This is a genomic window from Streptomyces sp. NPDC002125, from assembly GCF_053593715.1.
Genome location: NZ_JBSFDD010000006.1, coordinates 56229 through 279228, shown reverse-complemented (window position 1 = coordinate 279228; position 223000 = coordinate 56229). Strand labels below are relative to the sequence as shown.

The window sequence follows — 223000 nt, the reverse complement described above, 5'->3', positions numbered from 1 at the left end:
CATCGGAGGAAGGACGGCATGGCGAGACCAGCTCGAACGACTTCTACAAGTCGGACAGTTGCGCAATGTCTCACTTCAGGTCATGCCCTTGCACTGTGAGACGCATCCCGGCATCGGCAGCGACATCGAGATCCTGAAGTTCGGTGACGGCTCCGCTGTCGGTCGCTCCGGTGGCGCGTTCAACGGCCGCCCGGTGTCCGACCCCAAGCAGCTCAGGATCCTTGAGCTGCGCTATGGGATGATCCGAGCTCAGGCGCTCACGCCACGGGAGTCGCTCGCCTTCATCGAGCACGTGTTGGGAGAGACATGACCGACAAGCCCTCCGTCGAGGACACCCGCGAACCGGTCTGGTTCAAGAGCAGCTACAGCGACAGCAGCAGCGGCAACGACTGCGTCGAGGTCGCAACTGCTCCCGGCGCCGTCCACGTCCGCGACTCCAAGAACACCCCCGGCCCTCACCTCGGCTTCGCCCCCGCCACCTGGACGGCCTTCCTGGCGTACGCCTCCCAACGCTGACCTCTCCATGGCTGTTCGCGGGGGCTACTTCCAGACGATGGCCACGACTGCTGCGGCGGCCGTGGACGATGCCACGGCGAAGAAGGCCCACGGCCGCTCGTTGCGCATGCCGACCAGCGCGGTGACCGCCACCAGGACGTCCAGGGCCAGTTTCACCCCCATCTTCGCGTTGTCCACCGGCAGGTCCTGGGATATCCGGGTCCAGATGAGCCCCGCACCGGTGACCAGTTGGACGACCGCGCTGCTCACCATGTAGCCGCCGGTCACCGGGTCCTTCCCTCTCAGCTGGTGGAAGACGCCGCCCAGGAGTGCGGCGAACCCGAAGAGGTGGAAGACGAGGAACACATAGCGAAGGATCTCCATGCCAAGGATCTCTCTCTGGAGTCGGACGAGTTGATGTTGCTCCGGGCCGGCACGAGGTCCACTGCCGCGCCCCATTCCCACGCCGCAGATCGACTACGGGTGATTCACCGCAGGGTGAGCGGTGTCTCGGACGCGATGCGGGACAGCTTCTGGGGGTTACGGACGACGTAGAGACCGGCGATGCGGCCGTCTTCCACGTGGACCGCGAGGATGCTGTCCAGCTCACCGTCCAGGTGGAGCGCGAGCGCCGGGCTGCCGTTGACCATGGTGGGGCGGAAGGTGATCGGGATCGTGTTCTTGTTGAGGCCGCCGGACAGGAGGCGGGCCACCTTGTCGGCGCCGACGATCGGCCGTAGCGCGGCGTGCTTCACGCCGCCGCCGTCGCCCATGTAGACGACGTCCGGCGCGAGGACGTCGAGCAGTTCCTGAAGGCCCCCGCCCTCCAGTGCCCGTACGAACGACTCCACGGCCGCCCGTGTCTGGCGCTGGGACACCACTGTGCGTGGGCGCCGGGCGTCCACGTGCCGGCGGGCACGGTGCGCGATCTGGCGGACAGCTGCCGGGGTCTTGTCGACCGCCGCCGCGATCTCGTCGTAGCCGACGTCGAAGACCTCGCGCAGCACGAAGACGGCCCGCTCGGTCGGTGACAGCGTCTCCAGGACCAGCATCACCGCCATCGACACGCTTTCGGCGAGTTCGACGTCCTGGGCCACGTCCGGGGTGGTCAGCAGCGGCTCAGGCAGCCAGGGGCCCACGTACGACTCCTTGCGCCGGGACATCGTGCGCAGCCGGTTGAGCGCCTGCCGGGTCGTGATCCGGACCAGGTACGCGCGCTGGTCGCGCACCTGGTCGAGGTCGACCTCGACCCACCGCAGCCAGGTCTCCTGGAGGACGTCCTCGGCGTCGACCGCCGAGCCGAGCATCTCGTAGGCGACGGTGAAGAGCAGATTGCGCTGGGCGACGAAGACCTCCGTCGCACGGTCGACGGCATGATCAGCACTCACGTTTCGATCATCTCCCCCTCGGTCGGCCCGTACCTAGGAAATCCGTTCGATGGCCGGTGCCTCGGCGCGTACGGCCTCCAGCGCCTCGCGGCGTCCGGCGCCCCCCTTCATGCGGTGCAGGCTGTACCTTCCGGGCTTGTGCGCCTCGTCGGCCAAGTGCTTCACGATGCCCTTGCACACGGTCTCCTTCATCTTCGCGCCGAGGCGACCGTCGATGTGGAACCACACCGCGACGTCGGACCTGTTGCCGAACTGGAAGATGCCGGTGCCCCGGCCCAGGCTGATGCACTGGGCTCCGAACGACTGGTTGAGGGTCTCGGGCTGTTCGCCCGCCAGCCGGCTGAGGACCGTGTCCGCGGCCCGTGCGCCCAGCGGCATCGCCGTCTGGCAGCTCATCCGCAGCGGCAGGCCCGACGGCGCCGCCGAGTCCCCGGCCGCGACGATGCGGTCGTCGTCCACGCTCGTCAGCGTCTCGTCCGTGAGCAGGCGGCCCAGGGCATCGGTGCTCAGCGCACTGCGGACGGCCAGGTCCGGCACGCCGAAGCCCACGGTCCAGATGGTCACCGCGCTGGGCAGCTCCCGGCCGTCGGCGAGCCGCACCGCGTCAGGCGTCACCGCCGTCACTTCCGTGTCTGCACCCTCCACGACCGTCACCCCGAGCGCCGCCAGCCGCCCGGCCACCGACCGCCGCCCCCGCCGGTGCAGGTACGGGCCGAGCACCCCACCGCAGACCAGGGTCACGACACGGCCCTGTTCCGCCAGTTCGGCGGCGGTCTCGATGCCAGTCGGACCGGCTCCGACGACCGTCACCGGGACCGGTGCGGGCGCGGCATCGAGGACCGGCAGCAGCCGCTGCGCCTCCTCCAGGCCGGCGATCGGGTAGGCGAACTCGGCCGCACCGGGCACCTGCGGGTCGGCGCTGCCGCTGCCCACCGCGTAGACCAGGTAGTCGTAGCCGACCGCACCACCGCTCGCCAGTTCCACTGCGCGCCCGGCCGCGTCGATCCGCGTCACGCCGTCGACCACCAGCCGCACCCCCTGCGCCAGCACGTCCTGGTAGTCGACGACAGCGGTGTCGGTCCCGCCCACCATCTGGTGCAGGCGGACCCGGTGGACGAAGACGGGGCGCGGGTTGACCAGCGTCACGGTGACGTCGTCGCGCTGCGTCAGGCGATTGGCCGCCATGACGCCGGCGTACCCGCCGCCCACCACGACCACGTCGGTGTTCTTCACCATGAAGATGTCTCCCTCGTTGCGAGCTGTTCGAGCTGTTCAAGCTCAAGACACCACCTGCACCGACCCTGTGACAGCCTGTGACCCAGTTCACTCGGACCGTCTCCCCCGCACCTCCGGAAGGAACGCGGGTACGCGAAAGGCCGGGTCCCCCCTCCGGACCCGGCCTCACCCGTTCATGCGCACCCTCAGGCGGCGCGTACCGCAGCGGTCGAGCCCCGTACCACCAGCTCCGGCTGGAACACGTACTCCGTGCGCTGCACGGGGCTGCCCCCTATCTCCTCCAGCAGGGCGCCCACCGCCGCTGCGGCCATCGCCTGCACCGGCTGGCGCACGGTGGTCAGCGGCGGGTCGGTGAAGGCGATCAGCTGCGAGTCGTCGAAGCCGACGACGGAGACGTCGCGCGGGACGTCGTACCCTCTGCCCCGTGCCGCCCTGACGACGCCGAGCGCCATCAGGTCGCTGCCGCAGACGATGCCGGTGCAGCCCGCGTCGAGCAGTGCGCCCGCCGCGACCTGGCCGCCCTCGACGCTGAACAGCGTGGAGCAGACGAGCAGTTCGGCCTCATCCCGGTCCATGTCCAGCAGCGAGACCGCCGCGTCGACGAAGCCGTCGCGCTTCCGCCGGGAGGGCACATAGCGCTGCGGCCCGATCGCCAGACCGATCCGCCGGTGGCCGAGCTCCGCGAGGTGGCTGACGGCCATGCGTACGGCGGCCTGGTCGTCGGGCGAGACGAACGGGGCGCTGATGCGCTCGTTGTAGCCGTTGATCAGGACGAACGGCACGCCGCGCTCGGTGAGCGCGGCGTAGCGCGCCGGGTCCGCCGAGGTGTCGGCGTGCAGCCCGGACAGGAAGACGATCCCGCCGACGCCACGCTCGACGAGCTGTTCGACCAGCTCGTCCTCGGTGGCGCCGCCGGGCAGTTGGGTGCAGAGCACGGGCGTGTAGCCGTGCCCCGCGAGCACCTGCTCCACGGACTGCGCGAACGCCGGGAAGATCGGGTTGGTGAGTTCGGGCGTCACCAGTCCGATCAGTCCGGCGCTGCGCTGCCGCAGCCGTACGGGGCGTTCGTAGCCGAGGATGTCGAGCGCCGCGAGCACCCGCTGACGCGTGGTGTCCGCGACGCCCGGCTTGCCGTTGAGCACCCGGCTGACGGTGGCCTCGCTGACCGCGGCCTGACCGGCGATGTCGGAGAGCCGCAGCGCCGGTCCGGTCCTGGGTGCGGGGACGGTCACACCGTCCACCACACCGTGGTGTCGGCGGGCAGCTCGACGGTGTCGCCGTCGACGGTCACCGGGGCGCTGGCGAGCAGCAGGGTGCCCGGAACGTCGACGCGTACCGGTGCGCCCGTCGTGTTGACGGTGCAGACGAAGCCGTCGCGGCCCAGGGCGAGCACGCCCTCGGGGGCGTCCAGCCACCGCACGTCCGTGCCGGCGCCGAGCCCCGGGTGTGCGCGCCGGGCCGCGATCGCGGCGCGGTACAGCTCCAGCGTGGAGCCCTCCACGCCGGCCTGCGCCTCGACGGAGAGTGCGCCCCAGCTGTCGGGCTGCGGCAGCCAGCTGCCGCCGTCGCCGAAGCCGTACGAGCTGCCCTCGCGGGTCCACGGGATCGGCACCCGGCAGCCGTCGCGGAAGCCGTCCTGGCCCTCGGCGCGGAAGTACGACGGGTCCTGGCGGGCCTCGTCGGGCAGGTCGGTGACGTCCGGGAGGCCGAGCTCCTCGCCCTGGTAGACGTAGGCGGAGCCGGGCAGCGCCAGCATCAGCAGGGTCGCCGCGCGTGCCCGCCGCAGACCCAGCTCGGGGTCGCCGGGGGTACGGATCTGGGTGCCCAGGCCCGGCGGGTTGGCGAAGCGGGTGGTGTGGCGGGTGACGTCGTGGTTGGAGAGCACCCAGGTGGTGGGGGCGCCCACCGGACGCATCGCGTCGAGCGAGGTGTCGATGACGGTGCGCAGCGCGGCGGCGTCCCAGGCGGTCGACAGGTACTGGAAGTTGAAGGCCTGGTGCATCTCGTCGGGGCGCACGTAGTTGGCGGTGCGCTCGACGGTGGGGGTCCACGCCTCGGCGACGAGAATCCGCCCGCCCGTCGCCCACCGCCGCCCTTCTGACGAAGGCCCTTCGGGCCCCTTGTTCTCGGGGTACTCGTCGAGGATGGTGCGCCAGCTGCGGTAGATCTCGTGCACGCCGTCCTGGTCGAAGAACGGCATGACATCGTTGCCCAGGAGCTTGAGCTGTTCGTGCGAGCCGAGGTCGGGCAGACCCTCCGCCTTGACGAGGCCGTGGGCCACGTCGACGCGGAAGCCGTCGACGCCCATGTCGAGCCAGAAGCGCAGGATCGAGCGGAACTCGTCGGCGACGGCCGGGTGCTCCCAGTTGAAGTCGGGCTGCTCGGGCGCGAAGAGGTGCAGGTACCACTCGCCGGGGGTGCCGTCCGGGTCGGTGCTGCGGGTCCAGGCGGGCCCGCCGAAGATGGACTCCCAGTCGTTGGGCGGGAGTTCGCCGTCGGTGCCCTTGCCGGGGCGGAAGTGGTAGCGCTCGCGCAGGGCGGAGCCGGGGCCCTCGGCGAGGGCGCGCTTGAACCACTCGTGCTGGTCGGACGAGTGGTTGGGCACCAGGTCGACGATGATGCGCAGACCCAGCCCGTGGGCCTCACGGATCAGCCCGTCGGCGTCGAGGAGCGTGCCGAACATCGGGTCGATGGCCCGGTAGTCGGCGACGTCGTACCCCGCGTCGGCCTGCGGCGAGGCGTAGAAGGGGCTGAGCCAGACGGCGTCGACACCGAGGTCCCGGAGATAGGGGAGCCGCGCGGTGACGCCCGCGAGGTCGCCCATGCCGTCGCCGTTGCCGTCGGCGAAGCTCCGTGGATAGACCTGGTAGATCACCGCGTCCTGCCACCAGCCGGTGCGGTGGCCCGGGGCGTCGTCGGACGTGCCGGTGGAGGGGGCAGCGAGGTGCTGGGTCATGTCGTCCCTGGGGTGTCTGGGTGGGGAGCGGCGCCGGGACCTGGTCGGGGATCCGGCGCCGCCGTGACGTTTGCGTACGGTCGTGCGGGACTGGTGCGTCAGCCCTTGACGGCTCCGGCGGACATGCCGGTGACCAGGTGCTTCTGCGCGAAGAGGAAGACCAGTGCGGCCGGGATGGCGATGAGCACGGACGCCGCGGTCATCGGGCCCCACTGGGCCCCGTACTGGTTGACGAACTTCTGCAGTCCGCCGGCGAGGGTGAGGTTCTCGTCGCCGACCATGAAGGCGGAGGCGTACGCCACTTCGCCCCAGGCGGTGATGAAGGAGTAGAAGGCGGTGACGGCGAGGCCGGGCTTGGCGAGCGGCAGGATGAGCCGCCAGAAGGTGCCGAACGGGGTGAGTCCGTCGACCTGTCCCGACTCGTCGATCTCCTGCGGGATCGTGTCGAAGAAGCCCTTCATCATCCAGGCGCAGAACGGCACCGAGATGGTGAGGTAGGTGATGACGAGGCCGGCCGGCTGGTTGAGCAGGCCGATGCTCGACATGATGTTGTAGATCGGCACGATGAGGACGGCGACCGGGAACATCTGGGTGATCAGCAGCGTCCACATCAGTCCGCGCTTGCCGGGGAAGCGGAAGCGGCTGACGGCGTAGCCGGTGGTCGCGGAGACGAAGACACCGATAACGGTGGAGAGCCCCGCGATGACCACGGAGTTGCCGAACCAGGTCAGGAACTCGGTGTCCTTGATCAGGTTCGTGTAGTTCTCGAACGTCGTCTCTTTGAAGAAGTCCGTCGTCGTCGCGAACTTGGCGGGCTTCAGCGAGGTCAGCAGGACCCAGAGCACCGGGAAGACCGCGATCACCGAGGCGACGATCAGGGTGAGGTGCAGGGCCACGGACGCGGCCGGCGAGCGGTCGCCGCGGAGCCGGGGCTTGGGGGCGCCGTGCCGGGCGGTGGTTGCGGTGGTCACCAGTTGTCTCCCTGCGTGCGGAGCACTCGCCGGTAGACCACGGCGAAGAGCATCAGGAGTACGAGGATCAGCACGCCCCACGTGGAGGACTGCGCGAAGTCGCGCGGGCTGATCTCGAAGGAGAATTTGTACGCCTGGGTGACCAGGATCTGGGTGGCCTCACCGGGTCCGCCGCGGGTCAGCAGGAAGATCACCGGGAACATGTTGAAGGTCCAGATGGTGGAGAGCAGGATCACCGTGGTGGACACCGGGCGCAGTCCGGGGAGCGTGATGTGGCGGAAGCGCTGCCAGGCGGTGGCGCCGTCCATCTCCGCGGCCTCGTACTGCTCCGAGGGGATCGACTGGAGTCCGCCGAGCAGGGCGACCATCATGAACGGGATGCCGAGCCAGACGTTGACGGCGATGACGGAGAACTTGGCCCAGGTGGGGTCGTTGAGCCAGGGTATGCCGTCGATTCCGGCGCCGCCGAGGATCTTGTTGAGCAGCCCGCGGTCCTCGTTGTAGAGGAAGCGCCAGGCGAAGACCGAGACGAAGCCGGGGATGGCCCAGGGAAGGATGAGGGCCATGCGGTAGATGGAGCGTCCGGCGATGCGCCGGTTGAGGATGTTGGCGAGAGCCATGCCCAGGCAGAACGTGATGCCCACGCAGGCGACCGTCCACACCAGTGTCCAGCCGAGCGTGCCGAGGAACTGACTGCCGGTCAGCGCGTCGACGTAGTTGTCCACGCCCACGAACTCGTAGGTGGCGGGGAGTTCGTTGACGCCGATGGACCGTGCGACGTTGCGCTCGTTGGCGTCGGTCATCGACAGCCAGATACCGCGGACCAGCGGGTAGCCGATGATCACGCCGATCACGATCACGACCGGGGCGACCATGGTCCAGGCGTACCAGTGGACCGAGAGGGCGCGCCGGAGCTTGCTCGGTGGTGGGGGGTTACCAGTACCGCGGCTCCGGCCGCGGGCGACGTCGTCGCCCGCGGCCTTCGCCACCGACTGGCTGGTGTGGACAGCCATCAGCCGGCCTGCCTTCCTGAGTTACTTCCAGCCCTTGAGGAGCTTGCGGTAGGAGTCGCCGGTCGCCTTGGCGGCCTTCTCCGGAGTGGTCTGGCCGGTGAGGACCTTGGTGTACTCGATGTTCAGCGGGGCGAAGAGGCTGCCGGTCTCGGGAATCCAGGGACGCTCGACGGCGGTCTCGACGACCGGCTTGAAGAACTGGACGATCTCGCTGTCCACGGCCTGGGCCTTGGAGTAGGCCGAGGTGCGGGTCGGCAGCAGGTTCAGGTCACCGGCGGTCTGGGCCTGGGCCTCGACCGAGGTCATGTACTCGACGAACGCGTAGGAGGCGTCGAGGTTCTTGGAGCCCGCGTAGACACCGAGGTTGTGGCCGCCCTGCGGGGCGCCCTGCGCGGCGGAGCCGGCCGGCACCGTGGAGATGCCGAGGTTCGCCTTGTCGGTGAACTCCTTGCCGGTGAGGGTGTCGGCCACGGCCCAGGGACCGTTGATCATCATGGCGACGTCGCCGTTCTTGAACGACTGCATCATGTTCTCCCAGCCGTCCGTGGCGTCGGTCTTCGCCGTACCGGAGTCGACGAGGTCCTTCACGACGTTGAACGCCTTGACGCCCTCGGCGCCGTCCACGGTGACGGTCTTGGACTCCGCGTCGACCAGGTCACCGCCCTCGCCGTAGAGGAAGGAGAGGAAGTAGTACGAGTCGTCGCCGCGCAGGTAGAGACCGGTCTTGCCGGTCTTGTCCTTGATCTTCTTGGCGACGGTCTTCAGGTCGGCGATCGTCGCGGGCGGCTCGACGCCGGCGTCGGCGAACATCTTCTTGTTGTAGAAGATGCCCATGGAGTCGATCACCTGCGGGACGGCGTACGTCTTGCCCTTGTACTTGGTCGACGCGGCGGCCTGGTCCAGGAAGTCGTCCTGGTCCTTGAGGGCCGCGGTGCCGTCCAGCGGGGCGAGGTAGCCGAGGTCCGCGAACTCGGGGGTCCAGGCCACCTCGGAGCGGATGACGTCGGGGGCTCCCGCACCGGCCTGCGCCGCGTTCTTGAACTTGTTCTGCGCCTCACCGAAGGGCACGTTGACGTACTTGACGTCGACCTTCGGGTGCTCCTTCTCGAAGCCCTCGGCAAGCTTCTTGAAGACCTTGTCCTCGGTGCCGACGCTGGAGGTGTCCCACCAGGTCACCGTGCCGGAGAGCTCGCCCGAGCTCTTGCTGCCGCCGGTCTCGTCATCGCTGCCGCAGGCGGTCGCCGCGAGCGCCAGGGCCGCGACCAGGGCGGTGGCCGTTATGCCACGTCGCATCTGAACTCCTTCAACTGCCGTACCGCTCCGTCGCGGCGCCGGGTCGACGTGAACGTAACAAGGATGAAAGACGACCGAAAGACTTTGCGGAAGATTTCTGCAAGCACCGCCGATCGTTACATTGGCGTGTCCTCAAGGTTGCCGTCAAGACTCTTGACGGAACCCTCTTCTCCCTGCCAATGCCAGGCCAGGACCCTTTCCGGGCCGGTCGGGCGCCCTGCCGGGCCCCTGCGAACGGCACCCGCAAGGGCTTGCAAGATGTTGCCGCGTACGAGGTGAGGGGCGGCCTCGGCGGGAGCGGGGTGCCCGGATTTCGCGCATGGTGGGCAATCCGACACGCGCCCGGTACAGTCCATTGCCATGACCGCACGGCTTGCCGATATCGCAACTCAGGCGGGGGTCAGCGAAGCTACGGTCAGCCGCGTACTGAACGGCAAGCCCGGTGTCGCTGCGGCCACCCGTGAATCCGTCCTCGCGGCGCTCGACGTCCTCGGCTACGAGCGTCCCGTGCGGCTGCGCAGGCGCAGCGCCGGCCTCGTCGGCCTGATCACGCCCGAGCTGGAGAACCCGATCTTCCCGGCGCTGGCCCAGGTCATCGGCCAGGCGCTGACCAGGCAGGGCTACACACCGGTGCTGGCGACGCAGACGCCGGGCGGCTCCACCGAGGACGAGCTCACGGAGATGCTCGTCGACCGGGGGGTCTCGGGCATCATCTTCGTCTCGGGCCTGCACGCCGACACCTCCGCCGACATGCAGCGCTACGAGCAACTGAGGGCCCAGGGCGTTCCCTTCGTCCTGGTCAACGGCTTCTCCCCCAAGGTGCAGGCGCCGTTCATCTCCCCCGACGACCGGGCGGCGATGCGGCTCGCGGTGACGCACCTGGTGGCGCTGGGGCACCAGCGCATCGGGCTGGCGGTCGGCCCCAAGCGCTTCGTGCCGGTGCTCCGCAAGATCGAGGGCTTCCACGCCACGATGCAGGAGCAGCTCGGTCTCACCGCGGACGCCGTGGAGGAACTGATCCAGCACTCCCTGTACACACTGGAGGGCGGCCAGGCGGCTGCCTCGGCGCTGATGGAGCGCGGCTGTACGGCGGTGGTGTGCGCGAGCGACATGATGGCGCTCGGCGCGATCAGGGCGGCCCGGCGGCTGTCGATGGAGGTGCCGAGGGACCTCTCGGTGGTGGGGTACGACGACTCGCCCCTCATAGCCTTCACCGATCCGCCGCTGACCACAATCAGGCAGCCGGTGACGGCGATGGGCCAGGCCGCCGTGCGCACGCTGCTGGAGGAGATCGGAGGCACGCCCGCTCCGCACAGCGAGTTCGTGTTCATGCCCGAACTGGTCGTACGTGGTTCAACCGCATCGGGTCCTGGCCCCTCCTCCGGAACAAGGACGCCTCGGTAACGTGCCCGATGTGCGACCGGAACCCGACCGGAGGATCATCGGGCGGAGGGGGACGTATCTGGCAGACTCTGCGCCTATGGGTGAATCGCACGTGACCACAGAGGAAGACCGCACGGCGGCCATCCCGTCACCCGTCGCGGATACGGCGACGGTGTCCGGTTCCACCCGGGTCGTCCCCCCGAAGCGGAGCCCCCTGCGAGGACTGCGCGCGCTGCGCGTCCCCCGCCGGCCGCGCCTCTGGTTCGAAATCCTGCTCATCGCGGTCAGTTACTGGCTCTACTCGCTGGTGCGCAACGCGGTTCCCGAGCAGAAGGCCGCGGCACTGCGCAACGCCGACTGGATCTGGTCCCTCGAACACACGCTGGGGCTGGCCTTCGAGGAGGCGGTCAACCATGCGGTCAATTCGGTGACATGGCTGATCGTGTCGATGAACTACTACTACGCGACGCTGCACTTCGTCGTCACCATCGCCGTGCTCGTCTGGCTGTTCCGCCGCCATCCCGGCCGTTACGCCGCCACCCGTCTGATCCTCTTCGCCACCACGGCGGTGGCGCTGCTCGGTTACTACCTCTTCCCGCTGGCCCCGCCCCGGCTGATGAACGGCGGCGCCTTCATCGACACGGTGATGGTGCACCAGACGTGGGGTTCGATGGCCTCGGGCAACTTCAAGCACATGTCCAACCAGTACGCGGCGATGCCGTCCATGCACATCGGCTGGTCCCTGTGGTGCGGTCTGACCGTGTGCGCCCTGGCCAGTGCCCCTTGGGCGCGCATCCTGGGCCTGCTCTACCCCGTGGCGACGCTGGTCGTGATCGTCGCGACGGCGAACCACTTCTGGCTTGACGCGGTGGGCGGCATGGTGTGCCTGTCCTTCGGCATCGCGCTCTCGTACGCCTGGTACGGGTCGCTGCCGCACCGCCTGCCCAAGCGGGTGCCGTCCCTGGACGGGGCCCGCGCCCGGCTGCGCCTGCGCCGGCCGCGTAAGGGGGCACCCGCGCCCGCGGGGGCTTCCGCGCGGGTGTCCGAGCCCAGGGCCCAGACCCCGCAGGCCCGGGCGGCGGCCGAGGAGTCCTGAGGCACGGCGCCCCGGACCGCGTCCCTCAGCCGGCCGCCCCGTAGAACCGCTCCTCCACCACCGCGCGGGCCCGCCGGGTGATCCGCCGGTAGTCGTCCAGCATGTCCCCCACGTGCCCGGGCTCGTAGCCGAGGTAGCGCCCCACGGCCGCCTGCTCGCGCGGGTTCGAGGGGAACGTGTCGCCGGGCCGCCCCCGCACCAGCATCACCGCGTTGCGCACCCGCGAGGCCAGCACCCACGCCTCGTCCAGCGTCTGGGCCTCCTCGGCGGGTATCAGCCCCGCCGCGCAGGCCGCCGCCAGCGCCTCACGCGTGCGCGGGGTCCGCAGCCCGGGTTCGGACCAGCCGTGCTGCATCTGCATCAGCTGGACCGTCCACTCGACGTCGCTCAGCCCGCCGCGTCCCAGCTTGGTGTGGAGCGTCGGATCGGCGCCGCGCGGCATGCGTTCCGACTCCATCCGCGCCTTGAGTCGCCGGATCTCCCGCACCGCGTCGTCCCCCAGCCCCTCCACGGGGTACCGCAGCGGGTCGATCAGCTCGGTGAAGGCGCGTCCGAGCTCCTCGTCCCCGGCCATCGGATCGGCGCGCAGCAGGGCCTGGCTCTCCCAGACCAGCGACCAGCGCCGGTAGTAGGCCGCGTACGACTTCAGGGTCCTGACCAGCGGCCCGGTCTTGCCCTCGGGCCGCAGGTCGACGTCGATGAGCAGCGGCGGGTCCGCGGTCGGCAGCTCCAGCAGCCTGCGCATCTCCGTGACGACGGTGTTGGCGGCCCGGGCCGCCTCCTCGTCGCTGACCCCCTCGCGGGGCTCGTGCACGAACAGGACGTCCGCGTCGGAACCGTATCCCAGCTCGTGCCCGCCGAAGCGGCCCATGCCGATGACGGCGAACCTCGTCGGCAGGGTGTCGCCCCACCTCTCGCGTACGGCGGCGCGCAGGGCGCCGGAGAGCGTGGCGGCGTTCAGATCGGTGACGGCGGAGCCTACCCGGTCGACGAGCGCGCCGGGGTCCGTCTCCGCCGGGCTGTCCTCGGTGCCGTACGAGCCGATGATGTCGGCCGCGGTCGTACGGAACAGCTCCCGGCGCCGCACCCCGCGCGCCACCGCGACGGCGGTCTCGGCGCCCGGGGCCCGGCCGACCGCCGCCAGCACCTCCTGCTCCAGGTGCTCCCGGCCGCGCGGCTTCAGCCCTTCGGGGTCGCCGAGGATGGCGACGGCCTCGGGGGCGCGCATCAGCAGGTCGGGGGCGAGCCGCCCGGCGGACAGGACCCGGGCGAGGTTCTCGGCCGCGGCCCCCTCGTCGCGCAGGAGCCGCAGATACCACGGGGTTTTGCCGAGGGCGTCCGAGACCTGCCGGAAGCCGAGGAGCCCCGCGTCGGGGTCGGCGGAGTCCGCGAACCAGCCGAGCAGCACCGGCAGCAGGGTGCGCTGGATGGCGGCCTTGCGGGAGACGCCCGAGGACAGTGCCTCCAGGTGCCGCAGCGCGGCGGCGGGGTCGGCGTAGCCGAGGGCCTCCAGCCGGACGCCCGCGGCCTTGGCGCTGAGCCTGCTCTCGCCGGGCGCGAGCTGGGCGACGGCGTCCAGGAGCGGCCGGTAGAACAGCTTCTCGTGCAGCCGCCGCACCACGGAGGCGTGCCGCCGCCAGGCCCGGTTGAGCTCGGCGACCGGGTCCGTACGCATCCCGAGGGAGCGCCCGAGCCTCCTGAGGTCGGCCTCGTCCTCGGGGACCAGATGGGTGCGGCGCAGGCGGTAGAGCTGGATGCGGTGCTCCATGGACCGCAGGAAGCGGTAGGCCTCGTCCAGCTGCGCGGCGTCCGCCCTCCCGACGTAACCGCCGTCGGCGAGCGCCCGCAGGGCCTCCAGCGTGGAGCCGGAGTGCAGGCTGCTGTCGCTGCGGCCGTGGACGAGCTGGAGCAGCTGTACGGCGAACTCGACGTCCCGGAGCCCGCCGGGGCCGAGCTTGAGCTCCCGGTCGACGCGGTCGACGGGGATGTTGTCGACGACGCGGCGGCGCATCTTCTGCACGTCGCCGACGAAGTTCTCCCGCTCGGCGGCCTGCCACACCAGGGGCGACACGGCGTCGACGTACTCCGCGCCGAGCTCGGGGTCGCCCGCGACCGGTGTGGCTTTGAGCAGCGCCTGGAACTCCCAGGTCTTCGCCCAGCGCTGGTAGTAGGCGAGGTGCGAGGACAGGGTCCGCACCAGGGGGCCGTTGCGGCCCTCGGGGCGGAGGTTGGCGTCCACGGGCCAGATGGTGCCCTCGACGGTGGTGTCGGAGCAGATCCGCATCAGATGGGCGGCGAGCCGGGTCGCGGCCTGGAGGGCGCCGCTCTCCTCCGCGCCGTCGAGGGGCTCGCCCACGAAGATCACGTCCACGTCGGACACGTAGTTCAGCTCGTGTCCGCCGCACTTGCCCATGGCGATGACAGCGAGCCGGCACTGCGCGGCGTCGGAGGGGGCCGCGGCGCGGGCGATGGCGAGCGCGGCCCGCAGGGTGGCCGTGGCGAGGTCGGCGAGCTCCGCGGCGACCTGGGCGACATCGGTCGTCCCGCACACGTCGCGGGCCGCTATGGACAGCAGGGACCTGCGGTAGGCGACCCGCAGCGAGTCCGGGTCGACGGCGTCGCTGAGCATGTGCTCGAACTCGGGCACCCCGGGGTGCAGATCGGTGGCCTCGTAGGTGACCAGCACGTGCCAGTCGCGCGGGTGCCTGGCCAGATGGTCCCCGAGCGCCTCGGACGCGCCGAGCGCCCCCAGGAGCCGGTCCCGGAGCGGCTTGGCCGTGACGAGGGTGTCCAGCAGGACACGCCGCTCCTCCGGCTCCTCGGCCTCGACGAGCCGTACGAGGCTGTGCAGGGCCAGATCCGGGTCGGCTGTGGCCCCGAGGGCGTCGAACAGCACGGGATCGGCCCGTACGGAGGAGAGCTCGGGCAGGTCCAGCAGCCGTTCGGCGGCAGAGGGATCGGTGAAACCGTGCCGCAGCAGTCGGGTGAACGTACTGCTCCTGCGTCCCGGCACCGTTTTCATCCCGTGTCTCCTGCCCGCCGATCACACATATCCGCCCTTCGAGCCTAGCCCGCGCCGATGAATTCGGAGCGGGCGCGGAGTCCCCACCTTGCAGGCACGATCGTCGAAAAGGCCACGCACACCGCTATTCCGCCCCTGGAGGCCCGTCATGCCGGAGAAGAACACCGCCGCTCCCGAGACCGCGCTGGACCCGCACTACAGCGGGGAGGACGCCGCCGCCCGCCCCTGGGCGGAGGCGGTCGCGCTGCTGGAGGCCGCGGAGGTGTACTGGCTCTCCACGGTCCGCCCCGACGGCCGCCCGCACGTGACCCCGCTGATCGCCCTCTGGTCGGACGGCGCGCTGCACTTCTGCACGGGGCCCTCGGAGCGCAAGGCGCGCAATCTGGAGGAGAACCCGGAGGTCGTCCTGACCACCGGCGCCAACACGCTGAACGAGGGCCTGGACGTGGTGGTCGAGGGCCCGGCGGCCCGGGTGACGGACGAGAAACGGCTGATCGGGCTGGCCGAGGCCTGGGAGGCGAAGTACGGCGCGGACTGGCACTTCGGCGTCACGGACGGCATGTTCTCCAACGGCGCCGGCGGCCGTGCGCTGGTCTTCTCGGTGACCCCTCGCACGGCCTTCGGCTTCGCGAAGGGCGAGCCCTACGGCCAGACCCGCTGGCGCTTCGCCTGAGGTTCCGGGGGGGCGCCGGCACCGGGGCTGGCGCGAGTCGCCGGGCCCGGGTTGCGGCCAGGGGCCCGGCGTAGGTCGACGGCCCGGGTTGCGGCCACGACCGGGGGGTCCTCGGGCCCGGGTTGCGGCCAGAGCCCCGGCGTGCGTCGGCCAGGGCGCGGCCACGACCCCGGCGTGAGTCACCGTCCCAGATCGCGGCCACGACCCCGGCGTGGTTTCTCAGGCCCGGGTGCCGATCACGACGGTGGCGTACAGCTCCTCGGAGACGACGACGCGGGGGGTCAGTCCGCTGCCGCCCACCGTCTCCTCGGCGCGCGCCGCCTGCCGTTCGCTCGTCTCGACCAGCAGGCTGCCGCCCGGGGCCAGCCAGTCGGTCGCCTCCGCGACCACGCGGCGCATGACGTCGAGCCCGTCGCCCCCTCCGTCGAGCGCCACGCGCGGCTCGTGGACGCGCGCCTCGGCGGGCAGCAGCTCGACGTCATCGGTCGGTACGTACGGCACGTTGGCGAGCAGGATGTCCACGCGTCCGCGCAGCGAGCCGGGCAGCGGTGCGAAGAGATCGCCCTCGTAGACGGTTCCGAGGCCGCCCACATTGCGCCGGGCGCAGCGCACGGCGGCGGGTTCGACGTCCGCAGCGTGCAGTTCGACGTCCGCGAGCGACGAGGCCAGTGCCGTGCCCAGCGCCCCGGAGCCGCAGCAGAGGTCGACCACGACCGGCGCGCCCGGGGCGAGGGCCGCTGCCTGGCGTACGAGGAACTCCGTACGCCGCCGTGGCACGAAGACGCCCGGGTCCACCGCGATGCGCAGCCCGCAGAACTCGGCCCAGCCGAGCACGTGTTCAAGCGGCAGCCCGGCGGCGCGGCGCTCGGCCATGACGGCGAGTTCGGCGGGGTCGGCCGCCGCGGAGAGGAGGAGCTCCGCCTCGTCCTCGGCGAAGACACAGCCGGCGGCACGGAGCACGCTGACGAGGGAGGAGAAGGTGAGCGGTGGGGCGAATTCCTGCATGGTGCGGAGCCTTTCGGGATGAACCGATGGGCGCTCCGCGATCGCTCAGGCCTGGTCGGCCGTACGACGGCGAGGGGTGAGCGCCCAGCCTGCTGAAGCGGTAATGGGTCTCACCTCCTGGGTCGGTCCCGGTCTCGGGACGCGTCACACTACCGGACTCGGGCCGTGCGGACACGACTCCGCCCCCGCCACGTCCGTGGCGGGGGCGGAGTCGTGTTCCCGGCGCTCAGCCGGACCTGTGGCTCACAGGTCCACGCTGTCGCGCAGCTTCGTCGGCGTCAGGAAGAGCGACGCGACGACACCGATCACCGCGATCCCGGCGGAGATCAGGAAGATGTGTCCGGTCGCGTCGCCGTAGGCCGCGCGCACCACTTCCTGGATCTGCGGCGGCATGGCGGCCACGTTGAGCGTGGAGCCGCCCGATGCGGAGGCGGCGGGGTCGATGCCCAGCTTCGCCAGCCCTTCGGCGATCTTCACGGCGACCTGGTTGGCGAGCACGGCGCCCAGCACGGAGACACCGATGGTGCCGCCGAGCGACCGGAAGAAGGTGATCGCCCCGCTGGCCGCGCCGAGTTCGGAGAGCGGCACGGTGTTCTGGAGGACGAGCACGAGGTTCTGCATCGACATGCCGACGCCGATGCCGACCGCGAGCATCCCCAGCGACACGATGACCAGCGAGGTCTCGTGGTCGATGGTGGACAGTCCGAGGAAGCCGAGGGCCAGCACGACGACGCCGGTGACGATGTACGGCTTGACCTTGCCCGTCCTGGAGACGAGCCGTCCCGCGACGGTGGACGAGACGAGCACGCCGAGCATCAGCGGGATGGTGAGCAGCCCGGCCTCGGTGGGCGAGTTGCCCCGGCCGATCTGGAAGTACTGACCGAGGAAGACCGCGCCGCCGAACATCGCCATGCCCACGGCGAGGCTCGCGATGATGGCGAGGGCGGGGTCCCGACGGCGTACGACGTGGAGCGGTACGACGGGCTCCTTGACCCGCGCCTCCACCATGACCGCCGCGCCCAGGATCACGACGCTGCCGCCGACCATGGCGAGCGTCTGCCAGGAGACCCAGGCGAAGTTGTTGTCGACGAAGGTGACCCAGAGCAGCAGCAGGCTGACGCCCGCGGCGATGAGGGTGGCGCCGAGGTAGTCCACCTTCGTCTCCCCGCGGCGGACCTCGGGGAGGTGCAGGGTGCGGGTCAGGAGCACGAAGGCGACGAGGGTGATCGGTACGGCGATGAAGAAGCACCAGCGCCAGCCGAGCCAGGAGGTGTCGGTGATGAACCCGCCGAGCAGCGGCCCTCCGACGGTGGCGACGGCCATGACCCCGCCGAGGTAACCGTTGTACCGGCCGCGCTCCTTGGGGCTGATCATCGCGGCGATGATCACCTGGACGAGCACCTGGAGCGCGCCCATGCCCAGGCCCTGGATGACGCGGAAGCCGATCAGCTGTCCGGTGGACTGGGCGAATCCGCAGGCGATCGACGAGATGACGAAGAGGCCGATGGCTATCTGGAGCAGCAGCTTCTTGCTGAACAGGTCGGCGAGCTTGCCCCAGATGGGCGTCGAGGCCGTGGAGGCCAGCAGCGTCGCGGTGACCACCCAGGTGTACTGCGACTGCGTGCCGTTGAGCGAGCCGATGATCTGCGGGAGGGCGACCGAGACGACCGTACTGCTGATCATCGCCACGAACAGCACGATGAGCAGTCCGCTCAGCGCCCGCAGTACATGACGGTGATCCATCGGCGCGACGCCGGTCGGCGCTGCCGTAACTGCGCTCACGCGCAACCTCCGGAATTTTTCGAGAGCCAGGGAGAGCCTTCATCATACATGCACATTGAGCAATTTTGCTCAATGTGCAAGTTTGCCTCGGCCGTAGATAATGGCCCCATGGAGAGCCCTGTGGGACTGCGGGAACGCAAGAAGGCCGCCACCAGGCAGGCCGTGCACGAAGCGACGATGCGACTGACGGTCGAGCACGGCTTCGATCATGTGACGGTCGAGGCGGTCGCCGACGCGGCCGGGATCTCCCGCAGAACGTTCTCCAACTACTTCACGAACAAGGAGGACGCCCTCCTCTACGGCGAGGAGCAGATGATCGGCTCGCTCGTCCGGAACGTACGGAACCGCCCGGCGGAGGAACCGGCCTGGACGGCACTCAGGGCCGCGGTGGCCGAGTTCTCGGCGGACGCCGCACCGCCCGAGCGGGAGTGGGCGGTCCGCACGAGGCTGGCCCTGCGCCACCCCTCGCTCCTGGCCCGCCAGCTCGCCAACCACGCGGCCCTGGAACGGGATCTGGCCGACGCCGTGGCGCTGCGCGAGGCCCCAGCGAGCGGCCCGGTGCGCCCGGTGGTCCTGGCCGCCGCGTTCCTCTCCTCGGTGCGGACCGCGATGCGCACCTGGATCGAGGAGGACCTGACGCGAGGGCCGGGCGAGGTCATCGACGAGATCCTCGACGAGATGGAGCGGGCCTTCGGCTGAGGGCCTGCCCCCGGCGCGGTGACGGACGGCGGATACGCCCCGCACGGAAGCCGTTCCGCTCCCCCACCCAGGAGTGTACGTTCGTACATACACACCCGGGGCGAGCTCCGCCCTCCCGCGTACTCGTGAAAGACACGTGCCTGATGGACCTGGCCACCCGCCGCCGCAGAACGGCGTTGTTCCTCTTCTTCCTCGTGCCCGGCTTGTCGATATCCTCCTGGGTCACGCGGACGCCGGACATCAGGGACCAACTGGGCGCCTCCACCGCACAGATGGGCTTGGTCCTGTTCGGCCTGTCCGTCGGCTCCATGCTCGGCATCCTCACCTCCGGGGCGCTGGTGGCACGGTTCGGGACCAGGCCGGTCATGGGCGCGGGCACGGTGACCGTCATCCTCGGCCTGGCGGTCATCGGCACCGGAGCCATGCTCTCCTCCGCCCCGGCCGTCACGGCCGGGCTGTTCCTCTTCGGAGCCGGCATGGGAGGCTCGGAGGTCGCGGTCAACATCGACGGCGCCGAGGTCGAGCAGCTCACCGGCCGGACGGTGCTGCCCACCCTGCACGGCTTCTTCAGCCTCGGCACCGTCGTGGGAGCCGGCCTCGGCATCCTGTGCACCGCCGTCGAGTTCCCCGTGCAGTGGCACCTGGGCGCCATGGCCGTCGTCACCGCCGGCATGTTCCTGTACGCCTTCCGCGCCATCCCCTCCGGGGTCGGCAGGACCAGGGGCGCCCGGCCGGCCGACGGCGGCGCGGCGCCGGCGCGGGCGGCGGTCTGGAAGGACCGGCGTCTGCTGCTGATCGGCGGCATCATCCTCGCCATGGCACTGGCCGAGGGCGCCGCCAACGACTGGCTGCCCCTGCTCATGGTCGACGGCCACGGCGTGGACCCGGCCCTGGGGTCGGCGGTCTACGCGGGCTTCGCCGCCGCCATGACCATCGGCCGCTTCGGCGGCGGCTTCTTCATCGACCGCTTCGGCCGCGCCCCCGTCGTCCGGGCCAGCGCGCTGTCCGCGGCCCTCGGGCTCGCGCTCGTCATCTTCGCCGACTCCCCCGTACTCGCCGGTGCCGCCGTGCTCTTCTGGGGCCTGGGGGCCTCGCTCGGCTTCCCCGTCGCCCTCTCCGCGGCCGGCGACTCAGGCCCCGACTCGGCGGCCCGCGTCAGCCTGGTGGCGATGATCGGCTACATCGCCTTCCTCGTCGGGCCCCCCGGCCTCGGCTTCCTGGGCGACCACTACGGCCTGCGCTCCGCCATGATCGTCGTGCTGGCCTTCGTGGCCGTCGCGGTCTTCCTCGCCCCGGCGATCGGCGGCTCCCGCACCACGCGCCCCGAGGTCCACCCCACGCGGGCATCCGAGCCCGACGCGGCACCGGACGTCCCGCAGACCGCCAAGGGCGAGTGAGCACGCCCGTTCGTGTGCCCGGGCGGTGTGGCACCGTCGCCGTTCCCGCTTCGTGACGTGGCATGGGGAAGGTGACGGAGAAGCTTGGCATCGGACGGCTGCGCCGGATCGCGCGCCGGCGTTCCGGGGAGGAGCCTCGCCGGCCCCGGAACGAGCGCCGGCCCCGGTCGGACGGGACCGGGCCCGGGAAGTCCCGCAGCCGGGCGGAATGGCTGGGACTGGTGGCGGTCAGCCTGCCGGGACTGGCGGCGCTGGCCGCACTGCTGTTCACCTGGATGCAGGTGGGACAGGCGAACAAGGAACTGCGGATCAGCGAGCAGGGGCAGATCACCAACCGGTTCAACGCGGCCATCACCAATCTGGGATCGGACTCCCTGGACGTGCGCCTCGGGGGGATCTACGCCCTGGAGCGCATCATGCAGGACTCCCCCCGCGACCGCGCCACGATCATCTCCGTCCTGACCGCCTATGTGCGCCGGCACGCGCCGCTTCCGGAGGAGGGCTCCGAGAAGCAGCGGTCCGCTACTCCCGATGCCACGCCCGCGACGGACATCGAAGCGGTGATGCACGTCCTCGCCGAACGGCCGCCGGCCGGCGACGACGTGCTCGTACTCGATCTGAGCCGCACGGATCTGCGCGGGCTGACGCCGGGTACGGGCAGAAGCGAGTTCGCGGACGCCGATTTCCGGGAATCGGACCTGAGCCGCGCCGATCTGAGCCACGCGAACCTGGCCGGCGCGGATCTGGACGGCGCGGCCCTGCGTGGCACGGACCTGTCCGACGCGTCCCTGCTCGCGGCGGGCCTGGCGAAGGCGGTCCTGTCCGACGCCCTTCTGACCGCCGCGAACCTGACCTCGGCGGACCTCGAATCCGCGCGTCTGGACGGTGCGGACCTGAGCGGCACCTACCTGAACAGCACGGTCCTGGAGAAGGCGGTCCTCCAGGACGCGAATCTGACCGGCGCCTACCTGAAGAGCGCGGACCTGGAGGACGCGGACCTGTCCGGTGCCCGCCTGAACTCCGCGGAGCTGACCTTGGCGGATCTGACGGGCGCCGATCTGACCGGGGCGGACCTGACCGGAGCGGATCTCACGGGTGCGATCCTGACCGACGCCCGTCTCGATGGCGCGAAGCTGAAAGGGGTCCGCGGGCTGCCGCCGTCGCAGCGCTGAGTGGGCCGCTGAGGACGTTCAGTCCTCGGGCACGTAACGCGCGCAGGTCGTGAACGGGTCCCGGAGCACGCATTCCATGAGCTCGTGCCACTCCGAGTTCTCCTGGCGGGCACCCGCGGCGACGGGCGCGGCGCAGGAGCGGTCGGAAAGACCCCAGAGAGAACCGTCCGCCCAGCCGACCTGTCGGGTCCGGTCCTCTATCGCGTCGGAGCAGCTCGCCGACGGCTTGTAGCGCTTGATCTCCTTCACCAGCTCCAGATAGAGGGCGTTCCTGAGCGCTTCGGTCCGCTCCTCCAGCTTCTTCTTCGCCTCTTCCCGCTCCTCCGGCGACGCCTCGGGGTCCTCGTACACCTTCAGCGCGTCGCAGGTCTCCTCCACGATCTGCTGGATCCGCTTCCTGTCCTTCGGATCCGTCGGTGTCGTACGCGGATCGGCGAGCCCTGACGTCGCCTGAGAGACGTCTGCGAGAGGCTCCGACGGCACCAGGGTCTGTGGCGCGCTCGACGACCGGGAGACCGACAACGACGAGGCAGAGGTGGAGATCTTCCCCGCGATCCTCGTGTTCGTGGCCCGGTCATCGGGCGTCGCGCGGGGATCCTCGACCATCTTCAGCGCCGCGGTGATCCCCGCCACGATGCTCACGTACGCGGCCCGGTCCTCGGGCGTCGTACGCGGGTCGTCGATGAGGGACAGCATCTTCGTCACCGCCTTCTCGACGTCCTCCTTGACCTCCTCCGGCGCCTTCGCCACCCGGGCCTGGGCCTCCTGCTTCAGCTCCTCGGGCTTCTGCGACTCCGCCGTGTCGGGCGCGTCCGACGACGGCGGGGTGTCCGGGGGCTGCGACGTGTCCTCGGGCGGCGGTGTGTCCTCAGGCGGGGGCGTGTTTTCGGGCGGCGGTGTGTCCTGAGGTGGGGGCGTGTCCTCGGGCTCCGGGGTCGGCGGTGGCGGCGGCGACGTGCCGTGCGGTGCGGTCACGGGCTGAGCGGGGGCAGGGGCCGCCGTCGCGGTGCCGAGGACCGGCACCGCGATCACCACGGCCAGGCACGATGCGCAGGCCGTGCGGGAGAAGTGACGTCGGGACGTTCCGGCCATGTCAGCTCCAGGTGCACTCGCGACGTGCAGCTCTGCCCTTGTGGGCCCGCCCGGCCCTTGCGACGCCCCACGGTGACCGGAGATCCATAGCTCAACGGCGCACAGGCGTTACCACCCACTCTGACCCCGTCGCCGCGTCCCGCAACTCGGGTCCGCGCCCCCTTCGCGGCGCGCGGGCACCACCGTTCGCACGGTGCCCGGAGAACGGCCCCGGGCCGGCGGTACGGACACCACCGGCCCGGGGCCGTCTGCGTACGGAGGGCGCGGCTACAGCACCGGCAGCAGGTTCTTCAGCTCGAAGGCCGTGACCTCGCTGCGGTACTCCTCCCACTCCTGCTTCTTGTTGCGCAGGAAGAAGTCGAAGACGTGCTCGCCCAGGGTCTCGGCGACCAGTTCGCTCTTCTCCATCAGCGAGATCGCCTCGCCCAGGTTCTGCGGGAGCGGCTCGATGCCCATCGCACGGCGCTCCGAGTCGGAGAGCGCCCAGACGTCGTCGTCGGCGCCGGCCGGGAGTTCGTAGCCCTCCTCGATGCCCTTGAGGCCCGCGGCGAGCAGGACCGCGTACGTCAGGTACGGGTTGGCGCCGGAGTCGATGGAGCGGACCTCGACGCGCGCCGAGCCCGTCTTGCCGGGCTTGTACATCGGGACGCGGATCAGCGCGGAGCGGTTGTTGTGGCCCCAGCAGATGTACGAGGGGGCCTCGCCGCCGGCGCCCGCGGAGCGGCTGGAGCCGCCCCAGATGCGCTTGTACGAGTTGACCCACTGGTTCGTCACGGCGGAGATCTCCGCGGCGTGCTTCAGCAGGCCCGCGATGAAGGACCGGCCGACCTTCGACAGCTGGTACTCGGCGCCCGACTCGTAGAAGGCGTTGCGGTCGCCCTCGAAGAGGGAGAGGTGGGTGTGCATGCCCGAGCCCGGGTACTCCGAGAACGGCTTCGGCATGAAGGTGGCCTGCACGCCCTGCTCCAGCGCGACCTGCTTCATGACCAGGCGGAAGGTCATGATGTTGTCGGCGGTGGAGAGCGCGTCCGCGTAACGGAGGTCGATCTCCTGCTGGCCGGGTGCGCCCTCGTGGTGGCTGAACTCGACCGAGATGCCCATCGATTCGAGCATGGTGATCGCCTGGCGGCGGAAGTCCATGCCGACGTTCTGCGGGGTGTGGTCGAAGTAGCCGGAGCTGTCGGCCGGGGTGGGGCGGGAGCCGTCGACCGGCTTGTTCTTCAGCAGGAAGAACTCGATCTCCGGGTGGGTGTAGAAGGTGAAGCCCAGGTCCGAGGTCTTCGCCAGGATGCGCTTGAGGACGAAGCGGGGGTCCGCGAAGGAGGGCGAACCGTCCGGCATCAGGATGTCGCAGAACATCCGCGCCGTTCCGGGGGCCTCCGCGCGCCAGGGGAGGATCTGGAACGTGCCGGGGTCCGGCTTGGCGATCATGTCCGATTCGTATACACGGGCGAAGCCCTCGATCGCGGAGCCATCGAAGCCGATGCCCTCGTCAAAGGCCTGTTCGAGCTCGGCCGGGGCCACGGCGACGGACTTGAGGTAACCGAGAACATCGGTGAACCACAGCCGTACGAAGCGGATGTCGCGCTCCTCAAGGGTCCTGAGGACGAATTCCTGCTGCTTGTCCATAGCCACATCCTTGCAGTTCAGACGGTCCGTGCACCACCGCCCGGGGTAGGGGAGACACCTCAGTATCACGACCCGGGATTTCACCCAGATTACGCACACGGTGTGAGAGAGAGCACGCGGCCACCCACTACGATCGGCGCCCATGGTGTGCAAGGGCTACGAGGGCTCCTCCGCGGCCCCGCGCGCCCAGGCTTTTCCCGCTCCGCTCCCGTCTCTCCCGACCCCTTGGCAGAAGGACCCGACGACATGAGCTTCGACCGCAGGACCCGGATAGAGCAGATGCGCAACGCCGACCGCGCGCGGGACCGCCGCAACCGGGTCGTCACCATAGGCGTGAGTGCCGTCGTGGTCGCCGGGCTGCTGGGATTCGGCTCGTACATGCTCCTGGAGAAGTCCGAGGCCAAGGAGCAGAAGGAGGAGAGGCAGGCCCAGGACGCCAAGCAGACGGAGGAGGAGAAGAAGGGCCTCGCGGCCGAGCCGATCGCGGACGAGAAGTCCTGGGACGCGAAGAAGCTGACCCGCAACCACGTCACCACCGACGTGAAGTACCCCATGGAGCCGCCGGTCGGCGGTGACCACGCCCCGGCCTGGCTGAACTGCGACGGCGTCGTATACGAAAAGGCCGTTCCGAACGTCAACGCGGTGCACGCCCTGGAGCACGGCGCGGTCTGGGTGACCCACAACGCGAAGGCCTCGGGGGACGACGTCTCCAAGCTCGCGTCCCGCGTCGAGAGCACGCCCTTCTCGCTGATGTCCCCGTACGAGGGGCAGGCCGGGGCGATCATGCTCAGCGCCTGGGGCAAGCAGGTCACGGTGGACAGCGCGGACGACCCCCGGGTGGCGCGGTTCTTCGCGAAGTACGTCCAGGGCGCGCAGACGCCCGAGCCGGGCGCGCCCTGCACCGGCGGGGTCGACGGGTGAGCCCGGCGAGCACCCGGCGTACGCGGTGGGTGGCGGGCTCCGCCGTGGCCCTCGCCCTCCTGTTCGCCGGCGCGGCGACCGTCGCGTCCGCGCGGGGCGACGGGCCCGCGCCCGCCCCGCGTACGCCCTCCGCCGCATCCGCCGACGCGGGCTTCGCTCGCGACATGGCCGTCCACCACCAGCAGGCCGTGGAGATGTCCTTCCTCGTCCGTGACGTGACCGAGGACGAGGACGTACGGCGGCTCGCCTACGACATCGCCAACACCCAGGCCAATCAGCGGGGGATGCTGCTCGGCTGGCTGGACCTGTGGGAGCTGCCGAAGACGGCGCCCGACGGGCAGGGGCCGATGTCCTGGATGCCGGACGAACACGGCGGCCACAACACGCACGACATGCACGGCATGGAGGGCACGGGGGAGGACGGGGCGCTGATGCCGGGTATGGCGACCAGGGCCGAGCTCGCCCGGCTCCGCGAGGCGCGGGGCGAGAAGGCCGAGGTCCTCTACCTCCAGCTGATGACCGACCACCACAAGGGCGGCGTCACCATGGCCCGCGCCTGCGCCTCCCGGTGCACCGTGCCCGTGGAGAAGCGGCTCGCTCAGGGCATGGTCGAGGCCCAGCAGTCCGAGCTGGACCTGATGGCGGACATGCTCGCGGCGCGCGGTGCCGCACCCCGCTCCTGAGCGGCCCACCCGCCCGGCGTACACCCGGATGGGTGACAGCGTTCGCGTGCGCCGGGCGGGCCGGGGACCATGGGAGTTCTCGGGGCCGTCGAGCAGTGCCCGCAGGCACTCAGGAGGCAACCTCATGACCACGGCCAAGGACATCATGCATCCCGGGGCCCAGTGGATCCCCGCCCACGAGACCCTCGACCGCGCCGCGCAGATGATGCGGAACCACAAGGTAGGGGCACTGCCCGTCTCGGCCAACGGCGAGCAGGACCGGATGGTCGGGATCATCACCGACCGCGACATCGTGATCAAGTGCGTGGCGGCGGGGCACGATCCGTCGAAGGTCACGGCGGGCGAGCTCTGCGACGGCACACCGCGCTGGATCGAGTCGACGGCGGATGTGAACGCCGTGCTGGACGAGATGCAGACCCACCGCATCCGCCGGCTTCCCGTCGTCGAGAAGAAGAAGCTGATCGGCATGATCAGCGAGGCGGACCTGGCGATGCACCTCTCGGACGAGCAGGTCGCGGGCTGGGCGGAGAAGGTCTACTCCCGCGCCTGACCGCTCACGCCCCTCCCCTCGCCCGTACGACGCGCCACGACGGCCTGGTGCCCCGCACACGGGAAGCCGGGCCGTCGCGGGCGAGGAACGCCGGGCCGTCGCGGGCGAGGGGCTGTTGGGCTCGACGGGGAACGCCGCGTGCGTGAGGCCGTCGGGGACACCGCGCGCCTGGGGCCCATCGGGTACGGGGGCTTTCGCGGGTCGGGACGAGCCTCCGCCCAGCCCCGTCCGGGGGCGGTCCGCCGCCTCCGGACGGGGATACGCCAGGACATCGCGTCAGTAAGACGATTACACTGGTCCCGTGCCTCAACTACGTCTCGCACTCAATCAGATCGACGCGACCGTCGGAGACCTCGCCGGCAACTCCGAGTCGATCGTCCACTGGACCCGGCACGCCGCCGAGCAGGGCGCCCACCTGGTGGCGTTCCCCGAGATGGTGCTGACCGGATACCCCGTCGAGGACCTGGCCCTGCGCTCGTCGTTCGTCGAGGCCTCACGCCAGGCGCTGCGGGCACTCGCCGTCCGCCTCGCCGACGAGGGCTTCGGGGAACTCCCCGTCGTCGTCGGCTACCTCGACCGCTCCGAGCACGCCGCCGCGCGCTACGGACAGCCGGCGGGCTCTCCGCGCAACGCCGCCGCGGTGCTGCACCGCGGGGCGGTCGCGCTGAACTTCGCCAAGCACCACCTGCCCAACTACGGCGTCTTCGACGAGTTCCGGTACTTCGTGCCCGGCGACTCGATGCCCGTCGTGCGGGTCCACGGCATCGACGTGGCGCTGGCGATCTGCGAGGACCTCTGGCAGGACGGCGGCCGCGTCCCGGCCGCGCGTGCGGCGGGGGCGGGGCTGCTGCTGTCCATCAACGCGTCCCCGTACGAGCGGGACAAGGACGACACCCGGCTGGAGCTGGTCCGCAAGCGCGCCCAGGAGGCCGGGTGCACGACGGCGTACCTGGCCATGATCGGCGGCCAGGACGAGCTGGTCTTCGACGGGGACTCGATCGTCGTCGACAAGGACGGCGAAGTCGTCGCCCGCGCACCCCAGTTCTCCGAGGGCAGCGTGATCCTCGACCTGGACCTCCCGGCCGCCGCGGCCGAGGCGCCGTCGGGCGTCGTCAACGACGGGCTGCGGATCGACCACGTGGTCCTGAGCGAGGAGCCGCTCCCGGCCTACGAGCCCGAGCTGACCGGCGGTTACGCCGAGCGGCTCGACGACGACGAGGAACTGTACTCGGCGCTGGTCGTGGGGCTGCGCGCGTACGCCGCGAAGAACGGTTTCAGCAGCGTCCTGGTCGGGCTCTCCGGCGGTATCGACTCGGCGCTCGTCGCGGCCATCGCCTGTGACGCGCTGGGCGCTCAGCACGTGTACGGCGTCTCGATGCCGTCGAAGTACTCGTCGGACCACTCCAAGGGCGACGCGGCGGAACTCGCCCGGCGCACGGGGCTGAACTTCCGCACCGTACCGATCGAGCCGATGTTCGACGCGTACATGGGGTCGCTGGGGCTCACCGGGCTGGCCGAGGAGAACCTCCAGTCGCGGCTGCGCGGCACGATGCTGATGGCGCTCTCCAACCAGGAGGGCCAGATCGTGCTCGCGCCGGGCAACAAGTCCGAGCTGGCGGTGGGCTATTCGACGCTCTACGGGGACTCCGTCGGCGCGTACGGGCCGATCAAGGACGTGTACAAGACGTCGGTCTTCCGCCTCGCGAAGTGGCGCAACCGTGCCGCCGAGGAGCGGGGCCAGACCCCGCCCATCCCGGAGGCGTCCATCACCAAGCCGCCGAGCGCCGAGCTGCGCCCCGGCCAGGTGGACACGGACTCGCTGCCGGACTACGACGTGCTGGACCGCATCCTGGAGATGTACGTCGACCGGGACCAGGGCCGCGACGCGATCGTGGCGGCGGGCTTCGACGACGCCCTGGTGACGAAGACGCTGCGGATGGTGGACACGGCGGAGTACAAGCGCCGGCAGTACCCGCCGGGCACGAAGATCTCCCCGAAGGGCTTCGGCAAGGACCGCCGGCTGCCGATCACCAACCAGTGGCGCGAGTCGAGCTGACGCGCGGGACCGGCCTCCGCGCGGGGCCCGGATAGGGCATCTGCCCGATGCCGCCGCCCCGCCTCAGTCGTCAGCATGGCCGACGGAGCGCCCGGCCGGGGCGCGGGCGGTGGACGGCGGGGGCACGGGATGGCGTTGCGTGCGGTGGTACGGGACCGGACGGCTCTGCTGTGCCTCACCGGGCTGCTCGTGTCCGGCTTCGGCACGTCCGCGATGTGGCTGACCGCCGGGATCTGGGTCAAGTCGGCCACCGGATCGGACAGTCTGGCCGCCCTGACGGTGTTCGCGATGTGGGCGCCGGTCCTCGCGGGCCCCGCCATCGGAGCGGTCGCCGACCGGGTGCCGCGCAGGCTCCTGCTGGTCGTGGTGAACGTGGTGATGGCGGGCCTGGTGGGCTCGCTGCTCCTCGTCGGCCCCGGCCACCGGATCGGCGCGCTCTTCGCCGTCCTCGTCGTGTACGGCGCGAGCGGTGTCCTCCTGGACGCGGCGGAGGCGGCCCTGGTCGCGCAGGCGGTGGACGCGCGGCTGCTGGGGGACTTCAACGGGTTGCGTACGACGGCGAACGAGGGCATGAAGCTGCTCGCGCCCCTCGCGGGTGCCGGCCTGTTCACCCGGTACGGCGCGGGCCCGGTGGTGGCGCTGGACGCGGCCACGTTCGCCCTGGCCGCCCTGCTCTTCGCCCGTCTGCGGGTACGGGAGCCGGCCCGGGACAGGAAGGCGGCCCGGCTGGGCGGCACGGCTGCGGGGATACGCCTGCTGCGCGGCTCGCCGGTTCTGCGGCCGCTGGTGTACGCCGGGGCGCTGACCATGCTGCTCGCGGGGGTCAACGGGGCTGCCGTGTACGCCGTCGTGGACGACACCCTGGGCCGCCCACCGGCGTACGCCGGGGTGTTGTACGCCTTCCAGGGCGCCGGCTCCGTGGCGGTCGGGCTGCTGGCGGGCCCGCTGCTACGGCGGATGCCGGAACGCGCGTTCGCGGCGGCGGGGACCGCGGTGTTCGCCGTGGCGGTGGGGGCACGGGCGCTGGGCGGAGACCTGGTGGCGCCGGCGGCGAGCGCGGCCATCGGAGCGGGTCTGCCGTGCGTGCTGATCGCCGCGATGACCGCGGTGCAGCGGGAGACCCCGGACGCGGTGCTCGGCCGCACCGCGGCGGCGGCCAACTCGCTGATGACGGCGCCCAACGCGATGGCGCTGGCGGGCGGCGCGGGACTGGTCGCCGTGGTGGACGTCCGGCTGCTGCTGCCCGCGGCGGCGCTGGTGGGCCTGGTCACGGCGGCCTGGCTGCGCCCGTACCGGCGGGAACTGCGCGAGCCGGGACCTGCGGGGACATGACAGCCTCCACGGAACCGGCGGGAGCAACGCGAAGCCGGACCGGCCGGAGCGGAGGCGCACCCGCCGGAACAGCGCGAAGCCGGACCGGCAGGGGCAACGCGAAGCCGGACCGGCAGGAGCGTGCGTGCTCTCCGCCGGCCCGGCCTCGTGGCGCTTCAGGCCTCGTGGCGCTTCAGGCCTCGTGGCGCTTCAGGCCTCGTGGCGCTTCAGGCCTCGTGGCGCTTCAGGCCTCGTGGCGCGTCAGCCCTCGTACGAGCGGGCCGCGACCGGCTCGCGCCGCTCGGCCCCGGCGCCGGACGCCACGACGCGCGAGGCGCTGGGGGTCCGGTCCAGGAAGCCCGCCGTGACCGCCACGGCGAGACCGGCGACGGCCAGGACCGCGCCGACCAGGGCCGGTGAGGTCCAGCCCCAGCCCGCCGAGATGGCGACCCCGCCGAGCCAGGCCCCGCCCGCGTTGGCGAGGTTGAATGCGGAGTGGTTGGAGGCGGAGGCGAGCGTCGGGGCGTCCTTCGCCTTGTTCATCACGAGCATCTGGAGCGGGGTGGTGGTCATGAAGCCGATGCCGCCGAGCAGCACCACCATGACCAGCGCCGCCCACTGCACATGCGCGGCGAAGGGGAAGACGACCAGGACGACGGCCAAGGCCCCCAGCGAACCGTAGAGCGTGGGCCGCAGCGCGCGGTCGGTCAGCGGTCCCGCCGCCAGGGCGCCGAGCGTCATCCCGATGCCGAAGAGCGCGAGGACGAGCGTCACGGAGGACTCTCCGAAGCCCATCGCCTCGGTCGTCATGGACGAGAGGTAGGAGTAGACGGCGAAGACACCCGCGAAGCCGAGGACGGCGGTGAGCAGGCCGAGCACGACCTGCCGGTTGCCGAGCGCGCTCAGCTCGCGGCGTACGTTCTGGTGGGCCTCGACGGGGATCTGCGGCACCAGGCGGGCGAGCGCGGCCATCGCGCCCAGTCCGATCACCGCGACCACCATGAAGGTGGCGCGCCAGCCGAGGTGCTGTCCAAGCAGGGTGGCCGCCGGTACGCCGACGATGTTGGCCACGGTCAGGCCGAGGAACATCGTGGCGACGGCACGGGCCTGGCGGCCGTCCGGCACGAGGCGGGCGGCGACGACCGCGCCGACGCCGAAGAAGGCGCCGTGCGGGAGCCCGGCCAGGACGCGGCCGACGAGCAGCCAGCCGAAGTCGGGGGCGAAGGCGGAGGCGAGGTTGCCGACGGTGAAGACGGCCATCAGCAGCAGGAGCATCCGCTTGCGCGGAATCCTGGAGCCGAGACCGGTGAGCAGCGGGGCACCGAGGACGACGCCGATCGCATACGCCGAGACGAGATAACCGGCGGTGGGTACGGACGTTCCCAGATCGTCCGCGACATTGGGCAGCAGGCCCATCATCACGAACTCGGTGGTGCCGATGCCGAAGGCGCTCACAGCGAGGGCGAGCAGGGCCAGGGGCATGGAAGTGACCTTTCGGGCAGGGGGCCGCCCGGGCCGTGGAGGCCGGGTGGCAGCGGTGTGTGTGCGGGAGCGTCGGCTTCTTTGCCGGGACGGGTTATGTATCCCGTCGGAACAAAGTCTCTCAGACGTTTTATGCCCGGACGTGAACAAGCCGTTGCGGCGGGGTGTGATGTGGGCATCACTCGGTCGTTCCGGCGCCTCCCGGGGCCTCTTCGCCCTCACCGCTCCGGCACCGGAACCCGGGGGGTCCCCGCCGTGGCGGGCACCGCCGCGAGCACCCCCGCACCCGCGAGGGCCAGGCACATCAGCAGAGCGCTCACCCAGACCGGTGCGCGGAAGCCGAACCCTTCACCGAGGGCCAGGCCGCCCAGCCAAGGGCCCGCCGCCGCACCCACGTTGAAGGCGGCCGTCGCGAAGGAACCGGCCATCGTGGGCGCGTCGGGGGCCAGTTGGAAGACCCGGGTGATCAACACCGTTCCCGTACCGAAGGCGAGTGCCCCCTGGAGCAGTACGAGGACGAGGGTGGCCACCGGGTGGGCCGCGGTCAGCGCGAGCGCCGCCCAGCCCGCCGTCAGTGCCGCCATCCCGCATCCCACGACCGCGCCCGGCCGGGTGTCGGCAAGGCGTCCCGCCAGCGTGACACCCGCGAACGAGCCGACGCCGAACAGCGCGAGGACCACCGGCACCCAGCCCGCGCCCAAGCCGGTGACCCGGGTGACCAGAGGTTCCAGATAGGAGAAGGCGCAGAAGGTCGCCCCCTGCACGAGCGCCATCACCAGCAGGGTCAGCAGCAGCCGCGGCCGGGCCAGGGCGGCCAGTTCGCTGCGCGCGCTCACCCGCCGCGCGTCGTCCGGGCGGCCTCCCGGGACGGCGACGAGCAGGGCGACGGCGGCCGGTACGGAGACGAGGGCCACGGCCCAGAACGCCGAGCGCCAGCCCCAGAGTTCGCCGAGCACCGCCCCGGCCGGAACGCCCACCACGCAGGCGACGGTGACCCCGCCGACGACCACGGCGGTGGCCCGGGCCCGTCGCTCGGGGCCCGCCAGGGCCAGTGCGGTGACCAGCGCCACCGCCCAGAAGCCCGCGTTGGCCAGCGCCCCGGCGACCCGGGTGGCGAGCAGCACGGCATAGCTGGAGGTCAACGCGCCCACGACATGGACGGCGACGAAGACGCCGAGGAAGAACAGCAGCGCCCGGCGCCGGGGCCAGGTGCGGCCCGCCAGGGCGGTGAGCGGCGCGCCGACGGCCATCCCGACCGCGAAGGCCGAGGTCAGCAGCCCAGCGGCGCCCAGCGAGACGTCCAGGTCACCGGCGATGCCGGAGAGCAGGCCGGACAGCATGAATTCCGATGTGCCCTGGGCGAAGACGGCCAGCCCGAGCACGTATACAGCGAATGGCATGAGAGGAGGACCCCTTGTACGGAACCGTCGGAGGAACGAGCGGTGTACGGGGATGCGGGCCGCGCCCGTCGTCACGCGCCGGGGCGCGGGGACGGCAACGCGGTGGAATGTCCGGTGCCCCCACGGGACACGGGAGTCGGCCCACACCGCCGGCAACGGTCCTGCGGTGACGGACGGCGCGACGGGGGAAGCCCGGTGACCGCGGGGGGTCAGAGGCTTGCGGCGTCGGTGACCGGCCACCGGCGAACCGGCGGCCTGAGTCTGTCGGACTCGGGGCTGGACATGGGAAGGAGCGTACCCCCTCGCTCAGAGCTCCACGCGGGCGGCGATCGGGAGATGGTCGCTGTCGGTGGCGGGGAGGGTCCAGGAGGCGAGGGGTTCGACGCCGCGCACCATGATCTGGTCGATCCGGGCCATGGGGAAGGACGCGGGCCAGCTGAAGCCGAAGCCGTCGCCCGCCGCGCCCTGGGTGGAGCGCATCTGGGCGGTGACGGCGTTCAGCGAGCGGTCGTTCATCGTGCCGTTCAGATCGCCGAGCAGGACCACCCGCTCCAGCGGTTCGTCGGCGATCGCCTCGCCGAGCGCGTCCGCGCTGTCGTCGCGCTGGTTGGCCGTGAAGCCCGCGTTCAGCTTGACCCGCACGGAGGGGAGGTGCGCGACGTACACCTTGACCGGGCCCTCGGGGGTGGTGACCGTGGCGCGCATGGCCCGGGTCCAGCCCAGCTTGATGTCGACGGGCTTGGAGTCGGTCACCGGGTACTTGCTCCAGAGACCGACGGTGCCTTGGACGGAGTGGTACGGATAGCGGTCGGCGAGCGCGTCCTCGTACGCCGCGACCTTGCCGCCGGGCAGCTCCTGGAGGGCCACGACGTCCGCGCCGGAACCGGCCACCTGCTGGGCGGTGCCCGCCGGGTCGGGGTTGCCCGCGTTGACATTGTGCGTGGCGACGGTGAGGTCGCCCCCGCTGCCGGACTTGTCGGCGAAGAGGAGGCTGCCGAAGAGGTTGAGCCAGACCGCGACCGGCAGAATCAGGGCGATCAAGGCGGTGGCGGAGCGCCGGAGCAGGCCGAGGACCAGCAGCACGGGCACGAGCAGACCGAACCACGGCAGGAAGGTCTCGATGAGGCTGCCCAGGTTGCCGATGGTGTTCGGGATGTCCGCGTGGAGGACCAGCACGAGCGTCAGCAGGACGGAGCAGAGCGCCAGGATGATGCCCCGCCGCCAGATGCCCCGGTCGGAGGCCAGTCTGCGGCGCAGGGCCTGGAGGCGTGAGTCCGGCTGCGGACCCGCGCCGGCGTTCTCGGTGTCCGCCCTGTACGCCTGCACCATCGCGCTCGTCCTCACTGCCTTGCCGTACACATCACCGCGCCCCACGACCCTAGGCGATGGGTGACGCCATTCCCGCCGTCGACGACGGCCGTACTGCCATCAGGACGAGCAAGGCACCGCGCCGGGTTCCGGCGGGGCGGGTGGTTGTGAGGCTTGTGACAGAACGATCACACAGGGGCGGTCGTCGGTTCCCCGGCTGTGACCTGCGGTTTCGCCGGCCGGGGCGCGAGACCCTGGAGAAGGGTGGCGATGATGCGGTCGGCGAGGTCCTCCGGGAGCGCGGCATCGGGGCGGTGGACGGTGCGTACGAGCATGGGTCCCAGGAAGAGGTCGTTCACGAGCTCCACGTCGAGGTCGTCGCGGAGTTCCCCCGCTTCCACGGCCCGCTGCACGGCGGCCAGCATGGCGGCCCTGCGCGGGCCGAGGACGGTGCTCTGGTACTCGGTCCAGAGCTTCGGGTGCTTCTTCATCTGCACGAACACGTTGTGCAGGAGGGCGGAGGAACGCTGGGCGACGCTGCGCGTACGCATGGACTCCAGCATGATGCGCAGATCGTCCAGGCCGGCGGTGCCGGAGACGACGGGGTCGGCGGGCTCGATGTCGCGCAGGACGTCGACGAAAAGCTCCTCCTTGCCGCTCCAGCGGCGGTAGATCGTGGCCTTGCCGACCCCGGCGGTGCGGGCGATGCGTTCGATGGAGAGGCCGTCCAGGGTCTCCCCCGTCTCCAGCAGCTCGACGACGGCGTCCAGGATCGCCCGCTCCACGGCCGCGCTGCGGGGGCGGCCCCTGCGGGGCTCCGGCTCCCGACAGGGCGGCTCCGCGCCCTCGCCGGGGTCCTCAGCCTGGACCCCGGCCGGGTCCCGCGCCGGGTTCTGTGCCGCCTGCCGCACCTGGGCCGCCTCTCGCTGCCGCGTTCACTGCTCGCCGTCCCCACCGATTCTCGCCGACCGGCGGGGGCCGGGGCGAACGGCGGGCCGGTTCAGGACCGGTGCGCGGGCTCCCCCGCCGCCGGGACCTGCTCGGGCGTGCGGGTCCCGCCCGGAGTCTCCGCCGGGGCGGGCTGCCTGCCCGGCAGGAAAGCGGCGACCACCGCCGCGCCGATCAGGGCGACCGCGGCCGAGCCGAGCGCGGTGACGTGCATCGCGCCGATGAAGGCGTCGTTCGCCGCCGCGACCAGCGGCCTGCCCGCCGCGCCCAGCTTCTCCGCGACGCCGAGGGTCGCCTCGATGGACTCCCCCGCGACGTCCCGTGCGCCGGGAGGCACGTCGCCGAGGTGGCCCTCGATGTCACCCCGGTAGACCGTGGAGAGCACCGAGCCCAGTACGGCGATGCCGAGCGCCCCGCCGACCTGGCGGAAGGTGTTGTTGATCGCGGAGCCCGAACCGGCCCGCTCGCGGGGCAGGGCCTGCATGACGGCGACGGTGACCGGCGGCATGATGTGCGCCATTCCGGTGCCCTGGACGAAGAAGACCAGGCAGAGCACCCAGAGGGGCGTGTCCGCGTCGAACAGCGCGAAGGCCGCGAGGCCTCCCGCGACGAGCAGCATGCCCACCGTGCAGACCACGCGGGCGCCGAAGCGGTCCACGACCAGCCGGGCGCGCGGAGAGAAGACCATCTGGGCGACGGCGAGCGGCAGGATCAGCAGCCCGGACTCCAGTGCGGTGTAGCCGCGCACGCTCTGGAGGTAGAAGGCGGAGAAGAAGGTGACCCCCATCAGCGCGAAGAAGACCAGCGCGATGGCGGCGACGGCGGCGGAGAAGGCCGGCTTCCTGAAGTACGAGATGTCGATGGACGGGTGGCTGCTGCGCTTCTCGTGCCACACGAAGCCCGCCAGCACCAGCAGCCCGCCGATCACCGGCGCGAGGACGGTGATGTCGGTGAAGGAGGCCAGCTCGCCGCCGCGGATGATGCCGTAGACCAGCAGGACCAGGCCGACGATGGACAGGACGACGCCGAGCGGGTCGACGCGGCCCGGGTCGGGGTCCCGGGAGTCGGGGACGAGGACGGCCATGGCGATGAGCGCGATGACCACCACGGGCACGTTGACCAGGAAGATCGAGCCCCACCAGAAGTGCTCCAGGAGCGCCCCTCCGGTGATCGGGCCGATCGCGATGCCGAGGCCGACGCTGCCTGCCCAGATGCCGATGGCCTTGGGCTGCTCGTCGCGCTCGAAGACGTTCATCAGGACGGCGAGGGTGGCGGGCATCACGAACGCCGCGCCGAGGCCCATCAGCGCGCGCCAGGTGATGAGTTCACCGGGCGAGGTGGAGAGGGCGGCCAGCGCCGAGCCGATGCCGAAGACGAGGATGCCCGCGAGCAGGACCTTCTTGCGGCCGATGCGGTCGCCCAGCAGTCCGGCGGTGAAGAGCAGCCCGGCGAAGACGAGCGTGTAGGAGTTGATCGCCCACTCCAGCTCGCTCTGGGTGGCGCCGATACCGGTCGGCGCGGGGCTGGCGATCGTCTTGACCGCGACGTTCAGGATCGAGTTGTCCAGAACGACGATGAGCAGGCTGAACATGAGGACGCCGAGGATGACCCAGCGGCGGCGGTGGACCGCCTCCGGGACACGGGGCGCGGCGGCGGGGACGCCGGACGGTATGGACATGGCGACGACTCTACTGGCTTTCCAATACGGAACCGTCTCGTATTGGAAAGTCTTTACCCGGGCGCCGCGCACCGTTCACCGGACACCGCGTTCACCCCCGCGCGGTGGGCCCACTTCACGGGAACCGCCGGGAGATGCCACCATGGAAGGGATCCGGGGACGCCGTCAGGGCGCCTCGAGATGACGAAGGAGCCGTTGGCCATGTCGCTTCAGGCTGCGCAGAATCAGTCCACACCCCCCGCGGGCCCCACTCCCGGTGCCGGCAAGGCCCTGTACGGGGGCAAGAGCACCCGCCGTATCAGCGTCCACGACATCGCCGCCGCCACCGAGCGCGGCGAGAAGTGGCCCATGCTCACCGCCTACGACGCGATGACCGCGTCCGTCTTCGACGAGGCCGGCATCCCGGTCATGCTCGTCGGCGACTCCATGGGCAACTGCCACCTCGGCTACGAGACCACCGTCCCCGTCACCATGGACGAGATGGCCATCCTCTCGGCCGCCGTCGTGCGGGGCACCAAGCGCGCCCTCATCGTGGCCGACCTGCCCTTCGGCGCGTACCAGGAGGGCCCGGTCCAGGCGCTGCGCAACGCCACCCGGCTGATCAAGGAGGCCGGCGTCGGCGCGGTCAAGCTGGAGGGCGGCGAGCGCTCGCACGAGCAGATCAGGCTGCTGGTCGAGGCCGGTATCCCGGTCATGGGCCACATCGGCCTGACCCCGCAGTCGGTCAACGCGATGGGTTACCGGGTCCAGGGCCGGGGCGAGGAGGCCGCCCAGCAGCTGCTGCGCGACGCGAAGGCGGTGCAGGACGCGGGCGCGTTCGCCGTCGTCCTGGAGCTCGTGCCGTCCGAGCTGGCCGCCGAGGTGACCCGCACGCTGCACATCCCGACCGTCGGCATCGGCGCCGGGCCCGAGACGGACGCCCAGGTGCTGGTCTGGACCGACATGGCCGGACTGACCGGCGGCAAGGTGCCGCGCTTCACCAAGCAGTACGCCAACCTGCGTCAGGTGATGACCGACGCCGCGAGGGAGTACGCCGAAGAGGTCGTCGGCGGCACGTTCCCCGCGGCGGAGCACACCTTCCACTGACGCCCAGCCGACCACTGCCGCACCACCGACAGCCCGCCGACTTCCCCCATCGGCGGGCTGTCGCCCGTCGTGGGCCGGCTGTCACCGACATGTCGGTGACTTGTCGGTGGCGGCTGGTCTGATGGTGTCCATGACGCGAAACGACAAGAACCTCAGGGGCGGGACGAACGCCGTCGAGGTACGGGGGCTGGTCAAGCACTACGGCGAGACCAAGGCGCTGGACGGTGTGGACCTCGATGTGCGCGAGGGCACCGTCCTCGGTGTGCTCGGACCCAACGGCGCCGGCAAGACCACCCTCGTACGCTGCCTCTCCACCCTGATCCAGCCCGACGCCGGGCACGCGGTCGTGGCCGGCTACGACGTGGTGAAGCAGCCCCGGCAGCTGCGCCGCACCATCGGCCTGACCGGGCAGTACGCCTCGGTCGACGAGAAGCTCTCCGGCTGGGAGAACCTCTACATGATCGGGCGGCTGCTCGACCTGCCGCGCAAGAAGGCCAGGTCCCGCGCCGACGAACTGCTGGAGCGCTTCTCGCTCACCGAGGCGGCGAAGAAGGCCGCCATGGACTACTCCGGCGGCATGCGGCGGCGGCTCGACCTGGCCGCCTCCATGATCGGCAGCCCCGCCGTCCTCTATCTGGACGAGCCGACGACGGGCCTCGACCCCCGTACCCGCAACGAGGTCTGGGACGAGGTGCAGCGGATGGTCGCGGAGGGGGCGACCGTGCTGCTCACCACCCAGTACATGGAAGAGGCCGAACAGCTCGCCAGCGAGCTCACCGTCATCGACCACGGCAAGATCATCGCCCGGGGCGGCGTCGACGAGCTCAAGGCCAAGGTCGGCGGCCGGACCCTGCAGATCCGGCCCTCCGACCCGGCCGAACTGGCCGCCATGGCGCAGGCGCTGCGGGAGACCGGTCTCGACGGTGTCGCGGGCGCCCAGGCGGTCCCGGACGAGGGCCTGCTGTACGTACCGATCCTCAGCGACCAGCAGCTGACCGCCGTCATCGGCCTCCTCGGCACCCGGGGATTCTCCCTGGCCCATGTGTCCACCGCGCTGCCCAGCCTGGACGAGGTGTTCCTCGCCATCACGGGCGACAAGGCCACCGTCACCGACACGACTCCCCAGGAGGTCGCGGCATGAGCACGACGACTCTGACGCCCACGCCCACCGACGCGACCGCGTCCGCCCCGGCCAGGAAGCTCCACGACGAGGGCCGGATCGGACTCCGGAACAACATGCGCCACATCGGGGCGCTGGTGCGGCGCAATCTGCTCCAGATCAAGAAGGATCCGGAGTCGATGTTCGACGCGCTCCTGATGCCGGTCATCTTCACGCTGCTGTTCGTGTACGTCTTCGGCGGCTCGGTCGGCGGCAGCATGGGCGGCGGCCGGCAGGAGTACCTCAACTACCTGATCCCCGGCCTGATGGCGATGATGGGCATGAACATCGCCATGGCGGTCGGTTCCGGTGTCAACGACGACTTCCGCAAGGGGGTCATGGACCGGTTCCGTACGATGCCGATCGCCCGCTCCTCGGTACTCATCGCCAAGATCGTGGTCGAGCTCGGCCGGATGATGGTCGCCACACTGATCCTGCTGGCCATGGGCTTCGCGCTCGGCATGGAGCTCCAGGAGTCCGTGCTCGGGCTGATCGGGGCGATCGCCCTGTCGGCCGCGTTCGGTGCCGCCATCATGTGGATCTTCATCCTGCTCGGACTGACCATGAAGACGGCACAGGCCGTCCAGGGAATGGGGATGCTCGTGCTGATGCCGCTCCAGTTCGGTTCGTCCATCTTCGCGCCGACCCAGACCATGCCGGGCTGGCTCCAGACGTTCACCGACTACAACCCGCTGTCCAACCTGGCCGACGCCGCCCGCGCCCTGATGATGGGCGGCCCGCTCGCCCACTCGGTCTGGGTGACGCTGGGCTGGACCGTCGTCATCACCGCGGTGATGGCCCCCCTCGCGGTGGCCAAGTTCCGCAAGAAGTCCTGACGGGGCGGTAGTTCATTTCCCGTACGCCGCGCCGAGGGCGGTGGCCTCGTCCAGGGAGAGGCCACCGCCCTCGGCGTACGCGGCCTCGTACGCCGAGGTGTCCGCCAGGGCCGTGCGCGCCGCGTGCTCGGCCCCGGCCAGGATCTGGCGCTCCACCGCGGTCCGCACATGGTCCTTGGGCAACCGCTCCTCCTGGAGACCGAGCAGCATCGCCGCGTCCCACCCGCTCCGCTCACCGCCCATCCCGGCCACGGCCCGGGCGAGGGTGACCAGATGAGCGGAGGTCATCTGCGGGGCCACCATCTGCGACATCGGGCTGCGGGACTTCTCCAGCGCGTGCAGCGCCCCCGTCAGAGCCTCGGCGTGACAGCCCTCCTCGTTGTCGAGCCAGGCCAGCATGCCCACGACGAACCCGTCGAAGATCGCCACCGTCTCGGACGCGAAGTCGGTTCGCAGCAGGACGAGCTGCTCCCGCGCCTCGCCGGTGCGGCCGGTCCGTCCCAGCCACTGGGCGAGGAAGAGCCGCGCGGCGGGGCGCGCCTCGTTCCCCGAGGTGCGGCTCTCCAGGAGCACCTCGCGCAGGATCCGCTCCCCCTCCTCTCCCCGGCCCGTCTCGCAGAGCGCGGCGGCGTACCTGGCCCGCAGCACGGCGACCTGGGACTGCGCCCCGAGCCGCTCCGCGTAACCGACGGCGGCACGGAAGTCCTCGGCCGCCTCGGCGTTCCGGCCGGCCCGTTCGTTGGCCTCACCGCGGGAGGCATAGGCCTCCGCGACGCCCCACACGTCCCCGATCCGGAGGAAGATCTCCAGACTCTCGTCCGCGTCCTGACCGGCCTCGCCCACCCATTCGGCGCGGTTGGCCAGCACGTTGGCCCGCAGCTGGAGGCCGGCGGCGAGCTCCCATTCGTAGCCGAGCTCCCGGCAGGTGCGCACCGTCTCGTCGGTGATCTCGCGCAGCGCGCCGGGCTCACCGGTGAAGATGACGGCGAACAGCCAGAGGGAACCCGGCATCCGGCAGGTCTGCGGCTGGCCCGCCCGGTAGGTACGGGCGATCACCTTCAGCCGCGCGCGGCCGTCCTCGCTCGTCCAGTTGTCCGCGGAGTGGTCCATGCTGGCCATCTCGACCAGCCGCACCCCCCGCCGGGCCTCCTGGAGCTGTTCGGCGTCCATCGGCGGCGGCCGGTCGGTGCAGCGCTCCAGCAGCGAGGGGGCCGGCTCGACAGGCTCGGCGAACGGGTCGGGGCCGAGAGAGGCGGCCACCCCGGCCCAGTGCCGGGCGTCGGCCCGCAGATCGCGCATCTGCCAGTACCAGGCGAGGCACAGCACGAGGCAGAGCGCCTCGTGCTCGTCGCGGGCCGCCGTCGCGCGGCGCAGGGCGGTGCGCAGGTTCTCGTACTCGCGCTCGAACCGCCGGATGGCGTCCAGCTGCCCGGGGCCCCGGAGTACGGGATCGGTGGTACGGGCGAACTCCCTGTAGTGGACGAGGTGCCGGCGTTCGACGGCGGTCCTCTCCCCCGCCTCGTCGAGGCGCTCGCCGGCGTACTCGGCGACGGTCTCCAGGAGCCGGTAGCGCATGTCACCGTCATCGCCCGGTGCAGCGACCACGAGGGACTTGTCGACCAGGGAGCCGAGGAGCAACGCCACGTCACGGACGTCGGCCAGGACAGCCCCGGGCAGGGAACAGACCTCCTCGGCCGCGGCGAGGTCGCAGCCGCCGGCGAACACGGACAGCCTGCGCAGCACGGCGCGTTCGTCCTCGTCGAGGAGGCCCCACGACCAGTCGACGACCGCGCGCAGGGTCTGCTGGCGCGGCAGCACCGTGCGGCTCCCGGTGGTCAGCAGCCGGAAACGGTCGTCGAGACGCTCCGCGATCTGGCGCGGGCCGAGCATCCGCAGCCGGGCCGCGGCCAGCTCGATGGCGAGGGGCAGACCGTCGAGACGCCGGCAGATCTCGGCACAGGCCGCCGCGGTCTCCTCGTCGGCGTCGGCCCGGAAGCCGGGCCTGGCCGCGGCCCCTCGGTCGGCGAACAGCCGCAGGGCCATGGGGTCGGGCAGCGGGTCGACGGGGCGCAGCAGCTCGCCGGGGACGCCGAGGGGCTCACGGCTCGTCGCGAGGACGGTGAGCCCGGGGCAGCGGGCGAGCAGATGGTCGGCCAGCCGGGCCGCCGCGGCGATCACATGCTCGCAGTTGTCGAGCAGCAGGAGCATGCGGCGGCCCGAACAGTGCTCCGCCAGGCGGGCGAAGGCGTCCCCCGAGCCGCCCTCCGTTCCTCGCTCCACGGCGCGGAGCCCTTCGGCGCCCGCGCCCCGCAGGACGGTCTCGCGGGCGCCGAGTGCGCTGAGCACGGCCTCGGGGACGGCGTCCGGGTCGTCGACCGGGGCGAGTTCCGCCAGCCAGACCCCGTCGGGCCAGTTCGCCGCGACCGTCTCGGCGGTCTCCTGGGACAGCCGGGTCTTGCCGGCGCCGCCGGGGCCGAGGAGGGTGATCATCCGGGAGCGTGCCAGATCGCCGCGCAGCGCGGCGATGTCGGCCTCGCGCCCGACGAAGCTGGTGAGCCGGGCCCGGAGGTTCCCCTGCCGCGCGGGCGGGGCGGCGGGGGCGGGGGCCGGTGCGAGGGCGGGCCCGTCCTGGCGCAGCAGCTCCTCGTGCAGCGCGCGCAGCGCGGGGCCGGGGTCCGCGCCGAGCCGCTCGGCGAGCAGGGTGCGCACCTCGTCGTACGCCGCGAGCGCCTGCGCGGTGCGCCCGGCGTCCCGCAACGCCCTGATCCGCAGGGCCTGAAGGGGTTCGTCGAGCGGGTGGTCGGCGCAGAGCCCCGCGAGCTCGGGCAGGGCGTCGTCGGCGCGCCCCTGCGCGAGCTGGGCCTCGATCCTTGTCCTGCGGGCGTCCAGGCGCAGGGCCTCCCATCGTGCCGCCGCCACGGCTCGGTCCGGCAGATCGGCGAGGGCGGGGCCGTGCCACAGGGCGAGCGCGTCGTCGAGTACGGTGACGGCCTTCACCGCGTCGCCCTCGGCCAGCGCCCGGGCGCCCTCCCCCGCGAGCCGCTCGAAGCGGTACAGGTCCACACCGTCCGGGCCGGCGGTGAGGCGGTAGCCGTTCTCGTCGGACGCGACGGCGTCCCGGCCCAGGGCGCGCCTGAGCCGGCCCACGAGTGCCTGGAGTGCTCCCGGGGCGTCGGCGGGCGGGTCGCCGTCCCACACCTCGTCGACGAGCATCCCGACCGGGACCGTGCGGCCGGCGCGCAGGGCGAGCACGGTGAGCAGGGCGCGCAGCCGCGCCCCGCCGAGGGCGACGGCCGAGCCGTCGGCGCGGAGGGCGCGGGTGGTCCCGAGGATGCTGTAGTGCACGGGCCCATTGTCCGCGACGGCCCCGGGCCGTGTGGAACTACCACCCGGTTGTGAGACGTTCCCGCCGTGTCACCCGTACTGTCGGGGGCTCGTCGTATGCCGCAAGCCCGCCGTCCAGCCCCAGGAGTGCCGCCGATGACCACCGCGTTCCGCCGCCGCAGCGACCGGCGGATCAGTCCGATCTTCCTCGGGATCGTCGCCGTCATGGCCGTGTCCGGATGGGCGGTGTGGACGGACTTCGCCGAGCAGACCGGCTTCGCGGTCTTCCTCTTCGTCACGGCCGCCTGGATCGTCTCGCTCTGCCTCCACGAGTACGCGCACGCGCGCACCGCGCTGCACAGCGGCGACATCTCGATCGGGGCGAAGGGCTATCTGACCCTCAATCCGCTCAAGTACACCCATGCGCTGCTGAGCATCGTGCTGCCCGTGCTCTTCGTGATCATGGGCGGCATCGGCCTGCCGGGCGGCGCGGTCTACATCGAGCGGGGCCGGATCAGCGGGCGCTGGAAGCACAGCCTGATCTCGGCGGCGGGCCCTCTGACGAACGTGCTGTTCGCTCTCGTCTGCACGGCGCCGTTCTGGCTGGACGCGCTGGACGGCGTGCCCCTGTCCTTCCGGCTCGCGCTGGCGTTCCTGGCGCTGCTCCAGGTGACGGCGGCGATCCTGAACTTCCTGCCGGTCCCGGGGCTCGACGGCTACGGGGTGATCGAGCCGTGGCTCTCGTACAGGGTCCGGCGCCAGGTGGAGCCGTTCGCGCCCTTCGGGCTGATCGCGGTCTTCGCGCTCCTGTGGGTCCCGGAGGTCAACGGCTTCTTCTTCGACGCGGTGGACGCGCTGCTGCGCGGCCTGGGCGTCAGCGAGGTCGAGACCTACTGCGGGCTCGACACCTACCGCTTCTGGCAGGAGTGGTTCGGCGACCAGGACCCGGGGTGCGCGCTGATCCGCTGACGGCCTTCAGGACCGGTGTCAGGCCGCTTCGGCGCGGGACTCGGCCTTGTGCTTGCGCACGTAGAACCACGCCATGTTCGAGGAGAGGCCGACCAGCAGCACCCAGACGACGCCGAGCACGATGCTGCCCTGGACGAAGGAGACCACGGCCGCGGCGACGGCGAGGACGCAGACGAGGATGGCGTAGAGAGCGAGGCGGGGCATGAGGGCTGGTGCTCCTGTCCGGGGATGGTGCGCGGTCCCGTCCAGTGTCCCTCATGCCCGATTCGGCTCCGGGCACGGGCTCACACGTCGGTGGTGCGCAGCCCCGCGTGTGCCTTGTAGCGGCGGTTGACGGAGATCAGGTTCGCCACCAGGGACTCGACCTGGTGCGCGTTGCGCAGCCGGCCGGCGAAGATGCCGCGCATGCCGGGGATACGGCCGGCGAGCGCCTGCACGGTGTCGGTGTCGGCGCGGGCCTCGCCCAGCACCAGCACGTCGGTGTCGATCTCCTCGATCGCCTCGTCCTGGAGCAGCACGGCCGAGAGGTGGTGGAAGGCGGCGGTCACCCGGGAGTCGGGGAGCAGGGCGGCTGCCTGCTCGGCGGCGCTGCCCTCCTCGGGCTTCAGCGCGTAGGCGCCCTTCTTGTCGAAGCCGAGCGGGTTGACGCAGTCGATGACGAGCTTGCCCGCGAGCTCCTCGCGCAGCGACTCCAGCGTCTTGGCGTGGCCGTCCCACGGCACGGCCACGATCACGACGTCGCTGCGGCGGGCGCACTCCGCGTTGTCCGCGCCCTCGACACCGTGGCCCAGCTCGGCCGCGGCGGCCTCGGCGCGGTCGGCGGCGCGGGAGCCGATGACGACCTTCTGCCCGGCGCGGGCGAAGCGGTAGGCGAGACCTCGGCCCTGGGGGCCGGTTCCGCCGAGCACGCCGACGGTGAGGCCGGACACGTCGGGGAGGTCCCAGGGGTCCTTGGCGGGGGGCTTGGGGGCGCTGCCACTGTCATTCGTAGTCATGGCGCCGACCCTACTGCCAGGTAAAGAGAGGGACTCGAATCGTGGTCGCGCTGCGACGAGCGTCACGGCCCAGGCACCGTCGCACGCCCTCCCGTTCGGGTGGAATACGGCCATAGGGCAGTCACGGGCGCGCCGCCGGGGGCATGATGCCGGGCCATGGATGCCGTACGTGTCGCCCTGCTGCGTGAGGTCCTCTCGGGGACGGAGTGGCCCGCCGCGGCCCGCGGGTTCGCCCGGACCCTGCGGTCCTCGGTCGTGCCGCGGGGCGGCGGGCTGCTGCTGGTGGGGACCGAGGTCTACGAGCCGTGGCACATGGCGGCGCATCTGGTGGACGAGTCCACCTGGTCGGGGCTGCCGCAGCTGCGCCCCACGCTCGTACGCCACCGGGTGGAGCCGGACGATCCGGTGCACCTGGCGGTCGGCCTGGGCCGGATCGAGGCGGCCGGGCGCGGTGAGACCCTGCTGGTGGTGGCGCCCGGCCGGGCGGACGGCGGGCTGCTGGAGCGCGTGCACGACGCGCGGCGCGCGGGGGCGACGGTGCTCTCGCTGGACGGCGGCGACCCCGAGGTGCGGGGGCTGGCCCATGAGGCGCTGACCGTGACCGGCGACGACGAGGTGGACCTGGACACGGTGCAGCACCTGGTCAGCGCGGCGGCCGGGGAGAACGGCACCCCGTCCCCCCGTGGCCGGCGCACGTTCCGCGACCGCCTCTCGCGGCTGGCCGACCAGCTGACGGCCCCGCCGCCGGCCCGCTGGTGACGGCGGGGCCGAACGGGGCGCCGGGCACGTAGGGCCTCCCGTCCGGACCGCGCCGGCTCGCGGGGCCCGGAACGGCTCCCCCGGCCGATCCGGTCCGGACGCGGGACAGCCGTCAGTCGGGCGTCTCGTCCGTCGGCCGGTCCGCGCGGTCGTGCCACTTGGGGTCGTTCTCCCACTCCAGGTTCCGCTCACGCGCCGTGTCCATCGCGCGCTGCGCCTCCCCCGGGGTGGCGTACGGACCGAAGCGGTCCTTCCCGGGGCACTCGGGGCCCTCCTCCACCTTCTTGTGCTCCAGGCAGTAGTACCATTCGCCCGGTTTGCCCACCGTGCGCTTCTTGAACAGAGCCATTGCGGGATCCTTTCCTCTTCGCCATGGTGCCCCGGGCACGCTGGTTAGACTCGCTGACATGTCTGGCCAGTCGCTGCTCGTACCAGGGGAGATCACTCCCGTCCGTTCCGTTCCGGGAAACATCCGGCGCCCCGAGTACGTGGGGAAGCCCGCCCCCACTCCGTACACCGGGCCGGAGATCCAGGACTCCGACACCGTGGAGCGCATGCGGATCGCGGGCCGCATCGCGGCGCAGGCGATGGAGGAGGCCGCCAAGCACATCGCACCCGGCGTCACCACCGATGAACTCGACCGGGTCGCCCACGACTTCATGGTGGACCACGGGGCGTATCCCTCGACCCTCGGCTACCGCGGTTTCCCCAAGTCGCTCTGCACCTCGCTCAACGAGGTCATCTGCCACGGTATCCCCGACTCCACGGTGCTGCGGGACGGCGACATCGTGAACCTCGACGTCACGGCGTACATCAACGGTGTGCACGGCGACAACAACGCCACCTACTTCTGCGGCGACGTCGACGAGGAGTCGCGGCTCCTGGTGGAGCGCACCCGGGAATCGCTGAACCGCGCGATCAAGGCGGTGCGGCCCGGACGGCAGATCAATGTGATCGGGCGCGTCATCGAGTCGTACGCCAAGCGCTTCGGCTACGGGGTGGTGCGGGACTTCACCGGACACGGGATCAACTCCTCGTTCCACTCCGGCCTGATCATCCCGCACTACGACAGCCCGCACGCGACGACCGTGATGCAGCCCGGGATGACGTTCACCATCGAGCCGATGCTGACGCTCGGGAGCCACGACTACGACATGTGGGACGACGGCTGGACCGTGGTGACGAAGGACCGGAAGCGGACCGCGCAGTTCGAGCACACACTGGTGGTGACGGAGACGGGGGCGGACATCCTGACCCTTCCGTAGCACGTGTTCCGCTGCGGCGGTTTTGCCGACAGGCAGTCGGGAAGCTGTTGACTTAGGTAAACCTAAGTAGGAGGATCGGCACATCGGTGCGCGGCAGCGCGTACGCCTGACACCGGTATGTACGTTTCTGTCCGGACTTCCCCGTCCCCCTGGTCCCCGGAGGCCCGCCTTGAACGCAACAGCCACCACCACGCCGTTCTCCACGCTGATCCGCACCGCGTCGCACGAGCAGCACACGGAGGCCGAGTCCTCGACCTTCATGAGCGACATGCTCGGCGGGCGGCTCGGTGTGGACGCGTACACGCGGTACACCGAGCAGCTGTGGTTCGTCTACCGCGCGCTGGAGGACGGCGCACAGGCCCTGCGCGAGGACCCGGTCGCCGGACCCTTCATCCAGCCGGAGCTGATGCGCCGCGCCGAGCTGGAGCGCGATCTCGCGCATCTGCGGGGCGAGGGGTGGCGCGACGGGCTGGAGCCGCTGCCCGCGACCGCCGCGTACGCCGAGCGGGTCGCCGAGTGCGCCCGTGAGTGGCCGGCCGGCTACATAGCGCACCACTACACCCGCTACCTCGGGGACCTCTCGGGCGGCCAGATCATCCGTGGCACCGCGGAGAAGACCTGGGGCTTCGAGCGCAAGGGCGATGGGGTGCGCTTCTACGTCTTCGAGCAGATCTCCAACCCGGCCGCCTTCAAGCGCGAGTACCGGGAGCTGCTGGACGCGGTGGACGCGGACGACCTGGAGAAGCAGCGCATCATCGACGAGTGCAAGCGCGCCTTCGCGCTGAACACCGCCGTCTTCCGCGAGCTCGGCGAGGTCTTCCCGCTCAGCGCCTGATCACGACGTCACACACTCAGGACGCGACCACCAGGAGGACGCGGCCCCCGACCTCGATCGTGCCGTCCGGAGCGGGCGCGGTGAGGAGCTGGGAGCCGCGTCCTTGTGTGATGTTCAGGGCGCGGCCGAGCTCGGCGCTCAGCAGGACGGCCGCCGCGCCCGTCGCCTCGTCCTCGTCGATGCCGTCCCCGCGGCGCGGGAAGGCCCGCGCCCGTACGCGCCCCGCGGCCTCGTCCTCCCAGGCCCAGACGTAGACCCAGCCCTCGCCGGGCGGCGGCCCCGTCAGCGCCTCGACCTCCGCGACGGAGCCGTAGCGCTCCAGCGTCCTCGGCGGCGCCCACTCGGGGCGTGCGGTGATCCAGGTGAACTCGCCGTCCTGGCGTGCCGTCACGTCGCCGACGGGCAGCTCCAGGAGGTCCAGGTCGAGCAGCCAGGCCGTGCCGACCAGCGGATGCCCGGCGAAGGGCAGCCGCAGCCCCGGCGTGCGGATGTCGACGGTCCCGCGCTCCGGGTCGTCCACGAACACCGTCTCGCTGAAGCCGAGCTTGCGGGCGAGCGCCTGCCGGGAGTCGTCGTCGGGGTAGGCGGTCCCGTCGCGTACGACGCCGAGAGCGTTGCCGTGGCGGCCGTCCGGGCCGCAGAACACGCGCAGTACGTCGATGCCGTCGGGTACGTCGAAGTCGTTCACGCCCGCATTCAAGCATCGCGCGGGGCCCCATGACGCCACCGGGCCGCACCGGAGTCGAATCTGCCGGTGCGGCCCGGGGACGGGGCGGAGGGAGCGGAGGGATCAGGCGGTACGACGGCGGCGCGCCGCGATCACCGCGCCGGCGCCGGCGGCGACCACTACGCCGGAGGCCGCGATCAGCGCTCCTGCCGGGAGGCCGGCACCCGTGGAGGCCAGGGAGGCCGAGCCGCCCACGGTCCCGCCGACGGTGGCGCCGGTGGAGCCGCTGCCGCCGGTCGTGGAGCCCGTGGAGCCGCTGCCGCCGGTGCCGCCCGTGGCGCCCGGGAGTTCGGCGTCCTCGTCGAGGGCGACGGAGACGGTCAGCGCGTCGAGCGCGGTGCCCTTGGTGTACATGCCGCCGAACGCCTTCGTGCCCTCGGCGGTCAGCGTGGCCGGGACGGCGGAGAGGGTCACCACACCGTCCTTCGCGGCGAGTTCACCGCTGGGGAGCTTGAGGTCGGCGAGGGCGAGGTCGGTGTACTCGGTGACCTTCTTGGTCTCGCGGTCCTTGCTGGAGACGTCGGCGACCAGGGTGCCCGCGCCGTTCTCCACCCGGACCTCCAGCCCGGTCAGGGAGAGGTCGAGCGTGTAGGCGTCGCCCTCCTTGTGGCCCAGGAAGCGGACCGTGCCCTCGAACTCGGCGTCCAGCGTCTGCTCGTCGGCGTCGAAGCCGCCGGTCGCGTCGGGGAAGTGGTAGCCCGCAGCCGACGCGGTGGCACCGCCCGTCGTCTCGACCTTGCCGTTCGCGATCGGGCCGGTGACGTACGTACGGAAGGACTCCTTGACGCCCCAGTCCAGAGTGCCGTCGACGAGCTCGCCCTGCTCGGCGGCCGGGGTGGTGGCCGAGGCGGAGGGGCTCGGGGAGGCCGGCGTGGTGGGCTTCTCCGTCGGCGTGGCCGTCGGCTCCTCGGTGGGCTCCTTGGTCGGCTCCTTCGTGGGCTCCTCGGTGGGCTCCTTGGTCGGCTCCTTCGTGGGCTCCTCGGTCGGGGGCGTCGTGACCGCCTTGACCGACAGGGTGGCCGGGTCGAGCGCCTCGCCCTCCGCGTACATCCCGTTGAAGGCCGCCGATCCGGCCTTCGTCAGCTTCGAGGGAATGTCCTTGAAGACCATGGCGCCGCCGTCGCCCTGGCCGGGCCTGACGCCCGACAGGTCGAGCTCGGCGAACGCTACGTCGTCCTCGGTCCCCTGCGGGGTCTTCAGGTCGACGGTGATGGCACCGGTGGTGCCGCTCGTGGAGACCTTGACGTCGGAGAGGGTGATGTCGAGGACACCGCCGTGGGCGTTGAAGTTGACGCTGCCGTCGAAGGCGGTGTCGGTGCCGTGCGTGGTGGTGTCGTAGGTGCCCTCGCCGTTACCGAAGGTGAAGACGCCGTTGCCGGCCGCCTGGGTGGCACCGTCCTTGACGGTGATCGTCCCCGCACCGCCGATGTATCTGCGGAAGGACTCCTTGAAGCCCCAGTCGAGCGTGCCGTCCGTCAGCTCCATGGTGGCGGCCGGGGCCGCGGCAGTCGTGCCGTCGGCCGCGAACGCGGGAAGGGCGAGGGTCGCGCCGAGAGCGGCCGCGGTGGCGACGGCTGCGGCGAGGGCTATGGGGCGGCGGGTGGCTGCCATGGCAATGACTCCTGGTGCGCGTAAGTGATGGGAGGGAAGAGGGGGGGTTGGTCAGGCGTTCCGTGCCCCGCGGCGCCTGCGGGCGGCGTGGAGCACGGCGGCGCAGGCCGCGATCAGCGCGGCCCCGCCCCCGACGGCGTACGGGGTGAGGGAGCCGGACTCCGCCGCCGGCTGGGCGGCCGGGGTCCCGGCGGCCGTGGTCGCGGGCGCGGCGGACGGCTCGGCCTCGCTGCCCAGGTCGGGCAGCGCGGGGAGTTCCGCCCTCGCGTCGACGGCGACGGCGAGGGAGACGGGGTCCATCGCGGTCCCCGCCTTGTAGAGGGAGCCGAAGGCCTTGGCGCCGTCGGCGGTCAGGGTCGCGGGGGCCTCGGTGAGGACGGCGAGGCCGTCCTCGAGGGTGAAGTCCTTCGCGGCGAAGGTGACGAGCGGGACGCCCTTGTCGATGGTGCCGCCACTGGTGACGTCCGCCAAAAGCGTGCCCTTGCCGGAGGCCACCCGCGCGGCGAACCCCGCGAGTTCCAGGTCGAGACCGTCGGCCCCGGTGAAGCGCACGCTGCCCGCGAAGGTGGCGTCCAGCTTCCTCTTCGCGGCGTCGTACGTGCCCTTGCCCTGCGGGAAGCGGAAGAGGGCTCCGCCGTCCTGGGCACCGCCGGACAGGGTCCACTTCCCCCGGCCGATGGAGCCGGTGACGTACTCCCGGAAGGTGCGGCGCACCCCCCAGTCGACGGCGGCGTCCTCGAAGCGTCCCGCGCTCTCCTTCTTCTTCGTGGCGGAGGGCGAGGGCTCGGCGGACCTGGACGGCTGCTTCGCGGCGGCGGGGGCCTCGGTGTCCACGGAGAGGCTGACCGGGTCCAGGGGCGTCCCGGCCGCGTAGTAACCGGCGAAGGCGCTCGCGCCCTGCGACGTCAGCGTCGCCGGGATGTTGGTGAGGGCGACGGGCGTGGAGCCGCCCCTCATGTCGATCCCGGAGAGACCGAGGGTGGCCAGGGGCACCTGGGACGACCTGGTGACCCGGCCGCTGCCCCGCTCCTTGCTGACCATGTCGGCGTAGAGGGTCCCCGCGCCGCCGGATATCCGGACGGTGGGGCGGCTGATGGTCAGGTCGAGCTGGTTGGTCCCGTCGTCCTGCCGGTGGCCGACGAAGTGGACCCCGCCCGAGAACCCGGCCGTGAAGGCGCCGTTCGCCGGGTCGTAGGAGCCGGTGGCGGAGTGGAAGCGGAACTGGCTTCCGCCGACCGTCGCGGCTCCTCCGTTGAGGCTCCAACTCCCGTGCGCGATGGACCCGGTGACATAGCTCTGGAAGGAGGACTTGATGCCCCAGTCCAGCCTGCCGCCCTGCACCGTGCGGCCCGCCGCCTGCGCGGCGGTGGCCGGGAGCAGCGCTCCGAGCAGCACCGCGAACAGCGCGACACAGAGCGCGCGGGCGGATGGGGACGACTGCATGGGGGCCCTCCAGGGCTAGAAAGTGAGGTAAGGCTAACCTAATATCACTCCAGCGTCTGCCGGAACCCCTCCGTCACTCCGCCCCCCCGTAACACCTCAGGACGGTGCACCCGTGCGTTTGCCCAAGTACTCCGCCGCGGCGGGCCGAAGAGCCGCCCGACGGCGCGCCGGCCGGTTCGGCGCCCTGACCGCGGTGGTGGTGCTGGCCGCGGCCCTCACCGGTTGCGGCGGTACGGGAACCTCCGGCGCGGGCAGGCCCGTTGCGGCCGGTTCCGCCTCTCCCGCGGCCGACGCCGTCGAGCCCCTGGCCACCGTGCCCACACCGGAGCTGCCCGTCACCGTGGACTCGGCCGACGGCACGGAGGTCACCGTCACCTCTGCGGACCGGATCGTTCCGCTCACCGGATCGCTCAGCGAGATCGTGTTCACGCTCGGGCTCGGCGAGCAGGTGGTGGCCCGCGACATCACGGCCACCTTCGAACAGGCCGAGAAGCTTCCCGTGGTGACCCGTGCTCATGACGTCTCGGCCGAGGGCGTACTCTCGCTGCGGCCGACGGTCGTCCTCGCGGACACCACGACGGGGCCCGCCGAGGCCATCGGCCAGATCCGTGACGCGGGCATCCCGCTCGTCGTCGTCGAACCGGCCAAGGAGCTCGCCGACGTGGGCCGCAGGATCGCCACCGTGGCGACGGCACTCGGCGTGGAGCCGGCGGGCGACGAGCTCGTGGCGCGTACGGACGATCGGATCGCCGCCGTACGGAAGACGATTCCCGCGCGCAGCGAGGACGGCGGACCCCGTGTCGCGTTCCTCTATCTACGCGGCACGGCCTCCGTCTATCTGCTGGGCGGCCGGGAGTCCGGGGCGAGTTCCCTGCTCGAAGCGGCGGGCGCCGTCGACGCGGGCAAGGCATCCGGGCTGACGAAGGACTTCACCGCCATCACCAGCGAGGCGCTCGCCGAGGCGGCACCCGACGCGATCCTCGTGATGACGAAGGGCCTCGCATCGGTGGGCGGCGTCGACGGCCTGGTGAAGATTCCCGGTGTCGCCGAGACGCCCGCCGGGATGGACCGCCGGGTCGTCTCCATCGACGACGGGGTGCTCCTGAACTACGGGCCCCGCACCGACCGGGTGCTGGCCGAACTGGTGGAACAGCTCTACCCGGAAGGCGAGGACGGCAAGTGACGACCGCCTCGTACGAGGACTCCGCCGCGAAGAAGGCGGAGACCGGGAAGAGGACGGAGACGGCGAACCCCTCGGCCCGGCGCGGCAGGCCGTTCGTCCTCGCCCTCGCCCTGTCCGCCGCGCTGCTCGTCGGCTGTCTGCTCTCAGCGGGGCTCGGCGCGTACAGCATCCCGCTCGGCGACGTCCTCTCCTCCGTCCAGCACCGCGTCGGCCTCGGCGGGCAGTCGCTGGACCGGGTCGCCGAGAGCGTCCTGTGGAACGTCCGGCTGCCGAGGGTCGTCCTCGCACTGCTCGTCGGGGCCTCCCTCGGCTGCGCGGGGGCCCTGATGCAGGGCGTGTTCGGCAATCCGCTGGCCGAGCCCGGGGTCATCGGGATCTCCTCGGGCGCGGCGGTCGGCGCGGTCGCCTCGATCGCGCTCGGGCTGAACTTCTTCGGCAACTGGACGATCACCGTCTGTGCGTTCGTCTCCGGGCTCTTCACGGTCCTGCTGGTGTACGTGCTCTCACGTTCGGGCGGGCGGACCGAGGTGGTGACGCTGATCCTCACCGGTATCGCCGTCAACGCCTTCGCGGGCGCCCTGATCGGCCTGTTCATCTTCTTCGCCGACAACGCGCAGATCACCCAGATCACCTTCTGGCAGCTGGGTTCGCTCTCCCAGGCGACCTGGCCGAAGGTCCTCGCCGTGCTGCCGTGCGCGGTGCTCGGACTGCTCGTCGCCCCCTTCTACGCCAAGAAGCTGGACCTGCTCGCGCTCGGCGAGCGGCCCGCCCGGCATCTGGGCGTCGACGTCGAGCGGCTGCGGATCGTGCTCGTCCTCGTCGTGGCGCTGCTGACCGCAGCGGCGGTGGCCGTCGCGGGGATCATCTCCTTCGTGGGACTGCTCGTCCCGCATCTGCTGCGGATGGCGAACGGCCCGGGGCACCGCTTCCTCGTCCCGGGCAGCGCGCTCGGCGGTGCGCTGGTGCTGGTGGCGGGCGACCTGGCCGCCCGCACCGTCGCCGTTCCCGCCGAGCTCCCGCTCGGGGTGCTGACCGCCCTGTTCGGCAGTCCCTTCTTCTTCTGGCTGCTGCGCAGGACCCGTCGTAGGCAAGGTGGTTGGGCATGAACCCGTTCAAGGCACTGCTCGCGTCGCGCGGCCGGGAGCTGCCCTCTCCCGTGGCCGTCGGCTCCCCGGCGGCGGAGGCGGCCGGGCTCGGCGTCCGGCTGGGCGGGCGGCCGGTGCTGGACTCCGTCGAGCTGTCCGTCCGGGCGGGCGAGGTGCTGGCCCTCGTCGGGCCGAACGGTGCCGGGAAGTCGACCCTGCTGGCGGCGCTGGCCGCGGACCAGCCCGCCGACAGCGGTGAGGTGCGCATCGACGGCCGGCCGGCCACCGGCTGGTCCGCCGCCGAACTGGCCCTGCGCCGGGCGGTGCTGCCGCAGTCCGCCGCGCTCGCCTTCCCCTTTCCCGTCGAGGAGGTCGTACGGATGGGACGCGCGCCCTGGGCGGGGACGGTCCGGCAGGACGAGGACGACGACGCGGTCGCGGCGGCGATGGCGGCGACGGAGGTCACCGGGTTCGCCGCCCGTCCGTTCTCCGCACTGTCCGGCGGCGAACGCGCCAGGGTCGCCCTCGCCCGGGTGCTGGCGCAGCGCGCCCCCCTGCTGCTGCTCGACGAGCCGACGGCCGCGCTGGACCTGCGCCATCAGGAACTGGTCCTGCGGATCTGCCGCGAACGGGCCGCGGCCGGGGACGCGGTGGTCGTGGTGCTGCACGACCTGGGGCTGGCGGCGGCTTACGCGGACCGGGCCGTCGTGCTGCACGGGGGCAGGGTCGCGGTCGCCGGGCCGCCCGCCGAGGTGTTCACGGACGCGCTGCTCGGCGAGGTGTACAGGCAGCCCGTCGAGGTGTTCCCGCATCCCCGGACCGGGGTGCCGCTGGTCGTGCCGCGCCGCGCCTCCTGAGCCGGCACCGGCGCCGGACTGCCGTTGCCCGCGTCACGGTTGGGGCCTGTATCCCGGCCCCGCGCTCACGGTCGGCCCCGCCCCGGTAGGGTTCAGGCGGTCAGTGCGGATGACGGATCTACGGGCGCAGAAGGCAACGGATGAGAAGGCTGGGTCGACTGGCGGCGGGGCTCGCGACGGCGACGGTACTGAGCGTGACGGCGAGCGGCTGCGTGACGGTGCACGGCGAACTGGAGGTCGTGCCGGGAGCGACGAAGTCCGAGGCCGCGCAGGCCCTGGCGGACTTCACCGCCGCGTACAACAAGGCGGACAAGGCGTACGATCCGGCGCTGGACGCGGACCGGGTGACCGGTGCGCTCGGCGCGATCAACCAGGCCGGTCTCGCCGCCCGGCAGAAGACGAGTCCGGAGGGCAACGCGGCGCACAAGCCGCTGGAGCTGACCGACGCCTCGTACACCATTCCCCGGAAGGCGGGCTGGCCCCGCTGGTTCCTGGCGGACACCGACTCCAACCGCGACCAGGACGGCGGGAAGCAGGACACCCGATGGCTGCTGGCGTTCGTGCGCACCGGGCCGGACGCGCCGTGGAAGGCCGCCTATCTGGCGGTCGTGGCCCCGTCCGACGTACCGAAGTTCCGCAAGGACACGGACGGTTCGGCGCAGCCCGTGCCGTCGGCGGACACGGACGCCGCGCTGGCCACCCCTCCGGCGGATCTGAGCGCGACGTACACCGCCTATCTGAAGGAGGGCACGCCGGACGTCTTCGCCCCGGGGGCGACGACGTCGGGCTGGCGGGACGCGCGGAAGAACACCCGCAGGGCCGGCTTCTCCTACCAGTTCGACGACCAGCCGCTGAACTCCGGGACGTTCGCGCCGCTGGGCCTGACGACGGAGGACGGCGGGGCGCTGGTCTTCTTCAGCAGCAGGCACTTCGAGCGGCAGACGGCGGCGCAGGGGCTGCGGCCCACGGTCACGGCGGACGTGCGGGCGCTGCTCACCGGCGAGGTGAAGAACACCCTCACCAAGGAGCGGGTCTCCAGCCAGTTGGTCTACGTGCCGAAGAAGGGCGCGGGGGACGCGGACGGCAAGGCACGCGTCCTGAACCGGCTGCCCGGCCTGGTGGCGGCGCAGGGCTCCTGAGCAGGCGCAGCGCTCCTGAGCAGGCGCAGGGCTCCTGAGCAGGCTGCCCGGCCGGGTGGGCGCGGGGCTCCTGACCCGGCGGACCGCCTCAGCGGCTGAGCGGCCAGGCCACCGAATCGTGGCGGAGGTCGCTCTCGTCGGCCGTGTCGGCGTACTGCGCGCAGGCGTCGGTGAGCGTCTCCAGCAGGGTCAGCGGGTCGGGCAGCGGGTGCTCGGGGCCGCGGATCCAGCGGACGTCCAGCTCACCGGGGAGCCGCGAGGGCGGCAGGAGGACGTAGCTGCCCCGGCAGTGCCAGCGCATTCCGGGATGCTCGTCCATGGTCTCGGGGTGGCAGTCCAGCTCGCACGGCCACCACTCGTCCTCGTCGTCGGGGGTGCCGCGGGTGGCGGTGAAGAAGAGCATCCGGTCGCTGCCGGACTGCGCGACGGGGCCCACGTCGATACCGGCGGCGGTGAGCCGCTCCAGGGCTGCCTGCCCGGCGGCGAGGGGGACGTCGAGGACGTCGTGGACCATGCCCGTGGCGGTGATGAAGTTGGCCAGCGGCTGGCCGGCCGCCCAGCGCTCGATCTGGGCGCGGTCCGTCGTGGACTGCGTCTGCCAGGCGAAGGAGACGGGGTGCCGCGCGGGGGTGGGGCATCCGATGCGTTCGCACGAACATCGGTATCCGGAGGGGTGCGCGGCCGGTGAGATCGGCATTCCTGCCTCGGCGACGGCCAGGAGCAGCCCCAGCCGGGCCGCTTCGTCGGCCTCCGGCTGCGGTTTGGGCCGCCTGCGCAGCCACTGGGAAATCCTGCCCTCTGTGCCGCGATAGCGGCCGGAATCGGCGCCCATCTATCCCCTCACCTCAGCGGTTTCCTCTCCATGGTCCCACCATCCTGCTCCTCGGGTGGCCAGAGTTCCCAAGCGGGGTGCCCGGGCGGTTGCGCAGAGGTCGTCACGGACGTACGGAATGTCATGAAATCGGCTTTCGCCCTCAGGGCCGGGGCAGCAGTCCGCGCAGGGCGTGATCGACGACGGAGTCCGCGTATGCGTGGGTCAGCGGAAGCGTTCTCAGCAGCCAGCGGTGGGTGAGCGGGGCGATCAGGAGCTCCAGCGCGACGCGCGGATCGATGTCCTCACGGACCTCTCCGGCCTCCTGCGCGGCACGCAGCCGTGTGACATACAACTGAAGCTGCGGTTCGAGCAGGTTCTCCACGAATTGCGCCCCGAGTGGCGGATCGATGATGCCTTCGGCGGTCAGCGCCCGGGTGGGCGCCTCCATCGCGGGGTCGTTCAGCTCGTCGACCGTGGCGCGCAGGACCAGCTTGAGGTCGGCGGCCAGATCGCCGGTGTCGGGAATCGCGTACGCCGCCTCTCCCCCGCCCCCGGCGGCCTCCGCCGCCTCCGCCGACCGCCGGGCGCTCATGTCGAGGAACGCCTCCATGAGCACGGCCGCCTTCGATGGCCACCAGCGGTAGATCGTCTGCTTCCCGACCCCCGCCCGGGCGGCGATACCCTCGATCGTCGTCCTCGTGTAGCCCACCTCGCCGACGAGTGCGAGCGCGGCGTCGTGGATCGCGCGGCGGGACCTGTCGCTGCGGCGGCTGGAGTCGGGAGCCTTGTGAGGTGACATCCGGCCAGCCTAGAGGCTCACGGTCCGATACGTATCGTCTTGTCGGCGTCCTCCGGGGCCGCCGGGAACCACCCGAACGGATCACAGCGCAACCGCCCGGCGCGGCGCACCATGAACACACGCACACACCCCGTGCGCATCCCACCGTGCCGCGGCCCGGGCCGCCGTTCGTGAGGAGCCTGCATTGACCCGTGACGCCACCCCTCGTCGCTACCTGATGTGCGCCCCGGCCCACTTCCAGGTCACGTACTCCATCAACCCGTGGATGGACCCGTCCAAGCCCGTGGACCTGCCGCTCGCCACCACCCAGTGGGAGGACCTGCGCGACCGCTACCGTTCGCTCGGCCACACCGTGGAGCTCCTCACCCCCCGCCCCGACCTGCCCGACATGGTGTTCGCCGCCAACGGGGCCACCGTGATCGACGGCCGGGTGCTCGGCGCGCTCTTCGCCTACCGCGAGAGGTACGCGGAGGCCGAGGCGCACCGGGAGTGGTTCCGGGACCACGGCTACACCGAGATCCACGAGCCGGCCCATGTCAACGAGGGCGAGGGTGACTTCGCCGTGACCGCCTCGTACCTCCTGGCCGGGCGCGGCTTCCGCTCCAGCCCGCTCTCCCACGACGAGGCGCAGGAGTTCTTCGGGCGCCCGGTGATCGGCCTCGACCTGGTGGACCCGCGCTACTACCACCTGGACACGGCGCTGTGCGTGCTCGACGACGCGGCCGACGAGATCATGTACTACCCCGGGGCCTTCTCCCCCGGCAGCCGCTCCGTGCTGGCCCGGCTCTTCCCCGACGCACTGCTGGCCGAGGAGGCGGACGCCGCCCGGCTCGGTCTCAACGCGGTCAGCGACGGGCGCCATGTGCTGCTCCCGCAGGCCGCCACGGGGCTCTTCGATCCGCTGCGGGACCGGGGCTTCGAGCCGGTCCCGATGGATCTGGGCGAGCTGCTCAAGGGCGGCGGCAGCGTGAAGTGCTGCACCCAGGAGCTGCGGGCCTGATCAGGCCTTCCCGGGCCGGACCGGGCCCCGATCAGTCGCGCCCGGGCCGGACCGGGCCTGATCAGTCGCGGCCTGGCCAGACCGGGCCCTGGTCGGTCCAGACGACTCCCTTGTTGCGGCACAGGCAGAAGGGGTGGCCGACCGGGTCCGTGTAGACCCGCCAGCCGTAGCCGTTGGGACCGATGAAGTCCTTCCGCAGCGTCGCGCCGAGGCCGAGGACGCGGCGCTGCTCGGGCTCGATCTCGTCCACCTCGAAGTCGAGGTGGAACTGCTTGGGGTGCTCGGTGTCGGGCCACTGCGGGGCGCGGTAGTCGTCCACCCGGATGAAGGCCAGCTCGATCTCGCCGAACCGGATGCCGGCCCAGTCCTCGGAGCTGCCGTCCTTGACCGGACGGCCCGTCACCTCGGAGTAGAAGGCGGCGAGTTTCATCGTGTCCGGGCAGTCGATGATGAAATCGGTGAGTCGCAGCATCCCGCGATCCTGCCACAAGCCCGCACCGGGCCCCCGGGCGCTGCGCGGGACGCCTCAGCTCTCCTGGGGCGGCCAGGCGTCGCCCCACGCGGTGTCCCGGGCGGCGCGGTACAGCTCGCCGTGCCGCTTGGTGACCGTGGCGCGCTCCAGGCCGTCGTCGCGGGTGCAGAGCTCCAGCAGCACCTGGCCCTTGCGGATCTGGGGCCTGCGGACGACCCTGGCGGCGGCGGGAGCGGTGGCGAAGCGGGTCGCCACGACGTAGCTGAACTTCTCGTCCTCGTGGCTGAGCGAGCCGCCCTTGACCTGGCGGTGCAGGGACGAGCGGCTGACCCGGGCCGAGAAGTGGCACCAGTCCTTGCCCCGTTCGATGGGGCAGGCGCCGTCGTGCGGGCAGGGTGCCGCGACGCTCATCCCGGCGGCGATCAACCGGTCACGGGCCTCGATGACGCGCTCGTAGCCGTCGGGGGTGCCCGGTTCCACGATCACCACGGCCTGCGCGGCGTCCGCTGCGGCGTCCACCAGCGCGCCCCGGTCCTCGGGCCTGAGCTCCTTGAGGACGTACGACACGGTCACCAGGTCCGTGGGCGCGAGCTCCAGCTCCCCGCCGATCCGCGCCCGTTCCCAGGCGGCGGCCCGCAGCCCGGGGAGGCCGGAGGCCTCGGCCAGTTCACGGCCGAGCGCGAGGGCGGGTTCGGCCCAGTCCAGGACAGTGGTGCGCGGCCCCTCCCAGGCCCCGGCGACCGCCCAGCTCGCCGCGCCGGTGCCGCCCCCGATGTCGGTGTGCGTGGCGGGCGTCCAGTCCGGCGCGGCCTCGCGGAGTGCGGCGAGGCAGGAGCGTACGGCCTCGAACGTGGCGGGCATCCGGTACGCGGCGTACGCGGCGACGTCCGAGCGGTCCCGCAGGACCGGGGCGTCGGTGGGAGTGGTCCCGCGGTAGCTGGCGATCAGCCGCTCGACGGCCTGCGCGGCCTGCTTCGGGGGCAGCCCGTCGAGCAGGCCGGCCAGCGCCGCGCGCAGGGCTTCCGCGGTGGGGAGGGTGGCGTTCACCGCCGAATTGTAGGCGCAGCGCGACCCCGCTCCGCAGTCCGGTGGTCCGGCACACCATCGGGACGGAACGGGTACGGAACCGAACTGCTCTTCGCCCCGGGCCCGTTGCTACGCTGATCGCCGCCGCGTCGGGGGACGGCCCGGGGACCGGTTCATCGGGGGGACCATGAGACAGAGGATCGTGCGCCTGACCCTGGTGGGCGGAGTGCTCGTCCTGGCCCTGCTCCTGCTGCTGGCCACCTGCGGGGGCGGTGGCGGCGGCTCCGAGGACGACGAGCCGGAGAAGAAGCCCGCGAGGAAGAGCACCGGTCCCGCGACACAGCTGACGGTCCCGCCCGCCTACACGACGAAGCGCGGCTGGGAGATCGTCGGCGCCGGTCCCGACTACGCCCTCTCGAACACGACGGGCCGGCTGGCCTATCTGGTGCGCGCGTCCGACGACCGGTACCGGCTGCGGACCCTCGACACGGAGACGGGCCGGGCCGACTGGAGCGGTGACGCCTGGCGGCCGGCGGACCCGGGGCACTTCCCGAAGCTGCTCACGGTCGCCAAGGACGGCCAGGAGTTCTTCGTGACCTGGTCCCACGGGAAGGCGGGCGACGGGCTCGACCCCGCCAGGACCTCCGTCTCGCTCGACGTGTACGACGCGGTGGACGGCGAGCGGCGGCGCGTCGAGGTGCCGTGGACCGGCGCGCCGGCCGTCACGGCGACCGGGCCGGGCATCCTGATCAGCGGCGGCCGGGCGGACAGCGCGGTCGTGGACCCGGTCAGCGGCGAGGTCTCGGAGATCGCCGCGTCCTCGGTCGCGTACCCGAAGGGCTGCACCGCCTGCAAGCAGCTCACCGAGGTGCGCGGCCAGACGGCGAAGGGGCTGCTGCTGAGCGGGGTACGCGAATTCTGGGTGCGGGGCGGCTGGTTCAGCAGACAGAACGCCCCGAAGGGCGCCGATCCCCTCTCGGGGGTGCCGACGTCCGTGGCACCGGGGCTGGTCCTGGCGAAGTGGCAGCCGGCCAAGGGCGCGAAGCGGGCCGCCACCCACCAGCTGTGGACGGTGCACGACTCGGCGAGCGGAAAGCCGGTCGTCTCGGTGGAGTGCCACACCCCGGCCATAGAGCCCGGGCGCTATCCGCAGGCCGTCGTCTCCCCGTCGGGCGGATATCTGGTGGCGGGGAACCTGGCGTTCGACCTGGAGGCGAAGAAGGGGTTCTGCTTCGAGGACGAGGGCGGCACGGCGCTGCTGACGCTCGCCTCGGTGACCGACGGGGGCACGGCGTACGGCGCGACGACCGCGCGGGACGCGGCGGAGGCGCTGGACGGCGGGGTCGGCCCCGTCTCGATGAGCTTCACGACCTGGAGCGTCGACGCGCTGCCGCCGAACACCCGGCTGCCGGAGGCGGAGACGTCCGGCATCGGTGTCTTCCGCTGGACGGACCGCAAGGACCGGCTGCACCTGCTGGGCTATCCGCGCGTGGGCTGATCCCGCCGGGGCCGCGGGACTCCGGCCGCCCGTCGGCTTCCGGCGGGCCTGGTGCCCGCTCAGCCGTCGAGCAGGGCCCAGAGCCAGCTGTCCTCGCGCTGCTCGACGTACTCGGCGTCGCTCCGCCACGCGTCCCCGTGGCCCTCAGCCCAGTGCCTCGCCCAGGGCTCGTTGCCCTCGGCGGCCTGGTCGCGGAGGAAGTCGTGCATGGCGCGCGTACGGCGGCCGAGCAGGGGCACCAGAGCGCGCCGCCCGGTCTCGTCGAGGCCGTACGCGTCGACGAAGAGGCGCAGCCGTTCCGGGGCGTCGGTGCGCTGCCAGTGGGGGTGCCCGGACAGGGGCACGAAGCCCCGTGCGGCGTAGGCCAGGTCCCAGAGGCGTGTGCCGGGGGCCGCGTTGTCCCAGTCGATGAAGGCCCATCCCTGGTCGCCGTCGGCGACGAGGTTCCACGGGGCCAGGTCGTGGTGGGCGATGATGTCGGCTCCGTCCGCCGGCACGAGCGCGTTCCACCGGGCGTCCGGCGGAGGCGTGAATCCGGCCACGGCGTCGTGGAAGTCCCGGATCGTACGCGCGACACGTGCCAGCCCGGACGACGGGTCCACCAGGGCGAACCGGTCCGGCCAGATCACCTCGCCCGGCACGAAGGTCAGGACCTCCCGGCCCCGGTCGTCGATGCCGAGGGGGCGGGGAGCGGCCCGGAAGCCTGCCTCGTGGAGATGGGTGAGCAGCGCGTGCACCGCCGGTGTCCACGGCCCGGCGGGGCGGCGGACGGTGTCACCGGCCCGGACGATGCCTTCGCTGACGTTCCCTCCGGTCAACGGCAGTTCCTCTTCGGCGCTCATCGCCGCAGTCTGGCCGGTGGAACACACCGGGCGCAACGGAGCGGGCCGGGCCGTGAGGCCACGGCCCGGCCCGGCCCGCCGGTACGCCGCTCAGCCCTCGGCCGGCTTCCGCGTCCCGGCCGTACTCCGCCACGGCCTGCACAGCAGCAGGAAGCACGCCATCGACGCGAGGGCGCAGACGACCTGCACCACGGCCATCGGGACGGCGGTCTTCTCACCGGCGATCCCGACCAGGGGCGAGGCGATGGCGCCGATCAGGAACTGGGACGTGCCGAGCAGCGCGGAGGCGGAGCCCGCCGCGTGCCTGGTGCGCATCAGGGCCTGGGTGTTGGTGTTGGGCATCGCCAGGCCCATGGCGGACATGAGCACGAACAGACCGGCGGCGACCGGCAGCAGGCCGACCTCGCCGAAGACCCCGGAGGTCATCAGCAGCAGGGCCACCGCGGCGACGGAGATGACGGCCAGTCCGAAGCCGAGCGCCTTGTCCAGGCTGACCCGGCCGACGAGCAGCTTGCCGTTGATCTGGCCGACGGCGATCAGCCCGACGGAGTTGATCCCGAAGAGCAGGCTGAAGGTCTGCGGCGAGGCCCCGTAGATCTCCTGGACGACGAACGGGGACGCGCTCACATAGGCGAAGAGCGCGGCGAAGGCGAGGCTGCCCGCGATCATGTATCCGGTGAACACCCGGTCGGCCAGCAGCCCGCGCATGGTGCGCAGCGCGTCGCCGATGCCGCCGGTGTGCCGCTGGGACACGGGCAGCGTCTCGTGGAGCCACTTCCAGACGACGAGCGTCAGCAGCACCCCGATCACGGTCAGGACGACGAAGATGCCCCGCCAGTCGGTGAACTGGAGCACCTGACCGCCGATCACGGGCGCGATGACGGGGGCGACCCCCGAGATCAGCATCAGGGTGGAGAAGAAGCGCGCCATCTCGTCGCCGTCGTAGAGATCGCGTACGACGGCCCGGGAGATCACGATGCCGGCCGCACCGGCCAGGCCCTGGAGGAGGCGGAAGCCGATGAGGAGTTCCGCGGTCGGGGCGACGGCGCAGATCGCGGTGGCGATCACGTAGACGATCATGCCGAGGAGCAGCGGCGTGCGCCGGCCCCATCGGTCGCTCATGGGTCCGACGACGAGCTGGCCGAGCGCCATGCCGGTGAGGCAGGCGGTCAGCGTGAGCTGGACGGTGGACGCCGGTGCGTGCAGGGAGTCGGTGACCTCCGGAAGCGCCGGGAGGTACATGTCCATCGAAAGGGGCGGCAGTGCGGTGAGCCCGCCCAGCACCAGGGTGACGAGAATTCCGGCCCGCCGTGCGGTGGCGGTGGCCGGGAGGCCCGGTGCGGTGTTCATGGAGGCGGCCTGCGCACCCGCGGTGGTGGGGGTGGCGCCTGGCGCGGTGGTCATGGAGGCGGCCGGGGCACCCACTGCGGTGGGGGTGGCGGTGGCCGGGGCGCCGGATGCGGCGCTCCTGCTGCTCGTCGGTATGTGCTCGTGCTCTTGCTGGGCCCGGCTCGCGCCGTTGTCCGGCATCCTCTTCTCCGCTTCGTTGAATCCGCATCTATGCTCTCAGGTCAGTCGTAGTGGTCGATACCTTTTTCTGTGAGAGCGGGCGGGCATGAGCGGGACTGTGCGTTGGGGTGTACTGGCGACGGGCGGCATAGCCGCGACGTTCACGGCGGATCTGCTGGCGATGAAGGACTCCGGCGCCGAGGTCGTGGCGGTCGCCTCCCGCACCGAGGCGTCGGCCAAGGCGTTCGCCGAGCGGTTCGGGATCGAGCGGGCGTACGGCAGCTGGGCGGAGCTCGTCGCCGACGACACCGTCGACGTCGTGTACATCGCCACCCCGCACTCCGCTCACCGCGAGGCGGCCGGGCTCGCGCTGGAGGCCGGCAAGCACGTGCTGTGCGAGAAGGCGTTCACCATCAACGCGCGTGAGGCGCGGGAGCTGGTGGACCTCGCCCGCGAGCGCGGACTGTTCCTGATGGAAGCCATGTGGACGTACTGCAATCCGCTCATCCGCCGGATGACGGAGATGGTGCGGGACGGCGTGATCGGCGAGATCCGCACGGTCCAGGCCGACTTCGGCTTCGCGGGCACCTTCGGGGCCGACCACCGGCTGCGTGATCCCGCGCTGGGCGGCGGCGCGCTGCTGGACCTCGGGGTCTACCCGGTGTCGTTCGCTCAGCTGCTGCTGGGCGAGCCGGACCGGGTGCAGGCCGACGCGCTGCTCTCCCCCGAGGGCGCCGACCTGAACACCGGCATCCTGCTGGGCTGGGAGTCCGGTGCCACCGCCCTGCTGGCCTGCTCCATCGTCGGGGACATGCAGACCACCGCCTCGGTCACCGGCACGAAGGGGCGGATCGACTTCCCGCAGGGCTTCTTCTTCCCGGAGCACTTCATCCTGCACCGGCCGGGTCACGAGCCCGAGACGATCACCTCGGGGCCGGGCCCGCAGGGCCTCTCGGGCATGCAGTACGAGGCCGCCGAGGTGAACCGCGCGCTCCTGGCGGGCGACAAGGAGTCCCCGCTGGTGCCGCTGGAGGGCTCCCTCGCCGTGATGCGGACGCTCGACGCGGTACGGGACCGGATCGGCGTCCGCTATCCGGCGGACGAGCGGGCCTGACTCCGGGCGGGGCCGGGTTACGCGGGGGTCAGCCCCGGGTTCCCGGCCTCGGTCACGAAGGAGCCGGCCGTGGAGACGGGGGCACCGGGCGTGGTGACCGCGGGGACCGTGCGGAAGTCGGCGCGCGCCTGCTCGGTGCCGAGCGTGACGAGGGCGTAGCCGCGGCGTCCGTTGTAGAACTTCATGTGCGGGTTGGCCTGCATCTGGTTGTTCCAGCTGGCCGGCTTGTCGGAGCCGTCCTTGCCGCTGGCGATCGAGGTGGCCACGATCTCGGTGCCGACGGTCCGTGAGGCCGGGTCGTCGAAGTCCTTCTTCAGGTCGAAGCCGTAGCCGACGTGCACGTCCCCGGTGAGGACCATCAGGTTCTCGATCCCGGCGGCCTCCGCGCCGTCCATGATCCGCTGCCGGGAGGCGGGGTAGCCGTCCCACGAGTCCATGGACAGCTTGTAGGCGTCGGTCGGTACGTCGCGCCGCTGGGCGAAGGTGACCTGCTGCGGCACGACGTTCCAGCGGGCGGACGAGGTCTTCCAGCCGTCGAGCAGCCAGCGCTCCTGGGCGGCGCCCGTCATGGTGCGCGCCGGGTCCTCGGACTCCGGTCCGGGGACCTTCCAGCCGTCGCCGTAGGCCTGGTTGCTGCGGTACTGGCGGGTGTCGAGGATGTCGAACTGCGCGAGCCGGCCGAACCGCAGCCGCCGGTAGAGGCGCATGTCGGGGCCGGTGGGGCGCTGCGGGGTGCGGAGCGGCTGGTTCTCCCAGTACGCCCGGTAGGCGGCGGCCCTGCGGAGCAGGAACTCCTCCGGCGGGACGCTGTTCTCCGGGGTGTCGCCCGCGTAGTTGTTCTCCGTCTCGTGGTCGTCCCAGGTGACGACGAAGGGGTGCGCGGCGTGGGCGGCGCGCAGGTCGGGGTCGGACTTGTAGAGGCCGTACCGCATGCGGTAGTCCTCCAGCGTGAGCGTCTCCCGGTTGAAGTGGTCCGGCAGGACGCGGTCGGTGTAGGCGCGGGCGCCGCCGACGGCGGTGACCGCGTACTCGTAGAGGTAGTCGCCGAGGTGGAAGACCACGTCGACGTCCTCGGCCGCGAGGTGCTGGTAGGCGGTGAAGTACCCGTCGTGGTACGCCTGGCAGGAGACGGCCGCCAGGGTCAGGGAGCTGTTGCGCGCGCCGGGGGAGGGCGCCGTGCGGGTGCGGCCGGCGGGGCTGATCCAGCTGCCCGCGCGGAAGCGGTAGTAGAAGTTCCGGTCGGGGTCGAGGCCGTCCACGTCCACGTGGACGCTGTGGCCGAACTCCGGGTGCGCGGTCGCGGAACCGCGCCGGACGATCCGCCGGAAGCGTTCGTCGCGGGCGATCTCCCAGCGGACCTGGACCCGCTCGGCGGGCAGCCCGCCGTCGGCCTCGTACGGGCGGGGCGCGAGTCTCGTCCAGAGCAGCACCGAGAACGGCAGGGGGTCGCCGGAGGCCACCCCGAGGGTGAAGGGGTCCTCGGTGATCTTCCGCGCGTCGAGCTCGGCGGCGGCCGCCGTGCCCGCGCCGGGCAGGTTGACGGCGAAGGCCAGGGCCGCGGCGGCACCGGTGACGGTGAGGAAGCGGCGGCGCCCGACCCCGGAGCCGAGCTGCCGGGCCGCGCTGCGCAGCTCCGGTGAATGGCCGCTCTGTCCGGGCGTGCCGATCTGTGCGGGTGTCATATGCCCCTCCCCTGCCGGATGTTGTCAGAGGCATTGGAGTGCCGGTCGACGACCTACCGTTGGCGGGTACACAACATCCTTATGGCGGTGCGATGAGCACCGGGTGCCGGCCGCCGCGAAACCTCCCGTTACGCTGCCGGGCCATGAACGCTGAGCAGAGAATCGCCGTCGTCACGGGTGCCGGATCGGGCATCGGCCGGGCCGTCGCACTCACCCTTTCGAGTGCGGGCTGGACGGTGGCCCTGGCGGGGCGGCGCGCCGACGCGCTGGAGGAGACGGCCGCGGGGGCCGGGCCGGGCGCGATGGTGTGCCTGCCCACCGATGTGGGCGACCCGGACGGAGTGGCCGCGCTCTTCGGGGCCGTACGGGACCGGTTCGGCAGGCTCGACCTGCTGTTCAACAACGCGGGGACGTTCGGCCCCCGTTCGGTGCCGGTCGAGGATCTCGCGTACGAGGACTGGCGGACGGTCGTGGACGTCAATCTGACGGGCACGTTCCTGTGCGCGCAGGCGGCGTACCGCCTGATGAAGGAGCAGGACCCGCAGGGCGGCCGGATCATCAACAACGGCTCGGTCTCCGCGCACGCGCCGCGCCCGCACTCGATCGCCTACACGGCGACGAAGCACGCGGTGACGGGCCTGACGAAGTCGCTGTCGCTGGACGGACGGCCCTACCGGATCGCCTGCGGGCAGATCGACATCGGCAACGCCGCGACGGACATGACCGAGCGGATGAGCGCGGGAATTCTCCAGGCGAACGGTGAGGTGGCCGCGGAGCCGGTGATGGCGGCGGCGGACGTGGCCCGGACGGTGCTGCACATGGCGGGGCTGCCGCTGGAGGCCAATGTGCAGTTCGCGACGGTGATGGCGACGAACATGCCGTACGTGGGCCGAGGCTGATCCCTTTCTATTTTTGCTTGCCCGGAACTGGCCCTGGAATGACAGATTTTGTCGATTTCCAGGGCTGGGCCCGGGCAAGCGCATGCTGCCCGTATGCTGCTGACCTTCACCAGATGCACACAGAAGGACCACAAAGCATGCGCATACGCACCGCCGCGCCCCTCGCCCTGGCCGCCGCCACCGCCCTGGCCGGCTCGCTCCTCGCCACGGCTCCGGCCTCGGCGGCCTCCCATCAGGGCGGGCTGCACCTCGGCAAGATCCAGTACGACAGCCCCGGCAAGGACACGCGGACGAACACGTCCCTGGTCGCCGAGTACGTGGACATCCACAACAACGGGAAGTCCAAGCTGCAGCTCAAGGGCTACAAGCTGAAGGACAACACCGGCTACACGTACACCTTCCCGAGCTTCACCGTCGCGGCGGGCAAGACGGTCCGCGTCCACACCGGCAAGGGCACGAACTCCGCTGCGCACGTGTACTGGAACCGCGGCTCGTACGTCTGGAACAACACCGGGGACAAGGCCCGGCTGATCAAGCCGAGCGGCTCGCTCCTGGACTCCTGCTCGTGGGGCAAGGGCACCGGCGTCAAGGTCTGCCACTGACCGCGAGGTCTTCGACCTGACCACGGGGCCGTCCACCGGCCGCGAGGTCTTCCACCGACCGCGAGGTCTTTCACCGACCGCGAGGTCTTCCACCGACCGCGAGGTCTTTCACCGACCGCGAGGTCTTTCACCGACCGCGAGGTCTTTCACCGACCGCAGTGAACGGGCCGCCGCGGCCAGGGGGGTACGCGGGCGGGCCCAGGGTGCTCCGTCCGGATCAGGCCGGCATTGATCCGAGCGGAGAGGCCCGAGGGCGTGGTCCGGGGAGTCAGGACCCCGGACCGCGCCTGCGGACGCCGTCGGGAATGCGATCGCCCGTCTCCCGGTTGACCTGCGACATGAGTCCACTCCCCAGCGCCGAGGTCCTGCGCTACACCGCGTTCTCCGCCGATCCGGCCGGCGGCAACCCCGCAGGCGTCGTCCTGGACGCCTCCGAGTTCGACGACGCGGAGATGCTCGCCGTCGCCGCCGAGCTCGGGTACAGCGAGTCGGCCTTCCTCACCGCGCCGGACGGCCGGGGCGGATACACCGTCCGCTACTTCAGCCCGAAGGCCGAAGTGCCCTTCTGCGGCCACGCCACCATCGCCACCGCCGTCGCGCTGGCCGAGCGCGACGGCCCGGGCGACCTGCTGTTCACCACCGCCGCCGGGCCGGTCCCCGTCACGGTGACCCTGGAGGGCGGCGAGCTCCGCGCCACCCTCACCAGCGTCGAGCCGCACTCCGAGGACATCTCCGCCGGTGACCTGGCGGAGGCCCTGGCGGCCCTGGACTGGCCGGCCGGCGACCTGGACCCGGCCGTGCCACCCCGGATCGCCTACGCGGGCGCCCGCCATCTGGTGCTGGCCGCCGCGAGCCGGGAACGCCTCGCGGATCTCTCGTACGACTTCGCCCGCCTGGAAGCGCTCATGCACCGGCTGGAGCTGACGACCGTTCAGCTGGTATGGCGGGAGTCCCCGGCCGTCTTCCACGTCCGTGACCCGTTCCCGGTCGGCGGGGTGGTCGAGGACCCGGCGACGGGCGCCGCGGCAGCCGCCTTCGGTGCGTACGCCCGTGAGCTCGGGCTCGTGCCGGACGACGCCGTCCTCACCCTGCACCAGGGTGAGGACATGGGCCGCCCCGGCACCCTCACCGTCACGCTCCACCCGGGTGACGCGCGGATCAGGGTGAGCGGGACGGGCACCCGCATCGGCTGACCCACCGAGCCCCGGGCCGCCCTCGCTCCGGGCCGCCCTCGCTCCCGGCGGCCCGCGCTCCGGCGCGTTGTGCCGGGGCGCTCCCGCCTACGCGAGGAGGTCCGCGATCTCCTTCAGCAGAGCGGGGCTCAGCGGCCCGTGGGCGAGGGCGCCCGCGTTCTCCTCGACCTGGGCGACCGTCCGGAAGCCGGGGATCGGCACCGTCCTGCCGCTGCGGGCCCAGAGCCAGCCGATGGCTCCCTGGGCGAGCGTCCGGCCGTCCGACGTCAGCACCTCGCGGATCGCCTCGACCCGTGCCGCCCACTGCGCCGAGGGCACTCCGCCCGCCTCGAACCAGTGCAGCCACGCGGGCGGGGCGGACCGGATGTCCCCGGCCCGTGCCCGCCTGTCCGCACCGCGCGGGCCCGCGAGGAGGCCCATCGCCAGAGGGCTCCGGATGATGCCGAGCAGGCCCCGCTCCTCGCCCAGGCTGAGCATCCCGGGGGCGTCCTCCAGCACGTTGCAGGCGTGCTGGACGGCCGCGCAGTGCTCACCCTCGGCGAACAGCGCCGCGCGCTCCGGGTCGTCGGTGCTCCACCCGTAGGCGCGGATCAGCCCTTCGGCCACGAACCCTTCGCACGCCCCGCGCAGTTCGGCCGCCTCGTCGAGCGGGGTATCGCCCAGATGCAGCTGGAAGAGGTCGATCCGGTCGGTCCCCAGCCTGCGCAGGGAGGCGATGAGCGCCTCGCGGGCATAGCCCGGCGAGCGGTCGGCCCCGTCCATCGTCCGGGTCCGCTCGTCGAAGAGGTTGCCCCACTTGGTGGCGATGAGGACCTCGTCCCGTCTGCCCGCGAGCGCCTTGCCCAGCACGCGTTCGCTGTGCCCGGCCCCGTACACGTCCGCCGTGTCGAAGAAGCGCACGCCCAGTTCGAGCGCCCGGCGGATCGCGGCCACCGACTCCTCGTCGTCGACCCTGCCCCAGCCGAGCGGGCTGCCGTCGGGCGTCGACCACTCCCCGCCGATCGCCCAGCACCCGAGGCCGAGCGCCCCGGTCCCGATCCCGCTGCGGCCCAATGGCCTCGTCTGCCAGTCCATGTCTGTCCGCGTGTCTGTCCGCATGGGCGCAGAAGCTACGAGTTGGAGTGCACAAGAGGTCAAGCGCCCCTGTCCGGCGGCCTCATCGGACCACGTACGCACCCGCCCTCGCCGCCACCGCCGCCGCCTCGGCCGCACGGTCCGCGACCGCCTCGTCCAAGGGGTCGCCGCTGGCCAGCAGCCGGTAGTAGAGAGGGGCCGACACCGCCCTGATCACCTCCCGGGCGTCGGTGCCCGGCGGCAGCTCGCCCCGCTCGGCGGCGGCGGTGACACAGCCGGCCCACTCCTCGACGCGTACCGCGTAGAAGCGGTGCAGGGCCTCGGCCGTGCGGGCGTCGCAGGTGGCCGCCGCGATCACGGCGGCGAAGAGGGGGCCCTGCCGCGGGTCGGTCAGCGTGCGCAGGACCAGCCGCGCGTTGGCCCTGAGGTCCTCGTCCAGCGAGCCCGTGTCCGTACGCGGCACGGACTGCTCCGCCATGTCGTGAAGCAGATCGGCGACCAGCCCCGCCGTGGTGGACCAGCGCCGGTAGACCGTCGTCTTGCCGACCTCGGCCCGGCGCGCGACATCGGCCAGGTCGAGCCCGTCGAAGCCCTGCTCGACCAGTGCGTCACCGGCGGCGCGCAGCACGGCCTCACGTACCCGGGCGGTGCGCCCGCCGGGCCGGACGGTGCCCGGCTCCGCTTCCTCAGCAGCCATAACGGGTCTCCAGTTCCATTAGTTGGCCATTTCCTGCTACGGTGACGCACATATTAACGGAACCGCAGATCCATTAAGCCTCGTGGGACTCCAGGAAGGGCACCTCATGTCCACATCCAGCAGCACGGCACCCGTCGCCGCGCCCCCTCGGGCGCCCGTCGTCCGCATGACCGGCCGTCAGAAGCTCGTCCTCGTCCTCCTCCTCGGCGCACAGTTCATGATCGCCGTGGACTTCTCCATCCTGAACGTCGCACTGCCCGCCGTCGGCGAGGGCCTCGGGTTCACCCTGGCCCACCTCCAGTGGATCGCCACGTCCTTCGCCCTCGCGGCGGCCGGGTTCACGCTGCTGTTCGGGCGCGTGGCCGATCTTGTCGGCCGTAAGCGCCTGTTCATGGGCGGAATGGCCGTCCTGGGCCTCTCCTCCGTGCTCGGCGGGCTCGCCACCTCGCCCGAGGTCCTGCTCACCGCGCGGGTGCTCCAGGGCCTGGCGACCGCGGCCGTCACCCCGGCCGGACTGGCCCTGCTGACCACGGCGTTCAAGGAGGGCCCGCTGCGCGAGCGCGCACTCGGCCTCAACGGCGCCCTGATGTCCGCCGGTTTCACCGCGGGCGCGATCCTCGGCGGACTGCTGACCGATCTGCTCTCCTGGCGCTGGGCCTTCTTCGTCAACGTCCCCGTCGCCGCGCTCGTCGTCGCCCTCGCACCGTCCGTGATCAGCGACTCCCGGCCCGCCGAGCGCCCGAAGCTCGATCTGCCCGGCGCCGCGACCGTCACCGGCGGCCTGCTCCTGCTGGTCTACGGGCTGACGCAGGCGGGCGAGTCCGGCTGGACCACGCCCACCACACTGACCGCGCTCCTGGCCGGCGCGGCACTGCTGGTGGGCTTCTGGTTCGTCGAGAAGCGGGCGGCCGCGCCGCTGGTCCCCGTACACATCCTCAGGCGCCGCAGCGTCATCTGGGGCAACGCCACCGGGCTGATCGCCTTCGTCACCGAGACCTCCCTGGTCTTCCTGCTGACGCTCTACCTCCAGGAGGTACTGGGCTACTCGCCCCTCGCGACCGGTCTCGCCTTCGGCGTCCTCGGGATCGGCACCGTGGCGGGCGGCATGCTCGGCGGCCGGGCGGTCGGCCGGTTCGGCAACCGGCGCACCATCGTCATCGGCGGCATCATCCAGGCCGCCGCCACCCTCTCCCTGGTGGCGCTCGGCACCTCGGGCGGCTGGATCGCGCTGCTGCTGGCCGCGACGTTCGTCGGCGGCGTCGGCAACATGCTGATGATCGTGGGCTTCATGGTCACCGCCACCTCGGGCCTTCCCGACGAGGAGCAAGGGCTCGCGACCGGCCTGGCCACGATGACCCAGCAGGTCGGCATCACGATGGGCATCCCGGTCATGAGCGCGATCGTCACCGCGCGGATGGGCACGGCGACCGGGCCCGGCGCGGTGCTGTCGGGGGTGTCGGCGGCGGTCCTCGTCAACTCGGCGCTGGTGCTGGCGGGCGCCCTGCTGGCCGGGGCGTTCCTCGGCAGGCCGGGCAAGCGGGCGTCCGCCGGGTGAGTCGGGCGCGGGTGCGGGAGGGGACGGGCGGCAGGATGACGCCCATGGCACAACCGCTGACCGTCCCCAGCATGACCGCCGGACCCGATTTCGTCCTGCGCCCCTGGGAGATGAGCGACCTGCCGCTCCTGCGCGAGGCGGCGAAGGACGACTACATCCCTCTGATCACCCCCGTCCCCTCGCCGTACTCCGACGAGGGGGCGCAGGCCTACGTACGGCGTCAGTGGGACCGGGCCGCGACCGGCGCCGGATACCCGTTCGCCATCGCCCGCACCCGCGACCGGCGCCCGGTCGGCTCCATCGGCCTCTGGCTCAGGGACGCGGCCGAGGGCCGGGCCTCGCTCGCCTACTGGATGACCGGAACCGCCCGCCGCCAGGGAGTCGCGGGAGCGGCCCTGCGCACGGTCACCACCTGGGCCCTGCACGATCTGCGCATCCCCAGGGTCCAGCTCCTCGTCGAACCGTGGAACACGGCCTCGCTCCGGACCGCCGAGAGCGCCGGCTACGAGCGCGAGGGCCTGCTGCGCGGCTGGCAGGAGATCGGGGGCCGCCGCCGGGACATGCTGATGTACGCCCGCCTGGACGACGCCGGGTTCCCGGATGGCCGGACGCCCCCGAGCGGCTGAACACCAGGCGTCTCCACCTGCCGGCCCGGCGCCGGGAACAGGCGGACCCGGCGGGCGTGTGACTCCACCGCCTATCCGGGGCAAGCGTTGCATAATGCGCCTTCGAGGCATCGTCCCCCGATCATCCGAGGAGCCCGCCATGGCCTTGACCCGCACCGAGCGTGAACTGTTCCTGGCCGAACCGCACATCGGCGCCCTGGCCGTGGACGCGCCCGAGGAGGACCGGGCGCCGCTCACCGTGCCCATCTGGTACCAGTACGCACCCGGCGGCGACCTGTGGATCATGACGGGGCGCGACTCCCGCAAGGGGCGGGCCATCGCCGCCGCGGGCCGCTTCAGCCTCATGGCGGAACGCCTCACGCCGACCATCCGCTACGTCTCCGTCGAGGGCCCGGTCATCGCCACCCTGCCCGCCACCCGTGAGCAGCTGGTGGAGATGTCCTCCCGCTACCTCCCCGCCGAGAAGGTCGAGGGCTACGTCGACTTCGCGTGGAAGGAGCACGGTGAGCAGGTGGTCATCCACATGCGTCCGCAGCGCTGGCTCAGCTCCGATCTGGGCTCACTCTGAGCCGTGCCCCCTCCAGGGGCGGCCCTGCTCGCCGTGTTCGCCCACCCCGACGACGAGGCACTGGTCGCGGGCGGGGTCCTCGCCCGGCACGCCGGGTCGGGCGCGCGTACGCGTGTCGTCACGGCGACCTGGGTGCCGGACGGCGACAGGGCCGCCGAACTGGCCGACGCCTTACGCGTGCTCGGCGCGGGCGCGCCGCGCATGCTCGGTTACGCCGACCATCGCGTCCCGGACTCCGCGCCGAGGCGGCCCCGCTGGACCGATGTGCCGCTGGACGAGGCAATCACGCGACTGGTCGCCGAGATCAGGGAGTTCCGGCCGGAAGTGGTCGTCACCCATGACGCGTACGGCGGGCTGACCGGCCACCCCGACCACCGGCACACCCACCGGGTGACCGCCCTCGCCGTGCGGGCCGCAGGCCTCCCGCACCTCTGCCCGGAGGCCGGAGCGCCCTGGCTGCCCGACGCCCTCTGGCTGGCCACCCACCCGCACTCGGGCGTCGGGGAGCTCGGCGCCCTGCTGGCCCGTGCGGGCAAGACCGCGCTCAGCGTGCCGGACGACATGGTCACCGCGACGGTGGACGTACGCCCGTGGCTCGACCTGAAGTGGCGGGCGATCCTCGCGCACCGCAGCCAGGTGGACCGCGAGCGCCCCCTTCCCGGCATCCTGTCCCGGCTCCCGGAGAAGGCCCGTCACCGGATCATCTCGACCGAGTACTTCACCCACGTGGAGCTGAGGCCCGCGGCGCGCGGCACGGGACCACTGCCCGGCTGACCTCCCGCCCCGTCCTCCCGGGCACCCGGAATTCTTCGAACGGATCTTGTCGCATAGATCGTTTAGGGTCTGGGCAGCATCAGATCGCACATGATGGATCATCAGTTCTGATCTCGAAACGTGCACTTCGAGTCAATGGGCGTCAATTCCGATCGCCCTGTCGCAGGGGCGGGGGCCTGTGAATCGTCTCCAGAGAGGACGCCAATGCCGCAGGACGTCACATTCGACCTCCCCTTCAAAGCCCCGGTGAGCGAGCACCTCGCGTACGCACGCGAGCACCACCTCCGCTGGGTCTGGCAGATGGGCCTGGTGCGCAGCCAGGCGGGGTTCGAGGAGTACCAGTCCTGGGACCTGCCCCAGGCGGCGGCGCGGACGTACCCGTACGCCTCGGCCGATGACATGGTCGTCCTGATGAACTGGTTCTCCCTGGCCTTCCTGTTCGACGACCAGTTCGACTCCGGGAGCCCCGACCGCGCGGACCGCATAGCCGAGGTCGCGCGGGAGCTGATAGCCACCCCGCTGCGCCCCGCCGGGACGCCGCCTCGCGTGGTCTGCCCCATCACCACCGCCTGGGCCGAGGTGTGGGCCCAGCTCTCGGATGGCATGTCCCTGACTTGGCGCACGCGGTTCGCCGCGTCCTGGGGGCGCTTCCTCGTGGCGCACACCGAGGAGGTCGACCTCGCGGCCAAGGGCAGGGCGGGAACGCTGGGCATCGAGGAGTACGCGGAGTTCCGCCGCCGCACGGTCGGCATCCACCACAGCATCGACGCGGGTGAGCGCAGCCGCGGCTTCGAGGTGCCGGCTCAGGTGCAGGCGCACGGGCTGATGGTCAGGATGCGCGATCTGGCCGCCGACACGATCGGGTTCATGAACGACATCCACTCCTTCGAGCGCGAGAAGCGCCGGGGAGACGGCCACAACCTCATCGCCGTGCTGCACCGGGAGCGCGGGTGCAGCTGGGAGGAGGCCGCCGACGAGGCGTACCGGATGACCACCGAGTGCCTCGACGAGTACCTCGAACTGGAGGCGCTCGTCCCGGGGATGTGCGAGGAGCTCGGTCTCGGCACGGAGCAGCGGAACCAGGTCCGGATGGGTGTGGAAGCCATCCAGCACTGGATCAGCGGCAACTACGAGTGGGCGCTGACCTCGGGCCGCTACTCCGCCGCGAAGGAGGGCCCGGCGGCCACCGCCGAGCTGGCCGGCCGGGGATCGCTGGACGATCTGCTCGCCGTCTGAGGGACCGGAAGCCCGGCCCGCCGGAGCGGGCCGGGCGGGTCGGGCGAGCAGCCGACTCGAGGCGCGCTCAGGCGCCCTGCGCTGCGAACTCGACCGGCAGGCTGTCCAGCCGCGCCTCCCAGGTGGAGGCGGTCGAGGTGAGGTCGTCCGCGGGGACGGCCAGGCGGAGTCCGGGCAGCCGGTGCAGCAGGACGTCGACCGCCGTCTCGATGATGGCCTGGCCGATGCCCTGGCCCGGACACTCGTGAGGACCGCCGCTGAACGCCAGGTGCGACTGGTTGCCGTGCACGGAGACCCCCGAGTCCGGCTGGATGTCCGGGTCGAGGTTGCCCGCGGCGAGCCCGAGCACCAGCAGGTCGCCCTCCTTGATCTGCGTACCGCCGAGTTCGAGGTCGGCGGTCGCGAAACGCCCCGGGAGGACCGCCAGCGGCGGGGTGTTCCAGAGCGCCTCCTCGACGACCTCGGAGACGGCCCGCTGGCCGCTGACGAGTCCCGCGAGGCGGGAGGAGTCGGTGAAGACCAGCTCCAGCACCCGGGCCAGCAGGTTGCTGGTCGTGGTGTGCGCGGTGATCAGCACCAGACGCAGATGGCTGAGGATCTCCCCCTCGTCGAGGCCCGCGGTGTGCGCGAGCAGCCCGGTGGTGAAGTCGGGGCCCGGCTCCTGGCGCTTGCGCTCGGCGAGTTCCCCGAGGATCTCCATGATGCGGTCGTTGTGGGCCATGGCGTCCGGCCCGCCCTTGATGACCTGGGCGCAGGAGACCGCGAGGCTGCGGCCTTCGGCGGCCGGGAGTCCGAACAGCCTGGTCAGCACGAGCATCGGCAGGTACTCGGCGTAGTCGCCCACCAGGTCGGCCCTGCCCTCGCCGGCGAACGCGTCGATCTGCTTGTTCGCGAAGTGCGTGACATGGCGCCGGATGCCGCGCCCCGCCAGGGTGTCCAGGTTGTCGGTGACCGCCCTGCGCAGCCTGCGGTGCGGCTCGCCGTCCTGGGACACGCAGTCGGGACGCCAGCCGAGCATCTGGATCAGCGGCGAGTCCTCCTCGACTCCTCCCTCGTTCCAGTCCCGCCAGATGCGCGAGTCCCGGCTGAACTGGAGGGGGTTGTCGAGCACGCGCCGGCTCTCGCGGTAGCCGAGAACCAGCCAGGCGCGGACGTCGCCCTCCAGGAGGACCGGCGCGACCGCGCCGTACTCCTTGCGCAGCCGTCCGTAGATGCCCTGCGGGTCGAGCGCCGCGTCCGGCCCGTACAGCCGGGTGAGCGCGTCCCCGCCGCCGTGCGCGACGGGGCAGCCGCGGGGAGCACCCGCGTCGTTCTCCTGACGGTCGGTCATCGGGGCTCCAGAGCGACGGCGGAACGCGCCTTGAGATGGCGGATCAGCGCGATCAGCACATCGCGGCTCGATGTCCGGTCACGGGCGTCGCAGGTCACGACGGGGGTGTGCTCGGGTATGTCCAGGGCGTCGCGGATCTCTTCGATCGGGTGGTCCTTGGAGTCGGGGAAGACGTTGAGGGCGATGACGAAGGGCACGTCCTGCCGCTCCATCTCCTCGATCGCCCGGAAGCTGGACGCCAGCCGCCGGGTGTCCACCAGGACCACGGCCCCGAGGGCGCCCTTGAACAGGCCGTTCCACAGGAACCAGAAGCGCTCCTGGCCCGGTGTCCCGAACAGGTACAGCACCAGCTCCTCGTTGATGCCGATCTTCCCGAAGTCCAGGCTGACGGTGGTCTCCTGCTTGTCCGCCACCCCGATCAGGTCGTCGACGTCCACGCTGGCCTGGGTCAGCGTCTCCTCGGTGGTGAGCGGCTTGATGTCGCTCACCGAGCGCACCAGGGTGGTTTTCCCGGTGCCGAAGCCGCCGGCGATCATCACCTTCACCGAGCGGGTGCCGCCTCCGGCCGCCTGGTCGGGGCGGTCAAAGCCTTTGAAGTCCACTGAGTACCTCCTCAAGGAGCGCGAGGTCGGGCCCGCGGCCGGCTCCTGACGCCGGGATGGGATCGCGGGCCTCGACGCGTCCTGCGTCCAGCAGATCGGCCAGGAGCACCGCGAGAATGTTGAAGGGCAATCCGAGATGGGCGCCGAGTTCGGCCACCGACAGCGGATCGCGGCAGCGCCGGAGTATCTCCTCGTGCTCGTGCTGCAGGCCGGGCACGGCTGCGGCACGGGAGATGATGAGGGTCGCCACGTCCAGGGTCGACGCCGAACCACCCGGTCCGCTGCGCCCTCCGGTGAGGACGTAGTAGCGCTCGAGACCGGGCGGGTCCGTGGGCCGGCGGGGACCACTCATCCAGAGTGCTCCTCCAGGCGCGGGCTGGTGCCGAGAAGCTCACCCATCCTTCGCGCCAGGTCCCTCATCTGGTGGCCGAGCAGGCCCTGGTCGAGCCCCTCCCTCGCGAGGACTCCGAGGTACGTCTCCACGCCGGCCCGTACGACGAAGAGGTGACCGCCGTCGACCTCGATCATCGCGAGGCGGAGCTGCCCGGCGTACTTGGGGAATTGCTCGGCGACGGGCTGCGCGAGCGCCTGGAGTCCGGCGACCACGGCGGCGAAGCGGTCCACGTCGTCGGGGTCGTCCGCCCCGTAGGAGGTGATGGCCTTGCCGTCGCTGGAGGCCACGAGGGCGAAGCGGATCTCCCGGATGCTCTCCGTCAGATCGCGGAGCGCCCAGCTCACGTCGGTTCCCTGTTGCGTCATGTGGACTAGTCGCTCTCTTCCGTGCGGTTGGACTCGCGTCCGGCAGTCGTCTCGCGAACGCCCGGGCCGGCGTCCTCGGTCGTCACCCGGGGCGGGGCGGTCTCACGTCCGGCCGTGGCGAAGGCGGCGAGGCCGGCGAACGACGCGTCCGGCGGCACTGCGGTCACGGACTCCACGGTCCGGTCGGCGGCGGCGCCCTGCCTGGCCGTCGGTGTGTCGCTCCGCCTGCTCCTGCGCCGCGGCAGGCCGCCGGGCGTGGTGTCCGTGATCTCGGTGGTCCCTGCGCTCGGGGCACCGTTGGCCGGCAGGCCGGTCGCGAGGGCCTCCCGGACGGGCTCGGCCTGTTCCGCGACGGGCCGGACCGGCTCGACGACGGGGGCGGAGAGGTGGCTGAAGTACTTGTGCGGAACCACCACGACCACCGAGGTGCCGAGCCACGGGGAGTCCGCGAAGGTGACCCGGATGCCGTAACGGCGTGCCAGGGCGCCCACGACGCGCAGACCCAGGTTGGCGTCCTCCGAGATACCGCCGAGACCGGGGCCCTTCGCGGTGCCCGCGATGGACTGCTCCGCCTCGCGCTTGCGCTCCTCGCTCAGGCCCTTGCCGGCGTCCTGGATCTCGATGCCGACCCCGTTGGGGACCTCCTTGCCGGAGACGACCACGGGCTCGCTGGGCGGCGAGTAGCGCGCGGCGTTGTCCAGGAGGTGGGCGAAGATCAGCGTGAGGTGGTCCACCAGACCGCCGTCGACGCCGAGTTCGGGGAGGTGGCGGACCTGGATGCGGTTGAAGTCCTTGATGCGGCCGATGCCGCCCCGGACCACGCTGAGCAGCCGCTGCGGTTCCTGCCACTGGCGTCCGGGCCGGTCGGAACCGCCCAGTACGCCGATGCTGGCGGCCAGGCAGTCGGCGGGACCGATCTCCTGGTCCAGCTCCATGAGTCCCTGGGCCACGGCGGGCAGCCGCCCGTGTTCGCCCTGCATCTCGTGGAGCCGGCCGCGCAGCCGCCCCGTCAGCACGTGGATGCGGCTGCCGATACCGACCACGGCCTGTTCGGCCGAGGTGGAACGGTTCAGTTCCTCCTCCACGCCGAGCAGCGCGGTCCGCATGACCTTGCGCAGCGCGGCGCGCGTCTCCGGGCTCGCGTCGGCCTCCTGGCCGACCTCCGCCAGGATGTCGTCGATGGCCTCACCCTCGCGCAGGCGCTTGATCGCCTCGGGGAGATGGCTGTCGCCGAGCCTGACGACGACGTCCCGCTGGAGTGCGATCCGCTCCTCCGTCGTGCGGGTCCATTCGGCGATCCCGGCCTCGTAGGCCTGGGTGTGCTCGGCCAGCCTGGCGTCGAAGGCCTTGGCCTGCTCGCCCAGCTGGGCTTCCAGCGCGGATCTCTCGGCCTCGAAGCGCTGCTCCCGGGACCGCACATCGGCGTATCTCTGCTGGGAGTGCTCGGTCTGGGCGGCGCGGAAGGCTTCGTCGGCGCGGCGCAGCTGGGTTCTGGTACGTACGAGGAGCCGCACGCAGACCGCGCCCGCAGCCGTGACAGCGGCACCGGCGAACGTCGCGGGTATCTGGACCTGGTCGGGCCCCGCCACCGCTGTGACGAGGGTTCCGGCTCCTAAGGCCAGCGGCATCAGCCACCAGCCGTACCAGGCGACCGGTGCTCGTGCCGCCGGGGGTGGAGTGGCAAGTTCCATCTACATCCTTCGAGAGCAACACTTTCGAACTGGGGGCGGCGCAGACGTCGCCCGGGGGGAGCGCGCAGCACCGCAGCGGCCGAGTGACATCGCGTCAACTCGCCGCGCCGCAGAGGAGCCTATCGGGTTCCAGATCGAATTGATCAACCCTCCTCCGCATACCGGGAGGTATTCGATCAAGCTCTGGCCGGAACCTTCCGGCGCCTCCGGAGCACGGCCCCGGCGGGGCAGGGGCGGCCGGGGATTCCGGCCCTCGCGGGCTGGGTGGCCGCTGGCCGGATAGTGCGGACGAGGGACTTCCGCGCGCCTCCGCTCCCACGGACTCCCCTCGGGCGCCCGTTCCCGTGACTCCCCTCCCCGTCAGCTGCCGTCCGGCCCGGGGACGAGGCCGTCGGCGACCAGGCCCGCGAGCACCGCCTCGCCCAGGGCGTGCACCGCGGACTGCGGGCGGACCATGACGGTGAACTCCTTGATGCGGCCCGCATCGTCGAAGTGGAGCAGGTCGATGCCGTGGATCTGCTTGCCGCCCACGGTCGCGCGGAAGACGAGGACCGCCGACGGCGCCTCGTCGCCCTCGGCGCCCGCCTCGGCCACGCCTTCGAGGTGGCCGACGTAACGGAAGTCCTCGAAGGTGCGCAGCAGGACCCCGAAGAGCCCCGACACCATGGGCCGGCCCTCGAAGGGGGTGAACTTCACCGGGCTGTTGAGGCGGATGTCCTCGGTGAACAGGTCGTTCAGCGCGGAGAGATCGCGCTTCTCCACGGCGGTGCGAAAGAGATCGGTGGTGTCCATGCCCGCTCCTCGTACTCAACAATGTGACTAGTCAGTTTCTTGAGTATGATGAGGTGGCGGACGAGAAAAGGGAAGGGGCCTCTGCGATGGCCTTGCGGCATGCCGTTCTGGCGGCGCTGCTCGACGGCGAGTACAGCGGATACCAGCTGGCCAAGGCGTTCGACATCGGTGTCGCGAACTTCTGGCACGCCCTGCCCCAGCAGCTCTACGCCGAGCTGGCCAAGCTGGAGAAGGACGGACTGGTCGCGGGCCGGCAGGTGGTCCAGGAGACCCGGCCCAACAAGCGGCTGTTCCGGGTCACCGGCGAGGGCCTCGCCGAGCTGGAGAGGTTCGCCTCCGCCGCGTCGAAGCCCTCCTTCATCCGTGACGACCTGCTCGTCAAGGTGCAGGCCGCCGACCACATAGACAGCGCGCCGGTGATCGGACAGCTGGAGGAGCGGGCGTCCGCCTCCGAGGCGAGGATCGAGCTCTTCGGCAAGCTGCTGCGGCACATGCGCGGCGACCTGGACGAGGAGGAGTTCCTCCTCCGGGGCGAGCGGATCGGGCCGTATCTGACCTGTATGCGCGGCCTGGCGTTCGAGCGGGACACCCGCGACTGGTGCCTGCGGATCTCAGCGGTTCTCCGGAAGAGGCGGAACGTCCATGCACAGCGGTGAGTACCTGCGTTACGTCGCGCTCGGCGACAGCCAGACCGAGGGCGTCGGCGACGGTGACGACACCACGGGCCTGCGGGGCTGGGCCGACCGGTTCGCCGAGCACGTCGCGGCCGTCAGCCCGTCCCTGGAGTACGCCAATCTGGCGGTACGAGGACGTGTCGCCCACCAGGTCCGCGCGGAGCAGCTGGGTCCCGCCCTGGCCATGCGCCCCGATCTGGCGACGGTCGTCGCCGGGGTCAACGACCTGCTGCGGCCCCGGTTCGACGCGGCGGAGGTGGCCGGTCACCTGGAGGAGATGTTCATCGCCCTCACGGCCGCCGGGGCCCATGTGGTGACGCTGACCTTCCCCGACATCGGGAAGATCGCGCCGATCGCCCGGCCCGTCAGGTCCCGCGTGTTCGAGATGAACACCCGCATCCGCGTTGCCGCCGCCCGGCACGGGGTCACGGTGGCCGAGACCGCGGAGCACGCCGTCGCCACCGACCCGCGGATGTGGAGCACGGACCGGCTCCACGCGAGCCCGCTGGGCCACGAGCGGATCGCGGCGGCCGTCGCCCATGCCGTCCGGCTGCCCGGGAGCGACGACACCTGGACGCTTCCGCTGCCGCCGCGGCCGGTTTCCACCGCCTGGCAGGCGGCGGTGGCCGAACTCCGCTGGGCGGCAGGGTTCCTGGGCCCCTGGCTCGGCCGCCGGCTGCGCGGCCGTTCCTCCGGCGACGGCCGCACCGCGAAGCGCCCGCTGCTGCTGCCGCTGGGCGCCGTACCCCCTTCTCCGGCGGACACGGGCGCACCGGAACCGGCGTAGGGACGCCGGAACCGGCTCAGCAGGGATGCCTGTTCCGGTGCGGTCCGCCTCTGTTCGCCTGTTCGCCGTGCGTCAGGAACCACGCCCCGACCGCACACCGGCCGCGCGGCCTCCCGACTCCGGGACCGCGCCGCCTCCCGTCCCCGGAACGGCGGCGAGGACCAGTGCCGCGAGGGCGACGAGGGCGGTGCCCTGCCAGCCGAGGGTGTGGAGCAGGGGTGCGGCGAGCGCGGTGCCGACGGCGCCGACCGTGAAGTACAGCACGAGGTAGACGCTGCTGAGGCTGCCGGAGCGTTCGGGGTCGAGGGCGATGACACGGCTCTGGTTGGCGGCCTGGGCGGCGAAGCACCCGGCGTCGAAGAGGGCCAGCCCGAGCGCGGTGACCGGCGGGGAGCCGAGGCCGGTGGCCAGCAGGGCCACCCCCGCGACGGCCGCCAGCAGACCGGCGGCGATCAGGGTGCGCGGGGTGTACCGGTCGGCGATCCGGCCGGTGAGCGGGAGCACGGCGAAGCCGAGGAGCCCGGCCAGGCTGTACAGGCCGATGGCGGCCGGTCCGAGCGAGTGGGGCGGCTGGGCGAGGGCGAGCGCGAGCGCGACCCAGACGAGGTTGAAGGCGAAGTACCAGAGCCCGCCCGCGGCCACCGCGCGGCGCAGCTGCGGCTGAGTGCGCAGGAGCGGGGGCAGCGAGGCGAGGGTGGCGAGGTAACCGCGCGAGGAGTGCGGCCGGTGCCGGGGCAGGAGTGTGGCCGAGGCGAGCGCGCCGAGCAGGGCGAGGACGGCGAAGACGAGCAGCATCCGACGCCACCCGATGGCGTCGGTGAGCGCCCCTCCGACCATGCGGCTGAGCAGGATGCCCGCCGACATCCCGGCGGCCACGGTGGCGACGCCCCTCCCCCGGCGCCCGGGCGGGGCGTGGCGCCCAGCGATGTTCCCGGCCTGGGCCGCGACACCGGCCGCCGCGCCGATGAGCAGATAGGCGGCCAGGAGCACGGCCGCCCCGGTCGCGGAGGCCGCGAGGGTGAGGGCGGCGGCCAGGGCTGTGAGCTGCGTGGCGACCAGACGGTGCGGGGCGACGTGGTCGGTGAGGGGAAGCAGAAGGGCGAAACCGGCCATGCAGCCGGCGAGCGCGGTGGTCGGGACGAGGCCGATCACGGACAGGGGGACATCGAGGTCGGCGGCGACGGCGGTGAGCGCGGGCTGGATCGCGTAGTTGTTCGCGATCGCCGTCCCCGCGACACAGGCGAGGAGGAAGGTTCCGCCGCGGGGAAGCGGACGGGTCACGGCTGGGCGCCGCGGGTGAGGACGACGGCGTAACGGCACTCGGTGCCGGTGGTGTTGGCGAAGACGCGCGGGGTGGGCTCGCCCAGCTCGATGGTGTCCCCCGCGTCCAGCTCATGGACCGTGTCGCCGTCGTGGAAGGTCAGCCGGCCGTCGAGGACCCAGACGACCTGGCGTACGAAGGCGAAGGCGGCGGCCGGATAGGGCACACGGGCACCGGCGGGCAGCCGGATCTCGGCGATCTCCGCGGGAAAGCGGGAGCCGGTGATCTGGCGGCGCCGGTAGCCGGTCTCCGGGTCGCGCCACTCCGCCGCGTCGGCTCGTCGGCGTACCCCCTCGGCTCCCGTGGCGCCGTCCTCCCGCGCCCCGTCGGGGGTGAGCAGCGAGGCGAGACTGAGCCGGAAGGCGGCGGACAGCTTTCCGAGGACGACGGCGGTGGGACTGCTCTCCCCGCGCTCGATCCGGCTGATCATCGCCTGGGAGACGCCGGACTCCTCCGCGAGCTGAGCCAGGGTCCACCGCCGGCGCTCCCGCTCGTCCCGGACGCGGGCAGCGATCTGCTCCACCAGAGGATTTACTATATGAGACATGAATCCAATATACGAGACACGGCAGGCCGTCACCGTGCGCCCGGCGCACTCCGGCGACGGAGAGGCCATCCGCGCGATCCGCAACCACGCGATCGAGCACTCCACTGCCCTGTGGACACAGTCCCAGCAGTCCCCCGCCGAGGCGGCCGACTGGCTCGCCGCCCACCTGGAGCGGGGCTCGGCCCTCGTGGCCGAGGTGGACGGCGAGACGGCAGGCTTCGCGGTCTACGGCCAGTGGCGCGCGCTGGAGGGCTTCCGTCACACGGTGGAGAACTCCGTCTACGTCCGCGAGGGCCGGCACGGGCTCGGCATCGGCTCCGCGCTGCTGGCGGCCCTCATCGCCTCAGCGCGCGAGGCGGGCCACCATGTGATGATCGCCGGGATCGAGGCCGAGAACACCGCGTCGGTCCGGCTCCACGAACGGTTCGGCTTCGAGCACGCCGGCACGGTACGGGAGGTCGGCACCAAGTTCGGCCGGTGGCTCGACCTGACCCTTATGCGGCTGCCCCTGAACTGATCCGGGCAGCCCGGCACCCCTGGTGTCCGGGGAGAGCGGCCGAGCGCCCCCCGCTGCCCGGGAGAGCGGCCGAGCACCCCCTGAGGACCGGCTCCTAGTGGCGCGCGAGGAGGCCGGAGGCGGTCACCGCCGTCGCACGGCGGACCGCGTCGGCGAAGTCCAGACGCATCGCGGCGAGCTCCGGATCGGAGGCGTAGGCGGCCAGCATGGCCGGAGAGGGGCGACTGCACTGCCACGCCGCCATGGCCGTCAGCAGGGTGGCCTCGGTCAGCGAGGCGGCGTCGTCGGCGGTCAGCTCGGGAAGATGCCGCCGCGTCAGCTCGGTCAGGGCGCCCAGGGACTCCCGGGCCCTGTACTTGTGCTGGATGCCGGCTTCGGTGGAGATGTTCTGCTCCAGCACCGCGCCCTGCGCGGCGAACAGGTCGCAGAGCACGGGGCGGCGCGCCATCGAGGAGGCCAGGAGGTCGGCCAGCAGGTCCCCGCGCTCCCGCGGCGAACCCGGGCCGGGGAGCGGCGCCCGCTCCAGTTCCGCGAGCCAGTCGGCGATCTCCGCGTCCAGCAGGTCGAGCAGGACCGCCTCGCGCGACTCGAAGTACCGCAGGACGTTCGCCTTGGCCAGGCCGACGCGGCGGCTCAGCTCGTTCAGACTCAGCCTGGCGACCGGCATCTCGGTGAGCATCGCCGCCGCGGTGTCCAGGATCTGCCGCCGCCGCTGGGTGCGCTGCTCATCGGTCCGGGCCCGCTGGAAAGTCATCCCGACATATTACAGACCGGCAGTACGTTGATAAGTGACCGTCGGTACCTTACGCTGGCCCGGAGACAAGATACCGGCGGTACGTAAAGAGGTCTGCGATGTATCAGGTTCCCGACCAGCGAGGAAAGCTCGCCGTGGTGACCGGCGCCAACAGCGGTACGGGCAAGGAGGCGGCCAAGCGTCTCGCGGGCGCCGGAGCCGACGTCGTCCTCGCCGTACGCACCCCCGCCAAGGGCGAGCAGGCGAGGGCCGAGATCCTCGCCACGCACCCCGGCGCCCGTACGGAGGTCCGCCGCCTCGACCTCGCCGACCTCTCCTCGGTGCGGGAGTTCGCGGACGGCCTCATCGCCGACGGCCGGCCCCTGGATCTGCTGCTGAACAACGCCGGGGTGATGAACGTGCCCGGGCGCACGGAGACCGCCGACGGCTTCGAACTCCAGCTGGGCAGCAACTTCCTCGGCCCGTTCGCCCTCACCAACCTGCTCCTGCCCGCGCTGCTGTCGGCCCCCGCCCCACGGGTGGCCACGATGAGCAGCGGCACCGCCCACCGGGCACGCATCGCCTTCGACGACCTGAACTCCACCCGCGCATACAGCCCGACCAGGGCCTACGCCCAGTCCAAGCTGGCCGACATGCTGATGGCGGTGCATCTGGCCGAGCTCGCGGACCGGCGCGGCTGGCCCCTGCTGTCGGCCGTCGCACACCCCGGCTACACCCGCACGAACCTGATGACCTCCGGCCCGACCCTGAACGGCGGCCGACCCGGCCTGCTGGAGTCGCTGGCGTACAGGATCTTCCCCTCGCAGGGACCCGAGCAGGGCACGGAACCGCTGCTGTACGCGGCGACGAGTCCCGACGCCGTCCCGGGCGGGTACTACGGGCCCCGATGGGCGCTGGTCGGCCCGACGAAGCCTGTCGGACTGCCCCGGCCGGGCCGGGACAGGGACACCGCGGCACGCCTGTGGTCCGAGGCCGAACGCCTCACCGGCGTCTCCGCCCCGGCCCACTGACCGGCCGGGGCCCTAGGCGGAGTCGAGCGCGGCCAGATGCAGCCGGACCGCGGCGGCCGCCCGGGGCCCGATCCCGGCCGCTCGCGTCGCCACGGTCAGGGCACGTCCTCCCACAGACGCAGCAGCCCGCGGTGCCCCGGCGCGGCAAGCTGCTGCGTACCCGACCCGCCGCAGGGCCGAGCCCCTCGGGGCGATCGGCCCTGCGGAGGCTGCCCCGTTCTCCGGATTCAGACGTTCTGCTCGATGCGCTCGAAGATGTCCGCGTCCGTCTCCCGCTGCCAGGTCGGCAGGTCCGCCCAGTCGGCGACGTATCCGGGCTTCGGGTCCTCGAAGTGCTTGAACATCTGGGCGGTCCAGCAGATCGCGACGAACCGGCCCTTCTGCTCGCGGGTGAGCCGGCCCGCATTCCCGCCGCTGATCTCGATGAAGTCGCGTACCTGCCCGTACACGGCGGCCGCGGCCTCGCGCTCCCATTCGGGCGTCTCGTCCCACGGAGTGACGTAGCCGGGCTTCGGATCGCCGGGATAGTGCTTGTTCACTCCGTCGATCCACGCCTCGCGGAAGATCCGGCCGTCATTCATGCGCGTGCCCCTCTCATCATGCGGTGCGCGTAAGCGCCGCGATTCGGTGATCAAGAGTCGAGACTCGGTCATCGGACATGAGCGGGGCAAGACGCCCCCGAAGCCCGTCCAGCTTCCTTCCGACGAATCCCGAATTCGACCGGTCGGCCAGCCCGAGTGCTTGCTCCGCGTAGTGCACGACCTGGTCGATGTCCCGTCTGTGCGCCCCCGCTGAGGACTTCGAGGAGCGTGCCGCCGAACGCCGCCTCCGATCCTCGCAGCGCGTCGACCGCGGCGCCGGTCCCGAACGCGTCGAAGGACCCTTCGTAGCGCAGCCAGTAGCCCGCTTCGCCCGCGCGCAGCCGGATGGTGTCCGGCTCGACCGCCACCTGGGTCCGGGCGGGGGCACGCCCGGTGCCCAGCCTGACGCCCAGCAGTACGTCCCTGGCCTCCTCCGGCAGGTCCTCGGCCAGCACCCAGTCACTCGAACCGACGGCCCTGCCGCCGGGGAAGTCGAGCCGGCCCGAGGACGTCCGCACGGTATCGCCCGACGCCGAGGTGAAGGTGAGGGTCTGGGTGAAGCTCGCCGTACGCGCGGCCTGAGTCGTCAGCAACGCCTGGCGGGGCTGCTGTTCGACCGGCGCGTCGAAGACCGGGTGGGCGGGCTTGTCGTCGGCCGCGTCACCGCTGCAGGCGGGTCAGCAGCAGGGCCGCCGAGGCGGTGACGGCACAGAGGGGAAGGAAGTGGCTTCTGGTCACGTCGGTTCGACCTTGGAACCGGGCGATCAGTTGCCCTCGCCCGGGTAACGGAACGATTCCCGACGCGGCGGGCGGCCGAGGAGACGGCCTGCACCGCAGACCGAAGTCCGCTCCCGAAGGGAGAGGCGGCAGACGAGTCGGGCTGTACGCCGGGTTCTGTCGCCCGGTCGCCTCGCGGCGGCCGGGGAGACGGCCATCCATCTAGGACCGGCATTGCTGCCGGTCTCGTGCGGTCTACCCGCGAACTCGGGCGGGCAGCCCTCAAACGTTCGCGCAGGAGCACCGGGGTGCTCCCTCTTGACCTTGCTCCGGGTGGGGTTTACCTAGCCGCCTGAGTCGCCTCAGACGCTGGTGGTCTCTTACACCACCGTTTCACCCTTACCGGGGACCGGAGTCCCAGGCGGTCTGTTTTCTGTGGCACTGTCCCGCGGGTCACCCCGGGTGGCCGTTAGCCATCACCCTGCCCTGTGGAGCCCGGACGTTCCTCGTGAGGATCCGGAGATCCTCACGCGGCCGTCCGCCCGGCTCGTCTGCCGTGGTGGCCATGCTACCCGGCGGGCCGGACGGTGAAGGCCGCGATCCCCGCCTCCCAGGCCGCCGAGAGGTCGGCGCCCGGAGGGAAGCGGCCGTTCAGCTCCAGGACCACCATGCCGTGGGCGAAGGCCCAGGCCGCCCGCGCGCGGTCGATGTCGCCGCCCGACGCGCGCAGCAGCGGGGCCGCCGCCGCGTCCGCCGCGCCGGTCGCGGAGAGGGCGCGGCCCATGGTGAGGAGGTAGAGGTGCGGGTGGGCCAGGGCGTAGGCGCGGTAGGCGGTGGCGAGTGCGGAGAAGGAGCCCGGGGCGGCGGCCTCGGCGGCCGCCAGCACACCGGCGGTCTCCCGGAGCGTCTCCGTGGCCAGGGCGGTCACCACGGACGACTTGTCGGGGAAGTGCTTGTAGAGGGACGACGCCTTGACGCCCACCCGGTCGGCCAGCCTGCGCATGGTGAGCGCCTCCGGGCCCTCCGACTCCAGGAGGACGCGTGCGGCGGCAATGATCTGGCGGGGCCTGCCGGCCACGGGGACGGCTGCGAGGTCAGTCACGCAGGAGACCTTCCCTGGTACGGAGTCGGTACGCGGTCCGTAGCCGAGGACGTGATCGTACGAGACGGGGACAAGCCGGTCGCCGGGGGACCTTCCCCCGGCCTCACGCGGGGGCGAACAGCAGTTTCTGTGCGCCGGGGGCGGCCCGGTCGAGGCGGACCCGCAGCCGTTCGCCCAGCGGGAGGGGGGTGCCCGACTCGATACGGGCGACGATCGCCGGGTCCTGGATGTGGACGGTGCCGACGGCCGGATCGTTGTCCTTGACGTCGATCACGAAGCCGTCGAAGACCTCGCCGACCCGGTCCGCGACCAGTGCCGCCTCGACCAGGTCGACGCACTGGCGCTCCACGGTGTTGGCGCGGCGGGTGCCCCCGGCCATCTCCTCGGGCAGGGCGGGCAGCGCCTGGAGCACCCATTCCGGCGGTTCGCGCCCTGCCGTCGCCGCGAGGCACAGCTCGGCGGCGTAACGGTCGACGAGGCGGCGCAGCGGAGCGGTGCAGTGCGTGTAGAGCTCGGCGACGGCGGCGTGCACGGCGGGGGTGGGGAGATCGCCGTGCTCGAAGACGCTGTAGCCCGCACCGCGCAGGAGCGTCGTGCACTCCTGGAGGAACGCGGCGTGGTCGCCCCGGGCCGGGTCGAGGGAGCGGACCACCTCGGCGTACGGGACGTGGTGCGGCCAGTCGATGCGCAGGGCCTCGGCGCAGAGCCTGAGCCGGGCGACGGCGCCGTCGGGGGCCACCGGCAGCGTACGGAGGATGCCGGTGCCCGAGTCCCGCATGATCCGGGCGGCGGACATGCCGGTGAGCAGGGAGAGCTGGGCGTTCCAGCCGTCGGCGGGCAGGGGCACGCGGTAGTCGAGTCCGTAGGTGCCGCCGTGGTCGACGATCTCCTGCTCGGGGACGTTGAGCGAGATGCCGCCCCGGGCGATCTCCTGCTGTTCGCGCAGCGTGCCGATGACCTTCAGCAGGGCGAGCGGCTCCTCCGCCGTGCCGGCGTCGATCTGCCGCTGGACGCCCGCGTAGTCGAGCTTCGCGCGGCTGCGTACGAGGGCCCGGCGCACCTCGGCGGCGACGGTGCGGCCCTCCGTGTCGAGGTCGATCCGCCAGAGCGCGGCGGGACGGGTCACGCCGGGGAGGAGGCTCGCGGCGCCTTCGGAGAGCACCGCGGGGTGCAGGGGAATCCTGCCGTCGGGGAAGTACAGGGTCGTCACCCGGCGGTGGGCCTCGGCGTCCAGCGCGCTGCCCGGCCGGACGAAGGCCGCGACGTCGGCGATGGCGTAGTTCACCCGGAAGCCGTGCGGGCGCCGCTCCAGATGCAGGGCCTGGTCGAGGTCCGTGGACGCGGGCGGGTCGATGGTGAGGAACGGCAGATCCGTGGCGTCCTCGTGGGCGGAGAGGTCCGGGGACTTCGCGGCCTCCTCGGCCTCGGCCAGGACGGCGGGCGGAAACCCGGCGGGCAGTTCGAGCCGGGTACGCAGGGCACGCAGGGCCGCCCGCAGCGGGGTGCCGTCCGCACCGGTCACATGAAGCTGGCGACGGGGCATGCACCGAGCGTAGGCCGGGGCGGGGGCGTCGGCATCCCGGTCCCGGGACCGCTCCGGGGGCGTCGGCATCCCGGTCCCGGGACCGCTCCGGGGCCGCATGGCGTCAGCTCCCGGCCGGGCCGCCGCGCACCGGACCGTACCCTTGCCGGAGGGCTTTCGCGCGTGCGGGGCCCGTGCCGCGTATGAAGGAGAACGCCCGTGCTCGTGCTGTTGCCGCCCTCCGAAGGTAAGGCCGCATCGGGGCGCGGGGCACCGCTGAAGCCGGAGTCCCTCTCGCTGCCGGGGCTCGCTGACGCACGGGCCGCGATCCTCGACGAGCTGGTCGAGCTGTGTCTGGCGGACGAGGAGAAGGCCCGCGAGGTCCTCGGCCTGAGCGAGGGGCTGCGCGGTGAGATCGCCAAGAACACGGAGCTGCGCACGGCCGGGACCCGGCCCGCCGGGGAGATCTACACCGGGGTGCTCTACGACGCCCTCGGCCTGGCCACCCTGGACGCCGCGGCCAAGCGCCGGGCCGGGAAGTCGCTGCTGGTCTTCTCCGGGCTGTGGGGCGCGGTGCGGGTGGGCGACCGGATTCCGTCCTACCGCTGTTCGATGGGGGTCAAGCTGCCGGGCCTGGGGGCGCTGAACGCGTACTGGCGCGCCCCCATGGCGTCGGTCATGCCGGAGGCGGCCGGGGACGGGCTGGTCCTGGACCTGCGCTCATCGGCGTACGCCGGTGCGTGGAAGCCGGCCGGCGAGGTCGCCGAGCGCACGGCGAGCGTGCGGGTGCTCCAGTCGCAGCTGGTGAACGGCGTGGAGAAGCGCTCCGTGGTCAGCCACTTCAACAAGGCGACCAAGGGCCGGATGGTCCGCGATCTGCTGCTCGCGGGGGCCAGGCCCAAGGGCCCGGCGGAACTGGTCGAGGTGCTGCGCGATCTGGGTTACGTCGTGGAGGCGCAGGCCCCGGCACGGGCGGGCCGGCCCTGGGCCCTCGATGTGGTGGTCACCGAGATCCACTGACCCACCCCGCACGGCGTTGCAGCATGCGCAACGCTCGTTGCGTACTGTGCGGTTCTCGCGGCAGGATGAGCCCATGACCTCCTCCGCGCCCGCCGCCGTGTCCGCTTCCGTACTGGACCTCGCCCCCGTCGTCCCCGTCGTCGTCCTGGAGGACGCGGCCGACGCGGTGCCGCTGGCCCGCGCGCTCGTCGCGGGCGGGCTGCCCGCGATCGAGGTCACGCTGCGCACGGCCGTCGCCCTCGACGCGGTCCGCGCGATCGCGGCGGAGGTGCCGGATGCCGTGGTGGGCGCGGGCACGGTGATCTCCCCGGCGCATGTGACCGCGACCGTCACGGCCGGGGCCCGCTTCCTGGTCAGCCCGGGCTGGACGGACGCGCTGCTGGACGCGATGAAGGCTTCGGGAGTGCCGTTCCTGCCGGGGGTGTCGACGACGTCCGAGGTGGTGGCGCTGCTGGAGCGCGGGGTCACCGAGATGAAGTTCTTCCCGGCCGAGGCGGCGGGCGGCACCGCCTATCTGAAGGCGCTGGCCTCTCCCCTCCCGCAGGCACGGTTCTGCCCGACGGGCGGCATCTCGCTCGCCTCCGCGCCCTCGTATCTCGCACTGCCCAACGTCGGTTGCGTGGGCGGCAGTTGGATGGTTCCCGGCGATGCCGTCGCGGCGAAGGACTGGGCCCGTGTGGAGCGGCTGGCGACGGAGGCCTCGGCGCTGGGCCGCACCGCCTGACACCCGGCCACCCCCTGTGCGGCGGGCATGTGCGGTGCCGGGCCCCGCTTCAGCGCACCGCCTGGACCGCGTACAGCAGGCCGATGCCCAGAGCGAGGACGCCCAGCAGGAGCCGCAGCCCCTTCTCGGGCAGGTGTGGCTGGAGCCGGGCGCCGAGGTAGCCGCCGCAGAGTCCTCCGAGACCGCACACCAGGCCGAGGGACCAGTCCGGCGCGATGTCGCCCGTCGCGGTGAGGGACAGCAGTGCGTACGCGCCCGCCCCCACCAGGGACGTCACGAACGTGCAGGCCAGCGCGGCGGGCGCGACTTTGGCGACGGGGACCCCGCGCCCCACGAGGATCGGGCCGAGCAGCGAGCCGCCACCGATCCCGTAGACGCCTCCGGCGACTCCCACGGCGAGGGCGAGTCGGGTGGTGGCGCGGGGCGACGGTGGCGGGACGGGCGGTCCGTGCCGTGCGGGGCGCAGCGTGCGGGCGCACAGCCACAGCCCGAGCGGGAGCAGCAGCACGGCGATGAACGCGCGGAACACCGTGGGGCCGGGCACGGCGAAGACCCGGACCACGGCGCCGATGACCACGCCCGGCACGGCGCCCGCCACGAGCAGCCGGGTCAGCGGACCGCGCAGCCGGCCGGTTCTCCGGTAGCGCAGCAGCGCCCCGGGGCACGACACCACGTTGTACAGCAGGTTGGTGGGGGTCACGGCCGGGCTGGGCACGCCCAGGACGCTGACCTGCACCGGCAGCAGGAACACCGCGCCGGACACCCCCACGGGCGCGGTCGCCACCGATATGAGGAGTCCGGCGACGAAGCCGAGCAGACCCTGCGACCACGTCACCGGCGGCCCCCTTACCGCAGGTGCGAGGTGTCGTTGAGAAGTCTCAGCGAGGGGTTGCCGTCCGCGTAGTACGCCACCGTCGAGACGGACGCGGGCGAGAGCTCCATGCGGAACAGGGACTCCGGCGGGGCACCCAGCGCGAGCCTGACCAGGGTCTTGATCGGCGTGACATGGGTGACCAGGAGCGCCGTGCGGCCCTTGTAGCGGGCGATCAGCCGGTCCCGGGTGACCGAGACCCGCTCGGCGACCTCGGCGAAGCTCTCGCCGCCGCCGGTGGGCGCGGCGTCCGGGGACGCCAGCCAGGCGGTCAGGTCGGCGGCGTGGCGCTCGCGCACCTCGGCGAAGGTGAGGCCCTCCCAGACGCCGAAGTCCGTCTCGCGCAGGCCCTCTTCGACGCGGACCTCCAGGCCGAGCCGGTCGGCCACCGCCTGGGCCGTCTCACGGCAGCGGCGCAGCGGGGAGCTGACGATCTCCTGGACCGTGCCCCGCGCGGCGAACGCCTCGGCCGCGCAGGCGGCCTGGTGGCGTCCGGTGTCGGAGAGCTCGGGGTCGCTGCCGCCGCTGCCGGAGAACCGCTTCTCGGGGGTGAGGGCCGTCTCGCCGTGCCGGAGCAGGACGAAGGTCGCGGGCGCGCCCAGGTCGGGTGCGCTCCCCCAGCCCACCTGAGGAGCCGCGGCCGGGGTCGTCCGCGGCGCCGGGCGGGCGGCGGCCATGGCCGCGCGCACCCTCGCCGCGCCGGCCACCGCGTCACCGGGCGGACCGGCGGGGGGCGGCGGCTCGGCGGGCACGGAGGCGCGCGAGGTCTCCAGGTCGGCCGTGGAGGACGCCGGTTCCCACTGCTCGCCACGCCTGCCCGCGTCCATGGCCTCGTTGGCGAGCCGGTCGGCGTGCTTGTTCTCGGCGCGCGGGATCCACTCGTACGTGACCGAGGAGGCGGGCAGGATGCGCGCGGCCTCCTCGGCGAGCGGCTTCATGTCGGGGTGCTTGATCTTCCAGCGGCCCGACATCTGCTCGACCACCAGCTTGGAGTCCATCCGGACACGCACCTGCACGGGGGTGTCCGGGAAGAGCTCCTTCACAGCCTTCAGGCCGGCGATCAGGCCCTTGTACTCCGCGACGTTGTTCGTGGCCACGCCGATGTACTCGGCGGCCTCGGCGAGCGTCGCGGAGTCGGCCGGGTCGAGGACGACCGCGCCGTAGCCGGCGGGCCCCGGGTTGCCCCGGGACCCCCCGTCGGCCTCGACGACCAGCTGGCGGGGAGCGGACACTACAGGCCCGAGTCCGCGGTGCGGACCAGGATGCGGTGGCAGTTCTCGCAGCGCAGGACGGTGTCGGGGGACGCCGCCTTCACGTCGTTGACCTCGGTGATGTTGAGCTCCAGGCGGCAGCCCTCGCAGCGGCGCTGGTAGAGCCTGGCCGCGCCGACGCCGCCCTGCTGGGCGCGCAGCTTGTCGTAGAGCTTCAGCAGGTCGGCGGGGACGGAACCCGCGACGACCTCGCGGTCCTTGCCCACGGTGGCGGCCTCGGCGTCGAGCTCCTGGGTGGCCGCGTCCCGGCGGGCGGTCGCGTCGTCCACCTTGGCCTGCACCGCGCCGACGCGCTCGGTCAGCTCGGCGACGCGCTCCTGCGCGGACTCGCGGCGCTCCATGATCTCGAGGACGACGTCCTCCAGGTCACCCTGGCGCTTGGCGAGCGAGGTGATCTCGCGCTGGAGGCTCTCCAGGTCCTTCGGCGAGGAGACCGCGCCGGAGTCGAGTCGCTGCTGGTCGCGGACCGCGCGCTGACGCACCTGGTCGACGTCCTGCTCCGCCTTGGTCTGCTCACGGGTGGTGTCGCTCTCCTCGGTCTGCGAGGCGACGAGCAGGTCGCGCAGCTGCGCGAGGTCGCTGTTGAGCGCGTCGATCTCGGCGTGCTCGGGCAGCGAGGTGCGCTTGTGGGAGAGCTGGGACAGACGTACGTCGAGTGCCTGGACTTCGAGGAGTCGGATCTGGTCGGCGGGCGCGGCGTTCAGTTGGGGGCTCCAGAAGAGTGGTGGGTGGTCCAGGGGTCGGTGACCTGCTTCGAGACATGGACCCGCAGGTCCCATCCGTGGCGGTCGGAAATCGCTTCGAGCTGCCCGGCGGCCTGCTCGCACCAGGGCCACTCGGTGGCCCAGTGTGCGGCATCGACCAGGCCGAGCGGCGAGTGCTGGACGGCCTCGGAGGCCGGGTGGTGGCGCAGGTCAGCGGTGAGGAAGGCGTCCACGCCCGACGCGCGTACGGCGTCGAAGAGGCTGTCGCCCGAGCCGCCGCTGACCGCGACCCGTCGCACGAGGGCGTCCGGGTCGCCCGCCAGCCGGATGCCCTGCGCGGTGGCGGGCAGCCGGGCGGCGGCGCGGGCCGCGAACTCGCTGAGGGTCTCGGGGTGGTCGAGCTCGCAGATCCGGCCCAGCCCCCGGCGGCCCCCGGCATCGGTGGCGTCGGGCACGAGCGGGCCGGTGACCCGCAGGTCCAGGGCGGCGGCGAGGGCGTCGGAGACCCCGGGGTCGGCGGTGTCGGCGTTGGTGTGCGCGACGTGCAGGGCGATGTCGTGCTTGATCAGCCCGTGCACGACCCGGCCCTTGAAGGTGCTGGCCGCGACCGTCGTCGTACCCCGCAGATAGAGCGGGTGGTGGCTGACGATCAGCTGGGCGCCGAGGGTGCGGGCCTCTTCGGCGATCCGCTCGACGGGGTCCACGGCGAAGAGGACGCGGTCGATCTCCGCTGAGGGGTCACCGCAGACCGTGCCGACGGCGTCCCATCCTTCGGCCCGCTCGGGGGGCCAGAGGGCGTCGAGCTCGGCGATGACTTCAGACAGACGGGGCACGGAGGAAAGGCTACCTGTCCGCCGTGCCCCGCCGCCCCTGGCCGCCGGAGCCCAGGGGAGAGGACCGGCGGCCGGTGCGAATCGTTACGCGGGACGGCCGGGGCCTCTACGTGACGAGGTCGGCGCGCGGGTCGTCCAGGACCAGGTTCGCGGAGGTGACACCGAGGCCCAGGCACCAGGTCTCGTCGGACATGTCCTGGGCCCGGCCCGCCTTCACCGCGTCGAGGTTCTTCCCCAGCGGGTCGGCCTGTCGCCGCCCGAGTCGCCGGCCGCAGAGCCGTCCGCGGCGTCACCGCCGCACGCGGACAGGGAGAGGGCGGCGACGATCGCGCGGCCCGTCGCGGTGGTGCTGCGGCCTCCGAGGGACATGTCTTGCTCCAGTTCGGGGCGTACACAGGAAATTCTCGGGAACGCCTCACCTCGGACAGGCGGGAAGGCGGCAGCACAGTCACCCCCTCCCCCGCAGGCGAATCCGGACATCGGCACCCTTATGTGTGAAGAGGCGTGGCTCGTGTTGTCCGGTGGGGAGCGCGAACCTAGCTTCTGTTGCCGGAGGTGACCGCACCATGACTGCCTGTGTCATCGAGAACAGAACCGCCGGGGTCGCCGGAAGTACCGCGACCACGGAACCGGCCGTCGATTCGGCCGATCCCACGGAGGCGGACCAGCCCGCCGAGCCGGAGAAACGTCGCACCGTGGACGCGTCCGAGGATGTCGTGGAGCAGCAAGGGGCGGCGGCACCCGCCGCCGACAACGGCCGTGGCGAGCGCGGGCCGTGGGTCGCACCTGACGGCGACCCCGGCCGAGGGAAGGTCACGCCGGAGAGCGGCGCGGGCCGCTGGACGCGGGTGGCGCCCGAGGGCGGCGCGGGTCTCCGGACACCGGTAACCGTCGACAGCGGTCCCCCCGCGCCCGGAGCGGACCGCGTGATGCCCGCGCCGGACGACGGCAAGGGCCCCCGCATGCCCGCAGCGCCCGGCGGCGGTACGGAGCGCGGCGCGGCGGCGGTACGCAGGGCTGCGCCGCCCGCCCCCGGCGTGAACCGCACAGCGACGACGGCCGTGCCGGTGGCCCCCGGCAAGAACGCGGACGGGACGACGGCGGCGGCTTCCGGAAGCGCGACGGCCGCCCCGGCAGCCCCCCTGACGTCCCCGGGAACCGCCCCGGCCCCCCGGGGAGTCGCCCTGACGCCCCCCGGAGTTACCCCCACGCCCCCGGGAACGGCCCTGACGCCCCCCGGAGCCGCGGTGACGCATCCCGGCACGCCCGGCGCGGAGCCACGGACCGTCGTGTTCCACGGTGTCGTCCCGTCCGCGGGGGCCGCCGCCACGACCGTGCCGTTCATCCCGCCCATGCCGTCCACCCCGCCCCTGGTGCCCGGTCGCCCCGTGGCGGTCGGTGGACCCGCGGCTCCCGATGGGCCCCTGGCATCCGGTGGACCCGTGACGCCCGCCGAGCGAACGGTGGCCGCCGGGCCCGCCGCGCCGATGGCCTCCGCCGCGCCCGCCGAGCCGATGGCGCCTGCGGCGCCCGCCGCTCCGGTCCGTCCCGCCCCGCCGGTGCTGACGATCGCCGCCGATCATTCGTACGCCGCGCGTCTCACCGCCTCCGACCGGGAAGCCGCCGATCCGGCCTGGTTCCCCGAGCGCTGGACGCTCGACGGTCCAGAGCCGTACGCCGTCCCCCTCCCCCTCGACCAGCCGGAGACGGCGGACTCCGATGTGCTGCCGCTGTCCGACGGGCGGGTCCTGATCCGGCGTCTGGTGGCCGACCGGCACGCCTTCTCGCTGCTCTACCCGACGGGGCCCGGCACCGGTGAACTCCCCCTGGGTTCCCTCGTGTGCACGGATCTCACCCTGCTCCCCCCGACGCCGGACGGCATGAGCGCGTACGCCCTCGTGCCCGGCGAACGCTCCACCGGCATCTGGCTGGTGGCGGGCGGCGCCTTCGGGCCCGAGCAGGTCGCGGACGTCCCCGGGCACTGTTCGGGCGGGGCGTGGCTGGACCGTGAGGGCCGGCTCCTCGCGCTGGACCGGCAGTTGCCCGGCGGCGGGCCGGTGAAGGCCGTCGCCGTCGACCTGGGGCGGTGCGGTGAGGTGACGCCGCTGCTCCAGATCGCGCCGGGGAGCGACGACCGGCTGCTGCTGGCCGACCCCGACAGCGGGCTGCTGCTGATCCGCTCCGACGCACCGGGCCACGAGCGCCTCGGCTGGGGCGTGCTCGGCAGCTGCCTGCCGGTGCGCTTCCCGGAGTGCCTGCGCCCCCCGGACGTGACCGTGACCCCCATCGCCGTACAGCCGGGCCAGATGCTCATGCCGGAAAGCTGCGCTGTCGCCCTGCGTCTCGACGGGGCGGCGGGCAGCTGGGTGGGGCTCTGGCGTCCGTCGGGGCGGCGGCTGCACCAGTACGCCGCACCGGAGGGATGGCTGACCGGGGCCGGGTTCTGGAGCCGGGAGGGCGCGCTCCACCTGCCGTACGCGCAGCCCGGCGCGCCCTGCGCCCTGGCGGTCCTGGAGGCCCCGCCGGAAGCCGGGGCCTGGACCGAGGCGGAAGGCGGGGAGACGCACGACCCCGCCACGAATGGAACGCAACCGTCCGCGGCGGCCGGGGCTCCTGGTGTGTGCAGGCCCGTGCCGCTCGGTCAGGCGCCTCTCACGGGCAGCGCGGCGGCCGGCTGAGGGCCGTGGGCGAGGTCGTACACTCTGCCCCCGGGTCGCACGGCCGTTCGCGCGGATGCCGACGGCGACCGTGCCGGGCGGTGGTGGGGCTTGCGACGCATATGTAAGCGATTTATACGGGGTGAACTTCCCAGATGTCTGAAGCCCGAACCGACACGACCCAGACGCGAACGCCGGGAGCGGACGCGGACCGGGCCGAGGCCGGCGGCTCCGGCAAACACCGAGGGGGCGCGTCGGCGGAGACCGCGGCCGTGCAGTCGCACGGCCGCCACCGCCGTCCCGCCGAGGGGGGTGGCAGCGCGGCAGCCTGAACCGCTCCCCACGACACGAGGGCCGTCGCAGCCAGCGGGCTGCGGCGGCCTTCGTCCTGCTTCACCGGCTCCTGGGTCGTGCCGCGCCCGGCCCCAACGGCGCGCGCACCCATGACATTTGTCCTCGCGGATTCCGTACACACGCCCCCTGCCGTGAGGTGCGCCTGATCCGTAGCGTCGTGGTCATGACGCGGACAACGGGGAAGACAGGGACGGCAGGGCCCACGAGAACCGGGCCCGCGGTGGAATTCACGGCGGCGGTCAAGACGTTCGGGCGGGCGGGACGCACCGTGCGGGCGGTCGACGGGATCGACCTCACCGTCGGACGGGGCGAGACCGTCGCCCTGCTGGGGCGCAACGGGGCGGGCAAGTCCACGGCGATCAGCCTGCTGCTGGGACTGGACACCCCGGACGCCGGCACGGTGAGCCTCTTCGGCGGCACGCCCGACCGGGCGGTCCGTGCCGGGCTGGCGGGGGCGATGCTCCAGGACGGCCGCCCGATCCCCCGGGTGACGGTGGATGAGCTGGTCCGCTTCGTGGCGTCCCTCTACCCGCACCCGCTGCCCGTGGCGGAGGCGCTCGCCCTCGCCGGGGTCGCGGAGTACGCGGGCCGACGCGTCGACAAGCTGTCGGGCGGTCAGATCCAGCGTGTGCGGTTCGCCGTCGCGCTGGCCGGCGATCCCGCGCTGATCGTGCTGGACGAGCCGACGGCCGCACTGGACGTGGAGGCGCGGCGGGCGTTCTGGGTGTCGATCCGGGCCGTCGCGGAGCGCGGAGCCACCGTCCTGTTCTCCACCCACCATCTGGAGGAGGCCGACGGTTACGCCGACCGGATCGTCGTCCTGGACCGGGGCCGGATCGTCGCGGACGGAAGCGGCGACATGATCAGGCGGTCGGCGGGCGGTGGCCTGGTCTCCTTCGACCCGGCGGGCCGCTCCGTCGCGGAGCTGGAGTCGCTGCCCGGTGTCGTGGGCGTCGAGTTGCGCGGGGGCAGGGCGCTCCTGCGCACGGACGACTCGGACGCGACCGTCGTCGCGCTGGCCGGGCTCGGCGCCGTACGCGAGCTGCGGGTCGGCAGGGCCACCCTGGAGGACGCGTTCCTGTCGCTCACCGCGTCCCCGGACGCGGTGTCCGCTCCTGGGACGGAGGCCGCGTGATGTTCGCCTATGTGGCGCTGGAGATCCGCCGGACCCTGCGCGACCCCGCGTTCCTGATCTTCGGGACGGGCATGCCGGTGATGATGTACCTGCTCTTCACCAACCTCGGAGGGGGCGACGACTACGAGGAGTGGAAGGCCGCGTCGATGGTCGGCATGGCGGCCTACGGGGCGCTCGGTTCGGCCATGGCGATCGGGACCGGCATCGCGTCGGACAAGTCGCTCGGCTGGCTCAGGCAGTTGAGGATCACGCCGCTCGATCCACGCCGGGCGGTGGCGGGCCGAGCGATCAGCGGTTCGGTGACCGTACTGCCCACCGTGGTGACCGTCCTGCTGGCCGGGGCGCTCGTCAACGGGGTCCGGCTGGCGCTCTGGCAGTGGGTGGCGCTGGTGCTGCTGCTGTGGATCGGCGCGCTGCCCTTCACCCTGCTCGGGATCGGCAACGGATTCAGGCTGACCCCGCAGGGCACCGGTGTGGTCAACACGGCCTTCCTGATGGGCTTCGCGGTCGTCGGCGGACTCTGGTTCCCGCTCGACTCGTTCCCCGGATGGCTGCGTACGGTCGGCGAGTTCACCCCCGCGTACGAGGCCGCCGACCTGGGCTGGTCGGTACTCGCCGGGCACGCCCCGGCCGCCGGGTCCTCGGCCGTACTGGGCGCGTGGATGCTGCTGTTCGGCGGTCATGCCGTGATCTCCTACCGCCGGTCGGCGAGGACCCTGTGAGCAGGGGAGCGGCCCTGCGCGGGAGGGGATTCGCCGTACGCCGCAGGACGCGGAGGAACAGACGGCCGGGTCCGCCGGGGCCTTACGCCCTGCTGCCCATCCTGCTGCTGGGGCTCGGCTCGTTCTCCAACCTCTGGCAGGGCGAGACACCGAACCCGTGGGTCGGCGGCGCGGGGCTGCTGGCCTTCAACTCCCTGTACGTGTCGGTGGTGTTCCGGGGTTTCGACAGGAAGCGGCGGGAGAGCGCCACCTCCTACGCGCTGCTGGCCGCGATGGGCGCCATCACCTTCGGCCTCGCGATCGGCTACGGCGGCAACTGGCTGCTCTTCTTCCCCCTGTTCTCGCTGGCCTGCGGCACGATCCTGCGCGGAAGACAGCTCGGCGCCGGCCTGACCGCCCTGGCCGGGTGCGCGTGCGCGGTGGCGGTGTGGCGCGGTGACCATGTCTCGGAGCCGTGGACGATCGGCTACGGGACGTTCATCTCAGGGGCGGTGACCGCCGCGATCCTCACCCTGTCCGAGACGGTGACGGAACTGCGCGCGACCCGGCAGGAGCTGGCCCGCAGCGCCGTCGAGCAGGAACGGCTGCGCTTCTCGCGCGATCTGCACGATCTGCTCGGGCACACCCTGTCGGTCGTGGTGGTCAAGTCGGAGGCGGCGCGCAGGCTCGCCCCGCACGACATGGACGCCGCGATCGAGCAGATCACCGACATCGAGTCCGTGGGACGGCAGGCCCTCACCGAGATCCGGGAGGCGGTGACGGGGTACCGCGAGGGCAGCCTCGCCACCGAGCTGGACCGGGCGCGTCCGGTGCTGGCCGCCGCCGGGATCGAGGCGGTCGTCCACCGCTCCGGCCCGCCGCCCGCCCCGCAGGCGGACGCGCTGCTGGGCTGGGTCGCGCGGGAGGCCGTCACCAACGCCGTACGCCACAGCGGCGCGACCCGCTGCGAGTTCGTCCTCGACTCCGCATCCGAGCGGGTCCGGCTGACGGTGACGGACGACGGAGCCGGACCGTCACGGCCAGGGGGCGGGGCCGGCGGCACGGGCCTGAAGGGACTGTCCGAGCGGCTGGCCGCCGCCGGGGGGTCCCTGGAGTCGGGCCCCGGGGCGGACGGCGGCTTCGTCGTCGAGGCGGAACTGCCGGCGGGCGTACGGGACGGGCCGGGGCTGCGGGACACCTGCTGACGGATACCGGCGTACCGGGCAGGGGGCCGGATGGCGGCATCGGAGCCTCCTCGGGGCCCCGGGCGACCTACTCTGAGCCCCGTGAACGAGATGCCGCAGGACCACCGGCCCACCGGTTCGGTACGCATCCTGCTCGCCGAGGACCAGGGCATGATGCGCAGCGCGCTCGCCCTGCTGCTCGGGATGGAGCCGGACTTCGATGTGGTCGCGCAGGTGGCCGCCGGGGACGAGATCGTGGACGCGGCGCTCCTGTCCCGTCCGGATGTGGCGCTGCTGGACATCGAGCTCCCGAACCGCAGCGGCCTGGACGCGGCAGCCGATCTGCGTACGGAGGTGCCGGACTGCCGGGTGCTGATCCTGACGACCTTCGGCAGGCCGGGCTATCTCCGGCGCGCCATGGAGGCCGGGGCCGCGGGTTTCCTGGTGAAGGACGGCCCGGTCGGGGATCTGGCGAAGGCGATCCGGCAGGTGCTGCGCGGCGAGACGGTGATCGATCCGGCGCTGGCCGCAGCCGCGCTGGGGGCCGGCCCGAGCCCGCTGACCCAGCGGGAGCGGGACGCGCTGAACGCCTCGGTGGACGGGGCGACGGTCGCCGACATCGCGGTGAAGCTGAGCCTGTCGGAGTCCACGGTCCGCAACTACCTCTCCTCGGCCATCGGCAAGACGGGCACCCGCAACCGCATGGAGGCGATGCGGGCGGCCCGTCAGCAGGGCTGGCTCTGACACGCCCTCCGGGGTCTACGCGTCCCAGGAGTGCGCACCGTCGCAGGCTCATGCTCCCGGAGACCGGGTCCACGCGTCCGGGGAGCGCAGCACCGCCGCCGGCTCACGCTCCGGAAGCCTGGCCTACGCGTCCGGGGGGCGCAGCACCGCCGCCGGTTCGTCGCCGGGCCGTTTCGCTCCGCTCCCGGCCCGGGTGCCGGAGCGTCCGCCCGGGTTCTTCGCCCGGCTGCCAGGCAGCCAGAGCAGCATCATCAGCGCCCCGCCGAGCAGGACCGCCGACGAGGTGCGGAACGCCAGGGCGTATCCGGCGGTGATCTCGGCCGCGTCGCCGGAGCCCGCGGTGCGGGCCGCCGCGACCGTGGAGAGCACGGCGAGGCCCAGCGCGCCGCCCATCGTGCGGGAGGTGTTGATCAGCCCGGAGACCAGCCCCGCGTCACCGGGGGCCGCACCGGAGGTGGCCAGCGTGGCCAGCGGGGTGGAGGCCAGTCCCGACCCGGCCATCATCAGGACGCCGGGGAGGCAGACCGCCGTGAGGTAGGAGCCGTCCACGCCCATGGTGGACTGCCAGCCGAAACCGGCGGCAGCGACCAGGACACCCGTCACGGCCAGGGTTTTCGCGCCGGTCCGGGCCATGATCCTGGGGGCGGCCTTCGATCCGGCGAAGACGGCGACGGACGTCGGCAGGAGGGCGAGGCCCGCCTCCAGCGGCGTGTAGCCCAGGACGTTCTGGGCGTAGACGGTGACGAAATACCACATGCCGAACGTCGCCGACCCGAGCAGCAGCATCGAGGCGTTCGCCGCCGAGACGGAACGCACCCCGAGCACGCGCAGCGGCATCAGCGGTGCCGCCGTCCGCGACTCCACCAGGACGAACACACCGAGCAGCGCCAGGCCGCCCAGCAGCGGCACCAGGGTGGCGGCGGCGGTCCAGCCGGAGGCCTCGGTCTGCACGATGCCGTACGCCGTCGTCGCCAGGCCCGCCGTGACGAGCACGGCTCCCGGCAGGTCCACCCGGCGCCGGTCGCCCGCCCGGCCCTCCGCCAGCCACACCGCGGCGCCCGCCAGGACGAGGGCCCCGATCGGCACGTTGATGAGCAGGACCCACCGCCAGGACAGGAGGTCGGTGAGCACTCCCCCGATCAGCCCGCCGGCCGCGCCGCCGCCCGCGCCGACCGCCATCCAGGTGCCGATCGCCCGGGTCCGCGCGGGGCCTTCGGGGACGGCCGAGGTGAGGATCGTGAGCGTCGCGGGGGACAGCACGGCGGCGCCGAGGCCCTGCCCGGCGCGGGCGGCGAGGAGCTGCCAGCCCTCCTGGGCGAGCCCTCCGGCGAGCGAGGCGGCCGTGAAGAGGCCGAGCCCGGTGAGGAACATACGCTTGCGGCCGTAGATGTCCGCGGCCCGTCCGCCGAGGAGCATGAAGCCGGCGAAGGCTATGGAGTAGGCGTTGACGACCCACTGGAGTCCGGGTGCGCTCAGGCCCAGGTCCGTACGCATGGACGGCAGCGCCACATTGACGACGGACACGTCGAGGACGACCAGGAACTGGCCGGTACAGGCGGCCGCGACCACCGCCCACGTGCGGGTTCTCGATCGGGAGGTCGGTCTCGTGGGCGCGGAGTCATGAGCCATGCGTGTCATACTCGCAGGCTGCCCGTGCCCCGTACATCGGTTTCGGGGTCGCCACCGTCCCGGTCCTGAGGCGTAGGACATGTGGCTGACTGCCCTGTTCTTACGCCCCGTTCACCGGAATACAGCCGGGGTACGGAAACGTTCAGCATGCACACACTTCGTGGCCGCGCCCTGCGCCGGCCCGCCTGCTCCACCCGCTCCACCCGCTCCACCCGCTCGGACCCTTCACCTTCCCCTGCCCGGAGGCCATACGTATGCAACGGACGACGAACGAACAGCAAGCCGGGGAGACGCTTCCCGACCCGCGCGAGGGCGGCGTCGTCCCCGTACTCGCGTTCGCGGGGATCACCGTCGCGGTGATGCAGACCCTGCTCGTCCCCGTCATCAAGGACCTGCCGTCCCTGCTCGGCACCGACCCGGCCAACGCGACCTGGGTGATGACCGCCACCCTGCTCGCCGGGGCCGTCGCGACCCCGATCATGGGGCGGCTCGGTGATCTGTACGGCAAGCGGCGGATGCTGCTGGCCAGCCTCGCCGTGATGGTGGTCGGCTCGCTGATCTGCGCCTCCACCGACGATCTCGTGGTCATGATCGCCGGCCGGGCGCTCCAGGGCTTCGCCATGGGCGCCATCCCGCTGGGCATCGGCATCATGCGCGATGTCCTGCCGCCCCGGAAGCTCGGCTCGGCGATGGCCCTGATGAGCTCCTCCATAGGCGTGGGCGGCGGTCTCGCGCTGCCCGCCGCGGCCGTCATCGCCCAGCACGCCGACTGGCACGCGCTCTTCCTCAGCTCGGCCGCGCTGGGGGTGCTGGCCATGACGCTCACCTACCTCGTCGTGCCGGAGCCCCCGCTGCGCGCGCCGGGCCGTTTCGACCTCGTGGGCGCGCTGGGTCTCTCGCTCGGTCTGGTCTGCCTGCTGCTGCCCGTCACCAAGGGCGGCGACTGGGGCTGGACCTCTCCCCTGACGCTCGGGCTGATCGCCGCGTCCCTCGTGGTCCTGGTGCTGTGGGGCCTGTACGAGCTCCGCTCCCCGGCGCCGCTGGTCGACCTGCGGACCAGCGCCCGCCGTGAGGTGCTGCTCACCAACCTGGTCTCGATCATGGTCGGGGTCGCCTTCTACGCCGTCTCGCTGGTCCTCCCCCAGCTGCTCCAGCTGCCGGAGTCGACCGGGTACGGCCTGGGGCAGTCCATGGTGATGGCCGGGCTCTGCGTGGCGCCGCTGGGCGTGACGATGATGTTCGTCGCCCCGCTGTACGCCCGGATCTCCGCCCGCCGGGGGCCGAAGACCACCCTGATGCTCGGGATGCTGGTCATCGCCTTCGGGTACGGGGCGGGGCTCGGACTGATGTCCGCCGCGTGGCAGACCGTGGTGATCGCGGTGGTGCTGGGGGCGGGCATCGGGCTCGCGTACTCCTCGCTGCCCGCTCTGATCATCGGGGCCGTCGACGCGTCCGAGACCGGTGCGGCGAACGGGCTGAACACCCTGATGCGTTCGATCGGCACCTCGCTGTCGAGCGCGGTCATCGGCATGGTCCTCGCGAACACCTCGGTGCGGATGGGCGCCGTGGACGTTCCCACCATGGAGGGCTTCCGGACCTCGTTCATGATCGCCACGGGGGCGGTGCTGATCGGCCTGGCACTGGCCGCGTTCCTGCCCGCCCAGCGGCCCCGCCCGGTGCTGCTGGCCAGCAGCGCGGGCGACGAGCTCGCCGCCGCCGAGTCCGCCCACGCGGCGGTGCCGGTCAGCGCGACGGAGCGTCGAACCTCGGCTCCGTAGCCAGCAGCCACGACACGTCGGAACCTGGCGCGAGCTCCCGCGGCAGGTCCCCTCGGGTGAACAGCCGGGCGGGGCGGGCTCCCTGGACGCTCGCCACGCCCTCCCGCACGCGGAGCCAGGAGCCCTCGCGCAGCCCGAGCACCGGCACGTCGTTCTCCTCCAGGAACTCGGTGAGCCGCTCCTCGCGGGTCTCGCCCTTGTGGGTGCTGGCGGGGTCCGGGTCCAGGTAGTGCGGGTTGATCTGGAAGGGCACCAGGCCCAGCGCGTCGAAGGACGGCGGCTGCACGATGGGCATGTCGTTGGAGGTCCGCAGGGTCGGCGCGGCCATGTTGGTGCCCGCGCTGGCGCCCATGTACGGCAGCCCGTTCCGCGCGGCGTCCCGCACGGCCTCGCGCAGGCCGGTGCGGTAGAGCGCGTCCAGCAGCCGGAAGGAGTTGCCCCCGCCGATGAACACGGCGTCCGAGGCGGCGAGTCCGGCGAGGGGGTCGGCGTACTCGTGGACGCCGCGCACATCGATCCCGGCCGCCTCCAGGGCGCCCCGGACGCGCGCCGTGTACGCGTCGTGGTCGGCCAGTGCGTACGGCACGAAGGCGAGCCGGGCGTTCGGCGGGAGGAACGCGGTGACGGTGTCCAGCGCGTGTTCCAGATAACCGCGGTCGTACTGGGTGGAGTTGGAGAGCAGCAGCAGATTCACGGATGTTCCTTGTGCGGAGGGAACCGGCGGTGGCGCTCGGATGCCGGAGCGGACGGTGCACGGGCAGGGTCAGGCGCCCCGGGGGCGTCCCGCGCGGGACCTGGGCCGCTGGGGCGGGTGGGTGAGCCGCTGCTCCAGCAACTGGGCGGCGTGCCGCAGCGCTTCGAGCCGGTCGTCGGGCGCTCCCCCGAAGCGGTCCTCGCCGCCGCCGAGACTGAGGCTTCCGTAGGGCTCGCGGCCCAGGAACACCGGCACGGCGACGGTCGCGACCCCGGTGTCGTACTCGCCGACGGTCCACGCGTACCCCTGGGCGCGGACCTTGAGGAACTCCTGCTCCAGCAGGTCGGGATCGGTGACGGTGCGGTCGGTGAAGCGCGCCATGGGACGGCCCCGGAAGAGCCGGTGGCGCTGGTCGTCGGGCAGATACGCGTAGTAGGACTTGCTGGTCGCCCCGGCGTGCGCCGGATAGAGCTCACCGACCAGCGGGTAGTAGCGCAGGGGCCCGGTCTCGCCCTCCTCGGCCGCCACGCACCGCATGTGGAAGCTGTCGGGGAGGCAGAAGAGGACGGTGTCGCCGGTGGTCCGGCGCAGCTCCTCCAGGACGGGCGCGGCCAGCAGCTCCAGTGATCCCGAGCGCTCCCAGAGCCGGCCGAGCCGGAGCACGGCGGGGCCGATGCGATAGCGGCGGGTGGCCGGGTCGGAGACCAGGAAGCCGCGTCCGGCGAGCGTGGCCAGCAGGCGCTGGGCGACCGACGTGTCCCAGCCGAACTCCCCGGCGACCTCGGTGACACCCCAGTCGGGACGGGTGCGCTCGAAGGCGAGCAGCACCAGGAGCGCCCGGTCGACGGTCTGGAGGGCACCGGTGGGGGTGCGGCGGTCCAGCGGGAAGTCGGCCATCAGCATCTCACCATTCAGACCTGAATTGCAGATAACGGGAAAGAGTTGCGTTCCACGGTAGCGGATCCCGAATGTTGCTCCAGCACCCCGCCCCGCGCTTCCCCGCAGGAGCGCCGGGCGGGTGTCCCGCTCCGAGAAAGGCCCCCATGCTCAAGTACGTACTGGACATCGTCGAGCTCCTGGACGACCCGCAGGTCTCCGGCAAGTCGGTCGCCGGATACCTCGACTCCGTCGCCGGGGCCGAGGGCTCGTCCGCGCAGGTCACGACGGTCACCGGCGACCGGGGGTCGACGGACTTCGTGCTCGTCCGCATCCCCGGCTCCCGGGGCCGCACGGTGGGCGGCGGCGCCCGGACCCTGGGCGTGGTCGGCCGCCTCGGCGGCGTCGGCGCCCGCCCCGAGGTGACCGGACTCGTCTCCGACGCGGACGGCGCCGCCTCGGCGCTCGCGACGGCGGCCAAGCTGCTGGACATGCGCCGCCGGGGTGACATGCTGCCCGGCGACGTGATCGTCGCCACGCACATCTGCCCGAGCGCCCCGACCGAGCCGCACGACCCGGTGCCGTTCATGGGGTCGCCGGTGGACATCGCCACGATGAACCGGCACGAGGTCACGGGCGAGATGGAGGCCGTGCTCTCCATCGACACCACCAAGGGCAACCGGATCATCAACCACAAGGGCCTGGCCCTCTCGCCCACCGTGAAGGAGGGCTGGGTGCTCCGGGTCTCCGAGCAGCTCGGCGAGCTCCTCGCGGTGGTGACCGGTGAGCCGTTGGTCACGTACCCGGTGACCACGCAGGACATCACCCCATACGGTAACGGGGCACACCACATCAATTCGATCCTTCAGCCCGCCACCGCGACCGCCGCCCCGGTCGTCGGTCTCGCGGTCACCTCGGCCGCCGCGGTGCCGGGCTGCCAGACGGGCGCGAGTCACGAGAGCGACATCGCCTCCGCGGCCCGGTACGCCGTCGAGGTCGCCAAGGCCTTCGGCGCCGGAACCCTGGACTTCCACGACGCGGTGGAGTTCGACAACCTCGTCAACCGCTACGGGTCGCTGGCTCACCTGCAGACCTTCGGCCGCACCTCCCAGGAGTCCTGAAGCTCCCGCACGACCTGGACTACGGCCGCCTCTTCCACGGCGTGGACGAGCGCGTCCCGCTGGAGGGCCTGCGCTTCGGCGTCCGGGTCATGACCCGGCTCTGGCAGAGCTGCTGACCTGACCCCGCGGGTCTGCCAGGGGCCCACCCACCCGTACGCCCCCGCCGATCCGTCTCGCGGGGGCGTACGGCACGATGGGACGCCGTCCGATGCACCGTCCCACCAGGAGGAACCCCGTGGCCGCCGAGTCGCCCGCCCGTCCCGAGCCGCAGGTTCTCGCCGCCTTCGAGGCCGCCAAGGGCTTCATGCCGGTCCACGAAGGGCTCGCTCTGTACGCCGCCGCCGTCGAGGCCGGCGCGCTGGGGATGCCGCTCCTGGAGGTCGGCACCTACTGCGGGCGCTCCGCGATCCTGCTGGCGGACGCCGCGCGGGCGGCCGGGGTAACCGCCCTCACCGTCGACCACCACCGGGGCAGCGAGGAGCAGCAGCCCGGCTGGGAGTACCACGACCCCTCGGTGGTCGATCCGGAGACCGGCCTGATGGACACGCTGCCGACCTTCCGCCGCACCCTGCACCGGGCGGGCCTGGAGGAGCACGTGGTGGCGCTCGTGGGACGGTCGCCGCAGGTCGCGGCCGTCTGGGGCGGGTCGCTCGGCCTGGTCTTCATCGACGGCGGCCACACCGACGAGCACGCGAACGGGGACTACGAGGGCTGGGCCCCGAAGGTCGCCGACGGCGGGCTGCTGGTCATCCACGATGTGTTCCCCGACCCGGCCGACGGCGGCCAGGCCCCGTACCGCGTCCACCAACGGGCCCTGGGATCAGGGGCGTTCACCGAGATCTCGGTGGCGGACTCACTGCGCGTACTGCGGCGTACGGGGCCGGGGATCTGAAGGGCACGGATAGCATCGCGGCGTGCGCTACGACGATTTCGTTCCCCCCACCTCGCGCAGGGGCCCGTGGCGCGGGCCCGTGTCCTCTGCCGTGGCGCTGGCCTGCGCCTGCCTGACCGCGACGGGATGCGGCATGGCCGACGGCGGGCCGGCTCCCGGTGACGCGAAGGCCGACGCGCCCCGGCCCGCGTCATCCCTGGCCGCGTCCCCGGGGCCGGCCTCGCCCCCAGCACCGGAGCCCTCGGCCACGAGCCCCTCCGGCGCGGCCACGTCCGCGAGGCCGAAGCCGGCCTCCGGCGGCCCGCTCTCGGGCCGCACCGTGGTGATCGACCCCGGGCACAATCCCGGCAACCGCGATCACACCCGGGAGATCAACAGCCAGGTGGACATCGGCACGGGGCGCAAGGAGTGCGACACCACGGGCACCGCCACGAACGCGGGGTACGCGGAGGCCCTGTTCACCCTCGATGTCTCCCGGCGGCTGCGCGCCCTGCTGGAGGAGCGGGGCGCGAAGGTCGTGCTCACCCAGGACGGCGAGCGCCCCTTCGGCCCGTGCGTGGACGAGCGCGCCCGGATCGGCAACAAGGCCGGGGCGGACGCGGTCGTCTCGGTCCACGCCGACGGCTCGGCGGCCGGCAACCGGGGTTTCCACGTCATCCTTCCCGCGGCGGTGAGCGGCGGCGACGCGGACACCTCGAAGATCGTCGCCCCTTCGCGTGAACTGGGGGTGCGGATTGCGGGGAATTTCGTACGCACCACCGGAAGCGCCCCTTCCAATTACATCGGCGGGGATACCGGGCTCGACACCCGAGGAGATCTTGGCGGCCTGAATCTGTCGACCGTGCCCAAAGTGTTCATCGAATGCGGCAATATGCGTGATCCTGAGGATGCCGCTCTGCTCACCAGTGCGAGCTGGCGCCAGAAGGCCGCTCTCGGGATCGCGGAGGGCATCGGCAGCTATCTGAAGAGGTAGTTCTGCGGTGACAGTGGCGACATTGGGGGGATATCAAGTCCGAGTTCCGGGCGGCAGCACAACCCGCCCGGGCAGACGATAGATTCATCCGTACGATGGGGAGCCGCCCCCGAGCTTCGCGCCGTACCCGCCGTTCAGGCGGCAGCGACGACCGCCCCGACGAGACGACCGACTAAGGACCTTCACGTGAATATCCGCTCCCTCACTCGAGGCGACGGCGTGGTGATCGGAGCAGCGGTCGTGCTGTTCATCGCCTCTTTCCTCGACCTCTCCGGCTTCGACTGCCCCTCGGGCGTGGACTGCTCGGGCTACAGCGCGAACGCCTGGGACTCGCTCTCCGTCCTGATGGGCATCTACCTCGCCGGCATCATCGGCGCCGCGCTGCTGATCGTCAGCCGCGCGATGCCGGGCCGCAAGGTGGCCGGTTTCGAACTCGGCCAGTTCGGCGCCGCGTTCACCGTGTACTCCCTGTGGACGATGTTCTGGACGATCATCGACGCCGGTGACGCGGGTGCCGGTCTGATCCTCGGTCTGCTGGCCGCGATCGTGCTGGCCGGCGGTGCGGTGGCCACTCCGCTGGTTCCCGCGCTCAAGGCCCCGCTCGTCGGCGCCCCGCGCCCGGCGCAGGGTGCGCAGCCGCCGTACGGCCAGCAGCCCGGCCAGGGTTACGGCTACCCCGGTGCCCAGCAGACCTTCGGCGCCCAGCCGGGCCAGCCCCAGCCGTACGGCGCCCAGCCCGGTCAGCCGGAGCACCAGCAGACGGCGCAGCAGGCGCCCCAGGGCGGCGGAGCACCGGCCGGTGACTTCACGCCGTTCTGGTTCGCGGTGCCGGTGGCACGTCCGCTGTACGGCGAGGACGGCGCCCCCAACCCCATCGCCGAACTGGCGCCGGGCACGTGGTACCTCGCGGTCGAGCAGCGTGGTCCCGGGCTCATCGCCCAGACGCAGGACGGCCGTCGCGGTGTGCTCCAGGACACCACGGGCATCCAGCGCGGCTGACGTCCCCGCACGACGAGCGGCCCCTGCCCGGACGGGCGGGGGCCGCTTTCGTGTGTCCGGGGAGGCCGGGGCAGCAGCTCAGCCGAAGGACGACCTGTCCAGCCAGAAGTCCAACAGCTCCCGGTCCCCCAGGACCTCCAGACCGCCCTCGTCCGGCTTCTGCCTGCGGTTGAACGCCAGCATCAGCTCGGTCACCGGACCGCGCAGTGCCACCGTCGCCTTCTCGTGCGCGTGACGCCACGTGAAGCCCTCGTCGCGGAACTCGATCAGCCACTCCGCCCCGAGTGCGTCCGTGGCGTGCAGATGCAACGACCGTCCGCCGCCGCGCAGTTCGGCCGCCTCGGGGTCGCCCTCCTCCTGGGCGTACGCGACGATCTGGAGCCACTCCGTGACGGTGTCGGCGGCCAGGTCGGCCGCGACCGTGTAGTCCGTCCCCGCGGCGAGGGCGGCGTCCGCGCGGTGGACGGCGGTCTCGTGGGCCATCCGCCGGGCCCAGAACGCGGTCCGGCGCTCCCACGCCCAGGTCCACACCTCGGTGTCGGGCCCCGCCTCGCGCAGGGCCTCCACCGTCGCGTCGGCCCCCGCGAGCAGCCAGGCGCGCAGGGCGCCGGTGTCGTCGCCCTCCGGGCCCCCGGCGTCCGGCACCTGGTCCTCGGGGACGTCGTCGGCGGCCCGGCGGCGGACGATCTCACCGACCCAGCGGTGCGCGCCGCCGACATGCACGACGAGCTCGCGCAGGGTCCAGTCGGGGCATGTGGGGACCCTGCGGGTCAGGTCGGCGCCTGTCAGGAGCTCCCCCAACTCGGCGGTCTGGGCGAGGATCTCGTCGCAGTAGCGGGTGTGCGCAAGGAGAGTCATCCCGGCACCCTATGCGGCCCCGGGAGGACGCTTCAGCTGGTTATCCGGTGAGCTGGGAGGTGGAGGGCACCTTGTTCGTCACCTCGGCACCCGCGCTCTTCCCGGCCTCCTTGACGCTGTTGATGACGCTCTCGAACGCCCCCACGTCCCCGGCGGCCAGATCACCCTTGCCCATTCTGGCCGCCACGTCCTTGAGCGACTCGATCCCGGCGGTCAGCGGCGCGACGGCCTTCGACAGCAGCGGGTCGCCCTTGGCGTTGACGGTCGCGGCCTTGAGGCGGTTGTACGCGAAGGCGCCCGCCGCCCCCGCCTTGACCATCGCGAACGTCCGACCGTCCGCGCCCTTCTTGAACGTCCCCGCGCGGTAGGGCTTCACGATCCACTGGTACGCCGCACCGGCCGCGAGTCCCGCGTTGGCGACGAAGCGGGTCTTGGCCCACTTCTGCTTCTGCGCCGACGTCGTGGGGCTCGGGCTCGCGGAGCTGCTCACCGTGGTGCCGTCGTCCCCGCCGCAGGCGGTGGTGCCCGCCAGCACGGTGCAGGACAGCAGCAGTGCCACCAGGAGCCGGCGGAGCGGTACGGAACGGGGCACGACGGGCCTCCCTGGCCGGGGTCTTCACGGTGAGTGACGTGAGCCGGCACTCCTCGCCAGGCTCACCCGTGCGGGAGACGGGCGCCACCCGGTGCACGCCGGACGGGTTTCACCCTCGGTAAAGCGGCAATCCGGAGAGCATGTCTCCCAGAACAGGCTCAGGAAGCAGTACCGCCGCACGTGTCATAGCCGTCGTCGCGGACATCATGGCATTCATCATCATCCTGTGGATCCTGATGTACCTGCTCGACGCCAACCGGGGCAACGACCTGGTCCAGTGGGTCCAGGACTCGGCGCGCTGGCTCGCCGGATGGTCGTACGACCTGTTCACCTTCGACGAAGCGTGGGCTCGTGTCGTCACCGGCTACGGTCTCGCCGCAGTCGTCTATCTGTTCATCGGTCACGCCATCGCGGGCCGGGTCCGCCGCCACTAAGGCCTGCCCGCACTAGCCGGCCGTCTCCTGGCGGCAGCAGTCCGGCTCCAGTCCCACCGGCAGCCGTTCGCCGCCGAAGACCGCGGTGGTCGCCTCGTCCCCCCCGAGCGCGGCCACCGCGAGCAGCAGGGAACCCGCCGTCCAGGTGGTGAGCTCCTCGGGCCATATGGCCCTCTCGCCCTCGAAGACGTACCCCGTCCAGTACAGGCCGCCCTCGGCGCGCAGGTGCTGGACGGACTGCAGGATCTCCAGGGCCCGGTCCGACTCCCCCGTCACCCAGAGCGCGAGGGCCAGTTCGCAGCTCTCGCCGCCCGTGACCCAGGGGTTGGGGAGCACGCAGCGCACGCCGAGGCCGGGGACCACGAAGCTGTCCCAGCCCTCCTCGATCCGGCGGGTCGCTTCGGCGCCGGTGACCGCGCCGCCGAGGACCGGGTAGTACCAGTCCATCGAGTAGCGGCTCTTGTCCAGGAAGCGTTCGGGGTGGCTGCGGATCGCGTGGCCGAGCGCACCGGCCGCCAACTCCCAGTCGGGCTGCGGTTCCTCGCGCTGTTCCGCCAGGGCGAGCGCGCAGCGCAGCGCCTGGTGGATCGAGGAGGAGCCGGTCAGCAGGGCGTCGGTGACGGGAGTGCCGTCGGGTTCGCGCTTCCAGCCGATCTGGCCGCCGGGCTGCTGGAGCCGCAGCACGAACTCGATCGCGGCGTAGACCGTGGGCCACATCCGGTCGACGAAGGCGTCGTCGCCCGTGGCGAGGTAGTGGTGCCAGACTCCGACGGCGACGTAGGCGCAGAAGTTGGTCTCGCGCCCCAGGTCGGTGGGCCGGTCCGGGTCGCCGTCGTGGTAGGCGGCGTACCAGGAGCCGTCCTCGTTCTGGTGGCGGGCCAGCCAGGCGTAGGCACGGGCGGCGGCCTCGTGCTCCCCGGCCGCGTCCAGCGCCATCGCGGCCTCGGTGTGGTCCCACGGGTCGAGGTGGTGGCCCCGGAACCAGGGCAGCGCCCCGTCCTCGCACTGCACGGCGAGGAGCGCGGCCACGGTCTCCGCGGCCTGCTCGGCGGTGAGGACGCCCGGCAGGACGAGGTGTTCGGTCCGCTCGGGCGTGCTCACGCCTCGGCCTTGGGCAGGTGCGGCTTGGTCGCGTAGGCCACGAAGCTCTTGCCGACGACCGGGTTGAGCAGCTGCTCGGCGACCCGGGTGGCCAGGGGCTTCTTCATGATGTCCCAGACCAGCAGCTTGTGGTAGGCGCGCACCGGGAGCGCCTTGTCGTTGTCCACCCCGAAAGCGCACTTCAGCCACCAGTAGGGGCTGTGCAGCGCGTGGGCGTGGTGGGTGCCGTAGGGCTTGAGCCCGGCCTCGCGGATCTTGCCGAGGAGCTCGTCGGCCTTGTAGATGCGGATGTGGCCGCCCTCGACCTCGTGGTACGCGTCGGAGAGCGTCCAGCAGACCTTCTCGGGGCCGTAGCGGGGCACGGTGATCGCGATCCGGCCGCCGGGCTTCAGCACGCGGACCATCTCGGCGAGCACGCCCTTGTCGTCCGGGATGTGCTCCATGACCTCGGAGATGATCACGACGTCGAAGGAGGCGTCGGGGAAGGGCAGGTTGAGCGCGTCGCCCTCCATCGCGGTGGCGGTCGCGCCCGCGGGCGCCTCGCCGGCCTCCTTCATCGCGGCGAACCACTTGGCGACCTCGCGGATCTCCTCGCCGTTCTGGTCGAGGGCCACCACCTGGGCACCGCGCCGGTAGCACTCGAAGGCGTGCCGGCCGGCGCCGCAGCCCAGATCGAGCACTCGGTCGCCTGCGGCGAGCGGGAAGCGGGTGAAGTCGACGGTCAGCACGGGGGCCTGCCTTCGAGGTCGGAGGTACGGGTTCCGGTGGCCATGGGGGCGGTCACCTGCGGGCTGCCCGGGCGGCGATCGACCGGCGGTAGAGCTCGACGGTACCGAGGGCCGCCCTGGCCCAGGTGAAGTTCGCCAGGACCCGGGCGCGGCCGGCCTCGCCGAGGCGGGCGCGGAGTGCGGGGTCGCCGAGGAGCCGGCCGAGGGCGGCGGCCAGGGCGCCCGCGTCGCCGGGCGGCACGGCGAGGCAGGTCTCGCCGTCGGGCCCCGCGACCTCGGGGATCGCGCCGCCGGTGGTGGCCACCAGCGGTGTCCCGGTGGCCATGGCCTCGGCGGCGGGGAGCGAGAAGCCCTCGTACAGCGAGGGGACGCAGGAGACCTGGGCGCTGCGGACCAGGTCGACGAGCTCGGCGTCGCTGATGCCCTTGACGAACTCGACGGCGTCCTGGAGTCCGTACCGCTCGATGGCCTGGGCGACGGGGCCGCGCTCGGCCCGCTTGCCGACGACCACGAGATGGGCGGCGGGGTTCTCGGTGCGGAGCTTGGCGAGTGCCTCCACCAGGTGGACGAGGCCCTTGAGCGGGACGTCCGCGCTGGAGGTGGTGACAATCCGGCCGGGCACCTCGGCGACCGAGGGGTCCGGCGACCAGAGGTCGGTGTCGGCTCCGATGTGCACGACCTGGATACGGTCGCGGCGCACCCCGAGGTGCTCGGTGATCTCCTGCTGGGAGGAGCCGGAGACGGTGAGGACGGACGGCAGCCGGCGGGCCACGCGCCGCTGCATGCGGGTGAAGCCGTACCAGCGGCGCACGGAGAGCCGGCGGCGCCTCGACTCTGCGGCGTCCAGGTCGAGTTGGCGGTCCACGGTGATCGGGTGGTGGATCGTGGTGACGAGGGGAGCGCCGAGGTCCCCGAGCAGGCCGTAGCCGAGCGTCTGGTTGTCGTGCACGACGTCGAAGTCACCGCGCCTGGCGAGGAGATGGCGCCGGGCCCGCATGCTGAAGGTGAAGGGTTCGGGGAAGCCGCCGGTCCACATGGTGGCGACCTCGGCGAGGTCGATCCAGTCGCGGTACTCGCCGCGCTTCGGAGTGCGGAACGGGTCGGGCTGGCGGTAGAGGTCCAGGCTCGGCAGTTCGGTGAGCGGGACGCCCTCGTCGAGCACCGGGTAGGGCTGGGCTCCGATGACCTCGACGCTGTGGCCCAGCCGGGCCAGCTCGCGGCCCAGGTGGCGGACGTAGACGCCCTGGCCGCCGCAGAAGGGGTTGCCCTTGTAGGTCAGGAGTGCGATGCGCAACGGCCGGTCACCGTCGGTGCCCGACGCACTGCCGCCCGCGAAGGGGCCCGTCTCTATGGCCTCAGCGGTCACACTCGGCCCCCTTCTCACTGCGTTTTCGCCGGAGCGTAACCGGTCGCGCTAATCTAGAACAAGTTTCAGACTCGTTCGTTCAACACGGACCGAATCTACCGGCAGGTAGCGTCGACGTGACGGCCGGATCAGGTGATTCGCGCCACGACGGACGCCCTGGCATGCTGTGCGCGCCCCGAGCCGGGCGCCCGGCCGGGCAGGGAACCGGTTCTCCCTTTTCGAATGGGGACAGATGACAGCGGAAGCCAGGCCCGCGGTGCAGCCCCTGACGGAACGCCAGGAGGCCCGCCGCCGCCGCATCCTCCAGGCCGGCGTCCAGCTCGCCGGGCGGGGCGGCTTCGAGGCCGTGCAGATGCGCGAGGTGGCGGAAGCCGCCGGGGTCGCCCTGGGCACGCTGTACCGCTACTTCCCCTCCAAGATCCATCTGCTGGTCGCGGTCATGCACGACCAGCTCCAGCGGCTGCACGTCACGCTCCGCAGGAACCCGCCCGCCGGGGACGACCCCGCCCAGCGGGTCGCGGAGACCCTGATGCGGGCCTTCCGGGCGCTCCAGCGCGATCCCCATCTGGCGGACGCCATGGTGCGGGCCCTGACCTTCGCCGACCGGGGGGTGAGCGCCGAGGTGGACGCCGTGTCGCGGCTGACCACGACGATCGTCCTGGAGGCGATGGGGGTGGAGGAGCCCACCCGGGAGCAGCTGTCCGTGGTCCGCGTCATCGAGCACACCTGGCACTCCGCGCTGGTCACCTGGCTGTCGGGGCGTGAGTCGATCGCACAGGTGAAGCGGGACATCGAGACGGTGTGCGGGCTGATCCGCCTCCCCGCAAGGTGATCCGCCTCCCCGCAAGGTGATCCGCCTCCCCGCAGGCTGATCCGCCTCCCCGCAGGCTGATCCGCCCCTCCGCGGGCGAGGCCTGACCCCCCTCGCGGCGGCACCCCCCTGGCGTGCCCATGTGCGGCGCCCACACCGGCATCCGTCCAGGTGAGGCTTCCTGCACCATATCGACGGCGCCACGGTGTTCGTACGGTTCGGCCGACATCACCCGAACCACGCCGAGGAGCCGGTCACCATGCGTCGCAGAGCCGTAGGAACCGCCCGAAGAAGAACCCTGACCTCGGCCGCGCTCGGCGCCGCCGCCCTCCTGCTGGCCGGCTGCACCGCCGCCGGCCAGGCGGGCAGCGGCTCCGACTCCGGCAAGGGCGGCGACGAGGCGGTGAAGGTGGGCCTCGTCTACTCCCGCACGGGGCTGCTCGCCGCGTACGGGAAGCAGTACCGCGACGGGTTCATGGCCGGCCTCGACTACGCCACGAAGGGCACCAACGAGGCGGGCGGCCACCCCATCGAGGTCACCGAGCAGGACGACGCGGGCGACCCCGGCAAGGCGGTCTCCGCCGCGAAGAACCTGATCGGCAAGGGCTACAAGGTGCTGGCGGGCACCACCGACTCCGGGGTCGCCCTCCAGATGGCCCCGCTGGCCGCCCAGAACAAGGTGCTGTACGTCAGCGGCCCGGCCGCCACGGACGCGGTGACCGGGATCAACACGTACACCTTCCGCTCCGGCAGGCAGTCCTACCAGGACATCCTCACGGCGGGCACCATGCTCGGCGACCCGAAGGGCAAGAAGGTCACCGTCCTCGCGCAGGACTCCACCTTCGGCCAGGCCAACGTGGCGGCCGTCAAGGCGGTCCTGGGCGCCGAGGGGGCGGAGGTGGGCTCGGTGCTGGCCCCGCCGAGCGCCACGGACCTGACGCCCTTCGCCCGGCAGGTCAAGGCGGGCGGTCCCGATCTGGTCTTCGTCGCCTGGGCCGGCGCGACCGCCCCCGCCCTGTGGACCGCGCTGGACCAGCAGGGGGTGCTGAGCGCCGGCAAGGTCGTCACCGGGCTGGCGGGGACGGCCTCGTACCCGGTGTTCGGGGCGGCGGGTGCGAAGGTCTCCTTCCTCGCGCACTACTTCCCCGGCGCGGGCGGCGGCAACGCCGTGGAGAAGGCCATGATCGCCGGTGTCGGGAAGGCGGGCGGCACGCCCGACCTGTTCAGCACCGACGGCTTCACCGCGGCGCAGATGATCGTGCGGGCCGTCGAGGAGGGCGGTGCCACCGACACCGCCGCCATGGTGAAGGCCCTGGAGGGCTGGAGCTTCGACGGGGTGAAGGGCGCCCAGCAGGTCCGCGCCGGGGACCACGCGCTGGTGCAGCCGATGTTCGTGGCCAGGCTCAACGGCGCGGGCGCCGCCGCCGAACCCGAGCTGGTGAGCACGGAGCCCGGCGACGCGGTCGCACCGCCCGAGAAGCCCTCGGCGGGCTGACCCATGACCGCATCCGGCACCACGACGGCGCGGGGCGAGGGGGCGCTCACCGGCACCCCCGTGCTCCGGCTGGACCGACTGGGGTGGCGCGTCGGCGGGGCGGCCATCGTCGAGGACGTCACCGTCGATGTCCGCGAGGGCGAGTTCCTCGCCTTCATCGGCCCCAACGGGGCGGGGAAGACCTCCCTGTTCAATCTGATCAGCGGGATCGTCCGGCCCACCTCGGGCACCCTCGCGCTGGACGGCGCGGAGCTGACCGGTCTGCCCGTGCACACCCGTGCGCGGCGCGGGATCGGCCGGACGTTCCAGACCTCCAGCCTCTGGCCGGCGATGACCGTGGCCGAGCACGTCCGGCTGGCCGCCCAGGCGCGGCACGGCGGCTCGCACCGGCTCTGGCGGCGGGCTTCCCCGTACGCCGCCGAGGTGGACGGCGTGCTGGAGCGCACCGGGCTCGGCCATCGCGCCGGGGCGACGGCCGCGGAGCTCTCGCACGGCGAGAAGCGCAAGCTGGAGCTCGCGGTGCTGCTGGTGGGCGAGCCCCGGCTGATGCTGCTCGACGAGCCGATGGCCGGGGTGAGCGCCGAGGAGGTCCCGGCCCTGACCGAGCTGATCCGCTCCCTGCACCGGGACGAGGGCCGCACCGTGCTGATGGTCGAGCACCACATGGACGTCCTGCTGGGTCTCGCCGACCGGCTGGCCGTGATGCACCACGGCCGCCTCCTCGCCCTGGACACCCCGGGCGCGGTGACCGCCGACCCCGTCGTCCAGCAGGCCTATCTCGGGGAGGGGCTGTGACCGCGCCCGCCCTGCTCGTCGTACGGGACCTGCGCGTCCTGATCGGCGGGCGGCACATCCTGCACGGCGTGGACCTCGACGTGGCCCGCCACGGCGTGACCGCGCTCCTCGGCCGCAACGGCGCGGGGAAGACCACGACCGTGCGCGGCGTGCTCGGCCTCGTCCCGCGCGCCGGGAGCGTGCTGCTCGACGGCGAGGAGACCGTGGGCCTGCCCACGCACACCCTGGTCCGCCGGGGCATCGGGTACGCCCCCGAGGACCGGGGGATCTTCGCGGGCCTCACCGTCGCGGAGAACCTGCGCCTGGCCGAGCGCCGTGGCGCGGAGGGTCCCGCCTACGGCCTGGTCCATGAGCTCTTCCCCGAACTCAAGCGCCGCGAGCGGCAGTTGGCCGGGACGCTCTCCGGCGGCCAGCAGCAGATGGTGGCCATCGGGCGCACCCTGCTCAACGGCAACCGGCTGATCATCGCCGACGAGCCCACCAAGGGCCTGGCCCCCAAGGTGGTCACCGAGGTGGCCCAGGTGCTGGAGCGCGCCGCGGAGGCGGTGCCCGTCCTGCTCGTCGAACAGAATCTCGCCGTCGTGCGCCGGCTCGCCGAGCACTGCGTGGTGCTCGCCGACGGACGGACGGCCCACCAGGGCGACGCGGCCGGGCTGCTGGGCGACGCCGAGGCCACCCGCAGGCTGCTCGGCGTGGGCCGGGGCCCGCTCGCCCCACACACCGCGGAGGCGGATTCCTGATGTCCACCATCGTGCTGCTCACCATGACCGGACTCGGTCTGGGGGCGCTCTACTTCCTCGTCGCGTCGGGGCTCTCGCTGATCTTCGGCCTGATGGACGTGCTCAACTTCGCCCACGGGGCGCTGCTCTCCATCGGCGCGTACGCCACCTGGTGGGCGGCCTCCGGCCATCTGCCGGGCGCCGGGCCGGGCGGCTGGGGCTTCGCGCTGGCCGTCCTGTTCGGTACGGCGGTGGGCACGCTGGCCGCCGTGGTGCTGGAACTGGCCGTCGTACGCCCGCTGTACACCCGGCCGCGCGAGCAGGTGCTCGCCACGGTCGGGGTGGGGCTGGCCGTGCCCGCGCTGCTGTCCGGCATCTGGGGCTCGGACGCCCGGACCTTCCCCGGCCCCGGGGCGCTGTCCGGCACCTTCGGGCTGCTGGGCGCGGAGGTGCCGGTCAACCGGCTGGTGCTGATCGCGGCCGCGGTCGTCGTCCTCGTCGCGCTGCGCGTGTTCCTCGGCAGGACCCGGCACGGCCTGGTCGTGCGGGCGGGTGTCGAGGACCGGGCCATGGTGACGGCGCTGGGCATCGACGTCCGTACGGCGTTCACGCTGGTCTTCGCGATCGGCGGCTGCGCCGCCGCGCTGGGCGGGGCGCTCGGCGGGCTGTACTTCGGCTCCGTCGACCCCCGGCAGGGCACCTCGCTGCTGATCTTCGCGTTCGTCGTCGTGGTCACCGGAGGCATGGGGTCGGTGACCGGCGCCGCGGTGGCGGCCGTCGTGATCGGCCTCGTCCAGCAGTTCGCCAACTACTACACCGCAGCGGGCCTCGGCGACCTGGCCGTCGTCGTCCTGCTCGCCGCGCTGCTGCTCGTCCGGCCGCGCGGACTGACCGGGAGGCTCGCGTGAGCACCGCCACCACACCCGCACCCACCGCGGTCACCACCCCGCCCGGACGGAGCGGGCCCCGGCTGCTGCGCTGGTGGCCCGCCGCCGTCCTGCTGCTCCTGGTCGTCGCGCCGTACAGCGCGCTGCCGGTCCCGGGGCTGCTCGACGGCCCGGTCGGGAGCCCGGGGAGCCTGCAACTGCTGGCCACCTGCCTGCTGTTCGGCGCCCTGGCCACCGGCTACGACCTGCTCCTGGGCCGCACCGGACTGCTCTCCTTCGGCCACGCCCTGTACTTCGCGGCGGGCAGCTACGCCACCAACACACTCCTGCTGGAGGCGGGCCTGCCCTTCGCCGTGGCCGCGGTCCTCGGGCTGTGCTTCGGCACCGCGCTCGCCCTGGTGCTCGGCTCGGTGAGCCTGCGCGTCACCGGCATCGGCTTCTCCATGGTGACGCTGGCCTTCGCGCAGGCCGGCTCGATCCTGGTCTCCCGCAACCCGGGCGGTCTCACCGGCGGCGAGGAGGGCCGGGCCGCCCCCGCGGACCTGCTGCCCTCGTGGCTCGTGGGCATCGACCACACCGCGAACCTGTACTGGATCGCGCTCGCCTATCTGGTCCTCACCCTCGGCGTCGTCCACTGGGCGGTCCGCTCCCCCACCGGCCGGGTCTGGGAGGGCATCAAGGAGAACGAGCGCCGGGTCGAGGTGCTCGGCCTGAAGCCGTACGGGTTCAAGCTGACGGCCTTCGTCCTCGCCGGTGCGCTGGCGGCGGTCGGCGGCCTCGTCCATCTGCTGCTCACCGGCGGCTCGACCCCCCAGACGACGACCTCGGACTTCACCCTGTCGCTGCTGGTGATGGTGGTGCTCGGCGGATCGGGCACCCGCTGGGGCCCGATGGTCGGCGGCATCCTCTACACCTGGGCCGACCACCGGCTCGGCGACCTCGCCGGATCGGGGGCGGTGGCCGATCTGCCCGCGGTGCTGCGCGTGCCGCTCTCGCAGCCGCTGTTCCTGCTCGGGGTGCTGTTCGTGGCCGTGGTACACCTGCTGCCCGGCGGCCTGGCCCGGCTGCCGTCCCGCCTGCGCCGCGCCCGTGAGGAGAAGCGATGAACCCGTACGAGGAGATACGAGTCCCGGTCGCGGGAGGCGAGCTGGCGGCGCTGCGCTGGCCCGCCCGGGAGCCCGGCGCGCCGGTGGTCGTCGCCCTGCACGGCATCACGGCCAACGCGCTCTCCTGGGGCGCGGTGGCCCGGCTGCTGGACGGCCGGGTCACCCTGGTCGCCCCGGATCTGCGCGGCCGGGCGGGGAGTTCGGGGCTGCCCGGCCCGTACGGCATCGGGGTCCACGCCGACGACACGGCCGCGCTCGCCGAGACGCTCGGCCAGGAGCGGGTGGTGCTGGCGGGCCACTCGATGGGCGCGTTCGTCGCCGCGCTCGCGGCCGTACGGCATCCGGGGCTCTTCGGCCCACTGGTGCTGGTCGACGGCGGGTTCGGCTTCCCCGCTCCCACGCATCTGTCGGCCGACGAGCTGATCACCGCCGTGATCGGCCCGGCGATGGACCGGCTCTCGATGACCTTCACCGACCGGGACGCCTACCGCTCCTTCTGGCAGGCCCATCCCGCGTTCGGGGGCGATGCCTGGTCCCCGGAGGTGGACGCCTACATCCAGCGCGATCTGACAGGCGAGGAACCCCGGCTGCGCTCCGGCTGCCGGCTGGAGGCGGTCCGCACGGACGGAGTGGGCCTCTTCCAGGAGGAGGTGATCGGGGCCGTACGCGAACTCCCGGGACCGGCCACGCTGTTGTGGGCGCGGCGGGGGCTGATGAACGAGGAGCAGGGGCTGTACGACGATTCCCGGCTCGCGGCGGCGGGGCAGCCCGGCACGAAGGTCCGGGCGGTCCGCGTCGACGACGTCAACCACTACACGGTGCTGACGGGCGAGAAGGGGGCCGGTGAGGTGGTCCGCGCGATGCTGGAGGCCGTGGACGAACGCTGAGGGCGCGGGCGGCCGGCAGGACTCAGCCCTCCCGGCCGCCCGCCAGCAGGTGCAGACGCAGGGCGAGCTGGAGTTCGAGGGCGCGGTCGGGCTCGTTCCAGTCGCGGCCCAGCAGCACCTGGATGCGGTCGAGGCGCTGCACGACGGTGTTGACATGGACGTGCAGCTCGTCCTTGGCCCGTATCAGGCTGCCGCCCGCGCCGAAGTACGCCCGCAGGGTCCGTACGAGATGGGTGCCGCGCCGCTCGTCGTAGCGGAGCAGCGGTCCCAGGGCGGCCGTCACGAAACCGTCCACGTCCTTGGCGTTGCCCAGGACGACGCCGAGGAAGCCCAGTTCGTCGACGCACGCCCCCTCGCCCTCGCGCCCCAGCACCCGCATGGCGCGCAGACAGCGTGCGGCCTCCGTGTAGGCGGCGGCCAGTTCGCGGGCGCCGCGCGCCGGGCCCGTGCCGGCGACGGTCACGGGCGCCTGGACGAGGTGGCCGAGCTGCGCCGCCGCGGCGCGGGCGGCGTCCCCGGCCGAGGAGGCGGGGCCCGGGGCGCCGCAGTCGATCAGCAGCACGACGGTGCCGGCGTGTTCGGCGCTCACCCCGTGGATGTCTCCGCCGAACAGATAGCGCAGGGCGGCGCCGCCGAGCTTCTCGCGGGCCGCCGCCTCCGCCACCAGCAGCAGATGCGGCCGGTCCAGGTCGATGCCGAGTCTGCGGCCCCGCTCGGCGAGCCCCGCCGGGTCGCGTTCCGGGTCGCCGAGGAGATCGCTGATCAGCTCGCCCCGTATCCGGTTCTCGGTCTCGGCGACCGTGCGGCGCAGCAGCAGGAGCAGTCCGGTGACGACGGCGGCGCGTTCGAAGAGCCTGCGGTCGGAGTCGTCGAGCCGGTCCGGCCGGTGCAGGACGAGACTGGCGAGGAGCTCCTGACCGGCGAGGACGGCGCAGATCCACCGCCCGTCGCGGCGCACCGCGCGCGCCCCCTGCCGGGACTCCTCGGCGGTCCCCACGAGCCACCCGGCGTCCATGCTGTCGGCGGCGAAGGCGGAGCCGTCGGGCCGTACGGCGGCCAGCGGGCGCCCGCCGGGATCGTGGATGGTCAGGGGGCTGTCGAGCAGCCCGGCGACGGACACGGCGACGTCCTTCACGTCCCCGCCGCGCAGCACCAGGTCGGTGAGCCGGTCGTGGGCCTCCTCGGCGCGCTGCATGGCGGCCGAGTGCGCGCGTACGGCGGCGTTGGCCTCGGCGAGTTCGGCGTTGGCGCCGGCGAGACCCGCGAGGGCGGTCCGGGTGTCGTCCAGGGCGCGGGCGGTGTCGATCGCGATGGCGGCGTGCGCGGCGAGGGAGCAGAGCAGGGCCACCTCGTCGGGGCTGAAGACCCGCGCGGCGCGGTCGGCGGCGAAGAGGACGCCGATGACCTTTCCGGCCCCGCCCCGGCTGGAGCCGAGCAGCAGGGGGACGCCCAGGATCGCGACGAGCCCCTCGTCCAGCACACCGGCGTTGATGTTGCGGGTGTGGTGGAAGCGTTCGTCGGTGCGGTAGTCGGGGGTCGCGTAGGGGCTGGCGGTCTGCGCGACGAGTCCGCCGAGCCCTTCGCCCAGTTCGAGACGGAGCCGCTGGAAGAGCACGGACACCGATCCGTCGGTGACCCGCATGTAGGTGTCCCCGGCCTCCTCGTCGGGGAGCGTCAGATAGGCGGTGTCGGTGCCCAGCAGCATCCTGGCCCGCCGCACGATCGCCTTCAGCACGTCGTCCAGGTCCCTGGAGGCCGCCAGGTCGCCCGCCGTGTCGAAGAGGGCGGTCAGCTGGAGTTCCCTGCGCCGGTGCTGGCGCAGGGCGCCCCTGATCCGCAGCGCGGTCGCGGCGGCCCGCTCCACCTCGGCCAGTTCGCCGGCGGGCACGCCCGCGGCCCTGGCCTCGGAGGTGACGGCGCCCAGCTCCTCGGCCGGGGCGTCGTCGGCCAGCAGGTCGAGGAGGCGGGCCAGGAGGGGCGCGGCGGAGGGGCGGGGTTCAGACATGGGCGGCCATCGTTCTTCCAGGGGCGGCGGGTGGTCAGTTGGCGGTCCAGCCGCCGTCCATCGTGAGGGAGCTTCCGGTGATGTGCGCCGTGCCGGGCCCGCACAGCCACAGGACGGCACCGGCCACGTCACCGGGCTCGATCAGCGACTTCAGCGCGCTGCGCTCCAGCAGCACCCGGCCCACCACCTCCTGCTCGGAGATGCCGTGGCTGCGGGCCTGGTCCGCGATCTGGTCCTCGACCAGGGGCGTACGGACATAGCCGGGGCTGACGCAGTTGCTCGTCACGCCGTGCGGCGCCGCTTCGAGTGCGACCACTTTGCTGAGCCCCTCCAGTGCGTGCTTGGCCGAGACGTAGGCCGACTTGTAGGGGCTGGCGCGCAGCCCGTGCACGGACGAGATGTTGACCACGCGGCCCCAGCCGCGTTCGTACATGCCGGGGAGCGTGCGGCGCAAGATGCGGAACGGCGCTTCCACCATGACGCGGTGGATCAGCTGGAAGCGGTCCGGCGGGAACTCGTGCACGGGCGCCACGTGCTGGAGCCCCGCGTTGTTGACCACGATGTCCGCGTCGGCGGGCAGCGAGTCGACCGCCTCGGCCACGGAGAGGTCGGCGACCCAGGCCGTTCCGCCGATCCGTTCCGCCAGGCTCTTGGCGGCGTCGCCGGTCTTGTCCACCACGTGCACATGGGCGCCGGCGGCGGCGAGCGCCTCGGCGCAGGCCAGTCCGATGCCGCTGGCCGCACCGGTGACCAGGGCGGTGCGTCCGGCGAGCGCGGAGGGGGCGAGGGGGGCGTGCCCGGGGGTCAGGGAAGTCTGCATGGGCGTCACCGTAAGGACGTCACCGTCCGCATCACACGGGGTCGGTGCACACACCCTGGGGCAGCCGCATGGTGCCGGCGTACATGGTGCGGGCCCCCGCCACGGGCCGGTCCCCGCAGCGTGCGGCCCCGAGCCGTCGGCCGCCGCCCGCGGGCCCGGGGCCCGGTGCGGGCGCAAGGGGAGCGCCGCACACAGCGGTGCGCGGCGGGTGTCCGCCTGCCACATGGGCGGCCCGGCCCCCCGCCCATAGGTTCCGGCAGCATCCGTACGTCCGTCCCGCACGTCCGATGAGGAGGCCCCACCGTGCGCCCACCGATCCCGCGACGCCTGTTCCGGCGCGTCGCCTCCGCCGCCGTCTGTGTGCTCGCCCTGCTGACCGCCCACCCGGTCTCCGCCGTCGCCGCCCCCGCGGCCCCGGCGGCGGCCGGGCTCGTGCAGGTCACCGGCTTCGGCTCGAACCCCGGCAATCTCCAGATGTTCGCCTACACCCCCGACACCGTGGCGGCGGGTGCCCCGCTCGTCGTCGCGCTGCACGGCTGCACCCAGACGGCCAACGCGTACTACAGCAACTCGGGCTGGCCCAAGTACGCCGATCTGTGGGGCTTCGACGTCGTCTTCCCGCAGACCACGTCGGCGAACAACGCGCTGTCCTGCTTCGGCTGGTTCGACCGGAACGAGAGCACCCGGGGCCTGGGCGAGGCCGCGTCGATCGTACAGATGGTCGAATACGCGAAGCAGACGTACGGCTCCGACGGCCGCCGGGTGTACGTCACCGGGCTCTCCGCGGGCGGCGGGATGACCGCCGATCTGCTGGCCGCCTATCCGGACGTCTTCGCGGGCGGGTCCGTGGCCTCCGGGCTGCCCGCCCAGTGCGCCACCAGCCAGGCCGCCGCGTCGGGCTGCCAGACGGGGCCGCAGAAGCTGACGCCCGCGCAGTGGGGCGACAAGGTCCGTGCCTCCCACCCGGGCTGGACCGGCCCATGGCCCCGGGTCGCGATCTGGCAGGGGACGTCGGACTACACGGTCTACCCGGCCAACGCGACGGCGCTGCGCGACCAGTGGACCGACGTCTGGGGCATCGGCCAGACCCCGTCCAGCACCGAGAGCCTGCCGGGCAGCACCACCAGGAGCGTCTACGACGACGCGTCGGGGCGGCCCGCCGTGGAGACGTTCTCGGTGGCGGGCATGGGGCACGGCCTGCCGGTGGGTCCCGGCTCGGGCGCCGACCAGTGCGGTTCGGCGGGCGCGTACTTCCTGAACACCCTCTGCTCGACGTACCACACGGGTGTGTTCTGGGGACTGGACCAGGGCGCTCCGGGCGGCGGGGACGGGCTGCCCGCGCCCTCGGGCCTGACGGTCACCGGGGTCACGGACAGCACCGTGTCGCTGTCGTGGAGCGCGGTCACGGGCGCCGCCTCGTACGCGGTGTACCGGAACGGCGCGAAGGTGGCCACGCCGGCGTCGGCGTCCTTCACCGAAACCGGGCTGACCGCCGGCACCGCCTACCGCTACACGGTGGCGGCCGTCGGCTCCACAGGCACCGTGGGTGCGGCGTCGGCCGCCGTGACCGCGACGACGTCGGGCGGTGCGGCCCCCGCGAAGTGCTTCACGGCGACGAACTACGCGCATGTCACGGCCGGCCGGGCGCACACCACGGGCGGCCATGCCTACGCGAACGGCTCGGAGCAGGACATGGGGCTGTACAACGTCTTCGTCACCCACACGCTCCGGGAGTCACCGGCCGGCCACTTCGTGATCGCCGACTCCGGCTGTCAGGCCGGGTCCTCGTAACCGCCCCTGATGTCCTCGGGCAGCTCGCAGCCGTCCTCGACGGCGGTGAGGGACACGAGCTGCTCGGGGCCCGCGGTCTCGGTCGTGTAGTGGCGGGCGTAGAGCTTCCAGCCCCGCTTGGCGAGGGTGCGGTAGGTGACGTCCTGCTCGGCGTGGCTGGAGACGATCTCCCAGTCCTGCTGCCGCAGCTTGCGCACCGCCGTGTCGAAGGCGTCGGCGGCACCCGCCGCCGGCGCCTCGCCCCACCAGGGCGCGACACAGGTGTGCCAAGCGCCCTTCGGCAGTCCGTCCGTGGAGGTGTCCCCGTCCGGGAGCCCTCCGTTGCGGGCGACGGCCTCTATCTCTCCGGCCACCGTGTCCCTGGTGAACGGCACGATGGGCTCCCGGGACGCCGCCGGCGTGCTCTCGCTCTCGTCCATGAGGCCGCAGCCCGCCGTCATCGTCATCAAACCGGCCACGACGGCGGCCGTACCTCTTCTGCTCCCGCGCACTGGATGCTTCCCACCCCGGTCGTTCCTCCCCCACGGGCACGCGCCCGTGTGGCCCCCGGGGCGGAGTCTCGCATGGGCTCTGACCTGCTGGGAAGGCCCTTCGCACAGCCGGGGGCGGCACTCCGCCCGGAGGGGTTCCCGGGCACCCCGGTAGAGTGAGCTGGTCTTCATCACGCCCGTACAGGGGGAAGCCGGTGCGAATCCGGCGCCGACCCTTCCCCGCGTGCTCGGCTCCGCTCGGGCAGCGGAAACCCCATTCGAGAGGCCCGGCCCGCCATGTCCGTACGCCGCCGCGCGGCAGCGCTCGCGATCACCGCCGTGCTCTGTGGAGCGGCCGCCCCGGTGGCGGCCGCCGCGCCGAGTCCGTCACCGTCCCCGTCCACGCCGGACCTTCCGGACGGGCTGTACGGCACCAAGGACCCGACGTACGACGGGGTGTGGCGCCAGTCGCTGGCCTTCCTCGCCCAGCGGGTCGAGCTGGTCACGCCCGCCACGAAGGCGGTCGACTGGCTCGTGGGCCAGCAGTGCGCGAGCGGAGCCTTCCCCTCCTACCGCGACGCGTCCGTGCCCTGCGACGCGAAGACGGTGGCCGACACCAACGCCACGGCGGCGGCGGTGCAGGCGCTGGTGGAACTGGCCGTGCACCGGGAGACCGTGGACAACGGGGTCAGCTGGCTGAAGTCCGTGCAGAACCCCGACGGCGGCTGGGGCTACAACCCGGGCAGCCCGAGCGACGCCAACTCCACCGCGGTGGTGACCGGCGCGCTGGCCCGGGCGGGTGTGCCGCTGGCCGATGTCACGACGGAGGACGACAAGACCCCGTACACCGCGCTCCAGAGCTTCGCGCTCCCCTGCGGGGGCGCGGACGGCGGGGCGTTCGCCTACCAGCCGGACAAGGACGGCAAGCTCGCCGCCAACGCGGACGCCACGGCCGCCGCCGTGATCGGCGCGATGGGCAAGGGCATGGCCGCGGGCAACTCCAACGCGGTGAAGGCCCCGGCCTGCCACACGGGCACCGGCCTCACCGTCGAGCAGACCGCGCAGAACGGCGCCTCCTACCTGGCGAAGACGCTCGCGGCGAAGGGCCACCTGGACCTGCCGCCGATGCCGGGCGCCGAGGAGTCCGACCCGCAGCCGGACTTCGGGAACACGGCGGACGCCGTCGTGGCGCTCGCCGCCTCCGGCCACAAGGACAAGGCGGCCGGAGCGGTCGCGTATCTGGAGAAGCACGCGCAGGGCTGGGCGAAGGAGGGCGGCCCCGCCGCCACCGCCCAGCTGGTGCTGGCCGCCCACGCGACCGGCACCGACGCCCGTGACTTCGGCGGCACCGACCTGGTCGCGCAGCTCAACGCGACGGGCCCCGCGCCCGCCGCCACCGCCGTGCCCTCGCCGACCTCGACGGCACCGGGGAAGCCCGCGGACACGAGCAGCGACGACGGGGGGCTCGGCCTCTGGTGGATCATCGGCATCGGGCTCGCCTTCGGCGCGGGCATCGGCTTCCTGCTCAGCGGACGCCGTAAGAACCAGCAGCTGTGAGGCGCCCGCTGGGCACGGCGGCGCTGCTGCTCCTCGCCGGCGCCGTCCTGGCCGTGCTCGGCGCGGGCAGCGCGCAGGCGGCGGGTTACCGCTACTGGTCGTTCTGGGATGGCGACGGCGGCAAGGGCTGGACGTATGCCACCCAGGGGCCGTCCGTGGTCCGGCCCGACGACGGCGCGGTGCAGGGCTTCCGCTTCTCGGTGAGCGAGGACTCCCAGGACTCGGCGCAGCCGCGCCGCGCCCCGGACTTCGGGGCGGTCTGCGCGGACACCCCCGCGAAGGACGGCCGTAAGAGGATCGCCCTGGTCATCGACCCGGGCACGGCGGCGGACGCACCGGACGGCGAGAAGCCGCCCGCGCTGCGCACCGCCTGCGCCCAGGTGGCCCCGGACGCGAGCACGGCCGAGGCACTGGCCTCGGTGGCGAAGCCCCTGCGGTACGACGGTTCCGCGATGCTCTGCGCGATCACGGGCTACCCGCGGTCGGGGTGCGGCGAGCAGACGGACGGCTCGTCGGGCGCCGCCTCCTCCTCGTCCGAGGACGCGGCCGACGCCTCCGCTGCCGCCGACGAGGACGCGGCCGACGCGGGCCGGAGCGACGGTGGCGGCCCCTCGGCCGGTGTGCTCACCGGCGTGGGCGCGGTCCTCGTCCTGGGCGCCGCCGCAGTGTTCCGGGCCCGCCGACGCCGATGACCCGCTCCACCGGCCCGGCCCGGCCCAGCCATGCCCTGCGCGCCCCCGTGGCGACCCGCTCCAACGCGGTGCCGGCCGGGGCCTGGTGGCTGTGGGCCCTCGGGCTGGCGACCGCCGCGTCCCGGACCACCAACCCGCTGCTGCTCGGGCTGCTGGTCGGAGTGGCGGGCTATGTGGTCGCGGCGCGCCGCACGGACGCGCCGTGGGCCCGTTCGTACGGGGCGTTCGTCAAGCTGGGGCTGTTCGTCGTCGCGGTGCGCGTGGTGTTCTCCGTCCTCCTCGGCTCGTCCGTCCCCGGCACGCACACCCTGTTCGCCCTGCCCGAGGTGCCGTTGCCCGACTGGGCCCAGGGGGTCAGGATCGGCGGCCGGGTCACGGGCGAGCAGCTGGTCTTCGCCCTGTACGACGGCGCGAAGCTGGCCACCCTGCTGATCTGCGTCGGCGCGGCGAACTCGCTGGCCAACCCGGCCCGGCTGCTGAAGTCGCTGCCCGGCGCGCTGTACGAGGTCGGGGTGGCCGTGGTCGTCGCGATGACGTTCGCGCCGAACATGGTCGCCGACGTGGCGCGGCTGCGGACGGCCCGCCGGTTGCGCGGCCGGCCGGCCGGCGGGATCGGGGCGGTGCTCCAGATCGGGCTGCCGGTGCTGGAGGGTGCCCTGGAGCGCTCGGTGGCGGTGGCGGCGTCGATGGACGCCCGGGGGTACGGGCGCACCGCGCAGGTCCCGCCCGCCGTCCGCCGCACCACACATCTTCTGACGCTCGGCGGGCTGCTCGGCGTGTGCGCGGGGACCTACGGGCTGCTGGCCGCGCAGGGCGCCGCGCACGGGCTGCCGCTGCTGCTGGCCGGGCTCGCCGCGGCGCTGGCCGGGCTCCGGCTCGGCGGGCGCCGCTCGGTGCGCACCCGCTACCGGCCGGACCGCTGGGGCGTACGCGCCTGGGTCGTCGCGGCCTCGGGCCCGGCCGTCGCGGCGGCGATGATCTGGGCGGGTGCCGCCGCCCCGGACGCCCTGCGCCCCGGTGTCGTCCCGCTCGTCGCCCCCGTACTGCCGCTGTGGCCGGCCGCCGCCGTGCTGATCGGACTGCTGCCCGCCGTGTTGGCGCCCCTGCCTGGCGTGGTGACCCCGCCCGCCTCCCCCTCGGACTCCAAGGAGCTCACATGATCCGGTTCGAGAACGTCTCGGTGCGCTACGAGGGTGCCGAGCGCCCCACCCTGTCCGGGGTGGACCTCACGATCCCCGAGGGCGAGCTGGTGCTGGCCGTCGGCCCCTCCGGTGTCGGCAAGTCGACCCTGCTGGGTGCGGTGTCCGGTCTCGTGCCGCACTTCACGGGCGGGACGCTGTCCGGTCGGGTCACCGTCGGTGGCCGTGACACCCGGACCCACAAGCCGCGTGAACTCGCCGACCTGGTCGGCACGGTGGGCCAGGACCCGCTTGCCCACTTCGTGACGGACACCGTCGAGGACGAGCTGGCCTACGGCATGGAGTCGCTGGGCCTCGCCCCGGACGTGATGCGGCGCCGCGTCGAGGAGACGCTGGACCTGCTGGGCCTGGCCGAGCTGCGCGACCGGCCGATCGCCACGCTCTCCGGCGGCCAGCGGCAGCGGGTCGCGATCGGCTCGGTCCTCACCCCGCATCCGAAGGTCCTGGTTCTCGACGAGCCGACGTCCGCCCTGGACCCGGCGGCGGCCGAGGACGTGCTCGCGGTGCTCCAGCGGCTGGTGCACGACCTGGGCACCACCGTGCTGATGGCCGAGCACCGGCTGGAGCGGGTCGTGCAGTACGCCGACCAGGTCCTCCTGCTGCCGGCGCCCGGCGCCGCCCCGGTGATGGGCGCGCCCGCCGACATCATGGCGCTCTCGCCCGTACGTCCGCCGGTGGTCGCCCTGGGACGGCTGGTCGGCTGGGACCCGCTGCCGCTGTCGGTGCGTGACGCCCGGCGCCGCGCCGTGGACCTGCGGGCGCGGCTGGCCGATGTGGAGCCGCCCGCGCGCCGGGCCCCGGCGGACACCGTGGTGGCCCCGCTCCCCGCGCCGGCCGGCCCGCGCCCCGGGTTCCTCGGGCGGCTGCTCAACCGCCGTCGCGACACGGCACCCGCCGAGCCCCCGCTCCTCGGCCCGGCCGCCCAGGTCGAGGGGCTGGGGGTGCGGCACGGGCGGGTCCAGGCACTGCGCGGGGTGACCCTGTCCGTCGCGCCGGGCGAGACGGTGGCCCTGATGGGCCGCAACGGCGCGGGGAAGTCGACCCTGCTGACGACGCTCGTCGGGATGACCGCGCCGGCCGCAGGATCGGTCCTCGTCGGCGGTCTGGTGCCCTCCCGTACGCCGCCGCATGACATGGTGCGCCGGGTCGGGCTCGTCCCGCAGGAGCCACGCGATCTGCTGTACGCCGACACGGTCGCCGCCGAGTGCGCGGCGGCGGACTCCGACGCGGGCGCACCCGCGGGCAGTTGCCGGGCGCTGGTCACCGAGTTGCTGCCCGGGGTGCCGGACGATGCCCATCCCCGTGACCTCTCGGAGGGCCAGCGCCTCGCCCTGGCTCTCGCCCTGGTGCTGACCGCCCGGCCCCCGCTGCTGCTCCTGGACGAGCCGACGCGTGGCCTGGACTACGCGGCCAAGGCGCGGCTCGTCGGCGTACTGCGGCGGCTGGCTGCGGGCGGCCACGCCATCGTCCTGGCCACGCACGATGTGGAGCTGGCCGCGGAGCTGGCCGACCGGGTGGTGATCCTGGCGGACGGCGAGGCCGTCGCCGACGGTCCGACCCGGCAGGTCGTGGTGTCCTCGCCCGCCTTCGCCCCGCAGACCGCGAAGATCCTGGCGCCCCGGGAGTGGCTGACGGTGTCGCAGGTACGCACCGCGCTGGAGGCCCTCGCATGACGGCCCGGCTCCCGCGCCCCGTACGCCTCGGCCCGCACGCCGTCGCCGCGCTGGTCCTGGTCAGCGCGGTGGGGCTGGTCGGCTTCGGCTGGCCGCTGCTGGCGGGCGCGGACTCCGGTCTCGCCCACGCCGAGGACGCGCCGTGGCTGTTCGCCGCGCTGCTGGTGCTGCTGGTCGGGGTGGTCCTGGCGACGATCGCGGACTCCGGTCTGGACGCGAAGGCCGTGGCGATGCTGGGCGTCCTGGCGGCGGTCGGGGCCGCGCTGCGCCCGCTGGGCGCGGGGACGGCGGGCCTGGAGCCGATGTTCTTCCTGATGGTCCTGAGCGGCCGGGTCCTGGGACCCGGCTTCGGCTTCGTGCTCGGCTCGGTCACGATGTTCGCCTCGGCCCTGCTGACGGGCGGGGTCGGGCCGTGGATGCCGTTCCAGATGCTGTCGATGGGCTGGTTCACCATGGGCGCCGGTCTGCTGCCGGGCCCCGAGCGGCTGCGCGGCCGGGGCGAGCTGCTGATGCTCGGGGCGTACGGCTTCGCGGCGGCCTTCGCGTACGGCACGGTAATGAACCTCTACGGGTGGACCATCGTGCCGGGGATGGCCTCCGGGATCTCCTTCGTCGCCGGCGATCCGCTGCACGAGAACCTGGTCCGCTTCCTCGCGTACTGCGTGACCACCTCGCTCGGCTGGGACCTCGGCCGTGCCGTCCTCACCGTGGCCCTGACCCTCTCCATCGGCCCCACCCTGCTGCGGGCGCTGCGCCGGGCCACCCGCCGCGCCGCGTTCGACGCGCGGGCGGCCTTCGAGGTCCCGAAGGTGTGAGGGCCGGACCGCACCGGCCGTCCGTGGGGTGGCGGGGGCTTCCGGCGGCCCGGCGATCGGTGCGGACTGATCACTCGGCCAGCGCGTGCTGGGCGGCGAGCCTGACGGCCGCGTTCCGGGCCCCGTATCCGTCGTACCCTCCGACGCGCTCGACGAGTTCGAAGAAGAGGCGGCCGGTCGTCACGGTGTAGCAGTGCCTGAACTCCCCCTTCTCGTCGCGGTCGTAGAGGATGCCGAGCTCGCGGTAGGTCTCCAGCTCGCCCGGCGCGAAGGTGTAGTGCGCGGCCAGGTCGTCGTAGTAGTTGGCGGGGACCGGCAGCAGTCGGGCCCCGGCCTCGCGGGCGCGGCGGACCGTGGTGACGAGGTCCTCGGTGAGGAGCGCCACGTGCTGGGGGCGTCCCCCGCGCGCCGGGGGGTCGCTGGGGGAAGCCCCCACGCCGAGCGCGATGCGCACGGTGCCCTCCTCGTTGCTGGCGGCACGGCTGCGGAGCAGGCCGTACGGGTCGGCCAGGTCGACGCTGGCGTGCGGGCGCAGCCCGAGGACGCCGCGGTGGAAGAGCGTCGCCTCGTCGAAGTGGTGCCAGGGCTGGGTCAGCGCGACATGGTCGACGCGGGTGATCCCGATGGGGCCGGGGGTGTGCGGCGCGGGCGCGAAGTCCCCTGTCCAGCCGGCCCGCCCCGAGCGGTCGGTGGCGCAGAAGAAGAACTCGGTGCCGTCGGGCGCGGCCACCGCGTCCAGCGGCGCGTCCTCGGGTGCGCGGCGCCTGGGCAGGACGGGGGCGAGCAGTGACTCGGCCCGCGCGGAGGCGCCCGCGGGGTCCGGGCTCTCCAGGCCCACGGCGGTGAGCGAGGGGTCGGCGCGGTGGCTGCCCGTGTCGGTGTTGACCAGGACGCGGGCCTCGCCCTGTTCCCAGAGGTCCACCGGCTTGCCGGAGTGCCTGGCCGTACGGGAGAAGCCGAGCGCGGTCAGCAGCGGGGTGATCCTGGCGGTGTCGGCGGTGGCGATCTCGACGAAGGCGAAGCCGGTGGGGACCACGGGCGCCGGGGGCGCGCTCAGCCCCGCCGCCTCCTGGAGCAGCGTGAGCGAGCGCCGGGCGTCCACCGCGGTGCGGCCGGCGTCCGCCTGGCGGAAGACGTCGTTGAACACCTCCAGGGAGAGGGGGCCGTCGTATCCGGCGCGTACGGCGGCCCGGACCAGTCCGGCGACGTCGAGGTCACCCTGTCCCGGGAAGCAGCGGTGATGGCGGCTCCACTGGAGGACGTCCAGGGCCATCTGCGGGGCGTCGGCGAGCTGGAGGAAGAAGATCTTCTCGCCGGGGATGTCCTCGATCCCCGCGATGTCGGAATCCCGGGCCAGGATGTGGAAGCTGTCCAGGCAGATCCCGAGCGCGGGGTGGTCCGCGGCCTCCACGATGCGCCAGGCGTGTTCGTACGTGCTGACATGGCAGCCCCACGCGAGCGCCTCGTACGCGACACGGATGCCGTGCTCCTGCGCGAGGTCCGCGAGCCGGCGCAGCTGCTCGGCCGCGAGGGCGTCGTCGTCGACGGCGTACGGGGACACGCTGGAGCAGACCAGGACGGTGTCGGCGCCGAGCCGTCGCATCAGCCGGAACTTGTGCTCGGCGCGCCGCAGATTGCGGGCGAACTCGTCGGCGGGGACGGCCTCGATGTCGCGCATCGGCTGGAACAGGTCGATCGTCAGACCGAGATCGCCGGCCCGCTCCCTGATCTCCTCCGGGGAGAGCGGGCTGCCGATCAGGTCGTTCTCGAAGATCTCGACGCCGTCGAAGCCCGCCCGCGCCGCGGCGGTGAGCTTCTCGGTGAGCGTTCCGCTGAGCGAGACGGTGGCGATGGACGTACGCATGTCGGTCCTCCTGCGGGGCTGGGCTTCGGGCGCGGACGCTCCGGGGTGCTGGCGCTCCGGGGTGCTGGCGCTCCGGGGTGCTGGCACCTTCGGAGCGCGGGGGCTTCGGGCGCGGACGCTCCGGGGCGCGGGCGCTTCGTCAGCGCGCCGACGTGAGGTCGGCGATGTCGGCGAGCATGCGCGCGGTGTCGGGTTCGCGGCCGGTGAAGAGCCGGAAGGCGTCCGCGGCCTGGTAGGCGGCCATGCCCGCGCCGTCGAGGGTGGGGCAGCCGAGGGCGCGGGCGGTGCGCACGAGCGTGGTCTCCAGCGGCCGGTAGACGATCTCGGCGACCCAGAGCCCCGGGTGCAGCAGGTCTGCGGGGAGCGGGAGTCCGGGGTGGGCGGCCATGCCGATGGGCGTGGCGTTGACCAGGCCGTCGGCCGTGGTGGTGTGGGCCGCGATGTCCAGGAGGTCCGCGGCGGCGGCCCGTCCCGGCCCGAAGTGGTGGTTCAGGGAGTCCGCGAGGGCGGCGGCCCGCTCGGGCTGGGCGTCGAGCACGGTGAGCCTCCCCGCGCCGAGGGCGAGGAGGGCGTGGGCGACGGCGGCTCCGGCCCCGCCCGCGCCGAGCTGCACGACCCGGTCGAGCGGCGCGTCGGGCAGACCACGGGCGAAGGAGGCGGCGAAGCCGGTGGTGTCGGTGTTGTGGCCGATCGCCCGGTCCCCGTCGAAGACGACGGTGTTGACCGCGCCGAGCGCCTCGGCCTGCGGTGAGAGACCGTCGAGGTGGGCGAGCACCTGCTGCTTGCAGGGGTGGGTGACGTTGAGCCCGTCGTACCCCATGTCCCGGGCGGAGCGGACGATGTCACCGGTCCGCTCGGGCGCGATGCCGAGCCTGCCGATGTCGATGAGGCGGTAGAGGTAGCGCAGGCCCTGCCGGTCCGCCTCTCGTTCGTGGAGCGCGGGGCTGAGCGAGGGGCCGATGCCGGTGCCGATGAGGCCGACGAGATACGAGTCGCTGCTCAACGGTTCTCCTCCAGGAGGCGGGCGAGATGGGTGAGGGCCATGGCGTATCCATGGGCACCCGCCCCGCAGATGACGGTGTCGGCGACGCCCGAGACATGGCTGTGGTGCCGGAACTCCTCCCGCCGGTGGATGTTCGAGAGGTGCACCTCCACGACAGGCAGCTCCACCGCGGCGAGCGCGTCCCGCAGGGCGACCGATGTGTGGCTGTAGCCGGCGGGGTTGATCACGATGCCCCGGTGCGCGGTACGGGCCTCGTGGACGGCGTCGATGAGCACCCCCTCGTGGTTGCTCTGACGGCAGTCGGCCAGCAGCCCGTGGGCAGCCGCGGTGCTCCGGCACAGCTCGTCGACGTCGGCCAGGGTGTCCTTGCCGTACACGGCGGGCTCGCGCAGCCCGAGCAGATTGAGGTTGGGTCCGTTGAGCACGAGGACGGGGACGCCTGGTGGTGGGGCGGCGGGGTTCGGCATCGGTCACTTCCCAAGGGTGCGCGGCCGGGGGCCCGGCCGTGCGCCGACTCTAATGTACGGACTGGTTAGTTAGTCATACCGAAAGACGGCCGCGCAGGGAAGACCCCGGACCGAATCGGCCGCCGCGTGGGCCGCTCTACAATCGCGAGCACGCACCGACTCCCGCGAAGGATCCGGATGACCAGCACCGAAGGACCCGCACGGCCGGCCGTGCGCACCCGCGACGCGGCGCGCACCAAGGACGAGATCCTCACCGTGGCGACGCGGGAGTTCGCCCGCATCGGCTACGCGGGCGCCCGGGTCGACGAGATCGCCGCCCTCACCCGCACCACGAAGCGGATGATCTATTACTACTTCGGCGGCAAGGAGCAGCTTTTCACCGCGGTCCTGGAGCGTGCGTACACCAGGATCCGGGAGGCCGAACAGCTGCTGGACGTCGAGCACCTGGACCCCGTGGCCGCGGTCCGCCGGCTGGCCGAGGTGACCTTCGACCATCACGAGGAGCACCCGGACTTCATCCGCCTGGTGAGCATCGAGAACATACACGAGGCCGAACACATCGCGGCCTCGGCCGAGTTGAGCCGCATAAGCTCACCGGCGATCGAGGTGCTGCGGCGCATCCTGGACACGGGGCGCGAGTCGGGGCTGTTCACGGCGGACGTCGACGCCGTGGACCTGCACGCGATGATCAGCTCCTTCTGCTTCTTCCGCATCGCGAACAGACACACTTTCGGCGCGCTCTTCGGCCGCGACCTGGTGGACGGCGGCCGGCGCGAGCACTACCGGACCATGCTGGGCGACATGATCATCGCGTACCTCACCGCCGACCGGGCCGCCTGAGGGCGGCCCGTACCCCCTGGTGGATCGGCGCGCGACGTCCGTCCGGAAGCACGACGTGCGCATCCACGGCCTTATTCGGGGAGATAGGCCGACAATCCACGCGAACCGGGGGCTTCGGTCCTGCGCGAACTCTTGACAGGGACGACAACTGCTCGCAACATCCGTAGCCATCCGCAACTAACTAACTGGTGCGTTAATTAGCCGGGTCCGCTCGCCCCTCCCCCCGACGGACGTCCCCCGAAGGAGCCCGACGTGACCGCTCACGACCCTGCCGCCGGTCCCCCGCCGCAGGCCCAGCCCCGCAAAGCCGCGCTCGCCGCCTGGATCGGCAGTGCGCTGGAGTACTACGACTTCTTCATCTACGGCAGCGCGGCGGCGCTGATCTTCCCCAAGGTCTTCTTCGACGAGTCCGATCCGGCGAACGCGACCCTGCTGTCGCTGGCCACCTTCGGTGTCGCGTACGCGGCACGTCCGGTCGGCGCGCTCTTCCTCGGCCATGTCGGGGACCGGCTCGGCCGCAAGAAGATCATGGTCTTCACGCTGATGCTGATGGGCGTCTCGACGTTCCTCATCGGCTGTCTGCCCACCCGGGAACAGATCGGCGGAGCGGCGCCCGTGCTGCTCGTCCTCCTGCGCATCCTCCAGGGCATATCCGCGGCCGGTGAGCAGGCGAGCGCCAACTCGATGAGTCTGGAACACGCGCCACAGCACAGGCGCGGCTACTTCACCAGCTTCACGATCAACGGCACACAGGCGGGCCAGCTCATCGCGACCCTGGCCTTCATCCCCGTCGCCGCCCTGCCCGAGGAGCAGTTGCTGTCCTGGGGCTGGCGCATCCCGTTCTGGCTGAGCGTCGCCGTCGCGGTCACCGGGTGGGTCATCCGCCGCACGCTGGAGGAGACCCCGGTCTTCACCAAGCAGGCGGAGACCGAGGGTGTGGCGAAGATGCCGCTGGCCGTGCTGCTGCGCGACCACTGGGCCGATGTGCTGCGGGTCGTCGCGGCCGCCGTGATCGCCACCGTCAGCACGATCTTCACCGTCTGGGCCCTGTCGTACGCCACCAGCGACGCCGTGGGGCTGAGCCGGAGCGGCATGCTGTGGGTCGGCGCGCTGGCCAATGTGGTCGCCCTGTTCACCATCCCGCTGTGGGCACGGCTCTCCGACCGCATCGGACGCCGCCCGGTCTTCCTGATCGGGGCCGCCGGCAGCGCCGTGGTGATGCCGCTGTACCTGTGGGCGATCTCCACCGGCAGCTACCCGCTGGTGCTGATCACCGGCGTGCTGGTCTTCGGTGTGGTCTACAGCGCGGCGAACGGCATCTGGCCCGCCTTCTACGCCGAGATGTTCCCCACCCGGGTCAGGCTCTCGGGCATGGCGATCGGCACCCAGACCGGCTTCGCCATCGCCGGTTTCGCCGTGGCCTTCGCCTCGCAGATCGCCGGTCCCGACGGGGACAACTGGGCCGGTGTCGCGATCTTCGCCGCCGCGCTCTGCCTGCCGCCGGTCATCGCGGCCCTCACCGCTCGCGAGACGGCGCACGTGGAAACGGAGCGGCTCGGGGAGCGGAGCGGCAGGAAGACGGAGGCCGAGGTGCCGGTCGGCGCCTGAGCCGACGGTGTCCCCGGACGCGTGCTGAGCCGTTCGAGTGGCGGACCGCCCGTCACGGGCGGATGCTGGGGGACGCGGCGATCCGGGCCGAAGGGGTGCCGGAACGGTTCTCACGAACCGTTCCGGCACCCCTTCGGGCACGCACGGGCCACAGAGGCTCTACGCCTTGCTCCCGGCGGGTTCGGCGACCGGCTCCCCCGAAACGTCCTTCGTGTCCTCCGTGTGAGCCTCCGGCGGGTCCTGCCGCCGCTCGCCCGTCCCGGTGGCCCGGAGCCTCCTCGGCCCGGCCAGGAGATACGTGAGCCCGAAGCCGGCGGCCACGACCGCCCCGCCGCCGACCGCGTCCAGCACCCAGTGGTTGCCGGTGGCGACGATGGCGGAGACCGTGAACAGCGGGTGCAGCAGGCCCAGGGCCTTCATCCACGGCTTCGGGGCGAGCAGCACGATCACCACACCGCACCACAGCGACCAGCCGAAGTGCAGCGAGGGCATCGCGGCGTACTGGTTGGTCATCGCGGTCAGCGCCCCGAAGTCCGGGCTGTCGAGGTCCTGCGTCCCGTGGACGGTGTCGATGAAGCCGAGGCCCGGCATCAGACGCGGCGGTGCCAGCGGGTAGAGCCAGAAGCCGAGCAGGGCCAGGACCGTGGCGAAGCCGATCGAGGTGCGGGCCCAGCGGTAGTCCGGGGGCCTGCGCACGTACAGCACACCGAGGATCGCGAGCGGGATGATGAAGTGGAACGTCGAGTAGTAGTAGTCGAAGAAGTCCCGCAGCCAGGGGATGCCGACGACGGTGTGGTTGGCCCAGTGCTCGATGTCGATGCCCAGCCACTGCTCGGCGGAGTGGATCTGCCGGCCGTGCTCCTCGGCGGAGGCACGCCCGGCGGTCGCCGCCAGGCGGACCTGGGCGTACGCGGAGTAGACGACCCTGATGAGCAGGAGCTCCAGCAGCAGGTTGGGGCGGCTCAGCACCCGCTTCCAGAACGGCAGCAGGGGCACCCATGAGAAGCGGGACGGGACCGGGCGGGCGTAGTCGGTGGCGACCGGCCGCTGCCAGTGGGGCGAGGTGCGGGACAGGAACGGCGCCACGCAGGCCGCCCCGAGCGCCGCGACGAGGAGCACGTTGTCGCGTACGGGCACGACCACCCCGACGTTCGGGAGCAGCATCTTCCCCGGCAGGGTGAGGACGAGCACCACGACCGCGGGCCAGACCAGCCGGTCGGAGGCCTTGGTTCCCACCCGGCCGACGACGGCGAGCAGCACCCAGAGCAGCTGGTGCTGCCAGGCGGTGGGCGAGACGGCGACGGCCACGCAGCCCGTGACGGCGACGGCCAGGAGCAGCTGCCCGTCCCGGGCGTAACGGACCGCGCGGCGCAGGCCGAGGAAGGTCACGAGTGCGGCCAGGGCGAGGAACAGGGCGATCTCCAGCGGCCCCTGGAGCCCGAACCGCAGCAGCGCGCCGTGCAGGGACTGGTTGGCCAGGCTGTCCGGACGGTCTCCGAGGCCGGCTCCCGCGAGGTGGTGCACCCAGTACGCCCAGGAGTCACGCGGCATGACGGCCCAGGCCAGTGCCGTGCACAGGGCGAACGTCGCCCCCGAGGCCGCGGCGGCCCTGCGTCTGCCGGTGAGCCAGAACAGGACGGCGAAGAGCAGCACGGCGGGCTGGAGGGCGGCGGCGATCCCGGTCAGCACTCCGGGTAGGCGCTCACCGCGCGCCGCGAAGAAGGCGAGGAGCACCAGCAGGACCGGCAGGATGCTGGTCTGGCCCAGGAACAGGGTGTTGCGGACGGGCAGCGACACCATCAGCAGGGTGATCGCGAAGGGTGCCGCCAGGAACGCGGTCCGCCGGCTCACGGGCTGGGGCAGGGCGCGGACGGCGACGAACCCCAGCGCCACGACCAGCAGCAGGGTACCGAAGGTCCACACGACGCCGAGGGCCTGTTCCGCCGAGGTCGTGAGTGGCTTCAGCACCAGCCCGGCGAACGGCGTGCCGGTGAACCGGCCGGGTTCGTACAGGGAGCCCGCCAGGCGCAGCACCCCGGTCGCACCGGTCCAGGTCTCCAGGTCCGTGAGGTGCTCACCGTCCGGCCGGCGCAGCACCACCGCCATCTGCCGCACCGCGAGGACGGCGACGAGCAGCCAGAGGACGGCCCTCGCCACCGCTGCCCTCGCCCCCGGATCCGACGCCACGTTCCCCCGCACACTGCGCTCCGCATCTGCCACGCTGCGCCGACCCTCCCGTTTCACGCACTGTCCCCTCAGCCCGGGTTTGTGCGGATGTAGCCTCGCATTGCCCTATGAGGTAGACACAATCAACCCCTACTTCGCCTGACTGTCACCACTCATTTGCAGAAAGAATGACCGAATACCGACCGCCACCGGAGCCGGATCAGCCCTGGTGACCGCGCGCTCCCGGCCGGAAAGGATTCGTCAGACGATCACACCGCGCACAGAATGACCCCATGATCTGGACCGTGACCCCCGAACACTTCGCGACCCCCGACGCCACCCTGCTGCGCCGGGACTACTACGACGAGGTGGCGAGCCGCTACTGGGGCCGCCCGGCGACCACGGCCGAGATCGACGAAGGCCTGAGCGACGACGGGGCGGACCGCCTCATCCCGCCCACCGGGCAGTTCCTGGTGGGACGGTACGCCGGCGAGCCGGCGAGCTGCGTGGGCATGCTGCTGGTCGGCGGGGCGACCGCGGAGCTGACGCGGGTGTTCGTACGCCCCGGCTTCCGCGGCACGGGCGGCGGCGGCATGCTGCTCGCGGGGATGGAGGAGTCGGCGCGGGCGTACGGGGTGCGCCGGATACGGCTCGACACCCGCGACGACCTGGTCGAGGCGCGCGGGCTGTACGCCAAGCACGGATACCGGGCGGTCCCCGCGTTCAGCCGGGGGCCGTACGCGGAGCACTGGCTGGCGAAGGAGCTGTGAGTCCCGGCCCCGCCGTCAGCCCACCGAGTGGTCGCGGCGCGGGTCGGGCATGCGCGGGCGCTCCTTGCTCGATCCGTTCACCTCGGCCGTCAGCTCCGCCACGAGGCGGACCAGGTCGGTGGGCCGGTCGGGCCCCCACCAGTCGCCCAGCAGCTCGGCCAGTGACTCCTCGCGGGCCCCCGACAGCTTGACCACGGCCTCCGCGCCCCGCTCGGTGAGCACGAGCTGCATGCCTTCGCGCCTGGCCAGACCGAGTTCCTCCACCTGCCGGGCGGCCGAGGTGATCACCCGCAGCGGCACCGGGGCGACCTCGGCGAGCCGTCCGGGCTCGACGGTGCCGTGCCGTTTGATGCGCAGCAGCAGCCAGCTGGCGGCGGGCAGCAGGTCGTAGCCCGCCTTGGCGGTGATCTTCTCGTAGATCTCGCGGCGCCCCTCCCGGGTGGCGAGGACCGAGAGGGCGCGGGCGCACTCGTCGTACGAGGACCGCTGGACCGGGTTGGAGGCGAGCGTCTCGCTGGTGTCGGGGGCGGTCACCGAGCCGCGCAGGGGCTCCTCCTTGAGGAACCAGGCGAAGACGAAGGCGACGAGGACGACGGGGGCCGCGTAGAGGAAGACATCGGTGATCGAGGTCGAGTAGGCATCGAGGACCGAGGGGCGCAGATCCGCCGGGAGCTCGCCGATGGCCCGGGGGTCGGCCGCCAGGGCGTCGGCGTCGACGCCGGGCGGGAGCGAGCGGCCGCTGAGCGCGTCCTCCAGTTTGCCGCTCAGCCTGTTGGTGAAGATGGTGCCGAAGACGGCCACACCGAACGAGGCTCCGATGGACCTGAAGAAGGTAGCGCCCGAGGTGGCGACGCCGAGGTCCTCGTATCCGACGGAGTTCTGCACGATCAGCACGAGTACCTGCATCACGAGGCCGAGCCCGGCGCCGAAGACGAAGAAGCAGAGGCTCATCGTCCAGGTGGAGCTGTTCTCCGAGAGCGTGTGGAGCAGCAGCAGACCGACGACGGTGACTGCGGTGCCGGCGATCGGGAAGACCTTCCAGCGGCCCGTACGGCTGACGAGCTGGCCGGAGCCGGTCGAGGTGATCAGCATGCCGAGGACCATCGGCAGCATGTGCACACCGGACATCGTCGGGGAGATGCCGTGCACGACCTGGAGGAAGGTCGGCAGATAGGTCATCGCGCCGAACATCGCGAAGCCGATGACGAAGCTGATCACGGCGACGAGGCTGAAGGTCCTCATCCGGAACAGCTTCAGCGGCAGCACGGGTTCGGCCGCCCGGCGCTCGGCCGCGACGAACGCCACGAGCAGCACCACGGCGAGGACCGCGAGGGCGATGATCTGTACGGAGCTCCAGGCCCAGGTGGTGCCGCCGAGGGAGGCGACGAGGACCAGGCAGGTGGCGACCGAGGCGATGAGGAAGGTGCCGAGGTAGTCGATGGTGTGCTTGGTGCGGCGGACCGGGATGTGCAGGGCCGCGGCGATGACGAGCAGCGCGACGACGCCGATGGGCAGGTTGATGTAGAAGACCCAGCGCCAGCTGAGGTGCTCGGTGAAGAAGCCGCCGAGCAGCGGCCCCAGGACGCTGGTGACGCCGAAGACGGCACCGAACAGGCCCTGGTACTTGCCTCGTTCGCGCGGGGTGACGATGTCGCCGACGATCGCCATGGAGAGCACCATCAGCCCGCCGCCGCCGAGCCCCTGGAGGGCGCGGAAGCCGATCAGCTGCGGCATGTTCTGGGCCATCCCGCAGAGCGCGGAGCCGATGAGGAAGATGACGATGGCCGTCTGGAAGAGCTTCTTGCGGCCGTACTGGTCGCCGAGCTTGCCCCAGAGCGGGGTGGCCGCGGTCGCCGCGAGCATGTAGGCGGTGACCACCCAGGACAGATGGTCCAGGCCGCCCAGCTCGCTGACGATCGTGGGAAGGGCGGTGGAGACGATGGTCTGATCGAGTGCGGCGAGCAGCATGCCGAGCAGCAGGGCACCGATGGACACCAGGACACTCCGCCTGGACCGCCCCTCACCCGACTCAAGGGGCGGGGGGCTCAACTGCTGGGCCATGAGCATCTCCTCGGGTCCGCTTCACCCCCATCCTGGCCGCTGTGTGCCGTTATGGCCTGCCGAGCAGCGGAAAGGCCGGTTGGGCTTCCCCGTGGCGGCCTGCATAATCGCAGCAGTTCAAAGGGGAGGGGAACCCACGATGACCGGACATATGTGCCCGGAGTGCGGCGGCGAGCAGAGCGCGAGACCCGGGGCGGGGTGCGCCTGCGGAGCCGGCACGTCTGCCGCGCCGGGCGGATCGTCCGGCCGGGGCCAGGAGGCCTGGAAGGCGGGCCGGGACGCGCGCTCGGCCGAGATGGCGGCGGCCGAGGACTTCGACCCGCTGCGCATCCGGCCGTACGTGACGCTGGGCGGCGAGGACACCCAGGACCGGGACGCCCCCGCCGCGGCCACGACGATGCCCTTGTTCATCGGCGGCGCCCCGGGCCCCGTACCGGGTGACCTGCCGGGGCCGCTGCCCGACGCCGTCGCCCCGGACGAGGCTCACCGGCGTACGGCAGCGGCCTATGCGGGCGGTGGCCCCGACCCGGTGCAGCCGCGCCGCCGCCGGCCCTTCACGGTCGCCGCGGTGGGCGCCGCCGTCGTCGCGGTGGTGGGCACGGCCGCCTTCGCCGGGGGCCTGTTCGACGGCGCCGAGCGGCGGGACGCGGTCCTGCCCGAGATCACGAAGACGAGCGTGCCGGATGCGACGGACGGCCCGGCCGCGTCCGTGTCGGAGTCCCCCTCCGCATCCGCGTCGGCCACCCCGTCCCCGTCGGCGTCCGCGTCGGCATCGGCGTCGCCCACCCCGTCACGGAGCCCGTCGGCGTCCCGTACGGCCACACCTTCCGCATCGCCGACGCCCACGGTGTCCGCGACGCAGGCACCCACCACGGCCCCGGCGACACCGCCCGCGCTCGCCGCCGGTCCCACACTGAGGCGCGGCGACGAGGGCGCCGAGGTCGCCGAGCTCCAGCGCCGGCTTCAGGAGATCTGGGTCTACCGGGGCCCGGAGGACGGCGAGTACGGGGACCGGGTGGAGGACGCCGTCGCCGAGTTCCAGCGATGGATCTCGGCACGGGACGACCCCTCGGGTGTGTACGGACCGGAGACCCGCCGCGCCCTGGAGGAGCGGACGACCGGCTCGGGGCGGCGCTCCTGAGAGCCCGCCCGGCACCGGATTGGCGTTTCGGCGCCGCTTTTTGTACCGTGAGGGAACAAAGTAGCCTCCGCCCGTTCTCCCTGACCGGCGGGCGGGGCTGCTTGTCTTCTTCACCGCAGCCGTGAGCTGTCCCCCCGCGCTCTGGAGCACACCCATGCCGGCCACCGTCCTCGAAGCCCGCGCCCTCCTGCTGGACATGGACGGCACCCTCGTCAATTCCGACGCGGTGGTCGAGCGCTGCTGGCGCCGCTGGGCGATCGCGCAGGGCCTGGACCCCGTGGCGGCGCTCAAGGTGGTCCACGGCCGCCAGGGTTACGCCACGATGGCCGCCCTGCTGCCGGACCGCCCCATGGAGCAGAACTACGCGGAGAACCGCGTCATGCTCGCCGAGGAGACCGCGGACACCGAGGGTGTGGTCCCCATCGGCGGCGCCCCCGCCTTCATGGCCGCGATCGCGGACCTCCCGCACGCGCTGGTGACCTCGGCCGACGAGGCGCTCGCCCAGGCCCGCATGGGGGCCGCCGCGCTGCCCATGCCCGGCACCCGGGTGACCGCCGAGATGGTCGGCGCGAGCAAGCCGGACCCCGAGGGCTTCCTCAAGGGCGCGGCCGAGCTGGGCTTCGACCCGGCGGACTGCATCGTGTTCGAGGACTCCGAGGCGGGCATCGCGGCGGGCCGGGCGGCCGGCATGCGCGTCGTCGGCGTCGGCCCGCGCGCCGCGGCGCTCTCCCCCGACGCCCACGTCGAGGATCTGACGCAGCTCCGCGTGGAGGCGGTCGCGGACGGCTCGATCCGCCTGCGCGTCGACGCCCGCTGAGCCGCTTCCTCCCGACACCGGCGATCACCGCCCTCATCGGGGCGACCCCGCCGGAGTTCCGGCCACCGCCCTCATCGGGGCGGCCGTGCACGGTGAGCGGGACCCCGCACCCCTGACGAGCCCACCGGGCCCGCCTCGGCACACGGGCCGGGCCCGGACCCGCTCCCGGTGACTGGCACCCCGCCGCGGCCCGCTCCGTGGACGGCTCCCCCGGCCCGGATCGCTCCCGGTGACGGCACCCCGCCCGGACCCGCTCCTGGTACGGCTCCCCGCCCCGGATCGCTCCCGGTGCGGCAGCCCCTCCCCCGCTGGCACCCCGTGCGGCAACCCCTCCCCCGCTCACTCCCGGTGCAGCAGCCCCCGCGCGACCAGCTCCAGCACCAGCGCGACGGCCACCGCCTGTACGGCTATCAGCGCGACCAGGACGAAGAGTTGCACCGCGCCCGCCTCCACCGGTGAGGCACCGCCGAGCAGCATGCCCACGAAGGCGCCTGGCAGGGTGACCAGCCCCACCGTCCGGGTCTGGTCGAGCCCGGGCAGCAGCGCGTCCGACGCGGCGGGGCGGGCGATCTCCAGCCGGGCGTCCCGGTCGAGCAGGCCGAGCGCCATCCCGGCCTCCACCTCCCCGCGCCGGGTGGCGAGTTCGTCCAGCGCGCGCCGCCCGCCGAGCACCGTCGCGGTGAGCGCGCCCCCGATGAGGATGCCCGTGACCGGGATCAGCGCGATGCCGCGCACCGGGATGAGCCCCGTGAGCAGCAGCGTCACGACCACGGGCACCACCCCCGCGCCGATCGGCAGCCCGGTCCACCACCAGGTGCGGTTCCCGGTGATCCGCCGCCCCGCGGTGCGCACCGCGACCGCGAACATCAGAGCCAGGAAGCCCAGCAGCGGCCCCAGGGAGCGCACCACCCAGCCGATGAGCAGGGAGACGACGGCCAGTTGGACCGCCGCCCGCACCCCGGCGACGGCGATCTCGCGGGATCTGCCGAGCGAGGCCCACGCCGCGACGGCGGCGGCGAAGACCAGCAGGACGGCGAGGACGACGCCGAGCGTGGGAGTGACCGGAAGCAGCACCCGGCCACCCTAGGACCTCGCGTGGCACCCCAGGGCCCCGGTGCGGGCCGCCGAGCCGGAGAGCGCGAGCGCTTCCCCGTACGGCCGTCGGGCCTCAGCGCCGCGAGCCCCCCGTGCGCCCCGTACGCCCCGCCGAGCCGGAGCGCACCGCCCGGTTACCCCGTGCCGCCGGTCGGGCCGGAGCGCACCGCCCATGCCCCGTACGGCCGGTCGAGCCGGAGCGCACCGCCCATGCCCCGTACGGCCGGTCGAGCCGGAGCGCACCGCCCGTGCCTCGCGTGCAGCCGCCGACCCGGCACACCGTCAGTTCCCCTGTTCGAACACGCTTCGGACGGGACGTCAGACCTAGCGCCCTACCCCTTGATGTGACGTGCGCATGTCGTCACTCTGTTACCTGGCGACCACCCCACCGAAACCCGGCGCCGCCACGATGGCCTGGCTCCACAGGTCGCCCGCCCGACGTCCCCCCACATCAAGGGAGTTCGAATGTCCGGTATCTACGCGCGTCGCATAGCCGTCGTGGCCGCCTCGGCCGCACTCGCCGCAACCACCGGTCTCCTCACGGCCCCGACCGCCCAGGCCGCGATGCCCACCCCGGTCTCCGCCTCGACGGCCCGCACCTATCTGAGCCAGCTCACCGTCTCCACCGAGGGCTCGTCGAGCGGCTACAGCCGCGACATGTTCCCGCACTGGATCACGCAGTCGGGCGCCTGCAACACCCGCGAGGTCGTGCTGAAGCGCGACGGCACCGGCGTCGTCCAGGACTCCGCCTGCGCCGCGACCAGCGGCAGCTGGTACTCGCAGTACGACGGCGCGACCTGGACCGCCGCGTCCGACCTGGACATCGACCACATGGTCCCGCTCGCCGAGGCCTGGCGCTCCGGGGCGAGCAGCTGGACCACCGCGAAGCGTCAGTCCTTCGCCAACGACCTGACCCGCCCTCAGCTCATCGCGGTCACCGACAACGTCAACCAGTCCAAGAGCGACCAGGACCCGGGCGAGTGGCTGCCGTCGCGCACGGCCTACCGCTGCACCTACGCACGCGCCTGGGTGCACGTGAAGCACTACTACGGCCTCAGCGTCGACTCGACCGAGAAGAGCGCCCTGCAGTCCGTCCTGAACGGCTGCTGAACCCGCCCGCCCGTCCGCGCCCCGGGCCCCTGAGCCCGGGGCGCCCGGCGGAACCGGCCCACTCCCCTCGCGCGTTCCGTACCCTACGGAGCCATCGGTCACGGCGACACGAGGAGGGCACACATGGCCGGGCTACGCCTGGGACCACTGCTGAGGTACGTCGACTGGGAGACCGGCTCCCGGGCGACGGTCTGGGTGGAGGCGTCCAGGCCCTGCACCGCGGAGGTCCGCTGCGCGGACGGGGCGGCGGGCACCTCCCCCACCTTCGCCGTCCAGGGACACCACTACGCCCTGGTGGTGGTGACCGGCCTGACCCCCGGCTCCACCACGCCCTACGAGGTGCTGCTCGACGGGCGCAAGGTCTGGCCGCCCGAGGAGTCCCCCTTCCCGCCGAGCACCATCACGACCCCCGTGCTTCCGGTGCCGGAGGAGGCGGGCCCGGTCCGGGTCGCCTTCGGCTCCTGCCGCTGGGCGGCCCCTCCGGCCCATGGGCACGACCCCATCGGCCCCGACGCGCTCGACGCCCTGGCCACCCGCCTCGCGGCGGACCCCGAGGCCGTACGCCCGGACGTCCTCCTGCTCCTGGGCGACCAGGTGTACGCGGACGAGACCTCGCAGGCCACCCAGCGCAGGCTCGCGACCCGCCGCGATCTCGACGAGGCCCCCGGGGCGGAGGTCGCGGACTACGAGGAGTACACCCATCTCTACGACGAGTCCTGGCGCGACCCGGACGTACGCTGGCTGCTCTCCACGGTCCCCAGCTGCATGATCTTCGACGATCACGACGTGATCGACGACTGGAACACCAGCGATGCCTGGCTCCGGGACATGCGGGCCCTGCCCTGGTGGCACGAGCGGATCGTCAGCGGGCTCATGTCGTACTGGGTCTACCAGCACATCGGCAACCTCTCCCCCGACACCCTGGAGACCGACCCGCTCTACGCGGCGGTGCGGGCCGTCCCCGACGCCACCGAGACCCTGCGCCGCCACGCGGCGGCGGCCGACGCCGACCCCACGCTCACCCGGTGGAGCTATCGGCGTGTTTTCGGCCGAGTACGGGTGATGATGGTCGACACCCGCGCGGCGCGGGTCCTGGACGAGCAGCGGCGGTCGATGCTCCGCGACAGCGAGGCCCGATGGCTGCGCGAGCAGATACTCGACGACCCCGGGTCCTACGACCATCTGCTGATCGGCACCTCGCTGCCCTGGCTGCTGCCACCCCTCATACACGACGGGGAGTCGTGGAACGCCTCGCTGTGCCGGGGCGAGCGCGGCGAGCGCTGGGCGCGCCTCGGCGAGAAGATCCGGCGGGCCGGTGACCTGGAGCATTGGGCCGCGTTCCCCGATTCCTTCCGCCGGCTGACGGAGCTCCTGAGGGAGGCGGGCCGGGGGCCGGACGCACCCGCGACGGTATGCGTGCTCTCGGGCGATGTGCACCATGCGTACATCGCCGAGCCCCGGTGGACCACTTCCACCCCGGACGACGCTCCCGCCTCACGCGTACTGCAACTGACCTGCTCTCCCGTCCACAACTCCGTCCCCGGATACATGCGCGCGGGCTTCCGCTTCGGCTGGAGCCGTCCGGGCCGTTGGCTGGGGCGCGCGCTGGCGCGCCACGGGCGGACCGGAGCCCCGCCGATGCGCTGGCGCAGGACCGGCGGACCCTGGTTCGGCAATCAGCTGATGACCCTCACACTGCGCGGCCGAAAAGCCTCACTGACATTGGTTCAGGCCAGAGCCAGACCCGAAGGAGCACAGCTGGAGACCGTTATGGAGCGTTCACTCACCTCGAACGACTGATCGATTTTCAGCCAGTCGACAGAATGTTGAACTTGCAAGTAATAATGAGGCCAACCTAACCTTGAGGGCTCCCGATCGGTTCACGTCCCCAGACCGAAGGAGCCCCACTCTCCATGTCCATACGTCTGAACCGGGCCCAGCCGTACGCACTCGGCCTCTTCCGAGTCGTCATCGGCTTCCTCTTCGCCTGCCACGGCGCCGCCTCGCTCTTCGGAGTCCTCGGCGGCGCCATGGGCGGCGGCACCGTCCCCGCCGGCACCTGGCCCGGCTGGTACGCGGCGGTGATCCAGCTCGTCGGCGGCGCCCTCGTCGCTCTCGGCCTGGGCACCCGCATCGCCGCCTTCGTCGCCTCCGGCTCCATGGCCTACGCGTACTTCAAGGTCCACCAGCCCGAGTCGCTGTTCCCCCTGCAGAACGGCGGCGAGGCCTCGGCCGTCTTCTGCTGGGCCTTCCTGCTCCTGGTCTTCACCGGCCCCGGCGCCCTGGCCCTCGACCGGCTGTTCTCGTCGCGCGAGGGCGCCGTACGTGAGGACGAGCCCTCCCGCGAACAGGCCAGAACCGTCTCGGTCTGACCACCCCGCACCCCGCGCCCCGGCCCCCCTTCCCTACGAGGGGTGCCGGGGCGTACGTGACCTCCACAACATCCCCGGGCCGGCGGCGAATACCTGGTGAACGGCAGGCGTACGCTGTACAGCTGGCCCTGCCGCTCCTGCCGCTCCCCTGCGACGTCGCGGCCTTGAGACGGAACACGGAACGGGGAGTCGAACGTGCTGGAGAGTGTGGGTGCGCTGACCGGCAGCCCATGGATCTACGCGGTGGTCGCCCTCTCCGTACTCCTGGACGTCTTCCTGCCCGTGCTTCCCAGCGGTGTTCTGGTGATCACCGCCGCCACCGCCGCGGCCGCGAGCACGACGACGGTCACCGCGGCGGCCGGAGAGGCCACCCGGCACGTGCCCTCCCTCCTCGTACTGACGCTCTGCGCGGCGACCGCCTCGGTCCTCGGCGACCTCGTCGCCTACCGCCTCGCCTGGCGCGGCGGCGACCGCCTCGACCGGGCCATCGCACGCTCCCGCCGCCTCACCACCGCGCAGGAGCGCCTCGGCGCGGCGCTGAGCCGTGGCGGAGGCGCCCTCGTCGTCGTCGCGCGCTTCGCCCCGGCAGGCCGCTCCGTCGTCTCCCTGGGCGCGGGCGCCGCTCACCGCAAGGTGAAGGAGTTCCTCCCCTGGTCGGCCGTCGCGGGTGTGGCCTGGGCGGTCTACAGCGTGGGTCTCGGCTACTTCGGCGGCCAGTGGCTGGGCGCGAGCTGGCTGGGCACGGCGGTCTCGGTCCTCGCCCTGTTCCTGGCGGGCGCCCTCGCGGCACTCGTCGTCCGCCGCCCGTCCCCGACGGTCGCGGCGACGGGGACGGCAACGGCCGGCGTCACGGCCGGGCACTGAGACGGGACACCGGGACCCAGCACCGGCTCACGCCCGGGCGGCGGCGCCCCGTATCTCCAGGCCGTCCAGCAGCCGGTGGGTCGCGTCGGCGATCTCGGCCACGGCGCGGTCGAAGACCTCCTGGTTGTGCGCGGCGGGCGCGCGGAAGCCCGACACCTTGCGCACGTACTGCAGGGCGGCGGCTCGCATCTCCTCCTCGGTGGCCTCGTCGGGGATGGCTGGCGGACGAAGGGTCTTGATACTGCGGCACATGGCTCCAGTGTGCGACGCACCACTGACAACGCGCCCCCGGGAAGCTACGCGTCCAGCCGCTCGACCGGCGGAATGACGAAACTCCCGTCGAGAACGGCCTGGTCAGGCAGGTGGAGCCGCATCACGGGCCGGAAGCGGCCGAGCGGCACGGGGACCCAGTTCGCCGCCCCCTCGGCGTCCGGCGGCCGCCGCGCGGACAGATGGAGCGTCAGCGATCCGTCGTCGCCGTGGACGAGCCCGGGCGTACGGTCCCCGACCGCGTGACGGTCCTCCCCGTGCGCGACCAGATGGCCGCCGGGGATGTCGTACGCGGTCACGGACCAGAAGGCCCGGACCGGTGGCGGCTGCGCGAGGCGGAGGACGTAGCGGTGGGCCCCGTCCAGCGACCGCCCCCGGGAGTCGCGCGACGTGTGGGCGTACACCGCCTCGTATCCGTGTGGAAGCCAGTGCCCCCGCCTCGCCGCCACCGCCCTGACCAGGTACGACGCCTCCCGGTCCGGGATCTGCCACTCCGGTGAGCCGAGCGCGCCGACGCCGAAGTGGTCCAGGTTGTAGTCGCGCAGGTGCGGCTCGGCGTGCCAGGCACCCGGGGTGGCTCCCGCCACCGCGCCGGGGCGCCTGGCCGCCTCCTCGACCCGCAGCCTGCCCAGCGCGAGGCCCCGCGTCAGTGCGCGTACGAGGCCGGGGCGTGGCGACACGTACGGCGAGAGCCCCTCCTCCAGGAGCCCCAGCGGCTGGAACCGGTCCTGGTAGGCGCGATCGGCGGGGGCGGGCGGGAAGTCGCCCATCCACACCCGGAGCTCCTCGAAGAACCGCAGCTCACCCGGCACCCCGGATTCGGTCGCCGGCAGTCCGGTGCGGTGGGCCCGGTCGCCCAGATGCGTGAGCGTGAGCTCCTGCTGGAGCGCCCTGACGCGGGCCAGGTCCCCGGGTCCGTCGCACGCGATGCGGCCGAAGACGGAGACGACCGAGGTGGGCGCGTCGATCACCCCCGACACCACGTCGGGCACGGTGCCCGCCCAGCCCGGCGGCACGATCATCCAGTCGCCCTCGCCGGTGCCGGTGCCCCTCGGGCCGAGATAGGCGAAGGCGTTGCTCCACGCGTCCACGAACTGGAGCACGTAGTACGCCCCGCCGGTGTCGGGCACATGCAGCCTGACCGGTCCGCCGGAGAGATCGAGTTGCGCAAGCGCGTCCACGAGGTCGGCCGGGGCGAACGGGACGTGCGCGCCGGGTGTCGCCGGCCCCTCGGCGTGCGCGAAATCGTTGAAGGGCGCCGGAGCCAGCGGTCCGAAACCCTCCTGGAGGCAGGCCTGGACGCCCGAAAGCCTGCGGACGAGCGGCGAGCCGTACACGTACGCGTCGGCGGCCAGCGCCGTCGCCGCGTCGTGCCCCATGCCGCCTCGCCCCGGGCTCACGTCAGATGACCGGCTTCGCCCGGTGGGCGCACAGGGCCCAGATCACGAAGGTGTCGAGCGCGATGGAGATGATCGCCCACACCGGCTGGTAGGGCAGCCAGACGAAGTTCGCGATCAGGTTCAGCGCCGCCAGCACGATGCCCACGCCCCAGGCCCAGGCCGAGCCCTTGAGGATGCCCCAGCCGACGAACACCAGGATCACCCCGAGGACCAGGTGGATCCATCCCCAGGCGGTGACGTCGAACTTGAACGTGTAGTCGTTGATGCGCGTGTAGACCTCGTCGGAGGCGATGCCCGCGATCCCCTTGACGATGGCGAGGATGCCGTCGACGAGGAGCAGGACCCCCGCGAACATCACCCCGCTCGCGGCCCAGGGGCCTCCGGGGTCGGTGGTGGAGGGACGCGAGGGGCGAGAGGGGCCGGGTGCGGGTGCTGACTGGGCCATGGGGTTCCTCCACTCGACGGACACGCGACGAACGCTGGACAGACGACCCGCGTCGCTGCGGGCAGATCCGACCATGTGCGACGACCTCGCCGGCCACGACCCGGAGGTACCCGTTCGGGTGACTCCGCCCCCTTCAGGGCGCTCCCACGGTGACGACCTGCCCCTGTGCGTCGACGGTGAGGACGACGCGCTCCACCGTGTTGGTCAGCGCCAGGACCGCCCACACCACGCCCCACGCGAAGCACGAGAAGACGGTGAGGAACGCGTGCAGGACATGGTTGACCGGCTGCCCGCGCACCAGCACGGCCTGGCTCCCGGACCGGGACTCCACCCGCCATCCGGCCGCGACCCGCTGACTCACCACCCAGTCGAGGATCAGGCCCCGCTGGGCGGCATCGGGGGCGCCTCCGGTCGCCCCGTAGTAGCCGGGGGGAGGTTCGAGTGACGCCTCGCGCCGGTGTGCTCCACGACGCCTCACGGGGCTCACCTCCAGGTGTCGAGGTCTCCGCCCCGCCACTCGATCAACTCCGGCCGGTCCAGATCGATCTCTTCGGCCCCCTCGGCGAGCCCGGCCCGCCGCAGGAACAAGGCCACGTCCCCGCGCCCGTGCGCGAGCCCGACGATCTGCCCCCGCACGGTCACCCTCCGGCCCCCGGTCGTCGAGGGCGGATACACGATCACAGGTGGATGTCCGGACATGCCTCCACGGTCCCCCGTGCCTCGCCGGACCGCATCCCGGAGCCCGGGGACGGCTGTCGGGGCCGCGATCGGCGGCAGGGCACCGCTCGTCCCCTCCTAGGGTGACGGCATGAACACGTCCGGACGGAACGGAGACACGGTGAGCGCGGGCGATCGCAGGGTACTGAGCGTGGTCGGAGCGGCGACGGACGGCATCGAGCAGCTGCGTACCGGCCTGGTCGGGCCGGCCATCGGCCTGGGCTGGCAGGTGTCCGTGACGCTCACGCCCACCGCGGGCCGCTGGCTGAGGGCCAGCGGTGAACTGGACCGCCTGGAGACGCTGACCGGCCTCCCCGTGCGGGACACGCCCCGACTGCCGTCCGAGCCGCGCCCGCACCCCGTGGCCGACTGCCACGTCGTCGCCCCGGCGAGCGCCAACTACGTGGCGAAGCTCGCGACGGGCATCGCCGACAACCAGGCGCTGACACAGGTGAGCGAAGCGCTGGGCACGACCGGCGTCCCGGTGGTGCTGTTCCCCCGTGTCAACGCGGCCCACGCACGGCACCCGGCCTGGCCGGGCCACATCGAGGCGCTGCGCGCGGCGGACGTGAAGCTGGTGTACGGAGCCGATGTCTGGCCCCTGCTCGAACCGCGCCAGGGCCCCGCGGACCGGGACCTCCCCTGGCCGTCGATCCTCGCGGAACTCGCCGCACTGGCACTTCCCTAGGATGGCCGCGCGTATACGCGTACCAGCAGACGGGGTGGGACATGACCGGCCGGATCACAGCGGTGAGCAGCAACGGGACGTACAGCTTCAGCAAGCCCACCCGCGCGTCCATCACCCTGCTGGCCGGCCTGGGCGTCGAGGGTGACGTCCACGCGGGCGAGACGATCCGCCACCAGTTCCGCATGACCTACGAACCGGACCTGCCCAACCTGCGCCAGGTCCACCTGATGCACGAGGAGCTCTTCGACGAACTGGCCCTCAAGGGCTTCACGGTCTCCGCCGGCCGGCTGGGCGAGAACATCACCACCCGGGGCATCGACCTGCTCGGCCTCCCCACGGGCACGCTGCTGCACCTCGGCGAGGAGGCGGTGGTGGGGGTGACGGGCCTCCGCAACCCGTGCGCGAAGATCAACGACTTCCAGCAGGGCCTGCTCGGCGAGGTCTTCGAGATCGACCCCGTCTCGGGCGACTTCACGTTCAAGAGCGGCATCATGTCCGTGGTCCGCCACGGCGGCGAGGTCCGCCCGCACGACCCCATCACCGTCGAACTCCCGGCAGGCCCGCACCGTCCGCTGGAACGGGTGTGAGACGGAGGGACCGACGAGGGCCGGCGCCCTCGCGCCCGGTCCCGTACCCGAGGCGACCCCGCTGACGGCCTCGCCGTGTCTCCGGCCGCGCCGCCCCCGCGCCTCTTAACGTGGCAAGGCCCCTGGGGCCACATCCGGGGCGTCCGGCACGCGATCGACCGCACTCAGGGAGAGCACCATGGCTGCCACCTACACGTTCGACGTCTTCTCCAGCCTGGACGGCTTCGGCGCCGCCGGCGGGGACTGGACGGGCTACTGGGGCAAGCAGGGCCCTGAGCTCCTCGCCCACCGGCTCGCTCTGTACGCCGAGGACCAGCGCATGGTGCTCGGGGCGAACACCTACCGGGCGTTCGCGGAGATGCTGGCGGCGAGCACCGAGGACTCGGATGTGCGCGACCCGTGGGTCACCCGCATGAGGAGTCTGCCGGCAACGGTGGTGTCGACCACGCTGGACGGCGCCCTCGACTGGCCGGACGCGACGATCGCGAGCGGCGACGCCGTCGATGTCGTCGCCCGGCTGAAGCAGGAGTCGGATGTGCCGTTGCGCTCGCACGGCAGCCTGTCCATGAACCGGGCGCTGATGGCCGCAGGCCTGGTAGACCGTGTTCAGGTAACGCTCTTCCCGGTGATCACCGGGCGGACCGGACTGGACCCGATCTTCCAGGGAGCGGCCGACTTCGACCTCGAACTGATCGAATCCCGAACGCTGGACGACCACATCCAGGAGCTCGTCTACCGACCCACCCTGCACGCCTGAGCGGAGGCGACGACCCCCGCGTCCTCGCCCGCCTGAGCAGACGAGACCCCGGCGTCCTGCCCGGCTTCAGGGCGAGGACGCCGGCCCGCTTCCGAGCCGGTGGCCGATCAGGCTTCGGGACAGAGTGTCTTGCGCAGCCCGATGTTGATGTGGCTTCCGTCGTCATCGGTCAACGTGACCCCGTCGTACGAGAACCGCTCCGCGGCAGAGCGGTTCGGGTCGGCCGCACCGCCGTCGAGGGCCGCGCACTGGTTGCGGGCGGCGTCGATGGCCTTGTCCTCGTCGCGGATGAGGTTGCCGTTGACATCGAGAATGGCCGCGAGGACGGCGGATCTCTTGTCGCCGGTGGGCTCGTCCGGCAGCGCGGCACTCTCGGCGCCGTCACCGCTGTCCGCGGACTCCGACGGTTCGGGGCTGTCCGCGGACTTCGACGGCTGGGGCGAGGCGACCTCGATGGTGTCGGGCTTGCTCTCCTCGCTGCTGCAGCCGACGACGGTGAAGGCGAGCACGGCGGCGACGGCCGCAGCGGTACGGATACGCATGGTTCCCCCCTGGGAATGATGTGAGTGGGGAAATCATGCGGCCGACGGGCTGCTGTGACGTCACCGGTGACAGAGCCGTGACGGGCTGCGGACGCACCTGAAGCGATCACTGCTGACGCCTCCCCACGATTCCCGGGCGAAGCGCCACAGACAAGGTGAGCGGGGTCAACACGGCACGCCCGTTTGGTCGTTGGCGGCTGAGCGGCAACGTCACCACATTGACGTCAGCGACTGGGCCGAGTCTCCGAGTGATGGACGTGCTCGCGGCCATCGTCGTCTTCGAACTCGACGGTGAACGGCATGCCCATGTCCTTCAGGGCTGCCAGAAGGCCAGCGATGCGGCCGGGGTCCACGAACCCGCTGAAGACCACGGGGTCCACCGGCAGCAGTTCAAGCGCGGCAAAGGTGCATTCGACCTCGAACTCGGTCCAGCTCGACCGACGGACACCCCAGCCGGCGGAGTGGAACATCTCGGCCGCGCGTTGAGCGTCGCCCATGGCCGTAAGGGATCCCCATACGTTGCTGCCACGGTCAACCTGCGCCAGCGCAGCGGCGTCGAGGCGTGGCCCGCCTGTCCCTCCGGAGGTGAAGTCCACGCTGGACGGTACCAGTCAGGGGTGAGCCCCCTCCGATGATCCGCAGGACGGGCCTGGTCATCCTGCTCTTCGACAGCGCGCGGAGAGGGAGCCGTGGGCGGGACGGATGCGCCGCAGCCCGTGGGGATGTGGCCCCTGTGTGGCCCCGATCATGGAAACGGCCCCCCGGTCCGGGTGGACCGAGGGGCCGGAACAGGCTCTCACCTGCTAGTTCCTACTGTGGGCGCGGACGGTTTCGAACCGCCGACATCTGCTTTGTAAGTTCGACCCGAGGTGGCTGAGCACCCTAACGGACTCCACTGCGGCTGCCGCCCCCGGCTCCCCACGGCCGCCGTGGTACGCCGACGTTGATGTCAGGAGTGGATGTCAGATCACGGATTCGGCATCTGCTCGTCAGCCGGCCTGCGCGGTCGCGACACAGCCACCGCGGCGCGCCTGTCGTTCGCATGCTTCTGCTCGATCGAGGTTCGCAGCTCCTCGGGGGTCGGCCATGGCGCGCTCCGATGGATCATGCGGTGACAGTTCGCGCAGATGAGGGCGAGATCACTGAGCTTGGTGTGCCCCTCCCCCGCTACATGGAGCGGAAGGACGTGATGGCACTCGATGTAGCCGGCACCACGGTCTCCGTAGATCTTCTCGAAGTCGAAGCCGCAAGCTTCACAAGCGAGCTGCCCCCCGCTCTTGAGGACGGAGGCGATCTTCTTCTTGCGCAGGCCCTTGTTCCGCTCGCGCGCCCTATGCCAGCGCATGAGTAGACGCCCCTCGGGCGCGCTGAAGTCGTCGCCGAACTCCTCTTCCTCAGTCGGCACAAAGGGCTGCAAGTCGCCGGTGGCGATGCCCTGCCGGATCAGCTTCGCGGCCTCGGTCATCTCCAGCGGCCGGGCAAGGAACTCGTGCAGCACCGCGACGTCCAGTGCGCCGCCGTTGGTGGGCTTCCCCTGGTACTCCGGGTGCCGAGTGGCGATGTCGAACGTCTTACGAGCGACCCCGTTGGGGTTACGGAACTTCTCGTTGCGGTCCGCCTCGGCGTGGATGGGAAGCAACTGGAGTAGGGCGGACAGCTCCACTACCCGGGCGTCCCCGACATCCAGCCCCTTCCAACCGTTCTCCATCACCAGCTGACAGGCAAGGATGATCTCGTCGCGAGCCCAGTCCGGGTTTTTGATGGCCTTGACCTGGAAGTCCACCCGCTTGAGCCACGCCACGGCGTGGTCCTTGCCGCCGCTGAACTCGTCCCGAGTGAGAGCCCGCCCCTGATCCCACTTGTGGGCCACCCCGGCGACGGCCTTGGAGTCGTACTCGCGCCCCTCATGCACCAGGACGTAGGACCGTGCCTCCCCGAAACCGTACTTCGCCAGGAAGGCGTCACGCCCCAACTCGTCGTGCTCCGCCAAGACCTTGAGCACGGACTCGCGCGTGATCGCTCCTCTTCGCATGGGAGGATCGTAGGGCCGAGCACTGACAACGTCCTCGGCTTTCGCGACACCGCCATGGCACACGACCTCTTCGTCCCGAAGCAACCGCAATACGAATGCCGCCCGCGGAGGGCGTGCCGCCCAGCTACGCCGATGGTCCGCAGGCGCCCGCTCTCGTGCGTCGAGGCTCGTCGGCGTTGTCACGCAGTTCGAACTCACCGGTTGCGGCTCCCCGTGAGATCAGCACACGTCGGCTCCGCGGTTCCGAGGCGACAGCCCAACAGCGAGCTCACAAGAGAGATAGCATTCGGGCGAGGAGTCTAGGAGTGGTTGCGCTAGGGGGTGCCTTCATGGCTGAAGTAGAAGAGGTCGCAGAACACGAACCTTTGGAGCGTAGGAGTATGCGCTTCACAAGTCTGCAAGTGGCGAACTGGAGGAACTTCACCAGTTTTTCGGTCGACCTGCGACAGAGAATGTTTTTGGTTGGCCCCAACGCCGCGGGCAAGTCTAACTTCTTGGACTGTTTCCGATTCCTGTCGGAGATTGTTTCGGTTGGTGGAGGCTTTGAGGCCGCCGTAGCAAAGCGGGGTGGCGTCAGCATGATCCGATCGTTCGCTGCACGAAGGTACCCGTCGGTTTCGCTTCGGGTCACTCTCGGGAACGATGCGGTCCCGGACGAGTGGAGCTATGAACTCAAATTCAAGCAGGACAACAACAGGCGTCCAATCGTGGAATCCGAGATTGTGCAGTACCGAGGGAAGGATCTATTGCGTCGACCTGACTCGGGCGATCGCGGGGACTCGGAACGCTTGCGCCAAACACATCTTGAGCAAGTCAACGTGAACAGAAAGTTTCGAATCGTTGCGGAATTCTTCGCCAGCCTGAGTTATATGCACATTGTTCCGCAACTGGTCCGCGAGCCGGACAGGTCCGTGGGTAAAAAGAATGACCCCTTCGGAGGTGATTTCCTCGAACAGATTGCCCGCACGCCAAAGGTAACTCGCGACGCCCGACTGAGGAAAATTGTAGACGCACTAAAAGTGGCCGTGCCGCAGCTGCAGAAACTGGAGCTAGAGGCCGACATTCGCGGAGTTCCGCACCTAAAGGGAAAGTATCAACACTGGCGCCCGAACGGCGCTTGGCAAACCGAGGACCACTTTTCGGATGGCACGCTGCGGCTCCTTGGTCTGCTGTGGGCGGTTGCCGATTCGCGAGGCCCGCTTCTACTTGAAGAGCCTGAGCTCTCACTACACCCTGAAGTGGTACGCCATATTCCTCAAATGTTCGCGAGGGTACAGAGGAAATCTTCGAGACAGATCCTCGTGAGCAGCCACTCTCCGGAAATTTTGAATGATTCAGGGATCGGCTCCGACGAAGTCCTAATGCTCGTTCCAGAGTCCGAGGGAACTGCGGTATCACGCCTATCGGATCGGGAAGAGATCCGCATCATGCGCGAGTCCGGTGTTCCACTGGGTGATATTTTGAAAGAGTACACGGCCCCGGAAGAGGCTGGGCAACTTAGCTTCTTCGTGGGGTGATCAGTGAACAGCGTCGTAATTGCCGTAGAGGGCATCTCCGACGAGGGTGCAGTCCGGTCCATATTGAAAGAATGCGGCCTCTCGGTAAGTATGGTGCAGGGAAAAAGTGGGAAGTCTTCCCTCCTTAAAAAATTGCATTCTTACAACCAGGCCGCAAAATTCATGCCCTGGTTTGTTCTCGTGGACATGGATGCGGTGGACGATTGCGTAGTTGCAAATGTGCAATCCTGGCTACCTGCCCCGGCCGATCTGATGGTCTTTCGGGTGGCGGTTGCAGAGCTCGAGTCTTGGCTGCTTGCAGATCGTGAGGCAATTGCAGATTTCCTAGGAGTATCAGTCAGTAAAGTACCCAGAAATCCCGACTCACTCCGAGACCCTAAACAGGAGATCATTAATCTCGCGCGAAAGTCGCGCCGGAGAGATATTCGTGAAGGCCTCGTCCCGAGACTCAATAGTGGTGCTTCCGTGGGGCCTACCTACGCCTCGGACATCCGAGAATTTGGCCTCACTTTGTGGCGCCCCAGAATCGCCGCTGCTGAATCGCCAAGCCTGGCGCGCTGTCTGCAGCGTGTCGAACAACTGGCAACGACTCTTGCGGGTCGCTAGGGGCGGCGGATGGGCGCGTAAGGGCTGGGACGTGTGACCTTAGCTTCACCAACCAGTTGAGCGGTCTATGCACCTGCCCGTTGAATTGTGGCGTTGGGGCCAAGGCCTACCCTGCCCCCTCGCCTCAGCCCACCACTCCCATCCCGTCCGCCTTCGACCCACACACCGTGGAGCGGGCGTGGTTCAGGGCGTCAAGGTGGAGCGCGCCACTGTACGAACGACCTTGACGCCCTGGGCCGCGACTGCTCGGCTCTGCCTGGGTCGAAGGTGGCCGGGATGGGAGCCCCACGACGCTCGCCCCGCTCCGGCCGGCACTCGCGAACGGTGCCCCGTCCATCCCGGAGTTTGAGCGCCCCCGCCGGAGGCATCGTCTTGAAGCCGCGGGCTTGGTTCTCGTCTCATGCCCAACGGGCCTACACAGCGGGCGCGCGTCGGCGGCGGCAGCGACGAGCGGGCCGAAGGCAGGAGCGCGGGAGCGGCCAGAGCCGGGAAGCGCGCCCGGCGGAGCGGAGCGCAGCCGGGTGCCTTGATGAGGTAGAGAAACCTGTAACAGCTCCCGGCGGCGATCAAGCAGAGGGCGAATCGGTGGCCAGGAGGCGGCTGGTGAAACCGGCTTGGCGGAGTCGCTGATACGCCTCGACTACGTCGGCAGGTACGGGCTGGCGGATCATGAATCCCTGATCCGGATAGATCATCAGACGCTGTAGTGCGCCCGTAAGCATGTCGATCACCAGGTGCGCGTCACCGATGGAGTCGACGTATTCGTCCAGAGTCATCGGCGTCGAAGCGCTGACGATCTCGACCTCGGGCCACAACTTGCGGGCAGTGGCGTATGCCCGCCGCTCCTCGTACGGCTTGCTAATCAACAGGACAGAAGCCACCTCGACGCCCCTCTTCTCCAGCACTTCTCGCGAGAGGCGGATGTTCTCACCCGTGTTGCGCGCCCTCGGCTCCACAAGAACAGCCGAGCTAGGAACACCCAACTCGAGTGCCCGTTCCCGGTAGTGGACTGCTTCGCCGCGGGGCATCCGCTCCCGGGTCGTGGGGCTCGTGGCTCCGGTAAAGAGTAGTAGCGGCACCAATCCCCGCTGATACAGGTCGGCCGACGTCTCCGCTACTCCCAGGTCATGGCTGCCGAGCCCAATGGCAACGGAGCAGGGGCGAAGAGCGTGGCCCATCTGGTGGTAGTCCCAAATGCGCCGAGCGTCGACCCAGTCCTGTGCAGAGATCACTGTTGGCCTTCCTTATCACTAGCGGAATCAGGCACCTGGAAGTCGTATTCCCAGGCGAATCGTGATGCCGCGTGCACCCCGATGGCGAACTCCACCACCGTGCCGTCAGCTGTGAACGTCGTCCGGTGCAGTTCAACAACTGGCTCTCCGGGCGGCAGCTGGAGAAGCCTGGACCCGACCGGCACCGGACGCAAACGCTGGACCATGCGCTGGAAGGCCGCACTCCAAGCCTTCGACATCACCTTCGACGGCCGGCTCACCGCCGGACGCCGCTGAACAAATCCGACTGAGTTCCACCGTTCGCTACACAGACCCCTCGTCCGGGGTGGCGGCCCGAGCGAAGATCCGTTCTCTCATGTGGTCGATCTCGTAACCGGCGTCGTAGAGCACGCGGAACCCTCCGCCCCGGCCGGCAGGCCCGGGAGTCGGGTCAACGATGCGGGTTCCCTCGACGTGTTCGGGCCGGTAGTAGCTCGTCAAGGTGTGGGTGGGCTGCTCGCCTTCCTTCACAAGCCGCGCCCGCGCGTACACATCGGCTCCTTCGGGCAGGCCGTGAGCTGCTGATACGGCGGGGGGAGCCTCCACACGGCTGACAGTTTGCGTCTGTTCGTTCCGGCGGTAGGCACGTCCACTCGCCACGCGATCCGCGATGAACGCCACTTCGTCGCCATCACGCCACTTGGCCTTGTCGTACCGAGCGATACCGAGTCGCTTGAGGGGAACCTGCTGGCGCACGACTGTGCCGTGACCACGGGACGAAGTGACCAAACCCTCTGCTTCGAGAGCCTTATAGGCGGCGTGGACGGTGGACTTGGAGCCCTCGCCCGCCTCCACAAGCTCCCGGATGTGCGGAAGCTGCTCGCCCGGAGCGTGTCCGCGGTGAGGCGTACGAGGACGATCCCAAGGGACGCCGCAGGAAGCAGACGCTGCCCCTGCCTGCCCTGTGCGTCGCTCCGCTCCGCTGGGAACGTCTGCGGCGAGCGGCCTTGCGTGAGGCTGCCGGTGATCAGTGGGAGGAGACCGGCTACGTCTTCACCACACGGACCGGTCGGCCAATCGAGCCCCGGAACCTGTACCGCTCGTTCACCCGGGTCGCCGCGAGCGCCGGACTCCGCGTCATCAGGCTCCATGACGCCCGGCACGGCTGCGCGACTCTGCTGACCGCGGCCGGCGTCCCGCCCCGCGTCGTGATGGAGATCCTCGGGCACAGTCAGATCGCGGTCACGATGAACATCTACGCCCACGTCGTCCAGGACACCCAGCGCGAGGCCGTGAGTCACCTGGACCGCATGCTGAAGCGGCAGCATCCCGACCGTGGATGACCAGGCCCGTTGATGTCAGAAGTAGATGTCAAAGGCCCCCAACCATGATCGGTTGGGGGCCTTTGCACTGGTGGGCGCGGACGGTTTCGAACCGCCGACATCTGCTTTGTAAGAGCAGCGCTCTACCCCTGAGCTACGCACCCGTGGATGAGGCAACAGGTTACATGGCCCACGCCCCCCGACGGCAATCCGGTTGTCCGGCCCGGCGCTCCCCCGCGTCCCGGGGGTGCGTCCGGGGTGCCTACGGGGGATAGCCCCACCCCGGAGACGGTAGCCGTCCGGATCGTTTCGGGGGTGGGGCCGTACATACGGTGGGGGCACATCGGCAGCGCACTCAGGGGGACTCGACATCATGGCCATCCGTACACGACGTACCGACGTACTCCTGGCGGCCGGTGGGGCCGTGGTTCTCGTGGCGGCGCTCAGTGGTTGTGGCAGCTCGGATGCGGAGGGTGCTCCCAGCGAGCAGAAGTCGTTCGCCTTCAGTGGGAAGACGCTCACCATCGACGCCGAGAACTCGACCCTCGATCTCGTGCCCGCCGACATCGACCAGATCGAGGTGACCCGCCGTGTCGACGGGTGGGTGGTGCTGGGCAGTGGGCCGGACCCCGTGTGGAGGCTGGACGGGGACACCCTGAAGCTCGATGTGAAGTGCCGGGCCTTGATCAGCAACTGCGAGTCGCACCACGAGGTGAAGGTGCCCCGGGGGCTGGCTCTGAGCGTGCGGGGGGACAACGGGAAGGTCACCGCGGCCGGGTTCGCCGCGCCGTTGAAGATCTCCGCGGACAACGGCGGGGTCGTGGTGCGTGACTCCTCCGGGCCGCTGGAGCTGCACAGCGACAACGGCACCATCGAGGCCGAGCGGGTCTCGGGGGGCTCCGTGATCGCCCGTGCGAACAACGGGTCGGTCGAGCTCGGGTTCGAGACCGTGCCCGTTCTGGTGGACACGGTCAGTGACAACGGGAGCATCACCATCGACCTGCCGGCGGGCAGGAGCACGTACGCGGTGTCCGCCCATGCCGACAACGGTGACGTGCGGGTGGACGTGCCGCGCAGCGACTCCAGCGGGCACGTGGTGAAGGCGCGCAGCGACAACGGGGAAGTCACTGTCCGAAGTGCGAACTAACCGGCCCGTGTGTTCGTCCTAACTGGTGGGAGAATGAACCGGGCAGGGCGAATCGGCACGGGAGAGGGATGTGACGGCGACACACACGCGGCCGCAGGCGAAAGCGAGTGTTGGTTCCGCCGTCAGGGACGTCCTGGTGCTGATGCTGCTGCCGGTGCCCGTCCTGGCCGCCGTGCTTCCGGCCGCCTTCGCCGGCGGGGGCACGCGGCGGTGGTTCGGCGGGCGTGGGGAGAATCAGCGGGCCGACGCTCAGGCGGCGAAGGATGCCGCGGCGGCGGCGTTCTACGACCTGGACACCGCGCAGCGTGATCTGAAGATCTCGATCGAGACGATCACCGCGGTGGACAGTTCGCCCCGTGCCCGCAAGGCGGTGGAGGACTTCGACGCGCTGGGCCGGCGCATCGACGAGGTCAGCCACGCCTACATCACCGCGGTCGACGCCCATGACCTCGACCGGGACGATCTGGAGCCCTCCGCCGCCGCCGGCGCGCGGACCCAGCTGACCCGGGCCAAGGACGATCTCGTACGGGTGAAGGGTGAGCTCGACCGGTTCGGCCAGAGTCTCGGACCTCTGCTCGGCAGTGCGGAGACCCAGCTCGCGCGGCTCGCTCCCGCTGTGGAGCGCGCCCGGCAGGCGTTGCTCGCCGCGAGCAACGCCCTGGACGCCGTGCGCGCGTCGGGCATGCGGGCGGACGATCTCGCGGCACGGCTGGCGGCGCTCGCCCCCGAGCTGACCAAGCTCAACCAGGGCGCCGGGAAGCACGGCGTCGCCGAGACGATCCAGCGTGCCGATCAGGTCCTGCGGGACGCGGAGGCGGTGCGGGCGGAGGCGGCCCGGCTTCCCGAGCGCGCCTCCGAGATCGACCGCCGGCTGGTGTCGCTCCGCACCCGGGCCGAGGCGCTGACGACACGCGCCGGGCAGGTCGAGCCGGTGCTCAGCGAGCTCAGGCGGCGTTTCTCGGCCGCGTGCTGGCAGGACCTCCAGCCCGTTCCCGAGCAGGCCGCGGCCAATGTCCGGCAGGCCGAGGCCAAGCTGGCGGAGGCCGCCGAGGCGCGGGGTGAGCAGCGCTGGGCCGATGCCACGTCCCGGCTGAGCACGGTCCGTGCGCTGCTCAACTCCACCGACGAGGCGGTGTCCGCCGCCGGTGACCGGCTGCGGCAGCTGGACGCGGTGGCCAAGAATCCGCAGGCGGAGATCGACCGCACGCGCTTCGCGATCAGGGACGCCCAGCGCCTCGCCATGGCGGGGCGGAACACGCCCGATCCGCGCCATGCCCGCCCGCTGGACGACGCCGTGGCACGGCTGGACCGGGCGATCGAAGGGCTCGACGGCCGTCATCCCGACTACTGGCACTTCCTCACGGAGACCGAGGCGGTGCGGCAGACGGTGACCCGGGTGGTTTCCGCGATACGCGAGGAGCTCGGCGGCGGCCCTGCCTGAGCCCGTCACCGCGCCGCCCCTCCGTCGGCGGCGCCTCGGCGGCCCCATTTGTCCTCCGCCCCCCGTGGGCCGATCCTGGAGTTACGCAGCGGCTTCCGCTGAAGCGTCCGGAGGAGGCCGTCATGGCCGTACACGTTCTGCATCCCACGGGCCGACGTCGCAAGGACACTCCGCGCGACACCACGCGCAAGGTCCCCCTGCTCGACGAGCACCTGCCCGTCGACCACCGGCTCAGCAAGGTCTACCGCGTCGGCGCGGGCCTCATGGGCCTGCTGCTCGTCGTCTTCGGCATCCTGGGGCTCATCGACCGTATCGGCTTCTTCGACACCGGCGGTGACACCGTCGCGGGCCTCAACACCAACGGCGCGCTGAGCATCCTGTCCATCTGTGTCGGGCTGCTGCTCTTCGTCGGCATGGTCATCGGCGGGAACTTCGCCTCGACCCTGAACATGGTCCTCGGGGTCCTCTTCATCGCCAGTGGCTTCGTGAATCTGGCCCTGCTGGACACCGGTCTGAACTTCCTGGCCTTCCAGATGCAGAACGTGCTGTTCAGCTTCGTCGTCGGACTCCTGCTGATGATGTTCGGCATGTACGGGAGGGTCACCGGCGGACTGCCGCACGACAATCCGTACTGGCGGGCCCGCCACCCCGATCAGGTCGCGAGGGAGGAGCGTCTCGTGCGCACTCCGATGCCCGAGGTCATGCCCGGGGCCGTGAACGGGAAGAGGCTCTAATCTGGGGCCATGCCTCGTTACGAGTACCGCTGCCGCTCCTGCGGCGAGACGTTCGAAGTCAGCCGTCCCATGGCCGAGTCCTCCGCTCCCGCCTCCTGCCCCGCCGGGCACGAGGACACCGTGAAGCTGCTCTCCGCCGTGGCCGTGGGCGGCTCGGCCTCGTCGGCCGCTCCTGCCCCGTCGGGCGGCGGAGGCGGAGGCGGCGGGTGCTGCGGGGGCGGCTGCTGCGGCTGACCTCCCCGGCCGAGGCGCCAACCCGCGCGGCAGCCTCCGCTGAGGGGATCGCCTCCCCCGCACCGCAGGCCCCCGGCACGCCGGCGCGGGTGTCACTTCCGGCGGGAGAGCGTCAGGCCGTCCGCCACGGTCAGCAGCACGCTCTCCATCCGGCCGTCGGCTGCCACGTGCTCGTTGAACTCCTTGATGGCCGCACCGGCACCGGTGGCCTCCGGGTCGGTGACGCTCCCGTGGAAGAGGACGTTGTCGGTGACGACGAGCCCGCCCGGACGCATGCGCGGGACGAGCTCCTCCCAGTACGGGATGTAGTTCCCCTTGTCCGCGTCCAGGTAGGCCATGTCGATGTGCGGCTCGGCCGGCATCGCGCGCAGGGTGTCCAGCGCGGGCGCGATCCGCAGGTCGATCCGGTCGGCGACGCCTGCCTTCTCCCACGCGTCGCGGCCGTACGCCGTCCACTCCTCGGAGATGTCGCAGGCGATCAGCTGCCCGTCCAGGGGCAGCGCCTGGGCCATCGACAGAGCGGAGAAGCCGGTGAAGGTGCCGACCTCCACGATGTGCCGGGCCCCCGTCAGCCGGACGAGAAAGGCCAGCAGCGGCCCCTGCTCCTGCGCGGACTGCATGCCCGCGCGGTTGGGGAGCTCCGCGTAGGTGGTCTCCACGAGCTCGCGCTGCACCGGGTCCAGCGGCGGGTTGTGGGCGAGGACGTAGGCGTACAGCTCGTCCGTGATCTTGGTGTCGTTGCCCTTGGTCATGCGGCTCTCCTCCGGTCGCTGCGGGCCGCCCAGCTTGCCGAAGATCGCTGCGGGGTGCTCAGTGACCCGCCGGACGCGCATCGGCGGCGCGCAGGAAGCGGCGCAGGATCTCCTCACCCGCCGCGACGCCCCGCTCCCGCAGCACCTCGGTGTTGGGCGCCCCCCAGCCGCTGTCCGCGAGCTCACCGTGTCCCGGGCGCCACGCCCGGTCGACGGCGAGCAGCAGGTCCGCGTCCAGGAGCGAGTCGCCGGCGGCGAGCGTCCTCGTGGCGCCGGTGCGACGGGCCACCTCGGCCATCGCGGCGCTCTTCGTGAGCGGCTTGGGCACGGCGTAGATCTTGCGGCCCTGAAGGGAGACGGTCCAGCCCCTGGGGTCCGCCCAGCCCGCCAGCTCCTTCACCCAGCCCTCGGGGAGGGCCGCGCGGTCGACGACGAGATAGGCGAAGAGCTCTTCGGCGACCCGTTCCTTCAGCAGCCAGGCGGGGTCGGACGTGGCCAGGATGTGGGCGCGGACCTGGGCGAGGGAGACGCACTCGTCGGCGATCCTGCGGGCCACCCGCGCCTGCCAGTCCGGGTCGGAGACGCCGTCGACCAGGATGTGCCCGCCGTTGGCGCAGATCGCGTAACGGGAGGCGGGGCCGGGCAGGTGGATGCGGCCGAACTGCTCGCGGGTCCGGGTGGTGGTCGGTACGAACACCGTCGTGCGGGCCAGCTCGTCGAGCAGGGCGGCGGCCGTCTCCGTCATGTAGCAGAGGGGCGCCCGGCCGTACACCTCCACGCAGAGCAGGCGCGGGGCCCGCTCGTCCGGCATGGACAGCTCCATGGACGCGGCGGAGTAGATGAGGGTGCGGTCGAGATCGCTGGCCACCAGCGTCACGGGAGCCGCCACGGGAGCGGCCTCCACAGCCGGAGCCGCCGCGGGGGCGCCCTCCGGAGCCGCCGCGGGGACAGCGGCAGGCGCGGCCACCGAAGAAGCGGAGGGGCCGTCGGACGCACCGGCGTTCGCAGGGGTGCTCGTCGTCCCGCTCACTTCGACGTCACCGCCGTGCCGTCCGCGCCCGTCGCGCCCCGGGTGTACTTCGGGTGGATCAACCCGACGCAGGTGTACGGGAGTTCGTCGACCTCCTCGACCGGTACCCCGCGCTGCTCGGCGAGCAGGCGTACGTGGTCGAGATCCGCACCCGCGCCCCGCTTGGCCAGGATCTTCCAGGGGACGCGGCGCAGCAGCACCCGGGTCGTCTCGCCGACGCCCGGCTTGACCAGGTTGACGTCGTGGATGCCGTACTCCTCGCTGATCCGCTCGACGGCCGCCCAGCCCTCCCAGGTGGGGGCGCGGTCCGCCGCGAGCAGTTCCTTGGCCTCGGCGTCCACCGCGTCGGCGACCTCGTCGAAGCGGGCGGCGACCTGGTCGAGGAACAGCCCGGAGACGTCGGAGCCGGCCAGCTCGCGGTAGAACTTCGCCCCGTGGAAGTCGTGCGGGCCGACCAGGTCGGAGCGCAGCACCGTACGGGAGATCAGCCCGGACACCGTGGAGTTGAGGCAGGCGGACGGGATGAGGAAGTCCTCGCGCGTCCCGTACGTCCGCACACAGCCGCCCGGGTCGGCAAGTACGGCGATCTCCGGGCTGAAGCCCTCGAACTCCTCCAGCGCGGCGGCGAGTTCGCGGGTGATGGCACCCTTGCCCGTCCAGCCGTCGACGAAGACGACGTCCGCCGGGTCGTGGTGGGCGGCCAGCCAGCGCAGGGCGTTGGCGTCGATGCCCCGGCCCCGGACGATGGAGACGGCGTAGTGCGGCAGGTCGAGCCCGTGGCGGTGCATCGCCCAGCGGCGCATGAGGACCCCGACCGGGGTGCCGGCGCGGGCGAGGGAGACCAGGACGGGGGTCCTCCCCTCCGAGCGGAGCCGGGAGGCGGGGTGTTCGGCGAGGATCGTCTCGGTGACCGTGCCGACGGCGCGGGCGATACGGGCCGCCGAGGTCTCCAGGGCGGCCTTGAACAGCTCCTGGTACTGCGGGCTGGGCTGGTATTCGACGGGCAGCGACTCGGCGTAGTGGGCGCCGCCGCTCTGGATGGCCTCCTCCCGTTCCTCGGTCGGGGCCTCCAGGGCCGTGTCCGAGAGGTCCTGGAGCAGCCAGCCGACGTCTTCCGCGGCGTAGGAGGAGAAGGCGGGGCCCCTGAGGGGTTCGGGCAGCATGGCGGCTTCCTGCCTGTGGAGGGACGACGACGAGGCCGTACGGGAGGTTGGCTGCGCGTCCGTACGGGAGGTCCGCGACCGGGCGTACGGCGGGACGTACGACGGGACGACCGCGAGCAGCACCCGGTCGGTGTGTCCCGCGAGCCGGGCCAGGAGTCCGTCGGGGGCGTGCAGCGCGGGGGTGTCGGCCGTGGAGTCGACGACGGCGACGACGGCGTCGAAGCCCGCGCCCGCGACGTTGTAGGCGTAACGGTCGCCGGGCCCGTCGGCGGGGTCGTCGTGGGCGGGGAACACAAGGCGGCTGCGTATGGCGTAGCCCGGGTCGTCGACGGCGAGCACCGGCGAGCGGGTGGTGGTGGAGTAGCGGACCTCGGCGGTGGTGGCGTCCTCCAGCGCGGTGCCGAGCCGCAGAGGCGCGTACATCAGCTCCTCGAAGCCGAGGACGAGCACCCTGCGGGCGTCACCCAGGGCGTCGGCGATGCGGGCGGCCATGTCCGGCAGCGCCGCTTCGAGGGCCGCGCGGTGGACGGGGGTGAAGCCGTGGCGTCCGCCGTCGGGCACTCCGGCCGGCCAGTCGACGGCGACCCGCACGGGGGCGGAGCGCGGGGCGGGAGGCTCGCTCTCCGCAGCGGCGGCCTCCTGCTCGGCGACCAGCTTCCGCCCCTTCTCCAGGACGCCGTCGGGCAGGACCACGGTGCCCCGGGCGCGGGCGACGAGATCGACGCGGGCGCCGATCTCCTCGGCGAACTCGGCCAGGCGCCCCTGGTCGGCCTCGGACCGCATGTCCACCAGGGCGACGATGACGTACCGGTCACGGGGGTAGCGCGCGTGGAGGGCGCGGATGGTGTTGAGCACGGTGTTGCCGGTGGAGAACTCGTCGTCGACCAGGACCAGCGGCGCGCCGTCCCCGGTGCTCCGCAGCAGGTCCTGGTCCTCGGGCAGCAGCAGGTGCGAGGTGGCGTGCGAGTGCGCCTCTTCGAAGCCGCCGGCCTGGGCGACCCCGTCGACCGGCCGGCGGGTCGAGTGGAGGTAGGGGGCGACGCCTATCCCGTCCGCGACGGCGTGGCCTAGGCCCGTGGCTGTCTCCGCGTATCCGAGGACGACCGCGCGGCGGGCCTCGGCCTCGCCGAGCAGATGGCGCACCCGCTCCCCGAGCTCGAATCCCGCGCCGTGGACGACGGAGGGCCGCTGGGGCACATGCTTGCCCAGGACGTTCGACACGAGCAGATGGGCCCGCTTCGGGTTGCGGCGAAGGGCGAGGCCCAGCAGCTCCCGGATCTCCCCGTCACCGGCGAGCTCGACCCCGAGCCGCCCCGCGACCCAGTTACCCGACCACTCCACGTCCACTGCCTCTTCTTCCCGTATCCGCCCGGTCGTCCGGTCGGCCACCCTGTCGGTCGTCCGGTCGGTCATCCGCTCGGCGGGCTCGCCCGCGGGGCGGCCCAGCCCGCCCGTTGACGCGTTCAGTCCGTCACGCCCGCGGCCAGGAGCTCCACGAAGCCGACGTCCTCCTGGGCCACACCGAAGACCTCGGCCCTCTGGAGGGTCCGTTCGGCCCAGGCCCGGTGCGGTTTCACCTCGTTCATCTTGTTCGTGTAGGCCGAACGCAGCACTCCGCCGCCGCCCCGCTCGGGCCGCAGGATGTCCTGCGCGTCGCTGTACTCCTCATGGCTGACGACCGACAGCGCGTGCACGGGGAGGACGTGGGACGGGTGGATGCAGGTCTTGCCGAGCAGTCCGTTGGCCCGGTCGAGCTCGATCTCACGGAGCAGCCCGTCGAGGTCGTGCTCGATGAGCGTGGTGCGCAGTTCCTCGGCCTGCCCCATGAAGGGGCTGCGGCGCAGCTGGGGCTTGAACATCCGCTCCTGGAGGCGGAAGTACTCCCACACCGGTCCGGTGATGGTGAAGCCCGTGCCGTCCGCCCGGCCCAGCACGTTGACGACGTCCCCGATGACGGCGCCGACGATCTGGACGTCGTACGCCGTCATGTCGGGCGCCCTGCGCAGACCGTAGGCGGAGCAGAAGTCGGTGACGCCGAGCCGCAGCGCGAGAATCCGCTCGCGGTACTTGTCGACGGTACGGGCGATTCCCCGGAGGGTCTCGCCCCTGGTCTCCAGGTGCAGCAGCTCGGGTGATTCGAGCACGGGCATCGCGAACAGCCGGTGTCCGCTGTCCGCTTCGGCCGCGGTGAGGGCTTCCAGGAACAGTTCTCCGCGCTCTTCGGTGAATTTGGGAAGTACGAATCCGGACAACAGTCGGGCGGAGCTTCCGAGCCGCCGCACGAGGTCGGAGATCTGATCCGGCTCACGGACCCTGATGAAGAGCAGCGGCACACCGGCCGCCCGCGTCTCCAGATCGGCGAACTGGCGGACGAGATTGGCCTCGGCCCCGACCACTTCGGCGTCGTCGATGGAATCCTCCAGGCAGAGCACCATGGAGACGACTCCGAGCCCGGCCTGTTTGATCACGTCGTCGGCCAGTCTGGGCCGGGTCGCGGGGCTGTAGAGGGTGGCGCCGAGCGCCGCCGACAGCATGCGGGAGGGGGAGTCCGCGCTGAATTCGCACGGCTCCCTGAAGAACAGACCCTCCCGGACAGCGGGCGAGATGTGCCCGAAATGACGCATGTGTTTCCCCCGTACTGCCTGATAGACGGGACAACGTGTGGCCGGTAATAGTACGTTCGGACAGGTGTCGGAGGTTCCCCACCCATATGAACTTCGGGTAACCCCGCCGTATCTCACACCCCGCGCGGCGCGCCTGCGTGCCCGGCGCGAACACGTCCTGGCCTACTGTTTCGCACCCCCGCGTTGTCCGCGCGCCCCACCAGCAGGCAGGATGACCGCCATGACGCACGCGATGCTGAAGGGCTCGAACGTCCCTCTCGACGCCACGGCCGTACGGGCCGTGCTGCGCTGGACCCCGGGCGCCGGGGTCCCCGATGTGGACGCCTCCGCCCTGCTGCTCGGTTCCTCCGGACGGGTGCGTTCCGACGAGGACTTCGTCTTCTACAACCAGCCGCGCCACCCCTCCGGTCACGTGCGGCGGCTGCCCAAGCGCAGTGCTCCCGAGGGCCTCACCGACACGATCGAGGCGGATCTCTCCGCGCTCGACCCGTCCGTGGACCAGGTGGTCATCGCCGCGTCCTGCGACGAGGTGCCGTTCGAGCAGGTGCGCGATCTGCGCATATCGCTGTACGACGCGGCGTCGGCCGACGGTGAACCGCTGGCGGTCTTCGACGTGAGGGCGGAGACCGGCGAGGAGACCGCGGTCATCTGCGGCGAGCTGTACCGGCGGGGCGACGGCTGGAAGTTCCGCGCGGTGGGCCAGGGCTACCCGACGGGCCTCATCGGGCTGGCCACCGCCTTCGGGATCTCGGTGGACGAGGCGGAGGCGGCTTCCGAGCCCGGCCCCCAGGCCGAGCCCGCGTCCGGTGCCCAGGTGTCCTTCCCGCCCGCTCCGGACGCCACCCAGGCGCACGCCACGCAGGCCGCGCCCGACAGCCAGGCCACGATCCAGCACCAGCAGCCCTCGTACGGCTACCCGCAGCCGTCCGTGGCGCCCCAGCCGGCCTACGGCTACCCGCAGCAGCCCACCGGGGCCCCGCAGCCCGCCTACGGCTACCCGCAGCCCTCGGCGGCGGCCCAGCCCGCCTACGGCTATCCCCAGCCCGCAGCGGCGGCGGCGCCCGCCGCCGACCCGAATTTCGTGCTCCCCCCGCAGGGCCCGCAGTTCCTCCGGTCCTGAACCGGCGCCACGGCGGCCCTTCACGGCGCGCACTCAGGCCCGCGTCTTGTAGCCGCGTCCCCACTGCATGCCGTAGCCGTACATCCGGTCCAGCTCCGACTGGAAGCCGTACACGAATTTCACCTCGCGGCGCACGACGAGCTCGCCCTTGCTGTTGTCCACCGTGAACACCGCGCAGGAGCGTGCCTGCGGGGCGCGCTCGTCCAGCTCGATCTCGATGCGCGGGCCGTTGCCCGGATAGAGCGTCACCTTGGCGTGCGTACGGTCGAAGGCCGGGGTCTGGTCGTAGATGTAGACGAAGAAGAGCAGGCGCTTGATCTCGTCGCGCTTGTCGAGGTTCACATAGACGGTCTCGCCGGACGGCGCACCGAAGCGGTCGTCCCCGCTGAGCCTGACGTAGGGCGCGCTGTTCAGATCGCCGATGAGGTTGCCCAGCGGCTGTACGACGCCCTTGGTGCCGTCCTTCAGCTCGTACATGCAGCCCAGGTCCAGGTCGACGTTGACCATGCCCTGGGTGTGGGCCTGGACGACGTCGGGCTGGAAGAGCTTCAGCGGGCGCAGCAGCCGGCCGCTCTGCCGCGATCTGCCCCCGATGTCCGACGTACGCATCCGCCACGACAGGTTGACGCGCAGGTTGCCGGAGAGCGCGCCCTGCTTGGTGAGCGAGACCGTCGCGTTGCGCCGGGAGAGCACGATGGAGTTCGTCGCGGAGTTACCCGACTCGAACTGTGCCGCCCGTCCCGCGAACAGGCCGTCCCAGAAGGCCATCCCAACCCCCACATGTGTCCCGGTAGTACCGCCCGACCCCACGCGCACGGCTCACACGCCGCGCACGCCCCGCACGTCACTGCGGGGCGGCCACCGGGCCGGGTCCGGGTGTTCCCGGAGAACCGCCGCTGTGGGCCGCCCCGCAGAGAGAGCGTTCCTCAATCCCTACCGGGTCACACCCCGGAGGAGACTTCCGCCTTGGAATCGGAGCCGCCGGCGGACGCGATGGCCTTGTTGCGGCGCACCGAGGACCAGAAGGACCAGCCGATGAGCACGACGCCGACGAGACCGGTGATGATCTCGTTGATCTCGTACTGGATGGTGACGATGAGGATGACCGCCAGGGCACCGATCGCGTAGTGCGCGCCGTGCTCCAGGTAGACGTAGTCGTCCAGGGTGCCCTGGCGGACCAGGTACACCGTGAGCGAACGGACGTACATGGCACCGATACCGAGGCCGAGGGCCATCAGCACGATCTCGTTGGTGATGGCGAAGGCGCCGATGACGCCGTCGAACGAGAAGGAGGCGTCCAGGACCTCGAGGTAGAGGAACATGAAGAACGCGGCCTTGCCCGCGAGGAGCACCGGAGAGGCCTGCTTGCCGGCCTTCTTGGCCTGCTCCTCGGCTTCGTGCTCGCGCTCTTCCTCCTCCTCCAGCTTGTTCTCGAAGAAGCCGGAGAGACCGCCGACCACGAGGTAGGTGATCAGACCCGCGATGCCGGAAAGCATCACGGTGGACGACTTGTCGGCGTGCCCGCCACCGTGCTGGTGGGCGTGGGTCGCGACGGTCATGGCGGCGACCATCAGGACGATCAGGGCGACACAGACCGACAGCATGTCGACCTTGCCGAGCTTGGCGAGCGGGCGCTCGATCCAGCCGAGCCACTTGATGTCCCGGTCCTCGAAGATGAAGTCGAGGAAGATCATGAGCAGGAACATCCCACCGAAGGCGGCGATGGACGGGTGGGCGTCCGTCACCAGTTCCTTGTACCGGTCAGGGTCGTTGAAGGAGAGGTCGATCGCCTCGATCGGCCCCAGTTGCGCGCTGACGGCCACGATCACGACGGGGAAGACCAGTCGCATACCGAAGACGGCGATGAGCACGCCGATGGTGAGGAAGATCTTCTGCCAGAAGGCACTCATCTTCTTCAGGATTCCGGCGTTGATCACCGCGTTGTCGAAGGACAGCGAGATCTCCAGGATCGACAGGATCGCGACGATGCCGAATGCCTGCCACCCCCCGTAGAAGACCGCTGCGACCAGGCCGAGCGCGGTGACCGCGAACGACCAGCCGAAGGTTTTCAGAACCACTGGCTACCCCATCGTGTAAGTAACGGGTCTCCCGTTGTGTACGGGGCTCCCCCGCGCCGTGCGCGGCTTTACGAAACGTTGACCCCGAAGTCTAGAGCGATGCCGCGGAGCCCTGACGCGTACCCCTGCCCCACTGCACGGAATTTCCACTCCCCGCCATAGCGGTACAGCTCACCGAAGATCATCGCCGTCTCCGTGGACGCGTCCTCGCTGAGGTCGTAGCGCGCGAGCTCCTGTCCGTCCGCCTGGTTCACCACCCGGATGAAGGCATTGCTGACCTGACCGAATGTCTGCCCACGATTGTCGGCTTCATGGATCGAGACAGGGAAAAGAATCTTGTCGCAGTGAGCCGGGACCTGGGTGAGATTCACGATGACGGACTCGTCGTCGCCGTCGCCCTCACCCGTGAGGTTGTCACCGGTGTGCTCGACGGAACCGTCGGGGCTGGTGAGGTTGTTGTAGAACACGAACCACTCGTCGCCGAGGACCCGGCCCGACTGGCACAGCAGTGCGCTGGCGTCGAGGTCGAAGTCGGCTCCCGTCGTGGATCGTGCGTCCCAGCCGAGCCCGACCAGCACCTGAGTGAGATTGGGTGCGGCCTTGGAGAGGGAGACATTGCCTCCCTTGGCGAGCGTGACGCCCATGGTGTGTCCTCCCCGAGTCTGTGGACGGTCTTCTGCCGGCACGGCGCCTTCCGGACGCGATGGAGCTTGCTGTGTCCGGAGGGTCCCCCCGGACCGGCTCAGACGTTGACGCCGAAGTCCTGCGCGATGCCGCGCAGACCCGAGGCATACCCCTGGCCGATGGCACGGAACTTCCACTCGGCGCCGTTGCGGTAGAGCTCGCCGAAGACCATGGCGGTCTCCGTGGAGGCGTCCTCGCTCAGGTCGTAGCGCGCGAGCTCGCTGTTGTCCGCCTGGTTGACCACGCGGATGTACGCGTTGCGCACCTGGCCGAAGCTCTGCTGGCGGCTCTCGGCCTCGTAGATCGAGACCGGGAAGACGATCTTGTCGACGTCGGCCGGGACGCCGGCGAGGTTGACCTTGATGACCTCGTCGTCGCCCTCGCCCTCACCGGTGAGGTTGTCACCGGTGTGCTCGACCGAGCCGTCGGGGCTCTTGAGGTTGTTGAAGAAGACGAAATTCCCGTCGCTGGCGACCTTGCCCTCGGCGTTCGTCAGCAGAGCGCTGGCGTCGAGGTCGAAGTCTCCGCCGGTGGTCGTACGGGCATCCCAGCCCAGACCGACGATGACCGCGGTGAGGTTCGGCGCGGCCTTGGTCAGCGAGACGTTGCCGCCCTTGCTGAGGCTGACTCCCACGAGTCCTCCAAAAGTTTGAGAGGGCCGGCAGACACCAGTCGCCCCCGTCGTGCGTTGGCATCGGATCAACGATTGGATCCTAGTGACCGGTTCCCTGCCAAAACAGGCTTTTGGCAGGCAACCGCAGGGTGATCCCCGGATCCGGGACCGCCGGCCCCCGGAATCAGGGGTTCACCGGCCTCCGGATCAGGAGTTCACCGGCCTCCGGGGCTCCAGGGCTCCGTTCAGAGCGAGCCGAGCGCCTTGACGTAGTCGTTCAGGTCACGCGCGTCCGGCAGCCCGTTGACGACGGTCCAGCGGACCACGCCGTCCTTGTCGATGATGAACGTGCCGCGCACCGCGCAGCCCTTGTCCTCGTCGAAGACGCCGTACGCCCGCGAGGTCTCGCCGTGCGGCCAGAAGTCCGAGAGCAGCGGGTACTCCAGGCCCTCCTGCTCGGCGAAGACACGCAGGGTGTGGATGGAGTCGTTGGACACCGCGAGCAGCTGGGTGTCGTCGTTCTCGAACTGCGGCAGCTCGTCGCGGAGCGCGCAGAGCTCACCCGTGCAGACCCCGGTGAAGGCGAAGGGGTAGAAGAGCAGCACCACGTTCTTGGCACCGTGAGAACCCTGGAAATCGGACAGCTTCACGGTCCGCCCGTGGTTGTCCTTCAGTTCGAAATCCGGAGCCTGCGTGCCGACCTCGATCGCCATGTGAAACGCGTCCCTTCGCAAACGTTCACCACTTCCCCGGCCTGGGCCGTCCGGGTGACACCCACCCTACGCAGCGTTCCGCGGGGAGCCCGGGCAGGTCCGCTCCGGCGCGTACGAAGGCCCCCGGACGGCGTGATGCCGTCCGGGGGCCTTCGGTGGTGTCGGAAGAGCTCAGCGCTTGGCCTTGGCCCCCTTGGGGGTGACCAGACGGCTGCCCGTCCAGTCCTTGCCCGCGTTGATGCTCTTGGTCTGGGCAAGACCAGCTGTCTGGGCAGCCTCGTTGATGTCGCTCGGCTCGACGTATCCGTCTCGGCCGGTCTTGGGCGTCAGCAGCCAGACCGCCCCGCCGTCCTCGATCAGACCAATGGCATCCACCAGCGCGTCCGTAAGGTCGCCGTCCTCGTCGCGGAACCACAGCAGGACGACGTCAGCGACGTCGTCGTAGTCCTCGTCGACGAGATCCTGGCCGATTGTGGCCTCAATGCCCTCACGGAGCTCCTGCTCGACGTCGTCGTCGTAGCCGATCTCCTGGACCACCTGTCCGGGTTCGAACCCAAGCCTTACGGCCGTGTTGGTCCGTTCCTCCGCGTGGTCCGCGGTCGCGCTCACGGGTTGCCTCCTGATCATGTTTCGGAAAATGCTTCAGCCACGCGCGTGCGCGGGGCGTTGGCCGTAGTCCACACGGGCTCGGCGAATCGCGCAAGTACCCGGCGTCCGAGACCGCCTAAACGGTGACGTTCCATGCCACGTCGCCGCAACTTCCGGCATGTCTCCTACGGGGCCGGGAATGGTGTCCGGACCCTTTACGTCCTTCCTCAGCTTATGCCGTTTCGCTCCGCCATTCGGATTCGAACGGGCTTTGGGAACGCTTGGCCGGGTTGGGCGTATGGTTGCGGTTTGGGCAGGGCCGCCCTCTCGCTGCTGACACTCGTGCCCGGACACGGCGTCCGGGAACCTTGTGTTACCCCACAGTAGAGATGACGTTTAGGTCCTCGCGGTACACGATGGTGGCGGCGTACGCGGCCACCACGGGGGTACGTTTCCCCGCAACCAGGCCCCGAAGTGCAGCACCGAACAGCGAAGGAACAGCGTGGCTTCCGGATCCGATCGCAACCCGATCATCATTGGCGGCCTTCCGAGCCAGGTCCCGGACTTCGATCCTGAAGAGACCCAGGAATGGCTCGACTCCCTCGACGCCGCCGTCGACGAGCGCGGCCGTGAGCGGGCCCGCTATCTGATGCTCCGGCTCATCGAGCGCGCGCGGGAGAAGCGCGTCGCCGTGCCGGAGATGCGCAGCACCGACTACGTCAACACGATCGCCACGAAGGACGAGCCGTTCTTCCCCGGCGACGAGGAGATCGAGCGCAAGGTCCTCAACGCGACCCGGTGGAACGCCGCGGTGATGGTCTCCCGCGCCCAGCGCCCGGGGATCGGGGTCGGCGGCCACATCGCCACCTTCGCCTCCTCCGCCTCGCTGTACGACGTGGGCTTCAACCACTTCTTCCGGGGCAAGGACGACGGTCTGGGCGGCGACCAGATCTTCTTCCAGGGACACGCGTCCCCCGGCATCTACGCCCGCGCCTTCCTGCTCGACCGGCTGAGCGAGGCGCAGCTCGACGGCTTCCGCCAGGAGAAGTCGAAGGCCGGACACGCGCTGTCCAGCTATCCGCACCCCCGGTCGATGCCCGACTTCTGGGAGTTCCCGACCGTCTCGATGGGTCTCGGCCCGCTCGGCGCGATCTACCAGGCGCGGATGAACCGCTACATGGAGGCGCGCGGCATCGCCGACACCTCCACGTCGCACGTCTGGGCGTATCTCGGCGACGGCGAGATGGACGAGCCGGAGTCGCTCGGCCAGCTCTCGATCGCCGCCCGCGAGGGTTTGGACAATCTCACCTTCGTGGTGAACTGCAACCTCCAGCGCCTGGACGGCCCGGTCCGGGGCAACGGCAAGATCATCCAGGAGCTGGAGTCCCAGTTCCGGGGCGCCGGCTGGAACGTCATCAAGCTGGTCTGGGACCGCACCTGGGACCCGCTGCTCGCGCAGGACCGCACGGGCATCCTGGTCAACAAGCTGAACACCACCCCGGACGGCCAGTTCCAGACGTACGCCACCGAGACCGGCGCGTACATCCGCGACCACTTCTTCGGCGACGACCCGCGGCTGCGCGAGATGGTCAAGGACATGTCCGACGACCAGATCCTGCACCTGGGGCGCGGCGGCCACGACCACCGCAAGGTCTACGCGGCGTACGCGGCGGCCAAGGCCCACAAGGGCCAGCCGACCGTCATCCTGGCGCAGACGGTCAAGGGCTGGACGCTCGGCCCGAACTTCGAGGGCCGCAACGCGACCCACCAGATGAAGAAGCTCACGGCGGACGACCTCAAGCGCTTCCGGGACCGTCTGCACATCCCGATCGCGGACAAGCAGCTGGAGGACGGTAACCCGCCGTACTACCACCCGGGCCGCGACTCGGAAGAGATCCAGTACATGCACGACCGCCGCAAGGGTCTGGGCGGTTATGTCCCGACCCGTGTGGTGCGCGCGAAGCCACTGCCCCTGCCGGACGAGAAGGCGTACGCGACCGCGAAGAAGGGTTCGGGTCAGCAGTCGATCGCCACGACCATGGCGTTCGTCCGCGTCCTGAAGGACCTCATGCGGGACAAGGAGATCGGCAAGCGTTTCGTGCTGATCGCGCCCGACGAGTACCGCACCTTCGGCATGGACGCTTTCTTCCCGAGTGCGAAGATCTACAACCCGCTCGGCCAGCAGTACGAGTCGGTGGACCGTGAGCTGCTCCTTGCCTACAAGGAGTCGCCGACGGGCCAGATGCTGCACGACGGCATCTCGGAGGCCGGCTGTACGGCCTCGCTGATCGCCGCGGGTTCGGCGTACGCCACGCACGGCGAGCCGCTGATCCCGGTGTACGTCTTCTACTCGATGTTCGGTTTCCAGCGCACCGGTGACCAGTTCTGGCAGATGGCTGACCAGCTCTCGCGCGGTTTCGTACTGGGTGCGACCGCCGGGCGTACGACGCTGACCGGTGAGGGTCTCCAGCACGCGGACGGCCACTCGCAGCTGCTCGCCTCGACGAACCCGGCCTGCGTCTCCTACGACCCGGCGTTCGGCTACGAGATCGCGCACATCGTCAAGGACGGTCTGCGCCGTATGTACGGCGGGACCCCCGACGAGAACGAGGATGTCTTCTACTACCTCACCGTCTACAACGAGCCGATCCAGCACCCGGCCGAGCCGGCCGACGTCGATGTGGACGGCATCCTCAAGGGCGTCCACCGCTACCGCGCGGGCGAGAAGGGCCAGATCCCGGCCCAGATCCTGGCGTCGGGCGTGGCGGTCCCGTGGGCGGTCGAGGCCCAGCAGATCCTGGCCGACGAGTGGAACGTGAAGGCGGACGTCTGGTCGGCGACCTCCTGGAACGAGCTGCGCCGTGAGGCCGTGGAGGTGGAGCGCCACAACCTGCTCCACCCGGAGGAGGAGCAGCAGGTCCCGTACGTGACGCGGAAGCTGTCCGGCTCCGAGGGCCCGTTCGTGGCGGTCTCGGACTGGATGCGTTCCGTGCCCGACCAGATCGCGCGCTGGGTTCCCGGCGCCTACCAGTCGCTGGGTGCGGACGGCTTCGGCTTCGCCGACACCCGGGGCGCGGCGCGCCGCTTCTTCCACATCGACGCGCAGTCGATCGTGCTGGCGGTGCTGACCGAGCTGGCGAAGGAAGGCAAGATCGACCGCTCGGCGCTGAAGACGGCGCTGGACCGCTACGAGCTGCTGGACGTGGCCGCGGCGGGTCCCGGCCCGGCCGGCGGCGACGCGTAGGGAACTCGCGGTCCCGCGGGAGAGCGGCGGGAGAGCCCCCGGAGGGCGGCAGGGCTTCACGGCCCCGCCGCCCTCCGGCGTTCCCGGCCCCGGGCCGGGAACGCACTGCACCCCCCTCAGCTCTCCCAGATCTTGAACGCCCGCACCGTGTAGGGCGACCGGGGCACCCAGGTGCCCCCGCCCGGGTATGTCTCGAATTCGCCGGTCTCGGCGCACTCGGCGGACTGGTAGGTGGTGACGGGCCGCCCGGTGCGGTTGACGAGCGCCTGGGCGGGGCGGCCGGCCGGCAGCGGGACGCAGCTCTCGATGTCGACGCCTGACAGCTCGTGGACCTGGGCGGCCCCGGCGAAGTCGGGCTCCGCCCAGAGGCAGAGCTGCCCCGCCCCGCACGGGGCGAGCCCCTTCGGAGGGGAGTGCGGCGCGCTGCGGGTGCGTTCCTGGCCCGTGGGCCGGTGGTCGGTGCCCGGCGCGGCGCCGGACGCCGGGGCGGTGGCCGGGACGAGTGCGGTGGCCGCCAGGGCGGCGGCGAGAACGGTCGTACGCATGGTGATGAACCCCCGTGGTCGGGCGAGCCGGACGACTCGCCATGTCCGCACTCTGACCTGCGCCGGAGCGAGCGGGGAAGGGGCCGGGGAGCGGACCACCCTGATAGGCGACAGCCCCGCCGGTACCGTCCGGCGGGGCTGTCGGGTGCGCTGTGTTGACGCGTTCCTCCCGGCGGTGAGCCGGGGGCGGCCGAGGGGTCAGATGTGCCCTGCGCCCATCCCGGCCTCGGCGTTCGCGCCGCGCTTGGTGAGCGTGGCGACGAGGGCCGCGACCACGGCGACGATGCCCGCGACCATGAAGGCGGAGCTCATGCCCGACACGAACGTGTCATGGGCGACGTCCGTGATCTTCACCGCGAGCTCCGGCGGGGTCCCCGGCGCGATCGGCGGCATACCGACCTTGATGGCGGAGGACGCCTGCTCCAGCTGCGCCGCGTCGACCGGCGGGAGCTCCGCGGCCTTCCAGTTGTCGTCGAGCTTGGCGTCGACCTGGGCGGCCATGACCGCGCCGAGGACGGCCGTACCGAGGCTGCCGCCGACCTGCATGGCGGCCTGCTGGAGACCGCCCGCGACGCCGGAGAGCTCCATCGGGGCGTTGCCCACGATGACCTCGGTGGCGCCGACCATGACCGGCGCGAGGCCGAACCCGAGGAGCGCGAACCAGAGCGACATCGTCAGCGTGCCGGTGCCGATGGTCAGCTGCGACATGCCGAACATGGCGATCGCGACGGACACCATGCCGCCGACCAGCGGCACACGCGGGCCGAACCTGGTGATGGCGGCGCCGGCGAGCGGCGAGCCGACGATCATCATCCCGGTCAGCGGCAGCAGGTGCAGACCGCTGTCCACCGGGCTCATGCCGTGCACGTTCTGGAGATAGAAGGTGACGAAGAACAGGCCGCCCATGAAGGCGAACGCCATCAGCACCATCAGGACCACACCCGCCGACAGCGGCAGGGAACGGAACATCGACAGCGGGATCAGCGGCTCGCGGACGTTTTTCTGGGAGAGCGCGAACACGAAGAACAGGACGAGCGCGGCGCCCAGGAAGCCGAGCGTCTTCCAGTCGCCCCAGCCCCACTCGGAGCCCTTGATCAGCGCCCAGATCAGGCAGAACATCGCCTGCGACAGCAGCACGATGCCGCCGATGTCGAAGGACTTCGGCGCGTTCTCGGCGCGGTGGTCCCTGAGGATCACGAGGCCGAAGAGGAGCGCGAGCACACCGACCGGCACGTTGATGAAGAAGACGGACTGCCAGCTGACGTGCTCCACGAGCACACCGCCGAGGATCGGTCCGCCCGCGGTCGAGGCGCCGATCACCATGCCCCAGATGCCGATCGCCATGTTCAGCTTCTCGGCGGGGAAGGTGGCGCGCAGCAGTCCGAGAGCGGCGGGCATCAGCAGGGCGCCGAAGAGACCCTGGAGCACGCGGAAGACGATCACCAGGGCGACGCTGTCGGAGAGGCCGATGGCCGCCGACGCGGCGGCGAAGCCCGCGATCCCTATCAGGAAGGTCTGGCGGTGGCCGAAGCGGTCGCCGAGCTTGCCCGCGGTGATCAGGGAGACCGCGAGGGCGAGCATGTAGCCGTTGGTGATCCACTGGACGTCGGCGAGCGAGGCGCCGAGGTCCTGCTGGATCGCGGGGTTGGCGATCGCGACGATCGTGCCGTCGAGCGCCACCATCATCACGCCGATGGCCACGGCGAAGAGCGTCAGCCACGGGTGGCCGCGCAGCCCCTTCGCCGGTGCGGGAACAAGGGTGTCTTCAGGCTCCCGCGGCGCCTTTTCGACAGTGGTCTGACTAGTCATGGACAGGACGTTATGGCAGTCGCTGACAGTTGACTAACCAATTCACGCGACAGTAACTGTCACGTAGCTCACAGGTAGGCTGGTCAGGTAAAAACCGCGAAAAGAGGTCCGGCACGTGACACGCAGGCAGACACCTTGCGCCCCCTTCGCAGGGGCCCGGGTCGGATTGCGTGAGCGCAAGAAGCAGCGCACCCGTGAGGCCCTGCTGCACGCCGCCCTCAGGCTCTTCACCACCCAGGGGTACGACCGGACCACCGTCGACGAGATCGTCGAGGCCGTCGGGGTCTCCCAGCGCACGTTTTTCCGCTACTTCGTGAACAAGGAGGCCACCGCCTTCGCCGTACAGGACGCGGTGGACGCGCGGTTCCTCGCGGAGTTGCGTCAACGTCCGGCGACGGAGGCCCCTTTCGAGGCAATGCGCAGAGCCGTCACCGACGCCTGGGACGGCATGGCGGCGGAGATCGGCGACGAGGCCGTGATCGAACTCCAGATCCGCACCTACCGGATGATCGAATCGACCCCGGCCCTGCTCTCCGCCCACATCCGGCGCAACATCGGACTGGAGCAGCAGATCGCCCTGCTGATCGCGGAGCGTGAGGGGCTGGACGTCGAGGCGGACCCGCGTCCCCGGGTGGCCGTGGCCGCCTTCTCCGGAGTGATGCGGCTGAGCGGACAGTTGTGGGGGCGGCGCAAGGACGCGGGCGCGAAGGAGCTCCGGGCGATGACCGAACTCCACCTGGACCACCTCGGACCTGCGCTCTCCAGGAACTGGCGCGCCGCATAGGCACACGCTTACGTGAAGCACACAGGTGTGCCGCACTCCTCAAGGCTCCCCCATGGCCGAACTCACAACGCCCCCGTCGATACGGTCATTTCGGACACTCAATCGGCTCCGAGTGCGCCGGAGTGTGGAGTCGACGCACACGGAGCGTAAGAGACGGGGGGTCAATTCCTCGCGGTCGAGTGATCCGTGTCACCCCTGCGACGACCTCAGGGGCGCGTCTCCTAGGGTGGGGCGCAGTGACTTCCTTCGACTCCTCCCCCACCCTCACCGCGTGGCGTGCCCTGCTCGCCATCGCGGTCGTGTTCGTGATGCTGGCGACCACCGGCTGGACCGCCGTGCGCCACCAGCACTCCGCCGCGCCGCGCGAGATCGCGCTCGCGGCCTGGGCGAAGGACCGGATAGCGGGTCACGCTCTCCCGGACGTGGGTGCCCCCGCCTCCCGGCTGGCGCACTTCTTCACTGCGCTCACGGCGGGCCAGCAGGTGGCGCTCGCCGACAAGTACCCGCTCGTGGTGGGAAATCTCAACGGCGCTCCGGTGGAGCTGCGTTACCGGGCCAACCGGCACGCCCTCGCGCAGGCCGAGACGGCCGAGGAGCAGCGGACCCAGGACACCCGGCTCTCACCGGACGGGCGCCATCAGGCCGTGCTGCGGCTGGCACGCTTCCGGTCCCTGCTCGCCGGTGACCGGCAGATCCTCACCTTCGACCCCTCGGGCCGGGGCCGGGCCGCCGAGGTCTTCGGCGACCTCGACCGGGCCGACCGGATCTCCGTGGTCGTGCCGGGGGTCGACACGAATCTGCTGACGCTGGAGCGCACCGGCCCCAAGGAGAACGCGGCGCCGGTCGGCATGGCGCGGTCGCTGTACGAGGCGGAGCGCTCGGCGCGCCCCGCTTCGCACACGGCGGTCATCGCGTGGGCCGACTACACGACGCCCGTCGGCATCGGGATGGACGCCGTGCTGGGCGGACTGGCGTCGGAAGGAGCGGTGCGGCTGAACGCGCTGGTGGAGGGGTTGCCGGGCACCTCGGGCGTCTCGCTGTTCTGCCACAGCTACGGCTCCGTGCTGTGTGGTGTGGCCGCGCACGACCTGCCGTCGAGAGTGTCCGACATCGCGGTCGCGGGCAGCCCGGGGATGCGGGCGGACAGCGCCGGCGCCCTGCACACCCGGGCCAGGGTGTGGGCGATGCGGGACAGCGACGACTGGATCGCGGAGGTGCCGAACATGGAGGTCGGCGGGCTGGGCCACGGCGCCGATCCGGTCGATCCGTCCTTCGGGGCGCGGATCGTGTCGGCGAACGGCGCCATCGGGCACAGCGGCTATTTCGAGCCGGGCACGGAGAGTCTGGACAACTTCGCCGCCATCGGCGTGGGTGCGTACGACTCGGTCACGTGCGCGAGCAGCGATCTCGCGTGCCACCGGGAAATCTCCGGCGAGCCGGAGACCTGACGCGCGTAGAGAGATGTCGGACGCGCGTAGAGAGCGGCGAACGGTCGGCCGGCTCGGTCGCGATTCTGCCTGTACCGAAGGGGGACGTGCGAGGCTGTGCCGCATACGATGAAGCACATGGGTGATGCGCTGGCCGGAATTCATGCCACCTGGGAGTTCGACACCGACTCCGTGCTCATCCGCTTCGAACGGGGAATCCGCACGCCGAGGCTCTTCCAGAGTCTGCGCGAACGCCGCATCCCGTATGCGGCGCTGTCGTCGGTGACGCTGACCCCCGGCAAGCGGGGCACGGTGGTCCTGCACGCGGTACCGAGACCCGGGGCCGATCCACTGCTGGAGGCCGCGGCCGGGCAGCTCAAGGAGAGCTGCGACCCCTACCGCCTGGTGCTTCCGGCCGAGAGCGAGACGCTCGCCGACTACTACGCCGACGAGCTGCGCGCCCTCCTCGGGAACGAGGCGTCCCTGCCCGCCGAGCGCTTCCTGGTGACGGCACCCGAGGCGCCGATGCACTTCAAGGCCTATGACGGCCGGGCGGGCTTCGACGGGCGGCTGGTCTCCTTCCGCTGGTTCTGGACGGGCGCGTCCAGCGCGAAGTGGAAGGCCGGCGACCAGTCGTTCCCCGTGGCGGAGCTCGGCGGGATCGAGTGGCGTTCGCCCGAGGCCTTCGAGGGGTATCTCCGGCTGCTGCCGCGCGGCACGGCAGCGGAGTCCGGTGAGGACTGTCCCGGTCAGGACCCGGCGCAGGGCGCCGTCCTTCCGGTCGCCCGGCGGGTCCAGCCGGACCAGGACCCCGCCGCCGTGGTGTTCGGCCTGGGGTACGGACCGGTGCACGAGTCGCTGCCCTTCGCGGCGGCCGTCCTGGAGACCGTCCGCAGGACCCAGTCCGTGCCCGCCGTGACCGCCGCCGTCCCGGTGGGCGGGGCGCGGCGCGATCCGGCGGACATCGCCGAGCGGATACGCCACCTCGGCGATCTGCACCAGGCGGGTCTGGTGACGGACGCGGAGTACAGCGCGAAGAAGGCGGAGCTGCTCGCCGAGCTGTGAGCACCTGCTGCTACCGGGCGACCAGGCGAGACCCGCGGCCCACCTGCCCGTACCGGAGGACGAGGCGAGACCCGCAGTCCACCTGCCCGTACCGGAGGACGAGGCGAGACCCGCGGTCCACCTGCCCCTACCGGGCGACCAGGCGAGACCCGCGGCCCACCGCCCCGTACCGGAGTACGAGCCGGAGGCCCGTGGTCCACCCCCCGGTATGACGCCACGGGGCGCACTCCGTGCCTACCCTGGCCCGATCATGACCTCATCCCCCACCGGGCCACCGCCGCCCGCCGACGGTCTGCTGAGCGCCGCCCGCCGCAGTCTGCGCGAGCTCGCCCATGGGCTGTCCCACCCGTCCCACCCGCCGACTCCCCTGCTCGCGGAGTCCCCGAGGCTCTGGCTGCGCCTGCTGCCGTACGCCGCCGTGCTCGCGCTGACGGGCGTCTTCGTCCCCGTCACGATCCAGGTCCTCGCCAACGACTACGGGGTGCCCGGCGGGATCGCCGCGGCCCTGGCCGTCGGGCAGGCCGCGCCCATGCTGATGCTGGCGCACCGGCCGCTCCAGGCCTGGTGGATCGTCTTCGCCGCGGACATCCTGGGCGCCGTGGTCCTGCTGGGCCGCCCCGAGCTGCCGGGCAACCTCTGGCCGTGGCCCCCGCCGGTCATCACCGGCTATCTCTTCGTGCTGCTGGCACTCGGGCTGCGGGAGACCCGGCGGACCGCGATCGGCGTATGGCTGGCGACGGGTGCGGCCGGGCTGGTGCTGCACCTCGTCGCCCCCTCCCGCAGCAACGGCGGCGCGCTCCTGCTGTTTGTCCTCGGCGCCGTGGTGCTGGTGATCGGGGCGGCCGTACGGGAGCGGAGCGAGGCCCAGCGCATGCTGGTCGAGCAGGAGACGATCAGCGAGGCCGAGCGGGCGCAGCGGACGCTGCTGGAGGAACGGACCCGGATCGCCCGTGAGCTGCACGACGTGGTCGCGCACCACATGTCGGTGATCACGGTGCAGGCCGACTCGGCTCCGTACCGGATCGGTGGGCTCTCCGAGGAGGCGAAGGCGGAGTTCGCGTCGATCGCGGCCGGTGCCCGGGAGTCGCTGACCGAGATGCGGAGGCTGCTGTCGGTGCTGCGCAGTGACGGCAGCCGGGGCGAACTGGCCCCGCAGCCCGGTCTCGACCGGGTGCAGCAGCTGGTGGAGGCGACGGTACGGGCGGGCCTCCCGGCCGAGCTGTCGATGGCGACGGAGGTGCGGGACGCGGTGGAGCGGGGCGATGTGCCGCAGGCGGTGGACCTGTCGGCGTACCGCATCGTGCAGGAGGCGCTGGCCAATGTGGTGCGGCACGCGCCTGGCGCGCGGACCCGGGTGTCGGTCACGGTGGGCGGCGGCCATCTGACGGTGCTGGTGGTCAACGACGGGGCGCCGGAGCCGGTTTCGCCGCTGGAGACGTCGGGGACGGGACACGGGCTGGTCGGCATGCGTGAGCGCGTACGGTTGACCGGCGGCACGCTCGACACCGGGCCGCTGCCGGACGGGGGCTTCCGGGTCGCCGCGCGGCTCCCGCTCCCGCCGCCCGAACCGCCCCAGCAGTCCGAACCGCCCGAGCCGTCCCCGGCACCCCCCGCCCCGGAGGAACCGTGACCATCCGCGTGATCATCGTCGACGACCAGGCCATGGTGCGGGCCGGGTTCGCGGCGCTGCTGGCCGCGCAGAGCGACATCGACGTGGTGGGCGAGGCGCCGGACGGGCGGCAGGGCGTCGAGGTCAGCAGGACGGTGCACCCGGATGTCGTCCTGATGGACGTGCGGATGCCGGAGATGGACGGACTGGCCGCCGCCCGCGCGCTGTTGAGCCCGCCGCCGGGGGTGGTGCACCGGCCGAAGGTCCTGATGCTCACCACCTTCGACGTCGACGACTACGTCTACGAGGCGCTGCGCGCCGGGGCGTCCGGATTCCTGCTGAAGGACGCCCCTCCGGCGGACCTGATCTCCGCGGTGCGGATCGTGGCGGCGGGCGACGCGCTGCTCGCGCCGTCCGTGACGCGGCGGCTCATCGCGGACTTCGCGCGGCAGCGGCCGGCGCCCCCGTCGGGCGGACCGGCGCTGCGGCTGAACGGCCTGACGCCGCGTGAGACGGAGGTTTTGGAGCTGATCGCCCGGGGCCTGTCGAACCAGGAGATCGCGGCGCGGCTGGTGCTGGCCGAGCAGACGGTGAAGACGCACATCGGCCGGGTGCTGGCCAAGCTCGGCCTGCGGGACCGGGCGCAGGCCGTGATCTTCGCGTACGAGTCGGGGCTGGTGGCCCCCGGCGAGGGGTGAGCGGGCTTCGGCGAGGGGTGAGCGGCCCCCGGAACGGCCCAGGGTGCCCGCGCCGGGCCCCCGGGAAGGGCCCACGAGGCGTGACCGGACCCCGGGCCGGGAACCCCCGGTCAGGGCGCCCGGACGTAGGGCTGTCCCCAGGTGACCGATGCGGCCTGCCCCCCGTACTCCCCCTACCCCGGTACCACTTCGGGGTTGGCGCCTCGGGGTGACGCCCTGCCATACACCGTCCTCCTACTTTCCTCCCCGGCACACCGCCCGGTGTGCGCACGCCGTACGGGGAGGAAACGATGCGCCGATACGCGAGGACGATGGCCGCGCTGGCACTGGCGACCGCGGTGGTGACGGGAACGGCCGGCTGGGCGTCGGGGAACACCGAGCGGGCGGTGACGGGCCCGCCGCCCGGCAGCGCCGCCTGGCGTGCCGACGGGGTGCTGGGGCGGGCGCTGCCCGACCCGGCCCGTGCGACGCCGGAGCAGGTACGGCGGTTCTTCGCCGGGCTGAACTCGACCCAACAGCAGGAGTTGTTGGAACGCCACCCGTCGGTCGTCGGCAATCTCGACGGGGCGCCCCTCGAACTCCGCTATCGCGCCAACTCCCTCGCCCTGCGCGCCTCCCACGATCCCCGATACAGGAGCCTCGCCGCGCCCGGCCGGCAGATCCTGGCGTTCGACCCCCGGGGCCGCGGCCAGGTCGCCGAGGTGTTCGGGGACCTGCGCTCGGCCCGCCATGTGTCCGTCGTCGTGCCCGGTTCGGACATCGACGCCGGGACCTTCGACCGGCGCTCGGATGTGTACGGCACCCCGGCGGGCATGGCGAGGTCGCTGTACGCCGCGACGGGCGGGGACGGTGCCGTCGTCGCCTGGGCCGGATACACCACCCCCGTCGGCCTCGGCCTCGACGCGGCGACGGGCACCCTGGCCGAGGCGGGCGCGGAGCGGCTGACCCGCTTCACGGCGGGGCTGGCGGCGGACGGGCTGCCCGCGCCCGTGGTGTTCTGCCACAGCTACGGCTCGGTGGTGTGCGGGCTCGCCGCGTCCCGGCTGGGCGCCACGGACCTGGTCGTGCTCGGCTCCCCCGGGATGCGCGCCGACGACGTGGCGGGGCTGCGCACCGGGGCCCGGGTCTGGGTGGCGAAGGACGACACCGACTGGATCGACGACGTGCCGCATGTGGAGGTGTTCGGGCTGGGGCACGGCGCCGACCCGGCCGACCCCGGGTTCGGGGCCCTGCCCGTGCCCGCCGAGGACGCCGAGGGCCACACCGGCTACTTCGCTCCCGGCACGGACTCGCTCCGCGCCTTCGCCGGCATCGCCGAGGGGGTCTCCCGATGAGCGTCCGGCAGCTGGTCTCCAGGATCGAGGAGCGGACACCGGCCCACCGTGACCGCGCGGTCGACGGGCTGCGCGCCCTCGCCCTGCTGGCCGTGCCCACCGGCCACTGGCTGCTCGGCGGTTTCGATCTGGACGACGGGGGCGCCCTGCACAACGCCAGCCCGCTCTCCACCTTCGCCGTGTTCTCCCCGGTGAGCTGGGTGCTCCAGATGCTGGGCGTCTTCTTCCTGGTCGGCGGTTACGCCTCCGTCCTCTCCTACCACCGCAGGCCGTCCACCACCGGCGCCTGGCTGCGCGGCCGGATGGTCAGGCTGGGCAGGCCGGTGCTCGGGGTGACCGCCGTGTGGGCGCTGATGATTCCGGTGCTGTACGCGGCCGGGGTGCCCGAGGCCACCCTGCGCACGGGCGCGAAGCTGGTGATCCAGCCGCTGTGGTTCGTCGGGGTCTACGCCGTGGTCACCGCGCTCACTCCGTACTGCGCGCGCCTCGCGGACCGGCTCGGCGGCTGGGCGGCGGCCCCGCTGATCGGCTCGGTCGCCGTGGTGGACTTCCTGCGCTACGGGCCGTACGCGGACGCCGTGCCGTCCTGGCTGGGGGTGCTGAACATCCTGCCCGGCTGGCTCTTCGCCTATCAGCTCGGTGTCTCCTGGGGGCGGGGGCGCCTGTCCCGGCGCGGGGCGCGGACGCTGCTCGTCGGCGGCACGGTGCTGTTCGCCGCGCTGCTGCTCGTCTTCCACTACCCGGCGTCGATGGTCGGTGTGCCCGGCGAGGCGCGGACCAACTCGCATCCGCCGTCGCTGCTGGTCCTCGCGCTGGCCTCCGCGCAGAGCGGTGCGGCCGTCCTGCTGCACGGCCGGATCGCCACGGCGCTGCGCCGTCCCGCGCTGTGGGCACCGGTGGTGGTGATCAATCTGTCCGCGATGACGATCCTGTGCTGGCACCAGACGGCGATGCTGGCCGCCGCCGTTCCCGCGTCCTTCGCCGGCGCGGTGCCCGGTCTGACGACGAGCCCGGTCTCCGTCGGCTGGATTCTCGCGCGGCTGGCCTGGATGCCGCTGTTCGCCGCGCTGCTGGTCCTGATCGCCCGCTACGCCCGCCGGTTCGAGGAGCCCTGGGAGAAGGGCTCGCACGGCGCGAACGCCCGCCGGGCAGCGGCGGGGCTGCTCGCGGCGGGCTTCGCGGTCTTCGCGCTCCGGCTGGCGTGAGGCTACTCGCGCACGGTGGCCGTGCTGCTCATGTCCGGGTACCTGTCCCCCGCGACCTGGCCGGCGATGGGCTCCAGCTGCTCCAGCTCCTGCTCGGACAGGGTCAGCCGGGTCGCCCCGAGGTTCTCCAGCAGGCGGCTGCGCTTGCGGGTGCCCGGGATCGGCACGACGGCGAGGCCGTGCACCTGCGCCCGCTGCTGCACCCAGGCCAGCGCGACCTGTGCGGCCGTCGCCCCGTGGGCCGCCGCGATCTTGTGTACGGGCTCCAGCAGAGCCGCGTTGGTCTTCGCGTTCTCGCCGGTGAAGCGCGGCTGGTGCGTGCGGAAGTCGCCGGCCGTCAGTTCCTTCGCCGCGTCCGCGAACGCCCCGGTCAGAAAGCCCCGGCCGAGCGGCGAGTACGGCACGAAGGTCACCCCGAGCTCCACGGCCGCGGGCACCGCGCTGCGCTCCACGTCGCGGCTGAAGAGCGACCACTCCGACTGGAGGGCGGCGATCGGGTGCACGGCGTGCGCCTCGCGCAGTTCGTCCCCCGTCACCTCGCTCAGCCCGAGCTGCCTGACCTTGCCCTCCCGCACCAGCTCGGCCATCGCGCCCACCGAATCGGCGAGCGGGACGAGCGGGTCACGGCGGTGCATGTAGTAGAGGTCGATGACGTCGGTGCCCAGCCGGCGCAGGCTGCCCTCGACGGCCGCCCGGATGTACGCGGGATCGTTGCGCACGCCCCTGTAGTGCGGGTCGTCGGTCCGCTCTATGGCGAACTTCGTGGCCACCGTGACCTCTTCGCGGTGCGCCCCGAAGAACGGCGCGAGGAACTCCTCGTTGGCTCCCCGGCCATAGGCGTCGGCCGTGTCGAAGAGGGTGACACCCGCCTCCAGCGCCGCTTCCAGGGTGTCCCTGGCAGCCGCCTCGTCGGTGTCGCCGTAGAACTCGCTGATCCCCATGCAGCCGAGCCCCTGCACGCCGACCTGCGGGCCTCCGTCCCCGAGCCGTGCCGTGCCGATCTTCGCTGTGTCGCTCATGTCCTCAGACCCTTTCCGATTCGGTCGCCGCGGTGGAGCCGCCGTAGAACTCGATCTTGAAGTCCAGTACGGCCAGGGTTCCCTGGAGCTCCGCGATCCGCGCCCTCACATCGCGCCGGGTCGACTCCAGCAGCTCCTGCCGCTCGGCGAAGGTGTGTTCGCCCTCGCGGACCAGCTCCGCGTATCTGACCATGGCGGCGACCGGCATCCCGGTCAGCCTGAGCTTTCCGACGAAGGCCAGCCAGTCCAGGTCGCGGTTGCTGAACCTGCGCTGTCCCGTGTGCGAGCGGTCGACGTGCGGCATGAGCCCGATCCGCTCGTACCAGCGCAGCGTGTGGGCGGAGAGCCCACTGAACGCGACGACCTCGCTGATGGTGTACCGGTCCTGGCCCTCGGGGCGCGGATGCACCTCGGGTGCCGATGCGCAGGTGTCCGTGCGTGCGGAAACGCTCTCCATCACCGTCATGTCCTCCACGCTAGAACCTTGGAGTGCACTCCAGGCAAGCGATATCAGGGGCGATCTCGCTTTCGGGTTCCCGTTAGGCTCGTACGCATGCAGAGCCTGGCGATGATCGAGAACTGGCCCGTCCCGACCGCGGCAGCCGCCGTCGTCAGGGCGGACGGCACGCTCCTGGGTACCCATGGTCCCACCGCGCACCGCTTCCCGCTGGCCTCGGTGACCAAGCCGCTCGCGGCGTACGCGGCGCTGGTGGCGTACGAGGAGGGAGCCGTCGAGCTGGACGAACCGGCCGGCCCGGAGGGCTCGACCGTCCGCCATCTCCTCGCGCACACCAGCGGCCTCGCCTTCGACGAACACCGGGTCACCGCGCCCGCCGGCACCCGCAGGCTCTACTCCAACGCGGGCTTCGAGGTGCTCGGCGACCACATCGCGAAGGCCACGGAGATCCCCTTTTCCGAGTACGTGCGCCAGGCGGTCCTGGAGCCCCTGGGCATGACGTCCACGACCCTGGAGGGCTCCCCGGCCAAGGACGGCGTCTCGACCGTGGACGACCTGGTCCGCTTCGCCGCCGAGGTGCAGGCCCCGCGCCTCCTCGATCCGCGCACGGTGCTGGAGGCGCAGACCGTCGTCCACCCCGGCCTCAAGGGCGTGCTCCCCGGCTACGGCCATCAGAACCCCAACGACTGGGGGCTCGGCTTCGAGATCCGGGACTCCAAGTCACCGCACTGGACCGGGCTTTCCTCCTCCCCCGCCACCTTCGGCCACTTCGGCCAGTCCGGCACGTTCCTGTGGATCGACCCGGCGGCGGGCGCGGCCTGCGTCGCGCTGACGGACCGCGCGTTCGGACCGTGGGCCGCCGAGGTCTGGACGCCCTTCACCGACGCGGTGCTCGCGGAGCTCGGCACCTCCCGCTGAGCCGCCGCCCGGCCGAGGCACTCGAACCACACCGTCTTCCCGCCCCCGTCACGGCGCGCCTCGACGCCCCAGCCGTCGGTGACGGCGTCGACCAGCAGCAGCCCCCGTCCGCCCTCGTCCAGCGGGTCGCCCGCCACCAGACGGGGCACCAGGGGCGAGGTGTCCGCGATCTCGACGCGTACGCCCGGGGCGGGGAGCAGGAAGATCATGGTCTGGCAGCGGCGGCCGGGCACGTGCCGCACGACGTTGGCGATCAGCTCGGTCATCGCGAGCTCCGCCGCGTCCGCCACGTCGAGCAGGTCCCAGCCCTTGAGGTAGAGCCGCAGGATGCGGCGGAGATGGCGGGCGGAGTGCTCGCCGATCGCAAACTCGGCACGGTAGACGGCGGCCTCCGCGTCACCGGTCCGGGTATCGGTTACGTGATTCATGTCACCAGCGTGCAGTGCGTTGATTACTCTCGGCTACAACCTGAAACGAACGCCGCCAGGCGTTGAAGCGAGAGGCACCCCCGCCGTGGCCAACGTGCAGTCACTCGACCCGAGCGCTTCGCCCCTGGACTACTACGGCTGGGAGCTGCGCCGCCAGCGCGAGGCCCACGGCCTGCGGCAGGGCCAGCTCGGCGAGATCATCTTCTGTACGGGCTCGCTGATCGGCCAGATCGAGACGACGAAGAAGGTGCCGACCCGCGAATTCTCGGAACGCCTGGACGCGGCACTGGGAACGGACGGGGTGTTCTCGCGGCTGGTCGGTCTGGTGCTGCGAAGCCAACTGCCGAGCTGGTTCCAGCCGTACGCGGAGATGGAGGCGCGGGCGACGTACATCTCCACGTATCAGGCGCAGTTGGTGTACGGGCTGTTGCAGACGGAGGAGTATGCGCGGGCGGTGCTGGCCACCGGCATGCCGGACGACTTGAGCGGGCAGGTAGCCGCCCGGATGGAGCGTCAGCGCATCCTGGAGCGTGAACAGCCACCTCTGGCCTGGACGGTTCTGGACGAGGCCGTGCTACACCGGCCGATCGGTGGCCGCGAGGTCATGCGGAACCAACTGGCCCGCTTGTTGGAGTTCACCGGGCACCGGTGGATGAGAATTCAGGTGCTGCCCTTCGCGGCGGGTGAACACTCAAGTCTGGCAGGTTCGTTCAACCTCCTCCGCTTTGACGACGACCCGGATCTCATCTACACGGAGGACCTCATCGCCGGTCACATGACCGCCAACCCCGAGACCGTCAGGGAGGCCGCGCGCCGTTACGCTCACTTGCAGGCCGCAGCCCTCTCCATCGAGGACTCAGCGGCACTGATCAAGCGTGTGATGGAGGAGCGTTATGGCAACCGGCCCAAACCCGAAGAGCGCGCAGTGGCGTAAGTCCAGCTACAGCGGAAACACCGGCGGCGACTGCGTCGAGTGCACCGTCACCGGCGGCGCCGCCTGGCGTAAGTCCTCCTACAGCGGAACCAACGGCGGCGAATGCGTCGAGGTGGCCGACGGCTGCTCCGCGTCCGTCCCCGTCCGCGACAGCAAGAACCCGGCTGGCCCCGTCCTGATCGTGGGCACCGGCGCCTGGCAGGCGTTCGTGGACGGGCTCCGCTGAGCCGGCGGAGCCCTTGAGGCCAGAAACGGGCAGCTACCGTGCAGGCGTGACCCGCACCAGCCTGCCGCTCCTCTTCCTCGACGTAGACGGCCCGCTCATCCCCTTCGGGGCGACCCGGACTCAGCTCCCGGACGGCTATCCGGTCTTCGACGCGGGGCGCGGCCTGGGGGAAGCCGCCGCGAACCCGCTGGTCAACAGGGTCGATCCCGGCCAGGGCTCCCGATTGCTGGCCCTGCCCTGCGAGCTGGTGTGGGCCACGACATGGATGTCGGACGCGAACCGGTACCTCACGCCGTGGCTCGGGCTGCCGGAACTGCCCGTGGTGAACTGGCCCGATCCACCGCTCGACGAGGGGCCGGCCGGGCTGCACTGGAAGACGCCGGGGCTCGTGGCGTATGCGGACGGGCGCCCCTTCGCCTGGGTCGACGACGAGATCACGGACATCGACCGCTCCTGGGTGGAGGCACGCCACCCCGGCCCGGCGCTCCTGCACCGGGTCGAGGCTTGGCGGGGCCTGACCGACGCGGACTTCGCGACGCTGGACGACTGGCTGCGGAGCCGCGCGGGCTGATGCCTCTCCCGCCCTGCCCCGCAAGCCGCTCATGGACGGGCTCCGCTAGATTCGGCCGCTATGCGATCACGTGAGTTCGACGCCGACTTCCGCGACCGGGCCGGAAGGATACGTACGTGGGGACTGGTCCTGCTGTCCCTGGCCGCGGTCCTGTGGGTCTGGGTGGGCGTTCTGCTGCTGACGCCGTACACAGCGGACCGGAAGCCGGACGACAAGTATCCCGACGAGTGCGAGTCCCGGCTCTTCACCGAGTGGAGCACCGCCAACGAGGGCAAGGGGCACGGGGATTACTGCCAGCAGGAGCGCGACTGGCCGGAGGTCCTGGGGGTGCTCGGGCTGTCCGTACCGGTCTCGGTGGCCGGCGGGTCCCTGTTCACCATCGGCACCGTGACGCGCCGGATGAGCGCGCACGCCCAGGCGATGCGCGAGCTGGACAGGCTCGCGGACCCCGCGCAGGGCTGAGACAGGACGGCAGGACACCCATGAGCTCCACGTCGATCCGCTTGATCGAGCCCTCCGACGCCCCCGTGCTGGCCGGTCTGCTGCACCGGGACAGGCAGGCGTACGCGCGCTGGCTGCCCGAAAGGTCCGCGGAGTACTACACGCCCGCCGGGCAGGCCTCGGTGATCGACGGCCTGCTGGTCGCCCACGACGGAGGGCTGGCGTGGCCCGGAGTCGTGGTCTCGGGTGAGGACGTCATTGGGCAGGTCACCATCAGCTCGATCCTGCGCGGCCCGTTCCAGAAGGGGTTCCTCGGCTACTGGGTCTCTTCACCCCACCAGGGACTCGGTCACACGAGCCGTGCCGTCGGGCTCGCGGTGCGGGTCGCCGAGGACGAGCTGAAGCTGCACCGGCTGGAGGCACACACCCAGTTGGAGAACCTCGCGTCCCAGGCCATCCTCCGCAGGCACGGATTCAGCTCCTGGGGCGTCGCTCATGCCCACTTCTACGCCGACGGCGCATGGCGTGACGAAGTGTTCTGGGAGAGGACTCTGGCCGGCGGACCTCCCGCACAGCCGCGCCGCCCCGACCGGACCGCCGGCGAGCAACGGGCGCCCAGGCCGGGCCCGTGATCCGGACAGGAAGTGATCACTGAATCGGGTGATCAACTGGGCATTTCACCCTCCGCCAGGAATCCACGGGCGATCCTGAACAGGTCAGCAGATTTGACCACGAAACAGGGATACTCATGACCACCGCGGCGCACGACATCATCACCGTCAAGCTTGAGCGCACCTTCGACCAGATGGACGCCAACCAGGACGGCTACCTCGACTGGTCGGACTACCAGAAGCTCGCCGACCGCTACATCCAGGGCTACAGCCTCTCCAAGGACGACCGGCGGGCCAGGGCACTCCAGACCTTCAGCCAGATCTACTGGCTGGAGCTGTTGCGCCACTCGGGCGTGGACGGGGACCGGCTCACCAAGGAGCAGTTCGTCACCGCCAACCGTCTCGCGGTCATCGACACCAGCCGCCTCAACGTGACCGAGGGCGGCGGCCACGCGATCTTCGACGTCATCGATGCCGACGGCGACAACGAGATCAGCAAGGACGAGTTCGTCCGTCTGATGCGGGACATCTGGAAGGACTCCTCGCCGCAGACGATGGACCTGTTCGCCAGGCTCGACACCGACGGAGACGGGGCGATCTCCCGCCACGAGTTCATCCGCGCGGTTCGCGAGCACTTCCTGTCCAACGACCCCGAAGCCCCGGGCAGCATCTTCTTCGGCCACATCTGACCCACCCGCCGCGAAGCACCCGCCGGGCTTCGATCGGCCTCACTCGGCCGCCCCTGGATTCGTTTCCAGCGGGCGGCCGCTCCCGTACGCACGGCCCCCGGGTGCCCTCTACGCGAGGGCCAGGCGTGCGCAGCGGCGGCCGGCTCGGGCCGAGGAGGCCACCGCGGCGTGCGAGGCGGCCGAGAGGGCACCTGCCAGGGCGAGCAGCGGCCAGTCCGTGGCCAGCGCGGCGGCAAGGGCGAGCGTGAGCGTCGCGAACGCCATGGCGACGCTGGTCGTGGTGCCGGCCCAGGCGACCATCAGGGGCAGCCGGGGCGGCGTGGGCAGCCGACGGGCGAGTACGCCGGTGGCCGCCGCCGTCGAAGCGGCGAACAGCGCCGCCACGACGGCCACGCCCGCCAGGCACACCGCGAACGACTGGGCCGCACGGGCCAGTTGCCAGGCGGCCCCGGCGGAACCGGACGCCCGGGCGAGGTACCAGCAGGCGATCAGGAAGGGCACCGCGAGGACGACCGCCCGGGCCGTGTGCCGGGCCTGGGCGATGGCCAGTTCACGCTGGCAGACCGGCACGATCTCCTCGACGGTCCCGAACTCCCGCACCGCCAGTCGGGCCGCCTGCGCGTAGGACCGCCCCTCGCCCACGTGGGCCTCGACCGTGTCCGCGAGACCGTCGCGCAGTTCCTCGATCATGCGGGCCTTCTCGGCGACGGGCCCGTGCAGGGCGGCCGTCAGGGCCGCCTCGTACTCCGCGACGAGGTCGGCCGGTTCGCCGGCCTTCACGTCGTGATCCCGGGCGGGGTGGCCGGGTTGAGGACGGAGCCGATCGCCGTGGTGAACTCGTCCCAGGCCGTCCGCTCCCCCGCCAGGGTGCGCCGCCCCTGGTCGGTGAGCGCGTAGCAGCGTCGGCGCCGTTCACCGACGGACTCCCAGCTGCTGCTGAGCAGCCCGGTCCGCTCCAGCCGGTTCAGCGCCGGATAGATCGTGCCCGTACGCAGCTCGACCACTCCTCCGCTGCGGCGCTGCACAGCGGCGATGATCGCGTACCCGTGCAGCGGGCCCTGCTCCAGCACGGCGAGCAACAGTCCGTCGAGGTGCCCTCGCACCGCATCCGCCTTCATGAGTAGGCAGCCTACCTATAAGAACCGTAGACAGTGTATGTATTGGCAGCCAACATATACACGTCGGAGTGGAAGGCACCCGAAGTGACCAAGTTCCTGCTGTCCGTCCATGTCCTGGCGGCGATCGTGACCATCGGGTCGATCACCGTCGCCGCCTCGATGTTCCCGCGCTACGCGCTGCGCGCACTGGACGGCACGGAAGGGGCGGCCAGGTCCACCGGGATCGCCGCGCTCCTGCACCGCATCTGCTACGGCTACGCGCTCGGGGGCATCTTCGTGCCCGTGTTCGGCATAGCGACCGGTGCCGCGCTCGGGGTGCTCACCGACGCCTGGCTGATCGTCTCGCTCGTACTGACCATGATCGCCGCGGGCATCCTCGGCTTCGCCGTCCTCCCCGGGCAGCGGCGCCTGCTCGGGGAGGGAGGGGACGCGCCCACCCCGGAGGAGGCGCGCCCCACGGCGAGCCGGCTGACGATGCTCACCGGCGTCTTCAACCTGATCTGGGCCGTGGTCGTCGTCCTGATGATCGTCCGCCCCGGCTCCACCACGGGGGCGTGAGGGACGGCCGCACCGGGACCCGAATGGAACCGGGTCCGGTGGGACGGCGCGGGCAGGTCGGCGGACACGCCCGGATCGATGGGCGGGGTCAGGCCCGTTCAGCCTCGCTCACCTTCTCGATCAGTGCCGCGATCATCCGCTCGTCGGGCCCCGGCTCCGGCCTGACCCCCTCCAGCTGCCCGGAGGCGATCGGCCCGAGGAGTTCACCGGTCTCCACCGAGGCCATGACGCCTCCCACACGAACGACGGTGACCAGCGAGTAGGCGTAGTGAACCGGTGCTCCCGCATCCACTTCCATGCGGCTCAGCATGCGGTAGCGCACGGCCTCTTCACCGAGGGACGGAGCCGGGAGCGTCTCCACCGTGACGGAAGAAGGCCCGAAGGAACTCTTCACCTCGAACCGGCCGCAGGCGCCCACAGCTCCGCGCAGTTCCGTCATGCGGGCACGCGCAGTGGTCGTGGGAAAGCTGGTGAGCACGGTCTTCCTGGGCCACGAAGTGTCCTCGCCCCGGTACATGACCGAGTAGGCCATGGCCGACTCACCGCGATCCGGCGCGTTCTCGCTGCGCGCCTGCCGCAGGCCCACGCACTGCGAGGGCTCAGAGGTCTCCTTGCCGAGATCGCGCGTGGCGGCACCGTCCCGCGCGTCCCCGCCCGTGACGGTGAAACCCTCGGCCTTGGCCTCGGCCTCGGTGAGCACGGCGGATGTCAGCGCGGTGGCCGTGAGAGGCGTCGAGCGGGCCTTCGGCTTCGCCGACGCCTGCTCCCGCTCCGGGGCCCCGGGCGTTCCGGACGCTCCAGGTACTTCGGACGCTTCGGATGCTTCGGATGCTTCGGGCGAGGCAGTGCCCTCGGAGCACGCCACGGCCAGGCCGAGGAGAGGCAGCAGAGCGACTGCCGACAGCCGGCGTCTTCGCGAACGATGTGTCATCAAGTTGCCCTTTTCAGCAAGCCACATGGCCATCACGCACCATCGCACGACCGGCCCGCACGGCGCGGTGCGGGTCGCCCGGGGTTCACGGCCCGACGCGCACCTTGCCGACCAGCGGCAGGTGGTCGGAGGCGGCCGGGTCGATGGTCACCACGTGGGTGACGAGGGGGGTCACCCCACGGGTCGTGTAGATGACGTCGATCCGCGCGGTGGGGGCCTCGGAGGGGTGGGTCGCACCGTCGCCACGCGGATGCGGAGACCTGGCCCACGCGTCCGTGTAGGCCTGCTGGAGCGGCAGCGACTCCGGCGCGGCCGGCAGGGCGTTGAAGTCGCCCACCAGGATGCCTGGCTTCCTCGCGCCGATCAGGTCCACGACCTGAGCGGTCTGCTGGAGGCGGTCGGTCTGCGAACTGGCGGCGAGGTGGGTGTTGTAGAACTCCACCTTCTTGCCGTGGACGTCGATCGTGGCGTGCAGCAGTCCACGCTGCTCCTGCCCCGGCGACTTGAAGAGCCAGGTGTTGTCCGACGCGGTGATCGGGTAGCGGGAGAGGATCGCGGTGCCGTACTGCACGCGGTGCCCGCTCCCGGCCGGCGGGGCGTTGTCGATGTTCGCGCCGAACACGACGTGGTAGCCGAGCGCTGCGGCCAGCTCGGTGGACTGGTCGGCCCACTCGCTGCGTGCCGAGTAGTGGTTGTCGACCTCCTGGAGGCCCACGACGTCGGCGCCGCTCCCCCTGACCACGCGGGCGATCCGCTCGATGTCCAGCACGCCGTCGGTTCCCTGGGCGTGGTGGATGTTGAAGGACATCACGTCCAGCACACGGGCGCCGGGGCGGGACACGCCCTCGGCGGCCGAGGCCTGCACGGTGGTACCTGCCGTGGCGAGCGCGACGGCGGCGGCGAGGACGGACAGGGTCCGGCGGAACATGAGGGCCTCCAGGCACGGGGTCGGGGACGGCCCCGATCATGGCCGGGCCCACTGGCGCCCTCGTGTCCACGAGATGAAGATCTGGGTGCCGGGCGGAGGAAGCCCCTCACACGGAGGCGAGCTCCCAGAGCAGCACTTCGACCAGTCCGAGGGCCTCCAGCTCCAGCCCCTCCGCGTCCGTGATCCGGGCCGAGTCCCCCTCCCCCAGCAGTTCCCCGTCGAGCCTCACCTCGCCCCGTACGACGTGGACGTAGACGCCCGCCGCGTCCGGCACGGCGATGCGCTCCCCCTCGGACGCCCGGCGCACATGCAGCATCGCGCCGGCCTCGGGCAGGGCGTACGGGGTGGAGTCGGCTATCCCCGCGACATGGGTGTACGAGGGCTCGCCGCCGGGTTCGAGCGGAGCCAGCCACATCTGTACGAAGGTGAGCGGCCGGACCCCGTCGTTGCGCTCGACATGCCGCACCCCGGCCGCCGAACTGAGGTGCTGGACGTCACCGGGCCGGATGACGGTCGCGTGGCCCGCCGAGTCGCGGTGGGTGAGCTCGCCCTCCACCACCCAGGTCACGATCTCGGTGTGGCTGTGCGGGTGCTCGTCGAAGCCGGCGCCGGGTGCGAGGCGCTCCTCGTTGCAGGCGAGGATCGGCCCGAAGCGCAGATTGTCCGGGTCGTAGAACCGCCCGAAGGAGAACGCGTGCAGCGTCTGGATGCCCGCGGAGTCACCCGTGGCCTGGTCCCCGCCGCGGAAGCGGTCGCCGGAGCGGCGTACGTCCATCACGCTCCCACGGTATCTCCGGTGGCCGACCTGGCGCCCCACCCATCCGGACACCTGCCCCGATAAGGCAGTCTTGTGTGCGTGCCCCGACCCGATCCTGAACAGCCCGCCGCGCATGACCCCCACCTCCACGCCGCGACCCTGAAACGGCTGGAGCAAGCCTCCGGCCGGCTGGCCGCCAACGCCATCGCCCGCATGGACGAGACGCTGCCGTGGTACCGGGCCATGCCACCGGAGAACCGGTCCTGGATCGGCCTGGTCGCCCAGGCCGGTATCGCCGCGTTCACCGAGTGGTTCCGGCATCCGGAGACACCTCAGGCGATCTCCACCGATGTCTTCGGCACGGCTCCGCGCGAGCTCACCCGGGCCATCACCCTGCGGCAGACCGTCGAGATGGTGCGTACGACGATCGAGGTCATGGAGACCGCGATCGAGGAGGTGGCGGCGCCCGGGGACGAGTCGGTGCTGCGCGAGGCGCTGCTCGTCTACGCCCGCGAGATCGCCTTCGCGACCGCCCAGGTCTACGCCCAGGCCGCCGAGGCCCGCGGGGCGTGGGACGCCCGGCTGGAGTCCCTCGTCGTCAACGCCGTGCTGTCCGGCGAGGCGGACGAGGGCGCCGTGTCCCGGGCGGCCGCGCTCGGCTGGAACTCCCCCGAGCATGTGTGCGTCGTCCTGGGGACCGCCCCCGACGGGGACAGCGAGCTCACCGTTGAGGCCATCCGGCGGGCGGCCAGGCACGCCAAGCTCCAGGTGCTCACGGGAGTGCTCGGACACCGCCTCGTGGTGATCGCGGGCGGCAGCGACAACCCCCTGAACGTCGCGAAGTCGCTGATCGGGCCCTATGCGGCCGGTCCCGTCGTCGCCGGTCCCGTGGTCCCGGACCTGCTCGCGGCCACCCGGTCCGCACAGGCGGCGGCGGCCGGACTGAAGGCATGCTCGGCGTGGCAGGACGCTCCGCGGCCCGTCCTGTCGGACGATCTCCTTCCGGAGCGCGCGATGGCGGGAGACCCCGCCGCGCGCGATCAGCTGGTGGAGGAGATCTACAGACCGCTCGAAGAAGCGGGTTCGGCACTTCTGGAGACGCTGAGTGTGTATCTGGAGCAGGCGAGCAGCCTGGAGGGCGCGGCGCGGATGCTGTTCGTGCACCCCAATACCGTGCGCTACCGGCTGCGACGTGTGACCGACGTCACCGGGTGGTCGCCTTCCGACGTCCGTTCCGCTTTCACTCTGCGGATCGCCCTCATCCTGGGGCGCTTGGCCGCCGGAGACACCCAGCCCTAGACTTTTGTCGAAGTTCAACAATTCCCCTGACGGTTCTTCGTCCTTGTCCCCACGGGCGTCCGGGGCCGTCCACAAGAGAGAGTGTGAGGGTGCTCGTACTCGTCGCTCCCGGCCAAGGCGCTCAGACGCCCGGCTTCCTGACTCCCTGGCTCGAACTCCCCGGTGCCGCCGACCGCATCGCGGCCTGGTCCGACGCCATCGAGCTCGACCTTGCCCACTACGGCACGAAGGCCGACGCGGACCAGATCCGCGACACGGCGGTGGCTCAGCCGCTGCTGGTCGCCGCGGGCCTCATCTCGGCGGCCGCCCTGGACGCCTCGCCCGGCGTCGTCGCGGGCCACAGCGTCGGTGAGATCACCGCCGCCGCGCTCGCCGGCGTCATCGGCGAAGACGCCGCGCTGAGTCTCGTGCGCACCCGGGGGCTCGGCATGGCCGAGGCCGCCGCGGTCACCGAGACCGGCATGGCGGCGCTCCTCGGCGGGGACCCGGACGTCACGGTCCCCCACCTGGAGAAGCTGGGGCTCACCCCGGCCAACGTCAACGGGGGCGGCCAGATCGTCGCCGCCGGCACCGCGGCCCAGATCGCCGCGCTGACCGAGGACAAGCCCGAAGGCGTGCGCCGTGTGGTGCCGCTCCAGGTGGCCGGTGCCTTCCACACGCACCACATGGCCCCGGCCGTGGAGAAGCTGCGCGCCGCCGCCTCCGCCCTGACGGTCTCCGACCCCAAGGTGACGTACGTGTCCAACGCCGACGGGAAGACGGTCGCCTCCGGCGACGAGGTCGTCTCGCGGCTCGTCGGCCAGGTCGCCAACCCGGTCCGCTGGGACCTGTGCATGGAGACCTTCAAGACCCTCGGCGTCACGGCCATCATCGAGGCAGCGCCCGGCGGCACCCTGGTCGGGCTCGCCAAGCGCGCGCTGCCCGGTGTGCCGACCCTCGCGCTCAAGACCCCCGACGACCTCGACGCCGCCCGCGCGCTCATCTCCGAGCACGCGGGTGCCTAAGGAGCCCGAGAGCATGTCGAAGATCAAGCCCAGCAAGGGCGCCCCGTACGCACGGATCATGGGTGTCGGCGGCTACCGCCCCACCCGTGTCGTGCCCAACGAGGTGATCCTCGAGACGATCGACTCGTCCGACGAGTGGATCCGCTCCCGCTCCGGTATCGCCACCCGCCACTGGGCCTCCGACGAGGAGACCGTGGCGATGATGTCCGTGGAGGCCTCGGGCAAGGCGATCGCCGCCGCCGGGATCACTCCCGAGCAGATCGGCGGAGTCATCGTCTCCACCGTCTCGCACTTCAAGCAGACCCCCGCCGTCGCGACCGAGATCGCGCACAGGGTCGGCGCGGGCAAGCCCGCCGCCTTCGACATCTCCGCCGGCTGCGCGGGCTTCGGCTACGGCCTCACGCTCGCCAAGGGCATGATCGTCGAGGGCTCGGCGGAGTACGTGCTCGTCATCGGCGTCGAGCGGCTCAGCGACCTCACCGACCTGGAGGACCGCGCGACGGCCTTCCTCTTCGGCGACGGTGCGGGCGCGGTCGTCGTGGGCCCGTCCCAGGAGCCGGCCATCGGCCCCACGGTCTGGGGCTCGGAGGGCGACAAGTCCGAGACGATCAAGCAGACCGTCGCGTGGAACGACTTCCACATCGGCGACGTCTCGAACCTGCCGCTCAACGAGCGGGGCGAGGTCAAGTTCCCCGCCATCACCCAGGAGGGCCAGGCGGTCTTCCGCTGGGCCGTCTTCGAGATGGCGAAGGTCGCCCAGCAGGCGCTGGAAGCGGCCGGGATCTCCCCGGAGGACCTGGATGTCTTCATTCCGCACCAGGCCAACATGCGGATCATCGACTCGATGGTGAAGACACTGAAGCTGCCGGAGCACGTCACGGTCGCCCGTGACGTGGAAACCACCGGCAACACGTCGGCCGCTTCGATTCCGCTCGCAATGGAGCGGCTTCTGGCGACCGGTCAGGCCAAGAGCGGCGACACGGCGCTCATCATCGGCTTCGGGGCGGGTCTCGTCTACGCCGCGTCGGTCGTTACCCTCCCCTAGGCACACCGGACCTTTCGGTCCGCACGCCCGAACCCTGCAGAAACACATCGAAGGAGCGCCAACATGGCCGCCACCCAGGAAGAGATCGTCACCGGTCTCGCCGACATCGTCAACGAGATCGCCGGTATCCCGGTCGAGGACGTCAAGCTGGACAAGTCCTTCACCGACGACCTGGACGTCGACTCGCTGTCCATGGTCGAGGTCGTCGTCGCCGCCGAAGAGCGCTTCGACGTCAAGATCCCCGACGAGGACGTCAAGAACCTCAAGACGGTCGGCGACGCCGCCGACTACATCCTGAAGCACCAGGGCTGATCCCAGCCCGTCCCGTGTGTCGCCACCCGGCGGTGGCGCCGCTGATTCACGACCCTCTACACGTGGAGAAGATTTTCCAGTGAGCCCGACCAATCGCACCGTGGTCGTCACCGGTATCGGCGCAACCACTCCGCTGGGTGGCGACTCCGCATCGACCTGGGAAGGTCTGATGGCCGGTCGTTCCGGCGTCAAGCCTCTCGAGGGCGAACGTTTCGCCGAACTGCCCGTCCGGATCGCCGCCCTCGCGGCCGTCGACCCCGGCGATGTACTGCCCCGTCCGCTCGCCCGCAAGCTGGACCGCTCGGCGCAGTTCGCGCTGATCGCCGCCCGCGAGGCGTGGGCCGACGCCGGTTACACCGGCAAGGCCGGCGAGGACGAGAAGATCCAGCCCGAGCGTCTGGGCTCGGTCATCGCCTCCGGCATCGGCGGCGTGATCACCCTGCTCGACCAGTACGACGTACTGAAGGAGAAGGGCGTACGCCGCGTCTCCCCGCACACCGTTCCCATGCTCATGCCCAACGGCCCGGCGGCCAACGTCGGCCTGGAGGTCAACGCCCAGGCCGGTGTCCACACCCCGGTCTCGGCCTGCGCGTCGGGTGCCGAGGCCATCGGTTACGCCGTCGAGATGATCCGCACCGGCCGTGCCGACGTGGTCGTCGCCGGTGGCACCGAGGCGGCCATCCACCCGCTGCCGATCGCGGCGTTCGCCAACATGATGGCGATGTCCAAGAGCAACGACGAGCCCGAGAAGGCCTCGCGTCCGTACGACACGGGCCGTGACGGCTTCGTACTCGGTGAGGGCGCCGGCGTCGTCATCCTGGAGTCCGCCGAGCACGCCGCCGCGCGGGGTGCCAAGGTCTACTGCGAGGTGCTGGGCCAGGGCCTGTCCGCCGACGCCCACCACATCGCGCAGCCCGAGCCCACGGGGCGCGGGATCGCCGCGGCGATGCAGAACCTGCTGGACTCCACGGATCTCAAGCCGTCGGAGGTCGTGCACCTGAACGCGCACGCCACGTCCACGCCGCAGGGCGACGTCGCCGAGATCAAGGCGCTGCGCGCCGTGCTGGGCGACGACCTGGACCATGTCGCGATCTCCGCCACCAAGTCGATGACGGGTCACCTGCTGGGTGGCGCGGGCGGTATCGAGACCGTGGCGACGGTGCTGGCACTGCACCACCGGCTGGCTCCGCCGACCATCAACGTCGACGACCTCGACGAGGCCGTCGAGGCGGACATCGTCCGGGACGAGCCGCGCGCGCTGCCGGAGGGGCCGATCGCCGCGATCAACAACTCGTTCGGCTTCGGTGGCCACAACGTGGTGCTGGCGTTCCGCTCGGTCTGACCCGCGTCGCTGTCGTGAGGCCCGTCTCCCGCACCGGGGGGCGGGCCTCACGCATGCCGATGGCCGGTTCCCGGCGGGGCTCCGCCCCCACGCCCCCGCTCCTCAATCGCCGGAGGGGCTCGATTCCGCTCCCGCCGGGCCCGGGACCCGAGGGAGAACGTTTCTGCGGGGGCGGAGAGCGAGGCGGAGCAAGGACTGAGGGCCCCTCAGACAACCTGGTGCAGCCAGCGGACGGGTGCGCCCTCGCCCGCGTGGCGGAAGGACTCCAGCTCGTCGTCCCAGGGCTTGCCCAGGAGCTTGGCGACCTCCGCCTCCAGATCCGTCTCGCCGCGCACGGACCGCGCGAGCGCGGCCCGCAGACGGTCCTCGGGGATCAGGATGTCGCCGTGCATGCCGGTCACGGCGTGGAAGATGCCCAGGCCGGGCGTCGAGCTGTAGCGCTCGCCCTCCGCCGTCGGGCACGGCTCCGCCGTCACCTCGAAGCGCAGCATGTCCCAGCCGCGGAGGGCCGAGGCCAGCTCCGAAGCCGTGCCGGCGCGGCCCTGCCAGGAGAATTCGGACCGCCAGGTGCTGGGCGCGGCCGGCTGTCTGATCCAGTCGAGCTGGACTCTCACACCGAGTACACCCGCCACCGCCCATTCGACATGCGGGCACAGCGCGCGCGGTGCGGAGTGAACGTACAGGACTCCACGTGTCGTCACCGGGACCTCCAGTGTGGGACGAGGTTCGCCTTCCCCAGCGGCCTCGCGCCCGTACCGCCTCTTCCCGGCCGGCTCCCGAGGTTGTCAACAGTAAACAGCATCGGGAGTGAATCTCCTGAAAAGGGACAGTATGTGACGTGAGAGAACTTACCGGACCCGCCGATTCGTCCGCGGGCCGGTCGGGCGCCACTGGTTCGACGGGGAAAAGCTACCGTGCGCCGGGGTCGGGTGTGTGACGTACGGTCGGTCCCGGGCCCGTGATTCGCGCACCATTCACCCGCGAGGGGGTCGGGGGCCGCCACCTGGGGCTGTCGGTTGTGCCAGGGGCACAATCACCCGTGTGACCGGAGGGGAATCAGAGATGGCTGAGCAGGTGTCACGCCGTCGCGTCCGCAGGGCGTTCACCACTCTGACGGCGGTCGTGTCCGTCACCGCGGCCGTGCTCACGGGGTGCACCTCCGGCCAGGACGGGCCGGAGCGCGGCTCCGCCGCGTCTCGGAGCGCCTCCCCCTCGCCGACGCCCGTGTGGGACGTGCGGCCCACCTCCATCGCCGCGGTCGGGGACTCCATCACCCGGGGCTTCGACGCCTGCTCCGTGCTGGCCGACTGCCCCGAGGTGTCCTGGGCGACCGGGACGGACGACGGGGTGCGGAGCCTCGCCGTACGCATCCTGGGGGCGTCGAGGACGGCATCGCACAGCTGGAACCACGCCGTGTCGGGCGCCAGGATGGCTCAGCTGCCCGAGCAGATGGCGCTGGCCGCGCAGGAGGAGCCGGAGCTGGTCACGGTGATGATCGGCGCGAACGACGCCTGCCGGGACTCGGTGGAGCTGATGACCCCCGTGGCCGACTTCCGGGCGTCCTTCGAGGCGTCGATGCGGCAGCTGCGCGCGGGGGCACCCGAGGCGCAGGTGTACGTGTCGAGCGTGCCGGACCTCAAGCGGCTCTGGTCGACGGGGCGGCAGAACCCGCTGGGCAAGCAGATCTGGAAGCTGGGCATCTGCCGGTCGATGCTGGGCGACGCGGACGACATGGGCGCGGCGGCCGTCGCGCGGCGCGACGCGGTGCGGGAGCGGGTCGTCGCGTACAACGAGGTGCTGCGGGACGTCTGCGCGCGGGACGAGCGCTGCCGTGACGACGGCGGGGCGGTGTTCGACTACCGGTTCACGGGTGAGCAGCTCAGCGAGTGGGACTGGTTCCATCCGGGGCGCGACGGCCAGGCCAGGCTGGCCGAAATCGCTTATCGCGCGGTCACGGCCGCCTCGCCCCCGGCGTAAAGTTCTTGATCGTGACAACGGGTACAGCGGTACAGAGCGAAGACTTCTCCACTCTCATGGACGGCACGCCGGTCAGGCGCTGGACCCTGGAGCGCGCGGGCACGCGGGTGCGCGTGCTGACGTACGGCGCCGTGGTGCAGTCGGTGGAGGTCCCCGGCAGGGACGGCACGCGGGCCGAGGTCGCCCTCGGACTGCCGGACGCCAAGGAGTACGAGGCGTACGCGAGCCCGTACTTCGGCGCCGTGGTCGGCCGGTACGCGAACCGGATCGGGGGTGCCTCCTTCGTCCTGGACGGGCGGACGCACCAGGTCACACCCAACGAGGGCCGCAACTCGCTGCACGGCGGGGAGCGCGGCTTCGACAAGCGCGTGTGGGACGCCGAGGAGCTGCCGGACGGCGTGCGGCTCTCCCTGGTCGCCGAGGACGGCGAGGAGGGCTTCCCGGGGCGTCTCGCGGTCCGTGTGGACTACACCCTGGACGAGGACGGCGCGCTGCGGATCGGCTACCGGGCGACGACGGACGCGCCGACCGTGGTGAACCTGACGAATCACACGTACTGGAACCTCGCCGGGGCGCACAGTGGGAGCGCTCTCGGGCACGAACTGCGGCTGGCCGCCGGGCGGATCACCCCCTCGGACGACCAGGCGATCCCGACTGGCGTCTTCGCGCCGGTGGACGGGACCAGGTACGACTTCCGCGAGGCGAAGCCGGTGGGCCCCGGTTACGACACCAACTACGTCCTGGACGAGACCGGCGGGGAGCCGGTCGCCGAGCTCCACGACCCGGCGTCCGGACGCGTGCTGACGGTCCGTACGACGGAGCCCGGCCTCCAGCTGTACACGGCCGACCACCTCGGCGGCCCCTTCGAGCCGTGCGCCGGGATCGCGCTGGAGACCCAGCACTTCCCGGATTCTCCGAACCGCCCGGAGTTCCCGTCGACCGTGCTGCGGCCGGGCGAGGAGTTCGTCTCCGAGACGGTGTACGGCTTCTCCGTGCGCTGAGCCCGCTCAGCGCTCCACGGCCTCGCCCTGGCGCAGGGCCTCGGCGACGATCTGCACCAGGTGCCGGGCGTCGAGGCCCGCGAGGTCGCGGAGCTGGGTGCGGCAGGAGAACCCGTCGGCGAGGACGCGCCGGTCCGGGGCGGCGGACGCCCGGGCGAGGACGCCGTCCCGCGCGATCCGCTCGGAGAGCTCGTAATGCCCCTTCTCCATGCCGAAGTTCCCGGCGAGTCCGCAGCATCCCGCGGAGATCTCCACGTCGCAGCCCATGGCTTCCAGGAGGGCACTGTCCGGGCCGTATCCCATGACCGCGTGGTGGTGGCAGTGGGGCTGGACGAGGAGCTTCCGCGCCGCCCGTGGCGGGGTCCAGCCGATCGAGGCGAGGAACTCGGCGACGGTCAGGACCGAGCGGGCCAGCTCGGCGGCGCGGGGGTCCTCGGGCAGGAGTTCCAGGAGGTCCGAGCGGAGCGTCGCCGTACAGCTGGGCTCCAGGCCGACGACGGTCCTCCCCTCGTGGACCCGGGGGTGGAGGAGGTCGAGCGTCCTGGTGAGCGTGGCCTTGGCGGCGGTGAGCTGTCCGGTGGAGACGAGGGTGAGGCCGCAGCAGGCGCCGGGACCCGCGATCTCGACGTCGCAACCGGCGGCGGTGAGGACCTCGACGGCGTCCCGGGGGATGTCGGGGTCCATGGCGTCCGAGAAGGAGTCCACCCAGAGGAGGACCTGAGGGGCGCCCGGCGTCCCGCTGCGGTGCCCGCCCGGCCCGCTCCGCCTGCTCTGCTTGCTCAGCCGGCCCGGTCTGCTCTGCTTGCTCTGCTTGCTCTGCTTGCTCCAGCGGAACGGTCTGAGGGGCAGCCGGGGCAGTGACCGGCGGGTGTCCGCCCCCATCAGGTGGAGCATCGCCCTGCGCAGCGGGGGGACGCGGCCCGCGAGGTTGACGAGCGGGGCCAGTGGCGCGGCGAGCCTGAGCCACTGCGGCAGACGGCCGAGCGTGTAGTGGCTGCGGGGGCGCAGGCGCCCCTTCCAGGTCTGGTGGAGGGCCTCCGCCTTGTACGTGGCCATGTCGATGCCCGTGGGGCAGTCGCTCGCGCAGGCCTTGCAGCTCAGGCACAGGTCGAGGGCCTCGTGCACCTCCGGGGAGCTCCAGCCGCGCGTGACGACTCCGCCGTCGAGCATCTCCTGGAGGATGCGCGCACGGCCTCGGGTGGAGTCCTTCTCGTCCCGTGTGGCGATGTAGGAGGGGCACATGAATCCGCCCTCCCCGCGCAGGTCGGCCCGGCACTTGCCCACCCCGACGCACCGGTGGACCGAGTCGGTGACGCTGCCCGCGTCGTGCGGGAAGGCGAAGCCGTCGGTGGCCAGGAGCGGGAGCGCCCGGGGCCGGCGGAGACCGGCGTCGAGCGGTGCGGGGCGGACGACGACGCCCGGGTTCATGAGGTCGTCGGGGTCCAGGAGGGCCTTGAACTCCTCCATCGCGCGCAGGGCCTGCGGGCTGTACATGGCGGGCAGCAGCTCGGAGCGGGCCCGCCCGTCGCCGTGTTCGCCGGAGAGGGAGCCGCCGTGCCCGGCGGCGAGGGCGGCGGCGCGTTCGAGGAACCGCCGCATGAGCGATCCCCCGGCTTCGAGCGGGAAGTCGATGCGCAGGTGGACGCACCCGTCGCCGAAGTGGCCGTAGGCGAGCCCGGAGAGGCCCTCCTCGGCCATCAGGGCTTCGAGCCCGCGCAGGTAGTCCCCGAGCCTCTCCGGGGGGACCGCCGAGTCCTCCCAGCCCGGCCAGGCCTGCGCGCCGGTGGCGGTGCGCCCGGCCAGCCCGGCGCCGTCGGCGCGGATCTGCCAGAGCCTGGTCGCGTCGGGGCCGGTGGGCAGGACGACGGCGTCGGCCGAGCCGGACGCGGCGACGAGCCGGTGCCCGGCCTCGACGGCCTCCTCCGAGGTGGCTCCGCCGATCTCCGCCATGAGCCATCCCCCGCCCGAGGGCAGGTCCGGGACGCCGGCGCCGCCGTGCACCCGGCGGACGACCTCGACGAGCTGGGCGTCCAGGCCCTCCAGGGCCAGCGGGCGGAAGGGGAGGAGATTCGGCACGTCGTCCGCAGCGGCGGCCATGTCGGGATAGCCGAGGACGGCCAGGGCTGGCGCCGGTGCCTGCGGGACGAGCCGGACGGTGGCTTCAAGGAGGATGCCGCAGCTGCCCTCCGTACCGGTCAGGGCCGCCGCGAGGTTCTGTCCGTTCTCGGGCAGCAGGTGCTCAAGCGAGTAGCCGGAGATCTGGCGTGCGAAGCGTCCGAACTCGGTGCGCAGCACAGCCAGATGCTCCGAGACGAAGGAGCCGAGGCCGGGCACCGCGTCGAGCGCGCCGCTCCCCGATCCGGCTGTGATGATGTCGCCGCGGCCGGTCAGCCAGGTCATCGACACGACGTTGTCGGCCGTACGCCCGTAGGAGAGGCCGTGCGGACCGCAGGCGTTGTTGCCGATCATGCCACCGATCGTGCAGCGGGTGGCGGTGGAGGGGTCGGGGCCGAAGCGCAGCCCGAAAGGCTGGGCCGCCTTCTGCAGCGTGCTCAGGACGGTGCCCGGCTCGACGACGGCCGTCGAGGACTCCGGATCGACCGAGAGGATCCTGTTCATGGAACGGGAGAAGTCGATGACGAGCCCCGGACCCACCGCGTTGCCGGCGCAGGAGGTGCCCCCGCCCCTGACGGTGACGGGAACCCTGTGGGCGCGGGCGACACCGGCCGCCGCGATCACATCCTCCTTCGTCCGGGGCATGACCACGGCCCGGGGGACGACGCGGTAGTTCGAGGCGTCGGCGGAGTAGAGCGCTCTGGTCAGGGAGGAGGCGTCGACGAGGTCGTCGCCGAGGCGCTCGCGGAGGTCATCGAGGAACATCTCGGCGGAGGCTTTCGGTGAACCTGTCTCGTTCGACGCCATGTTCGGGTGCTCCTGGTGTGCCGTTCGTCTGCCGGGGGCGGGTACCCACCCGAGCAGTGTCCGTGTCCCCAGGGCCCGGGGACGCGGACGCCCTCCCCGGCGCGTCCCTCCCGGCGCGTCAGTCCCGGCACGTCCCTCCCGGCGCGTCGGTCCTTGCGCGTCAGTCCTTGCGCAGGGAATGCGGCTCGCGGGCCGGCTCCGGGTCCTCGGGCGCGGCCGTGAGGTCGCGGACCAGGAGCGTGGCACCGGCGACCGCGCCCGGCATCAGCAGCACGGCGACGAAGGGCACGAGGAAGGCGAGCGTGAGCGGGACGCCGAAGCCGAGCACCAGGGCGCGGCGTCCGCGCAGCAGCCGGAGGCGGTCCTTGAGGACCATGCCGCGGCGCTGGAGGGCCACGGAGGTGAGCTCCTCGGCGAGGAAGTAGCCGGAGACGCAGAAGCCGAACGCGGGGATCACCGTCTGCCCTACGACGGGGATGAACCCGAGGGCGAAGAGCAGCACGCCGTAGAACGCGACGCGCAGCAGGATGCGGACGGAGTCACGGGCGGAAATCCAGAGTTCGCGCCAGAGCGGCAGGCCCGACTCCGGTACCTCGCCGCCCTCGCTGCGGTCGACCGCCTCGGACAGCGACTCGTAGAACGGCTGGCCGACGAGCAGGGTGACCGCGGTGAACGTGATGACCGCGAGGAATATCCCGAAGGCGAAGACCAGGACGGTCAGGGTGTTGCGCAGGAGCCCCAGCCAGGGCGAGGACCAGTCGTCGGCGAAGGGGGTGGCCCAGCCGACGAAGTCGTCGGCGCCGTAACCGAGTCCGACGAGCGCGCCCGCGTAGACGACGAGAGTGATCAGTGCGGGCAGCAGGCCCAGACCCAGCCACCGTCCGTGCCCGAAAGCCCAGCGCTGGCCCTTGATCAAGTATCCGAAACCCGCCCCGAGATCACTCATGGCCTCAGCCTACGTGCGCGAACCATTGACACGTCCCCGGGCCCGAATTACCGTCACGCCAGCATTTCGAACGAGCGACGAAATACCGAACACGTGGAGAGGCAACACCCGTGCGCATCACCGGAATCAGCACGCATGTCGTCGGCACGCCGTGGCGCAACCTCACCTACGTCCAGGTCCACACCGACGAGGGTCTCACCGGGGTCGGCGAGACCCGGATGCTGGGCCGCACGGACGCGCTGCTCGGCTACCTGCGCGAGGCGTCGGCCAACCACATCACCGGCTCCGACCCGTTCGCCGTCGAGGACCTCGTCAAGCGGATGAAGTACGGCGACTACGGGCGGGCCGGGGAGATCGTGATGTCCGGCATCGCGGTCATCGAGATGGCCTGCTGGGACATCAAGGGCAAGGCGCTGGGCGTCCCCGTCTGGCAGCTGCTCGGCGGGAAGGTGACCGACCGGGTCAAGGCGTACGCCAACGGCTGGTACACCACCGAGCGCACCCCCGAGGCGTACCACAAGGCGGCGCAGGGAGTCGTCGAGCGCGGCTACCGCGCCCTGAAGATCGACCCCTTCGGCACCGGCCACTTCGAGCTGGGCCAGGAGGAGACCCGTTACGCCGTCTCCCTCATCGAGGCCGTGCGGGACGCCATCGGCCCCGACACCGAGCTGATGCTGGAAATGCACGGCCGGTTCAGCCCGTCGACCGCGGTGCGGATCGCCCGCGAGATGGCGCCCTTCAGGCCCGCGTGGCTGGAGGAGCCGGTGCCGCCGGAGAACCTGAAGGCGCTGAGCAAGGTCGCGGAGAAGGTCGACCTGCCGATCGCGACGGGCGAGCGTATCCACGACCGGATCGAGTTCCGCGAGCTCTTCGAGTCGCAGGCCGTCGACATCATCCAGCCGGACGTCGGCCACATCGGCGGCATCCTGGAGACCCGCAAGCTCGCGGCGACCGCGGAGACCCACTACACGCTGATCGCCCCGCACAACGTGGGCGGCTCGGTGCTGACCGCGGCCAGCCTCCAGGTCGCGGGGTGCACCCCGAACTTCAAGATCCTCGAACACTTCAACGACTTCGCGGACGCCGACATCAAGAAGGTCGTCAAGGGCGCCCCGACGGTCGACCCCGCCACCGGCTGCTTCGAGCTCTCCGACGCCCCGGGGCTCGGTGTGGAGCTGGACGTGGACGCGGCGGCCGAATTCCCGCAGCAGCAGGCCCGGTTCGACCTGTGGGCGGACGGCTGGGAGAAGAGGCAGCCCAAGTGAGTCCCCTCTCCCGCTCGTTGACCGTGGAGCGGCCCGGCAGCCACCGGCTGACCGAGGGACCGCTCCCGGAACCCGGCCCCGGCGAGGTCCGGGTGCGCGTCGCCGCCGCCGGGATCTGCATGAGCGACCGCGAGGTGTACGACGGCCACCGTGACCCGGCCTATGTGCGCTACCCCGTGGTCCCGGGTCACGAGTGGTCGGGGACCGTCGACGCCGTGGGCGAGGGTGTCGATCCCGCGCTGACCGGCCGGCGTACGGTCGCCGAGGGCTTCCGGGCCTGTGGGCGGTGCGAGCGGTGCAGGGAGGGCGAGACCTCCCTGTGCGGCGCGGGTTACGACGAGACGGGCTTCACCCGGCCCGGCGCGTTCGCCGATCATCTGGTGGTCCCGGCACGGCTGCTGCACCCGCTGGCCGACGACGCCGATCTCCGGGCGGCGGCCCTGCTGGAGCCGGCCGCGGTGATCGCGGCGGCGGTGCGGGCCGGGGCGCCCGAGCCCGGCGAGCGGATCGCCGTACTCGGTGCGGGCACACTGGGGCTGCTCGCGGTGCAACTGCTGGCGGCGGTGTCTCCGGCGGAGCTCACCGTGATCGACCCGAGGCAGGAACGGGCCCTCCTCGCCCAGGACTTCGGGGCGAGCGCGGCCCTGGTCCCCAAGGAGGCCGAGGAGGTGCGGGGCCGCTACGACCTGGTCGTGGAGACGGCCGGAGCGCCGTCCACCGCGGCCGACGCGTGCCTGCTGGCGCGGCGCGGGGGGCGTGTCGTGCTGACCGGGATGTTCACCCCGGGCGCCCTGGGCATCGACCCGGTGCACCTGTCGCTGAGCCAGCTCACCGTGCGCAGCGTCTTCGGCGCGCCGTCGTCGGCCTGGTCCTACGCGGTGCGGGCGTTCACGGCCGGGCTGCTGGACCCCGCGCCCCTGATCACCCACGAGTTCCCGCTGGAGCGGTTCGCCGAGGCCGTGGCGCTGGTGGGGTCCGGGGACCCGGAGACCGGGAAGGTGCTGCTGCGGCCGTGACGGGTCCGCCCTGATCCGTACGCCGGTACGGCGGCGTCCTGACCGCCTCCGTACCGGCGTACACCCAATGATCCGAATGTCGTCCGAAATACCGAACGTGAAGGACCTGTCGTGAAAGACGCCCCTGTCTCTTCCCCCGGTGCAGCCGGCCCCCGCCGGCCCGGCGATGCCGCGCTCACCGCGCTCGGCCTCGGCCCGGCGCCCCTGTCCTCGGCCGACGCCTCCACGCACTCCTTCCCCGACGGCGGGAGCTGGCGCACCGAGGTGCCGTCCGTGGAGGGTCCGGAGGCCCTCGGCGTCGTACTGAAGGAGTCCGCCCGGCTCGACGTCCCCGTCCACCGCATCAGCCAGGGCAGCGGCATCTGGATGCTGACGGACGCCGAGATCACCGAGATGGTGGAGGGCTGCGCCGAACGCGACATCGAGCTCTGCCTGTTCACCGGGCCGCGCGGCACCTGGGACACCGGCGCGTCGGTCCGCACGGACTCGGGCGGCGCGGGGCTGCGGGCCCGTGGCCACGACGCGGTGGCCGGCTGCGTGGAGGACGCCCTGCGCGCGGCGTCCCTGGGCGTGAAGTGCCTGCTGGTGGCCGACGAGGGCGTGCTGTGGACGCTGCACCGCCTGCGGGCGCAGGGGGTCCTGCCCGCGGACACCACCTTCAAGGTGTCGGCGCTCATCGGACCGGTCAACCCGGCCTCGTACGCCGTGTTCGAGCAGCTCGGCGCCGACTCGATCAACATCCCCTCCGACCTGACGCTCGCTCAGTTCACGGAGATCCGCCGGGTGTCCGCCGCCCCGATGGACCTCTACGTCGAGGCCCCCGACGACCTCGGCGGCTATGTGCGGATGTACGAGATCGCCGAGCTGATCCGGCGCGGCTCGCCGCTGTACCTGAAGTTCGGCCTCTCCAAGTCGCCCGGGATCTACCCCTACGGGCAGCACCTGCGGGATCTGGCGCTGTCCTCCGCCAAGGAGCGTGTGCGGCGCGGCCGTCTCGCGCTCGATCTGCTCGCGCGCCACGGGGCCGACGGCGGGATGTCCCCGCTCGGGTCCCGGCTCCCGGGGTCGCTCAACCGGTTCGAGATCTCGTCATAACGTTCCGGAAAAACGCTCACCAAAAGAAGACACAGCCGCGCACAATCCCACACACCTGTTCTCGGTCGAGCCGCCCTCATCCTTCGGGCACCACCGGACCGAGCCAAGACCCACATCAAGGATGATGACCATGCGCAACCGCAGAGCCGCACTCGCCGCCATAGCCTCCACCGCCTCCCTCGCCCTCGCCCTGACCGCCTGCGGCCAGAACAGCGAAGGCGGCAGCGAGGAGAAGAAGGGCGGCGCCGAGGGTGCCACCATCGGTATCGCGATGCCGACCAAGTCCTCCGAGCGCTGGATCGCCGACGGCGCCAACGTCGAGAAGGAACTGAAGGGCAAGGGCTACAAGACCAAGCTGGTGTACGGGGAGGACGACCCGGACCAGCAGGTCTCGCAGATCGAGAACATGATCACGCAGGGTGTGGACGCCCTGATCGTCGCCGCGATCGACAACAAGTCCCTCGGCAACGTGCTCCAGCAGGCCAAGGACGCCGACATCCCGGTGATCTCCTACGACCGGCTGATCCTGGGCACGGAGAACGTCGACTACTACGCCTCGTTCGACAACGAGAAGGTCGGCGAGCTCCAGGGCTCGTACATCGTGGACAAGCTCGGCCTTGAGGACGGCAAGAAGGGCCCCTTCTCCATCGAGCTGTTCGCCGGCTCCAACGACGACAACAACACCAAGTACTTCTTCCAGGGTGCCTGGAACGTCCTGAAGCCCTACGTGGACAAGGGCGACCTGGTCGTCAGGTCCAAGCAGACCGCCCTCAACCAGGTCACCACCCTGCGCTGGGACGGCGGCACCGCGCAGAAGCGCATGGACGACCTGCTGACGTCCAGCTACCGCAGCGCCCGGGTCGACGCCGTGCTCTCCCCGTACGACGGCATCTCCATCGGCATCCTCTCCGCCCTGAAGTCGGACGGCTACGGCACCACGTCCAAGCCGATGCCGGTCGTCACGGGCCAGGACGCCGAGGTCGCCTCGGTGAAGTCGATCATCACGGGTGAGCAGACGCAGACCGTCTACAAGGACCTGCGCGAGCTCGCCAAGGTCGCGTCGAACATGGTCGACGCGGTCCTGAAGGACAAGAAGCCCGAGGTCAACGACACCAAGTCCTACGACAACGGCTCCAAGGTCGTCCCCGCCTTCCTGCTCCAGCCGGTCAGCGTCGACAAGGCCAACTACAAGGAGGTCCTCGTCGACGGCGGCTACTACACCGAGAACGACCTCAAGTAACCGGGACCCCCTCAAGGATTGGAAGGCAAGACCATGGCGGGACCCGTCCTGGAAATGCGCTCGATCGTCAAGACCTTTCCCGGTGTCAAAGCGCTGTCGGACGTCACACTGACCGTCCGTCAGGGCGAGGTCCACGCCATCTGCGGTGAGAACGGCGCCGGGAAGTCGACCCTGATGAAGGTGCTCTCCGGCGTCCATCCGCACGGCAGCTACGAAGGGGACATCCTCTTCGAAGGCGAGACCTGCCGGTTCAAGGACATCCGGGCGAGCGAACAGCACGGCATCGTGATCATCCACCAGGAGCTCGCGCTGGTGCCGTACCTCTCCATCGCGGAGAACATCTTCCTCGGCAACGAGCACGCCAAGCGCGGACTGATCAACTGGAACGACACCCTCAGGCACGCCGGCGAACTGCTGCGCAGGGTCGGCCTCGACGAGCACCCCGAGACCCGCGTCGCCGACATCGGGGTGGGCAAGCAGCAGCTGGTGGAGATCGCCAAGGCGCTGTCCAAGAAGGTGAAGCTGCTCATCCTCGACGAGCCGACGGCGGCGCTCAACGACGAGGACAGCGGCAAACTCCTCGACCTGATCCTCTCGTTGAAGGAACAGGGCATGACCTCGATCATCATCTCGCACAAGCTGAACGAGATCCGCCGGGTCGCCGACTCGGTCACGATCATCCGCGACGGGCGCTCCATCGAGACGCTCGACGTGAAGGCGGAGGAGACGACCGAGGACCGGATCATCAGCGGGATGGTCGGCCGCGACCTGGAGCACCGCTTCCCCGAGCGGACCCCGCACCACCCGGAGGAGGGCACCGCGCCCGCCCTGGAGATCCGCAACTGGACGGTGCACCACCCCATCGACCAGCAGCGCAAGGTCGTCGACGACGTGTCGATCGAGGTGCGGCGCGGCGAGATCGTCGGAATCGCCGGGCTCATGGGCGCCGGCCGCACCGAGCTGGCGATGAGCGTGTTCGGCCGCTCCTACGGCCGGTACGCGGGCGGCACCGTCCTCAGGGACGGCGCCGAGATCCGTACGAAGACCGTCCCGGAGGCGGTCGGGCACGGCATCGCCTACGCCACCGAGGACCGCAAGCACTACGGCCTCAACCTCATCGACACCATCAACCGGAACATCTCGCTGACCGCGCTGGGCAAGGTCGCCAAGCGGGGTGTGGTCGACGAGCACGGGGAGCGGCAGGTCGCCGAGGGCTTCCGGAAGTCGATGAACATCAAGGCGCCGACCGTCTTCGAGCCGGTGGGGAAGCTGTCCGGCGGCAACCAGCAGAAGGTCGTCCTCAGCAAGTGGATCTTCGCCGGTCCCGAGGTGCTGATCCTGGACGAGCCCACGCGCGGCATCGACGTGGGCGCCAAGTACGAGATCTACACGGTCATCGACCAGCTGGCCGCCCAGGGCAAGGCGGTCGTCTTCATTTCCTCCGAACTGCCGGAGCTGCTCGGCATGTGCGACCGCATCTACACGATGGCCGCGGGACGGCTGACGGGTGAGTTCTCGCGGGCCGAGGCCTCGCAGGAAGCGCTGATGCGTCAGATGACGAAGGACAAAGAGGTAACCCGATGAGCACGGACGTGACCGCGAAGAACCCGGCCCCCGCGCCGCCCGGCAAAGGCGGCCAGGCCAACGGTGAGGGCCTGCTCCAGCTGATGCTGGGCGGCATGCGCCGCAACATGCGCCAGTACGGCATGCTGATGGCCCTCGGCCTGATCGTGGTGCTGTTCGCGGTGTGGACCAACGGCGACCTGCTGCTGCCGCGCAACGTCTCCAACCTGGTGCTGCAGAACAGCTACATCCTGATCCTCGCGATCGGCATGATGCTGGTCATCATCGCGGGCCACATCGACCTCTCGGTCGGCTCGCTGACCGCGTTCATCGGGGCGATGGCCGCCGTACTGATGGTCGAACACCAACTCGCCTGGCCGCTCGCCGTGGTGCTCTGCCTGGCCATCGGCGCCGTCGCCGGCGCGGTGCAGGGCTTCTTCATCGCCTATCTCGGCATTCCGTCGTTCATCGTGACCCTCGCGGGCATGCTGCTCTTCCGCGGTCTGACGGAGATCTTCCTGAAGGGCCAGACCCTCGGCCCCTTCCCGAAGGACCTCCAGAAGATAGCCAACGGCTTCCTGCCCGAGGTCGGCCCCACCACCAACTACCACAACCTCACCCTGCTGCTGGGCTTCGCCCTGATCGCCTTCGTGGTCCTCCAGGAGGTCCGCGACCGCAAGCGCCAGCAGGAGTTCGCCCTCGACGTGCTGCCGGTCAAGCTCTTCCTGCTGAAGCTGGTCGCGCTGGTCTCGGCCGTCCTGGTCGTCACGCTGCTGCTCGCCAGCTACAAGGGCGCCCCGGTCGTGCTGCTCATCCTCGGCGTGCTCGTCGTCGGGTTCGGCTACCTGATGCGCAACGCGATCATCGGCCGCCACATCTACGCCATCGGCGGCAACCTGCCCGCGGCCAAGCTGT

Annotated in this window: 211 protein-coding genes, 1 tRNA gene, 1 other RNA gene and 9 pseudogenes (2 of these 222 only partly in view); 115 read left to right on the top strand and 107 right to left on the bottom strand. The window is 71.8% G+C overall.

The genetic code is table 11. The annotated features are described in order from the left end of the window. Both ACWCQM_RS13870 and ACWCQM_RS13865 read left to right on the top strand, forming a co-directional pair. On the top strand, positions 1 to 310 hold the 3' end of the coding sequence (locus ACWCQM_RS13870) for a helix-turn-helix domain-containing protein (RefSeq protein ID WP_450915503.1). Its footprint begins 566 nt before the window's first position; the window shows 310 of its 876 coding nt (coding positions 567-876); its start codon lies off the left edge, out of view; it ends in the stop codon at positions 308 to 310. Continuing rightward, positions 307 to 516, top strand: a complete 210-nt coding sequence (locus tag ACWCQM_RS13865; RefSeq protein ID WP_450915502.1) for a DUF397 domain-containing protein — start codon at positions 307 to 309, stop codon at positions 514 to 516. Before ACWCQM_RS13870 ends, ACWCQM_RS13865 begins: the two co-directional genes overlap by 4 nt. Before the next feature lie 24 nt (positions 517 to 540). Here ACWCQM_RS13865 and ACWCQM_RS13860 read toward each other — a convergent pair whose 3' ends face one another. From ACWCQM_RS13860 to ACWCQM_RS13825, 8 genes are all read right to left on the bottom strand, one after another. Continuing rightward, positions 541 to 879 carry a hypothetical protein gene (locus ACWCQM_RS13860; RefSeq protein ID WP_450915501.1) on the bottom strand — a complete coding sequence of 113 codons (339 nt, stop codon included), beginning with the start codon at positions 877 to 879 and terminating at the stop codon, positions 541 to 543. A gap of 104 nt (positions 880 to 983) precedes the next feature. Then, positions 984 to 1883: an RNA polymerase sigma-70 factor gene (locus ACWCQM_RS13855; protein ID WP_450915500.1), complete on the bottom strand. Its 900-nt coding sequence runs from the start codon at positions 1881 to 1883 to the stop codon at positions 984 to 986. Between the two features lie 33 nt (positions 1884 to 1916). Further along, entirely contained in the window at positions 1917 to 3119 is a 1203-nt protein-coding gene (locus ACWCQM_RS13850; RefSeq protein WP_450915499.1) for an NAD(P)/FAD-dependent oxidoreductase, read from the bottom strand. A 185-nt stretch (positions 3120 to 3304) separates the two neighbouring features. After that, positions 3305 to 4363: a LacI family DNA-binding transcriptional regulator gene (locus ACWCQM_RS13845; RefSeq protein ID WP_450915498.1), complete on the bottom strand. Its 1059-nt coding sequence runs from the start codon at positions 4361 to 4363 to the stop codon at positions 3305 to 3307. Further along, the gene (locus ACWCQM_RS13840) at positions 4348 to 6075 is read right to left on the bottom strand and encodes a glycoside hydrolase family 13 protein (protein WP_450915497.1); all 1728 of its coding nucleotides are present in this window, start codon (positions 6073 to 6075) and stop codon (positions 4348 to 4350) included. The genes ACWCQM_RS13845 and ACWCQM_RS13840 overlap by 16 nt, the downstream gene beginning before the upstream one ends. A 98-nt stretch (positions 6076 to 6173) precedes the next feature. After that, on the bottom strand, positions 6174 to 7049 hold the full coding sequence (locus ACWCQM_RS13835) for a sugar ABC transporter permease (protein WP_267077954.1): 876 nt from the start codon (positions 7047 to 7049) through the stop codon (positions 6174 to 6176). Continuing rightward, the gene (locus ACWCQM_RS13830; protein WP_450915496.1) at positions 7043 to 8059 is read right to left on the bottom strand and encodes a carbohydrate ABC transporter permease; all 1017 of its coding nucleotides are present in this window, start codon (positions 8057 to 8059) and stop codon (positions 7043 to 7045) included. Before ACWCQM_RS13830 ends, ACWCQM_RS13835 begins: the two co-directional genes overlap by 7 nt. A gap of 21 nt (positions 8060 to 8080) precedes the next feature. Beyond that, positions 8081 to 9352, bottom strand: a complete 1272-nt coding sequence (locus tag ACWCQM_RS13825) for an extracellular solute-binding protein (RefSeq protein WP_450915495.1) — start codon at positions 9350 to 9352, stop codon at positions 8081 to 8083. A 360-nt stretch (positions 9353 to 9712) separates the two neighbouring features. On the opposite strand from ACWCQM_RS13825, the gene ACWCQM_RS13820 reads away from it, so the two are divergent. After that, entirely contained in the window at positions 9713 to 10756 is a 1044-nt protein-coding gene (locus ACWCQM_RS13820) for a LacI family DNA-binding transcriptional regulator (protein WP_450915494.1), read from the top strand. A gap of 76 nt (positions 10757 to 10832) precedes the next feature. Next, a complete protein-coding gene (locus tag ACWCQM_RS13815; protein WP_450915493.1) occupies positions 10833 to 11831 on the top strand; it encodes a phosphatase PAP2 family protein in 999 nt (332 codons plus the stop codon). 25 nt (positions 11832 to 11856) lie between these two features. Here ACWCQM_RS13815 and ACWCQM_RS13810 read toward each other — a convergent pair whose 3' ends face one another. Next, positions 11857 to 14853, bottom strand: coding sequence for a bifunctional [glutamine synthetase] adenylyltransferase/[glutamine synthetase]-adenylyl-L-tyrosine phosphorylase (locus ACWCQM_RS13810; protein WP_450915492.1), 2997 nt, complete (start codon positions 14851 to 14853; stop codon positions 11857 to 11859). Between the two features lie 148 nt (positions 14854 to 15001). On the opposite strand from ACWCQM_RS13810, the gene ACWCQM_RS13805 reads away from it, so the two are divergent. After that, the gene (locus ACWCQM_RS13805) at positions 15002 to 15526 is read left to right on the top strand and encodes a pyridoxamine 5'-phosphate oxidase family protein (protein WP_450915491.1); all 525 of its coding nucleotides are present in this window, start codon (positions 15002 to 15004) and stop codon (positions 15524 to 15526) included. 219 nt (positions 15527 to 15745) lie between these two features. Here ACWCQM_RS13805 and ACWCQM_RS13800 read toward each other — a convergent pair whose 3' ends face one another. Both ACWCQM_RS13800 and ACWCQM_RS13795 read right to left on the bottom strand, forming a co-directional pair. Continuing rightward, positions 15746 to 16531, bottom strand: a complete 786-nt coding sequence (locus ACWCQM_RS13800) for a putative protein N(5)-glutamine methyltransferase (RefSeq protein ID WP_450915490.1) — start codon at positions 16529 to 16531, stop codon at positions 15746 to 15748. Between the two features lie 243 nt (positions 16532 to 16774). Further along, positions 16775 to 18274, bottom strand: a complete 1500-nt coding sequence (locus ACWCQM_RS13795; protein WP_450915571.1) for an MDR family MFS transporter — start codon at positions 18272 to 18274, stop codon at positions 16775 to 16777. Between the two features lie 147 nt (positions 18275 to 18421). On the opposite strand from ACWCQM_RS13795, the gene ACWCQM_RS13790 reads away from it, so the two are divergent. The 3 genes from ACWCQM_RS13790 to ACWCQM_RS13780 all read left to right on the top strand — a co-directional run bounded on the left by ACWCQM_RS13790 (position 18422) and on the right by ACWCQM_RS13780 (position 21581). Then, a complete protein-coding gene (locus ACWCQM_RS13790; protein WP_450915489.1) occupies positions 18422 to 19012 on the top strand; it encodes an acyl-CoA-like ligand-binding transcription factor in 591 nt (196 codons plus the stop codon). Positions 19013 to 19155: 143 nt separating this feature from the next. Continuing rightward, complete coding sequence (locus ACWCQM_RS13785) at positions 19156 to 20409, top strand: MFS transporter (RefSeq protein ID WP_450915488.1); 1254 nt, start codon at positions 19156 to 19158, stop codon at positions 20407 to 20409. Positions 20410 to 20480: 71 nt separating this feature from the next. After that, a complete protein-coding gene (locus tag ACWCQM_RS13780) occupies positions 20481 to 21581 on the top strand; it encodes a pentapeptide repeat-containing protein (RefSeq protein ID WP_450915487.1) in 1101 nt (366 codons plus the stop codon). A gap of 18 nt (positions 21582 to 21599) precedes the next feature. On the opposite strand, the gene ACWCQM_RS13775 is transcribed toward ACWCQM_RS13780, so the two are convergent. After that, a complete protein-coding gene (locus tag ACWCQM_RS13775; RefSeq protein WP_450915486.1) occupies positions 21600 to 22673 on the bottom strand; it encodes a hypothetical protein in 1074 nt (357 codons plus the stop codon). A 267-nt stretch (positions 22674 to 22940) separates the two neighbouring features. Then, positions 22941 to 24302 carry a type I glutamate--ammonia ligase gene (gene glnA, locus ACWCQM_RS13770; protein WP_014156604.1) on the bottom strand — a complete coding sequence of 454 codons (1362 nt, stop codon included), beginning with the start codon at positions 24300 to 24302 and terminating at the stop codon, positions 22941 to 22943. A gap of 246 nt (positions 24303 to 24548) precedes the next feature. Between glnA and ACWCQM_RS13765 the strand changes: the two genes are divergently transcribed. The 5 genes from ACWCQM_RS13765 to ACWCQM_RS13745 all read left to right on the top strand — a co-directional run bounded on the left by ACWCQM_RS13765 (position 24549) and on the right by ACWCQM_RS13745 (position 29844). Then, positions 24549 to 25223, top strand: a complete 675-nt coding sequence (locus ACWCQM_RS13765; protein ID WP_450915485.1) for a DUF3105 domain-containing protein — start codon at positions 24549 to 24551, stop codon at positions 25221 to 25223. Then, positions 25220 to 25906, top strand: a complete 687-nt coding sequence (locus ACWCQM_RS13760) for a DUF305 domain-containing protein (RefSeq protein WP_450915484.1) — start codon at positions 25220 to 25222, stop codon at positions 25904 to 25906. Before ACWCQM_RS13765 ends, ACWCQM_RS13760 begins: the two co-directional genes overlap by 4 nt. Before the next feature lie 124 nt (positions 25907 to 26030). Next, the gene (locus ACWCQM_RS13755) at positions 26031 to 26456 is read left to right on the top strand and encodes a CBS domain-containing protein (RefSeq protein WP_267076082.1); all 426 of its coding nucleotides are present in this window, start codon (positions 26031 to 26033) and stop codon (positions 26454 to 26456) included. A 301-nt stretch (positions 26457 to 26757) separates the two neighbouring features. Beyond that, entirely contained in the window at positions 26758 to 28512 is a 1755-nt protein-coding gene (locus tag ACWCQM_RS13750) for an NAD+ synthase (RefSeq protein WP_450915483.1), read from the top strand. A gap of 129 nt (positions 28513 to 28641) precedes the next feature. Further along, positions 28642 to 29844: an MFS transporter gene (locus ACWCQM_RS13745; RefSeq protein WP_450915570.1), complete on the top strand. Its 1203-nt coding sequence runs from the start codon at positions 28642 to 28644 to the stop codon at positions 29842 to 29844. A 240-nt stretch (positions 29845 to 30084) separates the two neighbouring features. Here the strand turns inward: ACWCQM_RS13745 and ACWCQM_RS13740 are convergent, their stop codons facing one another. The 5 genes from ACWCQM_RS13740 to ACWCQM_RS13720 form a co-directional block, all read right to left on the bottom strand. Beyond that, entirely contained in the window at positions 30085 to 31305 is a 1221-nt protein-coding gene (locus ACWCQM_RS13740; RefSeq protein WP_450915482.1) for an MFS transporter, read from the bottom strand. Positions 31306 to 31523: 218 nt separating this feature from the next. After that, positions 31524 to 32705 (bottom strand): Cmx/CmrA family chloramphenicol efflux MFS transporter, encoded by a 1182-nt coding sequence (locus tag ACWCQM_RS13735; protein WP_450915481.1) that lies wholly within the window; start codon positions 32703 to 32705, stop codon positions 31524 to 31526. A 306-nt stretch (positions 32706 to 33011) separates the two neighbouring features. Beyond that, a complete protein-coding gene (locus tag ACWCQM_RS13730) occupies positions 33012 to 34034 on the bottom strand; it encodes an endonuclease/exonuclease/phosphatase family protein (RefSeq protein WP_450915480.1) in 1023 nt (340 codons plus the stop codon). A 167-nt stretch (positions 34035 to 34201) separates the two neighbouring features. Beyond that, the gene (locus tag ACWCQM_RS13725; RefSeq protein WP_450915479.1) at positions 34202 to 34924 is read right to left on the bottom strand and encodes a TetR/AcrR family transcriptional regulator; all 723 of its coding nucleotides are present in this window, start codon (positions 34922 to 34924) and stop codon (positions 34202 to 34204) included. Between the two features lie 89 nt (positions 34925 to 35013). Continuing rightward, a complete protein-coding gene (locus ACWCQM_RS13720; RefSeq protein ID WP_450915478.1) occupies positions 35014 to 36639 on the bottom strand; it encodes an MFS transporter in 1626 nt (541 codons plus the stop codon). Between the two features lie 201 nt (positions 36640 to 36840). Between ACWCQM_RS13720 and panB the strand changes: the two genes are divergently transcribed. The 3 genes from panB (at position 36841) to ACWCQM_RS13705 (ending at position 39720) form a co-directional block, all read left to right on the top strand. Further along, positions 36841 to 37725, top strand: coding sequence for a 3-methyl-2-oxobutanoate hydroxymethyltransferase (gene panB / locus ACWCQM_RS13715; protein WP_450915477.1), 885 nt, complete (start codon positions 36841 to 36843; stop codon positions 37723 to 37725). 121 nt (positions 37726 to 37846) lie between these two features. Then, complete coding sequence (locus ACWCQM_RS13710; protein WP_450915476.1) at positions 37847 to 38866, top strand: ATP-binding cassette domain-containing protein; 1020 nt, start codon at positions 37847 to 37849, stop codon at positions 38864 to 38866. Beyond that, positions 38863 to 39720 carry an ABC transporter permease gene (locus ACWCQM_RS13705; protein WP_450915475.1) on the top strand — a complete coding sequence of 286 codons (858 nt, stop codon included), beginning with the start codon at positions 38863 to 38865 and terminating at the stop codon, positions 39718 to 39720. The genes ACWCQM_RS13710 and ACWCQM_RS13705 overlap by 4 nt, the downstream gene beginning before the upstream one ends. Positions 39721 to 39732: 12 nt before the next feature. Here ACWCQM_RS13705 and ACWCQM_RS13700 read toward each other — a convergent pair whose 3' ends face one another. Beyond that, entirely contained in the window at positions 39733 to 43065 is a 3333-nt protein-coding gene (locus tag ACWCQM_RS13700; protein WP_450915474.1) for a BTAD domain-containing putative transcriptional regulator, read from the bottom strand. Between the two features lie 135 nt (positions 43066 to 43200). Between ACWCQM_RS13700 and ACWCQM_RS13695 the strand changes: the two genes are divergently transcribed. Further along, complete coding sequence (locus tag ACWCQM_RS13695; protein ID WP_450915473.1) at positions 43201 to 44013, top strand: site-2 protease family protein; 813 nt, start codon at positions 43201 to 43203, stop codon at positions 44011 to 44013. Positions 44014 to 44031: 18 nt separating this feature from the next. Here the strand turns inward: ACWCQM_RS13695 and ACWCQM_RS13690 are convergent, their stop codons facing one another. Together ACWCQM_RS13690 and npdG are read right to left on the bottom strand one after the other, a co-directional pair. After that, complete coding sequence (locus ACWCQM_RS13690; RefSeq protein WP_450915472.1) at positions 44032 to 44217, bottom strand: hypothetical protein; 186 nt, start codon at positions 44215 to 44217, stop codon at positions 44032 to 44034. 80 nt (positions 44218 to 44297) lie between these two features. Next, positions 44298 to 45008, bottom strand: a complete 711-nt coding sequence (npdG, locus tag ACWCQM_RS13685; RefSeq protein ID WP_450915471.1) for an NADPH-dependent F420 reductase — start codon at positions 45006 to 45008, stop codon at positions 44298 to 44300. A 156-nt stretch (positions 45009 to 45164) separates the two neighbouring features. On the opposite strand from npdG, the gene ACWCQM_RS13680 reads away from it, so the two are divergent. Beyond that, positions 45165 to 45767: a hypothetical protein gene (locus ACWCQM_RS13680; RefSeq protein WP_450915470.1), complete on the top strand. Its 603-nt coding sequence runs from the start codon at positions 45165 to 45167 to the stop codon at positions 45765 to 45767. Positions 45768 to 45879: 112 nt separating this feature from the next. On the opposite strand, the gene ACWCQM_RS13675 is transcribed toward ACWCQM_RS13680, so the two are convergent. Beyond that, a complete protein-coding gene (locus tag ACWCQM_RS13675) occupies positions 45880 to 46116 on the bottom strand; it encodes a hypothetical protein (RefSeq protein ID WP_450915469.1) in 237 nt (78 codons plus the stop codon). Positions 46117 to 46174: 58 nt separating this feature from the next. On the opposite strand from ACWCQM_RS13675, the gene map reads away from it, so the two are divergent. After that, on the top strand, positions 46175 to 47032 hold the full coding sequence (gene map, locus ACWCQM_RS13670; protein WP_073747529.1) for a type I methionyl aminopeptidase: 858 nt from the start codon (positions 46175 to 46177) through the stop codon (positions 47030 to 47032). 169 nt (positions 47033 to 47201) lie between these two features. Next, positions 47202 to 47867 carry a biliverdin-producing heme oxygenase gene (locus tag ACWCQM_RS13665; RefSeq protein ID WP_450915468.1) on the top strand — a complete coding sequence of 222 codons (666 nt, stop codon included), beginning with the start codon at positions 47202 to 47204 and terminating at the stop codon, positions 47865 to 47867. A 16-nt stretch (positions 47868 to 47883) separates the two neighbouring features. Here ACWCQM_RS13665 and ACWCQM_RS13660 read toward each other — a convergent pair whose 3' ends face one another. Both ACWCQM_RS13660 and ACWCQM_RS13655 read right to left on the bottom strand, forming a co-directional pair. After that, positions 47884 to 48555, bottom strand: coding sequence for a PhzF family phenazine biosynthesis protein (locus tag ACWCQM_RS13660; RefSeq protein WP_450915467.1), 672 nt, complete (start codon positions 48553 to 48555; stop codon positions 47884 to 47886). 102 nt (positions 48556 to 48657) lie between these two features. Then, positions 48658 to 49341: pseudogene (locus ACWCQM_RS13655) on the bottom strand (HtaA domain-containing protein); the annotation flags it as partial. Between ACWCQM_RS13655 and ACWCQM_RS13650 the strand changes: the two are divergent. Next, positions 49307 to 49543: pseudogene (locus ACWCQM_RS13650) on the top strand (hypothetical protein); the annotation flags it as partial. The pseudogenes ACWCQM_RS13655 and ACWCQM_RS13650 overlap by 35 nt on opposite strands. 119 nt (positions 49544 to 49662) lie before the next feature. Here ACWCQM_RS13650 and ACWCQM_RS13645 read toward each other — a convergent pair. Both ACWCQM_RS13645 and ACWCQM_RS13640 read right to left on the bottom strand, forming a co-directional pair. After that, positions 49663 to 50079: pseudogene (locus ACWCQM_RS13645) on the bottom strand (HtaA domain-containing protein); the annotation flags it as partial. A 177-nt stretch (positions 50080 to 50256) separates the two neighbouring features. Continuing rightward, entirely contained in the window at positions 50257 to 51648 is a 1392-nt protein-coding gene (locus ACWCQM_RS13640; protein WP_450915466.1) for an HtaA domain-containing protein, read from the bottom strand. 112 nt (positions 51649 to 51760) lie between these two features. On the opposite strand from ACWCQM_RS13640, the gene ACWCQM_RS13635 reads away from it, so the two are divergent. The 4 genes from ACWCQM_RS13635 (at position 51761) to ACWCQM_RS13620 (ending at position 55912) form a co-directional block, all read left to right on the top strand. After that, complete coding sequence (locus tag ACWCQM_RS13635; RefSeq protein ID WP_450915465.1) at positions 51761 to 52831, top strand: heme/hemin ABC transporter substrate-binding protein; 1071 nt, start codon at positions 51761 to 51763, stop codon at positions 52829 to 52831. Next, positions 52828 to 53937, top strand: coding sequence for a FecCD family ABC transporter permease (locus tag ACWCQM_RS13630; protein WP_450915464.1), 1110 nt, complete (start codon positions 52828 to 52830; stop codon positions 53935 to 53937). Before ACWCQM_RS13635 ends, ACWCQM_RS13630 begins: the two co-directional genes overlap by 4 nt. Beyond that, positions 53934 to 54773 (top strand): heme ABC transporter ATP-binding protein, encoded by an 840-nt coding sequence (locus ACWCQM_RS13625; protein ID WP_450915463.1) that lies wholly within the window; start codon positions 53934 to 53936, stop codon positions 54771 to 54773. The genes ACWCQM_RS13630 and ACWCQM_RS13625 overlap by 4 nt, the downstream gene beginning before the upstream one ends. 140 nt (positions 54774 to 54913) lie before the next feature. Next, on the top strand, positions 54914 to 55912 hold the full coding sequence (locus ACWCQM_RS13620) for a hypothetical protein (protein WP_450915462.1): 999 nt from the start codon (positions 54914 to 54916) through the stop codon (positions 55910 to 55912). A gap of 88 nt (positions 55913 to 56000) precedes the next feature. On the opposite strand, the gene ACWCQM_RS13615 is transcribed toward ACWCQM_RS13620, so the two are convergent. Both ACWCQM_RS13615 and ACWCQM_RS13610 read right to left on the bottom strand, forming a co-directional pair. Further along, complete coding sequence (locus tag ACWCQM_RS13615) at positions 56001 to 56744, bottom strand: bifunctional DNA primase/polymerase (RefSeq protein WP_450915461.1); 744 nt, start codon at positions 56742 to 56744, stop codon at positions 56001 to 56003. A 142-nt stretch (positions 56745 to 56886) separates the two neighbouring features. After that, a complete protein-coding gene (locus ACWCQM_RS13610) occupies positions 56887 to 57525 on the bottom strand; it encodes a TetR/AcrR family transcriptional regulator (protein WP_450915460.1) in 639 nt (212 codons plus the stop codon). Between the two features lie 163 nt (positions 57526 to 57688). Between ACWCQM_RS13610 and ddaH the strand changes: the two are divergent. After that, positions 57689 to 58525: pseudogene (gene ddaH / locus ACWCQM_RS13605) on the top strand (dimethylargininase); the annotation flags it as partial. A gap of 61 nt (positions 58526 to 58586) precedes the next feature. Here ddaH and ACWCQM_RS13600 read toward each other — a convergent pair. Both ACWCQM_RS13600 and ACWCQM_RS13595 read right to left on the bottom strand, forming a co-directional pair. After that, positions 58587 to 58997: a VOC family protein gene (locus tag ACWCQM_RS13600; protein WP_450915459.1), complete on the bottom strand. Its 411-nt coding sequence runs from the start codon at positions 58995 to 58997 to the stop codon at positions 58587 to 58589. Between the two features lie 54 nt (positions 58998 to 59051). After that, on the bottom strand, positions 59052 to 60044 hold the full coding sequence (locus tag ACWCQM_RS13595; protein ID WP_450915458.1) for a small ribosomal subunit Rsm22 family protein: 993 nt from the start codon (positions 60042 to 60044) through the stop codon (positions 59052 to 59054). Between the two features lie 166 nt (positions 60045 to 60210). On the opposite strand from ACWCQM_RS13595, the gene ACWCQM_RS13590 reads away from it, so the two are divergent. Further along, the gene (locus tag ACWCQM_RS13590; protein ID WP_450915457.1) at positions 60211 to 61521 is read left to right on the top strand and encodes a hypothetical protein; all 1311 of its coding nucleotides are present in this window, start codon (positions 60211 to 60213) and stop codon (positions 61519 to 61521) included. 59 nt (positions 61522 to 61580) lie between these two features. On the opposite strand, the gene ACWCQM_RS13585 is transcribed toward ACWCQM_RS13590, so the two are convergent. Next, a complete protein-coding gene (locus ACWCQM_RS13585; protein WP_450915456.1) occupies positions 61581 to 62363 on the bottom strand; it encodes a phosphotransferase enzyme family protein in 783 nt (260 codons plus the stop codon). A 90-nt stretch (positions 62364 to 62453) separates the two neighbouring features. Further along, on the bottom strand, positions 62454 to 63893 hold the full coding sequence (locus tag ACWCQM_RS13580) for a Bcr/CflA family multidrug efflux MFS transporter (protein WP_450915455.1): 1440 nt from the start codon (positions 63891 to 63893) through the stop codon (positions 62454 to 62456). Positions 63894 to 63978: 85 nt separating this feature from the next. Here ACWCQM_RS13580 and ACWCQM_RS13575 point away from each other — a divergent pair, with 85 nt between their 5' ends. After that, complete coding sequence (locus tag ACWCQM_RS13575) at positions 63979 to 64986, top strand: Gfo/Idh/MocA family protein (protein WP_450915454.1); 1008 nt, start codon at positions 63979 to 63981, stop codon at positions 64984 to 64986. A gap of 17 nt (positions 64987 to 65003) precedes the next feature. Here ACWCQM_RS13575 and ACWCQM_RS13570 read toward each other — a convergent pair whose 3' ends face one another. Continuing rightward, entirely contained in the window at positions 65004 to 66668 is a 1665-nt protein-coding gene (locus tag ACWCQM_RS13570) for an alkaline phosphatase D family protein (protein ID WP_450915453.1), read from the bottom strand. A gap of 143 nt (positions 66669 to 66811) precedes the next feature. Here ACWCQM_RS13570 and ACWCQM_RS13565 point away from each other — a divergent pair, with 143 nt between their 5' ends. The 3 genes from ACWCQM_RS13565 (at position 66812) to ACWCQM_RS13555 (ending at position 69362) form a co-directional block, all read left to right on the top strand. Then, positions 66812 to 67567 carry an SDR family oxidoreductase gene (locus ACWCQM_RS13565; protein ID WP_450915452.1) on the top strand — a complete coding sequence of 252 codons (756 nt, stop codon included), beginning with the start codon at positions 66812 to 66814 and terminating at the stop codon, positions 67565 to 67567. Between the two features lie 137 nt (positions 67568 to 67704). Continuing rightward, complete coding sequence (locus ACWCQM_RS13560) at positions 67705 to 68169, top strand: lamin tail domain-containing protein (protein ID WP_450915451.1); 465 nt, start codon at positions 67705 to 67707, stop codon at positions 68167 to 68169. A 338-nt stretch (positions 68170 to 68507) separates the two neighbouring features. Continuing rightward, entirely contained in the window at positions 68508 to 69362 is an 855-nt protein-coding gene (locus ACWCQM_RS13555; protein WP_450915450.1) for a PhzF family phenazine biosynthesis protein, read from the top strand. A gap of 87 nt (positions 69363 to 69449) precedes the next feature. On the opposite strand, the gene ACWCQM_RS13550 is transcribed toward ACWCQM_RS13555, so the two are convergent. Together ACWCQM_RS13550 and ACWCQM_RS13545 are read right to left on the bottom strand one after the other, a co-directional pair. Continuing rightward, positions 69450 to 70436: an aldo/keto reductase gene (locus ACWCQM_RS13550; RefSeq protein ID WP_450915449.1), complete on the bottom strand. Its 987-nt coding sequence runs from the start codon at positions 70434 to 70436 to the stop codon at positions 69450 to 69452. A gap of 82 nt (positions 70437 to 70518) precedes the next feature. Further along, complete coding sequence (locus ACWCQM_RS13545) at positions 70519 to 71133, bottom strand: TetR/AcrR family transcriptional regulator (protein WP_450915448.1); 615 nt, start codon at positions 71131 to 71133, stop codon at positions 70519 to 70521. A gap of 106 nt (positions 71134 to 71239) precedes the next feature. Between ACWCQM_RS13545 and ACWCQM_RS13540 the strand changes: the two genes are divergently transcribed. The 5 genes from ACWCQM_RS13540 to ACWCQM_RS13520 all read left to right on the top strand — a co-directional run bounded on the left by ACWCQM_RS13540 (position 71240) and on the right by ACWCQM_RS13520 (position 75892). Further along, complete coding sequence (locus ACWCQM_RS13540; protein WP_450915447.1) at positions 71240 to 72688, top strand: MFS transporter; 1449 nt, start codon at positions 71240 to 71242, stop codon at positions 72686 to 72688. Positions 72689 to 72732: 44 nt separating this feature from the next. Further along, a complete protein-coding gene (locus ACWCQM_RS13535) occupies positions 72733 to 73314 on the top strand; it encodes a GNAT family N-acetyltransferase (protein ID WP_450915446.1) in 582 nt (193 codons plus the stop codon). 139 nt (positions 73315 to 73453) lie between these two features. Continuing rightward, positions 73454 to 73882: a pyridoxamine 5'-phosphate oxidase family protein gene (locus ACWCQM_RS13530; protein ID WP_450915445.1), complete on the top strand. Its 429-nt coding sequence runs from the start codon at positions 73454 to 73456 to the stop codon at positions 73880 to 73882. Positions 73883 to 73885: 3 nt separating this feature from the next. Further along, entirely contained in the window at positions 73886 to 74656 is a 771-nt protein-coding gene (locus tag ACWCQM_RS13525; RefSeq protein WP_450915444.1) for a PIG-L deacetylase family protein, read from the top strand. A gap of 204 nt (positions 74657 to 74860) precedes the next feature. Further along, complete coding sequence (locus ACWCQM_RS13520; protein WP_450915443.1) at positions 74861 to 75892, top strand: 7-epi-alpha-eudesmol synthase; 1032 nt, start codon at positions 74861 to 74863, stop codon at positions 75890 to 75892. A gap of 67 nt (positions 75893 to 75959) precedes the next feature. Here the strand turns inward: ACWCQM_RS13520 and ACWCQM_RS13515 are convergent, their stop codons facing one another. The 6 genes from ACWCQM_RS13515 to ACWCQM_RS13490 all read right to left on the bottom strand — a co-directional run bounded on the left by ACWCQM_RS13515 (position 75960) and on the right by ACWCQM_RS13490 (position 81066). Continuing rightward, complete coding sequence (locus ACWCQM_RS13515; protein ID WP_450915442.1) at positions 75960 to 77222, bottom strand: cytochrome P450; 1263 nt, start codon at positions 77220 to 77222, stop codon at positions 75960 to 75962. Further along, a complete protein-coding gene (locus ACWCQM_RS13510; RefSeq protein ID WP_073747482.1) occupies positions 77219 to 77824 on the bottom strand; it encodes a GTP-binding protein in 606 nt (201 codons plus the stop codon). Before ACWCQM_RS13510 ends, ACWCQM_RS13515 begins: the two co-directional genes overlap by 4 nt. Then, positions 77805 to 78176, bottom strand: a complete 372-nt coding sequence (locus ACWCQM_RS13505; RefSeq protein ID WP_073747480.1) for a DUF742 domain-containing protein — start codon at positions 78174 to 78176, stop codon at positions 77805 to 77807. The genes ACWCQM_RS13510 and ACWCQM_RS13505 overlap by 20 nt, the downstream gene beginning before the upstream one ends. Next, a complete protein-coding gene (locus ACWCQM_RS13500) occupies positions 78173 to 78583 on the bottom strand; it encodes a roadblock/LC7 domain-containing protein (protein ID WP_073747478.1) in 411 nt (136 codons plus the stop codon). Before ACWCQM_RS13500 ends, ACWCQM_RS13505 begins: the two co-directional genes overlap by 4 nt. Before the next feature lie 5 nt (positions 78584 to 78588). Beyond that, entirely contained in the window at positions 78589 to 80274 is a 1686-nt protein-coding gene (locus ACWCQM_RS13495; RefSeq protein ID WP_450915441.1) for an ATP-binding protein, read from the bottom strand. 360 nt (positions 80275 to 80634) lie between these two features. Continuing rightward, positions 80635 to 81066: a nuclear transport factor 2 family protein gene (locus ACWCQM_RS13490; RefSeq protein WP_450915440.1), complete on the bottom strand. Its 432-nt coding sequence runs from the start codon at positions 81064 to 81066 to the stop codon at positions 80635 to 80637. Positions 81067 to 81152: 86 nt separating this feature from the next. Here ACWCQM_RS13490 and ACWCQM_RS13485 point away from each other — a divergent pair, with 86 nt between their 5' ends. After that, on the top strand, positions 81153 to 81722 hold the full coding sequence (locus tag ACWCQM_RS13485) for a PadR family transcriptional regulator (protein ID WP_450915439.1): 570 nt from the start codon (positions 81153 to 81155) through the stop codon (positions 81720 to 81722). Then, entirely contained in the window at positions 81709 to 82527 is an 819-nt protein-coding gene (locus ACWCQM_RS13480) for an SGNH/GDSL hydrolase family protein (protein ID WP_450915438.1), read from the top strand. The genes ACWCQM_RS13485 and ACWCQM_RS13480 overlap by 14 nt, the downstream gene beginning before the upstream one ends. Positions 82528 to 82599: 72 nt before the next feature. On the opposite strand, the gene ACWCQM_RS13475 is transcribed toward ACWCQM_RS13480, so the two are convergent. Both ACWCQM_RS13475 and ACWCQM_RS13470 read right to left on the bottom strand, forming a co-directional pair. Beyond that, positions 82600 to 83808, bottom strand: a complete 1209-nt coding sequence (locus tag ACWCQM_RS13475; RefSeq protein WP_450915437.1) for an MFS transporter — start codon at positions 83806 to 83808, stop codon at positions 82600 to 82602. Beyond that, positions 83805 to 84395, bottom strand: coding sequence for a helix-turn-helix domain-containing protein (locus ACWCQM_RS13470; protein ID WP_450915436.1), 591 nt, complete (start codon positions 84393 to 84395; stop codon positions 83805 to 83807). The genes ACWCQM_RS13475 and ACWCQM_RS13470 overlap by 4 nt, the downstream gene beginning before the upstream one ends. Between ACWCQM_RS13470 and ACWCQM_RS13465 the strand changes: the two genes are divergently transcribed. Beyond that, positions 84394 to 84912 (top strand): N-acetyltransferase family protein, encoded by a 519-nt coding sequence (locus ACWCQM_RS13465; protein ID WP_450915435.1) that lies wholly within the window; start codon positions 84394 to 84396, stop codon positions 84910 to 84912. The two genes, ACWCQM_RS13470 and ACWCQM_RS13465, sit on opposite strands and share 2 nt — an antisense overlap. A 94-nt stretch (positions 84913 to 85006) precedes the next feature. Here the strand turns inward: ACWCQM_RS13465 and ACWCQM_RS13460 are convergent, their stop codons facing one another. Further along, positions 85007 to 85666: a TetR family transcriptional regulator gene (locus tag ACWCQM_RS13460; protein WP_450915434.1), complete on the bottom strand. Its 660-nt coding sequence runs from the start codon at positions 85664 to 85666 to the stop codon at positions 85007 to 85009. A 98-nt stretch (positions 85667 to 85764) separates the two neighbouring features. Between ACWCQM_RS13460 and ACWCQM_RS13455 the strand changes: the two genes are divergently transcribed. Beyond that, entirely contained in the window at positions 85765 to 86676 is a 912-nt protein-coding gene (locus ACWCQM_RS13455) for an SDR family oxidoreductase (protein ID WP_450915433.1), read from the top strand. 227 nt (positions 86677 to 86903) lie between these two features. On the opposite strand, the gene ACWCQM_RS13450 is transcribed toward ACWCQM_RS13455, so the two are convergent. The 5 genes from ACWCQM_RS13450 to ACWCQM_RS13430 form a co-directional block, all read right to left on the bottom strand. Beyond that, positions 86904 to 87257, bottom strand: a complete 354-nt coding sequence (locus ACWCQM_RS13450) for a hypothetical protein (protein WP_450915432.1) — start codon at positions 87255 to 87257, stop codon at positions 86904 to 86906. A gap of 68 nt (positions 87258 to 87325) precedes the next feature. Then, the gene (locus ACWCQM_RS13445; protein ID WP_450915431.1) at positions 87326 to 87850 is read right to left on the bottom strand and encodes a hypothetical protein; all 525 of its coding nucleotides are present in this window, start codon (positions 87848 to 87850) and stop codon (positions 87326 to 87328) included. Between the two features lie 274 nt (positions 87851 to 88124). Continuing rightward, positions 88125 to 88524, bottom strand: an RNA gene (rnpB, locus tag ACWCQM_RS13440) — RNase P RNA component class A. Between the two features lie 18 nt (positions 88525 to 88542). Then, a complete protein-coding gene (locus tag ACWCQM_RS13435) occupies positions 88543 to 89076 on the bottom strand; it encodes a TetR/AcrR family transcriptional regulator (protein WP_450915430.1) in 534 nt (177 codons plus the stop codon). A 103-nt stretch (positions 89077 to 89179) separates the two neighbouring features. Further along, a complete protein-coding gene (locus ACWCQM_RS13430; protein ID WP_450915429.1) occupies positions 89180 to 90619 on the bottom strand; it encodes an RNB domain-containing ribonuclease in 1440 nt (479 codons plus the stop codon). Between the two features lie 198 nt (positions 90620 to 90817). On the opposite strand from ACWCQM_RS13430, the gene yaaA reads away from it, so the two are divergent. Then, on the top strand, positions 90818 to 91618 hold the full coding sequence (gene yaaA / locus ACWCQM_RS13425; protein WP_450915428.1) for a peroxide stress protein YaaA: 801 nt from the start codon (positions 90818 to 90820) through the stop codon (positions 91616 to 91618). Positions 91619 to 91691: 73 nt separating this feature from the next. Next, a complete protein-coding gene (eda, locus tag ACWCQM_RS13420; RefSeq protein WP_450915427.1) occupies positions 91692 to 92342 on the top strand; it encodes a bifunctional 4-hydroxy-2-oxoglutarate aldolase/2-dehydro-3-deoxy-phosphogluconate aldolase in 651 nt (216 codons plus the stop codon). A 49-nt stretch (positions 92343 to 92391) separates the two neighbouring features. On the opposite strand, the gene ACWCQM_RS13415 is transcribed toward eda, so the two are convergent. The 6 genes and pseudogenes from ACWCQM_RS13415 to ACWCQM_RS13390 all read right to left on the bottom strand — a co-directional run bounded on the left by ACWCQM_RS13415 (position 92392) and on the right by ACWCQM_RS13390 (position 96390). Next, complete coding sequence (locus tag ACWCQM_RS13415) at positions 92392 to 93177, bottom strand: TSUP family transporter (protein WP_450915426.1); 786 nt, start codon at positions 93175 to 93177, stop codon at positions 92392 to 92394. 11 nt (positions 93178 to 93188) lie between these two features. Next, the gene (locus tag ACWCQM_RS13410) at positions 93189 to 94445 is read right to left on the bottom strand and encodes a bifunctional RNase H/acid phosphatase (RefSeq protein ID WP_450915425.1); all 1257 of its coding nucleotides are present in this window, start codon (positions 94443 to 94445) and stop codon (positions 93189 to 93191) included. After that, positions 94445 to 95188 (bottom strand): zinc ribbon domain-containing protein, encoded by a 744-nt coding sequence (locus tag ACWCQM_RS13405; protein WP_450915569.1) that lies wholly within the window; start codon positions 95186 to 95188, stop codon positions 94445 to 94447. Before ACWCQM_RS13405 ends, ACWCQM_RS13410 begins: the two co-directional genes overlap by 1 nt. After that, positions 95185 to 96021, bottom strand: coding sequence for a Nif3-like dinuclear metal center hexameric protein (locus ACWCQM_RS13400; protein WP_450915424.1), 837 nt, complete (start codon positions 96019 to 96021; stop codon positions 95185 to 95187). The genes ACWCQM_RS13405 and ACWCQM_RS13400 overlap by 4 nt, the downstream gene beginning before the upstream one ends. 106 nt (positions 96022 to 96127) lie before the next feature. After that, positions 96128 to 96271: pseudogene (locus ACWCQM_RS13395) on the bottom strand (ABC transporter substrate-binding protein); the annotation flags it as partial. Then, positions 96235 to 96390: a hypothetical protein gene (locus ACWCQM_RS13390; RefSeq protein WP_450915423.1), complete on the bottom strand. Its 156-nt coding sequence runs from the start codon at positions 96388 to 96390 to the stop codon at positions 96235 to 96237. The gene ACWCQM_RS13390 and the pseudogene ACWCQM_RS13395, both read right to left, overlap by 37 nt. A 197-nt stretch (positions 96391 to 96587) precedes the next feature. Between ACWCQM_RS13390 and ACWCQM_RS13385 the strand changes: the two genes are divergently transcribed. From ACWCQM_RS13385 to ACWCQM_RS13365, 5 genes are all read left to right on the top strand, one after another. Continuing rightward, a complete protein-coding gene (locus ACWCQM_RS13385; protein WP_450915422.1) occupies positions 96588 to 98699 on the top strand; it encodes a hypothetical protein in 2112 nt (703 codons plus the stop codon). Positions 98700 to 99195: 496 nt separating this feature from the next. Continuing rightward, positions 99196 to 100167 carry an ABC transporter ATP-binding protein gene (locus tag ACWCQM_RS13380; protein ID WP_450915421.1) on the top strand — a complete coding sequence of 324 codons (972 nt, stop codon included), beginning with the start codon at positions 99196 to 99198 and terminating at the stop codon, positions 100165 to 100167. Then, positions 100167 to 100889, top strand: a complete 723-nt coding sequence (locus tag ACWCQM_RS13375) for an ABC transporter permease (RefSeq protein WP_450915568.1) — start codon at positions 100167 to 100169, stop codon at positions 100887 to 100889. The genes ACWCQM_RS13380 and ACWCQM_RS13375 overlap by 1 nt, the downstream gene beginning before the upstream one ends. Next, positions 100886 to 102073, top strand: a complete 1188-nt coding sequence (locus ACWCQM_RS13370) for a sensor histidine kinase (protein ID WP_450915420.1) — start codon at positions 100886 to 100888, stop codon at positions 102071 to 102073. Before ACWCQM_RS13375 ends, ACWCQM_RS13370 begins: the two co-directional genes overlap by 4 nt. 90 nt (positions 102074 to 102163) lie before the next feature. Then, positions 102164 to 102796, top strand: a complete 633-nt coding sequence (locus tag ACWCQM_RS13365; RefSeq protein ID WP_450915567.1) for a response regulator — start codon at positions 102164 to 102166, stop codon at positions 102794 to 102796. 123 nt (positions 102797 to 102919) lie between these two features. On the opposite strand, the gene ACWCQM_RS13360 is transcribed toward ACWCQM_RS13365, so the two are convergent. Continuing rightward, positions 102920 to 104434, bottom strand: a complete 1515-nt coding sequence (locus tag ACWCQM_RS13360) for an MFS transporter (protein ID WP_450915419.1) — start codon at positions 104432 to 104434, stop codon at positions 102920 to 102922. A gap of 245 nt (positions 104435 to 104679) precedes the next feature. On the opposite strand from ACWCQM_RS13360, the gene ACWCQM_RS13355 reads away from it, so the two are divergent. Beyond that, a complete protein-coding gene (locus ACWCQM_RS13355; RefSeq protein ID WP_450915418.1) occupies positions 104680 to 106203 on the top strand; it encodes an MFS transporter in 1524 nt (507 codons plus the stop codon). Here the strand turns inward: ACWCQM_RS13355 and pepE are convergent. Both pepE and ACWCQM_RS13345 read right to left on the bottom strand, forming a co-directional pair. Further along, a complete protein-coding gene (gene pepE / locus ACWCQM_RS13350) occupies positions 106169 to 106897 on the bottom strand; it encodes a dipeptidase PepE (protein ID WP_450915417.1) in 729 nt (242 codons plus the stop codon). The two genes, ACWCQM_RS13355 and pepE, sit on opposite strands and share 35 nt — an antisense overlap. Before the next feature lie 69 nt (positions 106898 to 106966). Then, the gene (locus ACWCQM_RS13345; RefSeq protein WP_450915416.1) at positions 106967 to 107794 is read right to left on the bottom strand and encodes an IclR family transcriptional regulator; all 828 of its coding nucleotides are present in this window, start codon (positions 107792 to 107794) and stop codon (positions 106967 to 106969) included. Between the two features lie 146 nt (positions 107795 to 107940). Between ACWCQM_RS13345 and ACWCQM_RS13340 the strand changes: the two genes are divergently transcribed. The 4 genes from ACWCQM_RS13340 to ACWCQM_RS13325 all read left to right on the top strand — a co-directional run bounded on the left by ACWCQM_RS13340 (position 107941) and on the right by ACWCQM_RS13325 (position 111758). After that, positions 107941 to 108894 (top strand): DUF1177 domain-containing protein, encoded by a 954-nt coding sequence (locus tag ACWCQM_RS13340; RefSeq protein WP_450915415.1) that lies wholly within the window; start codon positions 107941 to 107943, stop codon positions 108892 to 108894. Positions 108895 to 109102: 208 nt separating this feature from the next. Further along, positions 109103 to 109786 carry a class I SAM-dependent methyltransferase gene (locus ACWCQM_RS13335; RefSeq protein ID WP_450915414.1) on the top strand — a complete coding sequence of 228 codons (684 nt, stop codon included), beginning with the start codon at positions 109103 to 109105 and terminating at the stop codon, positions 109784 to 109786. Positions 109787 to 109808: 22 nt separating this feature from the next. Further along, complete coding sequence (locus ACWCQM_RS13330) at positions 109809 to 110759, top strand: N-acetylmuramoyl-L-alanine amidase (RefSeq protein WP_450915413.1); 951 nt, start codon at positions 109809 to 109811, stop codon at positions 110757 to 110759. A gap of 186 nt (positions 110760 to 110945) precedes the next feature. Beyond that, positions 110946 to 111758 (top strand): hypothetical protein, encoded by an 813-nt coding sequence (locus ACWCQM_RS13325; RefSeq protein WP_450915412.1) that lies wholly within the window; start codon positions 110946 to 110948, stop codon positions 111756 to 111758. A 78-nt stretch (positions 111759 to 111836) separates the two neighbouring features. Here the strand turns inward: ACWCQM_RS13325 and ACWCQM_RS13320 are convergent, their stop codons facing one another. Together ACWCQM_RS13320 and ACWCQM_RS13315 are read right to left on the bottom strand one after the other, a co-directional pair. Beyond that, the gene (locus ACWCQM_RS13320; protein WP_450915411.1) at positions 111837 to 112616 is read right to left on the bottom strand and encodes a maleylpyruvate isomerase family mycothiol-dependent enzyme; all 780 of its coding nucleotides are present in this window, start codon (positions 112614 to 112616) and stop codon (positions 111837 to 111839) included. A 40-nt stretch (positions 112617 to 112656) separates the two neighbouring features. Then, positions 112657 to 113208: a hypothetical protein gene (locus tag ACWCQM_RS13315; RefSeq protein ID WP_450915410.1), complete on the bottom strand. Its 552-nt coding sequence runs from the start codon at positions 113206 to 113208 to the stop codon at positions 112657 to 112659. Positions 113209 to 113348: 140 nt separating this feature from the next. On the opposite strand from ACWCQM_RS13315, the gene ACWCQM_RS13310 reads away from it, so the two are divergent. Then, entirely contained in the window at positions 113349 to 113642 is a 294-nt protein-coding gene (locus ACWCQM_RS13310) for a hypothetical protein (protein WP_450915409.1), read from the top strand. 12 nt (positions 113643 to 113654) lie between these two features. On the opposite strand, the gene ACWCQM_RS13305 is transcribed toward ACWCQM_RS13310, so the two are convergent. From ACWCQM_RS13305 to ACWCQM_RS13295, 3 genes are read right to left on the bottom strand one after another with little or no spacing between them, the layout of a single operon-like run. Next, the gene (locus ACWCQM_RS13305) at positions 113655 to 114743 is read right to left on the bottom strand and encodes a prenyltransferase (RefSeq protein WP_450915408.1); all 1089 of its coding nucleotides are present in this window, start codon (positions 114741 to 114743) and stop codon (positions 113655 to 113657) included. Beyond that, positions 114740 to 115471, bottom strand: coding sequence for a class I SAM-dependent methyltransferase (locus ACWCQM_RS13300; RefSeq protein WP_450915407.1), 732 nt, complete (start codon positions 115469 to 115471; stop codon positions 114740 to 114742). Before ACWCQM_RS13300 ends, ACWCQM_RS13305 begins: the two co-directional genes overlap by 4 nt. A 52-nt stretch (positions 115472 to 115523) precedes the next feature. Continuing rightward, positions 115524 to 116837 (bottom strand): glycosyltransferase family 4 protein, encoded by a 1314-nt coding sequence (locus ACWCQM_RS13295; protein ID WP_450915406.1) that lies wholly within the window; start codon positions 116835 to 116837, stop codon positions 115524 to 115526. Between the two features lie 232 nt (positions 116838 to 117069). On the opposite strand from ACWCQM_RS13295, the gene ACWCQM_RS13290 reads away from it, so the two are divergent. The 7 genes from ACWCQM_RS13290 to ACWCQM_RS13260 all read left to right on the top strand — a co-directional run bounded on the left by ACWCQM_RS13290 (position 117070) and on the right by ACWCQM_RS13260 (position 123537). Next, entirely contained in the window at positions 117070 to 117669 is a 600-nt protein-coding gene (locus ACWCQM_RS13290; RefSeq protein ID WP_450915405.1) for a TetR family transcriptional regulator, read from the top strand. Between the two features lie 238 nt (positions 117670 to 117907). After that, positions 117908 to 119143, top strand: a complete 1236-nt coding sequence (locus ACWCQM_RS13285) for a substrate-binding domain-containing protein (RefSeq protein ID WP_450915404.1) — start codon at positions 117908 to 117910, stop codon at positions 119141 to 119143. 3 nt (positions 119144 to 119146) lie between these two features. Further along, on the top strand, positions 119147 to 119938 hold the full coding sequence (locus ACWCQM_RS13280) for an ABC transporter ATP-binding protein (RefSeq protein ID WP_450915403.1): 792 nt from the start codon (positions 119147 to 119149) through the stop codon (positions 119936 to 119938). Beyond that, on the top strand, positions 119935 to 120678 hold the full coding sequence (locus ACWCQM_RS13275) for an ABC transporter ATP-binding protein (protein WP_450915402.1): 744 nt from the start codon (positions 119935 to 119937) through the stop codon (positions 120676 to 120678). Before ACWCQM_RS13280 ends, ACWCQM_RS13275 begins: the two co-directional genes overlap by 4 nt. Then, positions 120678 to 121565, top strand: coding sequence for a branched-chain amino acid ABC transporter permease (locus ACWCQM_RS13270; RefSeq protein WP_450915401.1), 888 nt, complete (start codon positions 120678 to 120680; stop codon positions 121563 to 121565). The genes ACWCQM_RS13275 and ACWCQM_RS13270 overlap by 1 nt, the downstream gene beginning before the upstream one ends. Next, positions 121562 to 122650, top strand: a complete 1089-nt coding sequence (locus ACWCQM_RS13265; protein ID WP_450915400.1) for a branched-chain amino acid ABC transporter permease — start codon at positions 121562 to 121564, stop codon at positions 122648 to 122650. Before ACWCQM_RS13270 ends, ACWCQM_RS13265 begins: the two co-directional genes overlap by 4 nt. Then, positions 122647 to 123537 (top strand): alpha/beta fold hydrolase, encoded by an 891-nt coding sequence (locus ACWCQM_RS13260; protein ID WP_450915399.1) that lies wholly within the window; start codon positions 122647 to 122649, stop codon positions 123535 to 123537. Before ACWCQM_RS13265 ends, ACWCQM_RS13260 begins: the two co-directional genes overlap by 4 nt. A 22-nt stretch (positions 123538 to 123559) precedes the next feature. Here ACWCQM_RS13260 and ACWCQM_RS13255 read toward each other — a convergent pair whose 3' ends face one another. Together ACWCQM_RS13255 and ACWCQM_RS13250 are read right to left on the bottom strand one after the other, a co-directional pair. Continuing rightward, positions 123560 to 125542: a helix-turn-helix domain-containing protein gene (locus ACWCQM_RS13255; protein WP_450915398.1), complete on the bottom strand. Its 1983-nt coding sequence runs from the start codon at positions 125540 to 125542 to the stop codon at positions 123560 to 123562. 34 nt (positions 125543 to 125576) lie between these two features. After that, on the bottom strand, positions 125577 to 126362 hold the full coding sequence (locus ACWCQM_RS13250) for a 3-hydroxybutyrate dehydrogenase (RefSeq protein ID WP_450915397.1): 786 nt from the start codon (positions 126360 to 126362) through the stop codon (positions 125577 to 125579). A 303-nt stretch (positions 126363 to 126665) separates the two neighbouring features. Between ACWCQM_RS13250 and ACWCQM_RS13245 the strand changes: the two genes are divergently transcribed. Further along, complete coding sequence (locus tag ACWCQM_RS13245) at positions 126666 to 128153, top strand: extracellular catalytic domain type 1 short-chain-length polyhydroxyalkanoate depolymerase (protein WP_450915396.1); 1488 nt, start codon at positions 126666 to 126668, stop codon at positions 128151 to 128153. On the opposite strand, the gene ACWCQM_RS13240 is transcribed toward ACWCQM_RS13245, so the two are convergent. After that, complete coding sequence (locus ACWCQM_RS13240) at positions 128135 to 128611, bottom strand: hypothetical protein (RefSeq protein WP_450915395.1); 477 nt, start codon at positions 128609 to 128611, stop codon at positions 128135 to 128137. The two genes, ACWCQM_RS13245 and ACWCQM_RS13240, sit on opposite strands and share 19 nt — an antisense overlap. A gap of 309 nt (positions 128612 to 128920) precedes the next feature. On the opposite strand from ACWCQM_RS13240, the gene ACWCQM_RS13235 reads away from it, so the two are divergent. From ACWCQM_RS13235 to ACWCQM_RS13215, 5 genes are read left to right on the top strand one after another with little or no spacing between them, the layout of a single operon-like run. Continuing rightward, positions 128921 to 130180: a prenyltransferase/squalene oxidase repeat-containing protein gene (locus ACWCQM_RS13235; RefSeq protein ID WP_450915394.1), complete on the top strand. Its 1260-nt coding sequence runs from the start codon at positions 128921 to 128923 to the stop codon at positions 130178 to 130180. After that, entirely contained in the window at positions 130177 to 130872 is a 696-nt protein-coding gene (locus ACWCQM_RS13230; protein WP_450915393.1) for an SCO2322 family protein, read from the top strand. Before ACWCQM_RS13235 ends, ACWCQM_RS13230 begins: the two co-directional genes overlap by 4 nt. Further along, positions 130869 to 132032: an energy-coupling factor transporter transmembrane protein EcfT gene (locus ACWCQM_RS13225; protein ID WP_450915392.1), complete on the top strand. Its 1164-nt coding sequence runs from the start codon at positions 130869 to 130871 to the stop codon at positions 132030 to 132032. The genes ACWCQM_RS13230 and ACWCQM_RS13225 overlap by 4 nt, the downstream gene beginning before the upstream one ends. Continuing rightward, positions 132029 to 133744: an ABC transporter ATP-binding protein gene (locus tag ACWCQM_RS13220; RefSeq protein ID WP_450915391.1), complete on the top strand. Its 1716-nt coding sequence runs from the start codon at positions 132029 to 132031 to the stop codon at positions 133742 to 133744. Before ACWCQM_RS13225 ends, ACWCQM_RS13220 begins: the two co-directional genes overlap by 4 nt. After that, positions 133741 to 134559 carry an ECF transporter S component gene (locus tag ACWCQM_RS13215; RefSeq protein WP_450915390.1) on the top strand — a complete coding sequence of 273 codons (819 nt, stop codon included), beginning with the start codon at positions 133741 to 133743 and terminating at the stop codon, positions 134557 to 134559. Before ACWCQM_RS13220 ends, ACWCQM_RS13215 begins: the two co-directional genes overlap by 4 nt. A 70-nt stretch (positions 134560 to 134629) precedes the next feature. On the opposite strand, the gene ACWCQM_RS13210 is transcribed toward ACWCQM_RS13215, so the two are convergent. From ACWCQM_RS13210 to aroQ, 3 genes are all read right to left on the bottom strand, one after another. Continuing rightward, positions 134630 to 136423: a bifunctional sugar phosphate isomerase/epimerase/4-hydroxyphenylpyruvate dioxygenase family protein gene (locus tag ACWCQM_RS13210; protein ID WP_450915389.1), complete on the bottom strand. Its 1794-nt coding sequence runs from the start codon at positions 136421 to 136423 to the stop codon at positions 134630 to 134632. A gap of 139 nt (positions 136424 to 136562) precedes the next feature. Then, entirely contained in the window at positions 136563 to 137426 is an 864-nt protein-coding gene (locus tag ACWCQM_RS13205; protein ID WP_267075973.1) for a shikimate dehydrogenase, read from the bottom strand. Continuing rightward, on the bottom strand, positions 137423 to 137893 hold the full coding sequence (gene aroQ / locus ACWCQM_RS13200) for a type II 3-dehydroquinate dehydratase (RefSeq protein ID WP_267075972.1): 471 nt from the start codon (positions 137891 to 137893) through the stop codon (positions 137423 to 137425). The genes ACWCQM_RS13205 and aroQ overlap by 4 nt, the downstream gene beginning before the upstream one ends. A 177-nt stretch (positions 137894 to 138070) precedes the next feature. Here aroQ and ACWCQM_RS13195 point away from each other — a divergent pair, with 177 nt between their 5' ends. After that, complete coding sequence (locus ACWCQM_RS13195; protein ID WP_450915388.1) at positions 138071 to 138733, top strand: TetR family transcriptional regulator; 663 nt, start codon at positions 138071 to 138073, stop codon at positions 138731 to 138733. A 252-nt stretch (positions 138734 to 138985) separates the two neighbouring features. Beyond that, positions 138986 to 140341 (top strand): MFS transporter, encoded by a 1356-nt coding sequence (locus ACWCQM_RS13190; RefSeq protein WP_450915387.1) that lies wholly within the window; start codon positions 138986 to 138988, stop codon positions 140339 to 140341. Positions 140342 to 140500: 159 nt separating this feature from the next. On the opposite strand, the gene ACWCQM_RS13185 is transcribed toward ACWCQM_RS13190, so the two are convergent. Next, positions 140501 to 142561, bottom strand: a complete 2061-nt coding sequence (locus ACWCQM_RS13185) for a bifunctional glycosyltransferase 87/phosphatase PAP2 family protein (protein WP_450915386.1) — start codon at positions 142559 to 142561, stop codon at positions 140501 to 140503. A 239-nt stretch (positions 142562 to 142800) separates the two neighbouring features. Here ACWCQM_RS13185 and ACWCQM_RS13180 point away from each other — a divergent pair, with 239 nt between their 5' ends. Next, complete coding sequence (locus ACWCQM_RS13180; RefSeq protein WP_450915385.1) at positions 142801 to 143277, top strand: GNAT family N-acetyltransferase; 477 nt, start codon at positions 142801 to 142803, stop codon at positions 143275 to 143277. A gap of 15 nt (positions 143278 to 143292) precedes the next feature. Here ACWCQM_RS13180 and ACWCQM_RS13175 read toward each other — a convergent pair whose 3' ends face one another. Continuing rightward, entirely contained in the window at positions 143293 to 145344 is a 2052-nt protein-coding gene (locus ACWCQM_RS13175) for a DHA2 family efflux MFS transporter permease subunit (RefSeq protein ID WP_450915384.1), read from the bottom strand. A 133-nt stretch (positions 145345 to 145477) separates the two neighbouring features. On the opposite strand from ACWCQM_RS13175, the gene ACWCQM_RS13170 reads away from it, so the two are divergent. Then, on the top strand, positions 145478 to 146479 hold the full coding sequence (locus tag ACWCQM_RS13170) for a peptidoglycan-binding domain-containing protein (RefSeq protein WP_450915383.1): 1002 nt from the start codon (positions 145478 to 145480) through the stop codon (positions 146477 to 146479). Positions 146480 to 146633: 154 nt separating this feature from the next. Continuing rightward, a complete protein-coding gene (locus ACWCQM_RS13165) occupies positions 146634 to 147296 on the top strand; it encodes an HAD-IA family hydrolase (protein WP_450915382.1) in 663 nt (220 codons plus the stop codon). A 339-nt stretch (positions 147297 to 147635) separates the two neighbouring features. Here ACWCQM_RS13165 and ACWCQM_RS13160 read toward each other — a convergent pair whose 3' ends face one another. After that, the gene (locus tag ACWCQM_RS13160) at positions 147636 to 148370 is read right to left on the bottom strand and encodes an ABC transporter permease (protein WP_450915381.1); all 735 of its coding nucleotides are present in this window, start codon (positions 148368 to 148370) and stop codon (positions 147636 to 147638) included. A gap of 486 nt (positions 148371 to 148856) precedes the next feature. Between ACWCQM_RS13160 and ACWCQM_RS13155 the strand changes: the two genes are divergently transcribed. From ACWCQM_RS13155 to ACWCQM_RS13140, 4 genes are all read left to right on the top strand, one after another. Then, positions 148857 to 149501 (top strand): HNH endonuclease family protein, encoded by a 645-nt coding sequence (locus ACWCQM_RS13155; RefSeq protein WP_450915380.1) that lies wholly within the window; start codon positions 148857 to 148859, stop codon positions 149499 to 149501. A 123-nt stretch (positions 149502 to 149624) separates the two neighbouring features. After that, a complete protein-coding gene (locus ACWCQM_RS13150) occupies positions 149625 to 151301 on the top strand; it encodes an alkaline phosphatase D family protein (protein WP_450915379.1) in 1677 nt (558 codons plus the stop codon). A 113-nt stretch (positions 151302 to 151414) separates the two neighbouring features. Next, on the top strand, positions 151415 to 151873 hold the full coding sequence (locus ACWCQM_RS13145; RefSeq protein WP_450915378.1) for a DoxX family protein: 459 nt from the start codon (positions 151415 to 151417) through the stop codon (positions 151871 to 151873). Positions 151874 to 152068: 195 nt separating this feature from the next. Continuing rightward, entirely contained in the window at positions 152069 to 152737 is a 669-nt protein-coding gene (locus tag ACWCQM_RS13140; protein WP_450915377.1) for a DedA family protein, read from the top strand. Positions 152738 to 152764: 27 nt separating this feature from the next. On the opposite strand, the gene ACWCQM_RS13135 is transcribed toward ACWCQM_RS13140, so the two are convergent. From ACWCQM_RS13135 to ACWCQM_RS13115, 5 genes are all read right to left on the bottom strand, one after another. After that, positions 152765 to 152989 carry a DUF2277 domain-containing protein gene (locus ACWCQM_RS13135; RefSeq protein ID WP_450915376.1) on the bottom strand — a complete coding sequence of 75 codons (225 nt, stop codon included), beginning with the start codon at positions 152987 to 152989 and terminating at the stop codon, positions 152765 to 152767. 44 nt (positions 152990 to 153033) lie between these two features. Further along, positions 153034 to 154386, bottom strand: a complete 1353-nt coding sequence (locus ACWCQM_RS13130) for a DUF1254 domain-containing protein (RefSeq protein ID WP_450915375.1) — start codon at positions 154384 to 154386, stop codon at positions 153034 to 153036. A 22-nt stretch (positions 154387 to 154408) separates the two neighbouring features. Then, on the bottom strand, positions 154409 to 154852 hold the full coding sequence (locus tag ACWCQM_RS13125; RefSeq protein WP_450915374.1) for a DUF7144 family membrane protein: 444 nt from the start codon (positions 154850 to 154852) through the stop codon (positions 154409 to 154411). A gap of 133 nt (positions 154853 to 154985) precedes the next feature. Next, complete coding sequence (locus tag ACWCQM_RS13120) at positions 154986 to 155330, bottom strand: hypothetical protein (protein ID WP_450915373.1); 345 nt, start codon at positions 155328 to 155330, stop codon at positions 154986 to 154988. A 5-nt stretch (positions 155331 to 155335) separates the two neighbouring features. After that, positions 155336 to 155551, bottom strand: coding sequence for a hypothetical protein (locus tag ACWCQM_RS13115; protein WP_450915372.1), 216 nt, complete (start codon positions 155549 to 155551; stop codon positions 155336 to 155338). A gap of 109 nt (positions 155552 to 155660) precedes the next feature. Here ACWCQM_RS13115 and ACWCQM_RS13110 point away from each other — a divergent pair, with 109 nt between their 5' ends. The 3 genes from ACWCQM_RS13110 (at position 155661) to ACWCQM_RS13100 (ending at position 157601) form a co-directional block, all read left to right on the top strand. After that, the gene (locus ACWCQM_RS13110) at positions 155661 to 156257 is read left to right on the top strand and encodes a flavoprotein (protein ID WP_450915371.1); all 597 of its coding nucleotides are present in this window, start codon (positions 155661 to 155663) and stop codon (positions 156255 to 156257) included. Between the two features lie 41 nt (positions 156258 to 156298). Continuing rightward, on the top strand, positions 156299 to 156844 hold the full coding sequence (locus ACWCQM_RS13105) for an MOSC domain-containing protein (protein ID WP_450915370.1): 546 nt from the start codon (positions 156299 to 156301) through the stop codon (positions 156842 to 156844). Positions 156845 to 157022: 178 nt separating this feature from the next. Beyond that, the gene (locus tag ACWCQM_RS13100; protein WP_450915369.1) at positions 157023 to 157601 is read left to right on the top strand and encodes a dihydrofolate reductase family protein; all 579 of its coding nucleotides are present in this window, start codon (positions 157023 to 157025) and stop codon (positions 157599 to 157601) included. A gap of 107 nt (positions 157602 to 157708) precedes the next feature. Here ACWCQM_RS13100 and ACWCQM_RS13095 read toward each other — a convergent pair whose 3' ends face one another. From ACWCQM_RS13095 to ACWCQM_RS13085, 3 genes are all read right to left on the bottom strand, one after another. Then, positions 157709 to 158143, bottom strand: a complete 435-nt coding sequence (locus ACWCQM_RS13095; protein WP_450915368.1) for a hypothetical protein — start codon at positions 158141 to 158143, stop codon at positions 157709 to 157711. A 224-nt stretch (positions 158144 to 158367) separates the two neighbouring features. Then, the gene (locus tag ACWCQM_RS13090; RefSeq protein ID WP_450915367.1) at positions 158368 to 158739 is read right to left on the bottom strand and encodes a hypothetical protein; all 372 of its coding nucleotides are present in this window, start codon (positions 158737 to 158739) and stop codon (positions 158368 to 158370) included. A 371-nt stretch (positions 158740 to 159110) separates the two neighbouring features. Further along, positions 159111 to 160175: an HNH endonuclease gene (locus ACWCQM_RS13085; protein ID WP_450915366.1), complete on the bottom strand. Its 1065-nt coding sequence runs from the start codon at positions 160173 to 160175 to the stop codon at positions 159111 to 159113. A gap of 329 nt (positions 160176 to 160504) precedes the next feature. Between ACWCQM_RS13085 and ACWCQM_RS13080 the strand changes: the two genes are divergently transcribed. After that, positions 160505 to 161692, top strand: coding sequence for an AAA family ATPase (locus ACWCQM_RS13080; RefSeq protein WP_450915365.1), 1188 nt, complete (start codon positions 160505 to 160507; stop codon positions 161690 to 161692). Positions 161693 to 161695: 3 nt separating this feature from the next. Continuing rightward, on the top strand, positions 161696 to 162298 hold the full coding sequence (locus ACWCQM_RS13075) for a hypothetical protein (protein WP_450915364.1): 603 nt from the start codon (positions 161696 to 161698) through the stop codon (positions 162296 to 162298). A 566-nt stretch (positions 162299 to 162864) separates the two neighbouring features. Here the strand turns inward: ACWCQM_RS13075 and ACWCQM_RS13070 are convergent. The 3 genes and pseudogenes from ACWCQM_RS13070 to ACWCQM_RS13060 form a co-directional block, all read right to left on the bottom strand. Then, a complete protein-coding gene (locus ACWCQM_RS13070) occupies positions 162865 to 163530 on the bottom strand; it encodes a YdcF family protein (RefSeq protein ID WP_450915363.1) in 666 nt (221 codons plus the stop codon). Further along, positions 163527 to 163700, bottom strand: a pseudogene (locus tag ACWCQM_RS13065) (UTRA domain-containing protein); the annotation flags it as partial. The gene ACWCQM_RS13070 and the pseudogene ACWCQM_RS13065, both read right to left, overlap by 4 nt. A 145-nt stretch (positions 163701 to 163845) precedes the next feature. Further along, positions 163846 to 164403 (bottom strand): annotated as a pseudogene (locus tag ACWCQM_RS13060) (GntR family transcriptional regulator); the annotation flags it as partial. Here ACWCQM_RS13060 and ACWCQM_RS13055 point away from each other — a divergent pair. After that, positions 164397 to 164852: pseudogene (locus tag ACWCQM_RS13055) on the top strand (tyrosine-type recombinase/integrase); the annotation flags it as partial. The pseudogenes ACWCQM_RS13060 and ACWCQM_RS13055 sit on opposite strands and share 7 nt — an antisense overlap. 68 nt (positions 164853 to 164920) lie before the next feature. On the opposite strand, the gene ACWCQM_RS13050 reads toward ACWCQM_RS13055, so the two are convergent. Further along, positions 164921 to 164995 (bottom strand) — tRNA-Val (locus tag ACWCQM_RS13050). Between the two features lie 209 nt (positions 164996 to 165204). Here ACWCQM_RS13050 and ACWCQM_RS13045 point away from each other — a divergent pair. The 4 genes from ACWCQM_RS13045 to ACWCQM_RS13030 all read left to right on the top strand — a co-directional run bounded on the left by ACWCQM_RS13045 (position 165205) and on the right by ACWCQM_RS13030 (position 168387). Beyond that, the gene (locus ACWCQM_RS13045; protein ID WP_450915362.1) at positions 165205 to 165978 is read left to right on the top strand and encodes a DUF4097 family beta strand repeat-containing protein; all 774 of its coding nucleotides are present in this window, start codon (positions 165205 to 165207) and stop codon (positions 165976 to 165978) included. 70 nt (positions 165979 to 166048) lie between these two features. After that, positions 166049 to 167419, top strand: a complete 1371-nt coding sequence (locus ACWCQM_RS13040; RefSeq protein WP_450915361.1) for a hypothetical protein — start codon at positions 166049 to 166051, stop codon at positions 167417 to 167419. A gap of 122 nt (positions 167420 to 167541) precedes the next feature. Then, complete coding sequence (locus ACWCQM_RS13035) at positions 167542 to 168153, top strand: DUF4383 domain-containing protein (RefSeq protein ID WP_450915360.1); 612 nt, start codon at positions 167542 to 167544, stop codon at positions 168151 to 168153. Between the two features lie 9 nt (positions 168154 to 168162). Beyond that, positions 168163 to 168387: an FmdB family zinc ribbon protein gene (locus ACWCQM_RS13030; protein ID WP_450915359.1), complete on the top strand. Its 225-nt coding sequence runs from the start codon at positions 168163 to 168165 to the stop codon at positions 168385 to 168387. A 92-nt stretch (positions 168388 to 168479) separates the two neighbouring features. On the opposite strand, the gene ACWCQM_RS13025 is transcribed toward ACWCQM_RS13030, so the two are convergent. From ACWCQM_RS13025 to ACWCQM_RS13010, 4 genes are all read right to left on the bottom strand, one after another. Further along, complete coding sequence (locus tag ACWCQM_RS13025; RefSeq protein ID WP_450915358.1) at positions 168480 to 169139, bottom strand: O-methyltransferase; 660 nt, start codon at positions 169137 to 169139, stop codon at positions 168480 to 168482. Between the two features lie 58 nt (positions 169140 to 169197). Continuing rightward, entirely contained in the window at positions 169198 to 169962 is a 765-nt protein-coding gene (locus tag ACWCQM_RS13020; protein ID WP_450915566.1) for an HAD family hydrolase, read from the bottom strand. Positions 169963 to 170165: 203 nt separating this feature from the next. Then, on the bottom strand, positions 170166 to 172745 hold the full coding sequence (locus tag ACWCQM_RS13015) for a phosphoribosyltransferase (protein WP_450915357.1): 2580 nt from the start codon (positions 172743 to 172745) through the stop codon (positions 170166 to 170168). Positions 172746 to 172795: 50 nt separating this feature from the next. After that, positions 172796 to 173956, bottom strand: a complete 1161-nt coding sequence (locus ACWCQM_RS13010) for an HpcH/HpaI aldolase/citrate lyase family protein (protein ID WP_450915356.1) — start codon at positions 173954 to 173956, stop codon at positions 172796 to 172798. A 211-nt stretch (positions 173957 to 174167) separates the two neighbouring features. Here ACWCQM_RS13010 and ACWCQM_RS13005 point away from each other — a divergent pair, with 211 nt between their 5' ends. Continuing rightward, positions 174168 to 175076 (top strand): TerD family protein, encoded by a 909-nt coding sequence (locus ACWCQM_RS13005; protein ID WP_450915355.1) that lies wholly within the window; start codon positions 174168 to 174170, stop codon positions 175074 to 175076. 33 nt (positions 175077 to 175109) lie between these two features. Here ACWCQM_RS13005 and ACWCQM_RS13000 read toward each other — a convergent pair whose 3' ends face one another. The 6 genes from ACWCQM_RS13000 to ACWCQM_RS12975 all read right to left on the bottom strand — a co-directional run bounded on the left by ACWCQM_RS13000 (position 175110) and on the right by ACWCQM_RS12975 (position 179773). Next, positions 175110 to 175844 carry a TerD family protein gene (locus tag ACWCQM_RS13000; protein ID WP_450915354.1) on the bottom strand — a complete coding sequence of 245 codons (735 nt, stop codon included), beginning with the start codon at positions 175842 to 175844 and terminating at the stop codon, positions 175110 to 175112. A gap of 173 nt (positions 175845 to 176017) precedes the next feature. Continuing rightward, positions 176018 to 177154: a DUF475 domain-containing protein gene (locus tag ACWCQM_RS12995; protein WP_450915353.1), complete on the bottom strand. Its 1137-nt coding sequence runs from the start codon at positions 177152 to 177154 to the stop codon at positions 176018 to 176020. Between the two features lie 68 nt (positions 177155 to 177222). Continuing rightward, positions 177223 to 177798 carry a TerD family protein gene (locus tag ACWCQM_RS12990; RefSeq protein WP_073747245.1) on the bottom strand — a complete coding sequence of 192 codons (576 nt, stop codon included), beginning with the start codon at positions 177796 to 177798 and terminating at the stop codon, positions 177223 to 177225. A gap of 98 nt (positions 177799 to 177896) precedes the next feature. Then, a complete protein-coding gene (locus tag ACWCQM_RS12985) occupies positions 177897 to 178472 on the bottom strand; it encodes a TerD family protein (RefSeq protein WP_450915352.1) in 576 nt (191 codons plus the stop codon). 224 nt (positions 178473 to 178696) lie between these two features. After that, on the bottom strand, positions 178697 to 179164 hold the full coding sequence (locus tag ACWCQM_RS12980; protein ID WP_450915351.1) for a peroxiredoxin: 468 nt from the start codon (positions 179162 to 179164) through the stop codon (positions 178697 to 178699). A 171-nt stretch (positions 179165 to 179335) separates the two neighbouring features. Next, complete coding sequence (locus tag ACWCQM_RS12975) at positions 179336 to 179773, bottom strand: DUF3052 domain-containing protein (protein WP_267077945.1); 438 nt, start codon at positions 179771 to 179773, stop codon at positions 179336 to 179338. Between the two features lie 481 nt (positions 179774 to 180254). Here ACWCQM_RS12975 and aceE point away from each other — a divergent pair, with 481 nt between their 5' ends. Further along, entirely contained in the window at positions 180255 to 182996 is a 2742-nt protein-coding gene (gene aceE / locus ACWCQM_RS12970; RefSeq protein WP_450915350.1) for a pyruvate dehydrogenase (acetyl-transferring), homodimeric type, read from the top strand. 116 nt (positions 182997 to 183112) lie between these two features. On the opposite strand, the gene ACWCQM_RS12965 is transcribed toward aceE, so the two are convergent. Then, entirely contained in the window at positions 183113 to 183541 is a 429-nt protein-coding gene (locus ACWCQM_RS12965; RefSeq protein ID WP_450915349.1) for a peptidase inhibitor family I36 protein, read from the bottom strand. Positions 183542 to 183739: 198 nt separating this feature from the next. After that, on the bottom strand, positions 183740 to 185227 hold the full coding sequence (locus ACWCQM_RS12960; RefSeq protein WP_450915565.1) for an MFS transporter: 1488 nt from the start codon (positions 185225 to 185227) through the stop codon (positions 183740 to 183742). Positions 185228 to 185516: 289 nt separating this feature from the next. Here ACWCQM_RS12960 and ACWCQM_RS12955 point away from each other — a divergent pair, with 289 nt between their 5' ends. From ACWCQM_RS12955 to ACWCQM_RS12925, 7 genes are all read left to right on the top strand, one after another. After that, a complete protein-coding gene (locus ACWCQM_RS12955; protein WP_450915348.1) occupies positions 185517 to 186134 on the top strand; it encodes a TetR family transcriptional regulator in 618 nt (205 codons plus the stop codon). 236 nt (positions 186135 to 186370) lie between these two features. Beyond that, on the top strand, positions 186371 to 187582 hold the full coding sequence (locus ACWCQM_RS12950; protein ID WP_450915347.1) for an alpha/beta hydrolase: 1212 nt from the start codon (positions 186371 to 186373) through the stop codon (positions 187580 to 187582). Between the two features lie 117 nt (positions 187583 to 187699). Beyond that, a complete protein-coding gene (locus ACWCQM_RS12945) occupies positions 187700 to 188626 on the top strand; it encodes a DUF4429 domain-containing protein (RefSeq protein ID WP_450915346.1) in 927 nt (308 codons plus the stop codon). Between the two features lie 250 nt (positions 188627 to 188876). Then, on the top strand, positions 188877 to 190256 hold the full coding sequence (locus ACWCQM_RS12940) for a sensor histidine kinase (protein ID WP_450915345.1): 1380 nt from the start codon (positions 188877 to 188879) through the stop codon (positions 190254 to 190256). Further along, on the top strand, positions 190253 to 190933 hold the full coding sequence (locus ACWCQM_RS12935) for a response regulator (protein WP_450915344.1): 681 nt from the start codon (positions 190253 to 190255) through the stop codon (positions 190931 to 190933). Before ACWCQM_RS12940 ends, ACWCQM_RS12935 begins: the two co-directional genes overlap by 4 nt. Before the next feature lie 290 nt (positions 190934 to 191223). After that, on the top strand, positions 191224 to 192267 hold the full coding sequence (locus tag ACWCQM_RS12930) for an alpha/beta hydrolase (RefSeq protein ID WP_450915343.1): 1044 nt from the start codon (positions 191224 to 191226) through the stop codon (positions 192265 to 192267). Beyond that, positions 192264 to 193472, top strand: coding sequence for an acyltransferase family protein (locus ACWCQM_RS12925; RefSeq protein WP_450915342.1), 1209 nt, complete (start codon positions 192264 to 192266; stop codon positions 193470 to 193472). The genes ACWCQM_RS12930 and ACWCQM_RS12925 overlap by 4 nt, the downstream gene beginning before the upstream one ends. A 2-nt stretch (positions 193473 to 193474) precedes the next feature. Here ACWCQM_RS12925 and ACWCQM_RS12920 read toward each other — a convergent pair whose 3' ends face one another. Both ACWCQM_RS12920 and ACWCQM_RS12915 read right to left on the bottom strand, forming a co-directional pair. Then, the gene (locus ACWCQM_RS12920; protein ID WP_450915341.1) at positions 193475 to 194491 is read right to left on the bottom strand and encodes an aldo/keto reductase; all 1017 of its coding nucleotides are present in this window, start codon (positions 194489 to 194491) and stop codon (positions 193475 to 193477) included. 4 nt (positions 194492 to 194495) lie between these two features. Next, the gene (locus tag ACWCQM_RS12915; RefSeq protein ID WP_267075924.1) at positions 194496 to 194957 is read right to left on the bottom strand and encodes a MerR family transcriptional regulator; all 462 of its coding nucleotides are present in this window, start codon (positions 194955 to 194957) and stop codon (positions 194496 to 194498) included. An 87-nt stretch (positions 194958 to 195044) separates the two neighbouring features. On the opposite strand from ACWCQM_RS12915, the gene ACWCQM_RS12910 reads away from it, so the two are divergent. Then, positions 195045 to 195866, top strand: a complete 822-nt coding sequence (locus tag ACWCQM_RS12910; protein WP_450915340.1) for a serine hydrolase domain-containing protein — start codon at positions 195045 to 195047, stop codon at positions 195864 to 195866. A gap of 14 nt (positions 195867 to 195880) precedes the next feature. Here the strand turns inward: ACWCQM_RS12910 and ACWCQM_RS12905 are convergent. Then, positions 195881 to 196294 (bottom strand): annotated as a pseudogene (locus ACWCQM_RS12905) (ATP-binding protein); the annotation flags it as partial. An 85-nt stretch (positions 196295 to 196379) separates the two neighbouring features. On the opposite strand from ACWCQM_RS12905, the gene ACWCQM_RS12900 reads away from it, so the two are divergent. The 6 genes from ACWCQM_RS12900 to ACWCQM_RS12875 all read left to right on the top strand — a co-directional run bounded on the left by ACWCQM_RS12900 (position 196380) and on the right by ACWCQM_RS12875 (position 199766). Further along, entirely contained in the window at positions 196380 to 197228 is an 849-nt protein-coding gene (locus tag ACWCQM_RS12900) for a helix-turn-helix domain-containing protein (RefSeq protein ID WP_450915339.1), read from the top strand. After that, on the top strand, positions 197188 to 197454 hold the full coding sequence (locus tag ACWCQM_RS12895; protein ID WP_450915338.1) for a DUF397 domain-containing protein: 267 nt from the start codon (positions 197188 to 197190) through the stop codon (positions 197452 to 197454). Before ACWCQM_RS12900 ends, ACWCQM_RS12895 begins: the two co-directional genes overlap by 41 nt. A 46-nt stretch (positions 197455 to 197500) precedes the next feature. Continuing rightward, complete coding sequence (locus tag ACWCQM_RS12890) at positions 197501 to 198025, top strand: hypothetical protein (RefSeq protein ID WP_450915337.1); 525 nt, start codon at positions 197501 to 197503, stop codon at positions 198023 to 198025. A 60-nt stretch (positions 198026 to 198085) separates the two neighbouring features. Beyond that, positions 198086 to 198487, top strand: coding sequence for a hypothetical protein (locus ACWCQM_RS12885; RefSeq protein ID WP_450915336.1), 402 nt, complete (start codon positions 198086 to 198088; stop codon positions 198485 to 198487). A gap of 20 nt (positions 198488 to 198507) precedes the next feature. After that, positions 198508 to 199098 (top strand): GNAT family N-acetyltransferase, encoded by a 591-nt coding sequence (locus tag ACWCQM_RS12880; protein WP_450915335.1) that lies wholly within the window; start codon positions 198508 to 198510, stop codon positions 199096 to 199098. Between the two features lie 116 nt (positions 199099 to 199214). Next, positions 199215 to 199766 carry an EF-hand domain-containing protein gene (locus ACWCQM_RS12875; protein ID WP_450915334.1) on the top strand — a complete coding sequence of 184 codons (552 nt, stop codon included), beginning with the start codon at positions 199215 to 199217 and terminating at the stop codon, positions 199764 to 199766. Between the two features lie 108 nt (positions 199767 to 199874). On the opposite strand, the gene ACWCQM_RS12870 is transcribed toward ACWCQM_RS12875, so the two are convergent. Both ACWCQM_RS12870 and ACWCQM_RS12865 read right to left on the bottom strand, forming a co-directional pair. Further along, positions 199875 to 200546, bottom strand: coding sequence for a permease prefix domain 1-containing protein (locus ACWCQM_RS12870; protein WP_450915333.1), 672 nt, complete (start codon positions 200544 to 200546; stop codon positions 199875 to 199877). Then, positions 200543 to 200884 carry a PadR family transcriptional regulator gene (locus tag ACWCQM_RS12865; protein ID WP_450915332.1) on the bottom strand — a complete coding sequence of 114 codons (342 nt, stop codon included), beginning with the start codon at positions 200882 to 200884 and terminating at the stop codon, positions 200543 to 200545. Before ACWCQM_RS12865 ends, ACWCQM_RS12870 begins: the two co-directional genes overlap by 4 nt. A gap of 84 nt (positions 200885 to 200968) precedes the next feature. Between ACWCQM_RS12865 and ACWCQM_RS12860 the strand changes: the two genes are divergently transcribed. After that, complete coding sequence (locus ACWCQM_RS12860) at positions 200969 to 201442, top strand: DUF2269 family protein (protein WP_450915564.1); 474 nt, start codon at positions 200969 to 200971, stop codon at positions 201440 to 201442. 88 nt (positions 201443 to 201530) lie between these two features. On the opposite strand, the gene ACWCQM_RS12855 is transcribed toward ACWCQM_RS12860, so the two are convergent. The 3 genes from ACWCQM_RS12855 to ACWCQM_RS12845 form a co-directional block, all read right to left on the bottom strand. Further along, positions 201531 to 202373 carry a hypothetical protein gene (locus ACWCQM_RS12855; RefSeq protein ID WP_450915331.1) on the bottom strand — a complete coding sequence of 281 codons (843 nt, stop codon included), beginning with the start codon at positions 202371 to 202373 and terminating at the stop codon, positions 201531 to 201533. A gap of 85 nt (positions 202374 to 202458) precedes the next feature. Beyond that, complete coding sequence (locus ACWCQM_RS12850) at positions 202459 to 203301, bottom strand: endonuclease/exonuclease/phosphatase family protein (protein ID WP_450915330.1); 843 nt, start codon at positions 203299 to 203301, stop codon at positions 202459 to 202461. Between the two features lie 106 nt (positions 203302 to 203407). Further along, positions 203408 to 204076, bottom strand: a complete 669-nt coding sequence (locus ACWCQM_RS12845; protein WP_450915563.1) for a pirin family protein — start codon at positions 204074 to 204076, stop codon at positions 203408 to 203410. Positions 204077 to 204157: 81 nt separating this feature from the next. On the opposite strand from ACWCQM_RS12845, the gene ACWCQM_RS12840 reads away from it, so the two are divergent. The 5 genes from ACWCQM_RS12840 to fabF all read left to right on the top strand — a co-directional run bounded on the left by ACWCQM_RS12840 (position 204158) and on the right by fabF (position 209060). After that, the gene (locus ACWCQM_RS12840) at positions 204158 to 205357 is read left to right on the top strand and encodes a PucR family transcriptional regulator (protein WP_450915329.1); all 1200 of its coding nucleotides are present in this window, start codon (positions 204158 to 204160) and stop codon (positions 205355 to 205357) included. Between the two features lie 89 nt (positions 205358 to 205446). Further along, positions 205447 to 206361 (top strand): ACP S-malonyltransferase, encoded by a 915-nt coding sequence (locus ACWCQM_RS12835; protein WP_450915328.1) that lies wholly within the window; start codon positions 205447 to 205449, stop codon positions 206359 to 206361. Positions 206362 to 206374: 13 nt separating this feature from the next. Then, positions 206375 to 207406 (top strand): beta-ketoacyl-ACP synthase 3, encoded by a 1032-nt coding sequence (locus ACWCQM_RS12830; RefSeq protein ID WP_450915327.1) that lies wholly within the window; start codon positions 206375 to 206377, stop codon positions 207404 to 207406. Positions 207407 to 207469: 63 nt separating this feature from the next. Further along, on the top strand, positions 207470 to 207718 hold the full coding sequence (locus tag ACWCQM_RS12825; RefSeq protein WP_032776045.1) for an acyl carrier protein: 249 nt from the start codon (positions 207470 to 207472) through the stop codon (positions 207716 to 207718). 79 nt (positions 207719 to 207797) lie between these two features. Further along, entirely contained in the window at positions 207798 to 209060 is a 1263-nt protein-coding gene (gene fabF, locus ACWCQM_RS12820; RefSeq protein WP_450915326.1) for a beta-ketoacyl-ACP synthase II, read from the top strand. Between the two features lie 206 nt (positions 209061 to 209266). Here fabF and ACWCQM_RS12815 read toward each other — a convergent pair whose 3' ends face one another. Next, positions 209267 to 209761: a DUF3145 domain-containing protein gene (locus ACWCQM_RS12815; protein ID WP_450915325.1), complete on the bottom strand. Its 495-nt coding sequence runs from the start codon at positions 209759 to 209761 to the stop codon at positions 209267 to 209269. Positions 209762 to 210122: 361 nt separating this feature from the next. Here ACWCQM_RS12815 and ACWCQM_RS12810 point away from each other — a divergent pair, with 361 nt between their 5' ends. Together ACWCQM_RS12810 and ACWCQM_RS12805 are read left to right on the top strand one after the other, a co-directional pair. After that, a complete protein-coding gene (locus tag ACWCQM_RS12810; RefSeq protein ID WP_450915324.1) occupies positions 210123 to 211037 on the top strand; it encodes an SGNH/GDSL hydrolase family protein in 915 nt (304 codons plus the stop codon). Between the two features lie 56 nt (positions 211038 to 211093). Next, the gene (locus ACWCQM_RS12805; protein WP_450915562.1) at positions 211094 to 212038 is read left to right on the top strand and encodes an aldose epimerase family protein; all 945 of its coding nucleotides are present in this window, start codon (positions 211094 to 211096) and stop codon (positions 212036 to 212038) included. Between the two features lie 6 nt (positions 212039 to 212044). On the opposite strand, the gene ACWCQM_RS12800 is transcribed toward ACWCQM_RS12805, so the two are convergent. Further along, complete coding sequence (locus ACWCQM_RS12800; protein WP_450915323.1) at positions 212045 to 214960, bottom strand: FAD-binding and (Fe-S)-binding domain-containing protein; 2916 nt, start codon at positions 214958 to 214960, stop codon at positions 212045 to 212047. A gap of 160 nt (positions 214961 to 215120) precedes the next feature. After that, the gene (locus ACWCQM_RS12795; RefSeq protein ID WP_450915322.1) at positions 215121 to 215906 is read right to left on the bottom strand and encodes an EI24 domain-containing protein; all 786 of its coding nucleotides are present in this window, start codon (positions 215904 to 215906) and stop codon (positions 215121 to 215123) included. Positions 215907 to 216016: 110 nt separating this feature from the next. Between ACWCQM_RS12795 and ACWCQM_RS12790 the strand changes: the two genes are divergently transcribed. The 6 genes from ACWCQM_RS12790 to mmsB all read left to right on the top strand — a co-directional run. Then, entirely contained in the window at positions 216017 to 217171 is a 1155-nt protein-coding gene (locus tag ACWCQM_RS12790; RefSeq protein WP_450915321.1) for a mandelate racemase/muconate lactonizing enzyme family protein, read from the top strand. Then, positions 217168 to 218187 (top strand): zinc-dependent alcohol dehydrogenase, encoded by a 1020-nt coding sequence (locus ACWCQM_RS12785; RefSeq protein ID WP_450915320.1) that lies wholly within the window; start codon positions 217168 to 217170, stop codon positions 218185 to 218187. The genes ACWCQM_RS12790 and ACWCQM_RS12785 overlap by 4 nt, the downstream gene beginning before the upstream one ends. Positions 218188 to 218298: 111 nt before the next feature. Beyond that, positions 218299 to 219282 carry a hypothetical protein gene (locus ACWCQM_RS12780; RefSeq protein WP_450915319.1) on the top strand — a complete coding sequence of 328 codons (984 nt, stop codon included), beginning with the start codon at positions 218299 to 218301 and terminating at the stop codon, positions 219280 to 219282. A gap of 130 nt (positions 219283 to 219412) precedes the next feature. Then, positions 219413 to 220522 carry a multiple monosaccharide ABC transporter substrate-binding protein gene (gene chvE, locus ACWCQM_RS12775; protein ID WP_450915318.1) on the top strand — a complete coding sequence of 370 codons (1110 nt, stop codon included), beginning with the start codon at positions 219413 to 219415 and terminating at the stop codon, positions 220520 to 220522. A gap of 33 nt (positions 220523 to 220555) precedes the next feature. After that, positions 220556 to 222106 (top strand): multiple monosaccharide ABC transporter ATP-binding protein, encoded by a 1551-nt coding sequence (mmsA, locus tag ACWCQM_RS12770; protein WP_450915317.1) that lies wholly within the window; start codon positions 220556 to 220558, stop codon positions 222104 to 222106. After that, positions 222103 to 223000, top strand: partial view of a multiple monosaccharide ABC transporter permease gene (gene mmsB / locus ACWCQM_RS12765; protein WP_450915316.1) — the 5' portion only. The gene runs 347 nt beyond the window's last position; the window shows 898 of its 1245 coding nt (coding positions 1-898); its start codon is at positions 222103 to 222105; the stop codon falls past the right edge of the window. The genes mmsA and mmsB overlap by 4 nt, the downstream gene beginning before the upstream one ends.

Excerpts from the sequence above, each read along its gene's own strand:
- ACWCQM_RS13710 (WP_450915476.1), top strand. The coding sequence starts at position 37,847 with ATGGTGTCCATGACGCGAAACGACAAGAACCTCAGGGGCGGGACGAAC.
- ACWCQM_RS13165 (WP_450915382.1), top strand. The coding sequence starts at position 146,634 with ATGCCGGCCACCGTCCTCGAAGCCCGCGCCCTCCTGCTGGACATGGAC.
- ACWCQM_RS13365 (WP_450915567.1), top strand. The coding sequence starts at position 102,164 with ATGCCGCAGGACCACCGGCCCACCGGTTCGGTACGCATCCTGCTCGCC.
- ACWCQM_RS13000 (WP_450915354.1), bottom strand. The coding sequence starts at position 175,844 with ATGGCCTTCTGGGACGGCCTGTTCGCGGGACGGGCGGCACAGTTCGAG.
- ACWCQM_RS13690 (WP_450915472.1), bottom strand. The coding sequence starts at position 44,217 with ATGCCCCGCCTCGCTCTCTACGCCATCCTCGTCTGCGTCCTCGCCGTC.
- ACWCQM_RS13110 (WP_450915371.1), top strand. The coding sequence starts at position 155,661 with ATGAACACGTCCGGACGGAACGGAGACACGGTGAGCGCGGGCGATCGC.
- ACWCQM_RS13755 (WP_267076082.1), top strand. The coding sequence starts at position 26,031 with ATGACCACGGCCAAGGACATCATGCATCCCGGGGCCCAGTGGATCCCC.
- ACWCQM_RS12865 (WP_450915332.1), bottom strand. The coding sequence starts at position 200,884 with ATGAAGGCGGATGCGGTGCGAGGGCACCTCGACGGACTGTTGCTCGCC.
- ACWCQM_RS12830 (WP_450915327.1), top strand. The coding sequence starts at position 206,375 with ATGTCGAAGATCAAGCCCAGCAAGGGCGCCCCGTACGCACGGATCATG.
- glnA (WP_014156604.1), bottom strand. The coding sequence starts at position 24,302 with ATGGACAAGCAGCAGGAATTCGTCCTCAGGACCCTTGAGGAGCGCGAC.
- ACWCQM_RS12920 (WP_450915341.1), bottom strand. The coding sequence starts at position 194,491 with ATGAGCGACACAGCGAAGATCGGCACGGCACGGCTCGGGGACGGAGGC.
- ACWCQM_RS13550 (WP_450915449.1), bottom strand. The coding sequence starts at position 70,436 with ATGGACTGGCAGACGAGGCCATTGGGCCGCAGCGGGATCGGGACCGGG.
- ACWCQM_RS13035 (WP_450915360.1), top strand. The coding sequence starts at position 167,542 with ATGGCCGTACACGTTCTGCATCCCACGGGCCGACGTCGCAAGGACACT.
- chvE (WP_450915318.1), top strand. The coding sequence starts at position 219,413 with ATGCGCAACCGCAGAGCCGCACTCGCCGCCATAGCCTCCACCGCCTCC.
- ACWCQM_RS13570 (WP_450915453.1), bottom strand. The coding sequence starts at position 66,668 with ATGACACCCGCACAGATCGGCACGCCCGGACAGAGCGGCCATTCACCG.
- ACWCQM_RS13455 (WP_450915433.1), top strand. The coding sequence starts at position 85,765 with ATGTATCAGGTTCCCGACCAGCGAGGAAAGCTCGCCGTGGTGACCGGC.
- ACWCQM_RS12855 (WP_450915331.1), bottom strand. The coding sequence starts at position 202,373 with ATGACACATCGTTCGCGAAGACGCCGGCTGTCGGCAGTCGCTCTGCTG.
- ACWCQM_RS13620 (WP_450915462.1), top strand. The coding sequence starts at position 54,914 with ATGAGAAGGCTGGGTCGACTGGCGGCGGGGCTCGCGACGGCGACGGTA.
- ACWCQM_RS13280 (WP_450915403.1), top strand. The coding sequence starts at position 119,147 with ATGACCGCATCCGGCACCACGACGGCGCGGGGCGAGGGGGCGCTCACC.
- ACWCQM_RS13180 (WP_450915385.1), top strand. The coding sequence starts at position 142,801 with ATGATCTGGACCGTGACCCCCGAACACTTCGCGACCCCCGACGCCACC.
- ACWCQM_RS13720 (WP_450915478.1), bottom strand. The coding sequence starts at position 36,639 with ATGTCCATACCGTCCGGCGTCCCCGCCGCCGCGCCCCGTGTCCCGGAG.
- ACWCQM_RS13285 (WP_450915404.1), top strand. The coding sequence starts at position 117,908 with ATGCGTCGCAGAGCCGTAGGAACCGCCCGAAGAAGAACCCTGACCTCG.
- ACWCQM_RS13785 (WP_450915488.1), top strand. The coding sequence starts at position 19,156 with ATGGACCTGGCCACCCGCCGCCGCAGAACGGCGTTGTTCCTCTTCTTC.
- ACWCQM_RS13610 (WP_450915460.1), bottom strand. The coding sequence starts at position 57,525 with ATGTCACCTCACAAGGCTCCCGACTCCAGCCGCCGCAGCGACAGGTCC.
- ACWCQM_RS13355 (WP_450915418.1), top strand. The coding sequence starts at position 104,680 with ATGCAACGGACGACGAACGAACAGCAAGCCGGGGAGACGCTTCCCGAC.
- ACWCQM_RS13125 (WP_450915374.1), bottom strand. The coding sequence starts at position 154,852 with ATGGCCCAGTCAGCACCCGCACCCGGCCCCTCTCGCCCCTCGCGTCCC.
- ACWCQM_RS13270 (WP_450915401.1), top strand. The coding sequence starts at position 120,678 with ATGTCCACCATCGTGCTGCTCACCATGACCGGACTCGGTCTGGGGGCG.
- ACWCQM_RS13810 (WP_450915492.1), bottom strand. The coding sequence starts at position 14,853 with ATGAAAACGGTGCCGGGACGCAGGAGCAGTACGTTCACCCGACTGCTG.
- ACWCQM_RS13360 (WP_450915419.1), bottom strand. The coding sequence starts at position 104,434 with ATGACACGCATGGCTCATGACTCCGCGCCCACGAGACCGACCTCCCGA.
- ACWCQM_RS13625 (WP_450915463.1), top strand. The coding sequence starts at position 53,934 with ATGAACCCGTTCAAGGCACTGCTCGCGTCGCGCGGCCGGGAGCTGCCC.
- ACWCQM_RS13730 (WP_450915480.1), bottom strand. The coding sequence starts at position 34,034 with ATGGTGCAGGCGTACAGGGCGGACACCGAGAACGCCGGCGCGGGTCCG.
- ACWCQM_RS13585 (WP_450915456.1), bottom strand. The coding sequence starts at position 62,363 with ATGAGCGCCGAAGAGGAACTGCCGTTGACCGGAGGGAACGTCAGCGAA.
- ACWCQM_RS13850 (WP_450915499.1), bottom strand. The coding sequence starts at position 3,119 with ATGGTGAAGAACACCGACGTGGTCGTGGTGGGCGGCGGGTACGCCGGC.
- ACWCQM_RS12885 (WP_450915336.1), top strand. The coding sequence starts at position 198,086 with ATGCGATCACGTGAGTTCGACGCCGACTTCCGCGACCGGGCCGGAAGG.
- ACWCQM_RS13080 (WP_450915365.1), top strand. The coding sequence starts at position 160,505 with ATGGCTGAAGTAGAAGAGGTCGCAGAACACGAACCTTTGGAGCGTAGG.
- ACWCQM_RS13030 (WP_450915359.1), top strand. The coding sequence starts at position 168,163 with ATGCCTCGTTACGAGTACCGCTGCCGCTCCTGCGGCGAGACGTTCGAA.
- ACWCQM_RS13495 (WP_450915441.1), bottom strand. The coding sequence starts at position 80,274 with ATGGAACTTGCCACTCCACCCCCGGCGGCACGAGCACCGGTCGCCTGG.
- panB (WP_450915477.1), top strand. The coding sequence starts at position 36,841 with ATGTCGCTTCAGGCTGCGCAGAATCAGTCCACACCCCCCGCGGGCCCC.
- ACWCQM_RS13740 (WP_450915482.1), bottom strand. The coding sequence starts at position 31,305 with ATGCCCCTGGCCCTGCTCGCCCTCGCTGTGAGCGCCTTCGGCATCGGC.
- ACWCQM_RS13175 (WP_450915384.1), bottom strand. The coding sequence starts at position 145,344 with ATGCTCATGGCCCAGCAGTTGAGCCCCCCGCCCCTTGAGTCGGGTGAG.
- ACWCQM_RS13345 (WP_450915416.1), bottom strand. The coding sequence starts at position 107,794 with ATGGCCGACTTCCCGCTGGACCGCCGCACCCCCACCGGTGCCCTCCAG.
- ACWCQM_RS13310 (WP_450915409.1), top strand. The coding sequence starts at position 113,349 with ATGTCTCCCAGAACAGGCTCAGGAAGCAGTACCGCCGCACGTGTCATA.
- ACWCQM_RS13840 (WP_450915497.1), bottom strand. The coding sequence starts at position 6,075 with ATGACCCAGCACCTCGCTGCCCCCTCCACCGGCACGTCCGACGACGCC.
- ACWCQM_RS12980 (WP_450915351.1), bottom strand. The coding sequence starts at position 179,164 with ATGGCGATCGAGGTCGGCACGCAGGCTCCGGATTTCGAACTGAAGGAC.
- ACWCQM_RS13860 (WP_450915501.1), bottom strand. The coding sequence starts at position 879 with ATGGAGATCCTTCGCTATGTGTTCCTCGTCTTCCACCTCTTCGGGTTC.
- ACWCQM_RS13115 (WP_450915372.1), bottom strand. The coding sequence starts at position 155,551 with ATGTCCGGACATCCACCTGTGATCGTGTATCCGCCCTCGACGACCGGG.
- ACWCQM_RS13830 (WP_450915496.1), bottom strand. The coding sequence starts at position 8,059 with ATGGCTGTCCACACCAGCCAGTCGGTGGCGAAGGCCGCGGGCGACGAC.
- ACWCQM_RS12875 (WP_450915334.1), top strand. The coding sequence starts at position 199,215 with ATGACCACCGCGGCGCACGACATCATCACCGTCAAGCTTGAGCGCACC.
- ACWCQM_RS12825 (WP_032776045.1), top strand. The coding sequence starts at position 207,470 with ATGGCCGCCACCCAGGAAGAGATCGTCACCGGTCTCGCCGACATCGTC.
- ACWCQM_RS12795 (WP_450915322.1), bottom strand. The coding sequence starts at position 215,906 with ATGAGTGATCTCGGGGCGGGTTTCGGATACTTGATCAAGGGCCAGCGC.
- ACWCQM_RS13815 (WP_450915493.1), top strand. The coding sequence starts at position 10,833 with ATGGGTGAATCGCACGTGACCACAGAGGAAGACCGCACGGCGGCCATC.
- ACWCQM_RS13430 (WP_450915429.1), bottom strand. The coding sequence starts at position 90,619 with ATGCCCCGTCGCCAGCTTCATGTGACCGGTGCGGACGGCACCCCGCTG.
- ACWCQM_RS13615 (WP_450915461.1), bottom strand. The coding sequence starts at position 56,744 with ATGGGCGCCGATTCCGGCCGCTATCGCGGCACAGAGGGCAGGATTTCC.
- ACWCQM_RS13235 (WP_450915394.1), top strand. The coding sequence starts at position 128,921 with ATGTCCGTACGCCGCCGCGCGGCAGCGCTCGCGATCACCGCCGTGCTC.
- ACWCQM_RS13385 (WP_450915422.1), top strand. The coding sequence starts at position 96,588 with ATGACTGCCTGTGTCATCGAGAACAGAACCGCCGGGGTCGCCGGAAGT.
- ACWCQM_RS13145 (WP_450915378.1), top strand. The coding sequence starts at position 151,415 with ATGTCCATACGTCTGAACCGGGCCCAGCCGTACGCACTCGGCCTCTTC.
- ACWCQM_RS13460 (WP_450915434.1), bottom strand. The coding sequence starts at position 85,666 with ATGACTTTCCAGCGGGCCCGGACCGATGAGCAGCGCACCCAGCGGCGG.
- ACWCQM_RS13675 (WP_450915469.1), bottom strand. The coding sequence starts at position 46,116 with ATGGCTCTGTTCAAGAAGCGCACGGTGGGCAAACCGGGCGAATGGTAC.
- ACWCQM_RS13745 (WP_450915570.1), top strand. The coding sequence starts at position 28,642 with ATGGCGTTGCGTGCGGTGGTACGGGACCGGACGGCTCTGCTGTGCCTC.
- ACWCQM_RS13795 (WP_450915571.1), bottom strand. The coding sequence starts at position 18,274 with ATGGATCACCGTCATGTACTGCGGGCGCTGAGCGGACTGCTCATCGTG.
- ACWCQM_RS13135 (WP_450915376.1), bottom strand. The coding sequence starts at position 152,989 with ATGTGCCGCAGTATCAAGACCCTTCGTCCGCCAGCCATCCCCGACGAG.
- ACWCQM_RS13820 (WP_450915494.1), top strand. The coding sequence starts at position 9,713 with ATGACCGCACGGCTTGCCGATATCGCAACTCAGGCGGGGGTCAGCGAA.
- npdG (WP_450915471.1), bottom strand. The coding sequence starts at position 45,008 with ATGACTACGAATGACAGTGGCAGCGCCCCCAAGCCCCCCGCCAAGGAC.
- ACWCQM_RS13825 (WP_450915495.1), bottom strand. The coding sequence starts at position 9,352 with ATGCGACGTGGCATAACGGCCACCGCCCTGGTCGCGGCCCTGGCGCTC.
- ACWCQM_RS12930 (WP_450915343.1), top strand. The coding sequence starts at position 191,224 with ATGCGCCGATACGCGAGGACGATGGCCGCGCTGGCACTGGCGACCGCG.
- ACWCQM_RS13045 (WP_450915362.1), top strand. The coding sequence starts at position 165,205 with ATGGCCATCCGTACACGACGTACCGACGTACTCCTGGCGGCCGGTGGG.
- ACWCQM_RS13805 (WP_450915491.1), top strand. The coding sequence starts at position 15,002 with ATGCCGGAGAAGAACACCGCCGCTCCCGAGACCGCGCTGGACCCGCAC.
- ACWCQM_RS13515 (WP_450915442.1), bottom strand. The coding sequence starts at position 77,222 with ATGACCGACCGTCAGGAGAACGACGCGGGTGCTCCCCGCGGCTGCCCC.
- ACWCQM_RS13560 (WP_450915451.1), top strand. The coding sequence starts at position 67,705 with ATGCGCATACGCACCGCCGCGCCCCTCGCCCTGGCCGCCGCCACCGCC.
- aroQ (WP_267075972.1), bottom strand. The coding sequence starts at position 137,893 with ATGCCGAACCCCGCCGCCCCACCACCAGGCGTCCCCGTCCTCGTGCTC.
- ACWCQM_RS13225 (WP_450915392.1), top strand. The coding sequence starts at position 130,869 with ATGACCCGCTCCACCGGCCCGGCCCGGCCCAGCCATGCCCTGCGCGCC.
- ACWCQM_RS12940 (WP_450915345.1), top strand. The coding sequence starts at position 188,877 with ATGACCTCATCCCCCACCGGGCCACCGCCGCCCGCCGACGGTCTGCTG.
- ACWCQM_RS12810 (WP_450915324.1), top strand. The coding sequence starts at position 210,123 with ATGGCTGAGCAGGTGTCACGCCGTCGCGTCCGCAGGGCGTTCACCACT.
- ACWCQM_RS13130 (WP_450915375.1), bottom strand. The coding sequence starts at position 154,386 with ATGGGGCACGACGCGGCGACGGCGCTGGCCGCCGACGCGTACGTGTAC.
- ACWCQM_RS13290 (WP_450915405.1), top strand. The coding sequence starts at position 117,070 with ATGACAGCGGAAGCCAGGCCCGCGGTGCAGCCCCTGACGGAACGCCAG.
- ACWCQM_RS13705 (WP_450915475.1), top strand. The coding sequence starts at position 38,863 with ATGAGCACGACGACTCTGACGCCCACGCCCACCGACGCGACCGCGTCC.
- ACWCQM_RS13260 (WP_450915399.1), top strand. The coding sequence starts at position 122,647 with ATGAACCCGTACGAGGAGATACGAGTCCCGGTCGCGGGAGGCGAGCTG.
- ACWCQM_RS12990 (WP_073747245.1), bottom strand. The coding sequence starts at position 177,798 with ATGGGCGTCACGCTCGCCAAGGGAGGCAATGTCTCCCTCTCCAAGGCC.
- ACWCQM_RS13465 (WP_450915435.1), top strand. The coding sequence starts at position 84,394 with ATGAATCCAATATACGAGACACGGCAGGCCGTCACCGTGCGCCCGGCG.
- ACWCQM_RS12910 (WP_450915340.1), top strand. The coding sequence starts at position 195,045 with ATGCAGAGCCTGGCGATGATCGAGAACTGGCCCGTCCCGACCGCGGCA.
- ACWCQM_RS13095 (WP_450915368.1), bottom strand. The coding sequence starts at position 158,143 with ATGCGTATCCGTACCGCTGCGGCCGTCGCCGCCGTGCTCGCCTTCACC.
- ACWCQM_RS13580 (WP_450915455.1), bottom strand. The coding sequence starts at position 63,893 with ATGCCGGACAACGGCGCGAGCCGGGCCCAGCAAGAGCACGAGCACATA.
- ACWCQM_RS13015 (WP_450915357.1), bottom strand. The coding sequence starts at position 172,745 with ATGACCGACCGGACGACCGACAGGGTGGCCGACCGGACGACCGGGCGG.
- ACWCQM_RS13520 (WP_450915443.1), top strand. The coding sequence starts at position 74,861 with ATGCCGCAGGACGTCACATTCGACCTCCCCTTCAAAGCCCCGGTGAGC.
- ACWCQM_RS12845 (WP_450915563.1), bottom strand. The coding sequence starts at position 204,076 with ATGGACGTACGCCGCTCCGGCGACCGCTTCCGCGGCGGGGACCAGGCC.
- ACWCQM_RS13155 (WP_450915380.1), top strand. The coding sequence starts at position 148,857 with ATGTCCGGTATCTACGCGCGTCGCATAGCCGTCGTGGCCGCCTCGGCC.
- ACWCQM_RS13150 (WP_450915379.1), top strand. The coding sequence starts at position 149,625 with ATGGCCGGGCTACGCCTGGGACCACTGCTGAGGTACGTCGACTGGGAG.
- ACWCQM_RS12945 (WP_450915346.1), top strand. The coding sequence starts at position 187,700 with ATGGGTGATGCGCTGGCCGGAATTCATGCCACCTGGGAGTTCGACACC.
- ACWCQM_RS13800 (WP_450915490.1), bottom strand. The coding sequence starts at position 16,531 with ATGCAGGAATTCGCCCCACCGCTCACCTTCTCCTCCCTCGTCAGCGTG.
- ACWCQM_RS13555 (WP_450915450.1), top strand. The coding sequence starts at position 68,508 with ATGAGTCCACTCCCCAGCGCCGAGGTCCTGCGCTACACCGCGTTCTCC.
- ACWCQM_RS13390 (WP_450915423.1), bottom strand. The coding sequence starts at position 96,390 with ATGTCCCTCGGAGGCCGCAGCACCACCGCGACGGGCCGCGCGATCGTC.
- ACWCQM_RS12800 (WP_450915323.1), bottom strand. The coding sequence starts at position 214,960 with ATGGCGTCGAACGAGACAGGTTCACCGAAAGCCTCCGCCGAGATGTTC.
- ACWCQM_RS13500 (WP_073747478.1), bottom strand. The coding sequence starts at position 78,583 with ATGACGCAACAGGGAACCGACGTGAGCTGGGCGCTCCGCGATCTGACG.
- ACWCQM_RS13680 (WP_450915470.1), top strand. The coding sequence starts at position 45,165 with ATGGATGCCGTACGTGTCGCCCTGCTGCGTGAGGTCCTCTCGGGGACG.
- ACWCQM_RS13010 (WP_450915356.1), bottom strand. The coding sequence starts at position 173,956 with ATGCGTCATTTCGGGCACATCTCGCCCGCTGTCCGGGAGGGTCTGTTC.
- ACWCQM_RS13590 (WP_450915457.1), top strand. The coding sequence starts at position 60,211 with ATGAGACAGAGGATCGTGCGCCTGACCCTGGTGGGCGGAGTGCTCGTC.
- ACWCQM_RS12960 (WP_450915565.1), bottom strand. The coding sequence starts at position 185,227 with ATGATGGTGGCGCTCGACGGCACGATCGTCGCGATCGCCAACCCCGCG.
- ACWCQM_RS13695 (WP_450915473.1), top strand. The coding sequence starts at position 43,201 with ATGACCACCGCGTTCCGCCGCCGCAGCGACCGGCGGATCAGTCCGATC.
- ACWCQM_RS13865 (WP_450915502.1), top strand. The coding sequence starts at position 307 with ATGACCGACAAGCCCTCCGTCGAGGACACCCGCGAACCGGTCTGGTTC.
- ACWCQM_RS13490 (WP_450915440.1), bottom strand. The coding sequence starts at position 81,066 with ATGGACACCACCGATCTCTTTCGCACCGCCGTGGAGAAGCGCGATCTC.
- ACWCQM_RS13565 (WP_450915452.1), top strand. The coding sequence starts at position 66,812 with ATGAACGCTGAGCAGAGAATCGCCGTCGTCACGGGTGCCGGATCGGGC.
- ACWCQM_RS13505 (WP_073747480.1), bottom strand. The coding sequence starts at position 78,176 with ATGAGTGGTCCCCGCCGGCCCACGGACCCGCCCGGTCTCGAGCGCTAC.
- ACWCQM_RS13195 (WP_450915388.1), top strand. The coding sequence starts at position 138,071 with ATGACCAGCACCGAAGGACCCGCACGGCCGGCCGTGCGCACCCGCGAC.
- ACWCQM_RS13320 (WP_450915411.1), bottom strand. The coding sequence starts at position 112,616 with ATGACTCTCCTTGCGCACACCCGCTACTGCGACGAGATCCTCGCCCAG.
- ACWCQM_RS12895 (WP_450915338.1), top strand. The coding sequence starts at position 197,188 with ATGGCAACCGGCCCAAACCCGAAGAGCGCGCAGTGGCGTAAGTCCAGC.
- ACWCQM_RS13215 (WP_450915390.1), top strand. The coding sequence starts at position 133,741 with ATGACGGCCCGGCTCCCGCGCCCCGTACGCCTCGGCCCGCACGCCGTC.
- ACWCQM_RS13375 (WP_450915568.1), top strand. The coding sequence starts at position 100,167 with ATGTTCGCCTATGTGGCGCTGGAGATCCGCCGGACCCTGCGCGACCCC.
- ACWCQM_RS13085 (WP_450915366.1), bottom strand. The coding sequence starts at position 160,175 with ATGCGAAGAGGAGCGATCACGCGCGAGTCCGTGCTCAAGGTCTTGGCG.
- ACWCQM_RS13005 (WP_450915355.1), top strand. The coding sequence starts at position 174,168 with ATGACCGCCATGACGCACGCGATGCTGAAGGGCTCGAACGTCCCTCTC.
- ACWCQM_RS13100 (WP_450915369.1), top strand. The coding sequence starts at position 157,023 with ATGGCTGCCACCTACACGTTCGACGTCTTCTCCAGCCTGGACGGCTTC.
- ACWCQM_RS13210 (WP_450915389.1), bottom strand. The coding sequence starts at position 136,423 with ATGCGTACGTCCATCGCCACCGTCTCGCTCAGCGGAACGCTCACCGAG.
- ACWCQM_RS13530 (WP_450915445.1), top strand. The coding sequence starts at position 73,454 with ATGGCCTTGACCCGCACCGAGCGTGAACTGTTCCTGGCCGAACCGCAC.
- ACWCQM_RS13640 (WP_450915466.1), bottom strand. The coding sequence starts at position 51,648 with ATGCAGTCGTCCCCATCCGCCCGCGCGCTCTGTGTCGCGCTGTTCGCG.
- ACWCQM_RS12925 (WP_450915342.1), top strand. The coding sequence starts at position 192,264 with ATGAGCGTCCGGCAGCTGGTCTCCAGGATCGAGGAGCGGACACCGGCC.
- ACWCQM_RS12915 (WP_267075924.1), bottom strand. The coding sequence starts at position 194,957 with ATGACGGTGATGGAGAGCGTTTCCGCACGCACGGACACCTGCGCATCG.
- ACWCQM_RS13790 (WP_450915489.1), top strand. The coding sequence starts at position 18,422 with ATGGAGAGCCCTGTGGGACTGCGGGAACGCAAGAAGGCCGCCACCAGG.
- map (WP_073747529.1), top strand. The coding sequence starts at position 46,175 with ATGTCTGGCCAGTCGCTGCTCGTACCAGGGGAGATCACTCCCGTCCGT.
- ACWCQM_RS13250 (WP_450915397.1), bottom strand. The coding sequence starts at position 126,362 with ATGCAGACTTCCCTGACCCCCGGGCACGCCCCCCTCGCCCCCTCCGCG.
- ACWCQM_RS13480 (WP_450915438.1), top strand. The coding sequence starts at position 81,709 with ATGCACAGCGGTGAGTACCTGCGTTACGTCGCGCTCGGCGACAGCCAG.
- ACWCQM_RS13485 (WP_450915439.1), top strand. The coding sequence starts at position 81,153 with ATGGCCTTGCGGCATGCCGTTCTGGCGGCGCTGCTCGACGGCGAGTAC.
- ACWCQM_RS13575 (WP_450915454.1), top strand. The coding sequence starts at position 63,979 with ATGAGCGGGACTGTGCGTTGGGGTGTACTGGCGACGGGCGGCATAGCC.
- ACWCQM_RS13765 (WP_450915485.1), top strand. The coding sequence starts at position 24,549 with ATGAGCTTCGACCGCAGGACCCGGATAGAGCAGATGCGCAACGCCGAC.
- ACWCQM_RS13600 (WP_450915459.1), bottom strand. The coding sequence starts at position 58,997 with ATGCTGCGACTCACCGATTTCATCATCGACTGCCCGGACACGATGAAA.
- ACWCQM_RS12805 (WP_450915562.1), top strand. The coding sequence starts at position 211,094 with ATGGACGGCACGCCGGTCAGGCGCTGGACCCTGGAGCGCGCGGGCACG.
- ACWCQM_RS13255 (WP_450915398.1), bottom strand. The coding sequence starts at position 125,542 with ATGTCTGAACCCCGCCCCTCCGCCGCGCCCCTCCTGGCCCGCCTCCTC.
- ACWCQM_RS13105 (WP_450915370.1), top strand. The coding sequence starts at position 156,299 with ATGACCGGCCGGATCACAGCGGTGAGCAGCAACGGGACGTACAGCTTC.
- ACWCQM_RS13335 (WP_450915414.1), top strand. The coding sequence starts at position 109,103 with ATGCACCGTCCCACCAGGAGGAACCCCGTGGCCGCCGAGTCGCCCGCC.
- ACWCQM_RS13170 (WP_450915383.1), top strand. The coding sequence starts at position 145,478 with ATGACCGGACATATGTGCCCGGAGTGCGGCGGCGAGCAGAGCGCGAGA.
- ACWCQM_RS13775 (WP_450915486.1), bottom strand. The coding sequence starts at position 22,673 with ATGGCCGGAACGTCCCGACGTCACTTCTCCCGCACGGCCTGCGCATCG.
- ACWCQM_RS13020 (WP_450915566.1), bottom strand. The coding sequence starts at position 169,962 with ATGGAGCTGTCCATGCCGGACGAGCGGGCCCCGCGCCTGCTCTGCGTG.
- ACWCQM_RS13025 (WP_450915358.1), bottom strand. The coding sequence starts at position 169,139 with ATGACCAAGGGCAACGACACCAAGATCACGGACGAGCTGTACGCCTAC.
- ACWCQM_RS12880 (WP_450915335.1), top strand. The coding sequence starts at position 198,508 with ATGAGCTCCACGTCGATCCGCTTGATCGAGCCCTCCGACGCCCCCGTG.
- mmsA (WP_450915317.1), top strand. The coding sequence starts at position 220,556 with ATGGCGGGACCCGTCCTGGAAATGCGCTCGATCGTCAAGACCTTTCCC.
- ACWCQM_RS13380 (WP_450915421.1), top strand. The coding sequence starts at position 99,196 with ATGACGCGGACAACGGGGAAGACAGGGACGGCAGGGCCCACGAGAACC.
- eda (WP_450915427.1), top strand. The coding sequence starts at position 91,692 with ATGACCTCCTCCGCGCCCGCCGCCGTGTCCGCTTCCGTACTGGACCTC.
- ACWCQM_RS13220 (WP_450915391.1), top strand. The coding sequence starts at position 132,029 with ATGATCCGGTTCGAGAACGTCTCGGTGCGCTACGAGGGTGCCGAGCGC.
- ACWCQM_RS13470 (WP_450915436.1), bottom strand. The coding sequence starts at position 84,395 with ATGTCTCATATAGTAAATCCTCTGGTGGAGCAGATCGCTGCCCGCGTC.
- ACWCQM_RS13340 (WP_450915415.1), top strand. The coding sequence starts at position 107,941 with ATGCTCAAGTACGTACTGGACATCGTCGAGCTCCTGGACGACCCGCAG.
- ACWCQM_RS13535 (WP_450915446.1), top strand. The coding sequence starts at position 72,733 with ATGGCACAACCGCTGACCGTCCCCAGCATGACCGCCGGACCCGATTTC.
- ACWCQM_RS13540 (WP_450915447.1), top strand. The coding sequence starts at position 71,240 with ATGTCCACATCCAGCAGCACGGCACCCGTCGCCGCGCCCCCTCGGGCG.
- ACWCQM_RS12965 (WP_450915349.1), bottom strand. The coding sequence starts at position 183,541 with ATGCGTACGACCGTTCTCGCCGCCGCCCTGGCGGCCACCGCACTCGTC.
- ACWCQM_RS13450 (WP_450915432.1), bottom strand. The coding sequence starts at position 87,257 with ATGAATGACGGCCGGATCTTCCGCGAGGCGTGGATCGACGGAGTGAAC.
- ACWCQM_RS13545 (WP_450915448.1), bottom strand. The coding sequence starts at position 71,133 with ATGGCTGCTGAGGAAGCGGAGCCGGGCACCGTCCGGCCCGGCGGGCGC.
- ACWCQM_RS12850 (WP_450915330.1), bottom strand. The coding sequence starts at position 203,301 with ATGTTCCGCCGGACCCTGTCCGTCCTCGCCGCCGCCGTCGCGCTCGCC.
- ACWCQM_RS13735 (WP_450915481.1), bottom strand. The coding sequence starts at position 32,705 with ATGCCATTCGCTGTATACGTGCTCGGGCTGGCCGTCTTCGCCCAGGGC.